Below are 226,668 nucleotides of genomic sequence, written 5' to 3'. Positions count from 1 at the left end.
CCGGCGAGCCCGTGGGCCTTGAGGTTTCGCACCATTGCTTCCTCCACAAAGGACCGTTCATTCCCCCTGGTGAAGGAAAGTTAAGTTCGGGTTGCGGAGGGGTCAACGGACACCGGTCGGCATTGTCGAACGGCCGGTGTGGATGTTCGACATTGTCGAATCGGGGCCGGTCGGGTTAGGTTGGCGCGGTGCCCGGTCCGATCCAGTCCATCGAACGCGCCGCCGCGATCCTGCGGCTGCTGGCGCGCGGCTCGGGCCGCCTCGGTGTCGGCGAGATCGCCGAGTCCCTCGAACTGGCGAAGGGCACCGCGCACGGGATCCTCCGCACGCTGCAGGGCGTCGGGTTCGTCGAACAGGACCGCGACACGGGCAAGTACCAGCTCGGCGCGGCGTTGCTGCACCTGGGCACGAGCTACCTGGACGTCAACGAGCTGCGGTCCCGGGCCATCAACTGGGCGGACGCGCTGGCCGCCCGCAGCGGCGAGGCGGTCCGGATCGGCGCGCCCCTGGAGGGCCGGGTGCTGGTGGTGCACCACGTGTTCCGGCCCGACGACAGCCTGCAGACCCTCGACGTCGGCACGCTGCTGCCGCTGCACGCGACGGCGCTCGGGAAAGTGCTGCTGGCCTACGACACGACTCTCGTGGCATCGTTGCGCACCGGCGAACCCGAGGCCTACACCCGCCGGACGCTGGTCACCCAGACCGCGATCAAGCGCGCCTGCGGCAAGGTGCGCGAAGCGGGCTGGGCGGCGGAGAACGGCGAGATGATCGCCGGCGAGGCGGGCATCGCGGCGCCGATCCGCGGCCACGGCGGCATCGTGGTCGGCGCGATCGGGGTGTCCGGCGCGGTGGAGCGGATCTGCGAGCCGGACGGCAGCCCGAGCCCCCGGCTGCTGGGCCACGTCCGCGACGCGGCGCGCGCGGTGTCGCGGGATCTGGGTGCGTCCCGATGGTGAAGGGAGGACCATGGTCCAGCGGTACGTGATGTCCATCGACCAGGGCACCACCTCCACCCGGTGCATCCTGTTCGACGCGCGCGGCCGGCTCGTCTCGGTCGTGCAGCGCGAGCACCAGCAGCACTTCCCGCGGCCCGGCTGGGTCGAGCACGACGCCGTCGAGATCTGGCGCAACCTCTCCCGGATCGTCCCGCAGGCGCTGGCCGACGCCGGCGCGACCGCCGACCAGGTCGTCGGGCTCGGGATCGCCAACCAGCGCGAGACCACCGTGCTGTGGGACCGGCACACCGGCAACCCCGTCGGGCGGGCGATCGTCTGGCAGGACACCCGCACCGACGCCATGCTCGAACAGCTCGCCCGCGAACCCGGCGCCGACCGCGTCCGGCAGCTGTGCGGCCTCCCCCTTGCCACGTACTTCTCCGCACCGCGCGTCCGCTGGCTGCTCGAACGCACGCCGGGCCTGCGCGAACGCGCCGAGCGCGGCGACGTTCTCTTCGGCACCATCGAGAGCTGGCTGATCTGGAACCTCACCGGCGGCGCCGAGGGCGGCGTGCACGTCACCGACGTCACCAACGCCTCCCGCACCATGCTGATGAACCTGCGCACGCTCAACTGGGACGACGAGCTGCTGGAGTTCTTCGACGTCCCGCGCGCGATGCTGCCGGAGATCCGGTCGTCGACGGAGGTCTACGGGACGACGTCCCGCGTGGTGCCCGGCATCCGGATCGCCGCCGCCCTCGGCGACCAGCAGGCCGCGCTGTTCGGCCAGACCTGCTTCGCGCCCGGCGAGGCGAAGTGCACGTACGGGACCGGCAGCTTCCTGCTGCTCAACACCGGCCCGACGCCGGTGCTCTCCACCCACGGCATGCTCACCACGGTCGGGTTCAAGATCGGCGACGAGCCGGCGGTGTACGCCCTGGAAGGGTCGATCGCCGTCACCGGGTCGCTGGTGCAGTGGTTCCGCGACGGCCTGGAGCTGATCGGCAGCGCGCCCGAGATCGAGACCCTCGCGAGGACCGTCGAGGACAACGGCGGCTGCTACATCGTGCCCGCGTTCTCCGGGCTGTTCGCGCCGCACTGGCACAGCGAGGCACGCGGCGTGATCGCCGGTCTGACGTCGTACATCACCAAGGGCCACCTGGCGCGGGCGGTGCTGGAGGCGACCGGCTGGCAGACCCGCGAGGTCGTCGACGCGATGAACGCCGACTCCGGGCTGGCGCTTTCGACGTTGAAGGTCGACGGCGGGATGACTGCCGACAACCTGCTGATGCAGTTCATCGCCGACGTCCTCGACGTGCCGGTGGTCCGCCCGATGGTGGCGGAGACGGTGTCGCTCGGCGCGGCTTACGCGGCGGGGCTGTCGGTCGGGTACTGGCCGGACCTGGAGGGGTTGCGGCGCAACTGGCACCGGGCCGGGCAGTGGCTGCCGGCGATGGACCCGGCCCGCCGCGACACCGAGTACGGGCACTGGCGCCAGGCGGTGGAGCTGACGTTCGGGTGGATGCGCCCCGGCCCGGCCGCCGCCGCACCGGGGTCGGACCTGGTCGAGGTGCTGCTGGCCGACCACCGCCGGTTCGAGCAGCTGCTGCGCGACCTTCGCAACGCCGAGGCCGACCGCCCGGCGCTGGTCGCGGAGCTGGCGGCCCTGCTGGTGGCCCACGCGACGGCGACCGAGCGGATCGTCCGCCCCGGCTCGGCCGGCACCCCGTTCGCCGACGACCTCCTGGCGGTCCTCGAAGCCGACGACTTCGAGAAGGCGTTGCTGCGCTTGGAGAACGTGGTCGACGGGCACGTGCGAGGAGAGGAACGCGGGCTGCTGAACGACCTACGCCGCACGATGTCCACATCGGACCGCACGGGCCTCGGGCGGGCGTTCGTCGCGGAACGCCGCCGCCAGCTCGACCTCGACTGCGGGAGCGCCACCCACATCCGCGAACTCGGCGACCGCCTCACGCTCTGAGGCCGAGGCCGGAGCCAGGCCTGCCATCCGGGTGAAGCGGGTCCCGATCCCTGCCCCGGCGCGGGATCCGGGAGAAGACTGCGGGAACCGGTTCACCGCTGGAGGGAGCACCATGTCCGCAGCCGCCGACGAAGCCCTGCTGTCTCTGTCCACCCCGGCCGGGCTCGCCGATCCGTACCCGGTCTACGCGAAGCTCCGCGAGGAGGCGCCGATCTTCCGCAGCGAAGTCTTCGGCGGCTGGGTGCTCAGCCGGTTCGCCGACTGCCAGGCGGTGCTCGCCGACGGCGAGACCTTCCGGGTGCTGGACGCGCAGTGGCGCGACCGGCACACGCCGGGCTGGCGCGACAACGCCGCGATGGCGTTGTTCGCCGATCTCCTGCCGTGGAAGAACCCGCCCGACCACACGCGTGAGCGCCGCCTGCTCATGCGGGACTTCACCGTCCGGCGCGTGCAGGGGCTGGAGCCCGCGGTCCGCCGGGCCGTCGACCGGGTGCTGGACCGCTTCGCCGACGCCACGGCGGACGGGACCGCGGCGGAGTTCGTCGGCACGGTCCTCTACCCGCTCGGCATGGCCGTGATCGGCGACCTGGTCGGTGTGCCCGAAACCGACCACGACCGGCTCCGCCGGGTCACCGACCTGATCGGCAAGCAGGTCGACCCCGCGATGTCGCCTGACCTGCGCGCCGAGGTCGACGCGGCCGCGCTCGACTACCGGGCCTACTTCACGGAGCTGATCGCGCTGCGGCGCGCCGAACCTGGTGACGACCTGACTTCCGCGCTCCTGGCCCGGCCCGCCGCCGGCGCCGAACCGATGTCCGAGGACGAAGTGCTCAACGCGCTGCTCGTGTTGTTCGGCGGTGGCTACGAAACCACCGCAGGCGCGCTGGGCAACGGTGTCCACGCACTGCTGACCCACCCGGACCAGTTCGCCCTGCTCGCCGGTGATGCGGGGCTGGCGGGGGGCGCGGCGGAGGAGATCCTGCGGTGGGACGGGGCCGCCCAGATGAGCCAGCGTGCGGCCGCCCGGCCGGCGGTGCTCGACGGCCGGGAGATCCCGGCGGACGATGTCGTGGTGATCCTCGCCGGGTCGGCGAACCGCGACCCCGCGCGCTTCGCCGACCCGGACCGCTTCGACATCACCCGCGACGGCGGCCGAGCGCTGTTCTTCGGGCACGGCCTGCACCTGTGCCTCGGCGCGGCCTTGGCGCGGCTCGAAATGACGGTGCTGCTCGAACAGCTGGGAAAGCGGTTCCCGGCGCTGCGGATCGGCGGCGAAGCGCAGCGCCGCCCCAACCCGGCGCTGCGCGGGATGGCGGCGCTGCCGCTGACCCGGTGACCCGCGAACCGGCGTCAGGTGCCCTTGAGGCAGCGACTGCTCTCCCGCACCACCAGTTCGGTCTCCACCGGCCGGCGAGGCGCCGGCACGCCGTCGATCCGGGCCACCAGCTCCGCCAGCGTCTGCCGCCCGGCCGCCAGGAAGTCCTGGCGGACCGTCGTCAGCGGGGGCTCGAAGTAGGCCGCCTCCGGGACGTCGTCGAAACCCACCACGTGCGCGTCGCGGGGGACGCGCATCCCCGCTTCCGTGAACGCCGACAGCAGGCCCAGCGCCATGTGGTCGTTGGCCGAGAACACCGCGCCCACCCCCGGTTCGACCGCCAGGGACTGGCCGGCGCGGTAGCCGGACCGGGCCGACCAGTCGCCGCGGACCACCGGGGGGACCTCCGCGCCGTGGAGCTCGAGGGTTTCGCGCCAGCCGCGCTCGCGGGCGCGGGCGATCGGCCCGTCCTCCGGGCCGCCGAGGTGCCAGACCGTCGGGTGGCCCAGGTCCAGGAGGTGCTCGGTGGCCCGTCGGGCGCCTTCGTACTGGTCGGCCGTCGCCGCCGGGATCAGCGGGACGCCGGCGACCGGGGACAGCTCGGCGACCAGGTGGGCGTCGACCACCACGATTCCCGACACGCCCTGCAGCAGCAGGCCGGCCGCGGCGGCGGGCACCGCGGCCCGGCCACGGCCCGGCACGCCGAAGACGACGAGGGCGTACCCGTGTTCGCGCGCGGCGGCGCGCAGACCGTTCAGGACCCGCCCGGACGCCGCCGTGCCGCCGGCGATCACGCCGAGGGTGCCCCGGCGCCGCGTGGGCAGGGAACCTCTGGGACCCGCGTCGTCGTCGGTCATGTTCTCGATGTTAACGATCACACCCCCAGACGTGAACTTCCTTCACCTTCCATAAATAACGAAACGATAACGCGCGAAGACGGCGTTGAACCGGGCTTTCACCGCGGCCGTTTCAGCCAGTGCCGGAACCAGTGACACCGGGCGCGGTTCCCCGATTCCCGCGCCCGCGGTGCCACTCCCCGGGTTTCGCGCGTCTCCCCTCGGGCACGCAGCTTTCCCCGTCGTGCCCGGAAAAACCGAAGAAGGTGACCATTGCCCCGGAAAACCTCCCCCGCCACGGGCAGACATCGCATCACCCGCCGCACCAAGATCGCGACCGGCGGCCTCGCCCTCGCGCTCGCGGTCGGCGGCATCGTCGTCGCGACCACGGCCGGGCGCACCGGCCAGGCCAGCGCCGATCCCGCGGACGCGTCGTTCTTCATCGACATCGCGAAGGTGCCCTCCGGTGTTAACGTGAACAAAGCGCTGCAGCAGAAAGGCGCGCGCGGCACGTTCACCGTGGACTGCGGGCGCAACGAAAACCAGCACTTCAACCCCGACAACTTCATCGCCCAGCCGGGTGTCAAGAACGGTGCCCAGCACCTGCACGACTACGTCGGCAACCTGTCGACGAACGCCGATTCGAACAACAAGAGCCTGGCCAAGGCCGGGACGACGTGCAAGAACGGCGACAAGTCCGCCTACTTCTGGCCGGTCGTGCGCATCGACACCGGCGAAGAGGACGAGAACCCGCCCGCCACCCAGCCCGACCGCGCCGGCAGCGCGAAGGACAAGGCGAGCACCCAGGTCGACTGCCCCGACGTCGCGAGCAAGCTCCCCGACGTCCCGGACCAGGCCATGGACGAGGTGAACCGCAACCTCGACCTGCTCGACAAGCAGATCGACGAAGCGAACAAGCGGATCGCGAACGGCGACCTCAAGACGCCGCAGGACATCCAGAACGCCGTCGTCGGCCCGCTGAAGGACAAGCGGGTGGCCACGATCGACCGGATCGCCATCGCGATCGGCCGCCGGGCCGCGAAGCCGACGAACCTGGGCGGGCTCGCCGCGTGCGTGCTCAAGCAGAACGGCCAGGGCGGGCTCGACAACGGCGGCCAGAACAGCACCGGCCAGGCGGGCGAACTGCCCGGCGTCAACGACAAGAACGAGGTGGCGGGCAACGACGGCGAGATCCAGCGCGTCCGCTCCGCCACCATCACGTTCACCAGCGGCGGCGCGAACAAGGTCGTCGCGATGCCGCAGTTCCTCCGCATCCTCTACGGCGACGCCAAGCAGAGCACCAACGGCCCGGCCAACGCCCGGCCCAGCTGGACGTGCACCGGCTTCGAGGACCGGCTCACCGACCACTACCCGATCTGCCCGCAGGGCAGCCGGGTCGAGCGGATCCACGCCTTCCCGAACTGCTGGGACGGCAAGAACATCGACAGCGCCAACCACCGCACGCACATCGTGTTCGCCGACCAGCAGGGCAAGTGCCCGGCCGGGTTCAAGAACGTGCCGCAGCTGGTCATCAAGCTGGTCTACGACATCCCGCACGACATCCAGGTCAAGGGCCAGTACAAAGTGGACGCCTTCCCGCAGGAGAGCCACAACCCGCGGTCGGACCACGACGACTTCGCCAACGTCATGGGCCAGCGCCTGATGAACCAGGTCGTCAACTGCATCAACACCGGCAAGCGCTGCAACCAGTAGGTCAGGACGTGGTGACGGAGTAGCTGTTCGCGGCGAAGTCCAGTCCACCGGCGGACGAGGTGATCTCGAAGCCGAACTGGACTTCGCCGAGCGTCACGTCACCGAACCAGCCACGGGCACGGATCCAGTTCAGCACCGCCAGCACGTCGACCGTGCCCGCGTTGGTGTTCGACGTGCGGACGAACGAGAACACCGCGTTCGACCCGTTCGATCCCCGGTAGACGTCCCAGGTGTGGCCGCCGACCGTGGCCGTCGCCTGCTTGCTGCCGAGCGGGCCGACCGCGCCCTGCTTGTTCATCCACAGCATCGTTTCGTAGGCGTTGTTGTCCGCCCAGATGTCATACGCCGTCTCGTAAGCGCCGCTGCCGGGACGGCTGACGCCGAAGCTGCTCGACACCTTTCCGAGCGCGCTCAGCTTCTTGCCGACGTTCTTCGCCGAATGCGGGTACGACTTCACGCCGCCGGTGTTCGGCTGATCCGACCAGACCCCCCAGTTGGAATACGAATTCGCCCAGATGGTCTGCGGGCCGGCGCCACTGCCCCAGACGTCGTTGCGGATCGTGTACCCGCCGTTGGACCAGGTCGCCCACTTGTCCGAAGACGACCAGGTTGCCGCCGAAGCGACGCCGGCCGAGGCGACGACGGAAACGGCTACGCTCAAGGAAACCACGAGGGAACGCACGGCTTTGTGCATGGGATGGGTCCTCCACTGGTGAGGGATTCACCAGCACTATGACCGTCCCGTTACCACCCGGTCAAGCAATTCGAGAACTTCGAAAAGAAAGGGGCTTTCCCGTCGAAACGGGAAAGCCCCTTTCGACGCCGGGGCTCAGGAAGCCGCGCGGCGTTTCGTCCAGATGTCGTACGCCACGGCGGCCAGCAGCACGACGCCCTTCACCAGCATCACCCGCTCGCTCGGCGCGCCGATCAGGGACATCCCGTTGTTGATGACCGCCATGATCAGGCCGCCGGTGATCGCGCCGACCACCTTGCCGACGCCGCCCTGGACGGCCGCGCCGCCGATGAACGCCGCCGCGATCGCGTCGAGCTCGAAGTTGACGCCCGCCGTCGGGCCCGCCTGGTTGAGCCGGCCGGCGAAGATGATCCCGGCCAGCGCCGCCAGCACGCCCATGTTGACGAAGATCCAGAACGTCACCGACTTGACCTTGACGCCCGAAAGCGTCGCGGCCTGCAGGTTGCCGCCGACGGCGTAGATGTGCCGCCCGAACACGGACTTCCCGGCCACCAGCGAGTAGCCGAGCACCAGCACCGTCAGCAGGATCAGGACCCACGGCAGGTTCTTGAACCGCGCCAGCTGCACGACCAGCGCGAGCACCAGCACCGCGATGCCGGCCAGCTTGAGCACGAACATCGGGAACGGGTCGACGTCCTGGCCGTAGCCCAGCCTGCCCATGCGCTTGCGCCACTGCGTGAACGCGATCCCGGCCACCGCGGCGACGCCGGCCAGCAGCGACACCAGGTCGGCTCCGCCCAGCGGCCCGAGGCCGACGTTGCCGAGGTAGCCGTCGGTGAAGCCGTTCGACAGCGTGCGGATCGCGTCCGGGAACGGGCCGATGCCCTGGTTGCCCAGGACGGTCAGGGTCAGCGCGCGGAACGCCAGCATGCCGGCGAGCGTCACGATGAACGCCGGGATGCCGAAGTAGGCCACCCAGTAGCCCTGCCACGCACCGATCACCGCGCCCACGACGAGGGTGATCAGCACCGCCCAGAACCACGGCATGTGCGAGTTCACCATCAGCACCGCCGACACCGCGCCGGTCATCGCGACGACCGACCCGGCGGACAGGTCGATGTGCCCGGAGATGATCACCAGGATCATCCCGATCGCGAGGATCAGCACGTAGCTGTTCTGCACGATGATGTTGGAGATGTTCTGCGGTTCCAGCAGCGCGCCGCCGGTGAGCACCTCGAACAGCACCACGATCAGCGCGAACGCGACGTAGATGCCGCTCTGGCGCGGGTTGATCGAGATCCTCCGCTTGGAGCGCTCAACCGGGGGCACGGCGGGCCGCGCTTCGGTCGTGGTCATTCCCGTTCCTTCGTCATGTACTGCATCAGCAGTTCCTGAGTGGCTTCTTCGCGCTTGGCCTCGCCGGTGATCCGCCCCGCCGACAGCGCGTAGATCCGGTCGCAGAGCCCGAGCAGCTCCGGCAGCTCGGAGGAGATGACCAGGACGGCCTTCCCCTGGGCGGCGAGGGAGTTGATGATCGTGTAGATCTCGAACTTCGCGCCCACGTCGATGCCGCGGGTCGGTTCGTCGAGGATCAGCACGTCCGGGTCGGTGAAGATCCACTTGGCCAGCACGACCTTCTGCTGGTTGCCGCCGGACAGCTTCCCCGTCACGCTCTGCACGCTCGGCGCCTTGATCCGCAGGTCACGGCGGTAGCGGTTGGCCGTGTCGTGCTCGGCGTGCTCGTTGACCCAGCCGCGCCTGGCCAGCTTGCCCAGCCCGGCCGCGGACACGTTGCGCTGGATGTCCTCGATCAGGTTGAGCCCGTAGCGCTTCCGGTCCTCGGTGGCGTAGGCGATGCCGTGGCGCACGGCGTCCTGCACCGACCGGACGTCGATCTCCTTGCCGTGCTTGAGGATCCGGCCGGAGATGTCCTTGCCCCACGACCGGCCGAACACGCTCATCGCGAGCTCGGTGCGGCCCGCGCCCATCAGCCCGGCCAGGCCGACGATCTCCCCGCGCCGCAGCGAAAGCGACGCGCGGTCGACGACGACGCGGCCGGCCTGGGTCGGGCTGTGCACCGTCCAGTCCTCGATCCGCAGCACCTCTTCGCCGATCTCCGGTTCCCGGGGCGGGAACCGGTGCTCGAGGTCACGGCCGACCATGCCGGTGATGATGCGTTCTTCCGTCAGCCCCGCCGCTTCGAGGGTTTCGATCGTCCTGCCGTCACGCAGGATCGTGACGGTGTCGGCGATCGCCGTCACCTCGCCGAGCTTGTGCGAAATGATCACGCACGTGACGCCCTCGTCCCGCAGCCCGCGCAGCAGATCGAGCAGGTGGGCCGAGTCGTCGTCGTTGAGCGCCGCGGTGGGCTCGTCGAGGATGAGCAGCTTGACCTCTTTGGACAGTGCCTTCGCGATCTCGACCAGCTGCTGCTTGCCGACCCCGAGTTCCTGCACCGCCCGGGTGGGGTTTTCGGCGAGGCCGACGCGCTTGAGCAGCGCGCCGGCCTCGTGGTTGGTGCGGTTCCAGTCGATCCAGCCGCGCTTGGCCTGTTCGTTGCCGAGGAAGATGTTCTCCGCGATCGACAACTGGCCGCACAGCGCGAGCTCCTGGTGGATGATCACGATCCCGCGCCGTTCGCTGTCGCGCACCGACCCGAACTCGCACCGCTGCCCGTCGAAGGTGATCTCGCCGTCGTAGCTCCCGTGCGGGTAGACGCCCGAGAGCACCTTCATCAGGGTGGACTTCCCGGCGCCGTTCTCCCCGCAGATCGCGTGGATTTCCCCGCGGCGCACGGAAAGGGTGACGTCCGACAGCGCCTTGACCCCGGGGAAGGTCTTGGTGATCCCGCGCATGCCGAGCAGTTCGGTCATTTCAGCTGACCTGCCGTGTAGTAGCCCGAGTCGACGAGTTCCTTCTGGTAGTTCGCCTTGTCCACGGTGACCGGCTGCAGCAGGTAGGACGGGACGACCTTCTTGCCGTTGTCGTAGTCGGTGGTGTTGTTGACCTCGGGCTTGCCGCCCTTGAGCACCGCGTCGGCCATCTTGACGGTGGTGTCGGCGAGCTTGCGGGTGTCCTTGAAGATCGTCGAGTACTGCTCACCGGCGATGATGGACTTGACCGAGGCGACCTCGGCGTCCTGCCCGGTGACGATCGGGTACGGCTGGCCGGCGGTGCCGTAGCCGTTGCTCTTCAGCGCCGACAGGATGCCGATCGACAGCCCGTCGTACGGCGAGAGCACGCCCTGGACCTTCGCGCCGCCGGTGTAGGTCTTGGTGAGCAGGTCCTCCATGCGGCGCTGCGCGGTGGCCGGGTCCCAGCGGAGGATGGCCGCGCGGGCGAAGTCGGTCTGGCCGCTCTTGACGACCAGCTTGCCGCTGTCCATCAGGGGCTTGAGGACCGACATCGCGCCGTTGAAGAAGAAGGTCGCGTTGTTGTCGTCCGGGGAACCGGCGAAGAGCTCGATGTTGAACGGCCCCGGCCCGTCACCCAGGCCCTTGACCAGCGAGTTCGCCTGCTCGACACCGACCTTGAAGTTGTCGAAGGTGGCGTAGTAGTCGACGTTCGGCGAGTTGCGGATCAGCCGGTCGTAGGCGATGACCGGGATCTTCTTGTCGGCGGCTTCCTGCAGCTGCGTGGTGATGGCGGTGCCGTCGATCGAGGCGATGACCAGGAGCTTGGCGCCCTTGGTGATCTGGTTCTCGATCTGGTTCACCTGGGTGGGGATGTCGTTCTCGGCGTACTGCAGGTCGACCTTGTAGCCGAGCTTCTCCAGTGCGGCCTTGATGTTGTCGCCGTCGTGGATCCACCGTTCCGACGACTTCGTCGGCATGGTGACGCCGACCAGGCTGCCCTCGGCGCTCGCGCCGGGCGCGGCCGTCTGGTCCGCGGTCTTCTGGCTCGAGCCGCACGCCGACAGCGTGAGCGCGAGCCCCGCGGCCGCGAGCGCCGCGATTCCTCTGGTGCTGAACTTCATTGTTCCTTCTTCCTTTCTCAGAAGCCCTGAGCGAGCCGGTGGTACGCCTGGTTCCAGCGGATGCGGTCGGCGAAGCCGTGCGGGGTGGTGTCCTTGTCGATCACCAGGAGCTCGACGCCGAGCAGGTTCGCGAAGTCGCGCAGCGTCTCGGTGCCGACCGCCTGGGTCAGGACGGTGTGGTGCGGGCCGCCCGCGGTGATCCACGACTCGGCCGACGTCGACAGCGACGGCGACGGCTCCCACACCGCGCGCGCCACCGGCAGGTTCGGCAGCGGCTCGTCCGGCTCGACGACCTCGATCTCGTTGGCCACCAGGCGGAACCGGTCGCCGAGGTCGACCAGGCCGAGAGTCACGCCGGGGCCGGGGGCCGCGTCGAACACCAGCCGGACCGGGTCTTCGCGGCCGCCGATGCCCAGCGCGTGGATCTCGCAGGACGGCTTCGCGGCGGCGATGCTCGGGCAGACTTCGAGCATGTGGGCGCCGAGGATCTTCGGCGTGCCCGGCCCGAAGTGGTAGGTGTAGTCCTCCATGAACGACGTGCCCCGGTCGGACCCGACACTCATCGCCTTGACCGCGGCGAGCAGCGCCGAGGTCTTCCAGTCGCCCTCGCCGCCGAAGCCGTAGCCGTCGGCCATCAGCCGCTGCACGGCCAGGCCGGGCAGCTGGCGCAGGCCACCGAGGTCCTCGAAGTTCGTGGTGAACGCGCCGAACCCGCCGTCGGTGAGGAACTTCCGGAGCCCGGCTTCGATCTTCGCGGCGTACCGCAGCGACTCGTGCCGCGCTCCCCCGGCCGCCAGGTCCGGGACAACGTTGTAATCCTGGGCGTACTGCGCCACCAGGGAGTCCACTGTGTCCTTTTCGGACACCTGATCGACGACCTCGACCAGGTCGTTCACGCCGTAGGTGTTGACCGAGACGCCGAACCGCAGCTCGGCCTCGACCTTGTCGCCTTCGGTGACGGCGACGTCGCGCATGTTGTCGCCGAACCGGGCCAGCCGGAGGTTGCGCAGGTGGTCGGCGCCGATCGCGGCGCGCGCCCACGCGTCGATCCGCGCGACGACGGCCGGGTCCGACACGTGGCCGGCGACGGTCTTGCGCGGGACGCCGAGGCGGGTCTGGATGAACCCGAACTCGCGGTCGCCGTGCGCGGCCTGGTTGAGGTTCATGAAGTCCATGTCGATGGTCGACCACGGCAGGGCTTCGTTGAGCTGGGTGTGCAGGTGCAGCAGCGGCTTGCGCAGCGCGTCCAGCCCGGTGATCCACATCTTCGCGGGCGAGAAGGTGTGCATCCACGCGATCACGCCGACGCACGCGGCGTCGGAGTTGGCTTCCTGCAGGACGCGGCGGATCGACGCGGCCTCGGTCAGCACCGGCTTGCCGACGATCTCGGCCGGGAGCCCGCCGGAGGCGGCCAGGAGCTGCTGGATGCGCAGGGACTGGCCGGCGACCTGCTCGAGGGTCTCCTCGCCGTAGAGGGCCTGGCTCCCGGTGAGGAACCAGAGCTGGGGTTTCGACGCGCGGGTCATCGTTCTCCTCGGTATCAGTGCTGGCCGTAGACGTTCTGGTACCGGGCGTAGAGCCGGTCGACGTCCTCGGGCGGCAGGGGTTCGGGCGTGCCGAGCTCGAAGGCCTTGTGCACGGTGCGGGCCACGTCCTCGACCATCACCGCGGCCTTGACGGCATCGCGCGCGGTGCGGCCGACGGTGAACGGGCCGTGGTTGCGCATCAGCACGGCGGGCGACCGGCTGGCGCGCAGTGTTTCGACGATGCCGCGGCCGATGGAGTCGTCGCCGATCAGGGCGAACGGCCCGACCGGGATCTCGCCGCCGAACTCGTCGGCGATCATCGTGAGCACGCACGGGATCGGCTCGCCGCGGGCGGCCCACGCCGTGGCGTACGTCGAGTGCGTGTGCACGACCCCGCCGACCTCCGGCAGGTGCCGGTAGACGTAGGCGTGCGCGGCGGTGTCCGACGACGGCGCGAGGTCGCCCTCGACGAGCTCGCCGTGCAGGTCGGTGACGACCATGGTGTCCGCGGACAGGTTGTCGTAGGACACCCCCGAGGGCTTGATCACCAGCAGGTCGCGGCCGGGGACCCGGGCCGAGACGTTGCCCGCGGTCCAGATGACCAGCTCGTTGCGGGTCAGTTCGCCGTGCAGCTTCGCCACGGTGTCCCGCAGTTCGGCGACGGTGTCGAGCACTTCACCGGTCAGGGACATCAGGACCGTCCTTTCGCGACCGCGCGGCGGCGGGCGGCGAGGCGGTGCATGACATCGTTGCCGCCCCGGCCGAAGTAGTCGTGCAGGGTCGTGTACTCGGCGTACAGCTCGTCGTAGGCGGTGACGTGCGCGGGCACCGGCTGGTAGACCGCGCGCCGCACCGAACCCATGGCCGCGGCGGCCGCGCGGATGTCCGGGTAGGCGCCGGCGGCCACGGCCGCGTGGATGGCCGAGCCGAGCGCGGGGCCCTGCTCGGAGCCGATGACCGACAGCGGCAGGTTGGTGACGTCGGCGTAGATCTGCATGAGCAGCGCGTTCTTCACCAGGCCGCCCGCGATGATCAGCTCGGTGACCGGCACGCCGGCCTCGCCGAAGGTCTCGATGATCTTGCGCGTGCCGAACGCCGTCGCCTCGAGCAGGGCGCGGTAGACGTCTTCGGGGCGGGTGGCGAGGGTCTGGCCGACGACGACGCCGGACAGCTCGTGGTCGACGAGCACCGACCGGTTGCCGCTGTGCCAGTCGAGGGCGACCAGGCCGTGTTCGCCGATCTCCTGCTGCGACGCGAGCCGGGTGAGCTGTTCGTGCCCGTCGCGGGCGAAGTGCTCGGTGAACCAGCCGAAGATGTCGCCGACGCCGCTCTGCCCGGCCTCGTAGCCCCAGAGCCCGGCGACGATGCCGCCGTCGACGACGCCGCACATGCCGGGGACTTCGCGCAGTTCGGCGCCGTTCATCACGTGGCACGTCGAGGTGCCCATGATCGCGACCATCTGGCCGGGCTCGACGGCGTTCGCCGCGGGCGCGGTGACGTGCGCGTCAACGTTGCCAACGGCCACGGCGATGCCCTCGGGCAGGCCGGTCCATGCCGCGGCTTCGGCGGAGAGCGAACCGGCGCGGGAGCCCAGCTGGCCCAAGGGGTGTTCGAGCTTGTCGGCCACGAAGGACTCGAAGCCGGGCGCCAGTTCGCGGAGGAAGTCGCGGCTCGGGTACTGGCCGTCCTGGAGGATGCCCTTGTACCCGGCGGTGCAGGCGTTGCGGACGTAGGTGCCGGTCAGCTGCCAGACGATCCAGTCGGCCGCTTCGACCCAGTGCCGCATCGCGGCGTAGACCTCGGGCGCCTCTTCGAGCAGCTGAAGCCCCTTCGCGAACTCCCACTCCGACGAGATCAGCCCGCCGTAGCGCGGCAGCCACTTCTCGCCGCGCGTGCGGGCCAGCTCGTTGATGCGGTCCGCCTGCGGCTGGGCCGAGTGGTGCTTCCACAGCTTGACGTAGGCGTGCGGGTTGCCTTCGAACTCGGGCAGCTCGCACAGCGGCGTGCCGTCCGCGGTGGTCGGCACCATCGTGCAGGCGGTGAAGTCGGTGGCGATGCCGATGACGTCGGCCGGGTCCGCACCGGCCGCGGTGAGCGCGGCCGGGACGGCGGTGCGGAGCACTCCGACGTAGTCCGCGGGCACCTGCAGCGCCCAGTCCGGCGGCAGCGGGCGACCGGTGGCGGGCAGCGTCTCGTCGAGCACCCCGTGCGGGTATTCGAAGACCGCGCTGCCGAGCTCGGCGCCGTCCGCCACGCGCACGACCACGGCGCGGCCCGACAGCGTGCCGAAGTCGACGCCGACGGTTAGTGGTTGTCCCACGGTGTCCTCTCTCCTGGTGTTGTTCAGCGGCCGGTGATGACGAGCGTCGTCACGGAGTTGGCGGGCAGGGTCAGCTTCGAGGTCGCGGCCAGCCCGGTGATCTCCCTGGTCTGCGGCACGATGGCGGCCGGCGCGGCGAGGCTGTTGCGCCCCGCCGGGTCGCCGGTGAGCGTGGTGAGCGTCCCGGTTCCGTCGACCGCGGTGACGCCGGTGAGCGCCAGCCGCGCCGTCTGCACCTGACCGGTCGGGTTGACGAGCTTGACCGTGAAGGTCTTCTTGCCGCTCTTGGTGGTCACGTTGACCACCTGCCGCAGCGGGCTGCCCTGGTTGAGGCGGCTGGACACGATCTGCTTGCCGAGCGTGCTGGAGAACATCTGCTGCACCCAGTACGACGGCGAGGCGTAGCTCGTCCCGGCGTCGAAGCCGATCAGGTTGACCGGCCAGTTCGACTGGTTCTCCTGCACCAGCACCGGCGCGTACATCGAGCCGATGACGACGTCGCTGTTGCGTTCGAGCCCGGTGAGGAACGCGGCTTCGCCGATGGCGGCGGCCAGCGTGCCGGTGGGCCTGCCGTCCTGGGCGCCGTACTCGCCGACGAGGATGTCCGGGCCGGAGCGGTCCGCGGTGTCGTAGCGGGTGGAGTTGTCGGTGAACCACTGCGGCGACTGGTAGTAGTGGTCGTCGGCGGCGTCCGGGCGCACCCCGGTCGAGGTGCTCGACGCGGCCCCGCCCTGCAGGCCGCCGGTCGTGGCGATGACGGTCAGCTGCGGGTACTTCGCCTTGATGGCGTCGTACATGTCCGTGAAGCGCCAGGCGTAGCTGCCCGAGCCGTCGAACCAGTCCTCGTTGCCGACCTCGACGTAGTGCAGGTCGAACGGTGCCGGGTGCCCGTCGGCGACCCGCTTCGCGCCCCACGTCGTGGAGGCGTCGCCGATGGCGTACTCGATCTCGTCGAGGGCTTCCTGGACGTACTGCGGGTAGTCGGCCTGGTCGACGTGCTGGCCGTTGAGCGTGTAGCCGGCGAACAGGGCCAGCAGCGGCTGGGCGCCGATGTCCTCGGCCAGCTTGAGGTAGTCGAGGATGCCGAAGCCGTCGGTGGACCAGTAGCCCCACGCGGTGTTCTGGTGGCCGGGCCGCTCCTCCGGCTTGCCGATGGTGTTCTTCCAGGCGAACCGCGTGTCGAGGGTGTTGCCTTCGAGGTAGTTGCCGCCCGGGACGCGGAACAGGCCGAGCTTCATGGCCGCGAGCTTCTGCCCGAGGTCGAGGCGGACGCCGTGGTTCTTGAAGGTGGGCGGGAACAGCGAGACCTGCTGGAACCAGGCGTCCCCGGTCAGGGCCGTCTTCCCCTTGTTAACCAGGGAGACGACGATCCGGTTGTCGGTGGACGCGGCGATGGTCGACGGCGTGGTGAAGCTGAACGTCTGCTGCGACCACGCGGGGCCGACCGGCTGGAGGTCCTTGCTCGCCAGGACCGTGCCGTCCGGCTTCTCCAGGCTGACGCGGACCGCGCCGGTCCAGGTGCCCTTGCCGAAGAAGCTGCCCGTGTACTTGGTGGACGGTTTCGCGGCGATGCCGTAGTAGCCGACGTTGGCCGCGGCGATCCGGCCCGCGGCGGGGACGGTGTCGGCGTGCAGCTTCAGCGAGCGGTCGAGCGCGGTGTTGAGCGGGGTCGCGGTGTCGATCGCGTACGTACCGGTCGCGCCGGCCGAGGTGACCAGCGACCAGTACGGGACCGGGGTGTCGCCGGCGCCGCTGCCGCGCTGGTAGGCCTCCTTGAAGGTGCGGTTGCGGACGAGTTCCGCGTAGAGCCCGCCTTCGACGGAGTGGCTGATGTCCTCGAGGATCGAGCCGTAGGTCGTCGGCCGGGTGTTGGCGCGGACGACGTTGGCGTCGACCGCCAGCTGGTTGGCACCGGCCAGGGTGCCGATCTGGGCTCCGGTCAGCGGGAAGCGGCGCAGCTCGACCTCGTCGACGGCGCCGGTGAACCCGGATCCCACGGTCAGCGGCGCGGCGGCGGTGCCCGAAGCCGCGCACGCCGCAACGTCCAAAGTGGTCCCGGTGGGGGTGCCGCAGCTGCTGGTGACCGCCGCCGCGTCGCCGTCGGCATAAACGGTGAGCCGCTGCGACGCGCGGTCGAGCACGAGGGCGGCGTGGTGCCAGTCGCCGTCGGCGAGGCCGCCGCCGGTCGTGGTCACCTGGATCGTGCCGACGTGGGCGGTGAGCTTGCCGCCGGTGACGCCGAGGGCGTACCCGTCGCCGTGGTCGACGAGGGTGCCGTCCGCAGTGGTGCGGAACCAGGCGGCCAGCGAGAGCGAGCCGGTGCCGGTGTCGAACGCGGGCGAGGTACCCATGTCCACAGTGGACTTGCCGTCGAACTGGACGGCCTTGCCCGCCGCGCCCGCGGTCCACGTCGCCCCGCGAAGGGTGCCGTCGGCGGCGTTCGCGCTCGAATCGCGGGCGACCGTGCCGGAGCCTTCGTCGAAGTGCCACGATCCGCTCGCGGCCAGCGAAGCGACGGCGGACGCGGTCAGCGGCGTCGGGTACGCGCGGACGTCGTCGATGCCGCCGGCGAACCAGTCCGCCGGAGCGCCCGCCCACTTGCCGCGGCCGATCTCCAGGTGCCCGGTGGCGGTCCACGGCGTGGTGAACGGGACGCTCTGCTGCAGGGTTCCGTTGACGTACAGGGAAAGCGTGCCCGCCGCGCGGTTGTAAACGCCGACGAGGTGCTGCCACTGGTCGGCCTGCGCGGGCAGCGTGGACACCGCCGAGGACGACGCCGTGTCGCCGTCGCCCGCGCGGCGGGTGAAGGCGAACCGGCCGTCGGCCGCGCGCTGGAGGTAGAAGCCGCTGATCGCCGAGCCGTCGACGCTCACGGCGGTGCGGAAGCCGGTGGCCGCGGTCGGCTTGACCCACGCGGACACCGAGAAGCTCTGCGCGGTGTCGACGACCGGCGCCGGGGCGTCGATCGCGGCGTCGGTGCCGTTGAGCACCGCGCCGTGCGGGCCGACGACGCCGTCGCCCCAGGTCGCGCCGCCGGTGAGGGTGGCGGTGCGCGCGTCGAGGGAGTCGTCGGCCGCCGTGGTGCCGGTGCCTTCGTCGAGGGTCCAGTGCCCGGCGATGGCCAGGCGGGCGGCGTCGGCCGCGGTCAGCGCGCCGCTGTAGGCGCGGACGTCGTCGATCGAGCCGTCGACGTAGTCCACCGGATTGCCGCCGTACTTGCCGCGGCCGATCACCAGGTGGCCCGTACCGGCCCAGCCCGCGGGCGCGGCGACGGTGGCCTGGCGGGTGCCGTCGACGTACAGCGACAGCGTCGACGCCGCCGCGTCGAACACGCCGGTGAGCTGGTACCACTGGCCCACGACGGGGTCGAAGTTCGCGCCGGCGACGACGCCGTCGGCGGGGGCGTCCCCGGCCAGGCGCGTGAAGGCGAACCGGCGCGAGTCGTCCCGGAACTGCAGGAAGAAGTTGCTGACCTGGGTGCCGTCGACGCTGACGAACGTCTGGAAGCCGGACGTCTTGTCGAGCTTCACCCAGCTGCTCACGGAGAAGCTCTTGGTCGTGTCGAGCACGGGCGCGCCGGCGTCGGCGAAGCCGCTGGTGCCGTCGGTGGTCAAGGCACCACCGCGGATCCCCGGGCCCCAGCCGGCGCCGGAGTTCAGGGTGGCGGGGTGGTCGCCCGCGGTGTCGGCGGCGGTGCTCCCGCTGCCGTCGTCGAACGTCCAGTGCCCGGCCAGCCCCGGCTCCGGGTCGGCCGCGGCGGTCGTCACGGGCAGCGCGGAGAACAGGGTGAGGGCCGCGAGCACGGCGAGGGGACGGCGGGTTCTGCGGAGCATGACTCCCCTTCAGCGGGTCCGTCGGGTCACGAGGCGTTGCAGGACGATGAAGACGAAGAGGAGCGCGCCGGTGATGATCGAGGTCCACCAGGAGTTGAGGGTGCCGTCGAAGGTGATCAGCGTCTGGATGATGCCCAGCACCATGATCCCGAGCACGGTGCCCAGCACGTAGCCGGAACCGCCGGTGAGGATGGTGCCGCCGATGACCACCGCGGCGATCGCGGTCAGCTCCAGGCCGACGCCGTTGAGCGGGTCGCCGGACGACTTGTACAGCACCAGCAGCAGCCCGCCCAGCGCCGAGCAGAATCCGCTGATGGTGTACACCGCGATCTTCGTGCGGTCGGTCTTGAGACCCATCAGCATCGCCGACTGCGCGTTGCCGCCGATCGAGTAGACCGTGCGCCCGAACCGCGTGAAGGCCAGGACGTACACCGCCGCGAGGACGACGACGAGCGCGACAACCACGCTGATCGAGATGTGCAGTTCCCCGCCCAGCGGGATCTGCGTCTGGGCGAGGGTGGCGATCGTCGGGTTGTCGATCGAGTACGCCTCGGTGCTGATCGTGTAGCAGAGCCCGCGGGCGAAGAACATCCCGATCAGCGTGGCGATGAACGGCTGGATCTCGAAGAAGTGGATGAGCGCGCCCATCCCGGCGCCGAGCAGCGCCCCGATCACCAGCACCACCGCGATCGCCGCGTAGGCGGACCAGCCGTGCTTCTGCATCAGGTCGCCGGAGACCACTGTGGACAGTGCGACGACCGAGCCGACCGACAGGTCGATGCCGCCGGTGAGGATCACGAACGTCATCCCGATCGCGACCACGAGCAGGAAGGCGTTGTTGATGAACAGGTCGAGCACGACCTGGCCGGACCCGAAGGCCTCGTACTGGGCGGCGCCGAAGATGTAGGCGGCGATCAGCAGCGCCATCGTCGCGAGGATCGGGACGTGCCGCTGCTGCGGCCGGTAACCCTTGATGCGGGTGAGCGTGGTCACGCCGTGACCTCCACCTTCTCCGGAGCGGACGCGGGAGCCGGCGCGGCCGGGCGGGCCTTGCGGCGGCGGAGCTTGCGACGGAACGCGGGCGACTGCAGCAGGCACACCGCGAGCACGACCAGTGCCTTGAACAGCATGATCGCCTCGGGCGGGATGCCGAGGGCGTAGACGGTGGTGGTCAGCGTCTGGATGAGCAGCGCGCCGATCACCGAGCCGCCGAGGGAGAACCGGCCGCCGGTCAGCTGGGTGCCGCCGACGACGACGGCGAGGATCGCGTCGAGCTCGATGAACAGCCCGGCGTGGTTGGCGTCCGCGCTGTGCACGTTCGCGCTGATCATCAGCCCGGCGATGCCCGCGCACAGCCCGCAGAAGACGTAGACGAGCCAGGTCAGCCGCGCCGAGCGGAGCCCGGCCAGCCTGCTCGCCTCGGGGTTGCCGCCGACGGCTTCGACGAGCATGCCGAGCGCGGAGCGGCGGACCAGCAGCGAAGCGAGCACGAAGACGAGCAGGGCGATGAGGATCGCGCTCGGCAGCGTCAGGACGAACCCGCTGCCGATCCACTCGAAGGGCGCGGAGTTGATCGTGATGATCTGGCCGCCGCTGATCAGCTGCGCGATCCCGCGGCCGGCGACCATCAGGATCAGCGTCGCGATGATCGGCTGGATGCCCAGCTGGGCGACGAGCCAGCCGTTCCAGACCCCGAGCACCAGGGACAGGCCCAGTGCCAGCCCGACCGCGACGAGCGTGGCGCCCACCCCGTCGGGGTGGTCGGCGATCCAGAGGCAGGCGAGCGAGCCGCTGATCGCGACGACCGCGCCGACCGACAGGTCGATGCCGCGGGTGGCGATCACCAGCGTCATGCCGATCGCGATGAGGATCAGCGGGGCGCCGTTCTTGAGGATGTCGACGAGGTTCCCGTAGAGGTGGCCGTCGCGCAGCTCGATCGAGAAGAACGCCGGGCTCGCGACGAGGTCGCCGGCCAGCAGGGCCAGCAACGCCACCACGGGCCAGAAGAGCCGGTGTTTGGTCATCCCTTTCACGCCTGCACCCCTTCGGCCATCGTGGCCATGATGTCGTCCGCGGTGAGTCCCTGGTTTTCCCGCTGCGCCACCACTTTCCGGTCGCGCAGCACGACGACGCGGTGGCTCAGCCGCAGGACTTCCTCCAGCTCGGCGGAGATGAACACGACGGCCATGCCGTCGGCCGACAGCTGGGTGACCAGCCGCTGGATCTCGGTCTTGGCGCCGATGTCGATGCCGCGGGTGGGCTCGTCGAGGATGAGCAGCCGCGGCTCGGTGATGAGCCAGCGGGCCAGCAGCACCTTCTGCTGGTTGCCGCCGGACAGGTTGCCCACCAGTGCTTCCGGGTCGGCGGGCCGGATGTCGAGCGCCTTGACGTACTTCTCGGCGATCTCGTCCTGGCGGCGGCGCGACAGCGGCCGCGCCCAGCCGCGGGAGGCCTGCAGCGCCAGGACGATGTTCTCCCGCACGGTCAGTTCCTCGACCAGCCCCTCGGACTTGCGGTTCTCCGAGAGGAACGCGATGCGGTGGTCGAGGCCGGCCCGCGGGGTGCGCAGCGCAGTGGCGGTGCCGTCGATCGTCACCGAGCCGCTGTCGGCGTGGTCGGCGCCGAAGAGCAGCCGGGCGAGCTCGGTGCGGCCGGAGCCGAGCAGCCCGGCGAGCCCGACGACCTCGCCGGCGTGGATGTCGAGGGTGAACGGCTCGATGCCGCCCTTGCGGCCGAGGTCTTCGGCGGCCAGCAGCACCGGCGCGCCGGCGACCTCGGCCCGGGTCGGCCCGGACTCCTCGAGCGTCTCGAGGACCTGCAGCTCCTTGCCGATCATCTTGGTGACCAGGTCGACCGGCGTGATGTCCGCGGTGCGGTACTCGCCGATCAGCTTTCCGTTGCGCAGCACGGTCATCCGGTCGGCGACGGCGAAGACCTGGTCGATGAAGTGGGAGACGAACAGGATCGCCATCCCTTCGTCGCGCAGCGAGCGCACGACCTTCAGCAGCTGCTCGACCTCGCCGGTGTCCAAACTGGACGTCGGCTCGTCGAGGACGAGCACCCGCGCTTCGACGTCGAGCGCGCGGGCGATCGCGACCAGCTGCTGCACCGCGATCGAGCAGGTGCTCAGCTCGGCCGAGACGTCCACGTGGACGTCCAGCCGGGCCAGCAGCTCCTCGGCCCGCCGCCGCATCGGGCCCCACTGGATGCGGCCGAAGCGGCGGGGTTCCCGCCCGAGGCAGACGTTCTCCGCGACGGACAGGTTCGGGCAGAGGTTGACCTCCTGGTAGACCGTGCTGACGCCGGCCCGCTGGGCCTCGCCGGGCCCGCTGAAGGCGACCTGCTCGCCGTTCAGCTCGATCGTGCCCGCGTCCACCCCGTACACACCGGTCAGCACCTTGATGAGGGTGGACTTGCCGGCGCCGTTCTCGCCCATGAGGGCGTGGACTTCGCCGGGGTACATCCGGAACGCGACGTCGTCCAGGGCGAGGACGCCGGGGAATTCCTTGCGGATACCGCTCATCCGCACCATGGGCTGCGGTTCAGGCATTGCGTGCTCCGGGGTGGGCGCGGGACTTCGGTCAGTACTGGCGCTGCGGCAGGGCGGCCTTCGCCGACGCCTGGTCGAACTCGGTCTCCTGGGTCTCGATGCGGGCGGGCACCTGCTCGCCGGCGGCGACCTTCTTGACCAGGTCCATCAGCTGCGGGCCGAGCAGCGGGTTGCACTCGACGACGTGGTTGATCTTGCCGTCGGCCAGTGCCGTCAGCGCGTCCTTGACGCCGTCGACCGAGACGATCTTGATGTCCTTGCCCGGGACCTTGCCCGCGGCCTCGATCGCCTCGATGGCACCGAGGGCCATGTCGTCGTTGTGGGCGTAGAGGACGTCGATCTTGGGCTGGGACTTCAGGAAGGCCTCCATGACCTCCTTGCCCTTGGCGCGGGTGAACTCACCGGTCTGCGACGCGACGATCTTGTACTTCGGGTCCGCCGCGATGACGTCCGCGAAGCCCTTCTTGCGGTCGTTGGCCGGTGCCGAACCCGTGGTGCCCTGCAGCTCGACGATGTTGACCTGGCCGGTGGCGCCGGCGAACTCCTTGGTCAGCCACTCCCCCGCCTTCTTGCCCTCGGCGATGAAGTCCGAGCCGAGGAAGGTCTTGTAGAGCGACTTGTCCGGCGAGTCGATCGCCCGGTCGGTGAGGATGACCGGGATGTTGGCCGTCTTGGCCTCCTTGAGCACGGTGTCCCAGCCGGACTCCACCACCGGCGAGAAGGCGATGACCTTGACCTTCTGCTGGATGTAGGAGCGGATCGCGGAGATCTGGTTCTCCTGCTTCTGCTGCGCGTCGGAGAACTTGAGCTCGATGCCCGCGGCCTTGGCCGAGTCCTGGATCGACTTGGTGTTCGCCGTCCGCCACCCGCTCTCGGCGCCCACCTGGGCGAAGCCGAGCGTGATCGCCCCGCCGGAGCCACCGGAGGAGCCACCACTCCCGCAGGCGGTGAGCAGCACGAGTCCGGCCGCCGCGGCCGCCGCGGCGGCCCATCGCTTCTTCAGCACGTTCACTCCTCGATCGACGGTGATCATTGTTGTTAGCGTTAACATTCGGAGCTGGTCTTCTTCTGCCGGGCGCGTTCGCGGTGCTAACGCGGCCCGGTGCTCTCGCGGACGATCAGCTCGGGCACGACCAGGGCCCGCGCGTGCCGGTCGCCCCCGTCCATCCGCTGGGTGAGCAGGCCGAACGTGCGCCTGCCGACTTCGATGAAGTCCTGGCGCACCGTGGTCAGCGGCGGCGTGAAGTACGCCGCCTCGGGGACATCGTCGAAGCCCGCGACACGCACGTCCCGCGGCACCGAGATGCCGGCTTCGGCGAACGCGCGCAGCAGCCCGAGCGCCATCTGGTCGTTGCCGGCGAAGACGGCGTCCAGGTCGCGCTCCTTGGCGAGGGATCGCCCCGCCTCGTAGCCGGAGCGCGAGCTCCAGTCACCCCGGATCACCTGCGGCACGTTCGCGCCGTGGCGTTCGAGGGTTTCCCGCCAGCCCGCTTCGCGGTCGCGGGCTTCCAGCCAGTCTTCGGGTCCGGCGACGTGCCAGACGGTCCGGTGCCCGAGGGCCAGCAGGTGCTCGGTGGCGCGGCGGGCGCCGTCGCGCTGGTCGACGGAGATGACCGGGACCGGCGCGGCCTCGCCGCCGCCGACCGCGACGACCGGGAAGTCCGCGGGTGCGGCTTCCAGGGCCCGGCCGGCGGTGACGTGCGGGGCGATGACGATGACGCCTTCGACGGCCTGGCGGCGGAGGTTCTCCACCGCGTCCGCGATCGAAGACCGGCCCGGACGGCTCACGCTGGAGATCGTGATCGCGTACCCGGCTTCGCGGGCGGCGTTCTCGATGCCGTAGAGCGTGCTGGCCGGACCGTACAGATTGGACTCGAGCGCGACGACGCCGAGCGTCCCGGTGCGCCCGGTGACGAGCGCCCGGGCCGCGGAGTTCGGGCGGTAGCCCAGTTCCTCGATCGCGGCGAGCACCCGGGCGCGGGTTTCCGGCCGCACCGGACCGGTCCCGTTGATGACCCGGGAGACGGTCATGTGCGACACGCCCGCCACGCCCGCGACGTCGGTCAGGCTGGGCTGCCGCGTGCCGGCCGCGGTCACCTTGACGGGGCCGCCGGAGCGGGGTCGTTCGGCCACCGGCGTCCCCTTTCGCACACCTCGTCGTGGTCCCCGTCACCCGTTCCGGTGACGGCGAGGAGTCAGTGTTAGCGATAACACCGGCGGGGTCAAGCCTGGGTCGCGTAACGGTCTAGTCACGTAAGCCGGCGGGGTGGCGGGTCGTGGCTTCACCGCCCGACCTGCGGGAAAGCCGGTGGGTTATTCACCGGGTGCCGGGAACACGGGTGTTCAAGGGGCATGTTCGGCCCGCACGCGGGCCCTCAGAAGGCGACCGAAGCCGCCACCGGGAGGTGGTCACTGCCCGTCGCGGGCAACGTCCACGCCGCCACCGGCCGCAGCCCCGCGACGAAGACCTGGTCGATCCGCGCCAGCGGGAGCCCGGCCGGCCAGCTGAACCCGAAACCGTTTCCGGCCGCCTCCTGCGCCGAGCGCATCCGCGCGGTGATCGGGTCCAGGGCCCGGTCGTCGGCCGTGCCGTTGAAGTCGCCGACCAGCACGGTGCGCGCCGACGGCTCCTCGGCCACGGCGCCGGCGAGCAGGCCGATCGCTTCGTCGCGGCCGTTCGCCGTGAACCCCGCCTCCAGCCGGACCCGCACCGAAGGCAGGTGCGCGACGAACACCACCACCGGGCCCTTCGGAGTGTCCACAGTGGTCCGCAGCGCGCGGGTCCACGGCATGATCGCGACCGGGCGCGTGTCGCCCAGCGGGAAGGTGCTCCAGATCCCGACCGTGCCCTGCACCGAGTGGTGCGGGTAGGCCGCGGCGAGCGCGTCTTCGTACTTCGGGATTTCGGACTTCTTCAGCTCCTCCAAGGCGATCACCTGTGCACCGGACGCGGCCAGCGCCCGGGCGGTGCCCGCCGGGTCCGGGTTCTCGTCGTTGACGTTGTGCGACACGATCGTCAGGTCGCCGCCGGCTTCGGTCTTGTCGATCAGCCTGCCGCCGAAGATCCCGCCCCACACCAGAACCGGCAGCAGCAGCGAAACGAGCGCGAGCGCCGACCGCCGGAGCAGCGCCGCCACGAGCAGCGGGAGCACGAGCAGGCCGGTCCACGGCAGGAACGTCTCCAGCAGGCTGCCCGCGTTGCCGGCCCAGTTGGGCACCAGCGGATGCGCGAGGATCAGGAGCGCCGTCAGTGCGGAAAACACCGCGATCACGCGCCCGCGGCGCCAGGTTCCGCGGTCCGACGCGGTTTCGAGCACCGCCGTCATCGAGTGGCCGCCGGCAGTTCCCGCTGGATGGCGGCGATGAGCGTCCGGCTGTTCTCCAGCGCGGCCCGCAGCCCTTGCGCCGGGCTCCCGCCCGGGTTCTGGTGCAGGACGACGCCGAGGATGAGCGCGCCGCCCGGCCCCTTCGCCGCCCACATGAGCGCCCCGCCGGCGGCGGTCGACGAGCCGGTCTTCAGCCCGATCACGCCGTCGCGGCCGAGGAGGGTGTTGGTGTTGACGACACTCGGCACGCCGTCGACGCGGAGGCTCGTGGTGGCGACGATCTCGCGGATCACGGCGTTGCGCATCACCTCGCGGGCCAGGCGAAGCTGGTCGGTGGCGGTGCTCGTCGTCGAGTCTTCGACACCGCTCGCGCCGGTGTAGGTCGTGTCGGTCATGCCGAGCGCGGCGGCCGCGCGGTTCATCTTCCCGACGAAGTCCTCCTGGCTGCCGGCGTCCCAGCGCGCGAGCAGCCGGGCGGCGTTGTTGCCGGACGGGACGAGCATGAGCGCCAGCAGGTCCCGCTCGCTGATCTCCCGCCCGGCCCGCAGGGCCACGGTCGACTCCTCGCGGGAGGTCGACTCGGCTTCGGCCTGCTCGTCGACGGTGACCATCGGGCCCGCTTCGCCCGGGGCGAGCGGGTGGTCCTTGAGCACCACGTAGGCGGTCATCACCTTGGTGACACTGGCGATCGGCACGGGCCGCTGCTCCCCGCGGCTGCCGAGCGAGCCCAGGCCCTGGACCTCGGCGCTGGCCTGCCCGTCGGCGGGCCACGGCAGCGGCAGGTCGACAACGGGCCGGGCGGCGCTCGCGCGGCCGTCGACCGAGGGCGGGAACAGCACCCAGCAGGCCGCGGCGAGCGCCACCGCCAGGGCGGCGGCCAGCCCGCCGGCGACGGGTGGGATGCGGGTACGGGCCATGGGTCTCCTCCGGGTGCCGGGGCGCTTCGCAAGCGCACACCGTCACTGTGTCCGGGGAAGATCGCCGGGCCGTCGGCGTTGTTCGACAGGTCTGAACCAGGAATGTCCCGGTTCTGTACCAAAGAACGGCGCGGGACCGGCTCCTCTCCGCCGCGCACGGAGGGGAACCGGTCCCGCTGTCTCGGCCCGCTCAGCTCACGTGGACGTAGTCGACCACGAGCTGCTGCGGGAACTGGGTGCTGCCGTCGGGGTCACCGGGCCAGTAGCCGCCGACCGCCAGGTTCAGGATCACGAAGAAGTCGTGGTTGAACACCCACTGGTTGCCGCCGACGTCGGCCGGCGTGCGGGTCTGGTAGGCGTTGCCGTCCACCGACCACACGATGCGGTCGGCGGACCAGTCGATCGCGTACGTGTGGAAGTCGTCGGAGAAGTTCGGGCCGGTGTAGGCCGCGCCGATGCCGCCCGAGCCCGAATAGCCGGGGCCGTGGATGGTGCCGTGCACGGTGTTCGGCTCGAACCCGACGTTCTCCATGATGTCGATCTCGCCGCACTGCGGCCAGCCGGCGCTGCCGATGTCGGAGCCGAGCATCCAGAACGCGGGCCACATGCCCTGCCCGCGCGGTAGCTTCATCCGGGCCTCGACGTGCCCGGAGGACGCCGTGAACTTGCCGGAGGTGTTGAGCCGCGCGGAGGTGTACTCGCAGGCGCCGTACCAGCAGTTCTTGCCGATGTTCTCCTTCTTCGCGGTGATCACGAGGTGGCCCCGGCCGTCGAGGGCGGCGTTGGCGGTGCCGTCGGTGTACCACTGGCGCTCGTGGTTGTTCACGTTGTCGCCGGTCTCGTGGACCCACTTCGAGCCGTCGACCCCGCTGCCCGCCGGGCCGTCGAAGTCGTCGCCGAAGCTCGCGAGGGTCCCGGCCGGCGCGGCCTGGCCCTGCGGCGCGGTCACCACGGCGCCTGCCACGAGCAGGGCCGCGGGCGCCGCCAGCAGGCGGGCGGTCCGCCGCCATCGGGCGGAGTTCCTGGTCGACATCGTCGTCGCCCCTTCCGTTCCGCGGGCGACGGCTGGCGGCTCACCGGCGCCCTATTTGTTGTCGAACGCAACAAAGTATGGACGGGCCGGTGGCGAAGAACAAGGCTATCCGGTCGGACATTTTCCGACGAGTACCCGATGGTCCGGACCACCGGGTACTTTCGGGCAGCTCACGCGGCCGAGCGCTGGATGCAGTCGAGACCGATGCCCAGCGGCGTGGCCAGGTACTGGCAGATGTGCGACGCGTGCGCCTCGTCGGTCTGCGTGCAGGCCACCGGCACGCCGAGCACGTCCACCGAGCAGTAGGCGTAGAACTGGGTCGGGCTGCCCGGGACCGGGTCGGCCGACGCCGGAGCCGCCGTGGCGACCACCGCGGAAACCGTGAGCGCGGCGGCCGCCGTCCAGGAAGCGATTCGGGTCTTCATCGTGCTCTCCTTCCGCATTTCCCTGTGTGTCAGGGTTTGTGATGATCAAGATTCCCCGCGCGGACCGCGTTCAGCTCCGGGTCACCGGAAAGTGTCACGGCGGCGGGCCGCGAGCCGAACAGCACATGAACTTCACGCTGCGTGATTACGTACGTTCGTCGGTGTCACCGGACGGCCTTGACGACCTACGCTGGCGCAGCCCTGCCGAGGTCCCCTGGAGGCTCCCGTGATGGCCGACCCGCACGAGCTCACCCGACGCACCTTCCTCGGCGGGGTCGCCGCGGCCGGCGCCCTCGGCGCCCTCCCGCCCGGCATGGCCGAGGCCCTCGCCGAACCCCGCGTTTCCGGCAGCCTGTCGGACGTCGAGCACGTCGTGGTCCTCATGCAGGAGAACCGCTCCTTCGACCACTACTACGGCACGATGAAGGGCGTCCGCGGCTTCGGCGACCGCTCGGCGATCGTGCAGCCGAACGGCCAGGACGTCTTCCACCAGCCCGATTCCGGGCGCGGCGACGGCAGGTACCTGCTGCCGTTCCGAGTGGACACGACCAAAGTGGACGGTCAGGACCTCGGCGACCTCGGTCACGGCTGGGCCGACCAGCACCAGGCGATCGCCGGCGGCGCGAACGACGCGTGGATCCCCGCCAAGGGGGAAATGACCATGGGCTACTTCGACTCCGGCGACATCCCGTTCCACCGGGCGCTGGCCGACGCGTTCACGGTGTGCGACCACTACTTCTGCTCGGTGCAGGGACCGACGACGCCCAACCGGCTCTACCTGTTCACCGGCACGATCGACGCCGACGGCAAGGCGGGCGGCCCGGCGAACTACAACCCCGCCGACTACAAGCCGGTCTTCAGCTGGACGACCTACCCGGAACGCCTGCAGCAGCACGGCGTCTCGTGGAAGGTGTACGCCAACAAGGAGGTCGGCGACGCGAGCGGGTCGTTCGTCGGCGACTACGGCGACAACCCGCTGTGGCTCTTCAAGGCCTACCACCAGGACTACGGCTCCGATCTGTCCAAACGGGCCAGTGTGTTCAAGACGTGGGGCCCGGATTCGGGGCAGGGCAAGAACGTCGACCACGTCCTCGCCGAGTTCAAGGCCGACTGCGCGAGCGGCGCACTCCCCCGCGTCTCGTGGGTCGTCGCGCCTTACGGCTACTGCGAGCACCCCGAGGCCCGCCCGGTCGACGGCGCCGCGTACACCCAGACCGTGCTGAACGCGTTGTGGGCCAACCCGAAGCTGTGGGAGTCCACTGTGGTCTTCATCAACTACGACGAGAACGACGGCTTCTTCGACCACGTCGCCCCGCCGATCGCGCCGAGCGGCACCGCCGGCGAGTACCTCGGCGGCAAGCCGATCGGGCTCGGCGCGCGCGTGCCGATGACGGTGATCTCGCCGTGGAGCCGCGGCGGCTGGGTCAGTTCCGAAGTCACCGACCACACCTCGGTGATCCGGTTCCTCGAACGCTGGACCGGCGTCGCCGAGCCGAACATCAGCGCGTGGCGGCGGGCGATCTGCGGCGACCTCACGACGTGCTTCGACTTCGGCGCCGCGAACACGCGGATCCCGCTGCTGCCGGACACCGCGGCACTGCGCAAGCAGGCCGACGACACGCAGAAGAAGCTGCCGAAACCGGCCCCGCCGGCCACAGGCAAGCAGCAGGTACCCGTGCAGGAAGCCGGCACCCGCCCGGCCCGCGCGCTGCCCTACCGGCCCTCGGTCACGACGTCCCTGAGCGCCGACCACAAGATCCTCACCACGACGTTCGCCAACCAGGGCAGCGCGGCCGTGCAGCTGATGGCCTACCGCGACGACGGCCAGACCGACGGTCCCTGGCCCTACGACCTCGCGCCCGGCGCGCAGGTGAGCGACACCTGGCGGATCCAGCTCTACGGCGGCGGCAGGTACGGCGTTGCGGTGCACGGGCCCAACCGGTTCCGCTGGGTCCTCGCCGGGGACGCGAACAGCGCGGGCGCGGGCGTCGACGTCCTGGGGAGCTACTCGACCGAGAACAAGCTGCGGCTGACCATGCGCAACAGCGGGGCGACGGCCGTGCGCGTCACGGTCACCGCGAACCACTACCGCACCGACGGCCCGTGGACGTACTCGCTGGCCGCCGGCCAGACCGTCACGGACGACTGGAACCCGGTGGTGTACGGGAACGGCTGGTACGACCTGTCCGCGACGCTCGACGCCGACCCCAGGTTCCTCCGCCGGTTCAGCGGACACCTCGAGACGGGCGCCCCGAGCGTCACCGGCTAGCGTGTTCACATCCATGACAGGCGTTCAGCTCATTGACGCACGTCACATCCGTGACCTATAAAGGGAAAGTCCGGGTGTCCGCCGCACACCTCCGCTGTTCCCTTTTCCGGAGGCCATCGGTGTCCCCACGAACCCGTCATGCCGTTCTGCTCGGTACCGCCGTCGCCGCGGTCGCCGTCGCCCTGGCCGGGGGCGTAAGCGCCCAGGCCGCCGCGGCGAACCTTTCCGCCACCTTCGCCCAGACGTCGGTCTGGACCGGCGGCTACGGCGCCGGCTACACGATCGCCAACCGCGGCGACGCGCCCGCCACCGGCTGGACCGTCGAGTTCGACCTGCCCGCCGGCACGGCGGTGAGCAACTCGTGGAACTCCGTCGAAACCCGGTCGGGACAGCACTACAAGTTCTCCAACGCCGGTTTCAACGGCACGGTCGGCCCCGGCGCCTCCGTGAGCTTCGGCATCACCGTGGCCGGCTCCGGGCTGCCGGCGGGCTGCACGGTCAACGGCCTCCCCTGCGCGGGCGGCCAGGTCACCACGCCCCCGCCGACGACCACCACCACCCGACCGCCGACGACCACCACGACACCCCCGCCCGCCGGGGACACCGTGAACGTCTCCACCGCCGCCCAGCTGCAGGCCGCGCTGGCGAACGCGGTGCCCGGCCAGGCGATCAAGCTCGCGGCCGGGACCTACCGCGGCTCGTTCGTCACGACGAAGGCGGGCACCGCGGCCAAGCCGATCACGCTTTCGGGCCCGGCGAACGCGGTCCTGATCAACGACGGACCGAGTGGCGACGCACCCGACTGCCCGACGCCGACCCCGGGCTGGGACTCCGGCTACGGCCTCTGGCTCTCCGGCGCGCCGTACTGGACCCTCGCCGGCTTCACCGTGCAGGAGTCGAAGAAGGGCATCGTCGCCGACAACTCGCCGCACACCACGATCGACGGCGTGACCGTCCACCACATCGACGAAGAAGCGATCCACTTCCGCCGCTCGTCGGCCGACAGCGTGCTGAAGAACTCGACGATCACCTACACCGGGCTCGTGCAGCCGGGCTACGGCGAAGGCGTCTACCTCGGCTCGGCCAACTCGAACTGGGCGTGCCACGGCAACTCCGGCGGCGTCGACCGCGGCGACCGGATCCAGGTGCTGGACAACCACATCGGCCCGTTCGTCGCGGCGGAGCCCATCGACGTCAAGGAAGGCACGTTCGACGGCGTCATCCGCGGCAACACCTTCGACGGCCGCGGCATCTCGGGCGAGAACTCGGCGGACTCCTGGATCGACGTCAAGGGCATCGGCTACACGATCGAGGACAACACGGGCACGTTCGCGTCGCCGGGCGTGTTCGCCAACGGCTACGAGAACCACAACACGAGCACGTCCCCGTCGTTCGACAACGGCTGCGGGAACGTGTGGCGGAACAACAAGTCCGACCTCGGCGGCGTCGGCGCCTACGCGATCAGGATCAGCTCGGTTTCGAAGTGCGCGGCGAACCCGAACGTGGTGTACGCGTCCAACACCGTGACGAACGCCGAGTCGGGCCTGACGAACATCCCGGTCACGCCGTAGGTCACAGGTGCATGGCGAGCCAGAGCGCCACCCACGCCGCGGCGGCGAGCACCGCGCCCGTCGCCGCGGCGAGGAGCACCCGGCGCAGGCCGCGGGCGGGTTTCACGGGCGTCTCGATGTGGTCCATGAAATCGATCATGGCCGACGTACGCCGGACACGACAGCCGGCGCGCTCGTCCGGGCGACCCCTGCGCGGGGTACCCCGGACGGCGGCGACGCACGTCACTCCCGGCGGCGGAACACCAGAACCGGCGAAGCGTTGTACCCGGTGTCGGTACGGCGGTGCCCCCGGGCCTCACCCCTTGCCTTCACGGAATACCGGTAACGCAGGAGCCGTGTCGTGCCTTCCGCCGCGAGGCGGCCCCCGTACCGGCCCCAAAACCCCCGTTCCCTCCCGGGCCTCCCCCGTGCGCCCGGGCGGGGGCGGGCCTAAGGCACGATCGAGTCGACGTACCCGCCGTCGACGCGGACCGCCGCGCCCGTGGTCGCCGAGGCGAACGGGGAACTCAGGTACACCACCAGGTTCGCGATCTCTTCGGGCTCGATCAGCCGCTGCAGCAACGACTGCGGCCGGTGCTTCTTCATGAACTCGCGCTGCGCTTCCTCCCACGGCAGGTCCTTGTCGACCAGCTCGTAGACGAAGTCCTCGACGCCGCCGGTGTGCGTCGGGCCCGCGATCACGGCGTTCACCGTGACGCCGGTGCCCGCCGCGTGCTTGGCGAACCCGCGCGAAACCCCGAGCAGCGCCGTCTTCGAGACGCCGTAGTGGATCATCTCGGCCGGGATCACGACCGCGGAATCGCTGGCGATGTACTGGATCCGGCCCCAGCCGCGCTCGGTCATCCCGGGCAGGTAGGCACGGGTGAGCCGCACCGCCGCCAGGACGTTGACCTCGAAGTAGCGCCGCCAGTCGGCGTCGGTGATGTCGAGGGGTTCCTGGGCGCCGAAGATGCCGAGGTTGTTGATCAGGATGTCGGCGTCCGGCACCTCTTCGACGACCTGGGCCGCTCCGGCCTCGTCCGAGACGTCGCCCGGGGCCGGCACCAGGTCCGCGTCCGGCTGGTCCTCCTTCAGGCGCGCGATGGCCTTCGCGACGCCGGTCTCGCTCCGGCCGTTGATCGCGACCCGCGCGCCCGCGGCCGCCAGGCCCGCCGCGATCGCCGAGCCGATGCCCTGCGTGGACCCGGTGACCAGGGCCGTCTTCCCGCTGAGGTCGACCCGCATCGTGAAAACCCTTTCTCGCGTCGGCCGGTCCCCCGGCCGATTCAAGCACAGGCGCCCGGTGCGCACCGGCTGGAAATCCGGTTGCCCCGCCGGACTCGGGGCTACACCATCTGCGCATGACCTCTCACCGCACGCCGCTCCTGCCGACCGTCGCCGCGACCACCGCGCCGGTCCAGCAGCAGCCGAGCCGTCCGCGGAGGTCGATCACCCCAGCGCCGTGACGGGCGCGCTGCTCGCCGGCCTGCTGGCCGGCTACGGCATCGCGATCCCGGTCGGCTCGGTCGCCACCTACCTCGTCGCGCTCACCGCCCGCACGTCCCTGCGCACCGGCTTGGCCGCGGCACTCGGCGTCGCGACGGCCGACGGCGTGTACGCGCTGGTCGCGGTGCTCGGGGGTGCCGCGATCGCCGGGGTCGTCGCACCGGTCGCCGGACCGCTGCGGCTGGTGTCGGCCGGGGTCCTGGTCGTGCTGGCGGTGCGGGGTGCCGTGTCCGCGCTGCGCGCGCACCGAGATACCACCGCCCGGCCCGTGACGCCGCTCGCGCCCGGCCGCGCCTACGTGAGTCTGCTCGGCATCACGCTGGTGAACCCGACGACGGTCGTCTACTTCACCGCTCTCGTGGTCGGTGACCGCGCCGGGGACGCCGTTTCGGTGCTCGAACAGGTGGTGTTCGTGCTCGCCGCGTTCGCCGCGTCGGCGAGCTGGCAAGCGCTTCTCGCCGGTGGAGGGGCGTTGCTCGGGCGCGTGCTCACCGGGCCGCGGGGCCGGCTGGTGACGGCCCTCGCCTCCAGCGCCGTGATCACGGCACTGGCCGTCCGGCTTGTCCTCGATTGACCTTCGTGCTCGCCGCATCGGCCGGGCGCCGCCGGCCGGCGCGCTGCTCGGCCGCCCTCACCTCCAGCGGAGCGATCACCGCGCCGGCCGTCCCGCTGGCGCCGTCCGCCGACCCGGCGAACGCGGCAAGCACTCCCCGCCGGCCGGGTGCCGCTCGGCCGGCCCTCATCCCCTGCGCAGTGATCACCGCACTGGCCGTCCGGCTTGTCCTCACCTGACCACAAAACCGTTGCGGTGTAACGGTTTGCCCGGTTCGCGGCCGCACGGACGGAGACGTTCGGCCGCCGGTTCCGCGGCTAGCCTGAGCAGACTTCGGACGGGAGGCGGCCATGACCATGCCGATGGGGACGGTGTCCGGCTGGGACGTCGCCGGCGCGACGCTGCTCGTGCTCTGGGCACTGGCCATGTGGGCGGCGGTCGGGGTGCTGGCGTACGCGAACCGCGGGCCGGTGCGGCCGTGGGTGTACCGCGGCTGCGTCGTCGTCATCGGCGTCGGCGTGCTCGGTCAGCTCGGTCACGTCCAGGAGCACGTCGCCCAGGTCGGATACTGGCTCGGGCACCCGAACTCGCCCGCGTGGATGACACCCTGGGGCACCGGGCTCGCGGACGGCCTGCAGCTGGTGCTACCGGACCGCACGACGTTCGGCATGGAGCTGCTGCACCTCACCGGCAACTTCATCTTCCTGGCCGGCCTGGCCGGGGTCATGGTGATCACGCGGCGGGCGCGGCGGACCCGCGCCCGCCGCTGGGCGAAGATGGGCGTGTGGATGCAGGGCCTGCACGGGCTCGAGCACCTCGTCCTCACGCTGTCCGTGGCGTTCGGCTCCCGCGCCATCGGGCTCTCGACGTTCTTCGGCCTGGTCGACCCGGGACCCGGGCTGACCACCTACCGCGTCTGGTGGCACTTCGCCGCGAACGTCGCCGGCTCGGTCATCTTCGGCCTCGCGCTGTACCACCTGTGGCGGGAGCGCCGGGAGGTCCGGGCGACGTTCTTCGTCCGGCCCCTCGCCGACGTCACCCGGCAGGCGGCGTAGCGCAGGTCAGCGTCGGCAGCGCCCAGTCCGCGTGGTCGTTGCCGTTGCCGTCCCCGCCGTCGCCGACCAGCAGGTCCAGGACCTGCGCACCGGTGACGTCGACGTCGATCGGCACAGCCGCCTGGCCGCCACGGACCACCGGTGTCGTGACGCGCGTCGCCCCGTCGGCCGCGACGCTGAAACTCACGCTGCCGCCGGTGCCCGTCTCGCCGTCGACACCGACCGAGGCCGTCAGGCGGGTGCAGGCGCCCGCCAGGTAGAGCTGGACGTCGCTCGCCGCGTGCGCGCCCAGGCCCTTCGCGTACGCCACTCCGCCGATCGTCATCGGCTTGCCGTCGCCCGCGTTCGCCTCGCCGTTGCTGGTGTCGCGCTCGACGGGACCCCAGCCGTTGGTCGCGGTCAGGAACGGCAGGGAGCTCACCGCCACCTGCCCGGCCGGCGGTGCGGGCGGTACCGCGCCGACGATCCGCTCGTCCGACGCCGACCCCGGCCGCCCCGCCTGCCGGTACCCCACCACCACCTTCAGTGCCGAGGTGTCCACTGTGGAGGGAGCGGTGACGGGCCAGGTGAAGGTCGCCGTCCGGCCGCCGTCGATCTTCGCCACCGAAGGCGGGGACGCCGTTCCGACGGTCCAGCCGGCCGGCGCGGTGAGCACCGGCCGCACGTCGAACGCCACCGGTGCGCCCGCGGCCACCCGGACCGTGGCCGACGCGGTGAACCGCTGCCCGCCCGACGCGGTGTCCGGCGCGGTCAGCGACACGGTCGTCGCCGGTGCGGCCGGCATCGCGTACCGCGCGGGGTCGAAGCCCGGCGACGCGTTCTGCCGCACGGTCAGCGGCGAGGAGTAGCTGCCGTAGTTCGTCCACGCGATCTTGCCGAGGCCGCCGGTGCCGCCGTCGAGGTTCCACACCGCGACGGCGATCGTGTTGTGCCCGTTGGGGTTCAGGACGCCGTTCGGGATCGGGAAGCTGTGCTGCGGCCCGAGGTAGTTGACGTACTGGCCGAGCTGCCAGCCGTTGACGAAGATCAGCGCCCGATACTGCCGCGCGGGGTCGTCGGTGATCGTGAGGCCGAGCGAAGTGTCCTGGCCGCGCGGCAGATCCAGCTCGGCGGCGGTGCGGTACCAGGACACCCCCGGGGTCGTGTCCTTCGCCGGCAGCGACGTCGAAGCCCAGCGCCCGTCCGGGAAGCCGGGCAGCGACCAGCCCGCGCGCTCGCCGTACAGCCCGCCGGTGTTGAGCGGGCCGCGGACCGGGTCGAGCCCGGTCTCGCCGCCGCGGACGCCCTGGAGCCGCCAGGTCACCGACGTCAGCGGCGCACCGGTCAGCCGGGCGGAGGTGAGCCCGCGCGCGGCCTTGTTGCCGTTGCTCGCGCCGTAGTCCTCCTCGTGGCCCATGTTCACGGTCAGCACGGAGAGCACGTTCTCACCCGGCTTGAGTGCTCCCGCCGGGAAGGGGAACGTGTGCTGCGGGTCGGTCGAGCTGCCGAGGAAGACACCGTTGAGCCACGCCGAGAAGGCGCCCGCCGGGCCACCGCTCTGGCTCGACAGCGTGATCCCGGTCTGCTTCCCGTCGCCGGTGAACCGGCCGCGGTACCAGGTGTTGCCGGTGTGGAAACCGTAGTCGTCGGCGAAGAGCACGGGCTTGGTGCCGAGCGTCGTCGAGCTGTTGGTGGTGTCCTTGTCGGCCACGGGCCACGCCGAGTCGTCGAAGCTCGGTTGGCTCTCTGGTGATTCCTGCTGGTGCTTCCACCCGGTCAGCTCGGGCAGCGTCACCGGTTTCGCGGCCGGCGCGGCGGCGGTGAGGCTGCCGCTCGACGTCGGCTGCGTCGCGACGCGGGAACCGTTCCAGGACACCGACTTCTCGGCCGCGAAGACCTCGAACGCGCCGTCGGTGCCGGTGTCGCCGGTCAGGTTCAGCGTGCCGTGGTCGTCGGCCGCGGTGCGCACCAGGTGCGTGCCGCGGACCAGCACCGGGCCCGCCGCGGTGTCCTGGCGCCAGAACGTCGCCGCCGTGGTCTTGTCGGCGAGCAGCAGGAGCAGCGGCCGCTGCCCGGGCGCGGTGACGAGCACCCGCGTCAGGCCGTCGTGGGTGTAGTTCAGCCGCAGGTCGCCGCGGGCCGCGTCCCAAGTGGACGTCGCGGCGCCGCCGAGCACCCGCACCGAAGGCTGCTGCGCGAACCGCAGGACGGTCTCGCCCGGACCGCCCTTGTCCCCGTAGAGGACCGCGACGTCCCGGCCGCCGATGGCCGCGTTCGTCAGGATCTCCGACGTCGAGTACTGCAGGCGTGTCTTCCCGACGTCGTACCCGGCGACGACGATCTTCGACTGGCGGCCGTTCAGCGTGATCCCGGTGCCGGGCTGCTGCGGCACGACCGGGTAGTAGTCGCCGCTGCCGGTGAGGAGGTCGACGGCGTCCACGACGACGAACGGCCCGGTGGCCTTGGCGTTCTTCTGGCCGGTCACGACGATCTTGAGCGTGTGCGCGCCGGCGGGCAGGTCACGCACCTCGTAGCCGGTGACCTGGTTCTGCTTGCTGCCCGCGTAGAGGTCGACGGTGCTGACCTTCGCGTCGTCGAGGTAGACGTCGGCGATGCCGTGGTTGCCGTCCTTCGACGTCACCCAGCGGATCCCGGTGCCGCTGAACGGGATGGTCACGCTGTCGCCGGTCGCCTCGGAAAACGACTCGGTGTGCTGGTAGTCCCCGCCGGTGTAGTTCACCTCGGCCCCGACGTGGCTCCAGGCGCCGGTGTAGCCGACTTCGGCGGCGCGGTCGTCGTAGGTGTAGCCGGCGTGCGCGGCGAGGTCGAGCGCCATCGTGGTGGTGTTCGTGGCGGCGGACGTCGAATCGGTGTGGCGCAGGGTGTGGAACTGCGTGCGGGTGTCCGGGTTGATCCGGGCGGTGTCGGTGAGGGCCGGGTCGGTCAGCGGCGCCTGCGCGAGACCGTCGGTCTTGGTCAACGGCGTCACGGCCTGGGTGAAGTAGCCGATCAGCTTGTCCTCGGCGTACTTCGGGTCGAACTGGCGGCCTTCGGTGATGGCGGCGCCGTAGTCGTAGGACGTGTAGTTCTGGGGGATCGCGCTCCAGCCCCACGAGGTGCCGCCGTGCAGCATGTAGAAGCTCTGGCCGGTGGCGCCGACCGCGATGTTCTGCTTGTAGAAGACGTTCGCGAACTGGTCGTTGATCAGCTGCGCGCACTTCTCGTAGCCGGGACCGCCCCACGGGTCGAAGGCGCCGCCCTGGAACTCGGCGGTGATCAGCGGCTTGCCGGGCACGTGGTCGTAGCTGATGTCGGGGACGCCGTTCCAGCGCGTCGGGTTCGAGCAGTCGAAGCCCTGCGGGTAGGAGTCGGCGGCGTCGACGTCGAGCGCGGCCTCGCCGGCGTTGAACGTGCCGTTGTTGTTGCCCACCAGGGGAACCGTGATGCCGTCGGCACGGGCCTTGTCCTCGAGGTGCTTCATGTACGCGCGGCCGTCGGCGTTGCCGTTGTAGTACTCGTTCTCCACTTGGTAGGCCAGCACGCTGCCGGTTCCGTCGGTCAGCTGGTGGCGCGCGATGATCCGGTCGATCTGCGTCTGCCACTCGTCGGAGTACTTCAGGTAGACCGGGTCGGCGCTGCGGGTGTGGCCGGGGGTGGTGGACAGCCAGGTCGGGAAGCCGCCGCCGTCGACTTCGGCGTTGATGTAGGGCCCGGGCCGTGCGATCACGTAGAGCCCGGCCTGCTGGGCCATGTCGAGGAGCTTGTCGAGGTCGCGGATGCCGGTGAAGTCGTAGACGCCCTGGCGCGGCGAGTGGTAGCCCCAGTCGAAGTAGAGGGAGGTCGCGTTGAAGCCGGCGGCCTTCATCTTCTGGAAGATGTCCAGCCAGAGGTCGGGGCTGGGGAGGCGGTAGGAGTGGAACTCGCCGGACCAGAGGTAGGTGCGGTTGCCGTCGACGAGGAAGGAGTAGCCGTCGTAGGTGACGGTGTGGGCGGCTTTGGGCGGCGGCGCGGCGGAGGCCTGCGGGACGGTCAGCCCGACGAAGGCGAGCACGGCGACGAGCAGGGTCCGGACGACGGCACGCATGCGGGGACCTCCAGGAACGGCGCTGAACCGAACACGATCCTTTGCCGATCACACAGAAGCGGTCAAGATACAACACCGGGATGGATCAGTGCCGAGGTAGCGTTAGCGCTAACATGCCCCGGGGCAAGCGCCCCAATGTGGCCTTGGTTGCGTCTGACGCACCCAATGTGGCCTTCGGTGCGTCTGACGCACCGAAGGCCACATTGGGGCGCTTTCAGCGGGGACCGGTGCTCTCCCGCACGATCAGCTCGGCCGGCACCAGGTGCCGCGCCCGGACGTCGCCGCCGGCCATCCGGTCCTCCAGGAGCCCGAACGTCTTGCGGCCGACCTCGATGAAGTCCTGCCGGACCGTCGTCAGCGGCGGGGTGAAGTACGCCGCCTCGGGGACGTCGTCGAAGCCCGCCACCTGGACGTCCTCCGGCACCCGGATCCCGGCCTCGGTGAACGCGCGCAGCAGCCCCAGCGCCATCTGGTCGTTGGCCGAGAACACCGCCTTGAGCCCGCGCTTGCCGACGAGCGCCCGGCCCGCCTCGTAGCCCGACCGCGGGCTCCAGTCGCCGCGCACGACCGCCGGGACCCGCAGGCCGCGCCGTTCCAGGGTCTCGCGCCAGCCGCGTTCGCGGTCGCGGGCCTCGAGCCAGTCCTCCGGGCCCGCCAGGTGCCAGACCGTCTTGTGCCCCAGCGCCAGCAGGTGCTCGGTGGCGCGGCGGGCGCCGTCGTACTGGTCGACCGAGATCACCGGCACCGGCGCCGACTCGCCGCCGCCGACCGCGACCACCGCGATGTCGCCCGGCACCGCCGCCAGTGCCCGCCCGGCCGTCACGTGCGGGGCGATCACGACGATGCCCTCGACCGCCTGGCGCCGGAGGCTTTCCACCGCGTCGCCGATCGAGGTCCGGCCCGGCCGGGTGACGCTGCAGATCGCGACGCCGTAGCCGGCCTCCCGCGCGGCGTTCTCGATGCCGTACAGGGTGCTCGCCGGCCCGTAGAGGTTCGACTCCAGCGCGACCACGCCGAGGGTGCCCGACCGGCCGGTGACCAGCGTCCGCGCGGCCGTGTTGGGCCGGTACCCGAGCTTCTGCACCGCGGCGAGGACCCGCTCGCGGGTCTCCGGGCGGACCGGCCCGCTTTCGTTCACCACGCGCGAGACGGTCATGTGCGAGACCCCGGCCATGCCGGCGACGTCGGCCAGGCTGGGCTGCCGCGGCCCCGGGGCCGACGTCCTGGCCTGCTCCCCCGGCTTCGCCCGGTCCACCACCCTGGCCCCCTTAACCTCGCGCCGCGTCACCACCGGGAAGACCGTACCGCCGAACGGCCCGCGGGCGGCGGACGCCGGGCGCGTCAGGACCGGCCGAGCCGCGCTTTCACGACTTCGGTGCCGTCCGGAGCGCCTTCGCCGGCGGAGACGTCACGACCGGGCGAGCCGCGGCGTCGGGTTGCGCGGTCCGGCGTTTCGCCGTCGTCTCCGGCGGCGCGGACGTGGCCGTCGTGGCCACGCTCGTCGTCAACGGCGGCGCGGCGGGTGGCGCGGCGGGCACCGGCGGCCGGACCGCCGCGGCCAGAGCCAGCATCGCCACCACCACGCCGGCGCACGTCCCGGCCAGCAGCATCGCGCCTCGCCATTCCATACCGGCTGTTGTCCGCGGCCCGCGCCGCTGTTCGCGGACGATGGCCGGATGTGGCCTGGGTCTCACTCCGGGGACGCGGGCGGCGGGTCGCGACAACCAGTAGCGTGACCAGAATCGTGGAACGGCTCGACCGGCCCGACCTCGCCGCGAAGGATCCGAAAGAGGTCTTCTCGCGGCTCTTCGACGAGTACGCCCATCCCCTGCGCGGGTACCTCGCGGGCCGGGTGGGCGTGCACGCCGCCGACGACCTCGTGGCCGAGACGTTCGTCGTCGCGCTGCGAAGACGCGCCAGCTACGACCCCGAGCAGGCGCCGATCCGCGGCTGGCTCTACGGGATCGCCACCAACCTGCTGCGCAACCACCTGCGCCAGGAGGTGCGCGGCTTCCAGCTGACGGCGAAGGCCGGCGCCGAAGAGCGGCCGGAAGAGAACCACGACACCGCGGTCGCGGGCCGGGTCGACGCGGCCGCGCGCCTGCGCGTCCTCGCGGGCGAGCTCGCCGCGTTGCCCGAACAGGACCGCGACGTCCTGCTGCTCACCTCCTGGGCCGGGCTCGAGCCGGCCGAAGTCGCCGAAGCGCTCGGCGTGCCCGCCAGCACGGTGCGCTCGCGCCTGCACCGCGTCCGCCACCGTCTCCAGGCCCAGCTCGTCCCCACCGAGGAGAACCCCCATGCGTGAGCTCGACGAAACCCTCGAGCTGCTCCACCGCGACGCCCGCACGGCACCGGCCGACCTGTCCGCCGCCCGGGCCCGGCTGCTGGCCGAGCTGGACGCCGCACCCGCCGTCGTCCCGCCGCGGCCGAAGCGGTCCCGCCGGTGGCTCGCCGTGCCGGTCGCCGCCGCCGTCGCCGGGGCGGTCACGGTGGCCGTCGTCGGCCAGACCGGCCCGGCCCCGGCGCCGGACGTCCCCCGGGCCGCGCCCCCGAGCCCGAATCCGACCGCGAACTGGCCCGACATCAAGCTGATGTCGGCGGCGCAGGTGCTGAACCGGGCGGCGGACCTCAGCGTCGGCGCGGTCGACCAGCCGGTCGGCCCGGGGCAGTTCCGCTTCGTCGCGGAGCACACGTGGGTCCGGCGCAGCGTCCAGACCGGCGACGCGACCGGGTACACCTACCTGTGGGAGCAGCAGATCGACCGCTGGATCCCGGCCGACGCCCACGACGTCTGGCAGGAGGACCGCAGGATCCTCGGCACCGGGAAGTTCCTCGGCGGCTCGGTGCCGCAGGCGCAGGCGCCGGTGCCCGAGGTCACGAAGACCGACCAGGGCCAGTGGCAGGGCCGGTGCGGCGACTTCTTCCCGAAGTCCAAGCCGGCCAAGAAGTGCGACGACCCGGGCGACTGGGACAGCCCCGCGTTCTACGCGACGCTGCCGCACGACCCGGCCGCGCTGTACGCGAAGCTGCAAGCGCTGACGGCGGGCCGCGGCTCGACGCCGCGGGTGATGTTCCACTACGGCATCGAGATCCTCCGGGCCGGGCTGATGCCGGCCGGGCTGCGCGCGCAGTGGTACCGCGCGCTGGCGAAGATCCCGGGCATGACGGTGCTGGCGGCGGAGACGAACCTCGACGGCCGCACCGGCGTCGCCCTCGGCCTCGACGACCGCCACGAGATCCGCCAGCTGATCATCGACCCGGTGACCGGGCAGTTCATCGGCGAGCGCGAGGTCGCCGGCGCGGAGCCGGACGAGCCGTGGATCAAGCCGGGCACGGAGATCGGCGCGAGCGCGATCACGACCGGCGTCGCCACCCGGCTCGGGGCGGTGCCCGCCAGGTAGGCGTGTTAGCGTCGGGGCCGTGGATGTCGACGTTTTGTCCACTGTGGACTTTCCAGGACCGTGGTAGCCGTCCTGCTGCTGGCGGTGCCGGTCGGCGTCTTCATCGGGCTGATCGGCATCGGCGGCGTCCTCCTGCCGCCCGCGCTGACCTGGCTCGCCGGCCTCGACATCCACGCGGCGGCGGGCACCAGCAGCTGGTGCTTCCTGTTCACCGGCGCGGTCGGCACCGCGGCCTACGCCCGGCACCAGGCCATGCCGTGGCGCTTCGGCGGCCGGCTCACGCTCGGCGCGGCCCCGGCCGCGGCGGCCGGGGCCCTGGTGAACGGCGTCGTCCCGGCGACGGTGCTCTGGCTCTTCCTCGCCGTGGTGACCGCAGGCTCCGGCGCGTTCAACCTCTGGGCGCGGCCGCGGGAATCCCGTGAGCTGTCGGCTCTCGCCGCCGTCGCGGTCGGCGCGGCCGTCGGGTTCGGGTCGGCGCTGACCGGCACGGGCGGGCCCGTCCTGCTCGTGCCGGTGCTGCTGGCCCTCGGGGTACCCGCGTTGACGACGATCGCCGCCGGGCAGCTGATCCAGCTGCCGCTGGTGGGGTTCGCGACCCTCGGGTACGCGACGCAGGGGTCCGTCCACTTCGGACTCGGCAGCGCGCTGGGGGTCCTGGCGGGCGCGGGAACGTTGCTGGGCACCCGGCTGGCGAGAAGACTGCGCGGCCGCAGCCTCCACCGCATCGCCTCGGCGGCCCTCGTCGGCTTCGGCGCGTTCCTCGGCGTGCTGGCGTTCCTCCCCCGCTGACCTCAGGCGGGCGCGAGCCGCACGCAGCAGCACCCGGGCTGCGGGTCGAGCCGGGCCCGCAGCCCGCTCTCCCCCGCTCCTTCGAGCAGGCCCTCGACCAGCCCCAGGTTCATCTCGCAGACCAGCCGCGGGTGCGTCCGGGCCAGCCGCTGGAACGGGCAGTTGCCGAGCAGCACGCCGTCGCCCTCGGCACGCGGCTCGAAGCCGTGCTCCTCCAACGCGGAAACGATGTCCGGAGCGGCCAGTCCCGCGCCGTGTTCGCGGGCGCGGCGGCCCAGGATCTCCCGCGCCGACCCGCCGGTCTCGTCGGCCTCCTCGATCGCCGACGCGAGGAGTTCCCCGGCCAGCTCGTAGTGCCGCTCCGGCACCGACACGCTCACCTGCCGGTCAGACCGGCGGTAGAGCTTGGCCGGACGGCCCGCGCCCGGCCCGGTGCGGCCGCTGCGGCGCTCGTACTCGACGACCAGCAGCTGCTCTTCCACCAGGCGGTCCAGGTGGAAGGCGACGGTCGCGCGGGGGACCGCGAGCGCCGCGGCCACGTCGTCGCGGCTCACCGGGTGCGGGCGCCGGACGACGTACTCGTACAGCCGGCGCCGCGTCGGCTCGTCGAGCGCCGCCACCGCGGCCAGCGCGCCGGCCTGGGACTTGTGCATCCGAGCACTCTAAAACAAATGACCGTTGACGAAAACCCCCGCGGGCTTCTAACGTCGGCTCGTCTTGGTTTTAGAAGGAGGCCTCCCGTGACCGTCGAACCCGTCAGCGAACCCGTGCCGCTGCGGCACCTGGGTGTCGTCCACGACCGTGACGCGATGGACCTGCCCGCGGCGGAACGCGCGGTCGCGGACCTGCTGCGCGCCCTGGGCAAGGACCCGTCGTCCGAGCACTTGGGCGACACGCCGCGGCGGGTGGCCAACGCGTACGCGGAAATGCTGAAGCCGCGCGACTTCCGGCTCACGACGTTCCCGAACGACGAGGGCTACGACGAGCTCGTGCTCGCGAAGAGCATCCCGGTGCAGTCGCTGTGCGAGCACCACCTGCTGCCCTTCCGCGGCGTCGCGCACGTCGGGTACCTGCCCGGCGAGCGGATCCTGGGGTTGTCGAAGCTCGCCCGCGTGGTCGAGATGTTCGCGCGCGACCTGCAGGTGCAGGAGCGGCTGACCAAGCAGGTCGCCGACTGGCTGCAGGAGCACCTCGCGCCCAAGGGCGTCGGCGTCGTGATCGAAGCCGAGCACCTGTGCATGTCGCTGCGCGGCGTGCGGGCCGCCGGCGCGCTCACCGTGACGTCGTCGCTGCACGGCCTGCTGCGGGAGGAACCCAAGTCGCGGCAGGAGTTCTTCGCGCTGACCGGGGTGCATGCCTGATGGACGCGTTCGTCGTCGTCGGCGCCGGGCTGACCGGCGCGAAGGCCGTGGAAACGCTGCGGGCGGAAGGGTTCGCCGGGCGCGTCGTGCTCGTCGGCGCGGAGCCGGACCTGCCCTACGAGCGACCGCCGCTGTCGAAGGGGTACCTGCTCGGCCGGGACGACCGTGCGTCGGTCTTCGTCCACGACGAGAAGTGGTACGCCGACCAGGGCATCGAAGTGCTGACCGGCCGCCGCGTCACGGCACTGGACCGCGCCGCCCACGAAATCGAGCTGGCCGGCGGCGAACGCCTCGGCTACACGAAACTGCTGCTGGCCACCGGGGCGTCGCCGCGGCGGCTGCGGGTGCCCGGCAACGACCTCAAGGGCGTTCACTACCTGCGCCGGCTCGCGCACGCCGACCGCCTGCGCGACGCGCTGGCCGCGGGCGGGCGGGTCGTCGTGGCGGGCGCGGGCTGGATCGGCCTGGAAACCGCGGCGGCGGCCCGGACCTACGGCTGCGAGGTGACGATCGTCGAACCGAGCCCGTCCCCGCTGCACGCGACGCTCGGGCCGGAGCTGGGCGCGTTCTTCGCCGACCTGCACCGCCGCCACGGCGTCGACCTGCGGCTCGGCACCGGGGTGACGGGCTTCGCGGGCGACACGTCGGTCACGGCCGTGCGGACGGAGGTGGGTGAGATCCCGGCCGACGTGGTGATCGTCGGCATCGGCGCGCGGCCCGAAACGCAGCTGGCCGAGGAAGCCGGCCTCGCGGTCGACGACGGCGTCTGCGTGGACGCCGCCCTGCGCACCGAGGACCCGGACGTGTTCGCCGCGGGCGACGTCGCGAGCGCGTGGCACCCGAAGTACGAGCGCCGCGTCCGCGTGGAGCACTGGGCGGCGGCCACCAACGGCGGCCCGGCGGCGGCGCTGTCGATGCTCGGCCGCGAGGTGGTCCACGACGACCTGCCGTACTTCTTCTCCGACCAGTACGACGTGGGCATGGAGTTCACCGGCTGGTTCCCGCCCGGCGGGTACGACCGCGTGGTGACCCGCGGCGAGGACGACGCCTTCCACGCGTTCTGGCTGGCGGACGGCCGGGTGGTCGCCGGCCTGCACGTCAACCAGTGGGACGAGGGCCTCGACGCGGTCCGCGAACTGATCCGCAGTGGACGGACGGTCGACCCCGACCAGCTGGCCGACACCGCCCGCCCGCTCCCGAGCTAGCCGCGCCGGCTACGGGTCGTGGGTGGGAAACAGTGCTGGAACACTGTTTCCCGCCCACGACCCTCAGTTGTCCCGTCGGTGGCGTCCGCCGCGGGACCCGGCGATCGCCCGGACCCGCAGGGCCAGGTCGCCGCGGCGCGCCCGGCGGGCGTACTCCAGCAGCGCCTCCGCCTGCTCCTCCGGCAGCCACCCCTCTTCGGCCCCGACTTCGAGGCACAGCAGGTGTCCCACCAGCTCGCGCGACTCGACGTCGTTTTCGCCGGCCAGCTCGGCGAACCGGCGGGCCGCCTCGGCCTCGCCGTCGCACCAGGCCGTCATCGCCAGGAGCGTCGCCGTCGCCGTCAGGATGTCGCCGCGGTGGACGCCTCCCTCCGCCGCCAGGTGCTCCGCCAGCTGGAAGCTGCGTGTGCCGACCCCGCCGGCCCCTTCGCTGCGCACGGCTCTCGCCAGCGCCCGGATCTGCTGCGTGACATAGTCCCCGCTCGACAACCCCGACATGCCGTCCCCTCTGTCGCGCACGCGGATCCGTGCGTCACCCGACAGGTGTATCGCATCGGCGGGCAGATACGTCGGATGCCCCACGGGTTTGCGCCGAGTGGGCGTGCGATCAGCTTGAACGGCCACCGTCGGCGTGTCGCTGCGACAGGTACACCGCCGCGGAGGTGCGCCGCTCGACCCCGAGCTTGTGCAGCACCGACGACACGTAGTTCTTCACGGTCTTCTCCGCCAGGAACAGCCGCTCGGCGATCTGCCGGTTGGTCAGGCCTTCGGCGACCAGGTCCAGCACCCGCCGTTCCTGCGGGCTGAGCTGTTCGTACCGCGGGTCCGGCGCCGCCACGTCCGCGCCGCGCAGCTTGTTCATCACCGACGCCGTCAGCGTCGCGTCCAGCAGCGAGCCGCCGACGGCGACCGTGCGGACGGCGTCCACGAGGGACCGGCCCGACACCTGCTTCAGCATGTACCCGGCCGCGCCCGCCATGATCGCGCCGAAGAGCGCGTCGTCGTCCGAATAGGACGTCAGCATCAGGCAGGCGGGCGGCGGCGCGACCGTCGAGCGGATTTCGCGGCACACCTCGACACCCTGGCCGTCGGGCAGCCGGACGTCGAGGATCGCGACGTCCGGGCGGGACTGCGGGATCCGGACCAGCGCCTCGGCCGCGGTCGCCGCCTCGCCGACCACTTCGATGTCCGTTTCGGACTCGAAGACGGTCTTGAGCCCGGTACGGACCAGCTCGTGGTCGTCCAGGAGGAACACCGAGATCGTCATCGCCCACTCCCCTGCTCACCGGTCCGCGCCGGCAGCTCCGCGGTCCATTCCAGGCGCGAGCCGCCGCCGTCGGCGGCCGCCAGCACGCAGTTCCCGCCCCACCGTGCCGCACGGGCGGCCAGGTTGCCCAGCCCGCTCACCCGGCCCGGCCCCGGCGGTGGCCCGGTCCCGTCGTCGCGCACCACGAGGGTCAGCCGCCGGCCGGCGGCGTCCACGGTGACCTCGACCGAACACGACGTCGCCCCGGCGTGCCGCGCCACGTTCGTCAGCGCCTCGCGCAGCGACGCGATCAGGTCGGAGCGGACGGCGTCCGGCACCGCCGCGTCGAGCGGCCCGTCGAAGCCGACGCGCGGCTCGAAGCCCAGCGTGTCCCGCGCGTCGACGGCCACCCGCAGCAGCTCCGCGCGCAGGCTGCCCTGCGCCTGCGCGGGCGCCTGCAGCGAGAAGATGCTGTTGCGGATCTCGCGGATCGTGCCGTCGAGGTCCTGGGCGAACCCGGCGACGCGGCCGGCCACCGCCTGATCGGCGATCAGCCTGCTGACGCCTTCCAGCCCGAGCCCGGTGGCGAACAGCCGCTGGATGACCAGGTCGTGCAGGTCGCGGGCGATCCGGTCGCGGTCCTCGAACACCGCCAGCTGCTGGCGCGCGTCCTGGGCGCGGGAGAACTCGACCGCGAGCGCGGCGTGCCCGGCGAAGGTTTCGGCGAGCTGGACCTCGGCTTCGGTGAACGGCGTCTTGTCGCGGAACTTCGCGACGACCAGCACGCCCAGCGTCTCTTCGCCGACGATCAGCGGCACCGAGATCGCCGAGTCGAGGTCCTTGACCATCGCCGGCATCGACCCGGGGCGGTCGCGCTGCTGTTCCTGCACGCGTTCGCCGTAGTCGCGCACGACGACCGGGCGGCGGGTGGTGAACGCGACCCCGGTCGCCGTCCCCTCGAGCGGCACGGTCGCGCCGGTGAGCCGCTCCGCGTCCTCGCCCGGGGGCTCGACGATGTCGAAGACGAGCTGCCCCGGCCCGTCCGGCAGCGCGACCGCGCCGGCGGTGCCGCCGGCGACCACGCGCGCGCGTTCGGCGATCAGCCGCAGCGTGGCGTGCAGGTCCTTCGTGGCGAGCAAGGCGCGCGTGACGTCGTAGGAGGCTTCGAGCCAGCGTTCGCGGCGGCGCATCTGGTCGACGAGCACGGCCTTGTCGACGGCCATCGCGGTCGCGGCGACGAGCGCGCCGAGGACTTCGCGCTCGCGGCGGCCGAACTCGCGGCCGGCCGGCGGCTCGGCCCGGAACGTGCCGAGCACCTTGGGCCCGGCCCGCACCGGCAGTTCGACCACCCCGTCGCCGCCGGCCCGGCCGTGCTCGGCGAGGCCGCCTTCGGGGCCGGTCAGCTCGACCCGGGCGTGGCGGGCGCCGAGCAGGTCGCACACCGCCGCCACCGCGGTGTCCAGCACCGCCGGCACAGCCAGCTCCCGCGCGATCCCGGCCACCGCGGCCAGGATCGCCGGCATGCCGATTTCGTCCGCCACTTCCCGCCGACCCCGTGTCCGTCCGATCCCGAGGGTGCCCTCGGGCCGTCAAGGGTGCCACAGGCGACTGCCCGTGTCGGCCCAATCCGGTTCGTCCATCCGGTGGGTCGATCGGCGCAGTGGCTTTGTTACTCCGCGTGGCAGGCGATGCGGTGACCGGAGATGGCCTCGACGGGGATGCGCAGGAACCGGCGGCCGGGCAGGGCCGGGCACGGACAGAGGCAGGCGAGGCCGGACTCGTCGACCGCCGACTCGGTGGCGCGTCCCAGCAGGCTGACGTACCAGCCGGCGCCGAAGTCGGCGGCGAAGTCGTCGGCTTCGAAGGCCACGACGGCGTCGCGCGCGCCCGCGTAGAGCGGGCTGTCGGTCGGGACGGCGAACACGACGGCATCGTCGACGACCGCGAACCGCACGGGACGGACCGCCGGCATGGCCCGGTGGGTGAAGATCACCCGGCCGAGGCTCGCCGTCCGGAGCAAGGCGAGGCACTGCTGCCGGTCGAGCAGCAGCCCGAAGCCCACGTCGTCCACCATCGCGTCCCTGTGTTCTCTCCTGTGAAAAATCCCCGGCCACCAGCGTGATCGGTGGGCCGGGACGCCCGATAGGGCCGTTCGGCCCGGCCGCCGCCGGGCCGGGCCGGCACGCACACCGGGGGCACCCGCGCCAGGGCCGGAAGACCCGGGTCGTGGCGGCCGCCCGGCCGGTGTCGCGACCACGCGGGGTGACCTAGCGTCGTGACGGTCCGTCGTCGAGGAGAGGTGAGGTCCGATGCCGCCGCAGTCCGCCGCGGGCGAAGCCGCGACGTTCGGCCTCGACCCGGCGCTGGTCCGGTCCGCGATGACCGGCAACCGCGCCGCGGTCGCCGGTGTGCTGCGCGCGCTGCGGCCGATGGTGTTCCGCTACTGCCTGGGCAGGCTCGGGACGTGGCAGGACGGGTCGTCGGACGCCGAGGACTGCGCGCAGGACGTGCTCCTGGCGGTGGTCGGCGCGCTGCCGGGGTACCGCTACGAAGCCGACGGGTTCCTGGCGTTCGTGTTCGGCATCGCGGCGCACAAGGTGTCCGACTTCCACCGCCGCCGGGCGCGCGACCGCACGAGCCCGGTGGCCGAGCTGCCCGCCGACCGCTGGACCGGCCCGGACCCGACGGGCGAAGAGGTCGAGCGCGCCGCGGGCCTGGACTGGTCGGAGGGGCTGCTCGACACGCTGCCGCCGCGCCAGCGGGAAATCCTGGTGCTGCGCATCATCCTGGGCCTCTCGGCCGAGGAGACGGCGACGGCGGTCGGGTTGAGCAGCGCGGGCGCGGTCCGGGTGGCCCAGCACCGAGCGCTGACGACGTTGCGGCGCGGGTTGCTGGCCCAGAAGCCCGAAGCGTCCTGAACGAGCGGGCCGGGACCGCCGGATCGAGGGACTTGGCCTCCTCCGATCCGGCACCCCGGTGAAGCCACGTGCGGTCATGCGCCGGTGCCTCCGCTGCTGATCGTCATGGGCGGGCTGCCCGCCACCGGCAAGACCACCGTCGCCGCGGAAGCCGCCCGCCGCACCGGGTTCTCCTATCTGCGGGTCGACACGATCGAACAGGCCATCGTCCGCACCACCGCCCTGGCGCAGCCGCTCGGGCCGGTCGGGTACGTCGTCGCCCAGGAGGTCGCCGCCGACCTGCTGCGCACCGGGACCAGCGTGATCGCCGAATGCGTCAACCCACTGGCCGTGACGCGCGACGCCTGGCGCGACACCGGCCTCGGCCTCGGCCTCGGCGCGCACGTACTGGAAGTGGAGATCGTCTGCTCCGACCCCGCCGAGCACCGGCGCCGCGCGGAAACCCGCGACCCCGGCATCCCCGGGCTCGTGCCGCCCACCTGGGCCGAGATCACCGGCCGCGAGTACGAGCCGTGGACCCGCGACTGCCTCGTCGTCGACTCCGCCCGGCAGTCGGCCGACGAGGCGGCGGCGGTCATCGTGGCAGCGGCGCGGCTTCGTCGTTGACGCTCTCCAGCCGCCGGCCCGTCGTGCGCGGGCCGAGCAGCGCCACGTCCGCCGCGACCACCACCAGCGCCCCGGCGACGACCAGGAACAGCGTCGTCGGGCCGTGGGAGTTCAGCAGCGGCACCAGCACGAACGGCATCGCGCCGCTGGCCAGCCGGGAAAGCGAATACGTGCCGCTGGACGCCGTCGAGCGCAGCGCCGTCGGGAAGATCTCGGCCTGGTAGATGTGGAAGGCGTTCGAGAACAGGTTGCTGGTCGCGGTGTAGAGGAAGCCGAACACGAGGATCAGCGTCATCGAACCCGCGTAGCCGAAGGCGATGCCGAACGCCGCCATCGCCAGCACCGAGCCGATGACGAGGTACTTCCGCTCGACGCGTTCCACGATCGGCAGCGACAGCGCGGAACCGACGGGGTAACCGAGGTAGGTCAGCGCGGCGAACAGCAATGACTGCGAGACGGCGTACCCCTTGGCGGCCAGCACGAGCGGCACGAGCGTGCCGAAACCGTAGTAGCCGAGCGTCTGCAGGACGTGGAAGACGACCATCATCCCGGTCCGGCGGCGCAGGGCCGCGCCGAACAGCTCGCGCACCGGCGCTCCCGTGCGCTTGCGGGTGGTGCCGCGCGGCGGGGCCGGTGTCGCGTCGGCGGTCCCGCGGGCTTCGGCTTCCATGCCCGCCACCAGGTGCTCGGCCTCCTCCGTGCGGCCCACGGACTCCAGCCAGCGCGGCGACTCGGGCAGGCCGCGCCGCAGCAGGAAGACCGCGCCCGCGCCGAGCGCGCCGATCACGAACAGCCACCGCCAGCCGGCGACGCCGAGGATCTCGTGCTCGGTCAGGCCGCGGGCGAGGAAGCCGACGACCGGGAAACCGCAGAAGGCGAGCGTGTACGCCCACGCGATGAACCGGCCCCGCTTGCGGGCCGGCAGCAGGTCGGTGAGGTAGGTGTCGGCCAGCGGCGGCTCGGCGCCCAGGCCGATGCCCGCGAAGAACCGCGTCACCAGCAGCATCAGGGCGCTGCCGCTGAACGCGCCGAGCAGCGAGAACAGCGAGTAGAGCCCCAGGTTGAGCAGGAAGGCGCCGCGGCGGCCGAACCGGTCGGCGAGGCGGCCGAGCAGCAGGGCGCCGAAGAACATGCCGACGAAGGTCGACGCCAGCAGCGGCGGCAGCTCCGCCTTGGTGAGCGAGAACTCCTCGACGAGCACCGAGCTGAGCACGCCGGTCAGGAAGACCTCGTAGAAGTCGAAGAAGAGGCCGAGCCCGACGGCGACCGTGGCCCGGCGGTGCGTGCGGGTGATGGGCAGCCGGTCGAGCCGGGCCGCGATCGTGCCGGTGTCCGGCACGGCGGCGTCGGGGATGTTCGCCATCCGTCGTCTCCTTTGACTTCTCCACGATGTGGTTGGCCGACTCATAATGTGACGGCGGCCCGGCAGAGTCAAGGGCGCGACCGTGCCCGGCACGTCGCGAAGACAGGATGGATCAGAGAGCGGCGACCCGCTCGACGCCGGGGCGGTAGCCGAGCCGCTCGGAAGCGCGCCGGCCCGCTTCGACCACGATCGGCGCCAGCCGCGGCACGTCGGCCGGGGTGAACCGCTGCGTCGGCGCGCCGATCCCGATCGCCGCGCTGACCTCGCCGTTCAACCCGAACACCGGCGCGCTCAGCGACGCCGCCCCGAGGTCGCGCTCCTCGAAGCTCACGGCGTAGCCGGCCTCGCGAATCTGCCCGAGCTGCTCCGACAGCAGGTCGATGTCGACGACCGTGCGCGGGGTGAACCGGGCCAGGCCGTGGCCGATCGCGTCCTTCACCGCCAGCTTGTCCCAGGCCAGGAACACCTTCCCGGCCGAGCCGGCGTGCAGCGGCATCACCATGCCGACCACGAACAGCCGGACCACCGGGTGCCGGGACTCCGCCAGCGAAATCACCGTGCGATACGCGCCGTCGCGGACGTACAGGCACGCCGTCTCGCCCGTTTCGTCCCGCAGCTGCTGCAGCACCGGCCGGGTCAGCCGGACCAGGTCGAGGCCGAACGTCCCCGGCGCCGCCCAGCGGACCAGGCCGAGCCCGACGCGGTAGGTGTCGTCGTAGCGGTCGAGGAACCCTTCGCGCACCAGGTTGTGCACCAGCCGCTGGCAGGTGCTCGCCGGCAGCCCGGTCGACCGGGTGATCTGCTGCAGCGTCAGCTCGGGGTTGTCGATCGTGAACGACTCGAGGATCTGCTTGAACTTGCTCAGCACCAGCACCGGCGTCGTGCCGCTGCGCTCTTCCTCTGCCATCGCCCCGTCCCTGCCGTGGTGTGCCGCACAGTCTATCCAGGCCGCGCGCTGTTGACTCCCCGACACTCGCCCGTATTCTGGGTTTGCAACTCACATCGTGGTTTGGAGTCGGGCATGAGTCAGCAAACCGGACCCCTCGCCGGCATCCGGGTGGTCGAGCTGGGGAACTTCATCGCCGCGCCGACCGCCGGCCGCCTCCTGGCCGACTTCGGCGCCGACGTCGTCAAGGTCGAGCGGCCCGGCACCGGTGACGAGCTCCGGCGCTGGCGGCTGCACGAGGGCGACACGTCCCTGCTGTTCCGCGCGCTCGGCCGCAACAAGCGCTCGGTGACCGTCGACCTCCGCCGCGCCGAAGGCCAGGACCTCGTCCGCGCGCTCGCCGACCGCAGCGACGTCCTGCTGGAGAACTTCCGCCCCGGCACCCTCGAACGCTGGGGTCTCGGCCCGGACGAGCTGCGCGCGCGCAACCCGCGGCTGGTCGTCGTCCGCGTCTCCGGCTACGGCCAGACCGGCCCCTACCGCGACCGGCCCGGCTTCGGCGGCGTCGCCGAGGCGATCGGCGGCCTCCGCGCGCTGACCGGCTACCCCGACCGCCCGCCGACCCGGGTCGGGGTCAGCCTCGCCGACTCCGTCGCCGGGCTCTACGCGGTGATCGGCGCGCTGATGGGCCTGCTCCGCCGCGAGCGGGAGCCGGGCACCACCCCCGGCGAGGTGGTCGACGTCGCGCTGTACGAAGCCGTCTACTCCCTGATGGAGTCGCTGATCCCGGACTACGACGCGTTCGGCGTCACGCGCGGCCCGGCGGGCTCCGCGCTGCCCGGGGTGGCGCCGTCCAACACCTACCGCTGCGCCGACGGCAAGTACATCGTCGTCAGCGGCAACGGCGACGCGATCTTCCGCCGCCTGATGCACGCCGTCGGCCGCGCCGACCTGGCGGCCGACCCGCGGTTCGCGGACAACGCCGGCCGGGTCGCCCACGCCGGACTGCTCGACGACGCGATCGGCGCATGGGCGGCGACGCTCACCCAGGAGGCCGCCGAAGCCGTGCTGCGCGCGGCGTCCGTCCCGTGTGGACCGATCCTGACCGCCGCCGACATCGCGAAGGACCCGCACTTCACCGCGCGCGGCATGCACGAGCGGCACCGGGTGCCCGGCCTGGACGGCGAGGTCACCTTCCCCGGCATCGTGCCCGCGCTGGCCGAGCGGCCCGGCCGGACCCGCACCCTCGGACCGGAGCTGGGCGAACACACCGAGGCCGTGCTCGCCGAGCTCGGCGTCACCGGCGAGGCGGTCACCCGCCTCCGCGAGAGTGGAGTCATCTGATGACCGAAGTCCTCCTCACCGAGGTCGTCCTGCGCGACGGCCTGCAGGACGAGCCGATCACCGTGCCCGCGCACGAAAAGGTGCGGCTCGCGCGCGGGCTCGTCGACGCCGGGGTGCGCTCCCTCGAGGTGGGATCGTTCGTCTCCGCGCGCCGGGTGCCGCAGATGGCCGACACCGGCGAGGTGCTGCGGACGCTGCTGGACGTCCCAGCCATCCTGCACACCCTGGTCTTCACCGAACGCGGCGCGCGGCAGGCGATCGACGCGGGCGCGACGTCGGTGCGGCTGGTCGTCTCGGCCAGCGACGGGCACAGCGCCGCCAACGCGGGCGTGCCGACGGACGCGGCGCTCGACCGGCTGGCCGGGTGCGCCGCGCTGCTCACGGAGGCGGGCGTGGCCATCGAAGCGTCGGTGGCGACGGCGTTCGTCTGCCCGTTCGACGGCGACACGGACCCGGACCGCACCGCCGACGTGGCGGCCCGCCTCGGCCGGCTGGGCGCGCGGGTCGTCCACCTCGCCGACACGATCGGAGCCGCGCGGCCGGGCCAGCTGCGCGCGACCGTCGCGGCGGTGCGCGACGAACTGCCGGACGTCCCGCTGGGCCTGCACCTGCACAACACCTACGGCCGCGCGGCGGCCAACGCGTGGGAGGGGCTGACGCTCGGCATCCGCCGCTTCGACTCGGCGTTGGGCGGCCTCGGCGGCTGCCCGTTCGCGCCGGGGGCGTCGGGCAACGTCGCGACGGACGACCTGGTCGACTTCTTCCACCGCGAGGGCATCGCGACGGGCATCGACGTCGCCAAGCTGGCGGAGCTGCGCGACCAGGTGGGGCTCGCCGTGGGCCACCGGCTGGATTCGGCACTGGCGGCGATTCCCGCGGTGCCGGCGGCGCTGCGCTGACCATTCACGAGTGCGTGCGGCGGAATGCGATCCCGGGCCGGACCGCGTTCTTCCGCCGGGCACGATCGGGCCGCCCCGCGCCGCATTCGACCGGCGGGCATTCGGCGGGTCTCACCCAGGGATACGGATGCGGGTTCGGATCGGTTCAAAGTTTTTCGCCACACCCGCCGAAGCTGGACAACGCCATGGTCAGCGGCCCAGGATGGCCGCACAGCCGAGTACGCCGGAGAGGGACACGCGCGGCGATCCAGCGTGATCCAGGTGCGGGCCGTCGCGCCCGCGTTTTTCGCGTACGCCATTCTTCCTCGATTTCCCGTGCGTTTTCGCGCCCGCGCACGACTACGCAAACGAGAACCCGGAACAACGGTTCGTGTTTGCCGGAAATACCTTCTTGCCCGGTGTCAAACCCCGGTGTAGCTTCCATCACGGAACGATAACCAGCCGGTTGACGGCGTGGCCACGGGCAGGTGGCCGCGCACCCATCGATGTCGGGTCGGTGGCCGGCGCGGGAATCGTTCCGTCCCGCCGACGCAATACCTGGTGCGTCCGAGCCTGGGCTCGCACCGCCAGTGTCGCGCGTTCCCGCCAGCCCGACACCCCGGAGGATCCATGTCCCGCACCCAAGGGCGCCATCGCATTTCCCGCAGAACCAAGATCGCGACCGGCGGCCTCGCGCTCGCGATCGCGGTCGGCGGCATCGTCGTCGCGACGACCACCGGCAACACCGGTGAAGCGAGCGCCGACGAGGCGAACCCCGCGTTCTTCGTCGACATCCTCAAGGTCCAGCCGAACCAGTTCGACCCGCGCCCGGTCTACGGCGCGTCGACCGGCACCTTCACCGTCGACTGCGGCCGCAACGAGAACGGCCACTTCAACCCCGACAACTTCATCGCCCAGCCCGGCGTCCGCAACGGCGCCCAGCACCTGCACGACTACGTCGGCAACCTCTCGACCAACGCCGACTCCAACAACAAGAGCCTCGTCAAGGCCGGCACCACCTGCCGCAACGGCGACAAGTCCGCCTACTTCTGGCCGGTCGTGCGCATCGACACCGGCGAAGAGGAGAAGAACGAGCCCGCGAAGAAGCCCGACGGCGACCGCGTGCAGGCGGACCAGGAGGCCAAGACCGTCCAGGTCGCCTGCCCGGACGTCGCCAGCAAGCTCGCCGACGTCCCCGACCAGGCGATGGCCGAGGTCGACAGCAATCTCGACCAGCTCGACACGCAGACCGACGAGGCCAACCAGCGCATCGCGGCGACGCAGGGCCAGGGCGGCGCGAACTTCGTGCAGAACGCGATCCTGAACCCGCTCAAGGACCGGCGCGCCGCGATCATCGACCGCATCGCCATCGCGATCGGCCGGTTCGCGCCGAAGCCGCGGGACCTCGGCGGCCTCGCGCCGTGCGCGCCGAAGCCGGGCAAGGACACCGGTACGCCCACCCCGCCGCCGAGCACGAGCGCGGGCGGCGCGCTGCCCGGGCAGGACGAGAACAACGAGCTGCCGGGCAACGACGGCAAGATCCTGCGCCCGCAGCGGGTCCAGATCACCTTCCGCGGCAGCCCGGTGGGCAAGGTCGTGGCGATGCCGAAGTTCCTGCGCGTGCTCTACGGCGACGCGAAGGTCTCCACCAACGGGCCCGCCAACGCCCGGGCGAGCTGGACGTGCACCGGGTTCGAGAACCGCGTCACGGACAAGTACCCGATCTGCCCGCCGAACAGCAAGGTCAAGCGGATCCACACGTTCCCCAGCTGCTGGGACGGGAAGAACACCGACAGCGCCAACCACCGCACGCACATCGTGTTCCCGGACCAGTTCGGCCGGTGCGCCAAGGGGTTCAAGGCCGTTCCGCAGCTGCAGATCTCGCTGACCTACGACATCCCGCACGACATCCAGGTCAAGAAGCAGTACAAAGTGGACGCTTTCCCGCAGGAGAAGCACAACCCGGGTTCCGACCACGACGACTTCGCCAACGTGATGTCGCAGCGGATCATGAACGGGCTGGTCAACTGCGTGAACCGCGGCCGGACCTGCCGGGCGTGACGCTCGCACCGGCCGGTGGCACCCCGGTGCCACCGGCTGGTGCGGTTTACTGACCGGCATGGTCACCGGTGACGACGTCCGCGCCTTCGCACTGACGCTCCCCCGCGCGTACGAAGCCGTCGTGCGGGACCGGCCCAAGTTCCGGGTCGGGCGGATCGTGTTCGTGGCGCTGTCGCGGGACGAAACCGTGATGGGTTTCGGGTACCCGCGCGACCAGCGGGACGCGCTCGTGGCCGGCGAACCGGAGAAGTTCCTGATGCCCGAGCCGGCGGACCTGCGCTACCAGTGGGTGCGGTGCCGGCTCGCGGCGATCGACGCCGGCGAGATGCGCGAGCTCGTCCTCGACGCGTGGCGGATGTGCGTGCCGAAGAAGGTCTGGAACGCCTACGCGGAAACGCGTTCGCTCTGAGCGAGCGTCTTCTCGGTCACCACGCGCAGACCGGCCACGACCGCGAACGCTAGCACGGCCATCACCACGAACACCGCGCGCAGCCCCGCCGCCTGGGCGATCGCGCCGCCGGCGAGGGCGCCGAGCGACTTCGTTCCCCACGCGACCAGGCGGTAGCTGCTGTTCAACCGGCCGAGCAGCCGGTCCGGGGTGAGGCGCTGGCGCAGCGACACCATGACGACGTTCGACACCATGACACCGATGCCGCCGAGGAAGAAGCCCGCGCCGACGGCGTACGGGTTCGCGGTCACCGCGAGCGTGCCGACCGAGAGCCCACCGGTGAGCCACGAGATCCACAGCGCGCGGATCCGGCCCAGGCGGCGTTCGGCCGCTTCGGCGACCAGCGACCCGGTCAGCCCGCCCGCGGCGCTCGTGGCCATCAGCAGGCCGAACGCGGGGGCCGACAGGCCCATCGCCGAGCCCGGTCCGACCGCGTAGAGCACGAGGACGGCGAACGTCGCGCCGGTGGCGAAGTTGAACGTGCCGACCATGAGCGAGAACGTCCGCAAGACCTTGTGCCGCACCAGGAACCGCAGGCCTTCGGCGATCTCCGCGCGCAGCGTGGTGCGCCCCTCGCGCGGGATCCGGTACGAGCCGCGCACGAGCAGCAGGGCCGCGACGGCGACGGCCCACAGCGCCACCGGCGTCACGAGCGCGGCGGCGACCCCGGCCGCGGCCAGCACGCCCGCGAGCGGCGGGCCGGCGAACTCGTTGGCGGTCTGCTCGGCGGCGAACATCCGGCCGTTGGCGCGGGCCAGCTGGTCGCGGCCCACCACCTGCGGGACGATCGACTGCGCCGCGGTGTCGTAGAGCGTCTCGGCGCAGCCGACGCCGACGGCGACGACGTAGAGCGCCCAGATCGAGCCCGCGCCGAGGACGGCCGGCAGCGTGACGGCGGCGAGGAGCCCGCCGCGGACGAGGTTGGCGGCGAGCATCGTGCGACGGCGGTCGAAGCGGTCGACCAGCGCGCCGGCGGGCAGCGCGAGCAGCAGCCACGGCAGGCTGAAGGCGAAGGCGAGCCCGGCGATGAGGGCGGGCTCGCGCGTATAGCCGACCGCGACGAGCGGCAGGGCGACCTTCAGGACCCCGTCGGCGAGGCTGGACAGGCCGGCGGCGGTCCACAGCCGCCAGAACGCGGTGGTCATGGATGGAGGATCGCACATCGATGGGCTTTTCTCCATCGATGTGACTCGATTCCATCGATGGACTACGCTCCGCTCATGACGGAACCCCGCCGACGGCGACCGGCGACGCCGGAGGAGGCCAAGGCCCTCGGCCATCCGCTGCGGCTGCGCATCATGCGGTTGTGCCTGGTCGAGGAGCTGACGAACAAGCAGCTGGCCGACCGCCTCGACCGCGACCCGGGCACGGTCCTGCACCACGTCCGCCAGCTGGTGGCGGCCGGTTTGCTGCAGCCGGCACCGGTCCGGACGGGTGCGAGCGGGGCGCTGGAGAAGCCGTACAAGTCGAACAACGAAACGTGGTGGCTCGACGGCCCGCTGGCCGAAGCCGACGCGGAGACGAGGTTCGCGCCGATCGAGATCTTCCAGGAGGAGGTCCGGGCGGCGGGCCCGGAATCGGTCGCGGTGCACGAAAAGTTCCTGCTGCACCTGTCCCCCGACGAGATCGAGGAACTGGACCGCCGGATCCTGGCGGTGCTGGACGAGTACGTGGCGACCGACCACGAGCGCGCCGACCGCCCGGCGGTGGGCGGGATCTTCGTGCTGCACCACATGAAGCCGAGCGGCTGAGCCCGCGACCGGTCCCTGCCCGAGGGAGGTGGGCAGGGACCGGCCGGGGTGGCCGGCCCGGCGCTGTCCGGGGATGGTGGGGCAGCGCCGCCGCGGTGCGGGTCTCGCCGCCCCCAGTGCCGGCGAGACCCGCGCCCTGCCTCAGCGGGTCAGTGGTTCACCTTGAACCACGGCTGCGACCAGCCGAGGTAGGTCTGGCCCCACTTGCTCTTGATCTGCGCGATCGTCGTCTCGGTGTACGTGCCGGCGCCGTTGATGTCGTTCGACAGGAACTTGCCGCCGCCGATGGAGATCATCGTGTGGCCCGCGCCGCCGTTGGAGAAGAACGCCAGGCCGCCCGCCGGGACGTCCGTGCTGCCCGGGTGCTTGTACTGGCTCGGGATCTGCGTCCAGTGCACGTACGCCGTGGTCGAGCCGCTCGCGGTGAAGCCGTAGTTCTGGGCGTTGATGCGGTCGCACCAGCCGTCGTAGGAGGAGTCGTAGTTCGTGTGCACGCGCGACTTCGCCTTGGTGACCGCCTGCGCGCAGGTGTTCGGGTCGCCCAGCCCGGAGGTCGAGCACACCTCGGTCGGCACGGTGGGCACATCGGTGCAGTCCGGCGCGATCCGGCCGTCGGAGCCGGTGTAGACGTAGGTGTCGGTGATGTAGCCGCCGGGCACGTGGTCCCAGATGTTGCTGGTGCCGTACTTCCCGGTGACCGTCTCACCGGTGGTCTGGCAGTCGATGTTCACGGCGGTGCCGTCGGCGATGGTGCCCGCCGAGGTGGCGCTGGTGCTCGGCGCCGACCGCACGGTCAGCGGCGCGCCGGAGTCGGTGTGCACGGTGCCCGCGGCGGCCAGGGCCGGGGTGGCGCCGACCAGCACGATCGACGCGGCGATGCCGACGACGCCCGCCGCCCGCTTCCCGATCCGAATTCTCATGGGTCCGTCCTCCAGTCGTGGTGTACGGACAGAGTGGCGCCCGGCGATACAAGCCCCGTACAAAAGCCGGGGCGGCGTCTGGAGATACGGCAAAAGGGATGATCAGAGTTCGGCGCGCAATGTGGTCGCGAAGCGCTCGGGTACCGGCATCAGAGAGGCGAGTTCTTCGAGGTCTTCCACGGTGTCGCGAATCTGTCCCTGTGCGGGCTTCAGCCGCAACGCCTCGCGCAGCCGGGTCTCAGCTGTCTCCACGGCACCGAGGGCGAGGTGATACGTCATGAGGTTGAACGCGGCTCCGGTGTGGTGCCTCCCGTGTTCCCCGCCCGCGCTTTCGAGCTTCACCGCCCTCGCGAACAGCTCGTCCGCCGTCTCCGGCCGGCCTTCCACGCACGCGAGCAGTCCCAGCTGGTACTGGTCCCATGCCTCGCCGTCGAGGTCGGCCGCCCGCTCGAGGTCGGTTCTCGCCTCCGAAAGCCGGCCCAGGATACGGAGAGCCTGGCCGCGAACGCTCCACAGCCAGCCCGAATCGTCATCGATGGCCACGGCACGGTCGAAGTCGGCGAGGGCCTCGTCGTACTGCTTCAGGTACCGCCGGGTGCACCCCCGATGGCCGTACGCATCGGCGGACCGGGGGTCGGCCTCGGTCGCTCGGGAGAAGTCGGCCAAGGCCTCCTCGTACCGTCCCAGCAGGTGGTGGACTTCACCGCGGGCGGTCCACGCCCACGCGGGCCGCGGGTCGCGATCGACGGTCCGGGTGAGCTCGGCGAGCGCGTCGTCCTCGCGCCGCAGGTCGCACAAGACCAGCATGCGCTGCACCTGTGCCCACTCGTACTCGGGCTTCACGGTGACCGCTCGCTCGTATTCGGCCAGCGCTTCCTCGAAGCGGCCCATCATCCGTAGCGTCTCGGCGCGATCACCGATGATCCAAGCCACCTTCGGGTCGGACTCGACGGCTCGCGTCAATTCGTCGAGCGCCTCCGCGTACCTGCCCATCGACCGGTACGTCCGTGCCCGCATCGCCCGCGCCCACACGTAGCCCGGGTCGATGTCGAGCGCCCGGCCGAAGCCGGCCAGCGCATCATCGTGCCGGCCCATCCTGCGGTGCATCTCGGCGCGTGAGGCCAGGATCCAATCCGCCGCGGGCTCGATGTCGAGGGCTCGCGCGAAGTCGGCCAAAGCTTCCTCGGTGTGGCCTGCTTCGCGATGGGTCTTCGCACGGCAACCGAGGATCCACACGCTCTCCGGGTTGATCTCCAGCGCGCGTTCGTAATCGGCGAACGCCTCGGCGTACCGGCGCAGGTCACCGTATGTGCGCCCGCGTTGCCCCAGCGCCCAGACGTACTCGGGGTCCACTTCGATCGCGCGCGTGAAGTCGGCCAACGCCTCCTCGTGGCGCTCCATCGCGTGGTAGACCTCGCCGCGGTCGGCGAACGCCCAGTCGGCCTGCGGATCGACGTCGATGACCCGGGTGAAGTCGGCCAGCGCCTCCGCAAAGCGCTCCAGCGAGTAGTACGCGCGGCCGCGCTGCCCGATCAGCCAAGTGTTGTCGGGCGCGAACTCGAGGGCGCGGTCGAAGTCGGCCAGGGCCTCCGAATAGCGCTCCATCGAGTGGTACGTCGCTCCGCGCGCTCGGTAGATGTCTCGAGCCGCCGGGTCGAGCTCCAGCGCGCGGCAGAAGTCGGCCAGGGCCTCCTCGTCACGGTTCATCGCCCGCCAGGTCCTGCCCCGCTGGCCGTACGCCGATGCCGAATCGGGATCGAGCTCGAGCGCCCGATCCAGGTCCGCGATGGCTTGGTCGTACTGGTTCGCCAACCGGTGTGCCAAGGCGCGGCCCTCGATCGCCCAGCCCGCGTCCGGGAGCCGTTCGATGACGGACGTGTAGGCCGCGATCGCCCCGGCGGTATCGGACTGCCGCATGCTCAGCCGGGCGAGTTCCCGATAGGCGTCGAGAACGGAGTCACCCGGCAGCGCCGCTTCGCCGGCCAAGCAGGTCAGCAGGGACACCGATCCCTCGTCGCCATCACCCGCGGCCCCGGCCAGCCGGGTGCCCAGCGCGGTCAGCTGCTCCGTGCCGGAGTCCGATCCGGCCTGGCGCACCATCGCCACCCATCGTCCGGCCTGGTCGGGCCGCTTCTCCACGGTGGAGACCAAGGCTGCCAAGACGTCCGGGACCGCACCCGTCGCTCCGGCGCAGAGCCGGTGGTAGTGCTGCTCCACGGCCAGCACCTGCCACCGCTCGTCCGGCAAGCGGTCATCCTCCGCGAGCCCAAGCGCGTCGCAAGCCGACCGGAAGTACTCGGCCAGTGCGCCGTGGCGGTCCCGCCACTCCGCGGGCGAGCGGCGCCGGAGGGTGCGGATCATCGTGTCGCGGACCACGTCGTGGTACCGGTAGCCGGTCGCGCGCTCGGTCACGAACGGCAGGCGGCGCAGCCAGGCGAAATCCTCGTCCGGGGTGGCCGCGTCGGCGACCAGCGCGAACACGTCGCGGTCGAGCTGTCTCGGCAGCGCGCCACGCAACGCCGCCTGCTTCCGCTTCTCGTCCTTCTCCCACTTCAGGAACCGCTCGACGGCGTTGTCGCCCGGATCGGCCACGCTCGCGGCGCTGTCCGGGCGGGACTCGGCCAGCAGCGCCAGCAGCACCGGGAGGCGTCCGGACAGCGCCAGGACGACTTCGACCACCTCCTCCGCCGTGACGCCGCGGGCCGCCAGGAACTCGCGGGCCTCCTCCTCGGTGAACACCTGGAGCGGGCAGTCCGCGCGGATGCCCAGGTAGCCGCCCCACGCGTGGACGTCCAGCGGGTGCTGGCCCGCCAGGACCAGCACCAGGTTCGGCGGGAGGCTCCCGTAACGGCCGTCGAGCAGGTCCAGCAGCCAGCGTTCGAGGAACACCCCGGTGCGTTCGAAGGTGTCGAAGAACAACACGACCGGCCGTTTCGCCGCGACTTCCCGCAGCTCGTTCACGAAGATCGGCGTCAGTTCCTCGACCGGCGACATCAGCAGGCGCACGTCGTGCTGGTTGCGCAGCTTCACGCTGAGGAAGGCGCGGAACTTCTCGACCTGGTTCGAGAGGGCATCGCGGTCGAGTTCCTTGGCGAAGGACCCGACGACCGGGATGTCCTCCGCCGCGCGCAGGCCGATCCGCACGGCCGACCGGGTCAGCACCGAAGACAGCCCGTCCGGGGTGGCCGGGTCCGCGTCGAGCTCGTGCCGCTTCTCGTGGTAGAGCTCGGACTTCTTGGTGAACTCCTTGCAGGGGTCACCCTGCCTGGCGAACGCCCGGACGATGCCCGACAGCACCGACGGGATGTCGTAGACCGACTCGTCGACGTACGCGGTGGCGCACCCCCGCTCCCCCGCGATCCGCTGGAACTGGGTGACCAGGAACGACTTCCCCACCCCGGCGTCGCCGTGCACGCTGAACAGGAACCGGCGGCGCTGGTCGTCCAGCGGCAGCCGGAGGTTCTCCTCGAACCGGCTGATCTCGTCGCGCCGCCCGACGAAACCGCCGGCCTGGCGCCGCTTGATCAGGTCCTGCAGGGTCAGCCTGCCCGCGTCCAAGGCCCGCCCTCCCTCCGCCCGGACGTCGACCATAGCAAGACGTGACGGCGAGGCCCCGCCGATCCGTGGACCGGCGGGGCCTCGTCACGAGCGGGATCAGGCCAGGTACTCGGCCGCCGCGCGGAGGCTCACCCAGGAGCCGCTGAAGGTGTCGATTCGGGGCCTCTCGCCGTCCGGTGGCCCCGGTACCCCCGTCTCCACCCTGATGTAGTCCATAGTGGACAACGCGGCCAGCAGCTCGCGCACCCGTGGGTGGCGGTGCGCCTCCCGGGTGACCACCACGACGCTGCGGACCTCCCGTGCCGCGGCCAGGACCGCTTCCGCGTCGTCCGGTGTCGCCGTCAGCGTCCGCGTGCCCGGGACCAGCTCGGCCAGGTGCGCGCCGAGGCCCCACGGCATCGGGCCGGCCGCGATCGTCGGCTCGGTCTGGACGTCGACCACCAGCGGCGGCCCGGCCAGCTTCGGCGAGCCCTGGACGCGCAAGGCCTTGCGGGCCGCCTCGAGACCCAGGCGGCGATCGACCGGGCCCACCGAAGCCGGTGCCGGGTCGGTGCCCAGCGCCGCCGTCCGCGAAGCCGCCTCCGCCAGCCGCTCCAGGGGCAGCTCCCCCGCCGCGACCGCGGCCACGATCGCCGACACGCACGCGTCCAGGTGCTCGGCCTCGAACGCCGCGCCGCCGAGGCACAGCGCGTCCGCGCCCGCCGCCAGCGCCCGGACGGCGGAGCGGCCGAGGCCGTCGTGCCGCCCGTACGCCCCGGACACCGCGCCCATCTCGAGCGCGTCGGTGATCACCGCGCCGGTGAAGCCCAGCTCGCCGCGCAGGACGTCGGTGAGCGCGACCCGGTTGAGCGTCGCCGGCTCCTCGCCCCAGGCCCGGACGACCAGGTGGCCCGACATCACCGAGCGCACGCCGGCCCGGATCGCCGCGGCGAACGGCACCAGCTCGATCTCCCGCAGCTCTTCGACCGTCCGGGGCAGCACCGGCAGCGCCACGTGCGAGTCCTCGGTCGCGGCGCCGTGACCCGGGAAGTGCTTGGCACACGCCGCGACGCCGTACTTCTGCAGCCCGGTCACGTAGGCCGCGACGTGCGGTGACGCCTTCGCCGGGTCGGATCCGAACGCCCGGACGCCGATGATCGGGTCCTCGGCCGCCAGGGTCAGGTCCGCGCACGGCGCCAGGTTGACCGTGACGCCGCAGGCCGCGAGCCGTTCGCCGAGCGCGGCGGCGACCGCCGTGGTCAGCTCCGGGTCGTCGGCCGCGCCGAGCGCCAGCGGGCCCGGCACGAACGAGCCGGTGTTGACGTCGAGGCGGGTGACGTCGCCGCCCTCCTCGTCGATCCCGACGACCACGCCCTCGCGCTCGCCGCGCAGCCGCGCGGTGAGGGCGGCGACCTGCTCGTCGTCGACGACGTTGCGGCCGAACAGCACCACCCCGCCCAGGCCTTCGGCGACGCGGCGACGCAGCCAGTCCGGCGCGGTGGTCCCGGCGAACCCGGGCAGCAGGACGGCTTCGGCGAGCTTCTCCGGTGTGGACACCCGCTACCCCTTCACCGCGCCGGCGGTCGCGCCGGACACCAGCTTGCGTTGCACGAGCAGGAAGAAGACCAGCGCCGGGATCGCGTAGATGACCGACGCGGCCATCACGCCGCCCCAGTCGGTGGCGAACGCCGTGCGGAACGACGCCAGCCACACCGGCAGGGTCTCCTTCGGCTTGTCCTGGATGAACACCAGCGCGAACAGGTACTCGTTCCACGCCGTGATGAAGCTGAACACCGACGTGGTGACCAGTCCCGGCCCGAGCAGCGGCAGCGTCACCCGGCGGAACGCGCCGGTCTGGCTGCAGCCGTCGATCATCGCTGCCTCTTCCAGCTCGTACGGGATCCCGTTGACGAAGCCGTAGAGCATCCAGACCGTGAACGGCAGCGTGGTGGCGAAGTAGATCAGCAGCAGCGACGGCAGCGTGTTGAGCAGCCCGGCGTCCCGCATCAGCAGGAACAGCGGGATGAACAGCGCCGACACCGGGGCCAGCTGCGCCACCATGACCAGCACCAGGAAGCCCTTGCGGCCGGTGAACCGCAGCCGCGACAGCGGGATCGCCGCCAGGGTCCCGGCGACCAGCGCGCACAGCACCGACCCGATCGTGACGATCAGGCTGTTCATCAGGTAGACCGGGAAGTTGTCCTTGCCCAGCGCCGTGGCGAAGTTGCCGAACGAGAACGACGTCGGGATCAGGTCGTACTTCGGCGAGAGGATCTCGCCGGGCGTCCGCAGGGACGTCACGAACATCCAGTACGTCGGGAAGACGATCAGCAGCGCGACGAGAATGCCGACGACCGACAGCACGATCCGCTGCGGCAGCGATTTCCTCACTTGAGATCACCTTCCGGGGTCCGGACCAGCAGCTGGATGTACCGCCCGGTGATGAGCGCGAGCACGATCAGCATCAGGGTCGCGATCGCGCCCGCCGCGCCGAAGTGGTTGCCCGCGATGCCCTTGAGGTACAGGACCACGGCCAGCGTGGTGCTCTCGCCGTCGGGACCGCCCTCCCGGATCGCCCAGATCTGGGCGAAGGCGTTGAAGTCCCACAGCACCGACAGGAAGGTCACCATGGTGGTGATCGGCCGGATGGCGGGCCAGGTGACCGCGCGGAACGTCTGCCACGGCCCGGCGCCGTCGATACCGGCGGCCTCGTACTGCTCGCGCGGGACGCCGATGATGCCCGCGTACAGCGAGAACGTCACGAACGGGACGGCCTGCCAGACGATGAGCAGCCCGATCACCGACAGCGTGCTGGCCCCGCTGGAAAACCACGAGAAGCCGATGAAGCCGTGGAACCCGAGCCGGTCGAGGGTCTTGTTGAGGATGCCGTACTGCTCGTCGAAGATCCACTGGAACACCGTGGTCGTGGCGATCACCGGGGTCGCCCACGCGAGCACCAGCGTGACCTGCACGATGATCCGCACGACCGGCCCGAGGTGGCGCATGAGCACCGCCAGCAGCAGCCCGCCGAGGATGGTGGCGGCCACGATCGCGGCGGTGAAGACCAGGGTCCGGACGGTGACCGTCCAGAACTCCGGGTCCGAGAGGGTGTTCGTGTAGTTGTCGAACCCGATCCAGACCGTCTTGCCGGAGACGAGCTGGCCGATGTCGAGCTTGCGGAAGCTGATCGCGAGGACCTGGACCAGCGGCCAGGCGAGCAGCACCAGGATGGCCGCCAACGCGGGGAGCAGGAGCAGGTACGGGAGCACCCGGTCGCCGAACCGGCCCCGCCTGCGCCGCTTGACCCCGGGGTCGCGCGGCGATGCCGGCGGGGTCGCCCCCGCCGGCATCGTCACGTTCGCGGTCGCTGTCATCCGCCGATGAGCTTGTTGAGCGCTGCGTTGGCGTCGGCGGTCGCCTGGTCGAGCGTCTTCTTGCCGGTCAGGTACGCGGTCAGCATGTCCTTGATCGGGTTCTGACCGGACTCGACGTCACCCCACTTCGGGCTGGCCGGGACGGCCTTGCCGTTGGCGGAGGCCTTCGCCATCACACTGCCCAGCGGGTCCTTGTCCAGGCCGGTGAGGTCGGTCGACGTGCCGGGCACGACGCCCGCCGCGGCGAGCTGGCTCTGGTACTTCGGGCTGGAGAGCAGCTTGATGTACTCCTTGGCCGCGGCCACGTTCTTGCTGTTGGCCGGGATCGCCAGGTTGGAGCCGCCCAGGAAGACCGGGGCGCTCTGGCCCGCGTTCTTGCTCGGGATCGGGAAGGCGCCGGTCTTGCCGGTCAGGCTCGCGTCGGTCTTGGCGGCGGTCGCCAGCTCCCACGGGAGACCGATCATCATGGCCACCTTGCCGGCACCGTAGACGGTCGCCTGCTGCGGCTTGGCTTCGTCGGCGTCCTTCGGCGCCTTGGTGCCGGAGGTGTCGACGAGCTTCTTGTAGAAGTCCAGGCCCGCCTTCGCGCCGGCGCTGTCCAGCGTCGCCTTGAAGTTCTTGCCGTCGGGCTGGGCGATGTCACCGCCGTTGTCCCAGATGAACGACAGCAGCGCGTACCAGTTCTGGCCCGGCATGTAGAGCGCCTGGAAGTCGGGGTCGGAGCCGAACTTGGTCTTCAGCTTGCCGATCGCGTCGATCCACTCGTCGTTCGACGTCGGCGGCTTGGCGATGCCGGCCTGCTCGAACATGTCCTTGCGGTAGATGACCTCGCGGTTGGCCGCGTAGAACGGGACGCCGTAGGTCTTGCCGTCGTAGGTGCCGGAGTCCGCGAGACCCTTCAGCCACTGCGCGCCGTTGAAGCTGTCCTTGTCGCCGGAGAGGTCGGTCAGGACGCCGTCCTGCGAGGCGAACGCCGCGGTCTGGGTGTTGCCGATCTCGATGACGTCCGGCGGGGTGCCGCCGGCCAGCGCGGTGGTCAGCTTCTGCTGGATGCCGTCCCACTGCTGGATTTCGTACTTGACCTTGACGCCGGGGTGCGCGGTCTCGAACTCCTTGTTGAGCGCGTCGGTCAGCGTGGTGGGCGCGGAGCCCGTCATCAGCCAGACCGTGACCGTGCCGCTGAGCTGCGCGGGAGCGCCGCTCGACGAAGCGGCCGTGTCCGAGCCGCTGGAACCCGCGCAGCCGGCGGTCGCGAGGGTGAGTGCGGCGGCGCCCGCCGCCAGCTTGAGCCAGCGTTTCACTCGATGCCGTCCTTTCCATGCCCGGCCACCGCGGCCGGACGCCCCAAATGGTGTAGACCAATGTTGGGGTTAGAGTGGTACGTACCACAGGCGGTGTCAAGGCGGTTGCCGGAACGTTGTAAACCCACCGGGGAGTTGTACGCGCAGTAGCCGAGCGGTTACCACTGACCGACGAACGGGTGGCAGAAGTCGTCCTGATAGGAAGGTGTCCGGGCCGTTTTTCACCGCAGGGAAGCGGAAAAGCCGCGTAGCCGCTTCCCGGCCGCACGACGAAAACCGCCCCGGGAAAGGCTTCCCGGGGCGGCAGGCGCGCGCGTCGTGCGATTTTCGCGGGCGACCCGTGGTCACACCGCCGTTGTCGCGGGCAACCCGGCGCTCCGGCGCGCGCGGTGGGCAGCCATCCGCACCGGGGCGTTGGCCACCCCGTACCCGCGGTACCCGCCGATCCGCTGCACGACCTCGAAGAACACCCGCGCCCCGGCCAGCGCCGTGTAGAAGTGCAGGAACTCGCCGTGGGCGTCGCGGTCGTAGAGCACGGAACGCTCCCGCAGCCCGGCCAGCCGCTCGGGCGGCAGGTCCAGGCGCGCTTCGAGGTCGTCGTAGTAGTTGGCCGGGATCGCCAGCAGCGGCGCGCCCCGATCCCGCATCGCCGCGGCCGCCGCGAGCGCGTCCGCGCAGGCGAACGCCACGTGCTGCGGTTCGGGCACCGCCGGCGCCCATTCGCCGCGGCGGACCAGCGCGCTGTCCAGCGTCAGCCGGACCTCCCCCGCCGCCACCACGCGGCTGCGCACCAGCCCGAACGGCGCCGCGAACTCGGCCACCGGGGACGGCGTCAGCCCGAACACCGACCGGTAGAACAGCGCCGCCTCGTCGAAGTGGTCGAAGGGCTGGGTGAGAGCGACGTGGTCGATGCCGACGATCCCCGCGCCGGCCGCCGCCTCCCCGGTGGGCACGAAGTCGTCGCGCCAGTCGTCGCCGCAGAGGAAGACCTGGGTGCCGTCCGGCGCCGCGACCGAGGCCAGGTCCGCCTCGCGCGGGCCGCGCACCCGCGGCAGGACCGGTGCGAGCAGGGCTTCCGCGCGGCGGGCCGACCGGGCCGGATCGGTGCTGGCCAGCGCCACAGCGCCGACGGCGCCGTGCGCCGCGCCGCCCTCGTTGACCACCACCCGGGCTTCGCCCTGCTCCCACAGCTCGACCGGCTTGGTGCGGTGGACGCCGGTGCGCGCGAACCCCAGCGACGCCAGGACCTTCCCCGCGCCCGGGTCGGTGACGACTTCGGCGAACGCGTGACCGGTCAGCGCCGGCGCGGCCGGGACGGCCAGGACGCCGAGGGAGTCCTGCAGCGCCAGCAGCGACCGCATGGCGTCGACCGCCGCCGGGCGCGGGTCGGCTTGGCGGTACACGTCGTTGAAGACTTCCAGGGACAGCGGGCCGCGGTAGCCCGCGGCCAGGACGTGCCCGGTGAACGCCGTCAGGTCGAACTCGCCCTGGCCGGGGAAAAGCCGGTGGTGGCGGCTCCACGGCAGGACGTCCATCGGCAGCTCCGGCGCGTCGGCGAGCTGGAGGAAGAAGATCTTGTCGCCGGGGATCGCGCGGATCGGCGCCGGGTCGTGGCCCTTCGACAGGATGTGGAAGCTGTCCAGGCAGACGCCGAGGGCGGGGTGCGCGGCGCGGCGCACGATGCGCCACGCGTGTTCGTAGCCGTTGACGTGCCGGCCCCAGGCCAGTGCTTCGTACGCGATCCGCAGTCCCCGCTCGTGCGCGGCGTCCGCCAGCGCGTGCAGCTGTTCCGCGGCGAGCTCGTCGTCGTCGATCGCGTCCGGCGAGACGGACGAGCAGACCAGCACGGTGTCGGTGCCCAGCTCGGCCATGACGTCGAACTTGTGCCGCGCGCGGCGGAGGTTGGCCGCGTGCACGTCCGGCGGGACCGCCTCGAAGTCGCGGAACGGCTGGTAGAGGTCGATCGAGAGGCCGAGGTCCGCGCAGCGGCGGCGGATTTCGGCCGGGCTCGACGGCGAGACCACCAGGTCGTTCTCGAACAGCTCGACGCCGTCGAACCCGGCGGCGGCGGCCGCGGCGAGCTTGTCCTCGAGCGTGCCGGACAGACAGACGGTGGCGATCGCGGTGCGCGGTTCAGGCGGCACGGGCGGCCTCCCCTTCGAGGGCGTCGAAGTGGCGCAGCATCCGCGCCGGGTCCGGCTCGACGCCGGTGAACAGCCGGAACGACTCGGCGGCCTGCAGCACGACCATGCCGCCGCCGTGCAGCACGCGGCAGCCGCGGGCGCGGGCTTCGGCCAGCAGCGCGGTCTCCAGCGGGCGGTAGACGATGTCGGCGACCCACAGGTCCGGCCGCAGGTAGGCCGCCGGCAGGGGCGAGCCGGGGTGGGCGGCCATCCCGGTCGGGGTGGCGTGCACCAGGCCGTCGGCGTGGCGGACGGCGTCGAGGTCGCCGGTCTCGGCCCGGCCGGCGCCGAACCGCTGCCGCAGCGCGCCGACGAGCTTCGCGCTCCGCCGGCGGTCGACGTCGTGGACCGTGAGCCGCCCGGTGCCCAGGGACAGCAGGGCGTGCGCGACCGCGGCGCCCGCTCCCCCGGCGCCCAGCAGGACGACGTCGTCCAGCCGGACGTCCGGCAGGCCGCGGGTGAGGCTGCGGGCGAAGCCGGTGGCGTCGGTGTTGTGCCCGATCGCGCGGCCGCCGTCGAAGACGACGGTGTTGACCGCGCCGAGCGCGGCGGCTTCCGGGGACAGCTCGTCGAGGTGGTCCAGGACCAGCTGCTTGGCCGGGTGCGTCACGTTGAGCCCGTCGAACCCGGCGAGCCGGGCCGCGGCCAGCACGTCGGCGACCGGGCGGCGCAGCGCGTCGAGGTCCAGCAGGCGGTAGACGTAGCGGAGGCCGAGCTCGTCGGCCTCGCGTTCGTGCAGCGCCGGGCTGGCGGACGGCCCGATGCCGGTGCCGACGAGTCCGATCAGGTAGCTGGTCACGCGGTCGCCCCCCGAATTTAATGTACGAACTAGTACGTTCACAATAGCGCGACGCGCGGTCCGAGGAAAGGGCTGGGCTAGAGTGGGGCCGTCGACCTGCAGCGGAAGGAGCCCGGTGGCCGCACCATCGTCGGAGGCCGAGCGCCAGCGCGACAAGGACCGCACGCGCGCCGACATCCTCGCGGTGGCCACGCGGGAATTCGCGGACAAGGGCTACACCGGCGCCCGCGTCGACGAGATCGCCGCCCGCACCAGCACGACCAAGCGGATGATCTACTACTACTTCGGCGGCAAGGAACAGCTCTACATCGCCGTGCTGGAGCAGGCGTACTCCGCGATCCGCACGCTGGAGCGGCAGGTCGACGTCGAGCACCTCGAGCCGGAGGAAGCCCTGCGGCAGCTGGCGGCGCTGACCTTCGACCACCACGAGGCGAACCCGGACTTCATCCGGCTGGTCAGCATCGAGAACATCCACCACGCGGAGCACCTGGCGCAGTCGGAGATCCTGGCCGGGCTGGCCGACCCGGCACTCGGCGGGCTGACGGTGGTCCTGCAGCGGGGCCGCGCGGCCGGCCGCTTCCGCGAAGACGTCGACCCGCTCGACGTGCACATGATCATCAGCTCGTTCTGCGTGTTCCGGCTGGCGAACCGCCACACGTTCCAAGCGATCTTCGGCCGCGACATGCTCGACCCGGCCCGGCGCGAGCACTACCGCACGATGCTCGGCGACCTGGTGATCGACTACCTCACCGCCTGAAATCCGCCTCTTGACACCCGGGGTCCGGTCTCGCACTCTCTATTAACTAACTAGACCGTACATTGCTTCCCCGCCGACTCTGAGCAACGAAGCACGGACGTCAGGAGCTCATCCCCGTGACCGGATCGATGCCCCGCAAGGCGGCGCTGGCCGCCTGGATCGGCAGCGCGCTCGAGTACTACGACTTCTTCATCTACGGGACCGCCGCCGCACTGGTGTTCAACAAGGTCTTCTTCCCCGCCTCCTCCCCCGCGACCGGCACGCTGCTGGCGCTGGCCACCTTCGGGGTCGGCTACCTCGCCCGGCCGGTCGGGGCGTTCGTCCTCGGCCACGTCGGCGACCGCTTCGGCCGCAAGCGGGTCCTCGTGTTCACGCTGCTGCTGATGGGCGTCGCGACGTTCGCGGTCGGCTGCCTGCCGACGTACGGGACAGTGGGCGTCCTCGCGCCGATCCTGCTGGTGGTTCTCCGTCTGCTGCAAGGACTTTCCGCCTCCGGCGAGCAGGCGGGCGCGAACTCCATGTCGCTCGAACACGCCCCGGAACGGCGGCGCGCGTACTTCACCAGCTTCACCCTGAGCGGCACGCAGGCCGGCCAGATCCTGGCGACGGCGATCTTCCTCCCGGTCGCCGCGTTGCCGGCGGACCAGCTGCTGACCTGGGGCTGGCGGGTACCGTTCTGGTGCAGCGCGGCGGTCGTGGTGGTCGGGTTCGTCATCCGCCGCAAGCTCGACGAGACACCGGTGTTCGAACGCACCGAGGTCGCGAAACTGCCGGTCGCGGTGCTGTTCCGCCACCACTGGGCGGACGTGCTGCGCGTGGTCGTCGCGGCGACGATCGCTTCGGTGAGCACGATCTTCACGGTGTACGCGCTGAGCTACGCGGTCAACACGATCGGCCTGGACCGCACGCCGATGCTGTGGGTGGGCGTGCTCGCGAACATCGTCGCGCTGGCGGCGATCCCGCTCCTGGCCGGACTGGCCGACCGGGTCGGGCGCAAGCCGGTGTTCATCACCGGGTGCCTGCTGTGCGGGCTGCTGATCTTCCCGTACCTGTGGTCGATTTCGATCGGCTCGTACGCGCTGCTGTTCGTGCTGGGCATCGTGCTGTTCGGGGTCGCGTACTCGGGGGTCAACGGGGCGTGGCCGTCGCTGTACGGCGAGATGTTCACAGCCCGGGTGCGCCTGTCCGGCATGGCGATCGGCACCCAGATCGGCTTCGCGGTGGCGGGCTTCGCCCCCAGCGTGGTGGCGGCGATCGGCTCGGCGAAGGAGGACTGGCTGGGGGTGGCGATCTTCACGGCGGCGGTGTGCGTGATGGCGGCGGCCGCAGCGGCAACGGCGCGGGAGACGTACCGGGTGCCGACCGCGGAGCTGGGCCACCAGGCGGCGCGAACGAGTGCGCCGTCCACTGTGGTCGCCTCCACAGTGGACGGTTGAGGCGGAGGGCGGGCGCGCCGGCGAAGGGCGCGCCCGCGCACTACCGAGAAAAATTTGCGGCGAACGGGTGAACCGGTCCGGATAGATGCGACAATCGCCGCTCGCCGACCGACTGGGTGCGTAGGCCTGTACGGCTCGGGAACCCAGGAGAACGATGAAGTCAGCATGGCAAGTCCGGGCAGGGCGGGGAGGCGAGCGCGGCCAGGAGTCCCTCACCGATGGACTCGCGATCGTCGGCTGGGGCGGCGTCCCCGACCTCAGCCTGTTCGATACCCGCGAAGCGCTGAAGGTGGGACTCCGGGCGGTGTACCCACACCGGTCCCCGTACGTGATCGGGAACTGGGCCGGGCAGCTCTGGCGCTTCTACCGGGGAATGAGCGAGGGCGACCTCGTCGTCATGCCCCTCAAGAGGGAGCGGCAGTTCGCGATCGGGGAGATCACCGGGCCGTACCTGCACCGCGCCGACGCAACACCGGACAGCAAACACGCCCGGCCGGTCCGCTGGCTCCGAACCGACGTCGACCCCGGGGAGTTCGACCCGGATCTGCGAGGCAGTCTCGGCTCCCTGCTCACCGTCTGCCGGCTCAGCCGCCACGACGCCGCGCGGCGGATCGGGGAAGTCGCGGCCGGACGGAAGGACCCGGGCTGGCAGCACGCCGCCGCGAGCCTCGACCCCGACGCAACCCTGGCCGACCTGTGGGAAGCGGTCGAAACCGGTGCGGCGCCCGTCAAGCTCACGGTTCGGGACCTGCTGGCCATGTGGGACTACCGGCGGCGCACCGCGACGTCCCTGGTGACAGTTCAATCCGAATTGGCCGAGCACGGGCTGACGACCAAGCCGACGTTCACCACGGCTCGGATGGACTCCGTCGTGGAACTGGTCCCGATCGCCGTCGAGCCGAACGCGACGGACCCCGAGCCGGATTCGATCGAAACCGACGCGCTGGAGGACCTGCCGACCAAGTGGATGGTGCGCGCCGTCCTGCCCGACGAACCGGCCGTCGAATCCGTCACCGTCGGCAAGCCGCTCGCCGCCGCGGTAACCCTGATGCTGGCCAAGAACTACTCACAGCTTGCGGTGATCGACGAAGACGGGACCTACGCCGGCGCCGTCAGCTGGGAGTCCATCGGCCGAGCCCGCTTGGCGAACCCCGAGCCGACCCTGCGCGACGCCACCATCCAGGTTCGGGTCATCGACATCGACGAAGAGCTGTTCGGCCAGATCGACGAGATCTACCGGCGCGGATACGTGTTCGTCCGCGGAGAGGACCGCCGGACGCTCGTCGGCGTGGTGACGGCGAACGACCTCGCTCTGCAGTTCGGCAAGCTCGCCCGACCGTTCTCGCTGCTCGAAGAAGCGGAATTGCGGCTCCGCCGCCACACCCGGCGTTGCCTGTCGGAAGAAGTGATCGAAAAAGCCACGCCGAAGTGGGCGAGCAACCCCACGTTCGGCAAGTACGTGCAGATCTTCGAAACACGGAGCAACTTCGACCAGCTGAACTGGCCGCTCGACTACGAGACTTTCCTCGACCTGCTCAAGAAGGCGAAGGACATCCGCAACGAGCTCATGCACTTCTCCAGCGACGAGGTCCCCCAGCGGGACCTCGCCGCCATCGAAGGATTCTGCGCGACGATCAAAGCCGTCGACCAGATCTAGCCGATCAGGGCTTCGGGGCCGCCTCCGGAGCCTTGACCCGTTCCAGCAGCAGTTGCGCCACGTCGCGGACGTCGACGTTCTCCGCCTTCTGCTCGCTCTGCCGCTGCACCAGCCCATCGGTCAGCATCACCCGGCAGAACGGACACCCCGTCACGATGGTCGAAGCGTCCGTCGCGATCGCTTCGTCCACTCGCTCCAGGTTGATGCGCTTGCCGATCTGCTCCTCCATCCACATGCGCGCTCCGCCCGCGCCGCAGCACAGGGCTCGGTCCGCGTGGCGGGGCATCTCCTCCAGCGTCGCTCCCGTCGCGCCGACCAGCTCGCGGGGCGGGGTGTACACCTTGTTGTGGCGGCCCAGGTAGCACGGGTCGTGGTAGGTCACGCGAGGACCGTCGTCCACCGGGGCGACCGGCGTCAGCCGGCCGCCCCGGACCAGCCGGTTGAGCAGCTGCGTGTGGTGGACCACCTCGTAGTGCCCGTCCAGGTCCGGGTACTCGCGGCTCAGCGTGTTGAGGCAGTGCGGGCACGTCGTGACGATCTTGCGCAGCCGCGGCTCGCGGTCCTCGAACACGGCGTTGAGCGTCTCCGCCGTCTGCTGGGCCATCATCTGGAACAGGAACTCGTTGCCCGCGCGCCGCGCCGGGTCGCCCGTGCAGGACTCCTCCTTGCCCAGCACCACGTACTTGACGCCCGCGATGTGCAGCAGCTCCGCCGTCGCCCGGACCGTCTTGCGCGCCTGGTCGTCGAACGCGCCCGCGCAGCCGACCCAGTAGACGTACTCGACGTCTTCCGCCAGCTCGCCGTCGAACACCGGGACGTCGAAGCCGAGGTCCTTCGTCCAGGCCAGCCGCTCGGAGTTGTTCTGGCCCCACGGGTTGCCCTTGGTCTCCAGGTTCTTGAACAGTCCGCCCAGCTCCGTCGGGAACGCCGACTCGATCATCACCTGGTAGCGGCGCATGTCGACGATGTGGTCGACGTGCTCGATGTCCACCGGGCACTGCTCGACGCACGCGCCGCACGTGGTGCACGACCACAGGACGTCCGGGTCGATGACGCCGCCGTCGTCCTCCGGGCCGACCAGCGGGCGCGCGCCCTCGTGCTCGGTGCCCGCGAGGATGTAGGGCGCCTCCTCGAAGAGGTTGTCGCGCAGGTTCATGATGACGAGCTTGGGCGACAACGGCTTCCCGGTGTTCCACGCCGGGCACTGCGACTGGCAGCGGCCGCACTCGGTGCACGTCGCGAAGTCCAGCATGCCCTTCCACGTGAAGTCGCCGATCTTGCCGCGGCCGAACGTGTCGTCCTCGCCCGGGTCCTCGAAGTCGATCGGCTTGCCGCCGGACTCCATCGGCAGCAGCGGGCCGAGCGCGTCCGGCAGCCGCTTCGCCGAGACGTTGATCGGCGCCACGAAGATGTGCAGGTGCTTGGAGTAGAGCACGATCGACAGGAACACCAGCATCACGCCGATGTGCAGCAGCAGGCCGACCGTCTCGAGCACCTCGGTCGTCGAGTGCCCGAGTGGCTCGAGGAGGTTCCCGACGCCGAGCGAAACGTACGCGCCCGAGTCGTACGGGAAGTTGCCGGACGCCGAGGACGCGCCGCGGAAGAAGAACATCGTCCAGACGACGTTGAAGATCATCACGAGGATCAGCCACGCGCCACCGGTGTGCGAGCCGTAGAAGCGGGACGCGCGTTCGCGGCGCTCGGGCGCCTGCCGGATGCGGATCACCGTGAACACACCCAGCGACACGGCCACCATCACGGCGATGAAGTCCTGCAGGAACCCCAGCACCGCCCAGTGGCCGATCCACGGGATCGCGAACTTCTCGTCGAACAGCGCGCCGTACGCCTCGAGGTACACCGAAGCGAGGATCACGAAGCCCCAGAACGTGAAGAAGTGCGCCAGGCCGGGCACCGACCACTTCAGCAGCTTGCGCTGGCCGAACACCTCGCGCACCTGCGCGAGGAGCCGGGCACCCAGGTCGTCGGACCGCTTGGTGTCCGGCTGGCCCGCCTTGATCAGCCGGTACAGGAACGCCACCCGCTTGCCGGCGACGGCGAGGCCGACGACGGTCATGAGCAGGCCGAGGATGAGACGAACGAGCACGAGTCCTCCGTGACGTGCTGGAAGGAACGGCTCAGTGCGAGCCGGTGTAGTACCGGCACGCCTTGCACGCGTACCGCATCTTCGCGACCCGCCAGTGTTTCCGGTACAGATCGAGGTCGGCCGACCGGCGGACGCCGAGGCGCTGGTAGCGCCCGGGACGGCGGCGGCCGGTTTCGTACTGCTCGGTCGCGCGGCCGAGGTGGGCGCGCCGCAGCACGCACCCCCGCGTCCCGCACCGGCCGAGCGCGCCGCGGCAGAACCGGTGCAGCAGCACCAGTTCCGCCCCGATTTCTTCGACCACGCCGTAGCCGGGGTGCGCGCCCGGTCCGGTGAGCCGCACCGGCAGCCCGCAGTACCCGCACTTGAGCGTGCAGGACAGGCAGCCGGCGATGTGCCTGAGCCGTAGTTCGCGCCGGTCTTCGGAGCCGGGTCCTCGGACGCGCGACGCCATGGGGCCTCCTCCGGCGACTGTGATCGGCACCACTGACTACTGGAGGGTAATGAGGAGGTCACTTCGTGCGACAGGACTGAACGGCTTAGTTGCATTGCGCCGTTCGGCGTAAAAATCGAGGCAAGGTCGACCTTACTGTCCGTATGTCGGACGCCCCAAGCCGCAAATCGTACGTTCGGCCGTGCTGTACCCCGGGTGTTCCCCGCCACGATCCGGGGAAGTAGGCAGTGGCGCACCAGCAGCCGTGGACCTTCCTGCTCGTCACCGATCCCGAAGTGCGCCGGCGGCTCCGCGAGGCCGCCGAGGCGGAGGAGCGGATCTCCTATGACGGCCGGCTCGGCGAAGCGTGGCTCGACGCGCTGCGGCCGCTGGGCACGGACGCGGTGAAGCCCCACCTGACCGACGCGCCGTACCTGATCGTCGTCTTCCAGCAGCGGTTCGCCCTCGACGGCGACGGCGGCGTCCGCAAGCACTACTACGTCGACGAGTCGGTGGGCATCGCGGTCGGCATGCTGCTGACGGCGTTGCAGGTGGCCGGGCTGGCGGCGTTGACGCACACGCCGTCGCCGATGCGGTTCCTCGGCGAACTGCTCGGGCGGCCCCGCAACGAAAAGGCGTTCGCGGTGATCCCGGTCGGCTACCCGGCCGACGACTGCGTCGTCCCGGACCTTCGGCGCAAGTCCCTCGACGAGGTACTCGTGCGGATCTGATCCCTCAGGACGGCAACCCGCCGGGCGGGTCGGCGAACAACGCACCCGAAAGCCGGTCCGCGCCGCGGTCGCGCCACCACCCGGCCTGCTCTTCGGTCGCGATCCCGGTGACGGCGACCTCCGCCCCGGCCAGGTGCGCGGCGTCGATCAGCGCCGTCAGCGAGCGTTCCACCAGCGGGTGCTCGCGCCGCTGCACGATGTGCGCCGCCACGCGGACCGCCCGGGCCGGGAACTCCGTCAGGCACGTGACGTCGCCGAACTCGTGGATCTCCGCGTTCACGCCGATTTCGGCCAGCACCTTGAGGTTGTCCGCCGCGTCCCCGGTGGCCGCCGACAGCGACGCCATCGGGAAGCCGGGCCGCAGCCGGTCCGGCTCGAGCCCGGTCGACTCCAGCACCCCGCGGATCTCGCCGACCAGCTCGGGGTCGGCGGCCTGGTGCGCGGCGAGCTCGACGGTGAGCGGCACCGTGACCCCCGCCGTGGCGACGTGCTCGGCCGCCGTGCGCAGGAGCCACGTGCTCAGCGGCAGCGCCAGGCCCGTCTCCCCCGCCAGCCGCACGCACGTCTCGTGCGACAGGACGCCTTCGGCCGGGTGGTTCCAGCGCAGCCGCGCCTCGACACCCCGGACCGCGCCGTCGCGCGCGTCGACCAGCGGGCGGTAGCCGACCTCGATCTCGCCGTTCTCCCAGGCGCCCGCCAGCGCCGCGGCGAGGCCGAAGTCGTGACGGTCGCGGCGGTCCAGTTCGCGGTCGAACAGGCCCCACTGGTTGCCGGTCCGCTGGACGCGGCGCAGCGTCAGGTCCGACGCGCGCAGCAGCTCGGCCGGCGTGACGTCGCGCGGCGGCCGGTGGACGACGCCGATGCTGGCCGACACCGCGACCCCGCGGTGCCCGTCCACGTACTCCGGCTCGGCGAGCTCGTGGGTGATCTTCCGGACGAGGGTCACCACGCCCGGGGTCTCGGCCGAGTTCTGCACCAGCACGCCGAACTCGTCGCCGCCGAGGCGCGCCACGAGGGCCTTCTCGCCGTCGAACACCGTCTTGAGCTTCGCCGCGACGCCGCGCAGCACCCGGTCGCCCAGCTCCTGGCCGAGCCCGCCGGTGATCTGCGAGAAGCCGTCGAGGTCGAGGTGGAACAGCGTGACGCCGCGGGACGCGTCGGCGTCGCGCAGCAGGGTTTCCAGCCGGGTGCTGAAGAACTGCCGGTTCGGCAGCCCGGTCAGCACGTCGTGCAGGGCCTGGTGGGACAGGCGCCGCTGCAGCAGCGACACCTCGGTGTCGTCGTCGACGATCGTGATCAGCTGCCGGGGCGCGCCGAGCGCGTCGCGGACGACCGAGGCGGCGAAGGTCGCCCACATCGGCTCGCCGTCCCGGCCGACGAGCCGGCGTCCGACGCGCAGCCGGTGCAGCCGGCCGGCGACCAGTTCGGCGTAGGACTCCCGCAGCTGCTCGACCTCGTCCGGGTGCACCAGGTCGAAGAGCGTCATCGTGGCGATCTCGGCCGGGGTGCGGTTGAGCGTCTTGGCGAGCGCCGCGTTGGCGCGCAGCACCCGGCCGTCCAGCTCGGTGAGCGCGACGCCGCTGGCGGAGCCGGCGAACACCTCCTCGAACTGCGCGCGCGTGATGACCTGCTTCTGCCGCGTTTCCTGCTCGACCTTGAGCAGCGCCCGGCTCAGGCCTTCCTGGCGCTTCTGGATGTCTTCGCGCTGCATCTCGCCGTAGCCCGAGCTGAGCGCGCCGAGCACCAGCACCACCCGCTCGGCCAGCCCGTCGACGTGCCGCAGCTCCGGCTCGCGCAGCAGCGCCTTGCCGAGCACTTCGAGGGTGCGGCGCAGGCTGTCCGCGCCCACGCAGCGCAGCTCGACCAGCCGCCCGCCCGCGGCGGCGGCCGCGTCGAGGTCCGGCGGCTCGCTCGCGACCGCCTCGAACAGCCTGCCGACCAGCACCGCCAGCTCGCGCTCGATCTCTTCGGGCGTGTGCGGCAGGTACGCGGTGGTGGAGATCAGGTAGCCCCATTTGCGCGCGAGCGTGCCGAGCCGTCTCGCCGCGCGTTCGGCGGACGGCTTCTTCCGCGGGTCGTCACCGCGGGGACGGGGAGCAGTCACCTCAGCCTGTCCTGGGGCTCAGTAAACTCCGGTCGGGGTAGCCGATATATCTTGGCGCGAAATTGTGTCCGGTGCACGAAACAGCATTCATCCAATCGAGTGATAACCCTGCGGAGCGATCCCGAGGCGATCCCGCAGCCACGACCGGGTGGCGTCACGGTAGTCGGCGGCGTTTTCGTGCAACGCAACGGAATGACCGGCACCCGGCAGGACGTACATCGACAGTTTCGACGGGTCGGCGTAATACGGTGCCTCCTGCGCGCGCAACACGTCCGGGTGCACGCAGTCACGCAGGGCGAGCAGTCCGCAGAAAAGGACGTCCTTTTCCCCCACCACCTGGAAAACCGGTGCGGTAATTCCCTTCGTCGCCGGGAGCACGATCCCGAACAGCGCGACCGTGCCCATCCCGGGCACCGAAACCTCGTCCTTGGTCGCCTCGTCGGCGGCGATCACGGCCGGGGCGGAATCGCCCGCCGCGTAGAACAACCCGGCGCGGGCGCCCGGTTTCGTCGTGAAGTACAGCGGGTCGCTGCCGAGCCGGCCGAGCTGCCCGTCGAGCAGCGCCGGCTGCAGGCCGAGCGCCGCGCCGAGCGCCAGCACCGGCAGCGCGGGCAGGTGCGTGATGCCGGTGAGCACCACGCCGTCGACGTCGTGGTAGGTCGACGCCTCGACCGCGACCACCCCGGACCCGACCGAGTGCCCGACGATGACGACCTTCGCGAACGGCAGGCCGCCGACGCGGCCGGCGCGCAGGTGCCCGACCACCTCGTGCATCGACTCGGCCGCCGCCCAGACCGACAGCGGCAGGCTCAGCGGGTGGCTGCTGCCACCGGCGCCGAGCTGGTCGGCGGCGAACGTCGCGTAGCCGTGCGCGGCCATGTCGCGCTGGTAGGAGTAGCGCTCGGGCTCGTACGGCAGGTCCCAGTACGCGCTGTTGTACGTCCCGCCGTGCACGAGCAGCTGGACGGTGTCCGGAGCGTCCCCGGCCGGGAGGCACAGCCGGCCGTGCACCGTCGCCGGCGCGCCCGGCACGAGCGGGGGCAGGCCGGGGCCGCCCACCGGCAGATCCGCGTCGGCGCAGGAGATCGCGGCGGCCTCGGCCGGCACGGCGGCGGTCAACGACGCGAGCAGGACACCACAGGCGAACAAGGCCGACGTCACCTTGGCGGACAGCTTCACGCTGTTCTCCCTCTCGGACAGGTGAAGGAACTCCGGAACACTACACCTGGTAGCCGAACGCGTACCGTCAGGTCTCGCGCGGCACCACGGTCATCGGCAACCGGTTCGGCTGCATGGTGGCCTTGAGCTGCGCCCGGACCTTCTTGCCCGGCACCGGGACGAGCCGCCAGCGCGCCCCGATCGTGGCGGCGACGATGCCGATCTCCGTCGGCGCGAACACGTGGCCCGGGCACAGCCGCGCGCCGGCGCCGAACGGGATGTACGCGCCCTTCGGCAGTTCCGCGGTGTGGCCGGGGGTCCAGCGGTCCGGGTCGAAACGGTCCGGGTCCGGGAACCAACGCGGGTCCCGGTGCAGCGTGTGCTGGCTGACCGCGACCTCGCTGCCGGCGCGGATGGTGACCCCGCCCAGTTCGACGTCCTCGCGGGCGCGGCGCATCAGGATCAGCGGCGGCGTGCGGCGGACGATCTCGTTGACGATCTGGTGCGTGTACCCGAGGTTCGGCAGGTCTTCGAAGCGCGCGGCCCGGCCGCCGAGGACCTCGTCGACCTCGGCGTGGAACCGCCGTTCGACGTCCGGGTGCTGCGCCAGTTCGTGGAAGAACCAGGCCAGCGCGACGGCGGTGGTCTCGGCGCCGGTGGTGAGGATGGTGATGACCTCGTCGTGCACCTGCCGGTCGGACATGCCTTCGCCGGTGTCCTCGTCGCGCGCCAGGAGCAGCATCGACAGCAGGTCGCCGTGGTCGGCACCCTCTTTCCGGGCGGTGATCACGGTTTCGCCGATCACCTCGCGCAGCCGCGCGGCCGCGGCGTCGAACTCCCGGTTCGGCGGAATCGGCAGCTTTTCCACGAATTTCGGAGAAAAAGCGCGGATCAGCACGTATTTCAGCATGATCGGGATCGAACGCCGGATTTCGGCGAGTGCTTCGTCGCCGAGCGCGGTGGAGAAGAGCGTCTGGCCGGCGATGGTGAGCACGAGGTCCTGCATCCGCTTGTCGAACTGGACGACTTCGCCGGGCCGCCAGGAGCTCGCCAGCTCCTCGGCCAGCTTCGTGATCGTGTTCTCGGCGTAGCCCGCGATGCGCGACCGGCCGAACGCCGGCATGACGAGGCGGCGCTGGCGGCGGTTGAGGTTGCCGTTCGAGGTGGCCAGCCCGTCGCCGAAAAGCGGGCGCATCTTGTCGAAGACCAGGCCCTTGTCGAACTTGTCGGCGTCGGTGGCCAGCACGCGCCAGGCCAGTTCGGGGGTCGTGACCACGTGCACCGGCAGCGGGCCGAGCCGGAGTTCGACGACATCTCCGTGCGCCGGAAGGGAAGTGAAGAGCTTCAGCGGGTCGCGCAGCAGGGGCACCGTGTGCCCGAGCACCGGCCACCGGCCCGGGACGTTCGTCATGGTCTCGTCTCCTCGTGACCGCGTCACCTTAGCGGGCGACGAGGGTCGCGAGGGCCGGTCCACACGAACGGGCGAGAGCGCTACACTCCCGCTCTCGGAGAGTGGGCGAGGGTGGGAGGTCCCGTGACCGGGGAGCCGAGCTGGGTACCGCCGGAGATCGACACCACGGTGCCGAACCCGGCGCGGGTGTACGACTTCTGGCTCGACGGCGACCACAACTTCGCCGCCGACCGCGCCCTCGGGGAGCAGATCCTCAAGATCATGCCGGGCGTGCGCGACGCGGCCCGCCTCAACCGCGCGTTCCTGCGCCGCGCCGCGAAGTTCATGGTCGACCGCGGCGTCCGGCAGTTCCTCGACATCGGCTCCGGCATCCCGACGGTGGGCAACCTGCACGAGATCGTCCAGCAGGCCGACCCGGCGTGCCGCGTGGTCTACGTCGACCGCGAGTCCGTCGCCGTGGCGCACAGCAGGCTGCTGTTGCAGGACAACGACCGCTGCGCGGTGCTGCAGGCCGACCTGCGCGACGCCAACGAGATCTTCGAGGGCGCGGCCGAGCTGCTGGACCTGGACGAGCCGGTGGGCGTGTTCATGTTGCTGCTGCTGCACTTCGTCCCCGATTCGTGGGACCCGGCGGGCATCGTGGCCCGCTACCGCGACCGCCTCGCCCCGGGCAGCTACCTGGCGGTCACGCACGTCGCGGCGGACTCCGAGTCGGCGCGCCTCGACGAGGCGGTCGAGGTGTACAAGAGCAACCAGAACCAGCAGAACCAGCCGGTGCCCCGGACCCACGACGAGGTCCTCGCCTTCTTCGACGGCTTCGAGGTGGTCGACCCCGGCGTGGTCGGCTGCGCGATGTGGCGGCCCGAGGGCGTCGGCGACATGTCCGACGACCCCGCCATCAACGCGCTGCCGTACGCCGGGGTCGGCCGGAAACCCTAGTCACCGCAGCGAGAACGTCGCCAGGTTCACCGGCCCGTCGAAGGTCAGGTAGACGTCGTGCCGGCCGGTCGCCTTCGTCAGCGCGGCCGTCACCGTCGTATACGCGTACCGGTCCCCTGTGGACGGTACCGTCCCCGTGCCCAGAACCCGGCCGGTCGGCGAGTCCAACCGGACCGTGACGTGTGCCGGCTCCACTGTGGACACCGACGCCGTGAACCGCGTGGGGCCGTTCAGGGCGACGTCGCGGTAGGCCAGCCAGCTCCCGGAAGACGTCGCCACCGAGGTGCCCGAAGTCTTCGACGTGTCCGTCAACGTCGTCCCGGAGTAGTCGTCGAAGTTCTGCGCCTGCGTCGGACGGCTCAGGTCGCGGGGCTCGGCCCGCTCCCCCGGCACGAACACCGGCTGCGCCGCCGAGAGGTCCGAAGCGTTGCGGCCCACCGAGAACTCGTACCAGCCCTGCACCACGACGGATCGGCCGCGTGAGACGTCCCACGAAGCCAGGTCCGCCACCGGGACGTCGAACCGGACCGTCCGCGTCTCGTGCGGGGAAAGCGTCACACGGGAAAAGTCCCGCAACCGCTGCACACCGGACGCCGTCGAGTACAGCTGGACGACGTCGGTCCCCGCCCGGCTGCCGGTGTTCGTCACGTCGACACTGACCCGCACGGACGAACCGGCCCGCGAAGCGTGCACCGCGCCGTACCGGAAGCTCGTGTAACTCAGCCCGTACCCGAAGGGGTACAACGGCTTCCCCCGGTAGTACTGGTACGTCATCCCCGTCTTCGCGATGTCGTAGTCGAGGATGCTCGGCAGCCCCGCGTCGGAGGCGTACCAGGTCTGGGTGAGCCGACCGCTCGGATCGGTGTCGCCGAACAGCACGTCCGCGAGTCCGTGCCCGGTCTCCTGGCCGGCGTGGCTCGTCCAGACGATCCCGGGCACGGACAGCGTGTCCCACCCGGTCGTCGGGTAGCTGTTCTCCACCACGACCACCGTGTGCGGGTTGACCTTCGAAACCGCCTCGACCAACGCCCGCTGCGCCGGCGCCAGTGAAGTGCTCGTCCGGTCGTCGGCCTCCCGGCCGTTGATGAACGGCATGCTGCCGACCACGACGACCGCCGTGTCCGCGCCCTTCGCGGCCGCGACCGCCGACTCGACACCGCTGCCGAGCACCTCGCGCCCGAACTTCGTCGCGTGCGCCGCGTCCGGCGCCGAGATCGTCAGAACCCCGTCGGCGCCGAGGACGGCGAAGCGGTTGGGGCCGAACCACGGCTCGGTGACCTCGTTGCCCGCGTACTCGAGCATGTAGCTGCCGTCCGGCTGCGGGTCGAGCTTGAGCTGCTGCTGCACGAACCAGCCGGTCGGCTGGTCGGCGTCGTTCACCAGCGCGCCGCCGGAGTAGCTCAGGAACCTGCCGTTCGCGGCCGCGCGCAGGGTGTTCTTGCCCGCGCCCCAGTCGTAGACGTCGAAGGATTCCGCCGTCCCCGCGGTGGTGCCGCCCGCGGTCACCTTGCCGGGCGTGGCGGGTGCCGTCAGGTAACGGCCGGTCGCGAGGTCCTTCAACGCGATCCGGTCGACGCCTTCGGACGAGGAAACCGCGGTCCCCAGCCGTTCCGCGATGCCCTGCTTCGGCGTGACGCGGTAGGGCATCGCGCCGCTGTACCAGTCTTCGTACAGCGTGTCGGACAGCGGGCCCACGACGGCGACCTTCTTCTTCCCCGCGTCGAGCGGGAGCGCGTTCGCGGTGTTGCGCAGCAGGACGACCTGTTCGCCGGCCACCTTGCGGGCGAGCGCCCGGTGCTCCGGGGAGTCGATGACCGCCGGGGTGATCTTCGCGTACGGGTTGCGGCCCGGCGGGTCGAACTCGCCGAGGCGGAACCGCAGCGACAGCAGGTGCCGGTCGGCCGTTTCGACGTCGGCCATCGTCAGCAACCCGCGCGACAGCGCTTCCTTGACCGCCTCGACGGTGATCGAGCCGTTGGTGTCGTTGTCGGTGAAGCTGTCGAGCCCGGCCTTGATCGCGGCCGCGTCGGCTTCCGCCTTGGTGGCGTAGTACTTCTCCGAATTGACCAGGTTGGACGGGGCACCGGCGTCGCTGACGACGGCGATGTCCTGGGGCGCCCACTTCCGCAGCAGCCCGCCGAGGTCGGGGCTCACGGTGTTGGGCCGCCCGTTGACCAGGTTGTACGACGGCATGACGGCGTTGGCCGCGCCGGCCCGGAGCGGGATCTTGAACGCCTGCTCGTCGTAGTCGTGCAGGATCTTCGGCGGCACCGAGGAGTTGCTGGTGTCGCGGCCGGCTTCGTTGTTGTAGGCGAGGTAGTGCTTCAGCGTCGGAGCCGCCTGCAGGTAGCGCGGGTCGTCGCCCTGGATGCCGTGGCCGTAGGCGGTCGCGAGCTCACCGGTGAGGTACGGGTCTTCCGAGTAGCCCTCTTCGTTGCGGCCCCACCGCGGGTCGCGCAGCAGGTTGACCACCGGCGCCCAGAGGTTGAGGCCCCACAGCGTCGGGTTGCGCGCGTTGAAGCCGCGCGCCTCCTGCCCGACCGCCGTGCCGACCTGCTTCACCAGCGCGGGATCCCACGTCGAGGCCAGGCCGATGGCCTGCGGGAACACGGTGCCGTCGGCTTTCACGACCGTGCCGTTGTCGTCGTAGTCGGTGGACCAGGCGACGCCGTGCAGCGCCTCGGTGCCGGTCTTGAACACCCCGATGCCCAGCCGTGGGATGGCCGGTTCGTACTGGTGCAGCAGCGAGATCTTCTCGTCCGCGGTCAGCCGGGACAGCAGGTCGTCGATCCGCGTCGCGAGGGGCAGCGCGGGGTCGCGGAACGGCGGTGGCGGCGCCGCGAGCGCCGGCGCGGGGGCCAGCAGCAGGGTGGCGGCCACCACCGGGACGAGGGCACGGCGGAGCGGGGACTGGCGCACGGACGGCCTCCCGGAATCGTCGAATCGTTTCGACAGTGCGGCGCGGAACATTCGCGTCGAAGGTGAGGATGGGGACGACTATTACAGTCGGGTGAGCGCGAGGTCAAGCCTTTCTGGGCGCGCTCCCAGCCGATCCGGCCCAGCGGCAAAATCGGGCACTGAGCTGGGAAGGGAGCCGCCATCAGCGGTGTTCGACAAATTCGACACGGAAGTGATCGTCGAATGGGAATCGAATTCCCGCGGTCGGCAAATCACTGCTTGTGTTTCCGACCGGTGTCTTCTACCTTCGTGCCATCGTCGATGCGCTTCGACGGACTGTCCACCCCGCCCCGTCCCCAGGAGGCCGCCCGTGGTCACGATCAACGACGTCGCGACGGCGGCGGGCGTGGCACCCAGCACGGTGTCGTACGTGATCAGCGGCAAGCGCTCGATCTCGCCCAAGACCCGGCGGCTGGTCGAGGAGAGTATCCGCAAGCTCGGCTACCACCCGCACGCCGGGGCCCGGGCACTGGCCAGCAGCAAGACGAACGTGCTCGCCCTGGTCGTGCCGCTGCGCACGGACCTCAACGTCGCCGTGGTGATGGAGTTCGTCGCCTCGGCGGTCACCGCGGCCCGCGCGCACGACCACGACCTGCTGCTGCTGACGAAGGACGAAGGGCCCGCCGCGCTGCAGCGGGTGGCGTCGTCGGCGATCGCCGACGCGCTGATGGTGATGGACGTCGAAGCCGCCGACCCGCGGGTGCCGATGCTCATCGCGCTCGACCTGCCGGTGGTGCTCATCGGCGTGCCCGACCACCCGGCCGGGCTGAGCTGCGTGGACCTGGACTTCACCGCCGCCGGCTCGGCGTGCGTCGCGCACCTGGCCGACCTCGGCCACCGCTCGATCGCGCTGATCGGCCCCTCCCCCGCCGTCTACCGGCGCGGCACGAGCTACGCGACGCGGTTCCTGCGCGGGTTCGACGACGCCGCGAAGAGCCACGACGTGCGCGCGACGAACCGGCCGTGCGCCCACTCCTACGAAGCGGTGAGCGCCTGCCTCGACGAGCTGCTCGCCGCCGACCCGGACCTGACCGGCCTGGTCGTGCACAACGAGGCCGTGCTGCCGGGGCTCCTGTCGGACCTGCGCCACCGCGGCCTGCGGGTGCCCGAGGACATCTCCGTCGTCGCGGTCTGCCCGGACACCATGGCCGAGCAGCACCCGGTCGCGCTGACCACGGTCGCCATCCCGGCCGAGGAGGTCGGGGCCCAGGCCGTGGAGATGACCATGCGCCGGCTCGCCGGCCACACCACCCCGGAGGTCCGGCTGCTCGGGCCCCGGCTCACCCGGCGCGACAGCACCGCCGCGCCGCGCGCCTGACCGGTTCTGCTCCAGCGTCGAAGGAGGATCACCATGTCCCTACCCCGTCGCGCCCTCATCCTGGCCGCGAGCGCCGCGCTGCTCGCCGCCTGCAGCCCGAGCCCGGCCGCCCCGCCCGCCGGGGCCGGCGAGGCACCCGCGTCGTCGATCACCGAGCTCGACTACTACGCCGACGAGCAGGGTTCGGCGGCGTGGCAGAAGATCCTCGACGCGTGCGCGGCGCAGACCGGGATCAAGATCCAGCGCCAGACCGTGCCGACCGCGCAGATGCTGCCGAAGGTGCTGCAGGGCGCGAGCTCCAAGACCCTGCCGAACCTGCTCTTCACCGACAACCCGACGCTGCAGCAGGTCGCCGCGACGGGCGCGCTGACCCCGCTGGACGGCTACGGCATCACCACCGACGGCTACTACGACAGCATCGTCAAGGCCGGGACGTACCAAGGAAAGGTCTACGGCGTGGCCCCCGGCGTCAACGGGCTCGCGCTGATCTACAACAAGGACCTCCTCACCGCGGCCGGCGTCGCCCCGCCGAAGACCTGGGACGAGCTGAAGGCCGCCGCGGCCAAGCTCACCAAGGACGGCAAGTACGGCCTCGCCTTCTCGGCGATCCCGTCGGAAGAGGGCACCTGGCAGTTCCTCCCGTTCTTCTGGAGCAACGGCGCCGAACTGTCCCAACTGGACTCGGCGCAGTCGGTGAAAGCGCTTCGGTTCGTGACGGACCTGGTGAACTCCGGGTCGGCGTCGAAGTCCGTGGTGACGTGGAACCAGAACGACGTCGCCGACCAGTTCGTCGCGGGCAACGCCGCGATGATGGTCAACGGGTCGTGGAACCTGGCCCGGCTCGACGAGCAGAAGTCGCTGCACTACGGCGTCGTGCCGATCCCGGTGCCGCAGGCGGGCGCGAAGCCGGTGGTCGCGCTCGGCGGCGAAGTCGGCACCGTGCCGGTCACCACCGGGCCGGCCCAGCAGGCCGCCGGCAAGGTCCTCTCCTGCATCCTTTCCGAGCCCACCATGCTCGAGTGGAGCAAGGCGCACGCCTACATCCCGTCGAAGACGGCCACGGCCGCGAAGTTCGGCACCGAGCAGCCGTCGATGCAGGCGTTCGTCGACGAGGTCGCCACCGCGCGCTCCCGCACCGCCGAACTCGGCGAGAAGTACCCGAAGGTCTCCCAGGCGCTCGCGGACGCGCTGCAGGCGGCGCTCACCGGCAAGCAGCCCGCCGACCAGGCCCTGAAGGCCGCCCAGCAGGCGAGCGGTTCGTGACCCTCGTCGCCCCGGCCGTCGCGGCGCCGCCCCGCGCCGGCCGGAAACCGCGGCGCGGCACCCGGTTCGCCGCGTGGGCGTTCCTGCTGCCCGCGCTGGCCTACATCGTGGTGTTCTTCGGCTACCCGCTGGCCGCGAACGTCGTGATGAGCACGCAGAACTACACGGTGAAGTCGTTCTACACCGGCGAAGCCCCGTTCGTCGGCCTCGGCAACTACACGGCCGTGTTCGGCAACCCGCTGTTCGGCACGGCGGCGCTCAACACCGTGCTGTTCACCGCCGGCTCGCTGGTCTTCCAGTTCGGCATCGGCCTGGCGCTCGCGGTGTTCTTCAACGGCCGCTTCCTCGGCAGCGCGCTGTTGCGGTCGCTGCTCCTGCTGCCGTGGCTGCTGCCGCTGGTGGTCAGCGGCGCGGTCTGGCGCTGGATGTTCGACCAGGACCACGGCGTGCTCAACGCCGCGCTGCGCTTCCTCGGCTTCGACGCCGTGCCGTGGCTGAGCGGCACGACCTGGGCGCTGCCGGCGGTGATCCTGACCAACATCTGGATCGGCATCCCGTTCAACCTGGTGATCCTGCACGGCGGCCTGCGCGCGATCCCCGCGTCGCTCTACGAAGCCGCGGCGCTGGACGGCGCGGGCGCGTGGCAGCGGTTCCGGCACGTCGCCTGGCCGCTGCTGCGGCCGGTCACCGGCATCGTGCTCATGCTCGGGCTGGTCTACACGATCAAGGTGTTCGACGTGATCATGGTCGTCACCGGCGGCGGCCCGGCCAACGCGACCCAGACGCTCACGACGTGGTCCTACCGGCTGTCCTTCCAGGACTTCGCGTTCGGGCAGGGCGCCGCGGTCGGCAACGTCCTCATCCTGGTGGCGACGGCCTTCGGGCTGCTGTACCTGCGTTCGGCGAAGGCGACCCTGGCCGAGGCGGCGGCATGAAAACCTCGTCCTGGCCGCGCACCGTCGCCGGCGTCCTGATCGTCGCGGTGCTGCTGTTCCCGCTGTACTGGATGGTCAACGCCTCCTTCCAGCCCAGCGGCGCGCTGCTGCGCCCGGACCCGGCGTTCTTCCCGGCCGACGGCACCCTCGACGGGTACCGCAAGGCCTTCGCCTCGCAGGGGCCGCACCTGCTGTCCAGCGTCGTCGTCGCGCTCGGCACGGTGCTCGTGTCGCTCGCGATCGCCGCGCCGGCGTCGTACGCGCTCGCGCAGCTCAAGGTCCGCGGCGGGCCGGTGCTGGTGTTCGTGCTGCTCATCGTCCAGATGATCCCCGGCATCGTGATGGCCAACGCGCTGTACACCGTGTTCAGCAACCTCGGGCTGATCGACAACTACCTCGGCCTGGTGCTCGCGGACTCCACCGCGACCATCCCGTTCGCCGTGCTCCTGTTGCGGGCGTTCATGATCTCGGTGCCGAAGGAGCTCACCGAAGCGTCCCGAGTGGACGGTGCCGGGTACTGGCGGACGTTCGTCTCGATCATCCTGCCGGTCAGCCGCAACGCGCTCGTCACGGCCGGGCTGTTCTCGTTCCTGTTCGCCTGGGCGGACTTCCTGTTCGCCGTCACGCTCACCACCGGCCAGTCGTTCGAGCCGATCACGGTGGGCATCTACCGGTTCGTCGGCAACCAGTCCGCCGACTGGAACGGGATCATGGCCACCGCCGTCCTCGCCGCGATCCCCGCGGCCGTCCTGCTCGTCGTCGCCCAGCGGTACGTCGTCGCCGGGCTGACCAGCGGCGCCGTCAAAGACTAAGGAGACCGCGTGATCACGTCCGAAGACGGCCGCTCGCTCGAAGTCACCGTGCGGCACGAGGTGCTGCGCGTCGAGCCGTGGGGCGAGGGCAGCCTGCGCGTGCGCGCGGGACGGCACCGGATCCTCGACGACGTCCCGGGTGCGCTGCTGCCCGCGAAGCCGTCCGCCGCGACCGCGTCGGCCGAGGGCCGCACCGGGCGGGTCGTCAACGGCCCGCTCACCGCGATCGTCGAGATCGCCGACACCGACACGGGCCTCGACGCGCAGCTGAAGTTCGTCCGGACCGGCACCGGCGAGGAGCTGCTGTCGGAGCAGCGCGCGCACTTCTGGTGGCCCGGCGCGCGGCTGTTCATGCCGTCGCGCAACGGGTACGGCCGGCTCGAGCAGCGGTTCACCGCCTACGACGACGAGCGGATCTACGGCCTCGGCCAGCACACGCACGGCCGGCTCGACCAGAAGGGCCTGGTCCTGGACCTGGTGCAGCGCAACGCCGAGGTGTCGGTGCCGTTCCTGCTGTCCAGCCGCGGCTACGGGTTCCTCTGGAACAACCCGGCGGTCGGCCGGGTCGAGCTGGCCGCCAACGGCACCCGCTGGGTCGCCGACGACGCCCGCCAGCTCGACTACTGGATCACCACCGGCGACGGCCCCCGCGCGATCCTCGGCCACTACGCCGACGCGACCGGGTACGCGCCGATGCTGCCGGAGTGGGCGGCCGGGTTCTGGCAGTCGAAGCTGCGCTACCGAACGCAGGACGAACTGCTGGCCGTCGCCCGCGAGTACCACGCGCGCGGGTTGCCGCTGTCGGTGATCGTGGCCGACTTCTTCCACTGGACCCACCTCGGCGACTGGCGGTTCGACCCGGCCGAGTGGCCCGACCCGGCCGGGATGGTGCGGGAGCTGTCCGCCCTCGGCACCAGGCTGATGGTGTCGGTGTGGCCGTCGGTCAGCCCGCTGTCGGCGAACTACCGCGAGCTGCACGAGAAGGGGCTGCTGGTCGCCGCCGAGAACGGCGTCCCGGCGCACGCGCCGTGGAAGGACAAGGGCTTCGGCGTCGAGATGCCGGTGGCGTTCTACGACGCGACCAACCCGGCCGCGCGCGAGTTCGTCTGGAGCAAGGTCAAGGAGAACTACTACGACCTCGGCGTGCGCGCGTGGTGGCTGGACGGCGACGAGCCGGAGATCCAGCCCGGCCACCCGCACAACCTCGGCTTCCACGCCGGCCCGGGAGCGGAGGTGTTCAACCTCTACCCACAGGCGAACGCGCAGGCGTTCCACGACGGCATCCGCGCGGAGGGCGACGACGAGGTCGTGCTGCTGTCCCGGTCGGCGTGGGCAGGCAGCCAGCGGTTCGGGGCGGCGCTGTGGTCGGGCGACGTCGGGGCGACCTGGGAGTCGCTGCGCGCCCAGGTGCGCGCGGGGCTGAACGTGGCGCTGGCCGGGATCCCGTGGTGGACCACGGACATCGGCGGCTTCCACGGCGGCGACCCGGCGTCGGACGCGTACCGGGAGCTGATGGTCCGCTGGTTCCAGTACGGGGTGTTCTGCCCGCTGTTCCGCCTGCACGGCTTCCGCGACCCGCGCCCGCCGTTCGGGCCGGCGATGACGGGCGGCCCCAACGAGGTGTGGTCCTACGGCGATGCGGCGTACTCCTCGATCGTCGAGTCGCTGAAGCTGCGGGAGCGGCTGCGGCCGTACCTGATGGAGCAGATGCGGGTGGCGCACGAGCAGGGCATCCCCCCGATGCGCCCGCTGTTCGTCGACTTCCCGGCGGACGCCGCGTCCTGGGACGTTTCCGATCAGTTCCTGCTGGGCCCGGACGTGCTGGTGGCACCGGTGCTTTCGCCTGGCGTGGTTTCCCGGCGCGTGTACCTGCCCGCCGGCGCCTCGTGGACCGACGCGGTCACGGGCTCCCGCCACGACGGCGGAGGCTGGGTCGAGGCGGCGGCTCCGGCGGAGCGGATCCCGGTCTTCCTGCGCGACGGTGCGGAGGTGCCGATCACCGCTCGTGAGTGAGAACCAGTGTGTGCCCGCTGAACCGCGCTTCGCCGAAGAACGCGTCGCCGACGAAGTAGACACGCCCGGATTGCCCCGTGGTGGCCGGCCTCCGCTACACCGGTTTAAAATGGACCCGTGAGTCCAACGCTGACCCGGAAGGGCGCCGCGACGCGGCAGCGGATCATCGAGGGCGCCGCGGCGGAGATCCGCGAACGCGGTGTCGCCGTCACGACCCTCGACGACATCCGCGCGCGGACCGGCACGAGCAAGAGCCAGCTCTTCCACTACTTCCCCGAGGGCAAGGAGGAGCTGCTGCTCGCGGTCGCGCGGTTCGAGGCGACCCAGGTGCTGGCGGCCCAGCAGCCGCAGCTGGGTGAGCTGGACTCGTGGGCGGCGTGGCGGCGCTGGCGCGACACCGTCGTCTCGCACTACCGGGAACGCGGTCAGTTCTGCCCGCTCAACGTGCTCATCTCCCAGCTCGGCCGCGCCACGCCGGGCGCGCAGGCCGTGGTGACCGAGCTGCTGCGCAGCTGGCAGAACGAGCTGGAAGCGGGCATCCGCCGGCTGCGGGACGCGGGCGAGGTGAGCCCGGACCTGGACGTCGAACGCACCGCGGCCGCCCTGCTGGCGGGCCTGCAGGGCGGCGTGGTGGTGATGCTGTCGACCGGCCGCATCGACCACCTGGAAGCGGCGCTCGACGTCGGGATCGGGAACCTGCGGGCGAGCGGGAACCGGCGCTGAGGCCGGCCCCCGCTCCCGGGGGTCAGGCGTTCTTGATCGCGGAGATCTCGAACTCGAGGGTGACCTTGTCGCTCACCAGGACACCGCCGGTCTCGAGGGCGGCGTTCCAGGTGATGCCGTAGTCCTTGCGGCTGATCGTGGTCGAGCCCTCGAAGCCGATCCGGTCGTTGCCGAACGGGTCCTTGGCCGAGCCCTCGAACTCGAACGGGATGGTGACCGAACGGGTGACGTCCTTGATGGTCAGGTCGCCGGTCACGTCGAAGCTCGTGTCGCCGGTCTGCTTGATCTCCGTCGAGGTGAAGGTGATCTGCGGGTACTCGTCCATCGACAGGAAGTCGTTGCTCTTCAGGTGACCGTCGCGGTCGGCGTTGCGCGTGTCGATGCTGTGCGCCTGGATGGTCACCTGGGCGGACGACTTCTCCGGGGCGTCGCCGTCGATCGTGGCGGTGCCGGTGAACTCGTTGAAGCTGCCGCGCACCTTGGTCACCATGGCGTGCCGGGCGACGAACCCGATCCGCGAGTGGGCGGCGTCCAGGGTGTACTCACCGGTCAGCTGGGGGTAGGTGGTCGCGCTGGTCATGGCTCTACGTCATCTCCTCGTGGTGGCGCCCCCAGGTGATTGAGGGTTCAACGACACTCTACTCACTTTTACTGGTTGCGCAAGCAAGCTTTCGCCTACACTCGCCGGTATGGGTGAACAGTCCGCGCTCGACCTCGACGAAGCCCCGTTCTGGCGGGCCTTGATGCGCATCACGACCGCGCTGCCGCGCGCGCTCGAGGACCAGTTCCTGCCCGAGACCGGCCTCGCGATCACCGACTACGGCGTGCTCGTCGCACTGTCGGAAGCGCCGGACCACCTGCTCCGCATCTCGGCGCTGGCCGCGACCACCGGGCTGTCGCTGAGCCGGATCAGCCGGGTCGTCGACGACCTCACCCGCCGCGGCCTGGTCGAGAAGCGCAAGTGCCCCGAGGACGGCCGCGCGTCCAACGCCGTGCTGACCGGCGCCGGATTGGCCAGACTGGAGGCGGCCTACCCGAGCCACCTGGCCCGCGTGCGGGCGTCGGTGTTCGACCACCTGAGCGCCGAGGACATCCGCACGGCCGGGCCGGTGCTGGCCCGGCTGGCCGCGGCGCTGGACGCCGCTCCCCCGACCGACGACTGCTGAAGGACGCGATGAGCGACAAGGGCGAGTACAAGCGGGACCAGAACTACCTCCCGGACCGCATCACCGCCGACGGCCGCGACGGCTGGCCGGTCGAGCCCGGCCGCTACCGGCTGGTCGTCGCCCGCGCCTGCCCGTGGGCCAACCGGGCGGTGATCGTGCGGCGCCTGCTCGGCCTCGAGCCGGTGCTGTCGATGGGCATCGCCGGGCCGGTGCACGACGAGCGGAGCTGGAGCTTCGACCTGGACCCCGGCGGCCGCGACCCGGTGCTGGGGATCGAGCGGCTGCAGGAGGCGTTCTTCAAGCGCGACCCGGACTACCCGCGCGGCATCACGGTGCCGGCGTTCGTCGACGTCCCGAGCGGCAAGGTCGTCACCAACGACTTCGCGCAGATGACCTTGGACATGTCCACCGAGTGGACCGCCTACCACCGCGCCGGGGCGCCCGAGCTGTACCCGGAGAAGCTGCGCGACGAGATCGACGACGTCGCCCAGAAGGTGTTCACCGACGTCAACAACGCGGTCTACCAGTGCGGCTTCGCCCGCTCCCAGGAGGCGTACGAGCACTCGTACCGCAAGCTGTTCGCCCGGCTCGACTGGCTGTCCGAGCGCCTGGCGGACCAGCGGTACCTGGTCGGCGACACGATCACCGAGGCCGACGTCCGGCTGTTCACGACGCTCGTCCGGTTCGACGCCGTCTACCACGGCCACTTCAAGTGCAACCGGCAGAAGCTGACCGAGCTGCCGGTGCTGTGGGCCTACACGCGCGACCTGTTCCAGACACCCGGTTTCGGCGACACGATCGACTTCGCGCAGATCAAGGAGCACTACTACGTGGTGCACAAGAACGTGAACCCGACCGGGATCGTGCCGCTGGGCCCGGACACTTCGGGCTGGCTGACCCCGCACGGCCGCGAGGAGCTGGGCGGCCGCCCGTTCGGCGACGGCACGCCGCCGGGTCCGCCGCCTGCCTCGGAGAGGGTGCCCGAGCTGTAGTTCCCCGGCTACGGTGATCGCCATGGAACGCCTGCGCGCTCGCCGGATCCTCGTCACCGGTGCCGGTTCCGGCATCGGCCGGGCCACCACCTTCCGCCTGCTGGCGGAGGGTGCCCTGGTCATCGGCACCGACGTCTCCGAAGAAGGGCTGATCGAGACCCAGAAGGCCGCCCCGCGCGGCGGCCTGACGACGTACGTGATGGACGTGGCCGACGAGTCCTCGGTGCACTCCGGGGTGGCTTCGGCGGTCGACGCGCTGGGCGGGCTCGACGCGGTGGTCAACGCGGCGGGCATCCTGCTGGCGTCGCACACGCACGAGACGTCGCTGGAGCTGTGGAACCGGGTGCTGGCGGTGAACCTGACGGGCACGTTCCTGGTGACGCGGGCCGCGCTGCCGGCGTTGCTGGCGTCGTCGGCAGGGGTGGTGGTCAACTTCAGTTCGACGTCGGCGTCGTTCGCGCACCCGTACATGGCGGCGTACTGCGCGAGCAAGGGCGGGATCCAGGCGTTCACGCACGCGCTGGCGCTGGAGTACGGCAAGCAGGGCCTGCGCGCGGTGAGCATCGCGCCGGGGAGCGTGAAGAGCGGGATCACGGACTCGGCGGCGAGCTGGCTGCCGCAGAACGTGGATTTCTCGCTGTTCGGGCGGTTGCTGCCGATCCTGCCGACGGACCACACGACGGAGGTGGGCAACGCGGTGGCGGGCCCGGAGACGGTGGCGGGAGTGGTGGCGATGCTGGTATCGGAGGACGGGAAGTTCATCACGGGCACGGAAATCCGCATCGACGGCGGTACGCACACCTAGGTCGCCGCGGCGTACCTCGCCGACAGAACGCGCAGCCGTTCCGCCAGTTCCGGAGGTGACTCCACCTCGAACGCCACATCCAGCATCCCCACCACGAACGCCACGATGTCCCAAGAATCCGACGCCAGCTCCAGCCGGCAGCTCCCCGAGTCGATCGGAGTCACCTCGCCCTCCACCCGCCCTTCGACCTCCGACGCCGGTGCGGACACCCGCAGCACCGCCCGCAACGGCCACATCTCCCGGCCCATCGTCCGGGTCAGGTACGCCGTCAGATCGCCGTCCGGGGGTGGGCGGTGGGTGAACCGGGGACCGTTCGGGGTCCGCAACGACAGCCGGTCCGCTCGGAACGTTCGCCAGTCCGCACGCCCCACGTCCCAGCCGACCACGTACCACCGCCGGCCCCACGACACCAGGCGGTGCGGCTCCACGAAACGGCGGGACGAACCGCCGAAATGGTCCACGTAGTCGAAGCGCAACGTCGAGGCGTCGCGGATCGCCGCCGACACCGCCGTCAGCACCGACGGGTCCACAGTGGACCCCCGGACCGGGAGCGCCAGCGTGCTCGCCTCCAACGCCGCCACCCGGTGGCGCAGCCGGGGCGGCAGCACTCGCGACAGCTTGCTCAGCGCCCGCTGCGCCGCCTCCGAACCCGACGTCCGCAAGCCGAGCGTGACCGCGACCGCTTCGTCGTCGTCCAGCAGCAGCGGGGGCAGCTGCGCTCCCGCGCCGAGGCGGTACCCGCCGATCGGGCCCATCGCCGCCGCCACCGGGTAACCCAGCTCGCGCAGGCGCTCGACGTCGCGGCGGATCGTCCGGGTCGTCACGGCCAGCCGCTCGGCCAGCTCCGTTCCGGACCACTCGCGCGGCAGCTGCAACATGGCGAGCAGCCGCAGCAGCCGGCCGGGGGTTTCACGCATGGCCCAAGACTGCCAGACATCTAGGACCGATCCTGTCCTAGAAAGACGGAAGCGTGGCCCCCATGGATCCCTTCCGCATCGCCATCCCGCAGGCCGACCTCGACGAGCTGCACCACCGGCTCGCGCGCACCCGGTGGCCGGGCGAACTGCCCGGCGCCGGCTGGGACTACGGCGTCAGCGAGCCCTACCTCGCCGAGCTCGTCGACTACTGGCAGACGGGCTACGACTGGCGCGCGCACGAAGCCCGCCTCAACGCCTTCCCGCAGTTCACCACCACCATCGACGGCCAGCGCGTGCACTTCCTGCACGTCCGCTCCCCCGAACCGGACGCCACGCCGCTGATCCTCACGCACGGCTGGCCGAGCACCGTCGCCGACTTCGCCGGCATAGCGGGCCCGCTCACCGACCCTCGCGCCCACGGCGGCGACCCGGCCGACGCCTTCCACGTCGTCGCGCCCTCCGTCCCCGGCTTCGCCTTCTCCGGTCCGACGACCGACCGCGGCTGGAACACCCGCCGGACGGCCCGGGCGTGGGCCGAGCTGATGCGCCGGCTCGGCTACGCGCGCTACGGCGCGCAGGGCGGCGACTTCGGCAGCATCGTCTCGCCCGAGCTGGGCCGGACCGCGCCCGAGGCGGTGCTCGGCGTGCACGTCAACGCCGTCGCCAACGCCGGGGTCCCGACCGCGCCCGGTGACCTCGACCGGCTGTCCGAAGAGGACCGGAAGCGGGCGGAGGAGAACAAGGCCTGGTGGTACGGCCATTCCGGCTACGCCACCCAGATGGCCACCCGGCCGCAGACGCTCGCCTACGCGCTCAACGACTCCCCCGCCGGCCAGCTGGCCTGGAACCTCGAGTGGTTCGTCGACTGGGACCCGACGGCGACGACCCAGACGCCGGTGGACCGCGACGCGATCCTGACGAACGTGACGATCTTCTGGCTCACCGGCACCGCCGGCTCGGCCGCGCGCCTCTACCTGGAGGCGGGCCAGGACGGCTGGGGCGAGCGGCCGGCGCCGTCGGGTGTGCCGACGGCGGTGGCGAACTTCCGCGGCGACCACGCGATCCGCGGCCTCGCGGCGTTGTCGAACACGATCACGCGCTGGACGGAGTACGACACCGGCGGGCACTTCGCGTCCCTGCAGGCACCCGAAGTCCTGGTCGAGGACATCCGGGAGTTCTTCCGCGGTCGCTAGGCCGCGGCGCCGTCGAGCAGCGGCCGCAGCTCCTCGACCACCGTGTCGAGCGGGGCGACGTCCTGGTGCGCCCGCGCCAGGACGATCGCGCCCTCCAGCGCGCTGAGCATCAGCACCGCCAGTGACGTGCTGCGGGGCGCGGGCACCCCGAGTTCCCGCAGCGCCGAAGCGACCGGGCGCTGCCAGCCCTCGAACGCCTTGCCGACGGCTTCGCGCAGGCTCTCGCTGGTCGCCGCGGTGTCGGCGACCGTCGCGACCAGCGGGCAGCCCCCGTCGAACCCCTGCGCGGTGAACTCGTCGCGCCACTGCGCGGCCATCGCTTCGAAGAGCTTGCCCGGCGTCGGGTCCTCGATCTTCGCGGCGATGCGCGCGACGCGCCGGGCCGCGTAGTCCCCCGCCCACGCGACCGCTTCGGCGATCAGCTGGTCCTTACCGCCCGGGAAGTAGTGCTGCAGGGAGCCCCGCGGCGCCTCGGCGTGCGCGACCACGTCCCGCATGCCGGTCGCCCCGACGCCGTGGATCCGCACCAGCTGCGCGGCGCTCAGCACCATCCGCTCGCGGGGTGTCCGCGTCATCCGCCGCCTCCTTCATGACGTCCGTCATGGTAGCCCAGTCCGGGACCACGAGGGCGAAGTCCCGCTCGCCTCGTTCGTACGACGGCACTGGCCGGAACCCCTGGCGCAGCAGCAAAGCCTCGGCGCCGGCGTTGTCGGCGCGCACCGTGGCCCGCACGGTCCAGCCGGGCCACCGCCCGGACGCCCAGAGCCACCGGGTGAGCGCGCTGCCGATCCCCTGCCGCTGCCAGGGATCGGCGACGAGGATCCCGATCTCGGCCTCGCCCGGGTTCTCCGCGACGAAGTTGAGCAGCCCCACGGGCACGCCGTCCCGGCTCGCCAGCAGCGCGGGCGTCCCGGCGAGCAGGAAGCGCCCGTAGCGCCGGAAGACCTCGGCGGGCACCGCCGGGCCGCCCATCAGGAACCGCAGCCGGAGGCTCTCCGGCGAGCAGGCCGCGACGAGCGCGGCGACGCGGCCCCGGTCCGCCGGGTGGTCACCCAGCTCCCGGATCTCTATGACAGCTGTCATGACTCCATGAGAGCACAGTGCGACGCGAAGCACACTATGACCGCCGTCATAATCCGGCCGGACGCGGCGATCCGGAACCTGGTACGAAGGGCTGGATCTGGGAAGACGTCCCGGAGACCGGAGGGAGGAAAACCACTCCCCTCCATGTTTAACGTATAGCGCACCCCCGGGCTTGCGGCAAGACCCCCGTTGTGCCGCACAATTCTCAGCCGTTGCCACAACCTGCGCAAATGCGGGTGATCCAAGGGGGTCTTTTTGTTCGACGTGATCATCGCCGGCGGCGGGCCGACCGGCGTGATGCTGGCGGCGGAGCTGCGGCTGCACGGCGTCGGCGTGCTGGTGCTCGAGCGGGACGCGGAGCCGACGAAGGTCGTCCGCTCACTCGGCCTGCACGCGCGCAGCATCGAGGTGATGGACCAGCGGGGGCTGCTGGAGCGGTTCCTGGAGCTGGGCACGAAGTACCCGGTCGGGGGTTTCTTCGCCGGTATTCCGAAGCCGTCGCCGGACAAGCTGGACACGGCCCACGGGTACACGCTCGGCATCCACCAGCCGGTCATCGACCGCCTGCTGACCGAGCACGCGCTCGAGCTGGGTGCCGAGATCCGGCGCGGCCACGAGGTGACCGGGCTGAGCCAGGACGACGACGGCGTGACAGTGGAGCTGGCCGGCGGCACGCGGGAGCGGGGGCGGTTCCTCGTCGGCTGCGACGGCGGCCGCAGCACCGTCCGCAAGCTGCTCGGCGTCGGGTTCCCCGGTGAGCCGAGCCGGAACGACACGCTGCTCGGCGAGGTGGAGGTCGGCGTCTCGCGGGAGGAGATCGACACCGCGAACATCGAGGTCCGCAAGACCGAGAAGCGGTTCGGGTTCATGCCGGTGGAAGGCGGCACGTACCGGGTCGGCGTCCCCGCCGGGGACGTCGCCGAGGACCGCCGGACCCCGCCGACTCTGGCCGAGTTGAAGGAGCAGCTGGTCAAGACCGCCGGGACCGACTTCGGGGTCCACTCGCCGCGCTGGCTCTCGCGCTTCGGCGACGCGACCCGGCAGGCGGAGCGCTACCGGGTGGGCCGGGTGCTGCTGGCGGGCGACGCGGCGCACGTCCACCCGCCGGTCGGCGGGCAGGGGCTCAACCTGGGCGTCCAGGACGCGTTCAACCTGGGCTGGAAGCTGGCGGCCGAGGTGAACGGGTGGGCGCCGGAGGGGCTGCTGGACACCTACGAAGCCGAGCGGCACCCGGTGGCCGAAGAGGTGCTCAACAACACCCGCGCCCAGATGGAGCTGCTCCTGCTCGAACCCGGCCCGCGGGCCGTCCGGCGGCTGCTGACCGAGCTGATGGACTTCGAGGAGGTCAACCGGTACCTCACCGAGAAGATCATCGCGGTGAACATCCGCTACGACTTCGGCGAAGGACCCGCGCTGCTGGGCCGGCGGCTGCGGGACGTCGAACTGAAGCAGGGCCGGCTCTACGGGCTGATGCACGCCGGCCGCGGGCTGCTGCTCGACCAGACCGGCCGGCTTTCGGCGGCGGGCTGGGCGGACCGCGTCGACCACGTCGTCGACGTCAGCGAGGAACTGGACGTGCCGGCGGTGCTGCTGCGCCCGGACGGCCACGTCGTCTGGGCCGGCGACGACGAGGACCGGCTGCCGGCCGCGCTGCGGAAGTGGTTCGGCACGCCCACCGCCTGAAAGCCGTCGCGGGACAACGAAGAGGGAATGTGACACAGGGGTACGAAGAAGAACTGCGGTCCGAACGCGACCACGTCGCCGGGCTGTACGCGCGGCTCGACGCCGAGCGCGCGCGGGTCAAGGCCGAGTACGAGGCCGCCCTGGGCGGCACCGGCGCCGGCGCCATGGAACGGGACGTCAGCGTCCGCGCGCTCGGCCGGCAGGTGAAGCGGCTGGACGTCGTCGACAACGGGCTCTGCTTCGGGCGGCTGGACGCCGTCTCGGGCGAGCGGACCTACATCGGGCGCGTCGGCTTGTTCGACGAGGACGACGAGTACCGGCCGGTGCTGCTCGACTGGCGGGCGCCCGCGGCACGCCCGTTCTACACCGCCACCGGCGCGAACCCGGAGGGCATGCGCCGACGCCGCCAGTTCCACACGCGCGGGCGCCGGGTCCTCGGCTTCACCGACGAGGACCTCGGCCGCCCCGGCGGGGACGCGCAAGGGGACGCGGCGCTGCTCGCGGCGGTCAACGCGCCGCGCGGCGAGGGCATGCGCGACATCGTCGCGACGATCCAGGCCGAGCAGGACGAGATCATCCGGCTCGACCACCCGGGCGTGCTGGTGATCGAGGGCGGCCCGGGCACCGGCAAGACGGTCGTGGCACTGCACCGCGTCGCGTACCTGCTGTACACGCAGCGGGAGCGGATGGAACGCCACGGCGCGCTCGTCGTCGGGCCGAACCCGGCGTTCCTGAACCACATCGGCCGCGTCCTGCCGTCGCTGGGCGAGACCGACGTCGTGTTCACGACCACCGGCGACCTCGTCCCCGGCCTGCACGTCACCGCCGAGGACACCCCGGAAGCCGCGCGGCTCAAGGGTTCCCTGGAGATCCTCGACCTGCTGAAGGCGGCGGTCGCCGACCGGCAGCGGCTGCCGGCGGAACCGGTGCCGATCGTGCTCAAGGACGTCACCGTGCGGATCGACGCCGAGACCGCGGAGTGGGCCCGGCAGGAGGCGCGCGACAGCGGGCTGCCGCACAACGAGGCCCGGGCGGTGTTCACCGACATCGTCACGTACGTGCTCACCGAACGCGCGATCGGCCGGATCGGCCGCGGCTGGCTCAGCCGCGACGACAAGGACGAGTGGGAGAGCATGCGGAAGGGGCTGCTGCAGGACCTGGCCGGCGACGCGAAGTTCGTCGCGGCGATCGACGCGCTGTGGCCGATCCTGACGCCGGAAGAGCTGCTGTCCTCGTGGTACACCTCGGCCCCCGCGGATTCGCCGCTGTTCCGCGCCCAGGGCGACGCCTGGACGGTGCCGGACGTCCCGCTGCTCGACGAGCTGGTCGACCTGCTGGGCCGGGACAAGACGGCGGAGAAGACGGCCGCCGCGGCCGAGGCGCGACGGCGGCGGGCCGAGGCCGAATACGCCGAGGGCGTCTTCCAGACGATGAAGCTCGACCGCGAGGAGATGGACGAGGACGTCATGCTGTCGGCCGAAAACCTCCTCTACGCCGAGGACCTGGCCGAGCGGTTCGTCGAGGCCGACACGCGCACGCTGGTCGAGCGGGCGTCCGCGGACCGGGACTGGACGTACCGGCACGTCGTCGTCGACGAGGCCCAGGAACTGTCCGAAATGGACTGGCGGGTGCTGATGCGGCGGTGCCCCGGCCGGTCGTTCACGGTGGTGGGCGACCTGGCCCAGCGCCGTTCGGCGGCGGGCGCGCGGTCGTGGGGCGCGATGCTGGCGCCGTACGTGGCCGACCGCTGGGTGTACCGGTCGCTGACGGTCAACTACCGCACGCCGGCGGAGATCATGGCGGTCGCGGCGGCGGTGCTGGCGGACTTCGCGCCCGACGTGCGGCCGCCGGAGTCGGTCCGCGCCTGCGGGGTGCCGCCGTGGTCCCGGCGGGTGACCGCGGACGAGCTGCCCTCGGCGATCGAGGAGTTCGTCCGCGAGGAGGCCGGGCGTCCCGGGACGAGCGTGGTGATCGGGCCGCCGGGGGTGCCGGGCGCGGTGCTCGCGTCGGAGACGAAGGGCCTGGAGTTCGACGCGGTGCTGGTGGTGGAACCGGCGGCGATCCTGGCCGACAGCGCGGCGGACCTGTACGTGGCGTTGACCCGCGCGACGCAACGGCTGGGGGTGCTGCACGAAGGGCCGCTGCCCGCGGCGCTGAGCGGGCTCGCGGAGGTGGTGCGGAGCTAGCCACGGTTCGGTGGCGGGGAGCGCGGGTACGTTGCCCGCGCCCGCGCTCCCCCACGCGAAAGGCGTTCCGATGCAGTTCTACGCCGAACGGCCGATCCGCCGCACCGCCCAGCTCGTCAGCGACCTGCTCGCCCTGCTGCTCGTGATCTTCGCGGTCTGGCTGGGGACGTCGGTGCACGACGAGGTGCTGAAGCTGCGCGCCCCCGGTGACGGGCTCGTCGACGCGGGCACCGGGCTGCGGGGGACGTTCGATTCGGCGGCGGGCTCGGCGGGCGGGCTCCCGCTCGTCGGCGACGCGCTGGCGAAGGCCCTGCACGGCGGTTCGGATGCCGGCACCAAGCTGGTGAACGCGGGCCACTGGCAGATCGAAGCCGTGGAGAGCCTCGCGTGGTGGCTGGCGGCGATCGTCATCGCGCTGCCGGTGGTGACGCTGGCGGCGACGTGGCTGCCGCTGCGCTGGCAGTTCACGCGCCGCGCGTCGGCGGCCGCCCGGTTGCGCGCGCTCGGGGACGAGGGACTGGACCTGCTGGCGCTGCGGGCGTTGACGACCCAGCCGCCGCGGCGGCTGGCGGCGGTCGGCGAGGTCGCGACGGGGTGGCGGGAGCGGGACCGGGACGTCATCGCCCAGCTGGCCGGCCACGAACTGGCCCGCCACGGCCTGGTGCCCTGAGCCGCCGAGCCGACGTTCTCAGCGCCGACGTTCTCAGCGCGGGCCCTGGCGGCGGCCGACCGAGCGGCCGATGAAGAACCCCAGCAGCAGCCCCACGACCAGGCCGATCGCGATGAAGAAGATCACCGTCGCCGCGGCGATCTTGCCCACGGTACCCAGGAAGCCCTTCGCCTCGAACTCCCCGACCGTCGCCAGCGTCTGCGCGAGAACGTAGTGCGTCATGATCACCAGGATGGCAGGCCGCCGGGCCGGGCGCACGATGGCGAAGGTCCCCTCACCGGGGCTCAGGACGCCGGTGAGGGGACCTCCGTTCCCCGTGGACGCGGGCGTTGCTCAGCCCACGGAGGGGCCCATCCCGAGCGACTGCGGGGTGCTCGCGTCGGGCGACGGCTGGTGCAGCCCTTCGTCAAGGGGCCCGAACTCCGTCATCAGCGCCGGGCTGCCGCCCCACGGGGTCTGCTCCTCGGCGATCAGCGAGTTCGTCGTCAGCAGCAGGCCCGCCACCGACGCCCCGTTCTGCACCGCCGACCGGCACACCCGCAGCGGGTCGACCACGCCGAGCGCGATCATGTCGCCGTAGCGGTCGTGCAGGGCGTCGAAGCCCTCGTCGTCGCCCAGCTCCCTGGTCCGCGCGACGATCTCGTGGGCGGGGTGGCCCGCGTTGTGCGCGATGAGGAACGCCGGTTCGGCCAAGGCGCGCCGGACGATCTCGACGCCGATCGCCTGATCACCTTCCAAGCCGAGGCCTTCCAGCGCTTTCTCCGCGTGCAGGAGCGCCGCTCCCCCGCCGGCCACGATGCCCTCGGCCATCGCCGCCCGGGTCGCCGACAGCGCGTCCTCGACCCGGTGCTGCAGTTCCTTCAGCTCCGCCGGCGTGGCCGCGCCGACGCGCACCACCGCGACCTTGCCGGTCAGCGCGCCGATCCGCTCGGTCAGGACGTCCTCGTCGACGCCGAACTGCGCGCGCTCCAGCTCGGCTCGCAGCTGGCCCACCCGGAACTCCACCGCGTCCGACGATCCCGCGCCGCCGACGATCGTCGTGCGGTTCTCGGTGACCCGGACCTGCTTGGCCCGGCCGAGGTGCTCCAGGGTCATCGTCTCCATCGTGAACCCGGACTGCCGCGAGAGCACCGCGCCGCCGACGATCGCGGCGAGGTCCTCCAGCTTGTGCAGCCGCCGGTCGCCGAAGCCGGGCGCGCGGACCGCGACCGACTGGAACGTGCCGTTCATGTGGTTGTGCACCAGCATGGACAGCGCCGTGCCCTCGACCGTCTCGCCGATCACCACGAGCGGCCGGGGCGCGCGCATCACCTTGTCCAGCAACGGCATCAGCTGCTGCACCTTGGTGATCTTCTCCGCGCACATCAGGATGTAGGGGTCGTCGAGCACCGCCTCCAGCCGGCCCGGGTCGGTGACCAGGTACGGCGAGAGGTAGCCGTTGTCGAACTCGAACCCTTCGACGAACTCGACGCTCATCCCGATCGACGGCGACTCTTCGACCGTCACCACGCCGCCGTCGCCGACGGTGTGCAGGGCCTTGGCGATGACCGCGCCGACGGCGTCGTCGTCGTTGGCGGAGATCGCCGCCACCCGCGCGTAGTCCTGTTCGGACACGACCGGGTGCGCCTGCTTTTCCAGGTGGGCCACCAGCAGCCCGACGGCGTGGTCGATGCCGCGCTTGACCAGCACCGGGTTCCCGCCGGCGGAGATCGCCCGCATGCCTTCGCGGACGATCGCCTGGGCGAGCACGGTGGCGGTGGTGGTGCCGTCGCCGACGACGTCGTTGGTCTTGATCGCCGCTTCCTTGACCAGCTGCGCGCCCATGTTCTCGAACTGGTTCTTCAGGTGGATCTCGCGCGCGATGGTGACCCCGTCGTTGGTGACCACCGGCGAGCCGGTGATCTTCTCGATGATCACGTTGCGGCCCTTCGGGCCCAACGTGGACTTGACCGCTTCGGCCAGCTTGTCCACACCCGCCAGCAGCAGGTCGCGGGCGTCCGAGCCGAACCGCAGTTCCTTCGCCATGTTCGCTGCTCCTAGGGGGTGAGGATGGCCCGACCGCGCACGCGACCGGCATCGAGGTCGGCCAGTGCGTCGAGAGCCGCGTCCAGCGGGTACTTCTTCGTGTGGAGCGTGACCTTCCCGGCCTGGGCCAGCACCATCAGCTCGGCCAGGTCGTTGTAGGTGCCGACCAGGTTGCCGATGACGTTGCGCTCGGTGGAGATGATGTCGATCGTCGGGATGTCGATGTTGCTGCCGTAGCCGATCACGAAGTGCGACCCGGCGCGCCGGGTCATCGCGAACGCGTCCTGCTGGGCGCCCTGCTCGGCGACGAAGTCGAGCACGACCTCCGCGCCGTCGCCGCCGGTCAGGTCGAGCACCGCGTCGACCTGCTTGCCGTCGGCCAGCACGGTCTCGTCGGCGCCGAGGGTGGCCGCCAGTTCGAGGGCGTCGGCGTTGCGGTCGACCACGATCACGCGGGTCGCGGTCAGCGCCTTCAGCGACTGGATGCCGATGTGCCCGAGGCCGCCGGCGCCGTTGACGACGCAGGTGGTGCCCGGGTACAGGTGCGGGACGGCCTTGCGCACCGCGTGGTAGGCGGTGATGCCCGCGTCGGCCAACGCGGCCACGTCGGACGGCTGGGTCGCCGGGTCGAGCTTGATGCACGCCCGCGCCGACGTCAGCAGGTACTCCGCCATCCCGCCGTCGGAGTCGATGCCCGGGAAGCTGCCGTTCGGGCAGTGCATGTCGTCGCCCGCGCGGCAGGCGTGGCACAGCCCGCACGTCGGCGTCGGGTGCAGGATGACCGTGTCGCCGACCGCCACGTTGGACACCGCGGGGCCGACCTCGTGCACCCAGCCGGCGTTCTCGTGCCCGATCGTGTACGGCAGCGCGACACCGGACTTCTCGGCCCACTGCTCCTCGATGATGTGCAGGTCGGTGCGGCACACGCCGGCGCCGCCGATCTTGACCACGACGTCGAAGGGCCCGGTGGCGCGCGGCTCCGGCACCTCTTCGATCACCGGTTGCTCGTGGTACTTCTGCAGCCGCACGGCCTTCATCCCGTGCCCTCCTCGTCTTCGGTCAGCGCGTACCGCGCGCGCAGCATGCCGCGGCACACGCCGGAGTTGGCCTCCATGCTCGTGCGGGTCAGCCGGGCGAAGGCCAGGTGGCGCTTCGCGTCGGCCGGGTCCACCGCCCGCCCGGTGGCCGGGTCGAGCAGCAGCGGGTCGCCGTCCTCGGCGGGCAGGCCCAGCTCACGGCGCCGGGCGCGGAGCCGGTCGAGGTCCGGGCTCGGCGGGGCGTCGCCGAGCGTCAGTGCTCGCGGGTCCCGGCCGAGGGACCGGCAGACGCGGTCGGTGCCGGCCAGGACGGCCTTGCGGACGAAGTCGTACCGCAGCGTGTCCAGCTCGTCGGCGGCCTCGCCCTCGAACGACGCGACGAACCCCTGCCGCGCCGCGACCCCGCGGTTGATGACGTCGGCCGCGAAGTGGTCCTCCAGCTTGATGTCGAGCCCGGTCAGGCCCGGCACGCCGGCCACGGCGTCGTAGGCGTCGGCCACCATCAGGAACGCGAAGTTGGGCGCGCAGAAGTACGTCGGCAGCCGCAGCCGGATGACGGCGTGGCCCTCGTCGTCCACCTCGCAGCGGGCGACGAACCCGAGGTCGGTGAGGGGTTCGTCCAGTTCCGGATCGCGGACGGTGCCCAGCGCCGCCCACACGGCGGCGCGGGCACCGAGCACCAGGGTGGTCATGAGTTCGGCACGCCGACCGGCTCGACCGACTTCGGGTCCGCGAGCTTCAGCTCCGCCGGCACGTCGATGTCGTAGAGCCGCGCGGCGTTCAGCCCGAGGATCTTCTTCTTCTGGTCGACCGTCAGCGGCGCGAAGTCCGACAGCTCCTCGTCACCCGGCATGTTCCAGTCGACGAAGCCCTCGACCTGCCACTTGGGCTCCCAGATGGCGTAGTCCGCCCCGAAGATCAGCTTGTCCTCGCCGAGCCAGAACATCAGCTCGCCCATGACCTTCGCGAAGAACTTCGGCCGGGCGTGCATCAGCCCGCCGACCACGACGGCCAGCCCCGCGTAGACGTTGCGCTCCTGGGTGGCCATGAAGCAGAAGTCCTCGATGCGCGGCAGGCCGACGTGCTCGACGATGAAGTTGAGGCCCTGGAAGTTCGTCGCCACGTGGTCCACATCGGACACGTCGAAGGCGTCCTTGTCGAGGGGCCAGATCGTCGGTCCCTTGTGGATGTGGATGTTCTTGACGCCGAGTTCCTCGCACTTCTCCAGGTAGCGCGCGGCTTCCGGGTCCTTCAGGCTCCAGCCGCGGGAGTCCCCGCGCCACTCGGCCGTGTAGAGCTTGACGCCCTTGCAGCCGTACCGCTTGACCCGGTCCTCGAACGCCTTCATGCCCTCGTCGCCTTCACGCGGGTCGAAGGTCGTGTTCACGAGGAACCTGCCCGGGTGCTTCTCGGCCAGGGCGGCGTCGGCCTCGGTCGTGTTGAACCCGTTCTTGTACCACTGCCGCAGGTTGGTCGGCTGGAAGATGGCCGTGTCGACGTGCCCGACCTCGAACAGGTCGTGCATCATCAGCTCCTCGGAGTACTTCTGGAACCGGTCGATCGGCCAGTGGGTCTCCTTCGGGCCGAGCCCCTGGTAGGCGTGGAAGCACTCGATCCAGCCCTTGGCGTATTCCTCCTGCCCCGGCACCCAGTTGTCCGGGCTCGCGTCCCAGAAGTGGGTGTGGGCGTCCACCACGAAATACTTTTCGCCGTCTTTTTCGTACATCGCTGATCCTTCCTGAGCGGATCGAGTGCTTCCGTGCTGGGGTTACTTGAGCGGCTTGAGGTCGAAGTCGAGGTACTCGGCCGCGTCCTCGGGGTTGGCGAACATGATCGTGCGGTCGTCCTCGTGGATCATCCGCCCGTAGTGGGTGGACATGCTCTCCTCGAACTCCGCCGCGTTGAACCAGCCTTCTTCCTCGCCGGCGGCTTCGTCGACCTCGGCGTAGACGACGTCCATGCGGCCGACCGCGTCGACCCGGATCATCGACGGCAGCGGCGTGATGGTGACGTTGTCCTTCGCCCCCATCACCTCCGCGACGATCGCGCCGACCTGGTTGTTCATCAGGGTGAAACCGCACATGTTGGACGCGGTGTTGTCCGCCTTGAACGGGCTTTCCGCGGTTTTGAAGACAGTCACTGGCCCAGCTCCTCGGGTGCCTTGAGGCCCAATTCGGACAGGATTCCGGCGAACCGGCTCTTCACGCGGTCGAGGCCGTCCTCGAACCGGATCGGCTTGGCGTCGGGCTGCGACCACAGCGGCTGCAGCGCCCGGGCGGCGGCGATGCTCCTCGGCACCCAGTCCTGGAGCCACTTCTGCAGCAGCCCGCGGTTGTGGTCGGCGAACTCCTTGTCGTTGATCAGCAGGTCGAACAGCGGCTTCGTGTAGCGGAGGTCGCGTTCGGAGAAGTCGAACTCCTCCGCGCCGATCAGCGTCGGGGTGACGAAGTCGCCGTTGGCCGGCGCGGCCTGCTGCACCAGGTTGCTGCGGAACAGCTCGCCGACGAGCGGCTCGAAGACGATGTTGGCGGCGAAGATCGCCTCGCCCCAGTCCCAGATCCCGGTCAGCTGCTCGGCGGTCTCCCGCACGCCCTGCCAGGCCGGGTCCTCGTTCCAGGTCGAGAGGTGGGCGGTGCCGTCGAAGCCCTCGATCTCCTCGGTCAGCGTCAGGTTGTACAGCGCCAGGTCCTGGGCCGCGCGGATCCGGTGCATGCTGTTCACCGAGATCGCGTTGTTGTGCATGTTCGTCGGGGCCCGGCGGTTGGCGTTGGCGAACAAGTACAGGCCGAGCCCGTGGTCGACGTGCATCCACGCCCCGACGTGCTTGGCCACGAAGTCGACCCAGTTGCGGTTCCACTGCTCGAACGCCTTGGCCTGGCGCGCGGCGTCGATGTTCTGGTTGAGCTGGCGCACGACGTTCGCGTTGTACCGGTAGAGGGTGAGCTCCCACTCCTCGTTGGGGTCGCGGAACTCGTGCCAGCCGTGGGCCGGCCAGTCGTAGCCCTTGCCGCCGGAGCCCGGGCCGCGCTCGGGCAGCGGCCGGTCGGAGCCCCACGCCTTCAGCGCGGTCCACTCCAGCGGGTAGCCGCCCTTGCCGTCGGCGAAGGCGTAGAGCCAGCCCTGCGACAGGTAGTGCCGCGGGTCGGGCTGCACCTCGACGGTCACGTCTTCGTAGTGGCTCTGCTTGCGCTTGGCCGGGGTGAAGTAGTTGTACTGGCGGGCGGTGGAGTCGGGGAAGACCTTCGCGCCCGCTTCCGCGTCGGTGAACGTCGGCTTCGGTACGCTGCGTTCTTGGGTGGCTGTCATGGGTTTCCTTACCCTTCGCCCGTGGTGGTGAACTTGTCGTAGAAGACGCGCTTGCCGGCGACGCCGAGCGCGGGCAGCAGTTCCAGCGCGGCTTCCACCATCGGCGGCGGCCCGCACACGTAGGCGTCGGCACCGGTCAGGTCGAGGCCGGCCCGGCGCAGGACGTCGGTGATCAGGCCGGTCTCGCCGTCCCAGCCGTCGTCACCCGGCTCGGAAAGCGCTGGTACGTAACGGAAGTTCGGCAGTTTCTCCTCGAGCGCCCGCAGTTCCGCCTCGAAGCAGAGGTCGTGGCGGCGGCGGGCGCCGTAGTAGAAGACCGCCTTCCGGTCGAGGCCGCGCTCGGCCATGGACCGCAGCAGTGCCAGGATGGGCGCCATCCCGGCACCGCCGCCGACGAAGACGAGGTCGGCCCCGGGGTTGTCCCGGAGGGTGAACACCCCGAACGGGCCGGTCACCCGGAGCCGGTCCCCGACCGCGACCCGCGTGTCGAGGAACCGGGAGAACAGCCCGTCGGGGTAGATCTTGATGACGAACTCCAGGAGCCCGTCGCGCGCGGAGGTGTTGGCCATCGAGAACGACCGCGTCTCTTCGGTGCCCGGGATCGCGAAGTCCAGGTACTGCCCGGGGAAGAACTTCAGTTCGCCGTCGAGCCGCACCACCAGGTGCCGGAGGTCGTGCGTGACGTTCTCGTTCGAGACGACCTCGACGGTCGCCTCCTGGATCGGCAGCCCGGACTGGATCATCTCCTCGTCGTAGTTGAGCAGCTCGATCGTGAGGTCCTCGTAGGTGTGGGCCCGGCACAGCAGCGTGAAGCCTTCCTCCTTTTCGTAGTCGGGAAGCGCGAAGGTCGAATAGCGGTCGTGTTCGACGTCGTCGCCGTCGAGGAGGAACGACTTGCACGCCGCGCACTGCCCTTCCTTGCAGCCGTGCATGAGCATGACGCCCTGCTCGGCGGCGGCACGCAGGATCGTGGTGTCCTCGTCGACGTCGATTTCGATCCCGACCGGCTCGAACCGGACGCGGTGCTTTTCCGCCATGCCAGGCCCTTCCCGTCTCGTCAGGCCGTCTGCGGTGCCGGGCGCCCGGCGGGGCCCTGGCGGTTGTAGTCGGCCACGAAGGCGGCGCGCTGCTCGTCGGTCATCTGGTTCAGCAGCACGTTCGGCGACTGCACCTCGGGCATCCGGCGCAGGTGGTCGAGCGTCCACATCTTCTTCGGGTCCAGGTTCAGGTGCGGCTGCGCGACCATGGTCTTGCCGTCGTCGCGGACGAAGCCCATGTCGGAGACGACGTCGGCCCAGTTCCAGCCGTGGTAGAGCGTCTCCCACTCGCGGGCGCCGACCAGCTGGCCCATGTTCGGGGTGTTGCGGCCCTGGTAGGTGGGCCGGAACGCCTCGGCGTCGGTCCAGCGGCAGGTCTCCGAGCAGTACGTCCGGTGCTGGCCGTCGACCTGGTCGACCACCATGTCCTCGCGGATGAGGCACGGCACCATGCAGGTCCAGCAGCGGTGCGGGTACACGTAGTCGACGTCTTCGGCGACGATCGGGTGGTGCCCGTTCGGCGTCGCGAGGCGGGCGTAGTTCTCCCACCACTTGCCGTACTTGTCGTACCAGCCCGGGTACTTGTACTCGAACCACTCGAAGTCCTCGTCGGTCATCGGGTCGATCCGCCAGTAGTTGGCGAGCCACCCGGTGGCGAAGAACTGCGCGACCTCGTGGACGTAGCCCTTGTTCCAGATCCGGTTCCAGGCTTCTTCGATGAGGTCGTGCGGGATGACCAGCCCGTACTTCTCCAGCGGGACCAGGTAGGAGCGGTAGTAGTCGTCGTAGATCCAGCGGCGCCACATTTCCGCGTAGCTCTCGCGGTCCTTGCGGCGGTCCTTGGTGCCGTACTCGATGAACGTGCCGATCGCGGCGTCGACGACGGCGTGGTTGTTCCACCACGCGTACCGCAGGTCGCGTTCGAGCAGCTGGTGGTTGCTTTCGTCGGACAACGCCATCAGCAGCGTCGCGTAGCCGTTGCTGATGTGGCGGGACTCGTCGGACTGCACCGAGTGGAAGACGGTGGGCAGCAGGTAGTCGCCGTTCGCGGCGGCCTCGGCAGGCATGGCGACGAACAGCGTGTTCGTGAACGCCGTTTCGGCGACGATCGTGAGGTAGATGCTCGCCGCGGTGATGGCGTCCCCGGTGATGAAGCCTTCGGCGAACTGGCGGCCGATCGTGCCGCAGTAGTCGTTCTGGAAGTTGCGCAGGCTCGAGTTGAAGCCCGCCGGGTCGATGTAGTTCTGCATGTACAGGCGCTTGAGGTTCTGCTGGATCGTCGAGTGGCGGACCTCGTCGATCATCTGGATCGCCTGGCCGTTGTGCAGTTCCGGGTTCGGGACCGTGCGGAACAGCAGCGGCATCGCCCGCGCGGCCGAGATCTCCGGCAGCGGGATGATCGACAGGAACAGCTTCTGCCACTCCAGCCAGCGTTCCTGGACCTGGCGGAACATGTTGCCGCGGATCGCGCCGTCCTCGGCGCCGTAGACCCGGTGGTCCTTCTCCTCCTGCATCGGGAAGTACGAGCGGAGGACCTGCTTCAACGGGTCCTTCTTCTTGGCCTTCTGGAACGTGTAGTCGGTCCCGTAGTGCGAAACCGGGGTGTGGTACGCCGGCTCCCACGACAGTTCCTGGATCTTCTGGTGGGCTTTCGCCACACTCTGGCGACTCATGGATCAACTCCTTGTCGGTCGCTCGCCGTCGGGGCGGACGTCCTGCGTTGACCATTGAAGGGGCGCCCGAGAGTGACGCGGGTCTCAATCTGAGACAGAACCGCTGCTCAGGGCGTTTCGTCCGGCCCGAGCATCCGGGCGCGCAGCTCGGCGAGCTCGCTGTGGACGCTCGTGCGCACGCGCGCGTCGCCCTCGACGGTCGGGGTGATCCCGAGCGCGCGCAGCAGCGCCGCGGCCGGCTCCCCGGGGTGGCCCTCCTCGCCGAACGTCGGGTGCAGCCCCTGTTCGGCCAGGTGGGTGAAGACCAGGTTGACGATCGTCCACGGGTTGTACGTTTCGGCGGCCATGGCTCCATCGCACTGCCGCCGCGGCCCGCGGACCGTCTCAATTTGAGACACCGCCGTGCGCGCGTCGCGCCTACGCTGAACGGGCGGCACAACGGGTGTGCCCGCACCCACGTGGGCCGCGGGAAGCTGGAGGTCACGTGGACGAGATGGCGCCCGGAACCCTGCTCGCCGACGACGAGCTCGCCCGCACCCGGGTGCGTTTCCTGACGGCCGAACCGGTGCCGCCCGGCACGGTCCGGCAGACGATCCTGGCCTCGTGGCGGCGCTCGCGGGAGTTCCGGGTGGAAGCCGACCGGATCGACCCGCGCTACTTCGGCGACCAGAACCTCGACATCCCGCTCATGCGCGGCGCCGAGCCGGTGCTGCACAAGCTGGGCGAGCAGTTCGACGGCCAGCCCATCAGCCTGATCCTCACCGACGCCAGCGGCGTCGTGCTCACCCAGCGGACCGGCGACGCCGACCTCAAGCGGCACCTCGAACGCGTCGAGCTGGTGCCCGGGTTCAGCTACGGCGAGCAGTCCGTCGGGACCAACGGCATCGGCACCGCGCTCGAGGACGGCCGCGCGACCACGGTGTTCGGGCACGAGCACTACGCCGAGCACCTGGAGAACCTGGCCTGCGCGGGCGTGCCGATCCACCACCCGATCTCCGGCAAGAAGATCGGCGCCGTCGACCTCACCTGCTGGTACAAGGACGCCGGCGGGCTGCTGATCGCGCTGGCCCGCTCCACGGCCGAGCAGATCCGGCAGGCTCTGCTGCGCCACAGCGACCTGCGGGAGATGATCCTCTTCCAGGCCTACCTGCAGACCTGCCGCCGCTGGACGGGCATCGTCCTGGCGTTCAACGAGGACATCGTGATGATGAACGACCGGGCGCGGCAGCTGCTCGACCCGGCCGACCAGTCGGTGCTGCTGGGCCACGGCACCGCCGCGCTCACCGACGGGCGCCGGACGTCGGCGACGCTCGCGCTCTCCAGCGGCCTGCGCGTGCGCGTCTTCTGCCGCCGCGTCCCGGGCCAGCGGGAGACCGACACCGCGGGCGGTGTGCTGTCGGTGAAGCTGATCGAGGCCGAAGAAGCACTGGCGGTGCCGTCGACGCCGATGCTGCCGATGTACCTGCCGGGTGTCGTGGGGTCGGCGCCGCTGTGGCTGCGCTGCGGGCACGAGCTCGACACCGGTTACCAGCGCGACGAGTGGGTGGCGCTGGAAGGCGAGGCCGGCACCGGGAAGCTGACCCTGGTGAAGGGCCTGCACCAGCGCCACCACCCGGCGGCGCGGTTGCTGACCGTGGACGCGGCGGCGGGCGTGGACTGGGCCGCGCTGCTGCGCGAGCACGCCGAAGCCCCGATCCGCACGCTGGTCGTCCGCCACGCCGACCGGTTGCCGGCGCCGGCGGCGAACGCGCTGGCCACGACGTTGCGGGAGCTGCGCGAACGGGCCGACGCGCCGTGGGTGGTGCTCACGCTCGTGCCCGAGGCCGAGACGAAGCCGGCGCTGGCCGAGCTGCTGAAGTCGTTCCCGCGGACGGTGCGGGTGCCGCCGTTGCGCCACCACGTCGAGGACCTGGCGGAGCTGGTCCCGCTGGTGCTGAGCAAGCTCGGCTACGGCGGGCGGCTGACGTGCTCGGCAGCCGCGTTGCACCTGCTGATGCGGGCGGAGTGGCCGGGCAACACCGGGCAGCTCTACCAGGTGCTGCGCGCGGTGGCCCAGCGCCGCCGGGCGGGCACCATCCGCCCGGGCGACCTCCCGGCGGAGTTCCACACCGTCGGGCGGCGGCCGCTGAACCGGTTCGAGTCGATCGAGCGCGACGCGATCGTGAAGTGCCTGGAAGACGCCGACGGCAACAAGGTACGGGCGGCGAAACTGCTGGGCATCTCCCGGGCGACGATCTACCGCAAGATCCACGAGTACGGGATCGTGCCGCCGACCCGGTAGGTTGGCCGGGTGACCTGGCCGCCTCCCCCGCTCGCCACCGAACGGCTCGTGCTGCGCGAGTCCGAAGCCCGCGACCGGCCGGCGTACGTCGAGCTGTTCGCCTCGCCGGAGGTGGGCACCTACATCGGCGGCTCCCGGCCCCGCGCCGAGGTCGAGAGCACGGTGCCCGAAGTGCCGGGCCGGCGGTTCGGGTCGTTCGTGGTGGACCTCGACGGGACGATGATCGGCATGGTCACCCTCGACTCCGGTGCGGACGGGGAAACCGAGCTCGGCTACCTGTTCCTGCCTTCGGCGTGGGGACACGGGTACGCGGCCGAGGCGTGCGCTGCGGCGCTGGCCTGGTTCGCGTCCGCGCGGCCCGGCGAACCGGTGGCGCTGCGCACCCAAACCGCCAACGTCGCCTCGATGCGGCTCGCGGCGAAGCTGGGGTTCACCGAGGTGATGCGGTACCACGACTACGGCGCCGAGCAGTGGCTCGGCCGGTGGTCGCCGGACCGCTGATCACCGCGCCGCCAGCTCCGCCAGCCGGTAAGCCAGCTTCGCGCGCATCGGCGGCAGCGAGAACACCGCCTTCAGCACCGTGTTGCGCAGCAGCCGCGCCGGGCGGGGGCGCAGGGTCGCCATCCGCGTCATCCGGTCGGTGAACGCCACCACCTCCGTCGCCACCGGACGGCGCGTCGCTTCGTAGGTGTCCAGCAGCGCTTCCGGCTCGCCGGCGGCCACGCGGGCCAGCAGCCCGCCGAGCGCGACCGCGTCCTGGATGCCGGTGTTCATGCCCTGGCCGCCCGCCGGGCTGTGCACGTGCGCCGCGTCGCCCGCCAGCAGCACGCGGCCCGCGCGGTAGTGGTCGGCCACCCGGTGGTGGACGCGGAAGCGCGAGCTCCACACCACTTCGGTGACCCGCGACCGCCCGCCTTCCGGGCCCCGCGCGTCCACAATGGACTGGATGTCCGCGGTGCCGGGGTGCTCCGGCGCCTCGGCGACCGTCGCGACCACGCGGTAGTGGTCGTCGCCGTCGGGCAGCGGCGCCACCACCGTCACGCCTTCCGGCGACAGGTGGAGGCTGACCTCCGCGCGGTCCAGCGGCCAGCTCATCCGGACGTCGGCCAGCACGAACGACTCGGCGTAGGTCGAGCCGGTGAACCCGATGCCCGCCTGCTCGCGCACGGTGCTGTGCATGCCGTCGGCGCCGACGACGTACTTCGCGCGCACGGTGCCGCCGGTCGTCGTCACCGTGACGCCCGTGTCGTCCCCGGCGACCGCGGTGACCTCGTACGGGCGGTGCACGTCGCCGCCTGCTTCGCGCAGCCGCGCGAGCAGCACCGCCTCGGTCCGGTCCTGCGGCACCATCAGCGTGTACGGGTAAGCGGTCGGCAGCCCGCCGAACGGCACCTTGGCCAGCACCGCCGCACCGTCGCGGACGGTGAACGTCGGCACGACGACACCCAGCTCCTTCAGCCGTTCCGTGACACCGAGCTCGGCCAGCACCTCCAGGGTCCGGGCGTGCACCACGCAGGCCCGCGAGGTGTTCGCGCCCTCGGCCTGGCGGTCGAGCAGCACGAAGTCCACGCCGGCCTCGGCCAGGACGATCGCGGTGGCGAGCCCGGCGGGGCCGGCGCCGGCGATCAGCACATCGGTGCGGGCGGGCAGGTTCATGACGACCTCCGAAGTTTGCCAACAACTGTTGGCATCGACGGTAGGCGTCGCCCCGCTGGCTTGTCAACAAGTGTTGGCCTACACTTGTTGACATGACCGAGCCACGTCGATCCGACGCCACCCGGGCGGCCATCCTCGACGCCGCCCGCCGCCGGTTCGCCGCCGACGGCTTCCGCCGCGCGACGATCCGCTCGATCGCGGCCGACGCGGACATCGACCCGTCGATGGTGATGCGCTACTACGGCAGCAAGGACGGCCTGTTCGCGGCGGCCGTGGACGTCGAGCTCGACCTCCCGGACCTGGCCGCGGCCGACCCCGGCACCGTCGGCGCGCTGCTGACCCGGCAGTTCCTCGCCCTGTGGGAGCGGCCGCCGACCGACGAGATCCTGCTGACGCTGCTGCGCACGGCGGTCGCCGACGACGCCGTGGTGGAGAAGATGCGCGAGGTGTTCTCCCGCCAGGTCACCCCCGCGGTCCTGCGGTTCGGCGACCCGGCCGACGCTCCCCGGCGCGCCGGGCTGGTGGTGAGCCAGCTGCTCGGCCTGGCGCTGACGCGCTACGTCCTGCGCCTGCCGCCGGTGGTCGCGCTGACCCCGGACGAGGTCGTCGACGAGATCGGCCCGACCGTCCAGCGCTACCTGGCGCGGTCCTAGCCGGCCGGCGGCGGGAAGGCGCCGCGCTCGTCGTGGACCTCCCGGCCGGTCAAGGGCGGGTCGAACACGCAGACCGCGCGGAACTCCGTGTGCGTGCGGAGGGTGTGCCGCTGGTGGGCGTCGGCGAGGTACAGCACGCCGGGTTCGAGGGGGTGCACCGCGCCCGTCTCGTGGTCGGTCACTTCGCCCCGGCCCTCGAGGACGTAGACGGCTTCGACGTGGTTGGCGTACCACATCTCGAGCTCCGCACCCGCCCGCACGACCGTGTCGTTCACCGAAAAGCCGGCCCGGTCCGCCGCCAGCACCAGGCGGCGGCTGGTCCACTCCGGTCCGGTGACCTCGCGTTCGGTGCCGATGACGTCCTTCAACGCATGGATGATCATGGCTCGATCCTCGGTGCCGGCCCGCGTCCGCGGAAGCGGCGTGACCGCCCCGGACCGCTAAGATCGCGCCATGCCGTCCGCGTCCCCCGGCAGCCGCCACACCATCGCGGTGCCGGCCTTCGACGGGATCGCTTCCTTCGAGCTCGGCACGGTGGTCGAGGTGTTCGGGGGGACCGGCACCGGGCCCCGGTACGACCTGCGGGTCTGCTCGCCGTCGCATGAGGACGTCGTGGCGGGCGCCGACACCGTGGTGGTCGTCGCCGTGCCGGATGTCCGGGCCGAAGCACCGGCCGGGCTGGTGGCCGCGCTGCGGGAAGCCCACGGGCGCGGCGCCCGGATCGTCTCGATCTGCTCCGGTGTCTTCGCGCTCGCCGCGGCCGGGCTGCTGGACGGCCGTGAAGCCACGACGCACTGGCAATACACGGAACTGCTGCGGGAGCGGTATCCGCGCGTCCGCGTCCGGCCCGACGTGCTGTACGTGGACGGCGGCGACGTCGTCACCGGCGCGGGCAACGCCGCCGCGCTCGACCTGTGCCTGCACCTGCTGCGCCGGGACCACGGTGCCCGCGTCGCCGGTGCCGTGGCCCGGCACCTCCTCGGCCCGCCGCACCGGGAGGGCGGCCAGGCCCAGGTCGTGGCGGCCGCCGTCGGCGAACGTCCCGGCGGCGACGGGGTGTCGCGCGCGATGACCTGGGCACTGGCGCACCTCGCCGAGCCGATCACCGTCGCCGGCCTGGCCGCCCGGGCCCACCTGGCGCCACGCACCTTCCTGCGGCACTTCCGCCGCCGGACCGGCACCAGCCCGCTGCGCTGGGTCGTCGTCCAGCGGATCACGGCCAGCCTGCCGCTGCTCGAGCAAGGAGCCCTCTCGGTCGAGCAGGTCGGCGCGGCCGTCGGCCTGGACCGCCCCGCGACCTTCCGGCACCACTTCACGCGGGTCATGGGGACGTCGCCGTCGGCCTACCGCCGCACGTTCCGCACTCCCTGAGTCACTTCGGCGGGTTCACCGCCGCGGCGACGTCGGCGATGGTCTGCGGGTCGACCAGCCCGGTGTCCTCCAGGACGTTCATGTGGTCGAGGACGGTCTGGTTCGCCTGCGTCGCGTGCCGCCGGATCACGTCGTTCTGCGTGCCCGCGCGGACTTCGGCGATGGTCGCGAAGATCTTGCCGTGCGAGGCGCGCAGCAGGTTGACGAACAGCTTGTCGAACTGGAGGCCCTGTGCGGCGGTCAGCTGGCGGACCCAGCCCTGCTGCTCGGCGCTCGCCTGGTCGGGCAGCGGCACGCCGAGCAGCTTCGCGTCCTCGCGGACGAGCTGGTCCAGGTGCGAGTGCCCGTCGAGCAGGTGCAGCCCGGCGCGCTTCACGGCGTCGCTGCTGGCGTGCGTCTGGGCGAGGGTGCCCGCGGGCATCTCCCACAGCCCGGCCTGGCGGACCTTCACCAGGAACGTCTTGTCCAGCTCGGTGACCGGTCCGGCGCCGGCGACGTCGGCCGCGGCTTGGGCGGCCGAGCCCGGCCGCATCCCGGCCATGTCGTGCCCGTACGCCGGGACCTGCGCCTGCGTCGACCCGGGTGCGCTCTGGGCGCTCGCTTTCAGCACCAGGACCGAGCCCACGGCGACCACGGCGAGCGTGGCCACGACGACCAGCACGGTCCGAGCCCTGGCCTTGGCCGTCATGCCACGGTGATCCGGCATCGTTCCTCCTTCTGGCGACAACTGCCTGCACGGGGTAACACGGCTCCCGGCGCGCAGGGGTTCAACCGATTTCTCTTGTGCCACAAGGATTTTCGGGCGTCTGATGTGGACGCGTCACGAAGTGCCGGGCGAGTGCCGGGGTTCCATCTTGACCGATGCTCTTGCCGTTGGCAAGTATTGCTTCATGCAAACCCTCGAAGACGCGGCCCCGGGCGCCGACCCGGACGTGGTGGCCCTGGACGGCCTCACCCTGGTCCTGGTCGGGATCGCGTGGGAGTGCGCGCACGCGGCGCCGCCCGAGGTCTCGTTCCCGCAGACCCGGCTGCTGCTGATCCTCGACCGGCTCGGCCGGGTCCCCAGTTCGCGGCTGGCGGCGGCGATGGACGTCAACGCGTCGTCGGTGACACGGCTGGCCGACCGGCTGGAGGCCCTCGGCTACGTGGCCCGCGGGCGCGACCCGCGCAACCGGAGCGTGGTGACCCTCGAAGTCACCGACGCGGGCCACGAGCTGGTGGCCCGGATCCTCCAGCGGCGCCACGCGGCGCTGGGCGAGCTGCTCGACCGGCTGCCGCCGGCACAGCGGAAGTCCGCGGCCGCGGCGGCCCGGCGGCTGGTGAACGCGGCCGCCACAGTCCCCGCGCTCGGCCCGGCGCCGCTGTGAGTGCCATCCTGGACGGCATGGCGACCCGGTGGACGTGCCCGCAGTGCGACCGCGAGTTCGCGCGCCCCGGCCAGGGCCACACGTGCGTCCCGGGCTGCACCGTCGAGGAGACGTTCGCCGGCCGCGACCCGAAGTTCCGCGCGATCTACGACGCCGTCCTCGAGCACCTGCGGACGCTGGGCGACGTCCACGAGGACGCCGTCAAGGTCGGGGTGTTCCTCAAGCGGGACCGGAAGCTCGCCGAGCTCCGGCCCCGCTCGCGGGACGTCCTGGTGTACCTGTTCCTGCCGCGGCCGGTCGAGACGAACCGGATCGCCCCGGCGCGCTGGGCGTCGGGGCCCCGGGTGGGCCACCAGCTGAAGCTGCGCGAAGTGTCCGATGTGGACGACGAGGTCCGCGGCTGGTTCACGATGGCCTACGACTTCTCCTGACCCGGCTCAGCTCGCGGGCCCGGTCCAGCCCTCGGGGACGTGGCCGATGCGGACCCGCTGCGGGTGGTCGCCCACCGGCACCGAGACCAGTTTCTGCCCCGTCGCGAAGTCGATCGCCGTGACGCGGTCCGCGCCCGCCTCGGAGATGACGCACGCGCTGCCGTCGCCGCTCACCGTGGCCCAGTACGGCTTCACCGCCGGCACCAGCGTGCCCTGCTGCAGGGTCGCGCGGTCGACCACCGTGGCGTAGTCGTCCATCGTCCCGGCGATGCACAGCTTGGTGCCCGCCGGGTTCATCGACATGCCGTGGTGGCGGGAGTCGTTGACGAACGTGGTGCGGTCGTCGCTCGTGGCCGGGTTCTTCGGCAGCTCCTTGACCCGGGTGATCTTGTCGGTCGCGACGTCGTACTCGAGGAAGCCGTTGAAGAACGACACCTGGAAGTACAGTTTGGACTCGTCCGGGGTGAACGCGACCGGCCGCACGGCGTCCGAGAGGTCCCGGCGCCCGAAGGCGTCGAGCCGGTCGCGCATGTCGATCACCTTGACCTGCTGGAAGGTCGTGGCGTCGACGACCGTGATGTGCCGGTCGCCCTTGGTGAAGTCCCAGCCGGGGTCGTCGAGGTTCGTGTCGACGTTGCCGATCGACATGTTCCACAGGTACCGGCCGCCGGCGGTGAAGACGTTTTCGTGCGGCTTGTCGCCGGTGGCGAACGAGCCGACCTGCTGCCCGGTCACGATGTCCAGCACGTGCACGGTGTTCGACGTCGAGGCCGAGACGGCCACGCGGCGGCCGTCCGGCGAGACCGCCATGTGGTCGGCGCGGAAGCCGGAAACCGGGAAGCGCCAGTTGATCCGGCCGGTGCTCAGGCTGATCGAGACGACGTCGGCGAAGCTGGGCCGCGACGCCACCACCGAAGCCCCGTCCGGGGTCGTGTACATGTCGTCGACGAACTGGTCGTGCCCCTCCCCCGGCCCGTTGCGGATGCCGAGGAAGAACGCCAGCTTGATCGGGTTCAGGTAGATCTCGCGCAGCCGGTCGTCCTTGTCGGGGATGATGTTCACGCGCCCGATCTTCGCGAAGGAGCCGCGGGACTGGATGACGTCGGCCGTCCCTTCCCAGTTGTTGCCGACGAACATCACCTCCCGCAGGGCCGCGGGCGCGCCGGCCGCGGGCACCGCCGCGCCGGTCGCCAGCAGGGCGACGGCGGAGGTCAGGTACGCCAGGCGCGAGAGGTAGGACCGCCGTCGGCGGGTTCTCGGGAAAGTGCGCACGACAAGACACCTTTCGACGCTGAAGAGGTGCGGCGGTGGTTTTTGCCCCGGGCAGGGGTTACTGTCCGGTATTGCCACGATAACCGGGCACCGGAGCCCGTCCGGTAGGGTCGGCCGCCCAACGTCGCCGGTGCCGGTTGTGGCCGTGCCACAACGGTTTCGGGAGGTGCCGGTGACGCCGCTGCTCCGCCGGCTCCTCGACGAGCTGGCCGCGGACGAGGCCGTGCTGGACGAGCTGGTCAAGGTGGCGCGCAACGAGTCGCCCGAGGTCGCGCGGCTGCCGGAGGCCGAGAACCGGCGGCACATCCAGGTGCTGCTGTCGGCCGCGCTGCGGGCGACGGCGAGTCCCGACGGCCCGGCGCGAGAGGACTACACCACCGCCGAGGCGCTCGGCGCCGACCGCGCGGCGCAGGGTGTCCCGCTCACCGAGCTGCTGCGCGGGGTCCAGGCCGGCCGCACGCACGCGGCCCGCGTCGCCGTCGAACGCGCCCGGGCGGCGGGCGTGCCCGACGAGCTCATCCTCGAAACCGTCCTCGACGCCGACCGCTACACCGGGGCGCTCGAACACCACATCGTCAAGGGCTACCACGCGGCCGAGCTCCAGCTGTCCCGCACGGTGCGCGACGCGCGCACACAGCTGCTGCGGACCCTGCTGCTTTCGGGGCACCCGCCGACGCCCGAAGAGCTCCGGCGGGCGGGACTGCACCCCGACGTCCGCTACTTCTGCGTGGTGTCGGACGTCAGCGACCCGGCCCAGGCGCGGACGCTGGAGCAGGCGCTGCTGGAGTTCGGCGGGGTGTACGGCCTGGTCGAGGGCAGGTTGACCGGCTTGGCGGTGCGGTCGCCCGCCGGGGTCGCGCTCGCCGAGGACGTCCTGCTGGTGGTGGCACCCCCGGCGGAGTTGCCGGCACTGCGGGAGGTGTACCGGCTCTGCACGGCGGCGGCGCGCATCGCCGGCCGCGGCTACCACGACTTGACGGCGCTGGCGGGCGAGATCGCGTTGACGGCCCAGCCGTTGCTGGCGGGCCTGCTGACGACGGACCTGCTCGGCGCGCTGGATCCGGCGAACCCGTTCCACCGCGAGCTGGCGGCGACGGCGCTGGCGTACCTGGACCACGGCCAGCGCCTGCGCCCGACGGCGGAGGCGCTGCACCTGCACCCGAACACCGTCCGGTACCGGCTGGACCGGCTCGCGGAGCTGACACCGTTGCCGTGGGCGGAGAACACGGGCGGCCGGGTACTCGACGCGGTGCGCTCGTGGTGGGCGCTGCACCACTGGCTCACGGGCGCGGGCTGATCCCCCGGACCGCCAGTTCCAGCAACCGCCGCGCCTCGGCCGCGGGGTCGCGGTGGTGCTCGGTCGCCAGCACGATCCCCGTCACCACCGCGATCAGGTCCGCCGCCGTGACGTCCGCGCCGACCGCGCCCGCTTCGATCGCCTTGCGCACCAACGGCTCGCCCGCTTCGGTCATCGTCGTCGAGCACGCGTGGGCCATCGACTCGTCGTCGCGGACGAGGGCCGTCGCCATGCCCCGCGCCGTCGCCGCGTACGTCGTCACCGCGCGCAGCCAGTCCAGCAGCGCCGTGCGGGCGTCGGACTCCTCCGCCAGCGCGTGGGCCCGCTCGGCCAACGCGTCCACCTGCCGCCGGAACACCGCCTCCAGCAGCGCCGGCCGGCTCGGGAAGTGGCGGCGCACCGTCGCCGAGCCGACGCCCGCGGTCCGGGCGATCTGCTCGAGGGACGCCTCGGCGCCGTGCGCGGCGACTTCCGCCTCGGCGACGGCGAGGATGCGCGCGTAGTTGCGGCGGGCGTCGGACCGCGGCACGGACCACCTCCGGAACAGGAAGTGGCGGGGGCCGCCACTTAGTGGCTAGTGTAGCGACCACGAAGTGGCGGGCCCCGCCACTTATCGGCCCGAGGAGTTCCCATGTCCCCCGTCCTGGTCACCGGCGCCACCGGCAAGCAAGGCGGCGCCACCGCCCGCGCTCTCCTGAAGGCCGGGGTGCCCGTCCGCGCGCTGGTCCGGAATCCGGAGAAAGCGCAGGGCCTCCGTGCGGCAGGCGCCGAAATCGTGCCGGGCGACCTCTACGACCCCGATTCCCTCGCCCCCGCCATGAAGGGCGTACGCGGCGTGTTCTCCGTCCAGATGCCGGACCTGACGAACCTCGAAGGCGACTCCGAGTGGGTCCAGGGCCGCAACCTCGTCGACGCGGCCCGCGAAGCCGGCGTGCCGCAGTTCGTGCACACGTCCGTCTCCGGCGCCGGGCAGCACCGGTCCGTGCCCGGCTGGGCCGAGGGCCGCTGGGCGTCGATGGAGCACTACCTGGAGACCAAGACGGCGATCCAGGACCGCGTCCGCGACGCCGGGTTCGCGCACTGGACGGTGCTCAAGCCGGGCTTCTTCATGGAGAACTTCCTGCCGCCGTCGTTCCTGCTGCCCCACGGCAGGCTCGTCACGACCATCAAGCCGTCGACCGAGCTGGCGCTGGTCGCGGTGGACGACATCGGCGCGGCGGCCGCGGCGGCGTTCGCGGACCCGGCGCGCTTCGACGGCGTCGAGCTGGAGCTGGCGAGCGAGCTGATGACCATGACTCGCGTGGCCGGGATCCTGTCGGAGGCGCTGGGCGTCGAGCTGACGGCGCCGGACATGACCGCCGAAGAGGCGATCGCCGCGGGAGCGCCCGCCTTCGCCGTCCGGCACGCGTGGCAGAACGAGGTGGGCCACCCCGCGCGTCCCGAGTTCGCCCGGGCGCTCGGCATCCCGCTGACGACGTTCGCGGACTGGGCGAAAACGCACCTGACAGCGGCGTAGCCTCCTCGCTACGGTCGGCGCCATGGCCAAGCCACCCCCCGCTGCCCGCGACCACCGCCGACGGCGAGTGCGTCTTCTGCGCCATCTGCGCCGGCCGCGCCCCGGCGTCGTTCGTCCACGAGGACCTGGCCGCCCTGCCGGCCGGCGCGGGCGCGCGGATGTTCGGGATCGCCCACGAGCTGGCCGCGGCCTTGCGCCGGACGGACCTGCGCTGCGAGGGGATCGATCTGTTCCTGGCCGACGGCGAGGCCGCCGGCCAGGAGATCCCCCACGTCCACCTGCACGTGATCCCCCGCCACACCGGCGACGGCTTCGCCCTGGCCGCCGACTGGCGGGTCCGCGACCGCGAGGAGCTGGCCGAAGTGGCGGCGAAGGTCCGCGCCGCGCGCTAGGCCGGGTGCAGCTTGTCCGGGTGGTGTACGGCGGTCTTCCCGGACTTCTCGCTCTTCACGAGGTACTGCGGCTCCTCCGGCGACGCCTTGACGTCCCGCTTGCCGGCGTGGGTGTCCTTGGTGATCTTCTCCTCGACCGTGCCGACGGAACTCTGGTTGCCCGCGTCCCAGCGGACCCGGTCGCCCTTCTTGAAGTCCTCGCTCACGAGCACCACCTCCGAGGTGCGCATACCCGTGCTCGAAGCGGGTATGCGTCCCGAACGGGCGACGCCTTCCACCGGCGACCTGGCGGCACCCGCTCACGAACCGGGGGCACGATCCGCTGAAGTGAACTCCTTGAGCACCAAGGCGTTCGCCGCTTCGCGGATCGGGCGGGCCATCTGCTCCAGGACGCGGTTGCGGCCCGGGAGGTACGGCATCAGCTTGATCATCCGCGTGTTGAACCACGCGAACGCGCGCGAGCGCGGGATGATCCCGCGCAACGCCGTCTTCGCCAGTGCCTGGTTCTTCTCGATGTACGGCCGCATTTCGCTCTCGTACCGGGCGAGCGCCTCCCCGAAACCGGCGGCGGTCGCGAGTTCGCCCGCCAGGACGTACGCCCCCGCCAGCGCCAGGCTCGTGCCCTGCCCCGACGCCGGCGACGGGCAGTACCCCGCGTCGCCGAGCAGCGTCACGCGGCCGGCCGACAGCCGGTCCATGACGATCTGGCACACCGGGTCGAAGTAGAAGTCGTCGGCCTCGCGCATCGCGTCGAGCAGCGCGGCGGTTTCCCAGCCCAGTCCGGCGAACTGGGCCGCGACCAGGTCCTTCTGGCTCTCGACGTCCCGGCGGTCGTAGGCCGGCGGCGGGGCGCTGAACCAGAACGCGGCCTTCGCGTCGGCGGCGCGGGCGGTGCTGTAGACGTTCACCATCTTGCCCGCGGCCGCCGGGTGCAGCAGCTCCCAGCGGTCCAGCGCGAAGGTGTTGGGCACGGTCGAGATCGAGATGTAGGCGTCGAACCGGCGCAGGAAGTCCTCCTCCGGGCCGAACGCCAGCGCGCGGACACCGGAGTGCAGGCCGTCGGCGCCGACGACCAGGTCGAACCGGCGCGGTGCGCCGTGGGCGAACGTCACGTCGACGCCGTCCGCGCGCTCGTCGAGGCCGGTGATCCAGTCGCCGAAGACGTACTCGGTGTGCTCGCGGGTCGCGGCGTAGAGGATCTTCGCGAGGTCGCCGCGCAGGATCTCGGTGTCGTCGCCGTGGCGGAAGCCGAACGTGTCGGCGTCCAGCGTCGCGATCTCCTTGCCGCGCTTGTCCACGAACGCCGCCCCGCGCATGTCGGTGCTCGCCGCGTGCACCTCTTCGAGCAGCCCCATCCGGCGGACGACGTCCACCGCGACCCCGCGGATGTCGACCTTGTAGCCGCCTTCGCGCAGGCTCGGGGCCCGCTCGACAACGGTGGCGCGGAAGCCGTGGTGGTGCAGCCACCAGGCGAGAGCCGGGCCGGCGACGCTCGCGCCGGAGATCAGGATCGTCTTCGTCATGCCCCGGACTGTGCGCGCGGCCGCTGACCGCTCACGAACCGAGCGTGAACCGTCGTTGACCGAACTCGCTCAAGGCCTGCTCAGGCGGCATTTCGCGGCCGCGGCCGAATGCTTCGTCGTAAGCCGCGGCACCGATCCGGGCACGCACCCGGCCGGTCACGCCCGCCACATCCGGATCCCCGGTGACCGGCGCGCCGCGCAGCCCGACCGCGACGCCGAGCAGGAACGCGGCCCGCTCGTCCTCCTCCCGCGCGGCGAGGACGCCCGCCAGGCCTTCGACGGCCTGGGCCGCGCCCGGCAGGTTGGCGTGCTCGAGCGCGGTGGCCAGCGCCTCCTGGTGCAGTTCGGTCGCCTCGTCGAGCCGGCCCTCGGCGGCGGCCGTCCAGCCGAAGCCCGTGTGGAGCCGGATCCGCGTCTCGCCGCCGGTGACCGGGCCGGCGGCGAGGCCGACGGCCGCGGTGTACCAGCGCCGGGCCGCGGGCAGGTCGCCCGCGAGCCGCGCGATCTCGCCGAGGCCGCCGCGGGCCCGCGCGAGCGTCACCGGCGTACCGGCCGCGCGGGCCTGCTCGGCGGCGGTTTCGTAGTCGGCGCGGGCGGTTTCGGCGTCGCCGGCGCGGAGCACGCCGTCGGCGCGGCGGCAGAGCAGGTCGGCGGCGTCCTCGACGGAGCCCAGCTCGCCGGCCAGCCGGACGGACTCGTCCATCAGCTCGCGGAACCGCGCGTGGTCGCCGCGCCAGTCCGCGAACTCGGCGAGCTTCTCCAGCGCGCTCGCCTCGCCCCAGCGGTCTCCCAGGGCGCGAAATCCGCGCAGGGCGGCCGAAAAGTGCGTCTCGGCCTCCTCGATCCGGCCGCGGTACTGGGCGCCGAGGCCGTCGCCGATGCTCGTGAACGCCCGCGACCACGGGTCGTCGCCGATCAGCGCGGCCAGCCGTTCGCCCTCTTTCACCTTGCTACGCGGGGAAAACGCCCACAGCAGGAAGAGGTACGGGTGGCGCAGCGGCCCGTCGAGCGTCCGCAGGATCGGCTCCGGGTCGACGTCGGTGCGCGACGCGTGGATCAGGCAGACGACGTACTCCTCGGCCAGCCCGGGCGGTGGCTCGGCGCCGAAAGCGGCGACGACGGCGTCGGCGAACGGCGTCGCCTCGCCGCGCCGGCCGCGCAGCCACCAGTACCAGGTCAGGGCGGCGATGAGCCGGACCGCGGTTTCCGGGTCTTCGGCGGCGCTCCAGCGCACCGCCGCCGTGAGGTCGGCGTGCTCGGCGGTCAGCGCCTCCAAGGCGCTCAGCTGGTCCGCGCCCCGCAGCTTCGGCTCGGCCGCGCGGGCCAGCTCCAGGAAGTACTTCGCGTGCTCCGCGCGGCGATCGTCGCCGTGTTCGGCGCAGAACGCCCGGATCGTCTCCAGCATCCGGTACCGGCCGCCGTCGAACTCGACGAAGGACTTCTCGACCAGGCCGGGGAGCACGACGTCGGCCTCGGGCTCGGCGCAGACGCGCTCGGCCGCATCGAGCCGCGCCCCGCCGGCGAACACCGCGAACCGGCCCGCGAGCCGCCGTTCGTCCGGTTCGAGGAGGTCCCAGCTCCACTCGACGACGCCGCGCAGGGTCCGGTGCCGCGGCTCCGCGGTCCGGTCGCCGCGCGAGAGCAGCCGGAAGCGGTCGTCGAGCCGCGTGGCGATGTCGGCGGCGGACAGCGACCGCAACCGCGCGGCGGCGAGCTCGATCGCCAGCGGGAGCCCGTCGAGAGCGGCGCAGATCCGCGTCACCGCGCCCGGGTCGACCTCCACGCCGGGGGCGACGGCCGCGGCCCGGTCGGTGAACAGCCTCGCCGCCGCGTCGGCGGGCAGGGCACCGACCGGCACCAGCGTCTCGCCCGTGAGGCCGAGGGGTTCGCGGCTGGTGGCGAGCACGCGCAGGCCGGGACACGCGGCGAGCAGCCGCCGGACGAGCCGCGCGGCCGCGGCGACGACGTGTTCGCAGTTGTCCAGGACGAGCAGCAGCGGCCGGTCGGCGAGGGCGGTGGCCAGGCGGTCGGCCGGGTCCTCGGCCGCGCCCGGGGCCAGCACGCCCTGTTCCCGCAGGCCCAGTGCGGTCAGGACGGCCCGGGGCACGTCGGTCGTCGTCGCCAGTTCGGCGAAGCAGGCGTCGCCGGTCGCCGCTTCGATGGCCAGGCGGGTCTTGCCCGCGCCACCGGGTCCGGTGAGCGTGACGAGCCGGGCGGTCCCGAGGGCGGTCTTCAGGAGCTCGAGTTCGGTCCGGCCGACGAACCCGGTGAGCGGCACCGGAACCCGCCGGGCCGGGGCGGCCGCCCGCAGGACGGCGGCGTGCGCGTCCGCCAGCTCCGGCGACGGGTCGGCGCCCAGCTCGTCGGCGAGCCGCTCCCGCGTTTCCGCGAAGACGGTCAACGCCTCGGCCGAGCGGCCGCTGCCGTGCAGGGCGCGCACGAGCTGGGCGGCGAGCCGTTCGCGCAGCGGGTGTTCCCGGGTCAGCTCGCGGAGTTCGGCGACCACGTGGTCGTGGCGGCCGAGGACCAGATCGGCTTCGACGCGGTCCTCGGTCGCGGCCAGGCGCAGTTCGGCCAGCCGGGCCGCGCGGGGCGCGTCGGCGAGACCGTCGAGCGCCGGCCCTCGCCACAGCGCGAGCGCTTCGCCGAACAGCGCGCGTTTCCGGGCCGGATCGGGCGTTTGCCGCGCTTCGGCGGTGAGGCGTTCGAAGCGGTGGACGTCGACGTCCTCGGGCTCGACGGCCAGCCGGTACCCGGCGGGCGTGAACTCGACGAGCCCGTCGGGCGCACCGCCGTCCCGAAGCCGGCGCCGCAGCCGGGAGACCTGGGACTGGAGCGCTTCGGCCGCTCCCTCGGGCGGGTGGTCGCCGTACAGGCCGTCGATGAGCCGCTCGACACTGACGAAGCGCCCGGCGTCGAGGGCGAGCAGCGCGAGCAGCCCGCGCAGCTGGGGCCCACCGAGGGCGACGGCGGTCCCATCGGGACGGCGGGCTTCGACCGGCCCGAGGATCGCGAACTGCACGCCGCCGATTCTGGCCCACCGCGCGGCCCGGCGGTCAGCTTTCGGTGAACCGGAGTGCCCTCTCCCCCGCGGCGAGGAACTCCAGCAGGCGCCCGGCTTCGGTCTCGATCTCCGCCCGCTCCGCCGCGGTGAGCCGGTCGTGCGCGGAGATCTCCAGGGCTTCCGGCCGCAGCCGCCAGTCCGCGCGGAAGAAACCGTCCACCAGCAGCGTCCCGCGCGAAGCGCCGTTGCCCGGCGGCAGCGGGACCCGCCGCCCGGGCGGCAGGACCCGGGCGCGGTCGGCGTGCGAGAGCAGGACGTTGTCGTACTCCGGCAGGAACCGGGCCGGCGCCGGGGTGTCCGGGTCCGGCAGCACGCCGTCTTCGACGTCGTACAGCAGTTCGCCGGACTCGGCGCGGAACGTGCGCAGCCCCATCGGCTCGACGACCTCCCGCAGCTTCGTCAGCCCCGACCACGCCTGGACGTCGGCGACCGAAGCCGGGCCGTACGCCGTGAGGTACCGGCGGATCACGGATTCGAGCGAGGAACCGCGGGCCAGTGGACGGCCGAGCCACCCTTCGAGGGTGGTCAGGACCGCCGGACCGGTCGAGCCCCAGACGCCGCGGGGCGTGACCTGCGCGGTCGGCACGAGGTAACTCACCGCGTAGGACAGTGCTTCGGCGTCGTGCTCCGGCCACCGCACGGCGAGCGCGTCCTGCAGTTGCCGCCGGGTTCGCGGACGCTCCGCCAGCAGCGATCGGCCCAGGTCGGTCACGGCGTCGAGGTCCGCGCCGCCCACCCGCCTGCCGAAGTGCCCGGTGTAGCCGTTCGCCACGACGCGCTGGATGTGCGGCCGCAGCGTCCGCGCGTCTTCGGCGGTGACGAGGTGGACGGTCCCGCGCATCAGCAGCCCCCGCACGACGTCGCGCCCGGTGAGCAGGGACGCCAGCTCGTCCGGCCGGAACCGGGCGAGCCGCGTCCACAATCCGACGTACGGCGCGAGCGGCGCCTGCGCCTGCATCCCGACCAGGTGCTCGATCATCGCACCGGCGGACCGGGCGGACCGTTCGAGGAGGTGCTGCCGCGCGAGCAGCGCCCGGTTGAGCGCGCGGACGTTCACGGCCGCAGCCCGCGGAAGAACGCCCGGATGTCCTCGACCAGCAGCTCCGGTTCCTCCATCGCGGCGAAGTGGCCGCCCTCGGCGAACTCCGACCAGTGCGCGATCCGCTCGTCGGGGTCCATGATCCGCCGGACGACCGGCGAGCTGTTGAACACCGCCCAGCCCGCCGGGACGTCCGACGGTGCCAGCCAGCCGTGGCCGGAGTGCGCGGCCTCGTACAGGAACCGGGCCGCGGTCGCGCCGCCGCGGGTGAACCAGTAGAGGCTGACGGTGGTCAGCAGCCGGTCGCGGTCGACGCCGCCTTCCCCGGTCCACGCCTCGAACTTCTCCGCGATCCAGGCCAGCTGCCCGACCGGGGAGTCGGTGAGCGCCGCCGCGATCGTCTCCGGCTTGTGCGACTGCAGGTCGAGGTACCCGCGGCCGGCTTTCCACGCCTCGCGGGCGGCGTCCAGTTCGGACTGTTCGGCCTCGGACAGGTTGCCCGGCAACGGAAGCTGCTCGCCCGCCAGCGCGATCGTGCCGCGATCGCTGGTGACGTGGGTGCCGATCACGCGGTCCGGGTACAGCGCGGCGAGCCGCCCGGTGACGCCGGCGCCGATGTCGCCGCCTTGCGCGGCGAAGCGGTCGTAACCGAGTCGCGTCATCAGCTCGGCGAACGCGTCCGTGGTCCGGGCGAGTTCCCAGCCGGATCCGCTCAGCGGCGTCGAGAACCCGAAGCCGGGCAAGGACGGGATGACGACGTGGAAGGCATCGGGGCCCGCCTCGGTGAGCGGGCCGATCACATCGAGGAACTCGGCGAAGGAGCTGGGGTAGCCGTGGGTGAGCAGCAGCGGCAGCGCGTCGGCCCGCGGCGACCGGACGTGCAGGTAGTGGATGGCCTGGCCGTCGATCACGGTCGTGTACTGCGGGAACGCGTTGAGCGCCGCCTCCTGCGCGCGCCAGTCGAAGCCGTCGCGCCAGTACTCGGCCAGTTCGCGCACGACGGTGGTGGGGATACCGCGGGACCAGTCGGGCTCGTCGCCGGGCACGGGGTCGGGGAACCGGGCGCCGGCGAGGCGGCGGTGCAGATCGTCCAGCTCGGACTGCGGGATCTCGATGCGGAAAGGAATCGTCATGAGCCGCACGCTATGACCCATTGCGGAAGACTTCCTTCCGCGATTCGTGCGATCCTCGGGGAATGTTGCAGACCTCCGCCCGCCTGCTGCGGCTGCTGTCGCTGCTCGAGACCCGGCGCGACTGGACCGGCGCCGACCTCGCCGAGCGGCTGGGCGTCACCGCGCGCACGGTCCGCAGCGACGTCGGGAAGCTGCGCGAACTCGGCTACCCGGTCGAGGCCGCCCCCGGCGTTCAGGGCGGCTACCGGCTCGGCGCGGGCGCGCAGCTGCCGCCGTTGCTGCTGGACGACGACGAAGCGGTGGCCGTCGCGGTCGGGCTGCGGACGGCCACCGGCGTCGCCGGGATCGCCGAGACGTCGGTGCGCGCGCTGGCGAAGCTGGAGCAGGTGCTGCCGTCGCGGCTGCGGCACCGGGTGCACGCGCTGCAGGCCGCGACGGTCGCGGTGCCGGGCGGCGGCCCGGCCGTCGACGCGGACGTGCTGACGGTGATCGCGGCCGCGATCCGGGCCGGCGAGCGGCTGCGGTTCGACTACACGAGCCACACCGGCGCGGCGAGCCGCCGCGACGTCGAACCGCACCGGCTGGTCAGCTGGGGCCGGCGCTGGTACCTCGTCGCGTGGGACACCGCGCGGGACGACTGGCGCACGTTCCGCGTCGACCGGCTGACGCCGAAGGTCCCGAACGGGCCGCGGTTCTCCCCTCGTGAGCCGCCCGAGGGTGACGTCGCGCAGTTCGTCCAGCGCAGCGTCGGAGCGGCCACCTGGCGGTTCCACGCGAAGGTGCGCCTGCACGCTGCCGAGGCGTACGTCCGGGCGCGGCTGCCGCTCGCGGTCGAGGTGACCCCCGAGGGGCCGGACCGCTGCGTCGCGGAAGTGGGCTCCGACAACGCGCAGATGCTCGGCCTGTACCTCGGGCTCCTGGACGTCGACTTCGAGGTGCTCGACGCGCCGGACCTGGCCGCCGAGCTGGCGACGCTGGGTTCCCGGTTCCTGCGGGCTAGCGCAGGGAGTCCGCCAGCTCCTGGATGAGCACCATCTGCTCCTGGACGCCGACCTCCATGCCGGACTGGAGGATGGTGTCGCGCAGCTCCTTGCTGCCGGTCACGGTCAGCAGCTCCAGCCGCGTCCGGTCGCCGTCCAACGCCGTGAAGGTGACCGTGTTGAGCGGCCCGTCGACGGAGTCGAGGTCGACGCCCGGCATTTCGAACACCTCGGTGTAGACGATCCGCTCGTCCGGCACGATTTCGCGGTACTCGCCGTGGAAGCCGACCTCGGCGCCGTCGTTCGTCTTGATCACATATCGCCAGCGTCCGCCGGGCCGCAGGTCGAGCTCGACTTCGGTGGTGGTGCCGCGGTGCCCGCTCCACCAGCGCCGCACCAGTTCCGGCGTGGTCCACACGCGGTAGACGAGGTGCTTCGGCGCATCGAACTCGCGCGTGATAAGGATCTGGTCGTCGGCGGGGGTGGTGATCTCCACGTCACTGCTCCTGTTCCTTGAGTTCTTCGAGGACTTCGTCCATCAAGTCGAACCGCTCGGCCCACGTCCGCTCGTAGCGCTTGACCCAGTCGTGGATCGGCTTGAGCGCCGGGCCGTTGAGCCGGTAGAGCCGCTGCCTGCCGTCGCCGCGCACGTCCACGGCGCCCACCTCGCGCAGCACGCGCAGGTGCTTGGACACCTGCGGCTGGGCGAGGCCGAGCAGGTCGACGAGGTCGCCGACGGACCGTTCGCCCGCCATCAGGACGTCGAGGATCTGCCGCCGCCGGGGTTCGGCGACGGCGTTGAAGGTGTCCGCGGTGGTCGCTGCTCGTGCCACGGGAGTCATCATATGCCGATATGGGTATGCGTCAAGGGCCCGCATCCTGGGCACGCTGGGCACCCGCCGCCGCGTCTGCCACCATCGGGCCATGACGGCGGCGCCCGACGGTCCACAGAGGACGGATGCGCGCGGCGCCCGGCGCAGTGCCGGCGCGAGCGCGGTCCTGCGGGCGGTGCTCGACGAGGGACCGATCGCGCGCAGCACCATCGCGCGGCGGACCGGCCAGTCCGCCGCGGCCGTCACCGGGCACACGGCCGAGCTGCTGCGGCGCGGGCTCCTGCGCGAGCTCCCGGAAACCGAGGTACGCCGCGCCGTCGGACGGCCCCACGTTCCCGTCGACCTCGACACCGGGCGGCACGTCGCCGGCGCGCTGCACATCGCCGTGCACCACGCCACCGTCGCGCTGCTCGACCTGCGCGGGAACGTCCTGGTGCAGCACGAAGAACCGCACGACGGGCTCGCCGCCGAAGAGCTGCTCGCCCGCGCCGCGGAGATCCTCGACGACCTGCTGCTCGGGCACGCCCCGGACCGCGCACCGCTCGGGCTCGGCGTGGCCACGGGCGGCTGGGTCGACCGGGAGTCCGGCACCGTGGTCGAACACCCGCTGCTGGACTGGCGGAACGTGCCGGTGCGCGACCTGCTGGCCGGGAGCACCGGCCTCGCCGTCGAAGTCGACGGCCACGCGCGCGCCCTCGTGCACGCCGAACGTCTCTTCGGCCACGCGAAAGCACGCGAGAGCGTCGTGCAGCTGTTCGCCGGCAACGTCGTCGACGCCGCGTTCGCCACCGGCGGCACCGTCCACCACGGACCGCGCTCCGCCGCCGGAGCGGTCGCGCACCTCCCGGTCGACGACAGCGCCGAGCCGTGCCGCTGCGGGCGCACCGGCTGTCTCGAGGCCACCGTTTCGGAAGCGACGCTCGCGCGCAAAGCCGCGGAAACCGGGCTTCTCGGCCAACCGGACTTTCCGGAATTGCTCGCGCTCGCCGCGTCCGGCGATTCCGCGGCGGTGCGGATGTTCCACGACCGCGCGCGGCTCATCGGGCAGGCCGCCGCATTGCTGCTGGACGTCCTGAACCCGGCCGTGCTCGTCGTGGTCGACCGGAGTGTAGCCCAGGTGCCCGGCTGCCTTCCCGCCATCCGGGACGAGGTCCGCGAGCGCTCGCGGACCTGCGCCGACCCGGCGGAAACCGTTGTGCCGACGAGCTTCCCCGGCACGGAACTCGCGACGGCCGGCGGCTCGGTGCTCCTCCACGGACTCTACGAAAACCCGTTCGGTCCGCTTCTCACCCGGTTCTCGCACGCCTCGTGAATCGCCGGAGTTATTTCACGAACTCGCAAAATTGACCGTCCGGCCGGTGGGCCCGAACAATCGGTGCATCCCCACCGACTCCCGGAACGGACGAAACCACCGTGAAGAAAACCCTGCCCCTCCTGGCCGCCGCCGCGATCCTGCTCGCCGGGTGCGCGTCGGCGACGGCGACCGGCACGCCCGGGCAGCCGGAGAAACTCGAACTGCGCTACCAGGGCAGCGCCAACGCCGTGACCCTGCCCGAACTCGCCGAAGACCTGGGCTACTTCGGCCCGGTCAAGCTGAAGTGGGTCGGCAACACGATCAGCGGCCCGCAGGACATCCAGTCCGCGGCCACCGACCAGACCGACTTCGGCGGCGCCTTCACCGGCGCGGTCGTCAAGCTCGTCGAAGCGGGCGCGCCGGTCAAGGCGGTCGTCAACTACTACGGCTCCGACGACAAGGCGTTCATCGGCTACTACACCAAAGAGGACAGTCCGATCCGGACCGCCCGCGACCTGATCGGCAAGAAGGTCGGCGTCAACACCGCCGGCGCGAACCTCGAAGCCGCGCTCGACACCTGGCTCCGGCGCCAGGGCCTGTCCGACGACGAAATCAAGCAGGTGCAGCTGGTCGTCATCCCGCCGGTGAACGCCGAGCAGGCGCTGCGCAACGGCCAGCTGGACGTCGTCGCGCTGCAGGGCATCCTGCAGGACCACGCCCTCGCCGCGGGCGGCGTCCGGTCGCTCTTCAGCGACGTCCAGGCGTTCGGGCCGTACAACGGCGGCCCGTACGTGCTGCGCACCGACTTCATCAAGAAGTACCCGGAGACCACGAAGATCTTCGTCTCCGCCGTGGCGAAGGCGATCGAGTGGGAGCGCACCACCCCGCGCGAGCAGGTGATCGCCCGCTTCACCAAGATCATCCAGGCCCGCGGCCGCAACGAGAACACCGACACGCTCAAGTACTGGAAGAGCGTCGGGGTCACCCACGGCGGCCTCATCGCCGACAAGGACTACACGCTGTGGGAGCCGTGGCTGAAGCAGCAGGGCTACATCAAGGGCGACCGGATCGACACCTCGAAGCTCTACACCAACGAGTACAACCCCTACCGCGACGGCGCGCCGACGGTGACCAAGTGATCGGCATCCGGTCGGTCACCAAGACCTTCGGCGCCCTGACCGCCCTCGACGACGTCTCCCTCGACATCGCCGACGGCACCTTCCTGTCCCTGGTCGGCCCCAGCGGTTCGGGCAAGTCGACGCTGCTCGACCTGCTCGGCGGGCTCACCACCCCGACGTCCGGTGAGGTGCTCATCGACGGCGAGCCGGTGCGCGGCCCCGGGCTCGACCGCGGGGTCGTCTTCCAGCAGTACGCGCTGTTCCCGTGGCGCACCGCCCGCGCCAACGTCGAGTTCGGCCTCGAAGGCGGCCCGCTCGGCAAGCGGCAGCGGGCCGAGCGGGCCCGTGAATACCTTTCCCTGGTCGGGCTTTCCGGCTTCGAGGACCGGTACCCGCACGAGCTGTCCGGCGGGATGAAGCAGCGGGTGGCGATCGCCCGCAGCCTCGCCTACGACCCCGCCGTGCTGCTGATGGACGAGCCGTTCGCCGCCCTCGACGCGCAGACCCGTGAGCAGCTGCAGGACGAGCTGCTGCGGATCTGGCGCCGCACCGGCAAGACGGTCGTCTTCATCACCCACGGCATCGACGAAGCCGTCTACCTGGGACAGCGGGTGGCCGTGCTGACGTCGCGGCCCGGGCGGCTCAAGGCCGTCGTCGACGTCGAACTCGGCGACCGCTCCGGTGACGTCCGCTCCGACCCGGCGTTCGGGCGGCAGCGGCACCGGCTCTGGGAACTGCTGCACGACGAGGTCCGCAAGGCGGCCGAACACGAACGGAGCGCGGCCGGATGACCACCACCCTCGAAGCACCGACCGTCCACACCAGACCCGACGTCGCGCCGCCGAAGCAGCGCCGGCTCACGAAGACGCTCACCCGGGCGGTGCACGCGTCCGCCGCGGTCGTGCTGTTCGTCGCGCTCTGGGAGCTGGTTCCCCGCTTCGTCCTGGACGAGGGCACGCGGACGTTCCTCCCGCCGCTGTCGGAAGACTTGCAGGCGCTCTGGGACCTCGTGCTGGACGGCCGGCTCGCCGACCACCTCCTGGCCAGTGTCGGCCGGTCGGCCGCCGGGTTCGCGATCGCCGTCGCCGTCGCGGTGCCGCTCGGGCTGCTGATCGGCTGGTACCGGCCGGTGGCGCGGTTCCTGCAGCCGCTGCTGGAACTCGCCCGCAACACCGCCGCGCTGGCGCTGCTCCCGGTGTTCACGCTACTGCTCGGCATCGGCGAACTGTCCAAGGTGACCCTGGTCGTCTACGCCTGCGTGTGGCCCGTGCTGCTCAACACGATCGCCGGCGTCAACACCGTCGACCCGCTGCTGGTGAAGGCGGCTCGCTCGCTCGGGCTGGCCGGCCCGCGGCTGTTCCGGAAGGTGATCCTGCCCTCGGCCGTGCCGACGGTGTTCACGGGCATCCGGATGGCCGCGTCCTACTCGATCCTGGTGCTGGTGGCCGCGGAGATGGTCGGCGCGAAGGCCGGGCTCGGCTACCTGATCAACACGAGCCAGGTGAACTTCCAGATCCAGCAGATGTACGCCGGGATCATCGCGGTTTCACTGCTCGGCGTGCTCGTCAACGCCGGCTTCGTCGCCCTCGAACGGCGGTTTTCCACCTGGCGCCCCAAGGAGAAAGCATGATGCACCTCAACGCGTTCGTGATGCCGAACGGCCACCACGAAGCCGCCTGGCGGCACCCCTCGACCGACCCGCACCGGGCCCGGACGCTGCAGCACTACGTCGACATCGCGCGCACGGCCGAGCGCGGCAAGCTCGACTCGCTCTTCCTCGCCGACGGCGTCGCGTTGTGGGGCAACGTCAAGCACAATTCCCACAGCCACTTCGAACCGCTGACGCTGCTCTCGGCGCTCGCCGCCTCGACGGTCCACATCGGACTCATCGCGACGGCGTCGACCACCTACAACGAGCCCTACCACCTGGCCCGGAAGTTCGCCTCGCTCGACCACCTCTCCGGCGGCCGCGCGGGCTGGAACATCGTCACCTCCGCGGGCATCGACGAGGCCCGGAACTTCAACCTGGCCAAGCGCCCGTCGCACGACGCGCGGTACGACCGGGCCGAGGAGTTCGTCGAGGTCGTCAAGAAGCTGTGGGACAGCTGGGACGACGACGCCGCGGTCGTCGACCGGGAGACCGGCGTCTACGCCGACACCGACCGGATCCGCGCGATCTCCCACGACGGGCCGCACTTCCAGGTGCGGGGGCCGCTCAACATCGAACGGCCGGTGCAGGGCCACCCGCTGCTCGTGCAGGCCGGGTCGTCGGAAACCGGCAAGGAGTACGCGGCCCGGCACGCCGAGGCGGTGTTCACGGCACAGCAGACCTTCGCCGAAGGCAAGGCCTTCTACGACGACGTCAAGGGGCGGCTGGCGAAGTACGGCCGCATGCCGGAGGAGATCAAGATCCTGCCGGGCATCTCGCCGATCCTCGGCCGCACCGAAGCCGAGGCCCGGGCGCGCGAAGCCGAGCTGAACGCGCTGATCACCCCGGACTACGGGCTGCGGCAGCTGTCGAAGATGCTCGACCACGACGTCACCGGCTACCCGCTCGACGGTCCGCTGCCGGACGTCGGCAGCTTCACCGAAGGCGGCCAGAGCCGGTTCGAGCTGGTCGTCGGCCTCGCCCGGCGCGAAGACCTCACCATCCGGCAGCTCCTCGAAAGGCTGGCAGGCGGCCGGGGGCACCGCGTCTTCGCCGGCACGCCCGGTCAGGTCGCCGACGAGCTGGAGGCCTGGTTCACCGGCGGCGCCGCCGACGGCTTCAACGTCATGCCGCCCACCCTGCCCGGCGGGCTCGACGACTTCGTCGACCTCGTCGTCCCGGAACTGCAGCGGCGCGGCCTCTTCCGCACCGAGTACTCCGGCACCACCCTGCGCGAGCACTACGGCCTCGCGCGTCCCGTCAACCGCAACCGAGTGAAGGAACCCGCATGACCGCGATCAGCACCGACGTCCGCAAGATCACCGGCACCATCGGCGCCGAGATCATCGGCCTCGACCCCGCCGGCGACCTCGACGCGTCCCAGGTGGCGTTCCTGGCCGACGCCCTGCACGAGCACAAGGCCCTGGTGTTCCGGAACACCGAGCTGGACGACGAGGGCCAGCAGCGGTTCGCCGCGCGCTTCGGCGAGCTGACCAAGGCGCACCCGACCGTGCCCGCGGCCGACGGCGCGCCGACGATCCTGCCGGTGGACAGCGAACTGGGCCGGGCCAACCACTGGCACACCGACGTCACGTTCGTGCTCAACCCGCCGAAGGCCAGCACGCTCCGCAGCCTGGTCGTGCCGCCCTACGGCGGGGAGACGCTGATCGCGAACGCGGCCGCGGCCTACCGGGACCTGCCGGAGCCGTTGCGCGAGTTCGCCGACACGCTGCGGGCGGTACACACCAACGACTACGACTACGTCCAGCCGCCGGAGACGGTGGACGAGAAGGAGCAGGCCCGCCGGGCCCAGTTCGTCTCGCGCAAGTACCGGACCGTGCACCCGGTGGTGCGGGTGCACCCGGTGACCGGTGAGCGCGGCCTGTTCATCGGCGGGTTCGCACAGCGGATCGAGGGGCTGTCGGTGAGCGAGTCGCGCGATCTGCTGCGGCTGCTGCAGTCCTACGTCACGCGGCCGGAGAACGTCGTGCGCGTGGCGTGGGAGCCGAACCAGCTGGTGCTGTTCGACAACCGGATCACCCAGCACTACGCCATCGACAACTACGACGGCCTCCCCCGGCGGCTCAACCGCGTCACGGTGGCCGGCGACGTCCCGGTGGGCGTCGACGGGCGGGCGAGCGAGTCGCTCGAAGGTGACGCGTCGCACTACACCTCCGTCGCCTAGTTAGGTCCCGTCCGGGCTCGGGTACCCGGGCCCGGACGGGAAGGAGTACGTGGTGGTCAGTGTGCAGGCGAAGGTCAGGATGGGACTGCTGCGGGCGTCGGGCCAGAAACGGTTCTACGACAACGCCTCGGCGCTGCACCACCGGCTGCCCCGGCACCAGAAGCCGTCGATGGCCCGGCCGCCGCGCAGGATCCGGCGGCGCTGCGACGTGGAGCAGCACGAAGTGCACGGCTTCCCCTGCTTCACGTTCCGGCCGCGCGGGGGTGCGGCAGGCGACCCGCACGTCCTGCACCTGCACGGCGGCGGCTACGTCGAGCAGGTCGAGAAGCACCACTGGAAGTACGCGGCCGACCTGGTGGCGCGGCTCGGCTGCGCGGTGACGCTCCCGGTGTACCCCCTCGTGCCGCACCACGACCACACGGCGACGATCCCGATGGTGCAGGCGGCCTACGACGGCATCGAGGCGGAGCGCGTCGTCGTCTCCGGTGACTCGGCGGGCGGCGCGCTGGCGCTGGCGATCGCGCAGAACCTGCGGGCGGACGGCCGGCCGCAGCCCGAACGGCTGATCCTCTACTCGCCGTGGCTGGACGTCCTGCTCGAGGACCCGGTTTCGGAGCTGCTGGACGAGACCGACCCGATGCTCGGCATCGCCGGGCTGCGCGAAGCGGGCCGGATGTACGCCGAAGGGACCGATCCGCACGATCCCCTGGTCAGCCCGATCCACGCAGACTTGAGCGGGCTCGCGCCGATCACGCTGTTCATCGGGACGCGGGACGTCCTGCTGCCGGACTGCCGCCGGTTCCGCGAACGCGCGCGGGAGGCCGGGACCGAACTGGACTACCGGGAGTACAGCGGGATGTTCCACAACTGGCTCATGCAGGCGATCCCGGAAGGCGTGGAAGCGATGAACCACGTCGAGCGGCTGCTGCGCCGCCGCCCGGTCAGCGGCCGGAGCGCTCCAGGTCCCGGAAGCAGTCCCACGCCCGGCTGACCAGCGCCGGGTGCGTGCGCAGGTCGATCGCCGTGCGGGCCAGCGCCGCCGCCGAGGCCAGCATCGCCGACCGGCCGCGCGGGCTCGCCGCGGCCGCCGCGAACTCCGCCGTGTGGTCGGAGTACTCCTCGGCCGTGATCGCCACGAACGGGTGGATCGCCGGGACCCGGACGCTCACGTCGCCGATGTCGGACGACCCCAGGAACACCCCCGGCGCCGGCGGGGTCGCGTGGATCCCGCACGCCGCCAAGTGCTCGGTGAACCGTTCCGACAGCACGGGGTTGTCTCGGAAGTGCGCGTAACCGCGCCCGAGGCGTTCGACGTCGACCTTCGCGCCCGTCGCCAAAGCCGCGCCCTGCGCGCACGTCGCGACGTCCTCGGCCAGGCGGTCCAGCGCGTCGGTCGTCAGCGCGCGGAGGCCGAAGCGGCCTTCGGCCCGGTCGGGGACGATGTTCGTGGCCTCGCCGCCGTGGGTGACGATGCCCTGCACGTGCGAGCCCGCCGGGAGCCGCTGGCGCAGCGCCGAGACCGCGCCGAACATCTGGATCAGCGCGGCGAGTGCGTCGATGCCGGCTTCGGGGTCGCCGGTCGGGTGCGCCGCGCGGCCGTGGAAGGTCACCTTGAGCTCGACCTGCGCGGTCAGCGGGGCCCACGACCACGAGTGCACGCCGGGGTGGACCATCAGGGCCGCGTCGACGTCGTCGAAGACGCCCGCCTCGGCCAGCGCCACCTTGCCGCCGCCGCGTTCCTCGGCCGGGCAGCCGACGGCGAGCAGCGATCCCGGCTCGTCCGCCAGCACCTCGCGCGCCGCCAGCGCGGCACCGAGCCCGGCCGCGGCGATCAGGTTGTGCCCGCACGCGTGGCCCAGCCCGGGCAGCGCGTCGTACTCCATCAGCAGCGCCACGCACGGACGGCCGCTGCCCGCCCGCGCGACGAACGCCGTGGGCAGCCCGGCGACGCCGGTCTCCACGGCGAACCCGTCCGCGGCCAGCTCCCCGGTCAGCCGCTCGGCGGCCGCGTGCTCCTCATAGGACAGTTCCGGCCGCTCGTGCAGCGCGGTCGCGACCGCCCACAGCCGGTCCGCCAGCGCGCCGATCCGCTCGTCGGCCCGCTCGTGCAGCTCTTCGTGCCACTCCATGCCCACCGGAATACCCCTACCACGGACCGTCACACCACCGGGGGTGTTTCACCCGGCCGGCTTCGGGCTACCCGCGCGGAATGGACCACAGCAAGGCACCGGTGCTCGACGCACTGCGCGACTACCACCGGATCGGGTACGTCCCGTTCAACGCGCCCGGCCACAAGCAGGGCCGGGGTATCGACCCGCGCGTCATCGACGTGGTCGGCGCCGACGTGTTCAAGTCCGACGTCATCGCGCTCAACGGCCTCGACGACCGGCTGATGCGCCGGGGTGTGCTCGCCGAGGCCCAGGAGCTGATGGCCGACGCGGTCGGCGCCGAGCACACGTTCTTCTCCACCTGCGGCAGCTCGTTGTCGGTGAAGAGCGCGATGCTCGCGGTCGCCGGTCCGCACGAGAAGCTGCTGGTGCCGCGGCACGTCCACAAGTCGGTCATCTCCGGGCTGATCGTCAGCGGCGTGCAGCCGGTGTGGGTGCGGCCGCACTGGGACGCCGAGCAGCGGATGACCCACCCACCGGGCGTCGAGGAGTTCGCGGAGGCGTACGAGCGCGACCCCGAGGTCAAGGGCGCGCTGCTGGTGACCCCCACCGACTACGGCACGTGCGGCGACATCCGCGCGGTCGCCGACTGGTGCCACGAGCAGGGGATCCCGCTGATCGTGGACGAGGCGTGGGGTGCGCACCTGCCCTTCCACGACGGCCTGCCGCCCTGGGGCATGGACGCGGGCGCCGACGTGTGCGTCACGAGCGTGCACAAGATGGGCGCCGCGGTCGAACAGAGCTCGGTGTTCCACCTGCAGGGCGACCGCGTCGACCCGAACGTGCTGAAGGCGCGCGAAGACCTGCTCGGCACGACCAGCCCCAGCTCGCTGGTGTACGCGGCCCTCGACGGGTGGCGGCGGCAGATGGCCGAACAGGGCAAGCAGCTGCTCGACGGCGCGCTGCGGCTGGTGACCTCGGTGCGCGGCAGGCTGACCGGCCTCGGGCTGACCGTGTTGCACGAAGAGTTCCTCGGCCCGGACCTCGCCGACTCCCTCGACCCGCTCAAGGTCGTGCTCGACCTGGCCCCGCTGGGCATCAGCGGCTACCAGGCCGCCGACTGGCTGCGCGAGCACCAGCACGTCACCGTCGGCCTGTCCGACCACCGCCGGATCGTGGCCCAGTTCAACCATTCGGACGACGAGGAGACGGCCGGCGCGCTCATCGACGCGCTCGACGCTCTGGTCAAGGCCGCGCCGTCGTTCGAGACGCCGCCTGCCGTCGAGATCCCGCCGCCGCACGAGTTCGAGCTGGAAACGGCGATGCTGCCGCGAGACGCCTTCTTCGGCCCGGCCGAACAAGTGCCGGTGGCCGAGGCACCCGGCCGGATCGCGGCGGAGATGATCACGCCCTATCCCCCGGGCGCTCCCGGTGTCCTGCCGGGCGAAGTGCTCACCCGGCCGATCCTCGACTACCTGCGCAGCGGGCTCGAAGCGGGGATGCAGCTGCCGGACCCCGCCGACTCCGAGCTGAAGTCCGTCCGGGTAGTCGCGAAGCAGTGACGGCGAAGGCGCCACTTCCACGGTGGAAGTGGCGCCTTCGTGTCGCGGTCAGGCCTTGGCGCTCTTGAGTTCCAAGGGGTTCTTGGGCGCATCGCCGCGGGCGTCGATCATCCGCTGCCCCAGCTCCTGCAGCTTCTTGCGGCCCATCGCGGAGCGGACCTCCGGGAACCACTCGTCTTCTTCCTCTTCGACGTGGTGGCGCACGTTCTCGGTCAGCACCGTCACCTTCGCGTCGAAGGTCTCGTCCTTCGGGTCCATGCCGAGCAGCTCGGACAGCATCCACACGACGACGTGGTGCTCCTCCACGCTCTCCAGGACGTGGTCCTTCGTCTCCGGCACGGCTTCGCGGGCGGCCGGGTAGAAGATCTCCTCCTCGATGTAGGCGTGGACGGTCAGCTCTTCGATGATCGAGTCGGCGATCCGGCGCTTCTCGTCGTACGCCTCTTCACCCGCCTTCTCGAACTCCTTGAAGAGCTTCTCCACGGTCTTGTGGTCGTTCTTGAGCAGCACGATCGCGTCGGTCGACATCGGTGTCCTCACGGTGCGGCCAGGTCCCGCAGGGTGACCTGGGCGTTCTCCAGTTCCTTCGTCATCAGCAGAGCCACGGTCCGGGCGTGGGCCAGTGCCCGGCCGACGTCCCCCACCGAGTCCCACGTCGCCGCGACGGCGTCGCCGCCGCCGTGGCCGGTCACCCGGCCGGCCAGCAGGCCCTCCTCCAGCCGGGACTGCAGGGCCGGCAGCAGGTGGGTCAGGTCGTCCGCGAGCAGCCGCAGGGCGCCCAGCACGCGGTACATCTCGGCGGGTGAGTCGAGCTCGCCGTCACCGACGCAGCGGGCCAGCCGTCGCACGGTGGCCCCGGCGTCGGCGGCCAGCAGCGACGGTGTGGAGGCGTTCATGACCGCCCGGTTACCCGCTCACCGCCCGGGAAAACGCCGTTTGCGCAGGGCAGCGGCCGGGTATTCCCCCGGCTCCCCGACCAGCAGGAGAACATCGGTGAAACCGGACGTGCTGACCTTCGGCATCGAAGAGGAGTTCTTCGTCGTCGACCGCCGTGGTCATCTCTCTCAGGCCGGCGACGACGTCGTCGACGCCGCCGAAGCGGCCGACGACGTCCAAGGCGAGCTGCAACACGAGCTGAACCTGTCCCAGGCCGAAGCCGCCACCGACGTCTGCAGCACGCACGCCGAGGCACTGCGCCAGCTGGGCGGGCTGCGCGAAGACCTCGACAAGGCGGCCCGGGCCCGCGGCTACCGGTTGCTCCCCGCCGGTGCGCCCCCGCTGCCCGAAACGCAGCCGCCGCAGATCACGCCGAACCCGCGGTACCAGCGGATGGCCGAGCACTTCGGCGCCACCGCGTGGCGATCGCTCACCTGCGGCTGCCACGTGCACGTCGCGATCCCCGACAAGGCACGCGGGATCGACGTCCTCGACCACGTCCGGCCGTGGCTGCCCGCGCTGCTGACGATCACCGCGAACTCGGCGATCGCCGACGGCTACGACACCGGCTACGCCAGCTGGCGCTACCACCAGTGGAGCCGGTGGCCCTCGGCCGGGCCGCCGCCGCGGTTCGCCTCCCTCGACGAGTACGAAAGCATCGTCGACGGCTGGCTGCGCAGCGGCGCGATCCTCGACCGCGGGATGATCTACTGGGACGTCCGGCTGTCGGAAAAGCAGCCGACGCTGGAGTTCCGCATCGCCGACGTCGCCGCGACCCCGCAGGAGGCGGTGCTGCTGGCGGTGCTGGCCCGCGGGCTCGTCGCGACCGCGCTGGCCGACGGCGGGCCGGCGCCGGAGCTGTCCAACGAGGTGCTGCGCGGCCGGATGTGGCGGGCGTCGAAGGAAGGCGTGACCGGCTGCTGCCCGCACCCGCGGACGGGGGATCTCGAACCGGCGAAAGCGGTGCTCGACGACTTGATCGCGCTGACCGCACCCGCGCTGGAGGCGGCGGGTGACCTGGACTTCGCGCGGGAGGGAACGGCCCGCCTGGCGGCCGAGGGCGGCGGTGCCGACCGGCAACGGCGCGTCTTCGCGGAGAAGAACCGGGCGGAGGCCGTCGTGGACCTGCTGACCGGCGACTAGAGCGGAAGCGGTCCGAGTTCGTCCAGTAGTTCGAGGGCGCGGACGGCGGCGCGGGAACGGCCGGGGTCGACGACGAGGTGGACACCGGCCGCTTCCGCGTGCCGGTGGGCGCGGACGAGAACCCGCAGGCCCGCGGCGCCGAAGAACCGGACCTCGCTCAGGTCGACCCGCAGGACGCCGGGGTGGGCGCGGACGTGCTCGGCCAGGGTGGCTTCGAGCGTCCCCGCGGTGCACAGGTCGATCTCGCCGCCGACCTGCACGACGATCGCGTCGGGCGACTTCCACCGGAGCCTGCTCCGGAGGTCTCCTTCCACCGGGGCCCGGGGTGACGGCAGCCGGTGCGTCAGCGGCGGATCGGTGCCGGCCACGCGCGAACGCTCGTGAGTTGTCATGGGTCCGAGGTACCCGTCGCGCGTCGACGGCCAAACAAAGGCCGGGCCCAGGCGCATTTCCGGCACCCGAGCGGGTAACCACCGCCCAGCGCCCGCGCGGAAGGAGCCCGCCCATGTCCGTCGGCCCGCCCACGATGGGCGTCGAAGAGGAGTTCTTGCTGGTCAACCCGCGCACCGGGCACGCGTCGGCGTGCGCGGAGCCGGTGCTGGCGCGGTACCGCCACCACGGCCCGCTGCCGGACGGTGTCCGCGTGCACCGCGAGCTGCGGCTCACGCAGATCGAGGCCGCGAGCGGCGTCTGCACCACCGCCGGCGAGCTGCGCGACCAGCTGACGGCGGCCCGGCGGGTGCTGGCGGGCGCGGCCGCGGCCGAGGACTGCGCGCTGCTGGCCACCGGGACGCCGGTCGGCCCCGGACCGGCCGCGCCGCCGCCCGCGGCCACCGGCCGCTACGCCGACATCGATGCCGCCTACGGCGCGGTGGTCGCCGACTACGAGGCCTGCGGCTGCCACGTCCACGTCGGGGTGGGCGACCCCGACACCGCGGTCGCGGTCGTCAACCACCTCGGCCGCTGGCTGCCCACCCTGCTCGCGCTCTCGGCCAACGCGCCGTTCGACCACGGCCGCGACACCGGCTACCACAGCTGGCGGATGGTCCTGCAGTCCCGGTTCCCGGGCTCCGGCGTCGCGCCGAACTTCCGCGACCACGCCGAATACCGGCGGGCGGTCGACACGCTCGTCGACTGCGGCGCGCTCGTCGACCCGGACCAGACGTTCTGGCTCGCCCGCCCGTCCGGCCGGTTCCCGACGGTCGAGTTCCGCGTCGCCGACACCGCGCTGACCGTCGACCACGCCGTGCTCCAGGCTCTGCTCGGCCGGGCGCTGGTGCGGCGGGCGCTGGCCGACCTCGCCGCCGGGCGCGAAGCCGCGCCGCTGTCCCCGCAGGTGGCCGCGGCGGCCGTGTGGGCCGCGGCGCGCCACGGGCTGGCCGGCCCGTTGGTCGATCCGCTCGAAGAGACGCGGCGGCCGGCGTGGTCGCGGGTCGAGGCGTTGCTGGAGCACGTCCGCCCGGCGCTCGAAGACTCCGGGGACCTGACCGAGGTCCAGGCGCTCGTCGCGGCGCTGCGGGCCGACGGGACCGGTTCGGTGCAGCAACGCGCGGTCGCCGGGCGCGGGGTGGCGGAGGCGGTGCGGTGGCTCACCGCGCGGACCGTGCCGCCGGGGCATGGAACCCGGCTGACCGGGTAAACCCCGGCCATGACGACCTTCACCGCCGCCACCCTGCCGGCCTCCCGCGGGCCGCTTTCGGAATCCGTGCGGCAGACGCTGCTCCGCGAGCAGCCGCGCGCGGACCTGAGCTTCGGCGGCCTGGCCGACGCCGACCCGCTCGGCGACGACCTCCAGCTCGCCCTGCACCTCTGCTACGAGCTGCACTACCAGGGCCTGCCCGGCGTTTCGCCCGACTGGGAGTGGGACCCGGAGCTGCTGCGCCTGCGCGGGGCGCTCGAGGCGCGGTTCCTGGCCACGCTGCGGGAAAACGTGCCGGGCGGCGACGACGTCACCGCCGAACTCGACGCGCTGCTCGTCGAACCGATCGACGCCGAGGGCGTCTCGCACTTCCTGCGCGACCACGGCAGCTGGGACCAGGTGCGCGAGTACTTCACGCACCGCTCGGTCTACCACCACAAGGAGGCCGACCCGCACGCGTGGGTGATCCCGCGGCTGCGCGGCCGGGCCAAGGCGGCGCTGGTGGCGGTGGAGTTCGACGAGTTCGGCGGCGGCCGCGCGGAGCTCGTGCACGCCCGGCTCTACGCGGACCTGCTGCGCGCGGCGGGCCTGCCGGACGGCTACCTCGAGCTGATCGACCACGTGCCGGGCACGATGCTCGCGGTGGTCAACATGATGTCGTTGTTCGGCCTGCACCGGTCGCTCCGGGGTGCGCTGTGCGGCCACTTCGCGGCGGCGGAGATCACGACGGCACCGTCCGCGACCCGGCTGGACCAGGCGCTGCGGCGCCTGGACGCGCCCGAGGCGTGCCGGTTCTTCTACACCGAGCACATCGAGGCGGACGCCGTCCACGAACAGGTGATGCGCCACGACGTGCTCGGCGACCTGCTCGAGCAGGAGCCCGGGCTGGCCGCCGACGTCGTGTTCGGGATCCAGGCGACGGAGTTCCTGGAGGGCCGCTTCGGGGCCGGCTTGCTGGAGAGCTGGCGCGCCGGGCGGTCGTCGCTGCTTCAGCCGGTGGGCTGAGTCCGGACGCGTTTGCGGTGGCTCGTGTCGCAGAAGGGGAACCGCTTGCTCCGGCGGCACGCGCACACCGCGACGACGAACCGGTCGGACGTGACGACCTCGCCGTCCGGGGTGCACAGCTCGACCGGCCCTTCGACGAGGACCGGTCCACCCGGGACGACGGTGACGCGGCGGGGACGGTCAGCGGTCGGCACGCAGCACCACCAGTTCCTCCATCCGCTGCCCCGGCTCGATCAGGCCGGCGGCCTCCAGGAACTCCGTCCGTCCGGCCAGGACCGGGCCGAACGGGATGCGCGCGGTCCGGTCCACCGCCGCCCGAAGTCCCTGCTCGGCCAGTAGTTCCAGCGATTTGTCCACATCGGACAGTGCGGAGTGGACGATCAGCATCGTCCCGCCGGGCCGGAGCAGGGTACGTGCCCGCGCGCAGATCGGGTCGAGGACGGCGCGGCCGTCGGGGCCCGCGTCCCAGCCGCGGGTCGAGCGGACCGTGGCGGCCGGGGACGGCACGTACGGCGGATTCGCGACGACGACGTCGAACGGCCCCTCCCCCAGCGCGGTCGTGAGGTCGCCGCGGCGGGGCCGGATCCGCAGGCCGCGGGTGAGGGCGTTGAGCCGGACCGACGCGAGCGCGCGACGGGAAAGGTCCAGTGCCAGCACGGTTTCCGCGCCGCGACGGGCGAGCGTGAGCGCCTGGGCGCCGGTACCCGTGCAGAGGTCGAGGGCCCGCGCGCCGGGCGGGATCGCCAGGTCGTCGATCGCCGCGGCGAGCAGGGCGGTGTCCTCCTGGGGGCGGTAGACGCCGGGCAGCCGCAGCAGCCGCGGGGCGGGCCGGAGGACGACGGGCCGGGCGGCCAAGGGGCCCGGGCGGACGGGTTCCGCCGACGTGGTCATCTCGGTCTCCTTCACCTCGCCGCGGCCCGGCGCGCACTCGCCGGCGGACAACCGCGTCGCCCCCGGCTACCCGGCGATGATCGGCGCAAACGGATCAGCCGCGGGTGGTTGAACGCGACCGAGCGGGGTAACCGCCCGTGGAACGGACCCCGGAGGAGGATTCGAGATGACGTCCCAGGACCGCACGCAGCACCCGACCGACCCGGCCGAGGGCGACGACCCGCACGGCGACACCCCCGAGGCCCAGCGCGAAACGCTGCGCGGCGAACAGGGCACGTCTAGCGGCGACCAGCACGACGACAGCGACCCGCAGTCCGGCTGACGTGGGTTCCGGCCACCCCGGGACGGCCGAGTTCCCGCCACTCCACCCGGCCCGGGGACCTACGCCGCCGGCGGGGTCTCCTCCATCATCAGCAGCGCGCCCTGGCTCTCGCCGTTCGCGCTCCGCAGCGCGCTGCAGCGCAGGCGCACCACCGTCGCCCGGCCGCGGCGGTTGATCGCCTCCAAGGTGACCTCCGTGTGGAAGCCCGCGTCCGCCAGCGCGTCGCGGACCGCCGGGCGCAGGTCCGTCAGCGAGAGCCCGATGTCCAGGTTGAGCAGGTGCGTACCCTCGGCTTCTTCCCGGCGCACGCCCCACAGGTCCTCGGCACCGCGGTTCCACGCCTTGACCCGCATCTCGCGGTCCACCACCACGATGCCCGCCTGGACCGACGTCAGCACCGACTCGAAGAACTCGTTGACCTCGTCGAGGTCGAGACTGCGCTCCCGCAGGGCGTCGTTGATCGTCTGGAGCTCGTCGTTGGTCGACTGGAGCTCCTCGTTCATCGTCTCCAGCTCTTCGTTGGTGGACTGGAGCTCTTCGTTCGTGGTCTCCAGTTCCTCCACCGTGGACTGGAGCTCCTCGTTGGTGGTCTCCAGCTCCTCGTTCGTCGACTGCAGCTCTTCGTAGGCCGACTCCAGCTGGCGGTTCGTGTGCTCCAGCTCGGTGAGCAGCTGCCGCGCCCAGCTGACGTCGTGGAACACCACGGACACGCCGAGGAGCTTCTTCTCCTTGCCCACCAGCGGGTTGACGTGCACCTCGTACCAGACGACCTCGCCGGCCCGGCGCCATTCGACGTCCTTGATCCGCAGGGACCGGCGCTCCAGCCGCGCCTGCTCGACGTACGCGCGCAGGGCCACCGGCCGGTACGACACGTCGAGGTCGCGCAGCGGGCGGCCGATGTCGCGTTCGGACAGTCCGAACGCGACTTCCGCCTGCGCGTTGACGAGCGCGGTGACCTCGTCGTCGGTGACCACGATCTGCGCCACCGGGCTCGCCGAGAAGGCGTGCTCGCGCAGCTCGTCCAGCCCGGAGATGTCGCGGGTCCGGCGCTGCGGGAAGCCCGTCGAGACGAAGTGGTTGTAGCTGACCGGAGCGTTGACGGCCTTGCGGAACACCCGCCGCTTGAGGTCGAGGGGCTCGAAGATCCGGGCGTGCGACAGCAGCATCTCGGCCTTGCCGAGGAACAGCATGCCCTTCGGCGCCAGCGCGAAGTGGAACCGCTCGAGGATCTTCGTCTGCGTCTCGGCGTTGAAGTACATCAGCGTGTTGCGGCAGACCAGCAGGTCGATCCGCGAGATCGGCGCGTCCTGCACCAGGTCGTTGCGGCCGAAGATCACCGAGCGGCGCAGGTCCTTGCGGAAGCAGTACCGGCTGCCCTGCAGCTCGAAGTACTGCTCCAGCTGGTCTTCGGTCAGGCCCTCGACCTCGGCGGGGGTGTAGGCCGCGTGCCGCGCCTGCGCCAGTGCTTCGTCGTCGACGTCGGTGGCGTAGATCTTGACCCGCTGGCGGAACGCGTCGATGCCGATATGGCGTCGGCGAAGAGCATGGCGAGGCTGTAGGCCTCCTGGCCGCCCGCGCAGCCGGCGCTCCACACGCGGATCGGCTCCTCCGGGCTGCGCTCGGCCAGCAGGCCGGGCAGCACGTGCTCACGCAGGTAGTCCCAGGCGTCGGGGTCGCGGAAGAACCCGGTGACGTTGATGAGGATCGTGTTGAACAGCGACACGAACTCCTCGGAGTTGACCTGGAGCTGGTCGATGTAGTCGATGTAGTTGTCGACGCCGATCTGGGTCATCCGCCTGCGGACCCGCCGCATCAGGCTGCTCCGCTTGTACCCGGTGAAGTCGAAGCCCCGGGACTCCTTCAGGTAGGCGAGCACCGACTCGAATTCGCCGTTCTGCTCCTTGGGCTCGGTCACGGTCCGACACGCTACCCGCCGCCGCGGTCACCGGGCGGAGCGGCACGCGTGGTGAGCACCGCCCAGACGACCTTGCCGCCGGACCACGACCGGTTGCAGCCCCACACCTTCGCCACCTGGGCCACCATCCGCAGGCCCAGGCCCGGTTCGAGGGCGCCGAGCCGTTCGAGCAGGACCGCCTGCCTCGGGTCGTCGTCGCTCATCGCGACGCTCAGCATGCCGCGCCGCAGCTCCAGCCGCACCCGCGGGGTGCACTCGGTGTGCCGGATGACGTTCTCGACGAATTCGGTCACCACCAGCAGGGCGTCGTCGGTCAGGTCCGGCACGGTCCACTCGGCACAGACGCGGCGCACGAAGTCCCGCGCGAGCGCCGACGAGTTCGCCGATCGCGCCAGCAGCTGCGCGGCACGGCGGCGCGGGGGCGAGAAGAGCCGGCTTTCGGCCGTCTCGAGGTCGCCGTGCACCGGCACGAACCGGTCGACGGTCCGGTCGGTGAACATCGTCCGGTGTTCCGAACGGCTGGTGACGACGCTGAACGGGATGCCGGGCCAGTCGCCGATCCGCATGGCGACCAGCGAGAACAGCGTCACCAGCGCGGGGTCGTGGATGACCAGCTCGTCGATGTCCGCGATGAGCCCGTCGGGGGACTCCGCGGCGATCTTGAGCAGGCCGTCGCGCAGTTGGGGGTAGGACTGCACGTCGAGGGTTCCCGTGACGAGCGCGGTCGTCGCCTTGACCCCGTATCGCGGGTCGAGGTGCACCCGTCCGGTCGTGGCGCTCACGAGGCGGCCCCTCCCGGTTCCTCCTCCGCCGACAGCGACAGCAGGAACTTGCGCAGGGTCTCCGCGGCCGTGGTGCACTCTCGCGCCGTGCCGGCGTAGCGCTCGGCGAGCAGGCCGTGGTTGCGGCTTCGATTCCCGGTACAGGCGCTCCGCCAGCCCGGCCTTCTCGTCGAGCGAGCGCAGTGCCGTCCACAGCGCCCGCTGGAACTCGGTGTCGTGGGCGCCCAGCAGCGCCTCGGCCGTCCAGGCGTGCCCGATCCGGCAGCGGTACTGCCCGGGCCGGTCGACTTCGAGCAGGGTGCCCTGGCAGTCCGGGCAGGTGTACCCGGACGGCGGCAGGTCGTTCGGCGGCACGGCGCCGACCCGCACGCCGTCGCGGGCGATCCGGTCTTCGAGCAGCAGCGCGGGCGACGACGGCGGCGCGTCCGCCGGGTCCAGCGGGACCCGGGCCAGCTTGTCCAGCGCCGCGCCGAGCTCGCTCGCCGGGAGGACGAACTCCGCGTCCACCGCGGCCAGCGCGCTTTCCGGCATGCCCGGGTACAGCGCGTCCGCGGGGTCCTGCACGACGGCCAGGCCCCCGCGGTCGACGATCGCGCGCAGCCCGGCGGCCCCGTCGTCGAGGGTGCCCGAGAGGACGACGCCGATCGTGCGCGCGCCCGCCGTCACCGCCGCCGACCGGAAGGTGGCGTTGATCGCCGGCCGGTGGCCGTTCTCCGTCGGTCCGCGCGTCAGGACCACCGAACCGTCGTCGGTCAGCAGGTGCCGGTCCGGGGGCGCCACGTAGATGACGCCCGGCCGCAGCGGCGCGCCGTGGGTGGCGGGCAGGGCCGGCAGCGGGCCCGCCCGGTCGAGGATCATCGGCAGCGCGCTGCGCGCACCGGGTGGGAGGTGCATGACCACCAGCAGCGTGGCGGGGAAGTCGGCGGGCAGCGACCGGGCCAGCGCGCGCAGCGCTTCGACCCCGCCGGCCGATGCCCCGGCGACCACGACGTCCCGCCGGGCTGCGGGCACGGTGACCACCTCCTCGCGAACCACGGTAGACCTCACCCCGGTCCCCGGGTAGCCCACCCGGTGCTCATCGAAACCCGGCCGTCACCCTTCGTCGAACTCGAACCGCAACGCGTCCACGCACGCCTGGTACTTCTGCGTCATCTCGTGTTCGGTGTGTCCCGCCACGAACAGCTGCGCCAGCTCGAAGCTGTAGCTGTCCTGTTCCGGCAGCTCCGAAAGCCGCTGCCCGGCCGCCGGCACGATCTCGATCTGCGTGCCGTCGATCCGGTCCTCGATCGCCGCGACCTCATCCGGGGTCGGCACGCGCGTGACGACGCCGTCTTCGAAGCGGCGCAGGTACCACTTGCCGGCGATCTGGTACCTGCCCTTGCTGGGCCGGCGCCCGGGGTCCTGGCCGAGGCCGAGGCGCACCATGATCTCGTGGTTGGCGACGCCGTCGACGAACTCGAACAGCTCGGCGTGCGACTGCGAGTGCCGCGGGTTGATCTCCAGCAGGGCGACCTGACCCGACTCGGGGTCGCAGAAGAACTCGATGCTGAAGGTGCCGTTGTCGTAGCCGATCTGCCGCATCACCCGCTCGGCCACCTCGCGCATCCGCCGCACGGGCTCCTCGGCGAGCTGGGACGGGTACTGGTGGCGCAGGAACGACGAGCTGTCGGGGTAGTTGACCGAGTCGAGGGCGCCGTAGACGACGACCTCGCCGTGGTACACGTAGCCCTCCACGGCCGCCTGCACGCCGTGCAGGGCCTCTTCGGCCAGGCAGGCCGCCCCGCCCACCCGGGCGATCTCCGGCGGCAGCTGCACCTGGTCGAGCACGTACCCGAACGGTTCGCCCACCCGGCCGACGCCGGCGCGGATCTCGGCCACCGCGTCGGCGAACTCGGCCTCGTTCCCGGCCTTGAACGCGAGTTCGGAGGAGAACGACTTGACCGGCTTGAGCCACATCGGGAAGTTCACGCCCCGGGGCGGGGCCGGGTGCTCGTCGTCGAGGTCCACGATGCCGAAGTTCGGCAGCTCGTCGATCACCTTGCGCTGCTCCAGCCGGCTCCAGTACTTGTGTTCGCACTTGAGCACCGCCTCCAGCGACAGGCTCGGGAGGCCGTAGCGGGCGCACAGGATCGGGACGAGCGTCGCCGCCGGGAAGTCCCAGTAGGTGACGATCGCGCCGACGTCGCCGTCGAAGGCGTCCAGCTGGTGCTGCGCCGTCTTCAGCAGCGCTTCGAAGTCGATCTCGCCGTGTTGCAGGTCTTCGGGGGTCAGCAGACCGTGGAACTCGTAGGCCCCGGCCCATGGCAGTCTCTCCAGAACGCGCTGGTTCTCCTCGTCCAGGCCGATCACGAAAATGTTGGTACCCATGCCCCGAGGCCTACCCGGCACCCCCGGGCCGAAACGGTCCGGACGGCCGAGTTTCGGTTCACCGCAAGCGGGAACCCCGCGCGCATGACCGCACTGCCCGAACCGCTGTCCCTCTGGGTCGAGACCGCTCCCGCGCCCGACCGCACCGGGGTGCCGGTCCCGGAGTCGGCCGACGTCGCGGTGCTGGGCGCGGGCATCGCCGGCCTCACCACGGCCCTGCTGCTCGCCCGCGGCGGCCGCTCGGTCGTCGTGCTGGAAGCCGACCGGGTCGCCGCCGGGGTGTCCGGCCACACCACCGCGAAGGTCAGCGCCCAGCACGGGGCCAAGTACGCGGACCTGACGTCCCGCCACGGCGAGAAGGCGGCGCGGACCTACGCGATGACGCAGACCGCCGCTCTCGAATGGATCGCCGCCACCGCGGCCGACCTCGGGATCGACTGCGGCTTCACCCGCGCGGACAGCTACGTGTACACGACGCGGGAGAAGACCGTCGACTCGCTGAAGCGCGAGGCGGAAGCCGCGGCCGCGGCGGGCCTGCCCGCCTCGTTCACCACCGACGTCGCCCTCGACGTGCCCGCGCTCGGCGCGGTCCGGACCACCGGGCAGGCGCACTTCCACCCGCGCCGGTGGCTGCTCGGGCTGGCCGCCGAAGTCGAGCGGGCCGGCGGGACCGTCGTCGAGAACGCCCGGGCGACCGCGCTGAACGGGCAGACCGTCCGCACCTCGCGCGGCGACGTCGTGGCGGGCGAGGTCGTCGTCGCGACCCACTACCCCGTCCTCGACCGCGGCCTGTACTTCGCGCGGCTCGAGCCGATCCGCGACCTGGTCGTGGCGGGTCCGGCGGCCGGGAACGCCCCGCCGCCGGGGATGTTCCTCGACGCCGACACGCACCACTCCGTGCGCGGGTACGTCGAGGCGGGCACGCCGCTGGTGATCGCCGGCGGCGAGCACTACCGCGTGGGGGCGCACGTGCACGTCGAGCGCCGGTACCGGCGGCTCGCGGACTGGGCGGACGCGCACGCGGGCCTGCACCGGGTCACCCACCGCTGGTCCGCGCACGACATGTCCACTGTGGACCTCCTGCCGTACGTCGGCCGGTACCTGCCGGGCACGAAGAACCTGTGGGTGGCCACCGGGTTCGGCCAGTGGGGCATGACCGGCGGCACCGCCGCGGGCCACGTGCTCGCCGCCCGGATCCTCGGCGAGCCGCACCCGGCGGCGGACCTGTTCGACCCCAACCGCTTCGACGCCCGCTCGGTGCTCGGCGTGGCCGAGGACAACCTGACCGTCGCGAAGTACCTGATCGGCGACCACGTGGCGGCGCTGTGGCGCTCGGAGAAGCTCGACGACCTCGCACCGGGGGACGCCGAGGTCGTGCGGGTCGGCGGCGAGCTCGTCGCCGCGCACCGCGACGAAGCCGGGCAGCTGCACACCGTCGGCGCGCACTGCACGCACCTGGGCTGCCTCGTCTCGTTCAACGACGCCGAGAAGACCTGGGACTGCCCCTGCCACGGCTCGCGGTTCGGCGTGGACGGCGAGGTCGTGCAGGGGCCCGCGGTCCGCCCGCTGCGCCGCGGGCCCGCATGAGCCGCCTGCGCGTCCTCACGATGAACGTGCTGGCACCGGAGTACGCGTGCTGGCCGGAGCGCCGGAGGTTGCTCGCCGGCCGCCTGCGGGCCCTGGAGCCGGACGTCGTGGCGCTGCAGGAGATCGCCCCGGACGGGGTGGCCGAGCTGCTCGGCGACGGCTGGCACGTCGTCGCGCACTCCGGCGTCGACGGCGGCGTCGGGGCGGCGCTGGCGAGCCGGTGGCCGGTCGGCGAGACCCACGAGATCGACCAGCGGCCCGCCGGGCGGCCGATCCGGCCGGCGTGGTGCGCCACGGTCGTCGCCCAGGTGCTGGCGCCGCCGCCGTGGGGTCCACTGTGGATGGTCCACCACAAGCCGAGCTGGCCGTACGGCTACGAAGCCGAACGCGAGGTGCAGGCGCTGCGGACGGCCCGGTTCGTCGAGGAGCTGCTCCCCCGGCCCGAGGAGCACGTGGTGCTGCTCGGCGACCTCGACGCACCGCCGGACTCGGGGAGCATCCGGTTCCTGACCGGCAAGCAGGCGCTGAACGGCACGAGCGTCTGCTACACCGACGCGTGGGCGAGTTGCTACCCGTCGGAGCCGGGGCACACCTTCACCCCGGAGAACGCGCTGGTCCGCGCCGGGGACATGCCCTTGGAGACCGGCCGCCGGATCGACTACGTGCTGGTCCGCGGCGGCCCGTGGGGACCGCCGCTGGCGGTCGCCGCGTGCCGGCGGGTGCTGGTGGACCCGATCGACGGCGTCCAGGCGAGCGACCACTACGGCGTCTTCGCCGAGCTGGCCCTCCCGCCGCACCCGCCGGGCGCGTGGCCGGACTAGCCGGAGGCGAGCTTCTTGCCGGCGTCGTAGAGCAGGTGCAGCGCGTCGGCGACACCGACCGCGGTCAGGACCGTGGCCGCCAGCCGGGTCGGGCGCGGTGCGATGACCAGGCCGGCCGCCAGCCCCGTGCCGATCCACACGTTCAGGCAGAACGGGCAGGACAGCAGCTCGCCCAGCGCGTGCTCGACGTGGCCCTTCCCGGGCACGGACTCGTTCAGCTCGTCGTCGCCCGCCGGCTCTTCGTAGCGCGTGAACGGCGCGCGCAGCGGGCTCGTCACCGCGTCCTTGGCGAGCAGCCGGCTGGCCTTGAACGTGGCCGTGCCCAGCAGCACCGTGTCGCCCACACCGAACCGGCTGGGCAGCCGCTTGCCGAGGACGCGGCCCAGTGCCGTCAGCCCGCCGACGAGGGTGGCGTAGGCCCCCATCACCCCGGCGTACCCGGCCAGCGGGCGGTCGGCGTCACCGGCGTAGCCGCGCTGCACCTGCTTCGCCCTCTCCTTGACGACGCTCATCCGTCCGCCGATCCGGGCTGCATCATCTTGCCCTGCTGCTTCGCCTTGGCCGGGTCCGGCAGCACGCGGGACGCGGCCGCCTGGACCTTGTTCTTCGCCGCGCCGGGCACGATCTTGTCGTCGCCCTTCATGAGGGCTTCGTAGCCGGCCTCGGCGATCTCCGCGGGCGAGTCCTTGTCGCCGGCGGCGAGCTTCGTGTCCTCCATGTCCGCGCGCTCGAAGAACTCGGTGTCGACCGGGCCGGGCAGCATCGCCGTCACGGTGACGCCCTTGTCCTTCACCTCGGCACGCAGGCCTTCGGAGAACGACGTCAGGAACGCCTTCGAAGCGGCGTAGACCGCCTGGTACGGCGCCGGGGACGTGCCCGCGATCGACGAGGTGAACAGCACCCGCCCGCGCCCGCGATCGACCATGCCGGGCACGACCCGCTTGGTCAGGTGCACGGCCGAGCGCACGTTGAGGTCGACGACCGTCAGCTGGTCCTCCAGCCGGGTGTCGCCGGCGAACTCGCCGTTGATGCCGACGCCGGCGTTGACCGCCAGCGCCTCCACCGGGCGGCCCTCGAGGTGCCGGACGAGCTCCTCGACGCCTTCGGCGGCGGCGAGGTCGGTCCGGACCGCCTCGACCCGGGCGCCGCAGGCACGGACCTGGTCGGCGGCCGCGGCCAGTTCGGCGTCTTCGGCGGCGAGCACGAGGTCGAAGTCGTGCCGGGCGAACTGTTTCGCCAGCTCGAGCCCGATACCGCTGGACGCGCCGGTGACGACGGCCAGCGGCTTGGTGGCGGTGGTCATACGAGGTGCTCCCTTCCGGTTGACTTCCCCCGGCGTACCCGGCCCGCCGACGGGCAATCATGGTTTCCCGGTGGTCCGGGCGGGTATTTCGCGGCGATGGGACGCACCCGACTCCGCCGCAGTGACCTGCGCGGCCCCGGCATCCGGCGGATCCGCCGCGGCCGGGGCTTCTCCTACGCCATGCCCGATGGCTCGCCGGTCACCGACCCGGAGCTGCTCGACCGGATCAAGGGCCTGGTCATCCCGCCCGCCTGGCGGAACGTCTGGATCTGCCCCTACCCGAACGGGCACGTCCAGGCCGTCGGCACCGACGACGCGGGGCGGCGCCAGTACCTCTACCACGAGCAGTGGCGCCGGGACCGCGACGAGGAGAAGCACGACCGTGTGCTGGCGATGGCGCGCCGGCTGCCGGCGTGGCGCGCGGCGGTCGAGGAGGACCTGGCCGGGTCCGGCCTCACCCGCAAGCGGGTGCTCGCGGCGGCGCTGCGGATGCTCGACCGCGGGATCTTCCGCACCGGCGGCGAGGAGTACGCGGAGGAGAACGGCACCCACGGCGTCGCGACGCTCCTGCGTTCGCACGCCTCGGTCCGCGGGGACGAGTGCCGGTTCTGCTACGTCGCCAAGGGCGGTATCGACCGCGAAGTGGCGATCCGCGACGCCGCGCTGGCTTCGGTGGTGAAGTCGCTGCTGCGCAGCAAGTCCGGCAGCGACCGGCTGCTGGTCTACCGCGAGGGCCGGACCTGGCACGAGGTGCACGCGGCCGACGTCAACGAGCGGTTCAAGGAGCTGGCGGGTGAGGACTGCACGGCCAAGGACCTGCGGACGTGGAACGCGACGGTGCTCGCGGCGGCCGCGTTCGCCGCGGCGGAGGCGCCGGCGTCGAAGGCCGCGGCCAAGCGCGCGGAGGCCGGGGTGATGAAGGAGGTCTCGAAGGCGCTCGGCAACACCCCGGCGGTGTGCCGGTCGTCCTATGTGGACCCCCGGCTGGTGGAGGCCTACCGCGACGAGCGCACGATCTCGGCGGCGCTGAAGCGCGCGGGCAAGCTCGACGGCGACGACGCCCGCGCGGTGCTGGAGAAGGCGTGCGCGCGGCTGCTCAGCCGCGCGTGATTGAAGATCGCCACGGCGGGGAACACCGGAGTGGCTGTTACCCCGGCGAGTGACAGGAGACACGGTGAGTGAGCGTCGATCCACCCGTCCGTGTACTGGCCCGCAGACCCGTTCCTCCGGGAACCTGGGACCGATGAACCCCGACGCTTCCCCCGTGCGCTGGCGCGCGTCGATCGGCCTGACGGTCGGCGGCGGCGGGCCGGTGTCGAGCATCGTCGAGTCCGAGCACGGCAGCGAGGGGTCGGCGCGGGAGTGGGTCGAGCGGAAGCTGCCGCGCACCCGGTTCCCGGCGTGGATTCCCGCGGCCCGGCGGGCGGACGGGGTCGAACTGTTCGGGCGCGTGGCCCGGGGGCGGGTCGTGACCGGGCGGCTGGTGCCCACGTGGGAGTCCGAGGGCACGGCCGTGTGGCATGCCGATCCGGCCGGGGATCAGGTCCGGTGGCGTCGCTGCGCCGCGGAGCCCGCGGACAGCTGACGCGTCAGGCCTCCCCCACGTCCTTGCGCAGCAAGCAGAACTCGTTGCCCTCCGGGTCCTGCAGCACCTCCCAGGACTCGCTGCCGTCCTGGCCCACGTCCGCCCGCCGGGCGCCCAGCGCCAGCAGCCGCGCCAGTTCCGTCTCGTGGTCCGTCCCCGCCGGGCTCACGTCCAGGTGCAACGGCAGCTTGCCGCGCTTCGGGTGCTCCGTCCGCGCCAGGATCAGCGTCGGCGGCCCCGCGCCGAACCGGCCGCCGGGCGGGCCCAGCTCCAGGCCGTCCGGCTCGTGGCCGATCACCTCGTAGCCGAGCACCGCGCACCAGAACTCGGCCAGCCGGTCCGGGTCGTGGCAGTCCAGCACCAGTTCCGTGATCCGGCAGGCCATCCGCTCAGCTCCGTTCGGTTTCCTTCGCCACGCTCGCGGCTTCGTCCGCGTCCATCGCCTTCGTGTCGCGCGGGGGCAGGAACGGCTCCGCCTGGTCGTCCTCGTGGCCCGCCTCGATCGCGCGCCCGCGGGCCAGCTCGGCGTCCAGCTCCGCACCCAGCAGCACCGCGACGTTCGAGATCCACAACCATACAAGGAACACGATCACCCCGGCCAGGGAACCGTAGGTCTTGTTGTACGACCCGAAGTTCGCCACGTACAACGCGAACCCGGCCGACGCCAGCACCCACAGCACCACCGCCAGCAGCCCGCCCGGCGTGAGCCACTTGAACCCCGGCAGCCGCACGTTCGGCCCCACCCAGTACAGCAGCGCGAACGCCAGGCTGACGAGCAGCGCGATCACCGGCCACTTCGCGATCTCCCACACCAGCACGCCGGTCGAACCGAGCCCGATCAGGTCGCCGAGCCGGCGGGCCACCGAACCCGTCGCCACCACGCCCAGCGCGCAGGCCGCCAGCAGCACCACGATCCCGACCGTCAGCCCGACCCGCAGCGGGATCGTCTTCCAGACCGGCCGTCCCTCCGGCATGCCGTAGATCGCGTTCGACGCGCGCATGAACGCCCCGACGTAGCCGGACGCCGACCACAGCGCGCCGAGCAGGCCGATGATCGCCAGCGGCCCCGCCAGGCCGCGCGAGCCGGCCAGCTCCTTGACCGCGCCGACGAGGATGTCCTTGCCCTGTCCCGGAACCACCTGGTTGATGTTGTCGATCACCGTCTGGATCGCGCTCGGGCCCAGCAGGCCGAGGATCGCCGTGAGGACGATGATGCCGGGGAACAGCGACAGCACGCCGTAGTACGTGAGCGCCGCGGCCCAGTCGGTCAGGTTGTCGCGGTTGAACTGCTTGAAGGTGCGCTTGAGCACCCCGCCCCACGTCCGCTTGGTCAGCTCGCCCGGGCCTTCGGGCGCCTTGCGCCGATCGGCTGCCATTCGCCACCTCCTGCTTCGGCGCTGGGCATACCCCGTCCGGGACGGGGTACTCCTGGTTCGTCCCGACCAGCAGGAGGAAGCCGTGACCGAGGTCAGCCGCGTGATCGACGTACCGCCCGACGCCGTGTTCGACGTCCTCGCCGACGGCTGGCTCTACGCCGGCTGGGTGGTCGGCAGCTCGCACATCCGCGACGTCGAACCGGAGTGGCCCGCGGTGGGCTCGCGGATCCACCACAGCGTCGGCCCGTGGCCGGTGCACATCCAGGACGAGACGGTCGTGACGGCGGTCGAGCCGGGGCAGTCGCTGTCCCTGGAGGCCCGCGGCTGGCCGCTGGGTGCCGCGGCGGTCGGGCTGACGCTCGTGCCGCACGGCGAGGGCCGGACGCTGGTCCGGATGACCGAGCACATCGTCCGCGGCCCGGGGAAGGTGCTGCCGGCGGCCGTGCAGGCGCTGCTGGTGAAGCCGCGGAACACCGAGTCCCTGGCCCGGCTGGCGGATCTGGCGACCGGCAAGCACGCCCGGGCGAAGAGCCGCCCGTAGCTCCCTCAGGCGGGCTCGCCGAACCAGCGGGCCAGCTGACCGTCCAGCTCCTGCTGCCGGTCGCCGATCCAGGCGACGTACCCGTCGGGGCGGAGCAGGAGGGCCGGCACGTCCACGGTCGCGGTGGGATCCGCCACGACGTCGACCCGGTCCGCCCAGCCCCCGGCGCTCAGCCGTTCGGTGCGGTCGAGCACCAGGCCGCGGCCCCGGCGCAACCGGTCGTAGAGGCTGCCCCGCTTCAGCTCGACGTCGCGCAGGCGGCGCCCGACCGGCTCCGGGCCCGCGCCGAAGTCGTAGCGGATACCGGTCGCGATGATCTTTTCGAGCAGGAACCGGTGCACGTCGGGGAAGTCCATCAGCTCGGTGAGCAGCGCGCGCACCGCCCGCGGTCCCGGGCCGCCGGACTGCAGTTCCCCTTGGGCGCGGGTGTTGGCCAGCACGTCCGCGGCGACCGGGTGGCGCTCGGCGTGGTAGCTGTCCAGCAGAGTGTCCGGCGCCCAGCCCCGGACCTGCGCGGCGAGCTTCCAGCCGAGGTTGACCGCGTCCTGGACGCCCAGGTTCAGGCCCTGCCCGCCGGCGGGCGGGTGGATGTGCGCGGCGTCGCCGGCGAGCAGCACGCGCCCGACCCGGTACCGGTCGACGAGCCGGGTGGCGTCGCCGAAGCGGGACATCCAGCGCGGGGAGTGCACGCCGAAGTCGGTGCCGGCGACGGCGTGCAGCGCCCGCCGGAAGTCGTCGACGGTGGGCGGTTCCGTGCCGGCTCCGGCGTCCGGGACCACGACGCGGTAGACGCCTTCGCCGAAGGGCCGGAAGTCGAAGGACCTGGTCGTCTCGCGGACTTCGGCCGCCTTCGCGGCGATTTCCCCGGGCGGCGCACCGGCTGCCAGTTCGCCCATGAGCGTGAAGGTGCGCGCGGGCTCGCCGGGGAAGCCGACGCCGAGGAGCTTGCGGACGGTGCTGCGCGCGCCGTCGCAGCCGACGAGGTACCGCGACCGCAGCCGCTCGCCGCCGGCCGTTTCGACGGTCACGCCGTCGTCGTCCTGCGCGAACCCGGTGACCGCGCACCCGCGCCGGATCTCCGCGCCCAGGCCGGCCGCGTGGTCGCCGAGCAGCCGGTCGACGACCGGTTGCGGGATGCCCAGCAGGAACGCGGATTCCAGGCCCTCGGGCGCCGGCTTCGGGATGCCGGCGAAGACCCCGCCGACCGGGCGCTGCCGCCCGTGGGCGAGGAGGCGGTCCAGGAGTCCGCGCATGGCCATGAGTTCGAGGCTCCGGACGTGCAGGCTCACGACGCGCACGAACGACGACGCGGGCTCGGGTTCCCGTTCCAGGACGAGGACGCGCACGTCGTGCAGCCGCAGTTCGGCGGCCAGCATCGCACCGGCGGGCCCGCACCCGGCGATGATCACATCGAACACGAAGCTCCGTTTCCGCAGGTCCCGCCATCGGCGGCCGAGTATCCGGCAGGCAGGGAGCGGCCGCAACCGAAATAGCCGGCGTGGCAACAACTGCCCGCCCGCGGGTGTCGCACACCGGGAAAGGTCGCCAGGCTCGGCGGGTGGCTGGCGGCGGCTGCGGGGCGGAGACCACGCGGCCCCGGCTCAGCTCCGCCCACCCGGCGGGCGACGCCGGCTCGCGGGGCGGAGACCGCCCAGCACACCACGCGCCCCACGGCTCACCCGGCAGCCGGCACCGGCACCCCGCCCCCTCCTCAGCCGTGGCCCACCCGGCCGTTCCTCAGCCGTAGATCGCGCGGTGGGCCGCTCTGATCACCGCCGCGTATCCCCCGCCCAGCGCACCTGCCCGGGCCAGCGCCGCCTTGGCCGCGTTCGCGCCCGGGCCGCCGTGGACCGCGCCGCCCGGGTGGGCCGAGGCTCCCGCCAGGAACAACCGGTCCACCGGTGTGTCCGCGCGGCCCGTTCCCGGGACCGGCCGGAAGAACAGCTGCTGGTGGATCGCCGTCGTCCCCGCGTTGATCGCACCGCCGACCAGGCCCGGGTTGTGGTCCGCCAGCTCCGCCGGCCCCTGCACGTACCGCGCCTTGATCAGGCCGGTGAAGCCCGGCGCGTTCGCCTCGACCGTCTCCTCGATGCGCCTGACCCGCCGCTCCAGCGCCGTCCGGTTCTCCATCGTCCCGCGCGGCACGTGCGTGTACGCCCACGCCGCCTCCGTGCCCGACGGCGAGCGCGTCGGGTCGGTCGTGGTCATCTGGCCCAGCAACAGGAACGGGCGGCGCGGGGTCCGGCCGCGGGCCAGTTCGCCGCCGAACGCCGACAGCCCGTCCAGGTCCGTCCCCAAGTGGATCGTGCCGGCGCCGCGCGCCTCCGAGGCCGTCCACGGGATCGGGCCGGACAGCGCCCAGTCCACCTTCACCGTCGCGCTGTCCCATTCGAACCTGCCGAGGTCTTCGAGCAGCCGCGACGGCAGCCACTCCTCCCCCACCAGCTTGCGGTACAGCACCGGCGCGGGCACGTCGGCGAGGACGGCCTTGTGCGCCCGCACCGCGACCCCGGAGCCGTCCCGGACGCCGAGCGCCCGGCCGTCGCCGACGAGCACCTCGCGCACCGGACGTCCACAGTGGACTTTCCCGCCGCGGGACTCCAGCCGGCGCACCAGCGCCGCGATCAGCTCCCCCGCCCCGCCTTCGGGCACCGGGAACCCGACGTCCTGGCCGATCATCGCGAGCAGCCAGCCGAAGACCGCGCTGCCCGCGTTGTCCACGGAAAGGTCGCTGTGCGCGGAATTCCCCGCCACGAGCAGCTTCGCGCCCTCGCCGGTGAACAGCTCGTCGCCGAACCGGCGGGCCGGCAGGGTCAGCATCCGCGCCAGGCGCAGCGCGTCGCCGGTTCCGGTGCGCCGCAGCAGCTTCAGCGCCGGGCGGACCGGCGGGAACGGCGTGAACAGCGCGTTCAGCAGCGGCTCGCGGATCTCCCGCCACTGCTCGAACAGCCGCCGCCACGCGTCGCCGTCGCCCGGGGCGAACTCGTCGGCCGACGCCGCCGTACGGTCCACGTCCCGCGACAGCACCGCGCACCGGTCGTCGGGCAGCACGTGCGCGAGGACGTCGGGCGCGTGCCGCCAGCGCAGGCCGTGCTCGTCCAGCCTCAGCCCCCGGATCACCGGCGAGACGGCCGAGAGCGGGTAGAACGCGCTGAACAGGTCGTTGCGGAAGCCCGGCTCGGTCACTTCGGCGGTGCGGACCGCGCCGCCCACGTGCTCGGTCGCCTCCAGCACGAGCACCGACCAGCCCGCGTCGGCCAGCAGGTTCGCCGCCACCAGTCCGTTGTGGCCGGCGCCGATCACCACGGCGTCGGCGGCTTCGGTGCTCACTGGCGGCCTCCCGTTCAGGCTTGCGACTGGTGGCTCGGCCCCACCCGCGTGAGCGAGCGCAGCCTGGACACGACCCCGCCGCGGCGCGGCGGCGCCAGGGGCGGGCTCGCCGCCCCCTCGCCCGACCGGAGCCCGGCGACCAGCTCGGCGACCGCGGACGCGGCGTCGTACCGAGGTTGCCAGCCCAGCGCGGTCTCCGCCAGCGCCGGGTCCGCGAGGGCCGCGCGGTCGGCCAGTTCCAGCCAGCCCGGGTGCACCGGCAGCGCGCCGGCCGCCCAGGCCGCCCGGACGGCCACCAGCGCCAGCGGCTTCGGGACCGGGACGCGCCGGCCGCCGAGGACTTCGGCGAGCGCGTCGGAGTCGAGGACTTCGGGCGCGGCGAGGTTGACCGCGCCGGCGAACCGGCGGTCGAGGATCAGCCGGATCGCTTCGGCGACGTCGGCGGTGTGCACCGCCTGGGCGCGCAGGCCGGTCCACAGCGGAACCGGCAGCCGCCGGCCGCCGACGATCCGCGCGGGCACCACCGGGTCGAGCAGCCAGCGCGCGAACTCGCCGGCGGCGCGCCGCTGGACGATCGCGCACGGCCGGATCCGGGCCACCGCGACCTCGGGGTGCCGCTGCTCGAACCGGTCGAGCAGGGTTTCCAGCGCGGCCTTGCCGCGGCTGTAGGCGCTGTGCGGGATCCCGGTGCAGGCATGGGTTTCCGGCACCTTCTCCCAGCGCGGCGCGGGCCCGTAGGCGGCGACCGACGACGCGGCCACCACGTGCGGCACCCCGGCCGCCGCGGCCGCGGCGAGGACGTGCCGGGTGCCGTGGTCGTTGGTGCGCCACATCGGCGGGTCGCCGCGCACCGGCGAGATCGCCCAGGCGAGGTGGACGACGGCGTCCGCTCCGTCGAACAACCGGGTCAGCTCCTGCTCGGCACCCCGGACCCCGATGTCGGCGGCGCGCCAGCCGGCCCGGCGGTACGGCTCCGCCGTGGTGTCGGGCAGCCGGCGCGCCAGGCCGACGACGTCGTGGGCAGGGTCGAGGGCGTCCAGCAGCGCCGTCCCGACGTTGCCGGTGGCCCCGGTGATCACTATCCGCACTGGGAGTGCGTACCCCGTCACGCGAAAGCGAAACTCAGACGAGGTCCCGCGGGATCCGCCGGTGCCAGTTGCGCGAGACGATCCGGCGGGCGCCGTCGTAGCCGTCGAGCTGGGCGTCGATCACGAACTCGGTGTCCGTGCAGGACACCCGGGTCCGCGTCTCGCTGCGCGCCAGCCACTCGCCTCGCGAGAAGGTCACGAGCCACTCGGTTTCGGCGACCGGCGAGCAGAAGTCGTCGGCCTCCCAGGTGTAGCGCTCCCGGACGTCCCGGCTCACCTCCAAGTCGAGGTCGTCGAAGCGCACGGTGCCGGCGTTCTTCACGATGTCGAGCGCGGAGTGGTAGTCGACGAGGTCCCGCGAGACGGTCCAGCGCTGCTCCCCCGGCGTCAGCGCGGTCACCGGCATCGGCGGCGCGCCTTCGGGTTCGCCGAACGGCCGGGCGGGCAGCTCGTCCGGTTCGGCGACCGGCCGGACCGGCAGCTCCAGCGCGCTGTGTCCGGTGTGGACACTCAGCAGCACCGGCTCCGGCGGCGGCCACGCCAGCGGCCAGTACGAAGTGGACAGTGACAGCCGGATCCGGTGCCCCGCCGGGAAAGCCTGGGCGACGGCGTTCAGCTCGATCTCGACCGCGCACCGCTGCCCGGGTTCCATCGGCGCCGGCTCGTCGTGGCCGTCGCGGTGGGTCAGGTTGAGCAGGCCGTAGGTGACACGCGTGGCGCGCCCGTCCGGGGCGACGTCGGACAGCCGGGCCGCGACCATCGCGACCGGCCGGTCGGCCGACACCTCCAGCCGGACGACCGGCGAGCCGAGGATTTCGCAGCGCTCGGTGAGCACGTCGGTGTCGAAGACGAGCGAGCCGCCGTCTTCTTCGCGCTGGTCGTAGGGCAGGTCCGGCGGGGCGCTGTAGGACGCCCACTTGCCGGAGAACTGGCCGACCGACAGCGGCGAGGACACCGTCAGCGCCTCGTCGGCCACGGTCTCCCCCGGCCGCGCGAGCCGGTGGCGCGCCAGCGGCAGCTCCTGCGGCCGCACGTGCGGCGAGGGCCAGGTGGCCTCGCCGACCCACCGGCCGGGCCGGTCCTCGTAGGACGTCGACGGCGGGACGCTCTCCTGCATCCACGTCCGCAGCATCGGCCCGTCCATGGCCTCGTTGTCGGCGCCGCGCAGCCAGTGGTCCCACCAGGTCACGACTTCCTGGAGGTAGCCGATGGCCGGGCCCGGCTCCCCGAGGTGCGGGTACTTGTGCGACCACGGCCCGATCAGCCCGCGCCGCGGGACGTCGAGGTGGGCCAGCAGCCGGATGACGGCGTTGGAGTAGCCGTCGGCCCAGCCGCTGGAGGCCAGCACCGGGACCTGGACGTCGCTGTAGTTCTCCGACACCGAGGCGTGCCGCCAGTAGTCGTCCCGGCGCTGGTGGCCGAGCCAGTTCTCGATCCACAGGCTGCAGTTCTCCAGCCGCTCCAGCCACATCTCGCGCCACCGGTCGCCGACGACCGCCGGGTCGGGCGGCAGCGTGGCGTAGGCGAACATGGTGCCCGACTCGGCGACGTTGTCCGACAGCAGGCAGCCGCCCATGTAGTGCATGTCGTCGGCGAAGCGGTCGTCGGTGAACGAGGAGATCACGATGGCGCGCAGGCTCGGCGGCTTCCGCGCCGCGACCTGCAGGGCGGCGAACGCGCCCCAGGAGATCCCCATCATCCCGGTGTCTCCGGTGCACCACGGCTGCGTGGCGATCCACTCCAGGACGTCCTCGGCGTCGAGCTGCTCGCGTTCGAGGTACTCGTCGGCCAGGACGCCCTCGGACTCGCCGGTGCCGCGGATGTCGACGCGCACGCACGCGTAGCCGTGGCCGGCAAGGTAGGGGTGGTGGATCGAGTCGCGCGGGGCGGTCAGGTCGCGTTTGCGGTACGGGATGTATTCGAGGATCGCCGGGACGGGCTCGGCGTCCGAGGAGACCGGCCGCCAGATGCGGGCGGACAGCACGGTTCCGTCGGACGCCGGAATCCGGACGTGGTCCTCAACAGTGATTTCGTACGGCAGCGAGGTGACGGCTCGCAAGAGTCAGTTCCCTCCCGGGGTTATGCGTTGGGCTGCAACAGGATCTTCTGCGCGCCGTCGAGCTTCTTCTGGAAGATCTCGTACGCGCGGGGCGCGTCGGCGAGGGGCAGCTTGTGGGTGGCGAAGCCCTCGACGCCGAGCGGGTCGCCGTCGCCGGTGAGCACCGGCATGACGTCGTCGAGCCAGTGCCGGACGTTGGCCTGGCCCATCCGCAGCTGCACCTGCTTGTCGAACAGCTCCATCATCGGCATCGGGTCGACCATGCCGCCGTAGACGCCGGACAGCGAGATGGTGCCGCCGCGGCGGACGGCGTCGATCGCGGCGTAGAGCACGCTCAGGCGGTCGATGCCGGCCTTCTCGGTGATCTTCTCGCCCAGCGGCTGCGGCAGCAGGCCGACGAGCGTGTGCGCGAGCTTCCCGACCGGGGCGCCGTGGGCCTCCATGCCGACGGCGTCGACGACGGAGTCGGCGCCACGGCCGTTCGTCAGCTGCCGGACGGCGTCGCCGATGTCCTTGTGGTCGCGGGTGTCGAGGGCGGTGGCGCCGTGCTCGCGGGCCCGGGCGAGCCGCTCGGGCACGAGGTCGACGCCGATCACCTGGGCGGCCCCGCGGTGCCGCGCGATCCGGCAGCACATCTGCCCGATCGGCCCGAGCCCGAAGACGACGACGGTGCCGTCCCGGGGAACGCTCGCGTACTCGACGGCCTGCCAAGCCGTCGGGACGACGTCGGAGAGGTAGACGAACCGCTCGTCCGGCGGGCCGTCCGGCACCTTGATCGGGCCGTACTGCGCCTGCGGCACGCGCAGGTACTCGGCCTGGCCGCCGGGGACCTGGCCGTAGAGCTTGGTGTAGCCGAACAGCGAGGCGCCCTTGCCGTGCTCCTTGACCTGGGTGGTCTCGCACTGCGACTGCAGGCCGCGTTCGCACATCCAGCAGTGGCCGCAGGAGATGTTGAAGGGGATGACGACGCGGTCGCCGGGCTTGAGGTTCGGCACGGCGTCCCCGACCTCCTCGACGATGCCCATCGGCTCGTGGCCGAGGATGTCGCCCTCGGTCATGAACGCGCCCAGGACCTCGTAGAGGTGCAGATCCGAGCCGCAGATCCCGGTCGAGGTGACGCGGATGACGGCGTCGGTGGACTCCTCGATCTTGGGGTCCGGTACGTCCTCGACGCGGACGTCGCGCTTGCCGTGCCAGGTCACTGCCTTCATGGCTCTCCCTTTCCGGGTACGGGTCTCGGGGCCCGGTTTCCCGCAGGAGGAAGTGGCAAACGCGGCTCAGGTCAGCGCCCCGCCCCGCCGCTCAGGTGAGCGCGTCCGCCACCAGGTACACCGCCGCCGCCACGGCTGCCGCCGCCGGGAACGTCAGTACCCAGCCGAGCACGATGTCCCGGGCGATCCCCCACCGCACCGCCGAGAGCCGGCGGGTCGCGCCGACGCCCATGATCGCCGCCGTGATCACGTGGGTCGTCGAGATCGGGGCCTTCACCGCGAACGCCGTCACGTACAGCACCGACGAGGCCACCGACTCCGCCACGAACCCGTGCGGCGGGTCCAGCGGGAACACCCGGCGCCCGAGGGTGCGCATGATCCGGAGACCACCCGAATAGGTGCCCAGCGACAACGCCGCCGCGCACAGCAGGGTCACCCACAACGGCACCGCGAACGTCGCCTGCTCGCCCGCCGCCACCAGTGCCAGGACGATCACGCCCATGCCCTTCTGGGCGTCCTGCAGCCCGTGGCCCAGCGCGAGCGCCGACGCCGAGAGGATCTGGAACCGGCGGAACACCCGGCCGCTGCGGTGCGGGTTCGCGCGGCGCAGCAGCCACAGCGCCGCCACCATCGCCACGTAACCCAGCCCCAGCCCGAGCAGCGGCGACGCCACCATCGGGATCAGCACCTTCTCCGCGATCCCCGCCCAGTGCACGGTGCTCGCCGCGGCCAGTGCCGCGCCCACCATCCCGCCGATCAGCGAGTGCGAGGACGACGACGGCAGCCCGAAGTACCAGGTGACCAGGTTCCACGTGATCGCCCCGGCGAGCGCCGCGAACACCACCGTCAGCGCGTCCGGGCCCGCCGGGACGTCGATGATGCCCTTCGCCACCGTCGCGGCGATGCCCGTCGACAGCAGCGCGCCCGCCAGGTTCATCACCGCCGCCAGCAGCAGCGCGGCGCGCAGGGTCAGCGCCCGCGTCGACACCGCGCTCGCGATCGCGTTCGCCGCGTCGTGGAACCCGTTGGTGTAGTCGAAGAACAGCGTCAGGACGATCACGACGACCAGGGCGGCCGTGCCCGTCACTCAGGACTCCTTGACGGCGATGGTCTGCACCACGTCGGCAACGTGCTCGAACGCGTCGGCCGCCAGCTCGAACTGCTCGACGACCTCCTTGGTCTTCAGCACCTCGAGCGCGTCCCCGCCGGGTTCGAACAGGTGGGCCAGCACGCGCCGGTAGACGCGGTCGGCCTCGTTCTCCAGCTCGTTGATCTCGATCCAGTACGGCTCGAGCTCGCCCACCTTCGCCAGCCCCGGCATCGAGTTCGCGGTCAGCTCGGCGCACCGGCACAGCACCCGGACCAGCAGGTCCGTGCCCGGCGGGAACGCCTCGATGCGGTACAGCACGGCCAGGTCCGCCGCGGTGTCCATGAAGTCGAGCACGTCGTCGATCTTCCCGGCCAGCGCCTGGATGTCCTCGCGGTCGAACGGCGTCACGAACGAGCTGTTCAGCTCGACCATGATCGTGTGCAGCAGCTCGTCGCCGTGGTGCTCGACCTCGTGCAGGCGCTTGGCGAGGGGCTCCCGCTCGCCGGGCTCGGCGGCGACGAGCTCGCGCAGCACCGCGGTGGCGGTCACCAGGTTTCTCGCCGCATCCGTGAGCAGGTCGAAGAACCGGGTACCCCGTGGGGTGAACCGCATGGATGGCCGTCCCTTCGTCGACGCAACCGCCGTGAGCCGGGTACCCCCTCGTGGGGCACGTTTAACGGGCGATCTCCGGGAAACCAGGTGGCCATGACCGAACCCGGATCCCGGCGCCTGAGAGTACTGCTCTGGCACGTGCACGGCTCGTGGACCGACGCCTTCGTGCGCGGACGGCACCAGTACCTGCTGCCGGTGTCTGCCGAAGGAGCGCCCTGGGGCCTCGGGAAGGCGGGCCGCGACTGGCCGTCGGTCACCGAGGTGCCGCTCGACCGCCTGGCCGAGGCCGAGCCGGACGTCGTCGTGGTGCAGCGTCCCGAGGAGCTCGAGCTCGTGGCGCGCCTGGGTGCACCGGCCGTCTACGTCGAACACAACGCGCCGCGGCCGTACGCCGCTTCGAGCGAGCACCCCCTGGCCGGGCGGTCGGACGTCACCGTCGCGCACGTGACCCACTTCAACGAGGCGATGTGGGACTGCGGCCGCGCGCCCACCACCGTCGTCCCGCACGGCATCCCCGATCCGGGCGCGCGCTACACCGGCGAGCTCGCCGCCGGCGTGTCGATGATCAACGAGCCGGTGCGCCGCCGCCGCGTGACCGGCGCCGACCTGCTGGAGACGCTGGCCGAGGCCGCGCCGGTCGACCTGTTCGGCATCGGGACCGAGGAGGTCGGCGGCCGCGGCGACGTCCCCGCGCCGGCACTGCACGACGAGATCGCCCGCCGCCGCGTCTACCTGCACACCGCCCGCTGGACCTCGCTGGGACTGTCCCTTCTGGAGGCGATGCACCTGGCGATGCCGGTGGTCGTCTTCGCCGCCACCGAGGCGATCGAGGCCGTGCCGCCCGACGCGGGCGTGCTCTCCACCGACGTTTCGGTGCTGGCCCGGGGCTTCCGCGAGCTGGTGCACGAACCCGACTTCGCCGCGCTGGCCGGCAAGAACGCCCGCGAACACGCCCTGAAACACCACGGGCTGGACGCCTTCCTGACCGCTTGGGACCACCTCCTCGCCGAGACGGCCCGCTGACCCCGAAGGGAACGCCTCACCGATGAAGATCGCGATGGTGTCCGAGCACGCCAACCCACTGGCCGCGTTGGGCGAAGCCGACGCCGGCGGACAGAACGTGCACGTCGCCGAGCTGTCGGCGGCCCTCACGCGCGCCGGCCACCAAGTCACCGTCTACACGCGCCGGGAGAGCCTCGACGAGCCGGCCGAGGTCCGGACGCCGCAGGGGTACCACGTCGTGCACGTGCCCGCCGGGCCACCGCGGAAGGAGCCGAAGGACCACCTGCTGCCGTACATGGGCGAGTTCGGCAGCTTCCTGCGGGACCGGTGGGCCGCCGACCGGCCGGACGTGGCACATGCGCACTTCTGGATGTCCGGCCTGGCGACCGCCCTGGCGGCGAGCGCGACCGGGACGCCCGTCGCGCAGACGTTCCACGCCCTCGGCGTCGTCAAGAAGCGCTACCAGGGTGACCAGGACACCAGCCCGGCCGACCGGATCCGGCTGGAGCGGATCATCGGCAGGCAGGCCGGGCGCGTCATCGCCACCTGCTCCGACGAGGTGTTCGAGCTCTCGCGCCTCGGCGTGCCGCGGTCGCGGATTTCGATCGTGCCCTGCGGCGTCGACCTCAAGCGCTTCTCCACCGACGGGCCCGTCGCCCGCCGCCGCGAAGCCCACCGGCTGGTGGCCGTCGGCCGGCTGGTGCCGCGCAAGGGGTTCGACATCGCGATCACCGCGCTCGCCCAGCTGCCGGACACCGAACTGGTGATCGCGGGCGGTCCCGAGCGCGGGCGGTTGTCGCAGGACCCGGAGGCCCGGCGCCTGCGGGAGCTGGCCGACCGGCTCGGGGTCGGCGAGCGCGTCCGGTGGCCCGGCCAGGTGTCCCGTGAGGACATGCCGGCCCTGCTGCGCTCGGCCGACGCCGTCGTGTGCACGCCGTGGTACGAGCCGTTCGGGATCGTGCCGCTGGAAGCGATGGCCTGCGGGGTCCCGGTGGTCGCGGCCGCGGTCGGCGGGCTGACCGACACCGTCGTCGACGGCGTCACCGGACTGCTGGTCCGGCCGCACCAGCCGAAGGAGCTCGCGTCCCGGGTCCGGCGGCTGCTCGAGGACCCGGCGCTCTGCCACGCCTACGGCACCGCCGGCCACGACCGCGCGGTGGCCCGCTACTCGTGGGACCGCGTCGCGGCCGACACGCTCCGGGCGTACCACAAGCTCGTCCCGCAGCAGGCGGCCACCGCCGAAGCCCGCTGACCGCCTCGTGAGTGGTCAGGACGGTCAGAACCGTCCTGACCACTCACGACGGCGTCAGCCCACGTAACGGCGGGCCTTCGAGTTCCGCTGGGGCTCTTCCAGCAGGTACAGGCCGTGCTCGACGTGCGGCGGGACGACCTTGCGGTCCGCCAGGACCCAGGGCAGGCCGCGGAGCACGTCCAGCAGGGCCGCGGCCGTCGCGCGGTCGCGAGGGGCCGTGCGCAGCACCTCGCGGCCGCGGCGGAACACCGCCGGCCACGGCCGGCGCAGCAGGAGTGTCCACAGTGTGTTGCGGATACCGAGGCGGCGGCGGTGGCGCGGGTCGCGCAGCTTCGACGGCGCGTGGTGGATCACCACGTCCTCGGCCCAGCACATCCACCAGCCGCGCGCGGCGAGGTCCAGCGCGAACAGCTCCTCCTCGCCGCCCAGCCACATCCGCGTCGAGAAGCCGCCGACCTCGCGGAACGCGCTGACGCGCACCGCGGTCAGCCCGGCCATGATGCCCAGCAGCGCCGGTCCCGGCAGCCACGACGGGCCCGGCACCGGCGATCCGCGCAGCTCCGGCGTGATCGGGTCCTCGGCCAGGCCCGGCTCGACCAGGCAGCGCCCGGTCACCGAGCCCAGGCCGGGGTGGGCGTCCAGGATGTCCGCCGCCCGGGTCAGCGCGCCCGGCTGCCAGGTCGTGTCGTCGTCGCAGAACGCCACGTACGGCGTCGCGACCTCCTCGACGGCGATGTTGCGCGCCACCGCGCCGAGGTTGTCCGCCAAGGCGAACAGCCGGACGCCGGGGAACTCGCGCGCGACCATGGCGGCCGTGCCGTCGGCGGACCCGTTGTCCGCGACGAAGATCGGCGGATCGTCCGGCAGGGACGTCATGTGCGCCAGGGTCTCCCGCAGCTGCTCACGGCGGTTGCAGGTGATGATCACGACCGAGATGCGCGCCATTCGGCGGTCCTTTCCAGAGTCCGGGCCTGGTCTTCGACGTGGGCGGGCAGGACGCGGCGGGAGCCGAGCGCCCGGGGCAGCCGGGCGACCGCGCCGAGCACGGCGCCCGGCGCGGCGACGAGCGTCCGGGCCACCTCCCGGCGGCAGACGCGCGGCGGACGGCGCAGCACGGCGATGAGCAGCCGGTTGCGCAGCTCGGCCCGGCGGCGCCACGACGACGGCGGCCGCGACCGCGACGGGTGGTGGTGGGCGCGCAGGTGCCCGACGTAGCAGACGTCCCAGCCGCGCGCGGCCAGGTCGTAGGCGAGCAGCTGCTCCTCGGCCCCGAAGTGCAGCAGCGGGCTGAAGCCGCCCACCTGCAGGTACGCCGTCCGGCGGACGATCGCGGAACAGGCCAGGAACCCGAGCACCAGCGGCCCGGGCGCACCGTCGGGGCGGCCGAGCGGGCTGCGTTCCATGTCGGGCGTCACCGGGTCGTCCCGGCACTCCGGGCCGACGAGGGTGCGCGCGGCGAGGAGGCCGGCCCGCGGGTGCTCGTCGAAGATCCGTTCGGCTTCGGGCAGGGTGCCGGGAGCCCACCACGAATCGTCGTCGCTGAACGCCACGTACGGGGTCTCGGCGACGAGCACCCCGAGCGTGCGGGCGGCGGCACCGAGGTTGTGCGGCAGCCGGATCAGCCGGACGCCGGGGAACCGCGCGGCGACGCCGGGCGTGTCGTCCTCGGAGGCGTTGTCCAGCACCACGACCGGCGGTCGGGGGTCCAAAGAGGACAACTGTGTGAGGGTGCGCGCCAGCTCCGCGGCGCGGTTGTGGGTGGCGATGACGACGGTCGTGCGCGCGCTCACCGCGAACCCGCCAGCTCGTCGAGCAACCCGGTCAGGGACGGTGCCGGCGGTGGCGCGACCGCGGTGGACAGGCACCACTTCAGGCGGGCGTCGAGCAGCGCCGCGTCCCCGGCGTCCTCGGCCGCGACGACCGGCCAGCCCAGCGCTTTCGCCTGCGCGGTCACCTTTCCGCCGCCGGCCACCGGGTCGACGGCGACCACCGGTACCCCCGCCTTCAGCCCGAGCACCAGCCCGTGCAGCCGCGTGGTGACGACTGCGTCCACTTTGGACACCAGTGAGACGAACTGGTCCGGCGTGGCGCACCGCTGCCAGTCCTCGTGCGCCAGCCGCGTGTCCAGCGGCACCCGCGCGCAGTCCAGGCCGGCGACCCAGCCGGTCAGCGCGTCGTGGACCTCGTCGTGCCGCCCGGTGCCGCCGTACTCGGGCTGATGCGGCGCGAGCACCACGCCGAGCACCGGCGTCTTCGCGACCGGCGCGGCCAGGGAGAGGTCCGGGGTGGCCCCGTCGTCACGCGGGAAGACGTCGCGTGGGAAGACCCGGTGGAACCCGGTCACCGCCGGGTCTTCCGGGTCGGGCACGGTCACCCCGGCCGCGATCCGGCGGCAGGACGCGTACCGCTCGTGCAGGGAACGCACCTGCGGCCCGTGCACCGGGCCGCAGGCGAACACCACGTGCGTGTAGTCCCCGGGCGGCGCGTCGGGCAGGTGCCGGGTGCCGGGGCGGAAACCGGGGCTCCAGACGACGTCGTGGTCGATCCCCGCCTGCCCGAGCGCGGCCCCCACCGCGCGCAAGCTGAGGACGTCACCCGCGGTCGCTTCGCCGTGCAGGAAACTGGCCCATCCGGTGAGCAGAACTCGCATGGTCGCGGCGTACCCGCTCGCGGTGGCCTTACACGGCGTTTGCGCCGGCCGCGCCCGGGTAGCCGCCACGACATGACGGATCCGGGAGTGACCAGGCGGTTCGAGCGTGCGGTGGTGACCGGGGGTGCCGGCTTCGTCGGCGCGCACCTGTGCGAGCTGCTGCTCGAAGAGGACATCGAAGTGATCGCCGTGGACAACCTCGTGACGTCCTCGGCGGACACCCTCGACGAGCTGCGCCGCCACGAGGGGTTCCGGTTCGTGCGCCACGACGTCACCCAGCCGATGCCGCCGAGCTGCCGGGCCGACGTCGTGTTCCACCTGGCGTCGGCCGCGTCGCCGCGGGACTACCTCGCCCTGCCGCTGGAGACGCTGCGCGCCGGCTCCCACGGCACCGAGCACGCGCTCGAGCTCGCCCGCCGCGACGGCGCCCGGTTCGTGCTCGCCTCCACCAGCGAGGTCTACGGCGACCCCCTGGAGCACCCGCAGCGCGAGGAGTACTGGGGCAACGTCAACCCGATCGGCCCCCGCAGCGTCTACGACGAGGCCAAGCGCTTCGCCGAAGCCCTCACCTCCGCCTACCGCCGCGAACACGGCGTCGACACCGGGATCGCGCGGATCTTCAACACCTACGGCCCCGGCATGCGCGCCCACGACGGCCGGATGATCCCCGCGTTCCTCGACCAGGCCCTCAAGGGCGAACCGATCACGGTCACCGGCACCGGCGAGCAGACGCGGTCCATCTGCTACGTCGAGGACACCGTCCGCGGTCTCCTGGCGCTCGCGCGCTCGGACCACCCGGGGCCGGTGAACATCGGCAACCCGTACGAGCTGACGGTGCGCCAGGTGGCCGAGCGGATCAAGGAGATCACCGGCTCGGACTCCCCCCTCGTGGAGATCGACGCCGTCGTCGACGACCCGAAGCGCCGCTGCCCCGACATCTCGCTCGCCCGCGACGTCCTCGGCTGGGAACCGAAGATCGACGCCGACGACGGCCTCCGGCGCACCGCGGCGTGGTTCCGCCGAGCACCGCTGCGCTGAGTAGCGACGCCCAGGGCTTTTGCGCGCCATCGTTTATCGCCGACTTCGCCGGGTAGCGCTATAGGCGAGAGCGGACCGGCGATGGAGTCCGCACCGGAACGCCAGAGGCAGGTCGATGCGCATCCTCGGGATCAACGCCGTCTTCCACGACCCGGCCGCCGCGCTGGTGGTGGACGGCGAGATCGTCGCCGCGGCCGAAGAAGAACGCTTCAGCCGCCGCAAGCACGGTAAGCAGGCCGTCCCGTTCTCCACGTGGGAACAGCCCGCGCAGGCCGCGGCCTGGTGCCTGGAGCGGGCCGGGCTGTCCGCGAAGGACCTCGACGCCGTCGGCTACTCCTACGACCCCGCGCTGGTCGAACCGGGCCTGGCCGGCCACGACCCCAGTGGCGAGGAACTGCGGACGGAGTTCGCGAAACGGGCGCCGCTGTTCCTCAAGTCCGCGTTGCCCGGCCTGGACCCGGGCATCGTCAAGTTCGTCCGCCACCACGTCGCGCACGCCGCGTCGGCCGCGCTGGCCGCGCCGTTCGGCGACTGCGCCGTGCTCGTGGCCGACGGCCGCGGCGAAAGCACGTCCTACCTGGCCGGTGAGTACCGCGACGGCCGGTTCAAGGAACTGGCCGCGCAAAAGCTCCCGCACTCGCTCGGGCTGCTCTACGAAGACCTGACCGAGCACCTCGGGTTCGCGCGCTCCAGCGACGAATACAAGGTCATGGCGCTGGCTTCCTACGGCAAGCCGGAGTTCCTCGACGAGTTGTGCGAGCACGTCCACGTCACCGGCGACGGCGGCTTCCACGCTTCCGGCGTGGACCTGGCGGCCCTGGCCCCGCGCCGGGAAGCGGGCGAGGACCTGACCCGGCGGCACGCCGATCTGGCCTCGAGCGTCCAAAAGGTCCTCGAGGACATCCTGCTGGAGCTGACCGACTGGCTGCACGACCGCACCGGCCACCGCGACCTCGCCCTCGCGGGCGGGATCGCGCTGAACTGCGTCGCCAACAGCAGGCTGCACGCCGAGGGCCCGTTCGACCGGGTCTGGGTGCAGCCCGCGGCGGGCGACGCCGGCACGGCGCTCGGCGCGGCCCTGCAACTGGCCGCCGACGCCGGGGAACGCGGCGCGCCGATGGGCGACGCCGGCCTGGGTCGCGAGTGGACCGACGAGCAGCTCGAAGAGATCCTCGTCAAGGCGAAGCTGCCTTACGAGCGTCCAGACGACGTCGCCGAGACCGTCGCCGAAGCACTGGCGAACGACGAAGTGATCGCCTGGTTCCAGGGCCGCGCCGAGTTCGGCCCGCGGGCGCTGGGTCACCGGTCGCTGCTGGCCCACCCTGGGCACCGGGCGAACCTCGAACGCCTCAACGACGTCAAGGGCCGCGAGCAGTTCCGCCCGGTGGCGCCGATGGTGCGCGCCGAGCGCGCGGGCGACATCTTCACCCGCGGCCCGCTGCCGAGCCCCTACATGCTGTTCGTGCACGACGTCGCCGAAGAGTGGCGGGAGAAGATCCCGGCCGTCACGCACGTCGACGGCACCGCCCGGGTCCAGACCGTCGAAGACCGCGAAAACCCCGTGCTGGCGCGGATGCTGGCCGGGTTCGAACGGCGGACCGGCCTGCCGGTCGTGATCAACACCAGCCTCAACACCGCGGGCCGCCCGATGGTCGACTCGCCTCGTGACGCACTGGAGTGCTTCGGCTCGGCGCCGATCGACCTGCTGGCGCTGGGGCCGTTCGTGCTCCGGCGTCCCCGTCCCACCCGACCCGGCGCGGCGTCGCCGGAGGAGAAGGAGGTGCCGTGATGGAAGACCATCTCGCCGCTCTGGCCGAAGCCGCCCGGCGAACCCGCGAATCCGCCCCCAAGATCACCGGCTGGGGCCGGCACCTGGCCGGGGTCTTCGAAGCCGGGGGCCGGCTGCTCGCCTGCGGCAACGGCGGCAGCGCGGCCGAAGCCCAGCACCTGACCGGCGAGCTGGTCGGGCGGTTCCGCCACGAACGGCAGCCGCTGTCGGCCATCGCGCTGCACGCGGACACCTCCGCGACCACCGCCATCGTCAACGACTACGGCGACCACGAGGTCTTCGCCCGCCAGGTGCGCGCGCACGGGCGGCCGGGCGATGTGCTGGTCTGCCTGTCCACCAGCGGAACCAGCCAAAACGTCGTCGCCGCGGCGAAGGCCGCGCACGAGCTGGGCGTCACGACGTGGGCGCTGACCGGGCCCGCGCCGAACCCCCTCGCGGCGTTGTGCGACGACGCCGTGACGGTCGAAGCGCCGACCGTCGCGACCGTCCAGGAGATGCACCTGGCGCTGGTGCACGGCCTGTGCGCGGCGCTCGACGACGCGCTCGGGGTGACCGCGTGAAGCCGCTGGTCGTCCTCGGCGACACGCTGCTCGACGTCGACGCCGAAGGCACCGCCGAGCGGCTGTGCCCGGAAGCGCCGGTGCCGGTGGTCGACCTGACCGCACGGCGCCGCCGCCCGGGTGGCGCCGGCCTCGCCGCGCTGCTGGCGGCGCGGTCCGCGGCGGAGGTCGTGCTGGTGACGCCGCTGGGCGACGACGAAGGCGGGCACGCGCTCACCGGCCTGCTCGAACCCGACGTCACCGTGCTGCCGCTGCCGCTGCGCGGCACGACGGTGTGCAAGACCCGCGTCCGCGCGGGCGGGCAGTCGTTGCTGCGCCTGGATTCCGGCGACGGCACGGCCACCGCCGGCCCGCTGCCCGCCCCGGTGCGCGAGGTCCTCGAAGACGCCGGCGCGATCCTCGTCGCCGACTACGGGCGCGGCCTGACGCGCAACCCGCACGTCCGCCGGCTGCTGCGCGACCGGGCCGAGCGGATCCCCGTCGTCTGGGACCCGCACCCGCGCGGCGCCCAGCCGGTGCCCGGGATCGCGCTGGTCACGCCGAACCTCGCCGAGGCCCGCGCGGTGCTCGCCGGGCACGAAGAGCCCGCCGAGCTGGCCAAGCTGCTGCGCGGGCACTGGCACGCCGACGCCGTCGCGGTGACGGTCGGCTCGCGCGGTGCCGTGCTGTCCGACGGGCTCGGCGAAACGGCGGTGCCGATCCCCGCCGCGGCCCGGGCACCGGGGCACGCGGCGCCCGACACGTGCGGCGCGGGCGACCGGTTCGCCGCCGCCGCGACCGCCGCCCTGCTCGACGGCGCCGACGCGGGGGAAGCCGTGACGACCGCGGTCGAGGCGGCGGCCCGGTTCGTAGCCGACGGCGGGGCCACGGCGCTGTCCACGAACGACGGTCCGGTGGCGGACCCGCAGCCGGCCACCGACGCCTTCGGGCTCGCCGAGCGCGTCCGGGACCGCGGGGGCCGGCTCATCGCCACCGGCGGCTGCTTCGACCTGCTGCACCCCGGGCACGTGAGCCTGCTGCGGCAGGCCCGCGCCCTCGGCGACGCCCTCGTCGTCTGCCTCAACTCCGACGCGTCGGTGCGGGCCCTCAAGGGACCCGGCCGCCCGCTCGTGCGGGACCGCGACCGGGCGCGGCTGCTGACCGCACTGTCCTTTGTGGACGCCGTCGCCGTGTTCGACGAGGACTCCCCCGCCGCCGTGCTGGAGCGGCTGCGCCCGCACGTGTGGGTCAAGGGCGGCGACTACGCCGCCGCCGACCTGCCCGAACGCGAGGTCGTCGAACGCCACGGCGGCGAGGTCGTGCTCGTCCCGACCGTCCCCGGCTACTCGACGTCCCGGCTGGTCGCCGCGGCGGCGAGTGCCTGATCTCCCTTCCGACGACTCCCGAAGGAGTGCGATGCGACCCCTCGGCAACGTCCTGATCACCGGTGGTGCCTCCGGCCTCGGCGCCGCCACCGTCGACGCCGTCCGCAAGGCGGGCGGCACCCCCTACGTCCTCGACCGCGTCCGCCCCGAGGACCCGGCCGAATACGTCGAAGCCGACCTGACCGACACCGCGGCGACCGAAGCCGCGGTGCGCGAGCTCGCCGAGCGCGCCGGTGGCCTCGACGGCGTCTTCACCGCCGCCGGGACCGACGCCTGCGGCCCGCTCGGCGAAGTGTCCACAGAGGACTGGGAGCGGGTCGTGAAGGTGAACCTGCTCGGCACCGCCGCCGTCGTCCGCGCCGCCCTCCCCTACCTGGAGCGTTCGCACGGCACGGTCGTCACCGTGGCGTCCACCCTGGGCATCAAGGCCGTCAGCGACGCGACCGCCTACTGCGCTTCGAAGTTCGGCGTCGTCGGGTTCACCCGCGCGCTGGCAGCGGAGCTGGCCGGGCGCGTCGGCGTCACGCTGCTCATCCCCGGCGGGATGTGGACGCACTTCTTCGACGGCCGCACCGACCAGTACAAGCCGCCGCCGGACGCGAAGCTCAACCAGCCCGAGAACGTCGCGGACACCGTCGTCTTCGCGCTGCGGCAGCCGCCCGGCTCGGAGGTGCGCGAACTCGTCGTGTGCGCGTCGGAGGAGGGGTCGTGGCCGTGAGCTCCGCGGTCCTCGTGCTGCGCGCGCTCGGGCTCGGCGACCTGCTGACCGGCGTCCCCGCGCTCCGGGCGCTGCGCGCGGCGTACCCGGACGACCGCCTGGTCCTGGCCGCGCCGGAGGGGCTGCGCGACCTCGTCGAGCTGATCGACGCGGTCGACGAGCTGCTGCCGACCGCGGGCCTCGGCGACCTCGCCTGGCCCGGACCGCCGCCGAGGCTGGCAGTCAACCTGCACGGCAGCGGCCCGGAGAGCCTCCACGACCTGCTGGCCACCGACCCCGGCGAGCTGCTGACCCACCACCACCCCGACTTCCCCGACGTGCCCGGCCTCGAGTGGCGCGACGACGTCCACGAAGTCGACCGCTGGTGCCGGCTCGTCGAATACGCCCACCTGGAAGCGGACCGCACGGCGCTGCGGCTGCCGGTGCCGCCGGGCCCGAGCCCCGCACCGGACGCCGTCGTGGTGCACCCGGGCGCGGCCTTTCCCGCGCGCCGCTGGCCGCCGGCGCGGTTCGCCGGCGTGGTGCGGGCGCTCGCCGCGGCCGGGCACCGCGTGGTGCTCACCGGCAGCGCGAGCGAACGCGAGCTCGCGACGTCGATCGCCGACCGCGCCGGGCTCGGCGAAGACGCCGTGCTGGCCGGGCGGACGGACCTGGCGGAACTGGCCGCGCTGGTCGCCGGCGCCGCGCTGGTCGTCTGCGGCGACACCGGTGTCGGCCACCTCGCGACCGCGTTCGGCACGCCGTCGGTGCTGCTGTTCGGCCCGACCCCGCCGCGGCTGTGGGGACCGCCGCCGGACGCGCGGCAGCACGTCGTGCTGTGGGCCGGGAACGTCGGCGACCCGCACGGCGAAGAGCCCGACGGCGGGCTGCTGCTCCTCGGCGAGGAGCGCGTGCTCGCCGCCACGCGCTCGGCCCTGGAAATGAGGGTGGCGCATGGCTGAGCACATCGGGATCGTCGGCGCGGGCTACGTCGGCCTGACGAGTGCCGCCTGCTTCGCGCGGCTCGGGCACCGGGTGACCTGCGTGGACGCCGACGAGTCCAAAGTGGACGCACTGAGCCGCGGTGAAGTCGCCATCGCCGAACCCGGCCTGCCGGAGCTGGTCGCACAGGGCATCGCGGACGGCACGCTCACCTTCACCGACGCCCAGGCCGAGCTGTACGGCGCCGACCTGGTCTTCCTGTGCCTGCCGACGCCGCCCGCCGAGGACGGGCGGCCCGACCTCGGCGTGCTCGAACAGGTCGTGCCGCAGCTGGGGCGCCTGCTGCGGCCCGGCTGCGTGGTGGTCACGAAGTCCACGGTCCCGGTCGGCACCGCGGCCCGGCTGCCCGGGCTGCTGGGCCGAGACGACCTGCCGGTCGTGGCCAACCCGGAGTTCCTGCGCGAAGGGCACGCCGTCGAGGACTTCCTGCACCCCGACCGGGTCGTGGTGGGCACCGACCCGCCGGAGTCGCCCGCGGCCTCGCGCGTGGCGCGGCTGTACGAGCCGACCGGCGCGCCCGTGGTGGCGACCGACTCGGCCAGCGCCGAACTCGCGAAGTACGCGAGCAACGCGTTCCTCGCGGTGAAGCTGTCCTACGTGAACGTCCTCGCCGAACTGTGCGAACGATTCGGCGCCGACGTCCGCGAAGTCGCGCGCACGATGGGCATGGACGCGCGGATCGGCCCGGAGTTCCTCGCCCCCGGCCCCGGCTGGGGCGGCTCGTGCCTGCCGAAGGACACCTCGGCGCTGCTGCACGCGGCCGAGTCCGCCGGGGTCGAGTTCGGCATCCTGCGCGACGCGGTCCGCGTCAACGCGCGGCAGCGCGCTCGGGTCGTGCGAGCCGTGCGCCAGGCCGTCACCGGGTCGCCGGCGGGCTCCCTCGCCGGCACGCGGATCGGCCTGCTGGGCCTGGCGTTCAAGGCCGGCACCGGCGACCTGCGCGACTCGCCCGCTCTCGCCGTGGCGGCCGATCTCGCCCGGGCGGGCGCGGAGCTGGCCGCCCACGACCCGGCCGTGAGCGCCGTGCCCGGTCTGGACGCCGTCCAGGTCGTCGACGACCCGTACCTGGTGGCCAAGGACGCCGCCGCGCTGGTCGTGCTCACCGAATGGCCGGAGTTCCGGGACCTCGACTGGGCCCGGCTGGCCGCGTCGGCCGCGCAGCCGATCGTCGTCGACACCCGCAACCTGCTCGATCCCGGCGCCGTCGCGGGCTTCACGCACGTGGGCGTCGGAACCCCACCCAGGAGGCAGTCATGACCCTGCGCGTCCTCGCGCTGACCTGCACGCTCAAGCCGTCGCCGGCGAAGTCGAGCAGCGACCTGATCGCGCGCCAGCTGCTCGACCTCTTCGCCGAGCGCGGCGTCACCGGCGAGGTGGTCCGCGTGGTCGACCACGACGTCCGCCCGGGCGTCGAAGCCGACATGGGCGACGGCGACGAGTGGCCGGAGATCCGCCGCAAGATCGCGGCCGCCGACATCCTGCTGATCGCCACCCCGACGTGGGTCGGCCACATGTCGAGCGTCGCGCAGCGGGTCCTCGAGCGGCTGGACGCGGAACTGTCCGAAACCGACGACGAGGGCCGGCCGTCGATGTTCGGCAAGGTCGGGGTGGCCGCCGTCGTCGGCAACGAGGACGGCGCCCACAAGATCATCGCGGACCTGTTCCAGGCGCTCGACGACGTCGGCTTCACGATTCCGGCCCAGGGCGCGACCTACTGGAACGGCGAGGCCATGCAGGGCGGCGACTACCAGGACCTCGACGAAACCCCGAAGGCCGTGGCCTCGACGAACGCGACGCTCGTCCGCAACGCCGTCCACCTGGCGACCCTGCTCGGCGCCCAGCAGTACCCCGCGTCCTGACCATTACTCCGTTCGAGTGGTGTCGCTGCGCCGGACGAGTGTGGCGCACGCCACTGGGTAGCCGGATGGGACCTTCGATCCCACAGGGGGCTCCACCATGCCGAACCGAGTCGTGATCAGCCGCGACAGCAAGCCCATCCCGTGCGAAGAGTGCGGCTTGCCGTCGTTGTACGTCGCCCGGCTGGTCGCCGGCGACGGCTCGCTGCTGGGCCAGACGATGGTCTGCACGGCCTGCCGCCGGCACCGTTCGGAAGCCGAGGCCGTCGCCGTCCACTAGCGCCGCGGGAAGGCCACCTCGAGGTGGCCTTCCCGTGTGTCAGCGGTTCTCCAGCTTCTCGAGCAGCAGCCGCGCGGGGAGGATCATCGTGCCCAGGCCCAGCCGGGCCGGTACGCCGTCCTCGTCCGCCGTCACCAGCCGGTCCTCCAGCTTCCGCAGCAGCGCCCGGCACTCCTCCAGGTCGACCGGCTCCCCCACGACCGCCACCGCCTGCACCGCGCCCGCCAGGTGGTGCACCAGGTCGGCCAGCGAGTCCCGCGCGTCCGCCCACGGGTACTCGAACGGGTGCCGGTCGTGTGCCCGGGTCGTCGTGCGGACCGCCGCGATCAGCTGGGACACCGCCGGCCACAACTCGCTGAGTGTCCGAAGTGGACGTTCATGGTCCGCGCCCGCCGTCGGACGGCCGCGGCGCAGGTTCAGCTTCCGCCCCTCGCGCGTCAGGCCGACCGCCTCCTCGGCCGCCAGTACCTGGCTGCGGGCGTCCTGGGCCTGTGCCAGCACTTCGTCGAGGTCACCCGGCTCGTCGTGGCGGACCAGGTCCGACAGCGACTCCAGCAGGCCCGCCAGCGCCGTCGCGAGCCGGCCGGTCGCCGTGACCAGCCGTTCGCCGTACAGCGGCGGGAAGATCAGCGTGTTGACCGCGACGCCGATGGCCGCGCCCAGCGCCGTCTCCAGGAGCCGGTCGCCCAGCAGCGCCGGGTCGCGGGCCGTGCCGTAGGAGATCAGCAGCATGCCGGTGACACCGACCCAGACCCCGGAGTCGCCGAACCGCCGCCAGTTCCCGGCGAGCAGGCCCACGAACACGACGACGGCCAGCGCGACCGCCTGCACCGGGATCAGCTGGCCGGCCACCGCGGCCAGCAGCACCCCGGTGGCCACCGAGCCGACCTGCTGGAGCCACCCGCGCAGCGACCGGTACACGGTCGCCTCCACCAGGAAGATGGCCGCGTACGGCGCGAGGAACGGCTGCGGCAGCTTCAGCACCAGCGTCGCCAGCAGCCACGCCGCGGTCGCCGCCAGCGTGGCCTTCGCCGTCTGGACGAGGATCCGCCGTTCGCGGCCGGGCACCCGCAGCGCGCGGGCGAACCAGCCCACCGGCGTCCGGTCGTGGCGTTCGGCGTCCGTGCCGAACGCGGCGGCGAGGCCCCGCCGGACCTCGTCCCCCGCCTTCAGCCGGACGGATCGCCCGTCCCGGTCGGTCATCCGGGCGGCGCCACGTGCACGAGCTTCGTCTGGGTCAGCTCGTCGAGCAGTTCCGGCCCGTAGCCGTAGCCGTTGCCGCTGCGGCCGCGGGGATGCGCCGCGCCGCCGGGTGCGCCGCCGAAGACGTTGTTGACCTTCACCGTCCCGGCCGGCAGCTCCCGCCACGCGCGCTGGGCGTTCGCCATCGACGCCGTGAGCACGGTCGCCGCGAGCCCGTAGTCGCCCTTCGCCGCCTCGGCGAGTCCGTCGTCGAAGCTCGCGACCACCCGCACCGGCGCCACCGGGCCGAACGTTTCCTCGGTCATCACCCGCAGGTCCGGGGCGCAGCCGGTGAGGACGGTCGCCGGGTAGTGCGCGCCGGGGCCGTCCGGCACCGCTCCCCCGGTCAGCACCCGGGCCCCGCGCTCGACCGCGTCCGCGACGTGCGAGTGCACGTGGTCGCGGTGGCGCCGGTCGACCAGCGGCGCGAGGGTCCGCGCTTCGGCCTCCTTGACCAGCGCGGCGAGGAAGGCGTCGGCGACGGCCTCGTGGACGTAGATCCGTTCGACGGCGACGCAGATCTGGCCCGAGTTGGCGAACGCGCCGAGCGCCGCCTGGCCCGCCGCCCACGCCGGGTCGACTTCCGCGTCGATCACCAGCGGGTCGTTGCCGCCGTTCTCCAGCAGCGTCTTCGCCCCGGTCGCGGCCGCGCTCGCGGCGATCGACCGGCCGGTCGCGGTGCTGCCGACGTGCGCGAGGACGTCGACGTCGTCGCGCATCGCCAGGACCGCGCCGACCCCGCCGTCCCCCTGCAGGGTCTGCAGCACGCCGCCGGGCAGCACCCCGATCAGGATCTCGCCGAGCAGCTGCCCGGTGTGCGGCGCGCGCTCGCTCGGCTTGTGCACCACGGTGTTCCCGGTGACCAGGGCCGCGCCGAGCAGGCCGCAGGCGACCGCGACCGGGTCGTTCCACGGCGTCAGCGCGACGACCACGCCCCGCGGCTCGGGCACCATCAGGTCGGTCGCGCCCGGGTCGCCGAGCAGGCTGCGCCCGCGGTGGACCGGGCCGAGCTCGGCGTACTGGTCCAGGGTGCCGGCGCCGGCGAGCACGCCTTCGCGGGCTTCGTCGCGCGGCCGGCCCGTTTCGGCCTCGTTGGCGGCGGCCAGTTCGTCCGCCTGGGCCCGCAGCCGCTCGGCCGCGGTGTGCAGCAGCGCGCCGCGCTCGGCGGCCGGCGTCCGCGCCCAGGCGGCCCGGGTCTCGTTCGCCAGCGACAGGGCGGCGTCGATCTCGTCTTCGCCCGCGGTCGGCACGCTGCCCACCACGCTGCCGTCGGCCGGGTTCCGGATTTCGATCGTCCCCGCGGTCATCCGCACCTCCTTCGTGTCCCTGCCCGGTTACCCGCGCGCCCGCGATCGACACGCCGTTTGACCGGGCGGCACGCGGGTAGCCCGGTCCGGTGACTGCTTCGCTCGACTACACCGTGGTGATCCCCACGACGGGCCGGGAGACGCTTCGGCCACTGCTGGCGACCCTGCTGGGCGGCGAAGGCCCGCGACCGGCGGAGATCCTCGTCGTCGACGACCGCCCCGGCGGGTCCGAACTGGACGTTCCGGACGGCGTCCGCGTCCTGCGCTCGGGCGGGCGCGGCCCGGCGGCCGCGCGGAACCTCGGCTGGCGCACGGCGGAAAGCGAGTGGATCGCGTTCGTCGACGACGACGTCGTGCTCGCGCCGGACTGGCCGCGGCAGCTCGCCGAAGACCTGCGGTCGCTGCCGCCCGAGGTCGCCGCCTCCCAGGGCCGGATCACCGTCCCGCTGCCGGCGGATCGCCGTCCGACCGACGACGAACGCGGTACGGCGGGCCTCGAAACCGCCCGGTGGATCACCGCGGACATGGCCTACCGGCGCGCCGCGCTCGTCGAAGCGGGCGGGTTCGACGAGCGGTTCCCGCGCGCGTTTCGCGAGGACTCCGACCTCGCGCTGCGCGTCGCCGAAGCCGGGCACCGGATCGACCAGGGCGAGCGGGTGACGACGCATCCCGCCCGCCGTGCCGGGTTCTTCTACAGCGTCAAAGCCCAGCGCGGCAACGCGGACAACGCGCTGATGCGCGCCAAGCACGGCGTTCTCTGGCGCCAGCGCACCGGCGCGGGCCAGGGCCGGCTCGGACTGCACGCACTGTCCACAGTGGCCGGTCTGGCCGCGCTGGCGCTGCCGGTGTTCCGGCAGCGCGGGAAAGCCGTGCTCGCCGCCGGGATCTGGGCCGGGCTGACGGCGGAGTTCACCACCCGCCGGATCCTGCCCGGCCCCCGCACCCCCGGCGAGATCGCCCGGATGGCCGTGACGAGCGCGCTGATCCCGCCCGCCGCGTGCTACCACCGCCTCCGCGGAGAAATCGCGGCGCGGCGCCCGAAGCCGCCGGTCGCGGTGCTGTTCGACCGCGACGACACGCTGATCGTCGACGTCCCGTACCTCAACGACCCGGCCGGGGTCCGCCCGGTGCCCGGCGCCGTCGAGCTGGTTCGTGGGCTGCGGGACCGGGGCGTGCCGGTCGGCGTTGTCAGCAACCAGTCGGGTGTCGCGAAAGGACTGATCAGCCCGGACCAGCTCGCGGCGGTGAACGACCGCGTCCGGGAGCTGTTCGGCCCGTTCGGCACCTGGCAGGTCTGCGTCCACGACGACGGCGACGGCTGCGACTGCCGCAAACCGCGGCCGGGCATGGTGCTGCGCGCGGCGGACGAACTAGGGGTCGATCCCGCGTCCTGCGTGGTCATCGGCGACACCGGCGCCGACGTCGACGCCGCGCTGGCCGCCGGGGCGCGCGCGGTGCTGGTGCCGACGGCCCGCACGCTCGAACCCGAGATCGCCCGCGCGCGCCGGCACGCCGCCGTCGCGAAGGACCTGTCCGAAGCGCTGCGCGTCGCCGGGGTCGCCGGATGAGCCGGGTGCTCGTCGCCCGCCAGGACAACCTCGGGGACGTCCTGCTGGCCGGGCCGTGCGTCCGCGCCGTGGCCGCGCGGGCGTCGCACGTGACGCTGCTGGCCGGGCCGCACGGGCGCGCCGCGGCCGAGCTGCTGCCAGGCGTCGACGAGGTGCTCACCTGGACGGCACCGTGGATCGACCCCGAGCCGCCGCCGGTCACCGCCGAGGACACCGGCGAGTTCGTCGCGCTGATCCGGTCCAAGGCGTTCGACCGGGCGCTGATCCTGACGTCGTTCCACCAGTCGCCGCTGCCCCTGGCGTTGTTGTTGCGCCAAGCCGGCGTCCCGTGGATCGGCGCGATCTCCGAGGACTACCCGGGCAGCCTGCTCGACCTGCGCCACCGCGTCGACGGCGACCCGCCGGAACCGGTCCGGATGCTGTCGCTCGCCGAGGCGGCGGGGTACGCGCTGCCGCCGGACGACCACGGCGCCCTGGCCCTGCGGCGCCCGCTGCCCCCGATCACGCGGCTGACGGGCGGCGGCGCGTACGTCGTGGTGCACCCGGCCGCGTCGGTACCGGCGCGGCAGCCGTCGCCGGCCTGGAGCCACCGGGTGGTGCGGGCGCTGGCGGCCGAGGGGCACCGCGTGCTCGTGACGGGCGCGCCGGGCGAGGCGCACCTGACGGCGGGCGTGGCGGGGACGTCGGCGGTGAACCTCGGCGGCCGGACGTCCCTGGCCGAGCTGGCGGCGGTGCTGTCGGGCGCGCAGGTCGTCGTCGCGCCCAACACGGGCCCGGCCCACCTGGCCGCGGCGGCGGGGACCCCGGTGGTGTCGCTGTTCGCCCCGGTGGTGCCGGCCGCGCGCTGGGCCCCGTACGGCGTCCCGGTGGTGCTGCTGGGCGACCAGCGCGCGCCGTGCCGAGACAGCCGGGCCCGCGTGTGCCCGGTGCCGGGCCACCCGTGCCTGGAGGAGATCGACCCGGCGGAGGTGTGCCGCGCGGTGGCCGAGCTCGGCGCGGTGGCCCCGGCGGCGATCAGTTCCCTGCTGTAGGAGAGTTATGTCCACATCGGACACCGAGCCGGTGACCACGGTGTACAGCTGGCGCGCCAAACCGGACCGCGTGGCCGAGTTCGCGGAGTGGGCCCGCGGCGCGACGGCCGAGGCGGCCCACTACCCGGGCAACCTGGCGGCGACGGTGGTGCACAACGAGGACAGTCGCGACTTCCACGTCGTCCACCAGTTCGCCACCCGCCGCGACCTGCGCAACTGGCTGGAGTCCCCGGAGCGCGAGAAGTGGCTGCGCCACGCGCGCACGCTGGCCGCGACCAAGACGGCGCAGCAGCACCGGACGGGCCTGGAGACGTGGTTCCACGTCCCGTCCGAGGCGATCGCGACGATGAAGCCCCCGCCGCGCTGGAAGATGTGGCTGATTTCGCTGGTCGCGGTCTACCCGCTGGTGCTGGGCTTCCAGGCGTGGGTGGTCCCGCTGACGGCGTCCTGGCCGCTACCGGCCCGGGCGGCGCTGTTCCCGGTGGTGCTGCTGACGACGATGACGTACGTGGTGATGCCGGCGGTGACGCGGGTGCTGCGTCCGTGGCTGTGACGGCCCGGGCGAGCGGCACCCCGCCCGGGCCGCGCCGGGGGGTCAGCCGCCGATCTCCTTGCTCACACCGCTGGGCCCGTCATAGGTCCGGTCGGGCAGGTTCCGCACGACGTCGAGGGTGCCGTCATCGGCCCCGTTCCGCTCGGCGGCGCGCACGAGATCGTCGCGCTGGGCCGGGTAGTCGACACCGGAGAGGTACTTCTGCAGCTCGATCGGGTTCGGCTTGCTCACGGGAGTCTCCTTCCGTTCGGGGAACGGGGCGGTTACCCGGCCGACGCCCGGACACACGCTCAACTCGGCGCCGGTTGTTCCTCCGCCGGACGCAACTGCCGCACCACGGCGTCCGGATGTCTCGTCAACGGCTGCAACGGCAGCTCCGGCTTGTCCGCCACCCGCTCCAGGTGCCGCAGCAGGATGCCCTCCCGCAGCGCCCACGGGCAGATCTCCACCCGTGGCACGTCCAACGCCGCCAGCGTCACCTCCGCCCCGAGCGCTCCGGCCACGACCTGGCGCGCCCGCGGGCGGGAAATTCCTCGCAGCCCCGCTCGCTCGGCCGCCGGGATGCGGGCCAGCCTCGGGATCCACTTGCGGAGGTCCGCCACCGTCAGCTCGCGCGTCACGAACGGGCCCTTGCGCTGCGGGGACGCTCCCGTCAGCCGGGCCAGCTGCTTGAACGTCTTCGACGTCGCCACCACCCGGCGCGGCGGGCCCTCCCAGCGCAGGCGGTCCACCACCTCGGACAGCGTGTCGCGGACGTGGCGGCGCACCGCCTTCAGCTGCGTGCGCGTCGGCGGGTCGGCCGTCAGGAACTCGCGCGTCAGCCGGCCCGCGCCCAGCGGGAGGGAAATCGCCAGCTCGGGGTGCTCGTCGCGGCCGAGGACCAGCTCCATCGACCCGCCGCCGATGTCGATCAGCAGCAGCCGTCCCGCCGACCAGCCGTACCAGCGGCGCGCGGCGAAGTACGTCAGCCGTGCTTCTTCTTCGCCGGACAGGAACTGCGGCCGGATCCCCGAGTCCGCCTGGATGCGGTCGATGACGTCCTCGCGGTTCACCGCGTCGCGCACCGCCGCCGTCACGAACGGGTACAGGTGGTCGACGCCGAGCCGGACCGCCGCGTCGACCGACCGGCTCACGGCGCCAGCCACGCGCTCGACGCCGGCCTCGCTCAGCGTCCCGTCGGGCAGCAGCTCCTCGGCCAGCAGCGTCGGTTCCTTCACCGCGTGCGCCGGGAGCGGTGGCGCCCCGGCGGACACGTCCACCACCTGCAGCTGAGCGGAATTCGACCCGATGTCCAGCACGGCCAATCTCATCCGGACGGATTACCCGGTGCCGTCCGGGTTTAGTCCCCTGAGGACGTGGTAGCCGACCCGGAACGAAAGGAGCAGCCCGTGTCCCTCCCGGCGCCACTTCCGGCCGATGCCGCTTCGCCGCGCCGCGCGGTCGTGACCGGCGCGGACTCCGGCATCGGCCGCGCGGTCGCGGTCGCTCTCGCCGGCGGCGGCCTGGACGTGGGCATCACCTACCACTCCGACGCCGACGGTGCCGAGGAGACCGCCGCCGAAGCCCGCTCGCGCGGAGCCAAGGCGCACGTCCGGCAGCTCGACCTGACGCGGCTGCCGGAGGCCGCCGACGTCGTCGACGCGTTCGCGGAGGACCTCGGCGGGATCGACGTCCTGGTCAACTGCTCCGGCACCGGAAGCAGCCGGCGGGCACTCGAGATCAGCTACGAGAAGTGGCGCGAAGTCCTCGACGTCGACCTCGACGGGGTCTTCCTCCTGTCGCAGCGCGCGGCCCGGCACATGATCGACGCCGGCCACGGCGGCCGGATCATCACCATCACCAGCGTCCACGAGCACACGCCCCGCGTCGGCGCCGCGCCCTACTGCGCCGCCAAGGCCGGGGCGGGCGCGCTGACCCAGGTGCTCGCCATGGAGCTGGCCGAGCACGCCATCACCGTGAACTCCGTGGCGCCGGGCGAGATCTCGACGCCGATGACCGGGCAGACCGACGCGGACCCGCGCGAGCAGCGGCGCCCCGGCATCCCACTCGGCCGCACCGGGCACGCCGACGAGGTGGCCGCCGCCGTCGCGTTCCTCGCGACCCCCGCGGCCGGCTACATCACCGGGACGTCGCTGGTCGTCGACGGCGGACTGCTCCTGATGGGCGCCCAGCACGGCACCGCCCACGACGGGAACGACTGGCGTTCCCCCTGAGACCAGGGACCCGCGCCGTGGCTGCAGGGACCGGCGCGGGTCCCGGCCGCGGGCCGGACGGCGGACCCCCAGCCCGCCGTCCGGCCCCTTCCACTCCGCCGGTTTCCGGTCCGGTTCGCCGGGTATCCGGCCGGGAAGGGAAAAGGAGGCTTTTCATGACGTCCGCCGAGACCCGTTCCCGGACCGGCCCGGCCTGGCTCCGCCCGGTGGTCGCCGTGCTCGGGCTGCTCTACCTCGCGCTGGGGATCGCCGGGTGGCTGACGCCGGAAACGGCGACGGTCGGCCACGTGACCGCCGGGCAGGTGGTGGGACTGTTCAGCGCGAGCGTGCTCCTGAACCTCGTCCACACCGCGGTCGGCGTCCTCGGGCTGCTCGCCGCCACCCGCGGTGCCGGGGCGATCATCTACTGCTGGGTCCTGTTCGTGGGCTTCGCCGGCATGACCGCGTACGGCGTGCTCGCCACGGCGTTCAGCACGCCGGAGGACCCGATCAACGTCAACTGGGCCGACAACGTGCTGCACGGGCTCACCGCGATCGCCGGGCTGGTGCTCGGGATCGCCGGGGCCCGCTCGATTTCGGCGCGCGAGCGCCGGGCGGCCGGGGAGGACGCCGCGTGAAGGAGGTCGCCGTGCCCGAGGTAGCGGAACCCACTGTCGTCGTGCATTACCGCCTGCACGCCGACTTCTGCGTGCGGTTCCCCAAGCTGCGCCGCGCGCTGGGCGCCGGCAGCGGCCTGGAACTGGACGCCGACGGTCTGCGCGTGCGGTTCGGGCCGTGGCTCGTCACGACTCCCTTGGCCAACATCGCCGGCGCCGAGGTCAGCGGGCCGTTCAGCCCGCTGCGCGCGCTGGGCGTCCGGCTGTCACCGGCCGACCGCGGCCTGACGTTCGGCACGACCACCGAAGGCGGTGTTTGCCTGCGATTCCGGGAGCCGGTCCGCGGCATCGACCCGTGGGGCCTGATCCGCCACCCCGGCCTGACGGTCACGGTCTGCGAACCGGACCTGGTCGCCGAGGCGATCAACCGGGTGGTGGCGCGGGCGTGACGAGGATCCTGGCCGTCGCCGTCGACTGCCGGCAGCCCGACCTGCTGGCGGAGTTCTGGGGAAAGGCACTGGGGAACGGGAAAACCCGGACCTGGACCGACTCGCATGGCCTGACGTACCGGCAGGTGGACTTCGCCGACGGGCCGGCGCTGCTGTTCCAGCCGGTGCCGGAGGAGAAGGCGGTGAAGAACCGCCTGCACCTCGACCTGGCCCCGGCCGAAGGCGACCAGCGCGCGGAGGTCGAGCGGCTGGTGATGCTGGGCGCGAAGGTCCTCGACGATCCGCCCGGCGATCCGTGGATCGTGCTCGCGGACCCGGAGGGCAACGAGTTCTGCGTCCTCCCGGCCCGCTGACTCAGGGCCGGCCCTCGGGCAGGCAGACGGGATCGTCACTCGCGTACGCGGCGAGGCGCTCGTCGAAGCCGTCCGGGGCCCCGGGTCTCCGGAAGTCCGGGGGCTCCGGCTGGCCGGGGAAACCGTCGTCGTAGAGGCCGCGCACGAACGCCACCACCGCTTCCGGCCTCGGCAGCACGTCCGAACCGAGGTACGAGAGCACCACGACGTCCTCGCCGGTGGCCGACTCGACGGCGGCGGCCCAGCCGTCCCGCTCGTCCCACAGCAGCGCCGTCTCGTGGTCCGGGAAGCGCGGGAGCCGCCGCTCCAGCGCCAGGTACGCCGTCGCGGGCACGTCCACCTCGCAGAACCAAGCGGGCGCGTCCAGCTCGGCCGCCACGGCCAGCAGGTACTGCCTCAGCCCGCGCGCCGCGGCGCCGAGCCCGTCCCGTTCGATCATCCCGCGCCTGCCCATCCGGTCGGTACCCCCGCCGGGTGATACCCCGTCACCCATCCGGTCAACCGCGGTGTTCCCCCAGGTGGAGCAGCACGTCCTCGTCACTCGTCTGATGGAAGTCGGCGTACCACTGGCCTACCGCGCGAAAGTCCGGCGGTTCGGTCACGCAGACGACGTCGTCGGCTTCGCGCAGCAACCCCGCCGCCGCGCCCGGGGCGCCGACCGGTGCCGCGAACACCACCGTCCGCGGGTTCCCCGTCCGGACGTCGCGCAGGGCCGCCGTCGCGGTGACGCCGGTGGCGAGCCCGTCGTCGACGAGGATGACGTCGCGGCCCTCGAGCCCGGCCGGCGGGCGGCCGTCCCGGTACCGCTCGAGCCGGCGGCGCGCTTCCGCGCGTTCCCGCTGCTCGGCCCGCGCCATCCGGGCCGCGGTGAGCTTCAGCCGGCGCAGGATCGCTTCGTCGTAGATCGCCGGGCCGTCCGGGGTGACCGCACCGACGCCGAACTCGCGCCGCCCGGGCGCGCCGATCTTGCGCGCCACCGCGACGTCCAGCTCGGCGCCGAGCCGCCGGGCGACGACCGCGGCCACCGGCACGCCGCCCCGGGCGAGGCCGAGCACCAGCGGGGACACCCAGCGCCGGCGCAGCAGCTCGCCGGCGAGGCGCCGTCCGCCGTCCTCGCGATCGGCGAAGACGAGCCGCCCGTCAGCCACCACGCGGAAACGCCTGCGCCGGGACGAACGGGGTGTCCTCCTCCGGTTCCCAGTGGTGCAGCGGGGTGATCGCGGTGGTCTCGTCGCAGTGGACGAACGCGTCGAAGCGGGCCGCCGGGACCGCCGGGACGTACCCGCCGCCGCGGTGGACGACGCCGATCGTGCGCTGGCCGCGCAGTTCGTGCGCCCACGCGTCGTCGTCGCCGAAGACGAACAGGCTGTCCCCGCCGGGCACCGCGTCGTGCAGCACGCCCTCGAAGCTGTCCGGGCGGGCCGGCTCGACCGTCATCCGGCGCACCGGCCCGCCCCAGTGGCCGGCGGCCATCACCGAGCCGCGGTGGGTGCCGAACCCGACCGCGACGACACCGTCGGCCGCGTGCCGCTCCCGCATCAGCCGGCCGAGGTTGACCATGCCGGCGGCGGCCAGGTCCGTCGCCCGCGCGTCCCCGACGTGCGAATCGTGCGCCCACACCACGGCTTTGGACCGCGGGCCGTACGCGCGCAGCAACCGGTCGAGGCTGTCGGCCAGGTGGGTGTCGCGGGCGTTCCACGCCCGGACCGTGGCGTCCATCCGATCAGGCGCGTCCTCGCGGACGAAGCCGCGCAGGGCGGCCCAAAGGCTGTGGACGTCGAGACCGTGGAAGCCGCACGGGACGCCGTCACCGGTGGCGTTGAACGAGCGCAGCCAGCCGGCGAACTCTGCGACCTCCTCGTTCGCCCACCGCCAGGTCGGCCAGCGGCGGAACCCCCACAGCGCCTGGCCGGCGTCGTTCGGCGCGCCGGGCGCCCCGGCGACGCAGCAGTGCACCCGGTGGCACTCCGCCTGGTCGCCTTCGACGGCGACGAACGAGAAGTCCCGCTCGGCCAGCAGCCGTTTCGTGAGCTCGGAGCGCCAGCGGTGGAACTCGGCCGTTCCGTGGGTCGCCTCGCCGAGCAGGACGATCCGGGCGCGCCCGATCCGCCGGACGAGCGGGTCGAGGTCCTGCGGGCTGCGCAGGGCCGTCGCCGCTTCGCGGATCGCCGTCACGTCGGTGAGCACGGTTCCGGACATACTTCGCACGTTCCCCTTCCGCGGGGCCGCGAAACCCTCAGGGCCGCCAGCCGTCCTGCCAGTCGGGGTGCGCTTCGTACACCGAAGCGATCAGTTTCACGGAGGCGTCGTCGTGGACGTCCCGGATCTCGCGGCGCAGGAACTCGGCCTTTTCGGCGAACGGCACCGGATGCCGGTCCTCCATCGCTTCGACCGGCCCGCCGGCGAGGATGAGCCCGTCGCGATCGTCGGCGTACATGATCCGCAGCCTGCCCCGGCGTTCGGCCTCGTCGAGCAGCGGCAGTTCGCCGTCGCGGACGCGCTCTTCGTCCTCCGCGAGCCGGGCGAGCACGAACTCGTCCAGCGTCACGGCCGGGGTGTCGTCGAGGTTCGTCATGGCCGGGGGTTACCCGCGCCGGCGCGGGCGCACACACGCCCGCGGCTCAGGCGTCGGCGCGCGCCAGCCGGCGGGCGACCGCGAACCCGGTACCGAGCAGGATCGCGCCGCCGGTGATCCACGGCCAGAGCGGCACCCCGGCGTCGCCGGCCGGGCTCGCCGCCGTCGCGGCGGCCGGCACCACCGCCCCCGGACCCGCGACGGTGAGCCGGAAGGGCACGGTGCCGGACACCGGGTGACCGTCGGCGGAGGTGACGCGGTACCGGATCGCGTAGGCCCCGGCCGGGCCCAGCGGGCGCAGCGGCACCGAGACCCGTCCGTCCACAACGGACACCGGACCCGCTTCCCAGTGCGACGCGCCGTCCGGGCCGAGGACCGCGAGTTCGGTGAACCGGTTCTCCACGGGCTCGTTGAACTCGAGCACCGCCTCGGCCGGCGAGGTGGCGATCGCCGCGCCCTCGGCGGGTGAGCTGGACACCAGGACGCTGTGCGCGTCCGCCGCGGGCGCGCCGAGCAGGACCGCGCAGCACGCGGCCGCCAGCGCGGCGGCGATCCGGACGGGAAAAGACAAGCGGGAGGCCATGGTTTCCTCGCGTTCTCGCGAATTCGGGACTGCGCGAACCGTAGCGAGCACCGCGGGAACACGGGCGGCCGTTCGGAAACGGCTGCGTTAAGCAATTCTCACCGACCGGCCGCACCCGACCCCGGGAACCGGTCAAATCGGGCGGCTACTCCTTCGGCTCGCTCCCCGAGTCACCCGAACGGCCCAGGCGAACCGGCGTCCGGCGGAGCATCTCACCGCCCGACGGCCTCCGGCGCCCGCCGGACTTAACGCGGCCTTCATGTGAGGATCACGCCCCGTAACGCGACAGCTGGTTTTCTGCTCCCCACATCCCGTTGTTTCCCCGCCGCTCCCGTCATTCCGGGTTATTCCTTTCCCGGGCGGAGATCCCTTTCCTTGGAGGACCACACCGTGCGAGGACCCGCACTGCGCCGAGACCACGTCATCGCCGCGAGCCTGGCCGGCGCGGTCGTGGTCGTCGTCGGCTACGCGTCCGGCATCGGCCTGCGGCCCGGCGGCGCCGCGGACGCGGCCACCCCGCCCGCGGTCGCGGACGGCGGGCACTCCGCCGCGCCGGAAACACCGGGCGCGCAACCCCTTCCGTCCGCGTTGCCGCCGTCGGCCGTCCCGGTTTCGCCGCTGCCCGCGGTCCCCGTCGGCGACCAGCCCGCCGAGACGATACCGACGGTACCCGGCGACGGCGTCGTCGCGACGCCGACGCCGACGCCGGTTCCGGACCCGCCCGCGCCGACCTCCCCGCCGGAACCGGCACCCCCGCCGCCCGGAACCGAGGTGCCCACCTGCCAACCCGGTGCGGCGCAACAGGTCCTGGACACGGTGGGCGGGCTGCCGCTCGTCGGCGCCGTGACCACCGGTCTCGGCGTCACCGGCCCGGACGGGCTCGGCGCGCTCGTCCTCGGCTACTGCCGCACCGCGGACGGCGGCCTCGAACCCGCGATGGTCCCGGCGGAGTCCGTCGGCGTCCCGGCCCCCACCGTCGCGGGTGGACGGTGACGGATGGACGACGTCAAGGCGTGGTACGTGTTCGCGCGCACCGTCGACTACACCGGCCTGACCCTGTTCGCCGGCGGGCTGCTGTTCCTGGCCGTGCTCTGGCCGGCGGGCGCCGGCCACCGCGGCGCCCGGTCGGTGGTGGTGGCGGGCTGGCTGCTGGGCCTGCTCGGCACCCTCGCCGGGCTCGGCCTGCAGGCGGCGTGGGCCGCGCAGCGCCCGGCCGGTGACTTCCTGGCCTGGGACCTGCTCGGCCAGGCACTGGACAGCCAGTTCGGCCGGATCTGGTTCGCCAGGGCGCTGTTGTGGCTGCTCGGCGGGGTGGTGCTCGCCTGGCTGCTGCAACGCGGCCCCGCCGCCGCGACCGCGTTGCCCTGGCGCGCCGGCACCGGGGCGATCCTGCTCGGGCTGCTGCGGACCACCGGGCTCACCGGCCACGCGGTGGAAAGCACCTCGCCGTGGCTCACCCAAATCGCGGACTTCGCCCACCTCGCCGGGGCCTGCGCGTGGATCGGCGGCCTGGCCGTGCTCCTCTTCGGTGTCCTGGCCCGCCGCGATCCCGGCGAGCTCGCGTCGGTGATCCCGCGGTATTCGAAACTCGCCATGACGTCGGTCGCCGTCGTGGTCGCCGCGGGCGTCGTGCTCGCCTGGCAGACCGTCGGCAGCGTCGGGCGGGTCTTCGGCACCGCCTACGGCCGTACCATGCTGGTCAAGCTCGCGGTGCTCGCCGTCGTGCTGCTCGCCGCGCAGGCCAGCCGCGGCTGGGTCGGCCGCCGGCTCGACTTCGCCGTCGTCCTGCGCGGGGACGCCGGCACCGTCCGCCCGTTCGTCTACTCCGTCGCCGCCGAGACCACCCTCGTCATCGTGGTCCTCCTCGCGGCGAGCTTCCTCGTCACGGCCAGTCCCGGCCGCTGATCACCCCCCGAAAGGAGTCCTCAGTGGACAAGCCCACCCCCGCCACCCCCGAGCAGCCGGAGGCGGTGCGCCGACGACGGAACTGGCCCGTCGCCGTCGCGATCCTCGCACTGGCCGCCGCGTTGGTCAGCCTCGCCACGCTGCGCGGCGGGAGCGAGCAGGCCGCCCCGGCCGCGTCGGCGAGCGTCGACCTCGCCGCACTCGCGAAGCAGAGCCCGCTGGCCGTCCCGCTGTACCAGGGGCTCGAGCAGGAACAGGCCGGTGGCGCGGCCGCGGCCGCCGCGCCGTCGGCGAAGTCCGTCGAGGCGATGGGCTACAAGTTCAGCCCGGCGAGCCTGACCATCTCGGTCGGCGACACGGTGACGTGGACCAACCACGACACCGCGCCGCACAACATCGTCGTCACCGACGGGCCGGAGAAGTTCACGTCCCCGACGCTGCAGACCGGGCAGACCTTCAGCCACACCTTCACGAAGGCCGGGACCTACTCCTACTACTGCGCCATCCACCCGGACATGAAGGCGACGGTCACGGTCACCGGCTCGGCGCCGACCAGCGCCCCGCCGACCTCGGCCCCGACGTCCGCGCCGACCTCGGCCCCGACCCACTCGATGCCGATGCCCACCACCCCGGCGGGCGGCGGCTCGTGCGTGCCGAAGTCGGTCCTGCAGCCGATCATCGACCACATCAAGAGCGCGCACCTGGAGACCTCACCGGGTCAGCAGGTGCAGGACATCCTCAACCTCGACCAGTACATCAAGACCCACACGGTCTGGCTGGAAACCGTGCTCGCGCCGGCTTTCGACGGGTCGGCGGACAAGGTCGTCACCGACACGCTCGCGCCGATCGTCGCCCACATCAAGAGCGCGCACCTCGAGACGTCGCTGGGCCAGCAGGTGACCGACCTGCTGAACCTCGACCAGTACATCAAGACCCACACCGTGTGGCTCGAAACGGTCCTGACCCCGCTGCTGGACCAGGCGAGCTGCTGACCCGCCGCGGGTGGCCCGGTTCCCCCGCCGGGCCACCCCGCCCTTTTCCCGGAGGTCTTCCCGAAATGCCCGACACCGCCGTCCTGCCGCGGACCGGCTACACCCTGCGCCGCGACCGGTGCGTCATCGAGCTCTCCCTGCGCGTGCTGGGGATCCCGCTGCTGCGCCGCCGGCTCACCGCGACGGACGGGCACTGGACGCCCGGTGCCGCGCTCGCCGTCACCCTGCGGAGCCCCGAGGTCGTCTTCACGGCCGAAGAAGTCGCCGACGAGCCCCTGGTGATCGACGGCGGCGTCGCCGGCCGGGCGGTGCGGCTGCGCGGGGACGTCCGGCACCGCGACGAACACGGCGTCGTGATCTGGGCCGCCGGACCGGTCCTCCCGGCCCGCCGCAAACCCCGGCGCGGCCGGGTCGCGCGGTTCCTGGCCGGGCGCCGGCTGCACGCCGAGATCGCGATCGAGTTCGTCCGATGAGGCGCGCCGCCTTCGCCGTGGCCGGTCTGCTGCTGTTCTTGACCGCGCCGTTCGCCGCGCCCGCGGCCGCGGCCACGCAGGTGGTCATGATGCAGGACTACGCCTTCTCCCCCGCCACGCTGACCGTCCGGGTCGGCGACACGGTCACCTGGATGCAGCACGACGACGCCCCCCACGACGTCGTCACGACGAGCGCGCCGGTCGCGTTCCGGAGCCCGCGGCTGTCGGCCGGGCAGAGCTGGAGCTACACGTTCCGGCAGCCCGGCACGTACTCCTACTACTGCTCGGTGCACCCCGACATGCGGGCTTCGGTGACGGTCCTGCCCGCGCCCACGACAGCGCCCCCGAAACCGGCGAGCACCCCGGCGCCGGCCAAACCCGCGCCCGCGCGGACGACGACCGCGGCGGCCGCGGCGCCGTCGGCAGCCGCTCCGCCGGTCACGAGCAGCCCGGTCACGAGCGCGCCTGCCGCGGCTCCCGCCACCGAGGCGCCCGCCGTGCAGCAGGCGACGGCCGCGAGCCCGCCCACGTTGAGCCCGATGCTGCTGGTCGCCGGGCTCGTCACCGGGGTCGCCGTGCTGTGCCTGCTGCTGCTCAGCTCGCGCCGGGAGTGAATTCCTGTCCGAAACCTGTCCCGGTGAGGACTGGACCAATATTATTAGCTCCCGAGAATGGAGTCATCGCCCTTCAGCGCGGAAGGTGACCGATGAACCTCCTGACTCCCCTGCTCGCCGTCGTCATGGCGGCCAGCCCCACCCCGACGCCGGCCCCGGCACCCGCCGCCACGCTCGCGGCGATCTGCGACAAGTACTGCGACGCCCGGGATCCGGCCCTCTCCCCCGGCGATCGCGAAGGCGCTTCGGCGACCGTCAGCGGCCGCCGGCTCTCCCTGCACCTCGACGACGGCGACGACATGGGCTGGGCGGCGATCACCGGGGGTGCGGCCGGCGACCACGTCTGGCTGGACCGCTCGTTCGACGCCGGGCGCACGTGGGCGTCGGGCAGCAAGCTCGGCGACACGGCGACGCCGTCGGGCGGCACCGGCTGGCGGACGCTGATGTACAACGTCGACGACTGGACCAACCGGGGCGTCGGCCTGCTGCGGGCGTGCGGGCAGCCCGCCGGTTCGGGCACGATCGCCTGCACCGGCTGGGCCCGTACGACGTGGAACGCGTGGGACCGCCGGACCGCGGCCGCGACGGCGTTGATGGAGCGCTACAACCAGGGCACCGGCCTGTTCGACACCACCGGCTGGTGGAACTCGGCCAACGCGCTCACGGCGATCATCGACAACGCCCGGATCAGCGGCATGGGCAGCTACCGGTACGCGATCGACACGACGTACACGAAGAACCTCGCGGCCCAGGGCGGCCAGTTCCGCAACGACTACCTCGACGACACGGGCTGGTGGGGCCTGGCGTGGGTGGACGCGTACGACCTGACGGGCGACGGCAAGTACCTGAACACCGCCCGCGCCGACGCCGACCACATGTACGCCTACTGGGACGGCGTCTGCGGCGGCGGGGTCTGGTGGAGCACGAGCCGCACCTACAAGAACGCCATCCCGAACTCGCTGTACATCCAGTTGAACGCGGCCCTCCACAACCGCATCCCGGGTGACACGGTGTACCTGGCGCGAGCGCGGGCGGGCTGGAGCTGGTTCGCCGGCAGCGGGATGATCAACGGCTCGAACCTGGTGAACGACGGGCTGACCACGTCGACGTGCGCGAACAACGGCCAGGCGGTGTGGTCGTACAACCAGGGCGTGCCGTTGGCGGCGCTGACCGAGCTGTCCCGGGCCACGGGCGACGCGGGCCTGCTGACGAAGGCCCGGACGCTGGCGAACGCCTCGACGACGAACGGTTCGCTCAACCCCGGCGGCATCCTCCGCGACCCGGGCGAGAGCGCGGGTGGTGGCGGGGCGGACGGCCCGACGTTCAAGGGCGTGTACGCGAGGGACTTGGCGGTGCTGAACGCGGCGCTGTCGGACCACCCGTACACGGGGTACCTGCAGCGCCAGGCGAACTCGGCGTACGCGAACGACCGGAACAGCGCGGAAGCGTACGGCCTGCTGTGGGCCGGGCCGTTCGACCAGGCCGACGCGGCCCGCCAGCAGAGCGCGCTCGACCTGATGAACGCGGCCCCCTGACCGGGTCGTGAGTGTTCAGGGCGGCTTGGGTTCTAGGGGTCGTCGCAACACCTGATCTAGGAGGTGTTGCCGATGACCGAAAACGGTCGCCGTCGGTGGTTGTCCCGGGAGGTCCGGGTGGCGTTCTGGGACCGGCTGCGGGCGGGTCTGCCCGTGGAACAGGCCGCGATAACCGCGGGCGTGTCGCGGGCCAGCGGGAGACGGTTGTTCGACCACGCTGGCGGTGTGATCAGCAACGCGCCGTCGGCCGGCTCGGGCCGCTATCTCTCGTTGTCCGAGCGGGAAGAGATCATGGTCCTGCACGCCCATGGGCTGGCGAACGCGGAGATCGCGCGGCGGCTGGGCCGGCACCGCTGCACGATCGGGCGGGAACTGGCCCGCAACAGCACCACCACCGGATATCGGGCCAGCAGCGCCCAGCACACCGCCGAGCACCGCGCGAGACGACCGAAACCGGCGAAACTGGCCGCTGACCCGGTCCTGCACGAGCGGGTCCAGCGGGACCTGTGGGCGCGGTGGTCGCCGGAGCAGATCGCTGCCAGGCCGAGACGGGACTTCCCCGAGCTGCCGAGGATGCACGTGACCCACGAAACGATCTACCAGGCCCTTTACGTCCAAGGCCGCGGTGCGCTGCGGCGTGAGCTGGCCGCCTGTCTGCGCACCGGACGGGCGATCCGCAAGCCCCAGCGGATGCCGGACGGGCGCCGGGCCCGCCACGGCAAGATCGTCGGGATGGTGCCGATTTCCCAGCGCCCGGCCGAGGCTGCCGACCGGGCGGTGCCCGGGCACTGGGAGGGTGATCTGATCGTGGGCAAGGACGGTCGTTCGGTGATCGGGACCTTGGTGGAGCGCACGACCCGGTTCTGTCTGCTGTTGCATCTGTCGGAAGGCAAGGACGCCGCGGCGGTCGCCGAGGCGATGATCACGGTCATCCGGGGGTTGCCGGAGCAGTTGCGCCGGTCGCTGGCCTGGGATCAGGGCATCGAGATGGCCCAGCACGCGAAGATCACGATGGCTACCGAGATGGCGATCTACTTCTGTGATCCGCATTCGCCTTGGCAGCGCGGTTCGAATGAGAACACCAACGGTCTGCTGCGGCAGTACTTCCCGAAAGGCACCGACCTGTCGGTGCACACGGCGGCGGATCTGGCGAACGTGCCCGCGGAGCTCAACGGTCGTCCGCGCAAGACGCTCGGCTGGGACACCCCAGCCGAGCGCCTCGCGGTGTTACTGTCCGGACAGGAGCCCGTTGCGACGACCGCTTGAATCCACCCCGCCCTGAACACTCACGACCACGGCTCAGAGGGTCTTCTCCAGGCGGCCGGCCAGCAGCTTGATGAACCGCGACGGGTCGGCCAGCTCGCCGCCCTCGGCCAGCAGCGCCATGCCGTAGAGCAGTTCGGCGGTCTCGGCCAGCCCCTCGTCGTCCGGCCGCGCCGCGTGGGCTTCGCGCAGGCCGGTGACCAGGCCGTGCTCGGGGTTCAGCTCCAGGATCCGCTTGATCGGCGGCAGCTCCTGCCCCATCGCGCGGTACATCTTCTCCAGCGTCGGGGTCAGGTCGTGGGTGTCCCCGACGATGCACGCCGGCGACGTCGTCAGCCGCGACGACAGGCGGACCTCCTTGACGTTTTCGCCCAGCGCCGTGCCCATCCACGTCAGCAGGCTCTCGAAGTCCTTCTTCTGCTGCTCGCGCGCGACTTCGGTGGCCTTCTTGTCCTCGTCCGACTCCAGGTCGACCTGGCCCTTGGCGATGGACTGGAACTGCTTGCCGTCGAAGGCCGGGACCGCGTCGACCCACATCTCGTCGATCGGGTCGGTCAGGACCAGCACCTCGTAGCCCTTGGCCCGGAACGCCTCCATGTGCGGGGAGTTCTCGATGGCCGCACGCGACTCGCCGGTCATGAAGTAGATGTGCTCCTGGCCGTCCTTCATCCGCGAGACGTAGTCGCGCAGCGAAGTCGGCTTCTCCGCGTCGTGCGTCGAGGCGAACGACGAGATCTCGAGGATGGCGTCGCGGTTCTCGAAGTCGTCGAGCAGGCCCTCCTTGACCGCCCGGCCGAACTCGCGCCAGAACGTCGCGTACTTCTCCGCGTCGGCGGTCATCATCGTCTTGACCGTCGAGAGGACCTTCTTCACCAGGCGACGGCGGATCAGCTGGATCTGCCGGTCCTGCTGGAGGATCTCGCGCGACACGTTGAGCGAGAGGTCCTGCGCGTCGACGACGCCCTTGACGAACCGCAGGTACTCGGGGACGAGCGACTCGCAGTCGTCCATGATGAAAACGCGCTTCACGTAGAGCTGGACGCCGCGCTTGCGCTCGCGCAGGAACAGGTCCATCGGCGCGTGCGACGGCAGGAACAGCAGCGCCTGGTACTCGAACGTGCCCTCGGCCTGCAGCCGGATCGTCTCCAGCGGGTCCTGCCAGTCGTGGCTGACGTGCTTGTAGAACTCGTGGTACTCGTCTTCGGTGACCTCGGTCGACGAGCGCGCCCACAGCGCCTTCATCGAGTTGACGGTCTCGACCTCCGCGTCGTCGCCCTCGCCCTTCATCCGGATGGGCCAGGTGATGAAGTCGGAGTACTTCTTGACGATCTCCCGGATCTTCGCCGGGGAGGTGTAGTCGTAGAGGTGGTCCTCGGCGTCCTCGGGCTTGAGGTGCAGGGTCACCGCCGTGCCCTGCGGCGCGTCCTCGACCGGCTCGATCGTGTAGGTGCCCTCGCCGGTCGACTCCCAGCGCACGCCCTCGCCGGTGCCGGCCTTGCGCGTCACGAGCGTGACCTTGTCCGCGACCATGAAGCTTGCGTAGAACCCGACGCCGAACTGGCCGATGAGGTCCTGCGACGCCGCGGCGTCCTTGGCCTCCTTCAGCTTGGCCAGGAAGTCGGCGGTGCCGGACTTGGCGATGGTGCCGATGAGCGCGACCACCTCGTCACGCGTCATGCCGATGCCGTTGTCGCGCACGGTCAGGGTCCGCGCCGCCGGGTCCGCCTCGAGCGCGATGTGCAGGTCGGAGGTGTCCGCGCCGAGGTCCTTGTCGCGGTAGGACTCCAGCCGCAGCTTGTCGAGCGCGTCGGAGGCGTTGGACACGAGCTCGCGCAGGAAGGTGTCCTTGTTCGAGTAGATCGAATGGATCATCAGCTGCAGGAGCTGACGCGCTTCCGACTGGAACTCCAGCGTCTCGATCGGGGTGGTCACTTCCGTTCCTTTCCGGGTGCGGGCGGCCTTCGTTGGGTCGATCCTACCGAGTGCGTCCGACAGTCCCCGCCGCGCACTTTATGAACGCAATGCAGACGCCCCCGGCCGCCGGGGTGATGCTGGCCACGCCCCGCTGCCGATCAAGGAGGATCGAGTGCCCGGACGCCTTCCCCGGTGGGCCGCCGCGTTCGCCGCGACCGCTGCCCTGACCACCGCCTTCGCCGCTCCCGCCGCCGCGGCGGGCGTCGTGGACCACCCCGTCCGCACCACCGGCTGCGGGCGCGCGGCGCCCGTCCCGGCCGGCGTCACGACCACCCGGCACGTCGTCTCCGGCGGGGTCGACCGCACCTACACCGTCCACCTGCCGGCGCACTACGACCCGCACCGGGCGTACCCGCTGGTGCTGTCGTTCCACGGGCACAAGCGCACGTCGCAGTACCAGGAGGAGCTGTCGGGCTTCTCGGCGCTCGACGCGATCTCGGTGTACCCGCAGGGCCTGATCGGCACCGACGGCGAATCGGCGTGGACCGGCGCGCCCTACTCGGCCGCCGCGGACGACGTCCTGTTCACCAGCGACCTGCTGACCTCGCTGCAGCGCGCGCTCTGCGTCGACGAGAAGCGGATCTTCGCGGCCGGGAAGTCCAACGGCGGCGGGTTCGTCGGCGTGCTGGCCTGCCGGCTGCCCGGCCGGATCGCGGCGTTCGCCCCGGTGTCCGGCGCGTTCTACCCGCAGGGCGGCGCGTGCGACCCGAGCCGTCCGGCGCCGATCCTCGACTTCCACGGGACGGCCGACACGACGATCCCCTACACCGGCAACCCGGCCAAGGGCCTGCCGGCGATCCCGGACTGGCTGGCGGCGTGGTCCACAAGGGACGGTTGCTTCGCCGGGCCCGTGTCGTGGTCGCCGGTCGACGGCGTCGTGGTCCAGAAGTGGCTGGGCTGCGCGCTGGAGCACTACCGCGTCGAGGGCGCCGGGCACGTCTGGCCGAGCACGAAGCCGAACAACGACTCGGCCACCCCGACGGTCATCGACGCCACGCCGGTCATCTGGCGCTTCTTCCGCGCGCATCCGCTGCGCTGAAACACGATTGACGCACCTCTTTCCCCTCGGCGACGATTTCCGCCGAGAGGAAAGAGGTGCGTTGTGAAGGTGCTCGTCCTGAACGCCGGTTACGAGCCGCTGCAAACGGTTTCGGTGCCGCACGCCATCCGGATGCTGGTGCGGCACGTCGCGGAGATCCACGAGGCCGAGGACGGTCTCGCGTACGGGCTGTTCCCGCGCCCGAAGATCGTGCGGTTGCTGCGGTACGTAGTGATGAAGTGGCGATATACGCAGCCGCCGCGCTGGTCCCGCCGCGGGGTGCTGACCCGTGACGGCCACCGCTGCGCGTACTGCGGCGGCCGCGCGACGACGATCGACCACGTGACCCCGCTGAGCCGCGGCGGCGCGCGGACGTCGTGGCTCAACACGGTGGCGGCGTGCGGCGGGACGTCCCGCAGCTGCAACGCCCGCAAGGCGGACAAGCTGCCGGCCGAGGCGGGGATGAAGCTGCGGTTCGCCCCGTACGTCCCGACGTGGGACCAGCTGCACGCACTCGCCGCTTGAGGCGCCCGTCGGCGAGGCGGGCCGCCCGTCGTTAAGCTCGAACCGATCGTCCCCCGCATCCGTGTGTTCCGGGGAAGGCCGGGAGGTCGTCGTGACCGACGAAGGACAGCTGATCGCCGGGCGGTACCGCCTTGCCGACCGGGTCGGCCAGGGCGCGATGGGCGTCGTCTGGCGGGCGCGTGACGAGCGGCTCGACCGCGTCGTCGCCGTCAAGCAGCTGGGCTACGACCCCGCCATCGGGGAGGCCGCCGGCGAGCAGGCCGCCCAGCGCGCGCTGCGCGAAGCCCGGCTGACCGCGCGGCTGCGGCACCCGCACGCCGTCACCGTGCACGACGTCGTCGAGGAAGCCGGCGAGCCGTACCTGGTCATGGAGTACCTGCCCTCGCGCAGCCTCGCCGACGTCCTGCTCGACCGCGAGCGCCTGCCCGCCGACGAGGTCGCGCGCATCGGCGTGCAGGTCTCCTCCGCGCTGGCCGCCGCGCACGCCGAAGGCATCGTGCACCGGGATGTCACGCCCGCCAACGTCCTGCTCGCCGACGGCGGTCTCGCCAAGATCGCCGACTTCGGCATCTCCCGCGCCACCGGCGAAGGCACCGTGACCGGCGGCGGCTTCATCGCGGGCACCCCCGCCTACCTGTCCCCCGAAGTCGCCGGCGGCGGGGAAGCGGGCTTCCCGGCCGACGTCTTCTCCCTCGGCGCGACGCTCTACCGCGCCCTCGAAGGCCAACCCCCGTTCGGCAACGACGACAACCCGATCGCCCTTCTGCTGCGGGTCGCCCGCGAGGAGCCGATCCCGCCGCGGCACCGCGGGCCCCTCGCCGAGGTGCTCGGCCGGCTCCTGCAGCGTGACCCCACGCAGCGTCCGTCGATGGCCGAGGTCCAGGAGCTGTTCGAAGCCGTCACCGACGGCCGTCCGTTGCCGCCACCGCGCCCGCGGCCCCGCACCGAAACGCGGCTGCTGCGCGTCCACCGCCCCCGCCGCCGGGTCGTGCTGGCGGGCGCCGCCGGAGCCGTCCTGCTCGCCGCCGGCGTGCTGATCGGGATCACGCTCGTCCCGGGCGCCACCCCGGTCGCCGCACCGGCGCCCTCGGCGACCCCGCCGCCGCCGACCACCACCAGCAGCAGCGCTCCGCCGGACCTGGGCTGCGCCGCCAATTACCAGGTGACGAACACCTGGCCGGGCGGCTACCAGGTCGAGGTGACGGTCCGCAACGACCGCACGGACGACCTCTCCGGCTGGAGCGTCCGCTGGTCCCTGCCGGGCGGCCACCACATCACCGGCCTGTGGAACGGCACCTTCACCGTCGAGGGCGACACCGTCACGGTCGACAACGCGGCCTGGAACGCGAAGCTCGACGCCGGCGGCTCGACGACGTTCGGCTTCATCGCCCTGACCGGCACCGGAAACGCCCTGAGCCGGCCGGAACTGACCTGCCGGACCGTCTAGGACCGGCAGAGCAGCGCGTCCGGCGTCCGGCTCGACCCGATCCGGCCGGTGTAGGCGACGCCGGCGACGTACTCCCCCGGCGCGCACTGGCCCTTGTAGTTGCCGGTCGCGAAGTCGCCGCCGGGATCGCCGGCCGGCCGGTTGTCGCCGCGGTCGAACCACACCGTCCGGCCCGTGCGGCCCAGCGGCGTCGCGGACCGCCCGCACAGCACGGCGGAGAAGGCCGCGCCCTGCACGCTGTACCCGACGACCGCGTGGTCGGGCGGGCACTGCGTCTTGGTGTAGCCGGACGCCCAGTCGGTGTCGACGTAGGTCTCGTCGCGCACGACCACGTACCCGGCCGGCGCGGCGAGCGTCCCGGTGCACAGGCCGCGGTTGCCGGTGTGGGCCAGGCCCGCGAGCCGCTGACCGTCGGGGCAGACGCCCTTGCGGGCGCCGGGGTTCCAGTCCGGCAGCGCGCGAACCTGGCGCGACTCCGGGAAGTCGGCGTGGTCGAGGTTCAGCATCGACCACCGCTCGGCGGCCGGGATCTGCCCGGTCCGCGACGGCGCGGAGATCAGCCGCCGCCACGCCGGGCCGCGCCAGTCCGTGCCGTCGAGGACGTCGATGCGCCGGCCCGCGGAGTCGTATTCGAGCAGGGCCCAGCCGTCGCCGGAGCCGTTGGCCTGGAAGCCGACCGCGGGCCAGTAGGCGAAGTCGGTGTCGGTCTCGGCCAGGTAGTTCACGAAGTTCTCGAAGAACGCGCGCGACGCCGGGTCGGTCGTGTTGCGGCCTTCGCCGAACTCGCTGATCCACAGCGGCGCGGTGTAGTGCTTGCCGGTGTCGGCCGAGACGAAGAACGCCTGCCGGTACAGGGTGTCCCGCAGTTCCTGGGGCGAGAGGTCGCGGTAGCGCGGGTCGTGGGTCTCGCCGATGCCGGTGGCGCCGGAGTGGTTCGGCCCGGTGTAGCCGTAGAAGTGCGCCGAATAGACGAGCTTGCCCGAGTCCACGAGCGTGTGCGACAGCGTCCGGGCGGGTTCCAGCGTCGGCCTGCCGTGCGGGAAGCCGTCGATCGGCAGGCCGGTCCAGTTGATGCCCTCGACGAAGATCAGCAGGTCCCGGTTCGCCTCGGTCAGGATGCGGTCGGCCACCTGCTGGCTCGCGCGTTGCCAGTCGGTGCCGTTGCCCCAGCCCCAGTTCGGGTCGTCGAAGGTGTTGCGGCGGACCTCGTTGTACAGGTCGGCGCCGACGACGCGCTTGTTCGCGGCGTAGCGGCGCGCCATGAACAGCCAGTCGTCCTGCCACTGCTGCTCGGACTGCGCGGTGTTCCAGCGCTCGTTGCCGTCGAGCCCGCAGCACCAGCGCGAGGTCGTGGTGTGGTTGTTGAGGATGACGGCGAACCCGCGCGCGGTCAGCCGGTCGACGACGCGGTCGTAGACCTGCAGCGGGGTCAGGCCGTGCAGGTCCGGGTTGGCGGCCAGGTCCGGGACGGGCCGGGTGTCGTGGAGCATCGCGTTGGAGAACTGCAGGCGGACGCCGGTGAGGCCGAGCTGCGCGAGGCCGTCGATGACGGTGTCGATCGACGCGCGGTCCAGCCCGAGCGGCGTCTGGTAGGCGATCTCGCCGGCGTGGTGGTTCGCCGGGTCGTCGACGTCGCCGGAGCCGGTCCACGTGCCGCTCGCGCCGTGCCAGTTGGCGGCCTTCAGCTTGAAGCGGTCGCCGTGCGCGTCGACGATGTACCGGCCACGGGTGCTGAGCGGGCCGGTCCACGACGGCGGGTCGGCCGCGGCCACGGTCACGGGAACCGCCAGGCCGGCGGTGGCGAGCAGGACGGTGAGCAGCGCACCCAGGATCCTCACGCGGGGAAGTCAACCAACTCGCGGCCCGCCGGATAAGGGCCATAAGGAGGTCGTGAGTGGTTGGGGCGGTTCCAACCACCCCAACCACTCACGAGCGGCTAGCCGTGGATGCGGTCGAAGGGCAGGCGGAGGACCTGGCCCGCCGGCACCGGGGCGTTCGCGACGCGGATCGCGTCGAGTTCCGACGTCGGCAACGCCCGGCGGTAGAAGCGGACCTCGTCGAAGCCGCCGTTCCAGCGGAACTGGTTGTCCAGCCGCTGCCCGAGCTGCAGCTGGAACGACACCGTCTGGCTCACCGACCCCGCGGCCGCGGCCCCCGAAGCGACCTGGACGCCGTCGACCCACAGCAGCAGTTTCCCGCCGGTCCGCTCGAGCGCCACGTGGTGCCAGGCCTGGTCGTCGTACGCCTGCGCGGACGTGATCGACGCGCTGCCGGCCGCCGTCGTCATCATCGCGATCAGCCGGTGGTTGGCCGGCTCACCGCGCAACCACAGCTGCGGCGCGGTGGTGCCCATCCCGCCCAGCCAGAACAGCACCTGGTTGCCCTTCGTGGCGCCGTACCGGAACCAGCCCGTCCAGGTGAGGTCGCCGTCGCCCGGGGGCTGCGCCGGGTCGTAGGGCACGCGGACGTAGTCGTCGACGCCGTCGAGCGTCACCGCGCCGCCGAACCGGCCCGCCGCGACGGAAGCACCGCCGAGCACCCGGGCGTCCGCGTGCCCGGAAACGTCCGGTGTGGACGGTCCCGCGGAATTCCGCCGGCCCAAATAGGATTCGTCGAAGCGCGCGAACCGGATCTCGTCCCGCGCGTCGACCGCGCCGCCTTCGTACATCAGCCCGATTTCCGAGCCGCCGATCCGGACGAGGTCCGAGTACCCGGACCAATCGGAAGTGATCCGCGTGCCCTGCTCGGCGTTCTCCCACGTCCGCCCGTTGTCGTACGACGAGCGGATCATCATCCAGCGCCGCCGGTCGGTGTCCGACGGCGACGAGAACAGCAGCCGGTTGCCGACGCGCAGGACCGAGCCCTGCACCATCGGGGTCACCAGGTCGGGGATGGCGGTGAAGGACCTGGTGAACGTCTCACCGCCGTCACGGCTGACGGCGTAGTCGCGGTTGCCGATGTCGGTACCGCCCTGCTCGCGGCCGCCGGCGTAGATCGAGCCGTCGGGCAGCTCGACGACGGTGACTTCGGACGGCTTCTGCGTATATGTTCCGCCGACCGGGTGCGGGTAGCTGTCCACCGCGCCGACGTGCCAGCTGCGCCCGCCGTCGTCGCTGTAGACCAGCCCGGCGTGGTTCTCGATCGAGTGCGTGCCGTCGCTGGTCTCCGCGTTGACGCCGAACACCAGACGTCCGGCATGGCGGCCGCGGGTCAGCTGGATGCCGTGCACCGGACCGGACGCGTACCAGGAGTCCCAGTTGGGCAGCTTCGCCTGCGCGCTGATGTCGACGGGGGCCGACCAGGTCAGCCCGTCGTCGTCGCTGTACTGCGAGTGCGGCGTGCGCGGGCAGGGGACGTCGCAGGCCTTGTCGTCGGTGCGGCCCTTGTTGTACGTCGTGATCAAGACGATCCGGCCGGTGCGGCTGTCCACGATCGGCACCGGGTTGCCGTGCGTGTCCTCGCCGCCGCGGTTGACCACCTGCAGCGGCGACCACGTCTTCCCGCCGTCGGTGGAGCGCTTGAGCACGAGGTCGATGTCGCCGGTGTCGCCGCAGTTGTCGATGCGGCCTTCGGCGAAGGCCAGGAGGGTGCCGTGGGTGGACTCGACGATCGCCGGGATCCGGAAACAGCTGTACCCGGGATCCTGCGCGGCCTTGAACAGGACTTGCTGGTCGAACTGCGGCGCGGCCTGCGCCGGGCTCGCCGCGAGCAGCGAGCCGGCCAGGGCCACCAAAGCGGCCCATCTCCCCGGTGTTCTCATTCTCATCCCTTCAGGACGGCGACACCTCGCGGCGCGAGCCGCACCTCGCGCACCGGCCGCGACGGGTCGGCGAGCAGGTCCGGCATGACGCGCGGCAGGTCGACGGTGACCGCCTCGGTGCCGTGGTTGAGCAGGATCAGGTAAGCGCTTTCCCCGCCGTGCCGGACGACGGCCTGAACGCCGGGCGGAGTCTCCACCACCGGTGTCACACCGGCTTCCGAACACACGCGGCCGAGCACCGGAGCCAACTCGGGCCGGGTGCCGAGGTACCAGGCGACACCGTCCCCGAAGGCGTGCCGCGTGATCGCCGGGCGCCCGGCCAGCTCCCCCGAAGCGAACGACGCGACGACCTCGGCGCCCTCCGGTTCGATCCAGTCGGCCCAGACCGACCCGGAATCCGTTGTCCCGTCGGCGAAACTCAGGTCGACGGGCTCGTTCAGGGGCCAGAACTCGGCGACCCGCAGGCCGAGGATGTCCCGCAGCGGCGCGGGATGGCCGCCGAGGTACGCGCGGTCGCAGCCGTCGACGATGCCGGAGAAGTACGACACCACGAGGTGCCCGCCGCCGGCGACGTACGCGCGCAGGTTGTCCGCGGCCGACGGCTCCAGCAGGTACAGGTTCGGGACGACGACCAGCTTGTACCGTGTGAGGTCCCGCGACGGGTGGACGACGTCGCAGGTGACGTTGGCGTCGAACAGCGGCGCGTAGTGCGCCAGCTGCGTCTCCAGGTACTCCAGCCGGGCGGGGTGCGAGTCGAGTTCGAGGCCCCACCAGCTCGGCCAGTCGTGCAGCAGGGCGACGTCGGCACGCACGCGCGTCCCGGCCAGCTCCGGCACGCGAGCCAGTTCCTGCCCCAAAGCGGCGGTCTCGCGGAACGTCCGCGTGTCGCGGCCGCCGTGCGGCACCATCGCCGAGTGGAACTTCTCGGCGCCGCCGCTGGTCTGGCGCCACTGGAAGAACAGGACGGCGTCAGCGCCCTGTGCGATGGCCTGCCAGCTGCCGAGCCGCATCGCCCCCGGCGGCTTGGGACTGTTGCGGGGCCGCCAGTTCACCGCGCTCGGCGCCTGTTCGAGCAGCAGCCACGGCTGGTCCTTGGTGGACCGCACCAGGTCGTAGGCGAACGCGGCCTCGACGTGGGCCCGCGGGTCGGCGGGGTCGGGGTAGGAGTCGAGGCTGACGACGTCCTCGTGCGGCGTCCACGTGTGCCAGTCGAGGGCCTTCTGGACCAGGCCGACGAAGTTGGTCGTGATCGGGACGTCAGCGGTGAGCCGGCGCAGCACGCGCTGCTCGGTCAGGAAACACCCGAGCGCGGCGTCGGAGGAGAACCGGTGGAAGTCCAGCTGCTGCGCGGGGTTCGGGAACGTCGGCGCCACCCGGGGCGGCAGGATCTCGGCCCAGTCGTCGTAGCGCTGGGCCCAGAAGGTCGTCGTCCACGCCGCGTTGAGCGCGTCGATCGTGCCGTACCGCTGCTCGAGCCAGACCCGGAAGTCCGAGGCGGACTCGTCGCAGTAGCAGGCGCGGACGTGGCAGCCGTACTCGTTGCCGACGTGCCACATCGCCAGCGCCGGGTGGCCGGCGTACCGGGTCGCCAGCTCCGTGACCAGCCGGGCGGCGTGCGCGAGGTAGACCGGGCTGGACGGGCAGAACTGCTGCCGGGCCCCCGGGGAGAGCCGGACGCCGTCGGCGCGCACCGGCAGGATTTCGGGGTGCGCGTGCGTCAGCCACGGCGGCGGTGACGCGGTCATCGTCGCGAGGCACACCTTGACGCCCGCGCCGGCCAGGCCGTCCAGGACGTCGTCGAACCAGCCGAAGTCGTACTCCCCCGGCCGTGGTTCGACGCCGGCCCACGAGTAGATCCCCGCGGTCACCATCGTGACACCGGCTTCGGCCATCAGCTTCAGGTCTTCCCGGCGGACCTCTTCGGCCCAGTGCTCGGGGTTGTAGTCGGCGCCGTAGTGGATCATCTACAGCAGCCCGGCTTCGGCGAGCTTTTCCTTGATCCGCAGCAGTTCCTCGTCGTCCAGCGGGAGCTGCGGCGGCGCCATGACCGCGTTGTCGATGAACCCGCGCATCTTCATCGCGGCCTTGAAGGCGCCGAGCCCGGCCGAGCCGCGGCCCATCCGGCTCGGCGGCGCCACGGCCGTGATCGAGAACAGCTTCAGCAGCCGCTCCTGCTCGCGGCGGGCCGCGGCGAGGTTGCCGGACTTGAAGTGGTCGTGGACGAGCACGTACCCGACGGGGTCGACGTTGCCGAGGCCCGGCACCGCGCCGTCGGCGCCCATCGCCAGCGCCGCGTCCACGACCAGCTCGGAGCCGGTGAACACCGCGAAGGAGTCGAGGCCGCGGTCGCGCTTGCCGAGCAGCAGGGCGCGGAAGGACGCCTCGTCGCCGCTGGAGTCCTTGAGGCCGGCGAGGACACCGTCGGCGGCCAGGTCGAGCACCATCGGCCCGTCGAGCTTCGTGTGCACCGCCACCGGGATGTCGTAGGCGACGATCGGCAGCGCGGTGCGTTCCCGCAGCAGGCGGAAGTGCCGGTCGATCTCGGCGACGTGCGTGCGCGTGTAGTACGGCGCGGTGACGACGACGGCGTCGGCCCCGGCGGCTTCGGCGGCCTTGATGTGCTCGGCGACCCGCAGGGTCGTCATGTCGATACAGCCGGCGAGCACCGGGACGCGGCCGGCGACCTGGTCGACCGTCGTTTCGACGACGACGCGGCGCTGGGCGTCGGGCAGGAAGGCGACCTCGCTGGAGGAGCCGAGGACGAAGACGCCGTGCACGCCGGCGTCGAGCTGGAACTCGACGTGGCGCCGCAGCGAGTCGGTGTCCACGCTGAAGTCGTCGTGGAACGGCGTGCACAGCGGCGGGACGATTCCGGCGAACTTCGGCATCAGGCGCTCACTCCGGTCGGGATCTCTGGGTGGATGCAGCGGTAGGTGTGGCCGCCCTCGGCCGCGGCGAGCGGCGGCAGCTCGGCCGCGCACTCGTCGGTGGCCTTGGGGCAGCGGGTGCGGAACGGACAGCCGCTCGGCGGGTTCGTCGCCGAGGGCACCGGGCCGGTCAGGACGATCGGCTCGACGGGGTGCAACAGGCTCGGCGTCGCGGAGAACAGCGCCCGCGTGTACGGGTGGCGGGCCTGCGCCCCCACCGGCGCTTCCTCGACGATCCGGCCCAGGTACATCGTGACGATCCGGTCGCTCATCTTCGCCACCGTCTGGATGTCGTGGGAGACGAACACCATCGCCAGCTCCAGCTGTTCGCGCAGGTCGAGCAGCAGGTTGAGGATCTGGGCGCGGACGGAGACGTCGAGGGCGGACGTCGGTTCGTCGGCGACCAGCAACGCGGGCCGCAGTGCCAACGCGCGGGCGATGGCGACCCGCTGGCGCTGCCCGCCGGACAGCTGACCGGGCACGGCGTCGGCGACGCTCGCCGGCAGCCCGACCAGGGACATCAGCTCCCGGACGCGGTCGTCGCGCTCGGCAGGCGTCCCGACGCGGTGCACGTCGAGGGGGTCGCGGATGATCTTGGCGACGGCCAGGCGCCGGTTCAGCGCGGTCGACGGGTCCTGGAAGACCATGCCGACCTCGCGTCCCGAGACGTCCGGTTCCCCGCGGAAGCGCACGGCTCCCGCGGTCGGCCGCTGCAGCCCGACGATCACCTTGGCCAGGGTCGACTTGCCGCAGCCGGACTCGCCGACGACGCCGATCGTCTCGCCGGGGTTCACCACGAGGTGCGCGTCGGTCAGGGCGTACACGTGCTGGTGGCCGAACAGGCCGCGGCCGCGGATCTTGTGGACGACGTGGACGCCGTCGACCTCCAGGAGGTTCACGCCGTCGCCTCCTTCTCGCGCGCGATGTCGACCGCCGGGAAGTGGCAGGCGACGAGGTGGTCCACCGGCTCCCCGAAGCGGACCGGCGTTTCTTCGTGGCACTTGGCGCGGGCCGCCGGGCAGCGGTCGGCGAAGCGGCAGCCGGCCGGGAATTCGGCGGGCGCCGGGACGACGCCCTTGATCTGCGTGAGGCGAGCCTCGTCCTCCTCCAGCGACAGCACTGCGCTGAGCAGGCCGCGCGTGTAGTGGTGCCGCGGCGAGCCGACCACCTCGGCGGTCGCGCCCAGCTCCGCGACCTGCCCGCCGTACATGACGACGACCCGGTCGGCGATCTCGGACACCAGCGCGAGGTCGTGCGAGACGAGGACGAGCGCGAACCCGAGTTCCTCCTGCAGCCGCAGCAGCAGCGCCATGATCTGCGCCTGCACGGTCACGTCGAGCGCGGTGGTGGGCTCGTCGGCGACGATCAGCTTCGGGTCCCGCGAGAGCGCCATCGCGATCAGCACGCGCTGGCGCTGGCCGCCGGACAGCTCGTGCGGGTACGCGCGCAGCGTGCGGTCCGGGTCCAGGTTGACCAGTTCCAGGAGCTCGGCCGGGGTGCGCGTGCCGCCTCGGCGGGTGAACTGCTTGAGCTGGGCGCGGATCGTCATCGCCGGGTTGAGCGAACTGAGCGCGTCCTGGTAGATCATCGCGATGTCGTGGCCGAGGTGCCGCCGTCGTTCGCCCGGGCGCAGGGCCAGCAGATCGCGCTGGGCGAACCGGATCTGACCCGACACCCGCGCGGCCGCGGGCTGGAGGCCGAGGATCGACAACGCCGTGAGCGTCTTGCCGCAGCCGGACTCGCCGATGAGCCCCAGGACCTCCCCGGCGCGGACGCTGAACGACACGCCGTCGACGACGTCGACGCCTTCGTGGCGGCCGGGGAACGCGATCCGGAGCCGGTCGACCTCCAGGACCGGCTCGCGGTGGTCGAGGGATCTCGCGGTGCGGGCGAGCCGCTCCCCCGCCTCCCGCAGCCCGGCGATCGGCAGGACGGGCGCGGTGTCGGTGTCGTCGCGGGCTTCGACGGCCTTCGCGACTTCCGCCGCCTTGACCGCGCGGGACGACGGCGCCGCCCAGGCGTCGGAGATCCGCTCGGACAGGATGTTCAGCGCCAGCACGGTGATCAGGATCAGCAGGCCGGGGAACAGCGTGGCCCACCAGCCGCCGGTCAGCACCAGGTCCTTGCCGTCGGCGAGCACCGAGCCCCACGACGGGTCCGGCGGCTGGATGCCCGCGCCGATGAACGACAGCGACGCCTCGAAGACGATCGCGTCGGCCACCGTGACCGTGCAGTAGACGAGCACCGGCGCGGCGCAGTTGATCGCGACGTGCCGGGTCAGCACGAAGAACCGCTTCGCCCCGATGACGCGCTCGGCCGCGACGTAGTCTTCGCCGTACTGGGCCAGGACGTTCGCCCGGATCACCCGGGCCACCGGCGGCGTGTTGAGGAACCCGATGGCCAGGATCAGCACGAGGATGCCGTGGCCGAACACCGCGACCAGCACCGCGGCCAGCGCGATGCCGGGGAACGCCATGACGACGTCCAGGACGCGCATGATCACCGCGTCCACCCGGCGGTGCGACGTCGCGGCGAACGCCCCGATCACCGCGCCCGACACGAGCGCGAGCGCCACCGCCCCCAGGCCGATGGCGAGCGACCAGCGCGTGCCGGCGACGAGCCGGGAGAAGATGTCGCGGCCGGAGGTGTCCGTGCCGAACCAGTGGGCCCCGCTGGGCCCGCCGGTGTCGGTGCTGAGCGCGTCCGGGTTGTGCGTCGCCACGAGCGTGCCGAGCACGGCGACCAGGAGCAGCACGCCGAGGATCGCGAGCGCGGGCCAGCCCCCGCGCAGCCGCTTCACGCGTGGCTCCGCAGGCGCGGGTTCGCGATCAGGTAGAGGACGTCGACGATCAGGTTGACCAGGACGAACCCGATCGCGATCGTGATGACGAAGCCCTGCACCTTCGCGGTGTCGCCGTCGGTGACGGCCTGGATCATGTTCTGCCCCATCCCGGGCAGCGCGAACATCGTCTCGATGACGACCGCGCCGCCCAGCAGGTAGCCGACCCGCAGGCCGAGCACGGTGAGCGGGGTGACGAGCGCGTTGCGCAGCACGTTGCGCCCGACCACGACCACCGGTGGCAGGCCGCCGCCGCGCGCGGTGCGGACGTAGTCCTTGTCCAGCTCCTCGACCATCGACGTCCGGATCACCCGGGTCAGCTGGGCGGCCACCGGCAACGCGAGCGAGACCGCGGGCAGCGTCAGCGAGTTGAGCCAGCCGCCGAAGGAGTCGGCCGGGCTGACGTACCCGCTGGTCGGGAACAGGCCCTGCCCGACCGCGAGCCACTGGACCAGCAGCAGCGCCACCCAGAACGCCGGCGCGGCGACGCCGCCCAGGGTGACCACGCGGATCACCTTGTCCGGCCAGCGGTCGCGGAACAGCGCCGACGTCACGCCGAGCACCAGCGCCGTCACCAGGGCGATGAGCAGGCCGAGCAGGGTCAGCTGGACGGTCAGCGGCAACGCGGTCGCGATGGTCTCGGCGACCGGCTGCTTGGTGATCACGCTGGTACCGAAGTCGCCCTGGACCAGGTGCCAGACGAAGTGGACGTACTGCAGCGGCAGCGGGTCCAGCAGCCCGTTCTCGAGCCGGAACTGCTGGAGCTGCTCGGCGGTGGCGTTCGCGCCGTCGAACGCGGCCAGCGCCGGGTCGGTCGGCGCGAACCGCATCACGATGAACACGAAGAGGATCACGCCGAGCAGCAGCGGGATCAGGGCGAGGATGCGGCTGAGCAGCATCCGGGCGACGACGGCCACGGGTTTCTCCTCCTAGACCGGCTTGGCCTGGTTCAGGTAGATGCCCGGGTAGCCCTGGGCGTGCACGCCGGTGATCGCCCTCGGGTCCCAGGCCGTGCCGAGCTGGGTGAACACCACCGGGTAGATGACGGCCTGCTCGGAGATCCGGTCGAGCAGCTGCTTGGTGAGCGCGGTCCGCTTGGCTTCGTCGGCCTCGGCCGCGGCCTGGTCGCGCAGGGCGAGCAGCGACTGCGCTTCGGCGCCGGTGAACCGGGCGTACTTGCTCGTGAGGATGGACTTCGCGTCGTAGTAGTACCGGATCATCAGGTCGGGGTCGTTGCCGAACTGCAGGGGGTTGTTCGTCGTCGCGACGACCTGGAAGTCGGCGCCCGCGTCGAGCTTCGAGAACAGCGCCTTGGTGTCCTGGGAGTCCAAAGTGGTCCGGACGCCGATCGCGTCCCAGCCCTCCTTGATCACCTTGACGCAGTCGGCGACCAGCGAGGTGTTCGAAGTGGACAGCGTGACCTCGAGGTTGCTCACGCCGGCCTGCTGCAGCAGCTGCTTGGCCTTCTCGGGGTTGTACCCGAAGTCCTGCGACGCGGGCTGCGACGACGGCAGCTTCGGGTTGATGAACGACGTCCCCGGCGAGCCGGCGCCCTTCAGCCCGATGTCGATCATCTTCTGCTTGTCGATGGCGTAGTGCAGCGCCTGGCGCACGAGGTTCTTGTCGAACGGCGCGTGCGCGGTGTTGAAGAGCAGGAAGAGGTTGTTGCCGCCGTCGGCGAACTCGACCGTGCGGCCGGCCTTGCGGAGCTGGTCGGCGTTGGCGGCCGGGATGTTCTCGGCGATCTGCGCGTCCGGCTTGGCACCGGAGATCGCGGCGACCCGCGGGGCGGCGTCCACGATGGACTTCCACAGCATCTTGTCGTAGGCGGCCGGGCGCGGGCCGTTGTAGCCGTCGAACTTCTCGAAGCTGGTGTGCGACAGCGGCGCCTGCTCGACGACCCGGTACGGGCCGGAGCCGACGACCTTGCCGCCCTTGGCGTCGTCCCACTTGCCGTCGTAGACGTGCTTCGGCACGATCTTGCAGCACTGGATCCGCTGCAGCGCGTACGGGAACGGGAACTTGAGGACGAACTCGACCGCGCGGTCGCCGGTCTTGCGGACCTCCTGGAGCCAGTGCGAGAAGAAGCTGTGGATCAGCACGTTCTCCTTCTCGTCGAGCGCGCGGGCGTAGGTGAAGACGACGTCGTCGGCGGTGACGGGCTGCCCGTCGTGCCACTTGGCGCCGTCGCGCAGCTCGAACTTCAGGCTGGTGCCGCTCGTGTCGGCGGGCAGCGCCTTGGCCAGGCCGGGGAAGGGGGCGCGGGTGATCGGGTCACCCTCCACGAGGGACTCGTAGCAGTGCAGGATCGCGGCCATCGAGAACGCGGACGCCGTCTGCAGCGGGTCCCACGTCTGGTTGTTGCCGTAGCCGATCACGGCGGTCAGCGAGCCCGCCGAGCTGCCGGTCTTGTTGGTGGACGCGGGCCCGCCGCACGCGGCGAGGACGGTGGGGAACGCCAAGGCCGCCCCGGCGAAGGTGGTGTAGCGCAGCAACTGGCGGCGGCTGAGCGACGGGCTCTGGGACATCGGTGTCTCCGGCTGGCCTCGAACGGTAGGACATGGGACGTCCTATGACCGGCGTGAGCCTAGGATGGCTTCGCGTGGCGGTCAACCCTTCTGGACGTATGACGTAGGATGTCCCCTCATGACGCACCCGGGGAGGACAGCAGTGGCCCGTCCGCAGCGCAGCGAAGAGATCACCAAGCGCATCATCGACCTGATCGTCGAGCGGGAGCTCCCGCCGGGGGCGCCCATGCCGACCGAGCTCAGCCTGATGGAGGACATCGGCGTCAGCCGCAACTCCATCCGGGAGGCGATCAAGGCCCTGCAGGCCCTCGGCATCGTCGAGATCCGCCACGGCTACGGCACGTTCGTCGGCTCGGCCGGTTCGGAGTCGCTGCAGACGTGGCTGCTGTTCCGCACCCGCGCCCGCGGCGCCACCGACGTCGGACGGCTGCGCGACCTCCTGGAGGTGCGGGAGATGCTCGAGACCGAGCTGACCCGCCGCGTTGCCACCGACCACCGGCCCGACCTGGTCGAACAGCTGCAGGCCTGCGTCGCGCGGATGAAGCGCAAGGGCCCCGACGCCGCGGAGGCCGACCGCGAGTTCCACGACCTCATCTGCGCCGAGGCCGGGTTCGACCTCGCCCGCGAGCTCACCGGGCTGTTCTGGGACGTCTACCGGATCGCCGAAAGCGAGCTGGGCGGCCCCGCGTCGTCCCCGACGGCCACGGCGAAGCGGCACCAGGCGATCGTCGACGCGCTCCTGCTGCGCGACGCGGACGCCGCCGCCGAGGCCGTGCACCGGCACTTCGACGAGGTCCGCAAGCGCGCGAAAGCGGGTCCGTACGGGGGTTTCGGCGTCGCGCGCCCGGTTCCCGCCGCGCACTCGGAGACTGTGCGTCGTTGAGCCGTTCGAGGTAATTCCGGGAAGATCGCGGCCCGGGCTCAACGCCCGGAACGGCCGGCCCGTCCGTAGTGGTGATCAACCACCACACGGAGGTGCCAGTGCGAAGAACTTTGTCCGTCCTGGGGGTCGTGCTCGCCGGGCTCGGAGGACTCACTCCCCCGCCCGCCGGCGCCGCGGTGCCCTCGACGTCCGCCACCTTGATCACCGGCGAGCACGTCGGCGTCCGGACCACGGCCGACGGCCGGTCCCTGTTCGACGTCCGGCCGGTCGTGGAAAAGGGAATGGCGCGAGCGCTGGTGCACCTGCGGCTCGGCGACCGCGACTACGAGGTCCCCGGCACCGCGCTCCCCTACCTCGGGCGCGGACTCGACCTGAGCCTGTTCGACGTCGGCGCGCTGCTGGCCGGCGCGCCGCTGCCCGCCGACCCGGCGACGTTCGGACCCGCGCTGGCCAAGCAGTTCAAAGAGGACAACGCGCGCGGGCACTTCGGCGGGCAAGGGCTCTTCGCCGGTGGCGCCCGCTTCGCGCTTCCCGGGGCGCGCCCGGCCGCCCGGCCGCGGTCGGTGATGCGGACGGTGTCGGTCGACGCCACCGACATCGCCGGCGAGCCGGCCGACACCGGCGTCGCGTTCCTCTACAACACCGACGACGGGAACCTGCTCGACCCGGACGAGAGCGTCAACTACTTCTCGGGCGGCACGGCGAAGTTCAGCGCACCCGAGGGGAACTACAGCGCGCTCGGCCTCTTCTGGACGGCCGACGCCGACGGCAACCCGACGGAGGTGCGGTTCAGCGCGCAGCCCGAGTTCGCGGTCAAGGCGGACAAGACCGTCCGCGTCGACGCGTCCCGCGCTTCGAGCAAGCTGACGTGGGTGACGCCGCGGCCGGCGCTGCTCGACGACACCGGGTTCCTGTTCCGCCGGGCGGCCAAGACCGGCCCGGCGCTGCTCGTGGACTTCGACGCCGGGCCCGGCGTGCCGATCGCGGTGTCGCCGACGGCCGTCCCGGTGCGGACGGGCGCGCTGCAGACGTACCCGTACAGCAGGCTGGTGTCCCCGCCCGGGCCGGGCACGCCGTACGAATACGTGCTGCAGAAGGCGAGCACCGGCACGATTCCGCGACAGCGGTACGTGATCACGGCGAAAGACGTCGCCGCGGTCGACTCGACGTACTTCAGCGAGTACTCGTCACTGGGCTTGCGGCAGCGCAGCGGGATGTTCTCCTTCGAGGACGTCGGCGGCCGCGTCTCGCACCCGATCCAGCTGCCGCGCAGGCAGGTCGAGTACGTCTCGGCGGCGCCGGACCTGCGCTGGTTCGGCGGGTTCTCGAAGTACGTGCTGCCCGGGCCGTTCCCCGGCTGGGCCGGCGGCCAGTACGAACCGTTCCACGCCTACCAGGGCGGTTCGGCGGTCACCGAGGAGTGGAACAAGTTCCCGCTGCACCCGGCGGGCGAGGTCGCGCTGCTGCCGCCGGCCGACGGCAGCGCGCCGGTGGCGCCCGCCGCGACGAGGGCCGGGGACCTGCTGCGGCTGTCGATCACGCCGTTCAGCGACAACCAGCCGGGGCACACCGGGCTGGGCTTCTACGGCGAGGCCCGCGACACCATCACCGGGCACTACACGCTGACCCAGGACGGCGCCACGATCGCCGAGGGCAGCCCGCCGTCCGGGAGCACCGAACTCACATTGGAGCAGCCGGTGGCGGCCGGGCCGTCGACACTGGGGCTGACGCTCGACGCCGGGCGCACCGGTCCGATGTACCGCCAGAGCACCGCGACCCACACCGAATGGACGTGGCCGTCCCAGCACGTCGAGGGCGCGGAGCTGCCGGCGGCGCTGGTCTGCCTGCGCCTGCGGGGCGGCGTCGACCGGTCGTGCGCGGTCGAGCCGATGCTGACCCTCGGGTACGCCGTCGGCGGGCTGCGGCCGGACGGCTCCACGGTGTCCGGTCCGCAGAGCCTCGACCTCACGGTCGGGCACCTGCAGCAGAGCACGGCTTCGCCGGTCACGGCAGCGACCGTGCAGTATTCGGCCGACGGCACGACCTGGCACGACGCGGCGGTCACCACCCGCGGCGGCGGGGTCTTCCACGCGGACTTCACCGCGGTCACCGACGCCTTCCACGGCACGGACGTCTCGCTGCGGGTGACGGCTTCCGACGCGGCCGGGGCGACCGTGGCCGAGACGATCACCGCCGCCTACCACGTCTACGCGTCCTGACGGGAGTGTCCACTGTGCACAGATCACTGATCGGCGTGCTGAGCGCCGTCCTGGTCGTCGCGTTCGCGCCGGCCGCGACCGCCGCTCCGGCACCGCGCGCGGCGTGTCCCGAGCGGCCCGGGATGGCGCGTTGCCTCACCAGCTACCCACCGGTGCGCGCCTTGGCGGACGGTCCGGCCGGCTGGGGTGCCGACGACCTCGCGTCGGCCTACGGGCTGCCGGCTTCGCCGGGCCCGGAAACGGTCGTCGGCATCTCGATCGCCTACGACGCACCGAACCTGGAAGCCGACCTCGCGGCCTACCGGGCCCAGTACGGCCTGCCGCCGTGCACGACGGCGAACGGCTGCTTCCGCAAGGTGAACCAGCAGGGGCTTTCCGCACCGCTGCCCGAGGCGTCCTTCGGCTGGGCGCTGGAGTCCACTTTGGACGTCTCGATGGTGTCGGCGGCCTGCCCGTCGTGCCGGCTGCTGGTCGTCGAAGGGAACTCGCCGGGCTTCGCCGACTTAGCGGAGACGGAGGACACGGCGGTCCGCCTGGGCGCGACGGTGGTGTCGAACAGCTACGGCGCCCGCGAAGGCGGTGCGCCGCTGGCGTTCGCGAGTCACTACCAGCACCCGGGCGTGGCGGTGGTGGCGTCCTCGGGTGACGCGGGCTTCACGGCGGCGAGCTACCCGGCGGTCCTGGCGACGACGATCGCGGTCGGCGGGACGTCGCTGGCCCGGGACCCGTCCTCGGCCCGCGGCTGGGCGGAATCGGCCTGGCAGTACGGCGGAAGCGGGTGCTCGGCATACATCGCGAAGCCGTCGTGGCAGCAGGACACCCACTGCGGCAAGCGCACGGTGGCGGACGTCGCCGCGGCGGCGGACGGGATAGCGATCCACTACGCGGACGCGGGCGGCTGGCTCCCGGTGAACGGCACGAGCGCGTCGGCGCCGTTCGTCGCGGGACTCATCGCCCGCTCCGGCCACGCGACCGCGCCGGCGGACCTGTACGCGAAGGCGGCCCGGTTCACCGACGTCACGACGGGCGACAACGACCCGGCGGGCGGCGGCAAGAAGTGCGGCGGCGACTACCTCTGCGTCGCGGGCCCGGGCTATGACGCCCCGACCGGCGTCGGCGTCCCGAACGGCCTGACGGGCTTCTGACCGGCGGTCGTGAGTGGGAAACAGGGTTAGAACACTGTTTCCCAC

206 protein-coding genes and 3 pseudogenes (1 of these 209 only partly in view) are annotated in these 226,668 nt (G+C 72.1%); 96 read left to right on the top strand and 113 right to left on the bottom strand.

Features of this window, described 5'->3' with window-relative positions; translation table 11 throughout:
- Positions 1-35: the 5' end (the start) of an MIP/aquaporin family protein gene (locus AB0J40_RS28375; RefSeq protein ID WP_364458356.1), read on the bottom strand. The gene continues 787 nt to the left of window position 1, outside the view; 35 of the gene's 822 nt are visible here — the first part of the coding sequence; it begins with the start codon at positions 33-35; its stop codon lies off the left edge, out of view.
- A gap of 153 nt (positions 36-188) precedes the next feature.
- Here AB0J40_RS28375 and AB0J40_RS28370 point away from each other — a divergent pair, with 153 nt between their 5' ends.
- The 3 genes from AB0J40_RS28370 (at position 189) to AB0J40_RS28360 (ending at position 4,252) form a co-directional block, all read left to right on the top strand.
- Entirely contained in the window at positions 189-956 is a 768-nt protein-coding gene (locus AB0J40_RS28370; protein WP_364458354.1) for an IclR family transcriptional regulator, read from the top strand.
- Between the two features lie 10 nt (positions 957-966).
- Positions 967-2,916: a glycerol kinase GlpK gene (gene glpK / locus AB0J40_RS28365; protein ID WP_364458351.1), complete on the top strand. Its 1,950-nt coding sequence runs from the start codon at positions 967-969 to the stop codon at positions 2,914-2,916.
- A 112-nt stretch (positions 2,917-3,028) separates the two neighbouring features.
- Positions 3,029-4,252 (top strand): cytochrome P450, encoded by a 1,224-nt coding sequence (locus tag AB0J40_RS28360; RefSeq protein ID WP_364458348.1) that lies wholly within the window; start codon positions 3,029-3,031, stop codon positions 4,250-4,252.
- Positions 4,253-4,266: 14 nt separating this feature from the next.
- Here AB0J40_RS28360 and AB0J40_RS28355 read toward each other — a convergent pair whose 3' ends face one another.
- Positions 4,267-5,088 carry a substrate-binding domain-containing protein gene (locus AB0J40_RS28355; RefSeq protein WP_364458345.1) on the bottom strand — a complete coding sequence of 274 codons (822 nt, stop codon included), beginning with the start codon at positions 5,086-5,088 and terminating at the stop codon, positions 4,267-4,269.
- Between the two features lie 252 nt (positions 5,089-5,340).
- Here AB0J40_RS28355 and AB0J40_RS28350 point away from each other — a divergent pair, with 252 nt between their 5' ends.
- Positions 5,341-6,780 carry a DUF1996 domain-containing protein gene (locus tag AB0J40_RS28350; protein ID WP_364458342.1) on the top strand — a complete coding sequence of 480 codons (1,440 nt, stop codon included), beginning with the start codon at positions 5,341-5,343 and terminating at the stop codon, positions 6,778-6,780.
- A 1-nt stretch (position 6,781) separates the two neighbouring features.
- Here AB0J40_RS28350 and AB0J40_RS28345 read toward each other — a convergent pair whose 3' ends face one another.
- From AB0J40_RS28345 to AB0J40_RS28265, 17 genes and pseudogenes are all read right to left on the bottom strand, one after another.
- Positions 6,782-7,474 carry a hypothetical protein gene (locus tag AB0J40_RS28345; RefSeq protein WP_364458339.1) on the bottom strand — a complete coding sequence of 231 codons (693 nt, stop codon included), beginning with the start codon at positions 7,472-7,474 and terminating at the stop codon, positions 6,782-6,784.
- Between the two features lie 135 nt (positions 7,475-7,609).
- On the bottom strand, positions 7,610-8,830 hold the full coding sequence (gene mmsB, locus AB0J40_RS28340; RefSeq protein ID WP_364458336.1) for a multiple monosaccharide ABC transporter permease: 1,221 nt from the start codon (positions 8,828-8,830) through the stop codon (positions 7,610-7,612).
- Positions 8,827-10,347: a multiple monosaccharide ABC transporter ATP-binding protein gene (mmsA, locus tag AB0J40_RS28335; protein ID WP_364458333.1), complete on the bottom strand. Its 1,521-nt coding sequence runs from the start codon at positions 10,345-10,347 to the stop codon at positions 8,827-8,829. The genes mmsB and mmsA overlap by 4 nt, the downstream gene beginning before the upstream one ends.
- Entirely contained in the window at positions 10,344-11,450 is a 1,107-nt protein-coding gene (gene chvE / locus AB0J40_RS28330) for a multiple monosaccharide ABC transporter substrate-binding protein (RefSeq protein ID WP_364458330.1), read from the bottom strand. The genes mmsA and chvE overlap by 4 nt, the downstream gene beginning before the upstream one ends.
- A 17-nt stretch (positions 11,451-11,467) precedes the next feature.
- Entirely contained in the window at positions 11,468-12,976 is a 1,509-nt protein-coding gene (gene araA / locus AB0J40_RS28325) for an L-arabinose isomerase (protein ID WP_364458327.1), read from the bottom strand.
- Between the two features lie 14 nt (positions 12,977-12,990).
- On the bottom strand, positions 12,991-13,668 hold the full coding sequence (locus tag AB0J40_RS28320) for an L-ribulose-5-phosphate 4-epimerase (RefSeq protein WP_364458324.1): 678 nt from the start codon (positions 13,666-13,668) through the stop codon (positions 12,991-12,993).
- Positions 13,668-15,296, bottom strand: a complete 1,629-nt coding sequence (gene araB / locus AB0J40_RS28315; RefSeq protein ID WP_364458322.1) for a ribulokinase — start codon at positions 15,294-15,296, stop codon at positions 13,668-13,670. The genes AB0J40_RS28320 and araB overlap by 1 nt, the downstream gene beginning before the upstream one ends.
- Positions 15,297-15,319: 23 nt before the next feature.
- Positions 15,320-19,129: a LamG-like jellyroll fold domain-containing protein gene (locus AB0J40_RS28310; RefSeq protein WP_364458319.1), complete on the bottom strand. Its 3,810-nt coding sequence runs from the start codon at positions 19,127-19,129 to the stop codon at positions 15,320-15,322.
- Between the two features lie 9 nt (positions 19,130-19,138).
- Positions 19,139-20,122 carry a galactofuranose ABC transporter, permease protein YjfF gene (gene yjfF, locus AB0J40_RS28305; RefSeq protein ID WP_364458316.1) on the bottom strand — a complete coding sequence of 328 codons (984 nt, stop codon included), beginning with the start codon at positions 20,120-20,122 and terminating at the stop codon, positions 19,139-19,141.
- On the bottom strand, positions 20,119-21,153 hold the full coding sequence (locus AB0J40_RS28300) for an ABC transporter permease (RefSeq protein WP_364458313.1): 1,035 nt from the start codon (positions 21,151-21,153) through the stop codon (positions 20,119-20,121). The genes yjfF and AB0J40_RS28300 overlap by 4 nt, the downstream gene beginning before the upstream one ends.
- Positions 21,154-21,158: 5 nt before the next feature.
- Positions 21,159-22,661, bottom strand: a complete 1,503-nt coding sequence (locus tag AB0J40_RS28295) for a sugar ABC transporter ATP-binding protein (protein WP_364458524.1) — start codon at positions 22,659-22,661, stop codon at positions 21,159-21,161.
- A 49-nt stretch (positions 22,662-22,710) separates the two neighbouring features.
- Positions 22,711-23,691, bottom strand: a complete 981-nt coding sequence (locus AB0J40_RS28290) for an ABC transporter substrate-binding protein (protein ID WP_364458521.1) — start codon at positions 23,689-23,691, stop codon at positions 22,711-22,713.
- A 77-nt stretch (positions 23,692-23,768) separates the two neighbouring features.
- Positions 23,769-24,812, bottom strand: coding sequence for a LacI family DNA-binding transcriptional regulator (locus AB0J40_RS28285; RefSeq protein ID WP_364458310.1), 1,044 nt, complete (start codon positions 24,810-24,812; stop codon positions 23,769-23,771).
- Between the two features lie 242 nt (positions 24,813-25,054).
- Positions 25,055-26,005 carry an endonuclease/exonuclease/phosphatase family protein gene (locus AB0J40_RS28280; protein ID WP_364458307.1) on the bottom strand — a complete coding sequence of 317 codons (951 nt, stop codon included), beginning with the start codon at positions 26,003-26,005 and terminating at the stop codon, positions 25,055-25,057.
- Entirely contained in the window at positions 26,002-26,922 is a 921-nt protein-coding gene (locus AB0J40_RS28275) for a serine hydrolase (protein WP_364458304.1), read from the bottom strand. Before AB0J40_RS28275 ends, AB0J40_RS28280 begins: the two co-directional genes overlap by 4 nt.
- 193 nt (positions 26,923-27,115) lie before the next feature.
- Positions 27,116-27,955 (bottom strand): annotated as a pseudogene (locus AB0J40_RS28270) (glycoside hydrolase family 16 protein); the annotation flags it as partial.
- Between the two features lie 170 nt (positions 27,956-28,125).
- A complete protein-coding gene (locus AB0J40_RS28265) occupies positions 28,126-28,380 on the bottom strand; it encodes a hypothetical protein (RefSeq protein WP_364458301.1) in 255 nt (84 codons plus the stop codon).
- Positions 28,381-28,609: 229 nt separating this feature from the next.
- Between AB0J40_RS28265 and AB0J40_RS28260 the strand changes: the two genes are divergently transcribed.
- The gene (locus tag AB0J40_RS28260) at positions 28,610-30,649 is read left to right on the top strand and encodes a phosphocholine-specific phospholipase C (RefSeq protein ID WP_364458298.1); all 2,040 of its coding nucleotides are present in this window, start codon (positions 28,610-28,612) and stop codon (positions 30,647-30,649) included.
- Positions 30,650-30,768: 119 nt separating this feature from the next.
- Positions 30,769-32,220, top strand: coding sequence for a cellulose binding domain-containing protein (locus AB0J40_RS28255; RefSeq protein ID WP_364458295.1), 1,452 nt, complete (start codon positions 30,769-30,771; stop codon positions 32,218-32,220).
- 1 nt (position 32,221) lies between these two features.
- Here the strand turns inward: AB0J40_RS28255 and AB0J40_RS28250 are convergent, their stop codons facing one another.
- Complete coding sequence (locus AB0J40_RS28250; protein ID WP_364458292.1) at positions 32,222-32,347, bottom strand: hypothetical protein; 126 nt, start codon at positions 32,345-32,347, stop codon at positions 32,222-32,224.
- 302 nt (positions 32,348-32,649) lie between these two features.
- Positions 32,650-33,444 (bottom strand): SDR family oxidoreductase, encoded by a 795-nt coding sequence (locus tag AB0J40_RS28245; protein WP_364458289.1) that lies wholly within the window; start codon positions 33,442-33,444, stop codon positions 32,650-32,652.
- 217 nt (positions 33,445-33,661) lie between these two features.
- Between AB0J40_RS28245 and AB0J40_RS28240 the strand changes: the two genes are divergently transcribed.
- Both AB0J40_RS28240 and AB0J40_RS28235 read left to right on the top strand, forming a co-directional pair.
- Positions 33,662-34,279 (top strand): LysE family transporter, encoded by a 618-nt coding sequence (locus tag AB0J40_RS28240; RefSeq protein ID WP_364458286.1) that lies wholly within the window; start codon positions 33,662-33,664, stop codon positions 34,277-34,279.
- 329 nt (positions 34,280-34,608) lie between these two features.
- Entirely contained in the window at positions 34,609-35,313 is a 705-nt protein-coding gene (locus AB0J40_RS28235; protein ID WP_364458283.1) for a DUF6008 family protein, read from the top strand.
- Here the strand turns inward: AB0J40_RS28235 and AB0J40_RS28230 are convergent.
- The 3 genes from AB0J40_RS28230 to AB0J40_RS28220 form a co-directional block, all read right to left on the bottom strand.
- Positions 35,294-39,376 carry a beta-galactosidase gene (locus AB0J40_RS28230; protein WP_364458280.1) on the bottom strand — a complete coding sequence of 1,361 codons (4,083 nt, stop codon included), beginning with the start codon at positions 39,374-39,376 and terminating at the stop codon, positions 35,294-35,296. The genes AB0J40_RS28235 and AB0J40_RS28230 overlap by 20 nt on opposite strands.
- Before the next feature lie 214 nt (positions 39,377-39,590).
- On the bottom strand, positions 39,591-40,634 hold the full coding sequence (locus AB0J40_RS28225) for a LacI family DNA-binding transcriptional regulator (protein ID WP_364458277.1): 1,044 nt from the start codon (positions 40,632-40,634) through the stop codon (positions 39,591-39,593).
- A gap of 106 nt (positions 40,635-40,740) precedes the next feature.
- Positions 40,741-41,004: a hypothetical protein gene (locus AB0J40_RS28220; RefSeq protein WP_364458274.1), complete on the bottom strand. Its 264-nt coding sequence runs from the start codon at positions 41,002-41,004 to the stop codon at positions 40,741-40,743.
- A 104-nt stretch (positions 41,005-41,108) separates the two neighbouring features.
- On the opposite strand from AB0J40_RS28220, the gene AB0J40_RS28215 reads away from it, so the two are divergent.
- From AB0J40_RS28215 to AB0J40_RS28205, 3 genes are read left to right on the top strand one after another with little or no spacing between them, the layout of a single operon-like run.
- Positions 41,109-41,681: an RNA polymerase sigma factor gene (locus AB0J40_RS28215; protein ID WP_364458271.1), complete on the top strand. Its 573-nt coding sequence runs from the start codon at positions 41,109-41,111 to the stop codon at positions 41,679-41,681.
- Positions 41,674-42,777, top strand: coding sequence for a CU044_5270 family protein (locus AB0J40_RS28210; protein WP_364458268.1), 1,104 nt, complete (start codon positions 41,674-41,676; stop codon positions 42,775-42,777). The genes AB0J40_RS28215 and AB0J40_RS28210 overlap by 8 nt, the downstream gene beginning before the upstream one ends.
- Positions 42,778-42,837: 60 nt before the next feature.
- Positions 42,838-43,566 (top strand): sulfite exporter TauE/SafE family protein, encoded by a 729-nt coding sequence (locus tag AB0J40_RS28205; RefSeq protein WP_364458265.1) that lies wholly within the window; start codon positions 42,838-42,840, stop codon positions 43,564-43,566.
- A 2-nt stretch (positions 43,567-43,568) separates the two neighbouring features.
- On the opposite strand, the gene AB0J40_RS28200 is transcribed toward AB0J40_RS28205, so the two are convergent.
- Positions 43,569-44,219 carry a helix-turn-helix domain-containing protein gene (locus AB0J40_RS28200; RefSeq protein ID WP_364458262.1) on the bottom strand — a complete coding sequence of 217 codons (651 nt, stop codon included), beginning with the start codon at positions 44,217-44,219 and terminating at the stop codon, positions 43,569-43,571.
- Between the two features lie 156 nt (positions 44,220-44,375).
- Between AB0J40_RS28200 and folE the strand changes: the two genes are divergently transcribed.
- Positions 44,376-44,927 carry a GTP cyclohydrolase I FolE gene (gene folE, locus AB0J40_RS28195; protein WP_364458518.1) on the top strand — a complete coding sequence of 184 codons (552 nt, stop codon included), beginning with the start codon at positions 44,376-44,378 and terminating at the stop codon, positions 44,925-44,927.
- A complete protein-coding gene (locus AB0J40_RS28190; RefSeq protein ID WP_364458259.1) occupies positions 44,927-46,132 on the top strand; it encodes an FAD-dependent oxidoreductase in 1,206 nt (401 codons plus the stop codon). Before folE ends, AB0J40_RS28190 begins: the two co-directional genes overlap by 1 nt.
- 63 nt (positions 46,133-46,195) lie before the next feature.
- Here the strand turns inward: AB0J40_RS28190 and AB0J40_RS28185 are convergent, their stop codons facing one another.
- The 4 genes from AB0J40_RS28185 to AB0J40_RS28170 all read right to left on the bottom strand — a co-directional run bounded on the left by AB0J40_RS28185 (position 46,196) and on the right by AB0J40_RS28170 (position 49,452).
- Positions 46,196-46,651 (bottom strand): hypothetical protein, encoded by a 456-nt coding sequence (locus AB0J40_RS28185; protein WP_364458256.1) that lies wholly within the window; start codon positions 46,649-46,651, stop codon positions 46,196-46,198.
- Between the two features lie 88 nt (positions 46,652-46,739).
- The gene (locus AB0J40_RS28180; protein WP_364458253.1) at positions 46,740-47,399 is read right to left on the bottom strand and encodes a response regulator transcription factor; all 660 of its coding nucleotides are present in this window, start codon (positions 47,397-47,399) and stop codon (positions 46,740-46,742) included.
- Entirely contained in the window at positions 47,396-48,901 is a 1,506-nt protein-coding gene (locus AB0J40_RS28175) for a GAF domain-containing protein (protein WP_364458515.1), read from the bottom strand. The genes AB0J40_RS28180 and AB0J40_RS28175 overlap by 4 nt, the downstream gene beginning before the upstream one ends.
- Before the next feature lie 146 nt (positions 48,902-49,047).
- Positions 49,048-49,452 (bottom strand): pyridoxamine 5'-phosphate oxidase family protein, encoded by a 405-nt coding sequence (locus tag AB0J40_RS28170; RefSeq protein ID WP_364458250.1) that lies wholly within the window; start codon positions 49,450-49,452, stop codon positions 49,048-49,050.
- Positions 49,453-49,687: 235 nt separating this feature from the next.
- Here AB0J40_RS28170 and AB0J40_RS28165 point away from each other — a divergent pair, with 235 nt between their 5' ends.
- Both AB0J40_RS28165 and AB0J40_RS28160 read left to right on the top strand, forming a co-directional pair.
- Positions 49,688-50,296: a sigma-70 family RNA polymerase sigma factor gene (locus AB0J40_RS28165; protein ID WP_364458247.1), complete on the top strand. Its 609-nt coding sequence runs from the start codon at positions 49,688-49,690 to the stop codon at positions 50,294-50,296.
- An 84-nt stretch (positions 50,297-50,380) separates the two neighbouring features.
- A complete protein-coding gene (locus tag AB0J40_RS28160; protein WP_364458244.1) occupies positions 50,381-50,902 on the top strand; it encodes an AAA family ATPase in 522 nt (173 codons plus the stop codon).
- On the opposite strand, the gene AB0J40_RS28155 is transcribed toward AB0J40_RS28160, so the two are convergent.
- Together AB0J40_RS28155 and AB0J40_RS28150 are read right to left on the bottom strand one after the other, a co-directional pair.
- A complete protein-coding gene (locus AB0J40_RS28155) occupies positions 50,871-52,265 on the bottom strand; it encodes an MFS transporter (protein ID WP_364458241.1) in 1,395 nt (464 codons plus the stop codon). The two genes, AB0J40_RS28160 and AB0J40_RS28155, sit on opposite strands and share 32 nt — an antisense overlap.
- 112 nt (positions 52,266-52,377) lie before the next feature.
- Positions 52,378-53,172: an IclR family transcriptional regulator gene (locus tag AB0J40_RS28150; RefSeq protein ID WP_364458238.1), complete on the bottom strand. Its 795-nt coding sequence runs from the start codon at positions 53,170-53,172 to the stop codon at positions 52,378-52,380.
- A gap of 114 nt (positions 53,173-53,286) precedes the next feature.
- On the opposite strand from AB0J40_RS28150, the gene AB0J40_RS28145 reads away from it, so the two are divergent.
- From AB0J40_RS28145 to AB0J40_RS28130, 4 genes are all read left to right on the top strand, one after another.
- The gene (locus tag AB0J40_RS28145) at positions 53,287-54,495 is read left to right on the top strand and encodes a CaiB/BaiF CoA-transferase family protein (RefSeq protein WP_364458235.1); all 1,209 of its coding nucleotides are present in this window, start codon (positions 53,287-53,289) and stop codon (positions 54,493-54,495) included.
- Complete coding sequence (locus tag AB0J40_RS28140) at positions 54,495-55,394, top strand: hydroxymethylglutaryl-CoA lyase (protein WP_364458232.1); 900 nt, start codon at positions 54,495-54,497, stop codon at positions 55,392-55,394. The genes AB0J40_RS28145 and AB0J40_RS28140 overlap by 1 nt, the downstream gene beginning before the upstream one ends.
- 609 nt (positions 55,395-56,003) lie before the next feature.
- Positions 56,004-57,434 carry a DUF1996 domain-containing protein gene (locus tag AB0J40_RS28135; protein WP_364458230.1) on the top strand — a complete coding sequence of 477 codons (1,431 nt, stop codon included), beginning with the start codon at positions 56,004-56,006 and terminating at the stop codon, positions 57,432-57,434.
- A 58-nt stretch (positions 57,435-57,492) separates the two neighbouring features.
- Entirely contained in the window at positions 57,493-57,843 is a 351-nt protein-coding gene (locus tag AB0J40_RS28130; protein ID WP_364458227.1) for an MmcQ/YjbR family DNA-binding protein, read from the top strand.
- Here the strand turns inward: AB0J40_RS28130 and AB0J40_RS28125 are convergent.
- Positions 57,819-59,027, bottom strand: a complete 1,209-nt coding sequence (locus AB0J40_RS28125; RefSeq protein WP_364458224.1) for an MFS transporter — start codon at positions 59,025-59,027, stop codon at positions 57,819-57,821. The two genes, AB0J40_RS28130 and AB0J40_RS28125, sit on opposite strands and share 25 nt — an antisense overlap.
- Positions 59,028-59,102: 75 nt before the next feature.
- Here AB0J40_RS28125 and AB0J40_RS28120 point away from each other — a divergent pair, with 75 nt between their 5' ends.
- A complete protein-coding gene (locus AB0J40_RS28120) occupies positions 59,103-59,633 on the top strand; it encodes a winged helix-turn-helix domain-containing protein (RefSeq protein WP_364458221.1) in 531 nt (176 codons plus the stop codon).
- A gap of 149 nt (positions 59,634-59,782) precedes the next feature.
- Here AB0J40_RS28120 and AB0J40_RS28115 read toward each other — a convergent pair whose 3' ends face one another.
- The 8 genes from AB0J40_RS28115 to AB0J40_RS28080 form a co-directional block, all read right to left on the bottom strand.
- Positions 59,783-60,553, bottom strand: coding sequence for a hypothetical protein (locus tag AB0J40_RS28115; protein ID WP_364458218.1), 771 nt, complete (start codon positions 60,551-60,553; stop codon positions 59,783-59,785).
- A gap of 102 nt (positions 60,554-60,655) precedes the next feature.
- Positions 60,656-64,111: a tetratricopeptide repeat protein gene (locus AB0J40_RS28110; RefSeq protein ID WP_364458215.1), complete on the bottom strand. Its 3,456-nt coding sequence runs from the start codon at positions 64,109-64,111 to the stop codon at positions 60,656-60,658.
- Between the two features lie 96 nt (positions 64,112-64,207).
- On the bottom strand, positions 64,208-65,647 hold the full coding sequence (locus AB0J40_RS28105; protein WP_364458212.1) for a glycoside hydrolase family 3 N-terminal domain-containing protein: 1,440 nt from the start codon (positions 65,645-65,647) through the stop codon (positions 64,208-64,210).
- 3 nt (positions 65,648-65,650) lie between these two features.
- Positions 65,651-66,481 carry a carbohydrate ABC transporter permease gene (locus AB0J40_RS28100; protein ID WP_364458209.1) on the bottom strand — a complete coding sequence of 277 codons (831 nt, stop codon included), beginning with the start codon at positions 66,479-66,481 and terminating at the stop codon, positions 65,651-65,653.
- Positions 66,478-67,464 carry a sugar ABC transporter permease gene (locus tag AB0J40_RS28095; protein WP_364458206.1) on the bottom strand — a complete coding sequence of 329 codons (987 nt, stop codon included), beginning with the start codon at positions 67,462-67,464 and terminating at the stop codon, positions 66,478-66,480. Before AB0J40_RS28095 ends, AB0J40_RS28100 begins: the two co-directional genes overlap by 4 nt.
- A complete protein-coding gene (locus tag AB0J40_RS28090) occupies positions 67,461-68,765 on the bottom strand; it encodes a sugar ABC transporter substrate-binding protein (protein WP_364458203.1) in 1,305 nt (434 codons plus the stop codon). Before AB0J40_RS28090 ends, AB0J40_RS28095 begins: the two co-directional genes overlap by 4 nt.
- Positions 68,766-69,109: 344 nt before the next feature.
- Positions 69,110-70,909 (bottom strand): TIM barrel protein, encoded by a 1,800-nt coding sequence (locus AB0J40_RS28085; RefSeq protein WP_364458200.1) that lies wholly within the window; start codon positions 70,907-70,909, stop codon positions 69,110-69,112.
- Positions 70,899-71,747, bottom strand: a complete 849-nt coding sequence (locus AB0J40_RS28080; protein WP_364458197.1) for a shikimate dehydrogenase — start codon at positions 71,745-71,747, stop codon at positions 70,899-70,901. Before AB0J40_RS28080 ends, AB0J40_RS28085 begins: the two co-directional genes overlap by 11 nt.
- A 115-nt stretch (positions 71,748-71,862) precedes the next feature.
- Between AB0J40_RS28080 and AB0J40_RS28075 the strand changes: the two genes are divergently transcribed.
- The 3 genes from AB0J40_RS28075 (at position 71,863) to AB0J40_RS28065 (ending at position 75,597) form a co-directional block, all read left to right on the top strand.
- Complete coding sequence (locus AB0J40_RS28075) at positions 71,863-72,504, top strand: TetR/AcrR family transcriptional regulator (RefSeq protein WP_364458194.1); 642 nt, start codon at positions 71,863-71,865, stop codon at positions 72,502-72,504.
- Between the two features lie 116 nt (positions 72,505-72,620).
- Entirely contained in the window at positions 72,621-73,940 is a 1,320-nt protein-coding gene (locus tag AB0J40_RS28070; protein ID WP_364458191.1) for an MFS transporter, read from the top strand.
- A 154-nt stretch (positions 73,941-74,094) separates the two neighbouring features.
- Positions 74,095-75,597 carry a CBS domain-containing protein gene (locus AB0J40_RS28065; RefSeq protein ID WP_364458188.1) on the top strand — a complete coding sequence of 501 codons (1,503 nt, stop codon included), beginning with the start codon at positions 74,095-74,097 and terminating at the stop codon, positions 75,595-75,597.
- Positions 75,598-75,601: 4 nt separating this feature from the next.
- Here the strand turns inward: AB0J40_RS28065 and AB0J40_RS28060 are convergent, their stop codons facing one another.
- Entirely contained in the window at positions 75,602-77,701 is a 2,100-nt protein-coding gene (locus AB0J40_RS28060) for a (Fe-S)-binding protein (RefSeq protein WP_364458185.1), read from the bottom strand.
- Positions 77,702-77,732: 31 nt separating this feature from the next.
- Positions 77,733-78,152, bottom strand: coding sequence for a hypothetical protein (locus AB0J40_RS28055; protein ID WP_364458182.1), 420 nt, complete (start codon positions 78,150-78,152; stop codon positions 77,733-77,735).
- A 230-nt stretch (positions 78,153-78,382) separates the two neighbouring features.
- Between AB0J40_RS28055 and AB0J40_RS28050 the strand changes: the two are divergent.
- A pseudogene (locus AB0J40_RS28050) lies at positions 78,383-78,862 on the top strand (nitroreductase family protein); the annotation flags it as partial.
- A gap of 4 nt (positions 78,863-78,866) precedes the next feature.
- Here AB0J40_RS28050 and AB0J40_RS28045 read toward each other — a convergent pair.
- The 3 genes from AB0J40_RS28045 to AB0J40_RS28035 all read right to left on the bottom strand — a co-directional run bounded on the left by AB0J40_RS28045 (position 78,867) and on the right by AB0J40_RS28035 (position 83,535).
- A complete protein-coding gene (locus tag AB0J40_RS28045) occupies positions 78,867-80,966 on the bottom strand; it encodes an EAL domain-containing protein (RefSeq protein WP_364458179.1) in 2,100 nt (699 codons plus the stop codon).
- A gap of 87 nt (positions 80,967-81,053) precedes the next feature.
- Entirely contained in the window at positions 81,054-82,145 is a 1,092-nt protein-coding gene (locus AB0J40_RS28040) for an alpha/beta fold hydrolase (RefSeq protein ID WP_364458176.1), read from the bottom strand.
- 67 nt (positions 82,146-82,212) lie between these two features.
- Positions 82,213-83,535, bottom strand: coding sequence for a cytochrome P450 (locus tag AB0J40_RS28035; RefSeq protein WP_364458173.1), 1,323 nt, complete (start codon positions 83,533-83,535; stop codon positions 82,213-82,215).
- A 123-nt stretch (positions 83,536-83,658) separates the two neighbouring features.
- Between AB0J40_RS28035 and AB0J40_RS28030 the strand changes: the two genes are divergently transcribed.
- Positions 83,659-84,474 (top strand): SAM-dependent methyltransferase, encoded by an 816-nt coding sequence (locus AB0J40_RS28030; RefSeq protein WP_364458170.1) that lies wholly within the window; start codon positions 83,659-83,661, stop codon positions 84,472-84,474.
- Here the strand turns inward: AB0J40_RS28030 and AB0J40_RS28025 are convergent, their stop codons facing one another.
- Entirely contained in the window at positions 84,475-87,393 is a 2,919-nt protein-coding gene (locus tag AB0J40_RS28025) for a glycoside hydrolase family 3 C-terminal domain-containing protein (RefSeq protein ID WP_364458168.1), read from the bottom strand.
- A gap of 349 nt (positions 87,394-87,742) precedes the next feature.
- On the opposite strand from AB0J40_RS28025, the gene AB0J40_RS28020 reads away from it, so the two are divergent.
- The 6 genes from AB0J40_RS28020 to AB0J40_RS27995 all read left to right on the top strand — a co-directional run bounded on the left by AB0J40_RS28020 (position 87,743) and on the right by AB0J40_RS27995 (position 94,496).
- On the top strand, positions 87,743-88,750 hold the full coding sequence (locus AB0J40_RS28020) for a LacI family DNA-binding transcriptional regulator (protein WP_364458165.1): 1,008 nt from the start codon (positions 87,743-87,745) through the stop codon (positions 88,748-88,750).
- A 33-nt stretch (positions 88,751-88,783) separates the two neighbouring features.
- Positions 88,784-90,013: a sugar ABC transporter substrate-binding protein gene (locus tag AB0J40_RS28015; protein ID WP_364458162.1), complete on the top strand. Its 1,230-nt coding sequence runs from the start codon at positions 88,784-88,786 to the stop codon at positions 90,011-90,013.
- The gene (locus AB0J40_RS28010) at positions 90,010-90,948 is read left to right on the top strand and encodes a sugar ABC transporter permease (protein WP_364458159.1); all 939 of its coding nucleotides are present in this window, start codon (positions 90,010-90,012) and stop codon (positions 90,946-90,948) included. The genes AB0J40_RS28015 and AB0J40_RS28010 overlap by 4 nt, the downstream gene beginning before the upstream one ends.
- Positions 90,945-91,760, top strand: coding sequence for a carbohydrate ABC transporter permease (locus tag AB0J40_RS28005; RefSeq protein WP_364458156.1), 816 nt, complete (start codon positions 90,945-90,947; stop codon positions 91,758-91,760). Before AB0J40_RS28010 ends, AB0J40_RS28005 begins: the two co-directional genes overlap by 4 nt.
- A gap of 9 nt (positions 91,761-91,769) precedes the next feature.
- A complete protein-coding gene (locus AB0J40_RS28000) occupies positions 91,770-93,773 on the top strand; it encodes a TIM-barrel domain-containing protein (RefSeq protein ID WP_364458153.1) in 2,004 nt (667 codons plus the stop codon).
- A 117-nt stretch (positions 93,774-93,890) separates the two neighbouring features.
- Positions 93,891-94,496, top strand: a complete 606-nt coding sequence (locus AB0J40_RS27995; protein ID WP_364458151.1) for a TetR/AcrR family transcriptional regulator — start codon at positions 93,891-93,893, stop codon at positions 94,494-94,496.
- 22 nt (positions 94,497-94,518) lie between these two features.
- Here AB0J40_RS27995 and AB0J40_RS27990 read toward each other — a convergent pair whose 3' ends face one another.
- Positions 94,519-95,076 carry a YceI family protein gene (locus AB0J40_RS27990; RefSeq protein ID WP_364458148.1) on the bottom strand — a complete coding sequence of 186 codons (558 nt, stop codon included), beginning with the start codon at positions 95,074-95,076 and terminating at the stop codon, positions 94,519-94,521.
- Positions 95,077-95,185: 109 nt separating this feature from the next.
- Between AB0J40_RS27990 and AB0J40_RS27985 the strand changes: the two genes are divergently transcribed.
- The 3 genes from AB0J40_RS27985 to AB0J40_RS27975 are packed head-to-tail and all read left to right on the top strand — an operon-like array spanning position 95,186 to position 97,459.
- Positions 95,186-95,662, top strand: a complete 477-nt coding sequence (locus AB0J40_RS27985) for a MarR family winged helix-turn-helix transcriptional regulator (protein ID WP_364458145.1) — start codon at positions 95,186-95,188, stop codon at positions 95,660-95,662.
- Positions 95,663-95,670: 8 nt separating this feature from the next.
- Complete coding sequence (locus AB0J40_RS27980) at positions 95,671-96,654, top strand: glutathione S-transferase C-terminal domain-containing protein (protein ID WP_364458142.1); 984 nt, start codon at positions 95,671-95,673, stop codon at positions 96,652-96,654.
- A 22-nt stretch (positions 96,655-96,676) separates the two neighbouring features.
- The gene (locus AB0J40_RS27975; protein WP_364458139.1) at positions 96,677-97,459 is read left to right on the top strand and encodes an SDR family oxidoreductase; all 783 of its coding nucleotides are present in this window, start codon (positions 96,677-96,679) and stop codon (positions 97,457-97,459) included.
- Here the strand turns inward: AB0J40_RS27975 and AB0J40_RS27970 are convergent.
- The gene (locus AB0J40_RS27970; RefSeq protein ID WP_364458136.1) at positions 97,456-98,376 is read right to left on the bottom strand and encodes a YafY family protein; all 921 of its coding nucleotides are present in this window, start codon (positions 98,374-98,376) and stop codon (positions 97,456-97,458) included. The genes AB0J40_RS27975 and AB0J40_RS27970 overlap by 4 nt on opposite strands.
- 62 nt (positions 98,377-98,438) lie before the next feature.
- Between AB0J40_RS27970 and AB0J40_RS27965 the strand changes: the two genes are divergently transcribed.
- A complete protein-coding gene (locus tag AB0J40_RS27965) occupies positions 98,439-99,569 on the top strand; it encodes an epoxide hydrolase family protein (RefSeq protein WP_364458133.1) in 1,131 nt (376 codons plus the stop codon).
- Here AB0J40_RS27965 and AB0J40_RS27960 read toward each other — a convergent pair.
- Together AB0J40_RS27960 and AB0J40_RS27955 are read right to left on the bottom strand one after the other, a co-directional pair.
- Positions 99,566-100,057, bottom strand: a complete 492-nt coding sequence (locus AB0J40_RS27960) for a TetR family transcriptional regulator C-terminal domain-containing protein (RefSeq protein ID WP_364458512.1) — start codon at positions 100,055-100,057, stop codon at positions 99,566-99,568. The two genes, AB0J40_RS27965 and AB0J40_RS27960, sit on opposite strands and share 4 nt — an antisense overlap.
- Positions 99,999-100,652 carry a GNAT family N-acetyltransferase gene (locus tag AB0J40_RS27955; protein WP_364458130.1) on the bottom strand — a complete coding sequence of 218 codons (654 nt, stop codon included), beginning with the start codon at positions 100,650-100,652 and terminating at the stop codon, positions 99,999-100,001. The genes AB0J40_RS27960 and AB0J40_RS27955 overlap by 59 nt, the downstream gene beginning before the upstream one ends.
- A 255-nt stretch (positions 100,653-100,907) precedes the next feature.
- Between AB0J40_RS27955 and rox the strand changes: the two genes are divergently transcribed.
- The 3 genes from rox (at position 100,908) to AB0J40_RS27940 (ending at position 105,191) form a co-directional block, all read left to right on the top strand.
- Positions 100,908-102,335, top strand: a complete 1,428-nt coding sequence (gene rox, locus AB0J40_RS27950) for a rifampin monooxygenase (protein WP_364458127.1) — start codon at positions 100,908-100,910, stop codon at positions 102,333-102,335.
- A 29-nt stretch (positions 102,336-102,364) separates the two neighbouring features.
- Positions 102,365-104,521 (top strand): RNA polymerase recycling motor ATPase HelR, encoded by a 2,157-nt coding sequence (gene helR / locus AB0J40_RS27945; protein WP_364458124.1) that lies wholly within the window; start codon positions 102,365-102,367, stop codon positions 104,519-104,521.
- 70 nt (positions 104,522-104,591) lie between these two features.
- Positions 104,592-105,191, top strand: a complete 600-nt coding sequence (locus AB0J40_RS27940) for a hypothetical protein (protein WP_364458121.1) — start codon at positions 104,592-104,594, stop codon at positions 105,189-105,191.
- A 33-nt stretch (positions 105,192-105,224) separates the two neighbouring features.
- Here AB0J40_RS27940 and AB0J40_RS27935 read toward each other — a convergent pair whose 3' ends face one another.
- The 10 genes from AB0J40_RS27935 to AB0J40_RS27890 all read right to left on the bottom strand — a co-directional run bounded on the left by AB0J40_RS27935 (position 105,225) and on the right by AB0J40_RS27890 (position 114,616).
- Positions 105,225-105,413: a hypothetical protein gene (locus tag AB0J40_RS27935; protein WP_257920466.1), complete on the bottom strand. Its 189-nt coding sequence runs from the start codon at positions 105,411-105,413 to the stop codon at positions 105,225-105,227.
- Positions 105,414-105,524: 111 nt separating this feature from the next.
- Entirely contained in the window at positions 105,525-107,216 is a 1,692-nt protein-coding gene (gene groL, locus AB0J40_RS27930) for a chaperonin GroEL (RefSeq protein ID WP_364458118.1), read from the bottom strand.
- An 11-nt stretch (positions 107,217-107,227) separates the two neighbouring features.
- Entirely contained in the window at positions 107,228-108,253 is a 1,026-nt protein-coding gene (locus AB0J40_RS27925; protein ID WP_364458115.1) for an NAD(P)-dependent alcohol dehydrogenase, read from the bottom strand.
- Positions 108,250-108,945: an iron-sulfur cluster assembly protein gene (locus AB0J40_RS27920; protein ID WP_364458112.1), complete on the bottom strand. Its 696-nt coding sequence runs from the start codon at positions 108,943-108,945 to the stop codon at positions 108,250-108,252. Before AB0J40_RS27920 ends, AB0J40_RS27925 begins: the two co-directional genes overlap by 4 nt.
- Entirely contained in the window at positions 108,942-109,979 is a 1,038-nt protein-coding gene (locus AB0J40_RS27915) for an amidohydrolase family protein (protein WP_364458109.1), read from the bottom strand. Before AB0J40_RS27915 ends, AB0J40_RS27920 begins: the two co-directional genes overlap by 4 nt.
- A gap of 42 nt (positions 109,980-110,021) precedes the next feature.
- Positions 110,022-110,393 (bottom strand): propane 2-monooxygenase effector subunit MimD, encoded by a 372-nt coding sequence (gene mimD / locus AB0J40_RS27910; RefSeq protein ID WP_364458106.1) that lies wholly within the window; start codon positions 110,391-110,393, stop codon positions 110,022-110,024.
- A complete protein-coding gene (locus AB0J40_RS27905; RefSeq protein WP_364458103.1) occupies positions 110,390-111,559 on the bottom strand; it encodes a toluene hydroxylase in 1,170 nt (389 codons plus the stop codon). The genes mimD and AB0J40_RS27905 overlap by 4 nt, the downstream gene beginning before the upstream one ends.
- Positions 111,560-111,567: 8 nt before the next feature.
- Positions 111,568-112,596 carry a 2Fe-2S iron-sulfur cluster binding domain-containing protein gene (locus tag AB0J40_RS27900; RefSeq protein WP_364458100.1) on the bottom strand — a complete coding sequence of 343 codons (1,029 nt, stop codon included), beginning with the start codon at positions 112,594-112,596 and terminating at the stop codon, positions 111,568-111,570.
- 20 nt (positions 112,597-112,616) lie between these two features.
- Positions 112,617-114,269 carry a methane monooxygenase gene (locus AB0J40_RS27895; protein WP_125315353.1) on the bottom strand — a complete coding sequence of 551 codons (1,653 nt, stop codon included), beginning with the start codon at positions 114,267-114,269 and terminating at the stop codon, positions 112,617-112,619.
- A 107-nt stretch (positions 114,270-114,376) separates the two neighbouring features.
- A complete protein-coding gene (locus AB0J40_RS27890; protein WP_364458097.1) occupies positions 114,377-114,616 on the bottom strand; it encodes a hypothetical protein in 240 nt (79 codons plus the stop codon).
- 137 nt (positions 114,617-114,753) lie between these two features.
- On the opposite strand from AB0J40_RS27890, the gene AB0J40_RS27885 reads away from it, so the two are divergent.
- Both AB0J40_RS27885 and AB0J40_RS27880 read left to right on the top strand, forming a co-directional pair.
- Positions 114,754-116,550 (top strand): helix-turn-helix domain-containing protein, encoded by a 1,797-nt coding sequence (locus AB0J40_RS27885; protein WP_364458094.1) that lies wholly within the window; start codon positions 114,754-114,756, stop codon positions 116,548-116,550.
- A 9-nt stretch (positions 116,551-116,559) separates the two neighbouring features.
- Entirely contained in the window at positions 116,560-117,051 is a 492-nt protein-coding gene (locus tag AB0J40_RS27880; protein WP_364458091.1) for a GNAT family N-acetyltransferase, read from the top strand.
- On the opposite strand, the gene AB0J40_RS27875 is transcribed toward AB0J40_RS27880, so the two are convergent.
- Positions 117,052-118,206 carry an FAD-dependent monooxygenase gene (locus tag AB0J40_RS27875; RefSeq protein ID WP_364458088.1) on the bottom strand — a complete coding sequence of 385 codons (1,155 nt, stop codon included), beginning with the start codon at positions 118,204-118,206 and terminating at the stop codon, positions 117,052-117,054. It abuts the gene before it with no gap.
- A gap of 92 nt (positions 118,207-118,298) precedes the next feature.
- Here AB0J40_RS27875 and AB0J40_RS27870 point away from each other — a divergent pair, with 92 nt between their 5' ends.
- Positions 118,299-118,859, top strand: coding sequence for a TetR family transcriptional regulator (locus AB0J40_RS27870; protein WP_364458085.1), 561 nt, complete (start codon positions 118,299-118,301; stop codon positions 118,857-118,859).
- Here the strand turns inward: AB0J40_RS27870 and AB0J40_RS27865 are convergent.
- Positions 118,856-119,242 carry an ectoine synthase gene (locus AB0J40_RS27865; protein ID WP_364458082.1) on the bottom strand — a complete coding sequence of 129 codons (387 nt, stop codon included), beginning with the start codon at positions 119,240-119,242 and terminating at the stop codon, positions 118,856-118,858. The two genes, AB0J40_RS27870 and AB0J40_RS27865, sit on opposite strands and share 4 nt — an antisense overlap.
- A gap of 70 nt (positions 119,243-119,312) precedes the next feature.
- On the opposite strand from AB0J40_RS27865, the gene AB0J40_RS27860 reads away from it, so the two are divergent.
- Complete coding sequence (locus tag AB0J40_RS27860) at positions 119,313-120,230, top strand: helix-turn-helix domain-containing protein (protein WP_364458079.1); 918 nt, start codon at positions 119,313-119,315, stop codon at positions 120,228-120,230.
- Position 120,231: 1 nt separating this feature from the next.
- On the opposite strand, the gene AB0J40_RS27855 is transcribed toward AB0J40_RS27860, so the two are convergent.
- The gene (locus AB0J40_RS27855; RefSeq protein ID WP_364458076.1) at positions 120,232-120,936 is read right to left on the bottom strand and encodes a DUF4142 domain-containing protein; all 705 of its coding nucleotides are present in this window, start codon (positions 120,934-120,936) and stop codon (positions 120,232-120,234) included.
- Between the two features lie 184 nt (positions 120,937-121,120).
- Between AB0J40_RS27855 and AB0J40_RS27850 the strand changes: the two genes are divergently transcribed.
- A complete protein-coding gene (locus AB0J40_RS27850) occupies positions 121,121-121,597 on the top strand; it encodes a MarR family transcriptional regulator (protein WP_364458073.1) in 477 nt (158 codons plus the stop codon).
- A gap of 17 nt (positions 121,598-121,614) precedes the next feature.
- Positions 121,615-122,028, top strand: a complete 414-nt coding sequence (locus AB0J40_RS27845) for a DUF5655 domain-containing protein (protein ID WP_364458070.1) — start codon at positions 121,615-121,617, stop codon at positions 122,026-122,028.
- Between the two features lie 6 nt (positions 122,029-122,034).
- Here the strand turns inward: AB0J40_RS27845 and AB0J40_RS27840 are convergent, their stop codons facing one another.
- A complete protein-coding gene (locus AB0J40_RS27840; RefSeq protein ID WP_364458509.1) occupies positions 122,035-123,165 on the bottom strand; it encodes a YncE family protein in 1,131 nt (376 codons plus the stop codon).
- 307 nt (positions 123,166-123,472) lie between these two features.
- Between AB0J40_RS27840 and AB0J40_RS27835 the strand changes: the two genes are divergently transcribed.
- Positions 123,473-124,597, top strand: a complete 1,125-nt coding sequence (locus tag AB0J40_RS27835) for a helix-turn-helix domain-containing protein (RefSeq protein ID WP_364458067.1) — start codon at positions 123,473-123,475, stop codon at positions 124,595-124,597.
- Here AB0J40_RS27835 and AB0J40_RS27830 read toward each other — a convergent pair.
- Positions 124,581-125,126: a TetR family transcriptional regulator gene (locus AB0J40_RS27830; RefSeq protein WP_364458064.1), complete on the bottom strand. Its 546-nt coding sequence runs from the start codon at positions 125,124-125,126 to the stop codon at positions 124,581-124,583. The two genes, AB0J40_RS27835 and AB0J40_RS27830, sit on opposite strands and share 17 nt — an antisense overlap.
- 102 nt (positions 125,127-125,228) lie before the next feature.
- Here AB0J40_RS27830 and AB0J40_RS27825 point away from each other — a divergent pair, with 102 nt between their 5' ends.
- Both AB0J40_RS27825 and AB0J40_RS27820 read left to right on the top strand, forming a co-directional pair.
- The gene (locus AB0J40_RS27825) at positions 125,229-126,113 is read left to right on the top strand and encodes an NmrA family NAD(P)-binding protein (protein ID WP_364458061.1); all 885 of its coding nucleotides are present in this window, start codon (positions 125,229-125,231) and stop codon (positions 126,111-126,113) included.
- On the top strand, positions 126,005-126,505 hold the full coding sequence (locus tag AB0J40_RS27820; RefSeq protein WP_364458058.1) for an HIT family protein: 501 nt from the start codon (positions 126,005-126,007) through the stop codon (positions 126,503-126,505). Before AB0J40_RS27825 ends, AB0J40_RS27820 begins: the two co-directional genes overlap by 109 nt.
- Here the strand turns inward: AB0J40_RS27820 and AB0J40_RS27815 are convergent.
- The 5 genes from AB0J40_RS27815 to AB0J40_RS27795 form a co-directional block, all read right to left on the bottom strand.
- Complete coding sequence (locus AB0J40_RS27815; RefSeq protein ID WP_364458055.1) at positions 126,502-126,711, bottom strand: DUF2945 domain-containing protein; 210 nt, start codon at positions 126,709-126,711, stop codon at positions 126,502-126,504. The genes AB0J40_RS27820 and AB0J40_RS27815 overlap by 4 nt on opposite strands.
- 93 nt (positions 126,712-126,804) lie before the next feature.
- Positions 126,805-128,028 (bottom strand): FAD-dependent monooxygenase, encoded by a 1,224-nt coding sequence (locus AB0J40_RS27810; RefSeq protein ID WP_364458052.1) that lies wholly within the window; start codon positions 128,026-128,028, stop codon positions 126,805-126,807.
- A 31-nt stretch (positions 128,029-128,059) separates the two neighbouring features.
- Positions 128,060-131,050: a BTAD domain-containing putative transcriptional regulator gene (locus AB0J40_RS27805; protein WP_364458049.1), complete on the bottom strand. Its 2,991-nt coding sequence runs from the start codon at positions 131,048-131,050 to the stop codon at positions 128,060-128,062.
- 34 nt (positions 131,051-131,084) lie between these two features.
- A complete protein-coding gene (locus AB0J40_RS27800; protein WP_364458046.1) occupies positions 131,085-132,149 on the bottom strand; it encodes a winged helix DNA-binding domain-containing protein in 1,065 nt (354 codons plus the stop codon).
- Positions 132,146-133,264, bottom strand: coding sequence for an epoxide hydrolase family protein (locus AB0J40_RS27795; RefSeq protein WP_364458043.1), 1,119 nt, complete (start codon positions 133,262-133,264; stop codon positions 132,146-132,148). Before AB0J40_RS27795 ends, AB0J40_RS27800 begins: the two co-directional genes overlap by 4 nt.
- Before the next feature lie 62 nt (positions 133,265-133,326).
- Between AB0J40_RS27795 and AB0J40_RS27790 the strand changes: the two genes are divergently transcribed.
- The gene (locus AB0J40_RS27790) at positions 133,327-134,292 is read left to right on the top strand and encodes a YafY family protein (protein WP_364458040.1); all 966 of its coding nucleotides are present in this window, start codon (positions 133,327-133,329) and stop codon (positions 134,290-134,292) included.
- Here AB0J40_RS27790 and AB0J40_RS27785 read toward each other — a convergent pair.
- Positions 134,261-134,740 (bottom strand): SRPBCC family protein, encoded by a 480-nt coding sequence (locus tag AB0J40_RS27785; RefSeq protein WP_364458037.1) that lies wholly within the window; start codon positions 134,738-134,740, stop codon positions 134,261-134,263. The two genes, AB0J40_RS27790 and AB0J40_RS27785, sit on opposite strands and share 32 nt — an antisense overlap.
- A 1-nt stretch (position 134,741) precedes the next feature.
- Positions 134,742-135,077: a metalloregulator ArsR/SmtB family transcription factor gene (locus AB0J40_RS27780; protein ID WP_364458034.1), complete on the bottom strand. Its 336-nt coding sequence runs from the start codon at positions 135,075-135,077 to the stop codon at positions 134,742-134,744.
- A gap of 91 nt (positions 135,078-135,168) precedes the next feature.
- Here AB0J40_RS27780 and AB0J40_RS27775 point away from each other — a divergent pair, with 91 nt between their 5' ends.
- The 7 genes from AB0J40_RS27775 (at position 135,169) to AB0J40_RS27745 (ending at position 142,313) form a co-directional block, all read left to right on the top strand.
- Positions 135,169-136,389 (top strand): ROK family protein, encoded by a 1,221-nt coding sequence (locus AB0J40_RS27775; protein WP_364458031.1) that lies wholly within the window; start codon positions 135,169-135,171, stop codon positions 136,387-136,389.
- Positions 136,390-136,490: 101 nt separating this feature from the next.
- A complete protein-coding gene (locus tag AB0J40_RS27770) occupies positions 136,491-137,510 on the top strand; it encodes an ABC transporter substrate-binding protein (RefSeq protein ID WP_364458028.1) in 1,020 nt (339 codons plus the stop codon).
- Complete coding sequence (locus tag AB0J40_RS27765) at positions 137,507-138,280, top strand: ABC transporter ATP-binding protein (protein WP_364458025.1); 774 nt, start codon at positions 137,507-137,509, stop codon at positions 138,278-138,280. The genes AB0J40_RS27770 and AB0J40_RS27765 overlap by 4 nt, the downstream gene beginning before the upstream one ends.
- Complete coding sequence (locus AB0J40_RS27760; protein WP_364458022.1) at positions 138,277-139,119, top strand: ABC transporter permease; 843 nt, start codon at positions 138,277-138,279, stop codon at positions 139,117-139,119. Before AB0J40_RS27765 ends, AB0J40_RS27760 begins: the two co-directional genes overlap by 4 nt.
- Positions 139,116-140,429 (top strand): LLM class flavin-dependent oxidoreductase, encoded by a 1,314-nt coding sequence (locus AB0J40_RS27755; RefSeq protein ID WP_364458019.1) that lies wholly within the window; start codon positions 139,116-139,118, stop codon positions 140,427-140,429. The genes AB0J40_RS27760 and AB0J40_RS27755 overlap by 4 nt, the downstream gene beginning before the upstream one ends.
- Complete coding sequence (locus tag AB0J40_RS27750) at positions 140,426-141,322, top strand: TauD/TfdA family dioxygenase (RefSeq protein ID WP_364458016.1); 897 nt, start codon at positions 140,426-140,428, stop codon at positions 141,320-141,322. The genes AB0J40_RS27755 and AB0J40_RS27750 overlap by 4 nt, the downstream gene beginning before the upstream one ends.
- Before the next feature lie 52 nt (positions 141,323-141,374).
- The gene (locus AB0J40_RS27745) at positions 141,375-142,313 is read left to right on the top strand and encodes an alpha/beta hydrolase (RefSeq protein ID WP_364458013.1); all 939 of its coding nucleotides are present in this window, start codon (positions 141,375-141,377) and stop codon (positions 142,311-142,313) included.
- On the opposite strand, the gene AB0J40_RS27740 is transcribed toward AB0J40_RS27745, so the two are convergent.
- Complete coding sequence (locus AB0J40_RS27740) at positions 142,264-143,451, bottom strand: amidohydrolase (RefSeq protein ID WP_364458010.1); 1,188 nt, start codon at positions 143,449-143,451, stop codon at positions 142,264-142,266. The two genes, AB0J40_RS27745 and AB0J40_RS27740, sit on opposite strands and share 50 nt — an antisense overlap.
- A gap of 80 nt (positions 143,452-143,531) precedes the next feature.
- Here AB0J40_RS27740 and AB0J40_RS27735 point away from each other — a divergent pair, with 80 nt between their 5' ends.
- Positions 143,532-144,992: an aminotransferase class I/II-fold pyridoxal phosphate-dependent enzyme gene (locus tag AB0J40_RS27735; RefSeq protein WP_364458007.1), complete on the top strand. Its 1,461-nt coding sequence runs from the start codon at positions 143,532-143,534 to the stop codon at positions 144,990-144,992.
- Positions 144,993-145,040: 48 nt separating this feature from the next.
- Here AB0J40_RS27735 and AB0J40_RS27730 read toward each other — a convergent pair whose 3' ends face one another.
- Entirely contained in the window at positions 145,041-145,520 is a 480-nt protein-coding gene (locus AB0J40_RS27730; protein ID WP_364458004.1) for a hemerythrin domain-containing protein, read from the bottom strand.
- 8 nt (positions 145,521-145,528) lie between these two features.
- On the bottom strand, positions 145,529-145,888 hold the full coding sequence (locus AB0J40_RS27725) for a hypothetical protein (RefSeq protein ID WP_364458001.1): 360 nt from the start codon (positions 145,886-145,888) through the stop codon (positions 145,529-145,531).
- 97 nt (positions 145,889-145,985) lie between these two features.
- Here AB0J40_RS27725 and AB0J40_RS27720 point away from each other — a divergent pair, with 97 nt between their 5' ends.
- Complete coding sequence (locus tag AB0J40_RS27720; RefSeq protein WP_364457998.1) at positions 145,986-147,071, top strand: glutamate--cysteine ligase; 1,086 nt, start codon at positions 145,986-145,988, stop codon at positions 147,069-147,071.
- Here the strand turns inward: AB0J40_RS27720 and AB0J40_RS27715 are convergent.
- Positions 147,068-147,463 carry an STAS domain-containing protein gene (locus tag AB0J40_RS27715; RefSeq protein WP_364457995.1) on the bottom strand — a complete coding sequence of 132 codons (396 nt, stop codon included), beginning with the start codon at positions 147,461-147,463 and terminating at the stop codon, positions 147,068-147,070. The two genes, AB0J40_RS27720 and AB0J40_RS27715, sit on opposite strands and share 4 nt — an antisense overlap.
- Positions 147,464-147,576: 113 nt before the next feature.
- Between AB0J40_RS27715 and AB0J40_RS27710 the strand changes: the two genes are divergently transcribed.
- Positions 147,577-148,710 carry a glutamate--cysteine ligase gene (locus tag AB0J40_RS27710; RefSeq protein WP_364457992.1) on the top strand — a complete coding sequence of 378 codons (1,134 nt, stop codon included), beginning with the start codon at positions 147,577-147,579 and terminating at the stop codon, positions 148,708-148,710.
- A 9-nt stretch (positions 148,711-148,719) separates the two neighbouring features.
- A complete protein-coding gene (locus AB0J40_RS27705) occupies positions 148,720-149,715 on the top strand; it encodes an iron-containing redox enzyme family protein (protein WP_364457989.1) in 996 nt (331 codons plus the stop codon).
- Here the strand turns inward: AB0J40_RS27705 and AB0J40_RS27700 are convergent.
- Positions 149,700-149,909, bottom strand: a complete 210-nt coding sequence (locus AB0J40_RS27700; protein ID WP_364457986.1) for a CDGSH iron-sulfur domain-containing protein — start codon at positions 149,907-149,909, stop codon at positions 149,700-149,702. The genes AB0J40_RS27705 and AB0J40_RS27700 overlap by 16 nt on opposite strands.
- Entirely contained in the window at positions 149,896-150,606 is a 711-nt protein-coding gene (locus tag AB0J40_RS27695) for a methyltransferase (protein WP_364457983.1), read from the bottom strand. The genes AB0J40_RS27700 and AB0J40_RS27695 overlap by 14 nt, the downstream gene beginning before the upstream one ends.
- A gap of 166 nt (positions 150,607-150,772) precedes the next feature.
- On the opposite strand from AB0J40_RS27695, the gene AB0J40_RS27690 reads away from it, so the two are divergent.
- Entirely contained in the window at positions 150,773-150,928 is a 156-nt protein-coding gene (locus tag AB0J40_RS27690; RefSeq protein ID WP_364457981.1) for a hypothetical protein, read from the top strand.
- A gap of 59 nt (positions 150,929-150,987) precedes the next feature.
- On the opposite strand, the pseudogene AB0J40_RS27685 reads toward AB0J40_RS27690, so the two are convergent.
- The 3 genes and pseudogenes from AB0J40_RS27685 to AB0J40_RS27675 form a co-directional block, all read right to left on the bottom strand.
- Positions 150,988-152,843: pseudogene (locus AB0J40_RS27685) on the bottom strand (CheR family methyltransferase).
- Between the two features lie 11 nt (positions 152,844-152,854).
- On the bottom strand, positions 152,855-154,636 hold the full coding sequence (locus AB0J40_RS27680; protein WP_364457979.1) for a chemotaxis protein CheB: 1,782 nt from the start codon (positions 154,634-154,636) through the stop codon (positions 152,855-152,857).
- A gap of 81 nt (positions 154,637-154,717) precedes the next feature.
- Entirely contained in the window at positions 154,718-155,992 is a 1,275-nt protein-coding gene (locus tag AB0J40_RS27675; RefSeq protein ID WP_364457977.1) for an ATP-grasp domain-containing protein, read from the bottom strand.
- Between the two features lie 84 nt (positions 155,993-156,076).
- Between AB0J40_RS27675 and AB0J40_RS27670 the strand changes: the two genes are divergently transcribed.
- A complete protein-coding gene (locus tag AB0J40_RS27670) occupies positions 156,077-157,579 on the top strand; it encodes an FAD-dependent oxidoreductase (RefSeq protein WP_364457975.1) in 1,503 nt (500 codons plus the stop codon).
- Positions 157,576-158,400 carry an endonuclease/exonuclease/phosphatase family protein gene (locus tag AB0J40_RS27665; protein WP_364457973.1) on the top strand — a complete coding sequence of 275 codons (825 nt, stop codon included), beginning with the start codon at positions 157,576-157,578 and terminating at the stop codon, positions 158,398-158,400. The genes AB0J40_RS27670 and AB0J40_RS27665 overlap by 4 nt, the downstream gene beginning before the upstream one ends.
- Here AB0J40_RS27665 and AB0J40_RS27660 read toward each other — a convergent pair.
- Both AB0J40_RS27660 and AB0J40_RS27655 read right to left on the bottom strand, forming a co-directional pair.
- Entirely contained in the window at positions 158,397-158,912 is a 516-nt protein-coding gene (locus AB0J40_RS27660; protein WP_364457971.1) for a DUF1360 domain-containing protein, read from the bottom strand. The genes AB0J40_RS27665 and AB0J40_RS27660 overlap by 4 nt on opposite strands.
- Positions 158,909-159,703, bottom strand: coding sequence for an SDR family NAD(P)-dependent oxidoreductase (locus AB0J40_RS27655; protein WP_364457969.1), 795 nt, complete (start codon positions 159,701-159,703; stop codon positions 158,909-158,911). Before AB0J40_RS27655 ends, AB0J40_RS27660 begins: the two co-directional genes overlap by 4 nt.
- 96 nt (positions 159,704-159,799) lie before the next feature.
- Between AB0J40_RS27655 and AB0J40_RS27650 the strand changes: the two genes are divergently transcribed.
- Both AB0J40_RS27650 and AB0J40_RS27645 read left to right on the top strand, forming a co-directional pair.
- A complete protein-coding gene (locus tag AB0J40_RS27650) occupies positions 159,800-160,813 on the top strand; it encodes a DNA topoisomerase IB (RefSeq protein WP_364457967.1) in 1,014 nt (337 codons plus the stop codon).
- Positions 160,814-160,946: 133 nt separating this feature from the next.
- Positions 160,947-161,288: a hypothetical protein gene (locus AB0J40_RS27645; RefSeq protein WP_364457965.1), complete on the top strand. Its 342-nt coding sequence runs from the start codon at positions 160,947-160,949 to the stop codon at positions 161,286-161,288.
- 4 nt (positions 161,289-161,292) lie between these two features.
- On the opposite strand, the gene AB0J40_RS27640 is transcribed toward AB0J40_RS27645, so the two are convergent.
- Both AB0J40_RS27640 and AB0J40_RS27635 read right to left on the bottom strand, forming a co-directional pair.
- The gene (locus AB0J40_RS27640) at positions 161,293-161,673 is read right to left on the bottom strand and encodes a VOC family protein (protein WP_364457962.1); all 381 of its coding nucleotides are present in this window, start codon (positions 161,671-161,673) and stop codon (positions 161,293-161,295) included.
- A gap of 4 nt (positions 161,674-161,677) precedes the next feature.
- On the bottom strand, positions 161,678-162,664 hold the full coding sequence (locus AB0J40_RS27635; protein WP_364457959.1) for a YihY/virulence factor BrkB family protein: 987 nt from the start codon (positions 162,662-162,664) through the stop codon (positions 161,678-161,680).
- 82 nt (positions 162,665-162,746) lie between these two features.
- On the opposite strand from AB0J40_RS27635, the gene AB0J40_RS27630 reads away from it, so the two are divergent.
- Positions 162,747-163,205, top strand: coding sequence for an SRPBCC family protein (locus AB0J40_RS27630; protein ID WP_364457956.1), 459 nt, complete (start codon positions 162,747-162,749; stop codon positions 163,203-163,205).
- A 5-nt stretch (positions 163,206-163,210) separates the two neighbouring features.
- Here the strand turns inward: AB0J40_RS27630 and AB0J40_RS27625 are convergent, their stop codons facing one another.
- The 7 genes from AB0J40_RS27625 to AB0J40_RS27595 all read right to left on the bottom strand — a co-directional run bounded on the left by AB0J40_RS27625 (position 163,211) and on the right by AB0J40_RS27595 (position 172,595).
- Complete coding sequence (locus AB0J40_RS27625; RefSeq protein ID WP_364457953.1) at positions 163,211-164,623, bottom strand: FAD-dependent monooxygenase; 1,413 nt, start codon at positions 164,621-164,623, stop codon at positions 163,211-163,213.
- 319 nt (positions 164,624-164,942) lie between these two features.
- Entirely contained in the window at positions 164,943-166,535 is a 1,593-nt protein-coding gene (locus AB0J40_RS27620) for an NAD(P)/FAD-dependent oxidoreductase (protein ID WP_364457950.1), read from the bottom strand.
- Between the two features lie 14 nt (positions 166,536-166,549).
- Positions 166,550-167,623, bottom strand: a complete 1,074-nt coding sequence (locus AB0J40_RS27615) for an NAD-dependent epimerase/dehydratase family protein (RefSeq protein WP_364457947.1) — start codon at positions 167,621-167,623, stop codon at positions 166,550-166,552.
- A 34-nt stretch (positions 167,624-167,657) separates the two neighbouring features.
- On the bottom strand, positions 167,658-169,682 hold the full coding sequence (locus AB0J40_RS27610) for a CocE/NonD family hydrolase (RefSeq protein ID WP_364457944.1): 2,025 nt from the start codon (positions 169,680-169,682) through the stop codon (positions 167,658-167,660).
- 20 nt (positions 169,683-169,702) lie between these two features.
- Complete coding sequence (locus AB0J40_RS27605) at positions 169,703-170,893, bottom strand: zinc-dependent alcohol dehydrogenase (protein ID WP_364457941.1); 1,191 nt, start codon at positions 170,891-170,893, stop codon at positions 169,703-169,705.
- Between the two features lie 91 nt (positions 170,894-170,984).
- A complete protein-coding gene (locus AB0J40_RS27600; protein WP_364457938.1) occupies positions 170,985-171,980 on the bottom strand; it encodes an inorganic phosphate transporter in 996 nt (331 codons plus the stop codon).
- Positions 171,981-172,595 (bottom strand): DUF47 family protein, encoded by a 615-nt coding sequence (locus AB0J40_RS27595; RefSeq protein WP_364457935.1) that lies wholly within the window; start codon positions 172,593-172,595, stop codon positions 171,981-171,983.
- A gap of 93 nt (positions 172,596-172,688) precedes the next feature.
- Here AB0J40_RS27595 and AB0J40_RS27590 point away from each other — a divergent pair, with 93 nt between their 5' ends.
- Positions 172,689-173,618, top strand: coding sequence for a glycosyltransferase (locus AB0J40_RS27590; RefSeq protein WP_364457932.1), 930 nt, complete (start codon positions 172,689-172,691; stop codon positions 173,616-173,618).
- 22 nt (positions 173,619-173,640) lie between these two features.
- Entirely contained in the window at positions 173,641-174,849 is a 1,209-nt protein-coding gene (locus tag AB0J40_RS27585; RefSeq protein WP_364457929.1) for a glycosyltransferase, read from the top strand.
- A 54-nt stretch (positions 174,850-174,903) separates the two neighbouring features.
- On the opposite strand, the gene AB0J40_RS27580 is transcribed toward AB0J40_RS27585, so the two are convergent.
- From AB0J40_RS27580 to AB0J40_RS27570, 3 genes are read right to left on the bottom strand one after another with little or no spacing between them, the layout of a single operon-like run.
- A complete protein-coding gene (locus tag AB0J40_RS27580; RefSeq protein WP_364457926.1) occupies positions 174,904-175,794 on the bottom strand; it encodes a glycosyltransferase in 891 nt (296 codons plus the stop codon).
- Positions 175,773-176,639, bottom strand: a complete 867-nt coding sequence (locus AB0J40_RS27575) for a glycosyltransferase (RefSeq protein ID WP_364457923.1) — start codon at positions 176,637-176,639, stop codon at positions 175,773-175,775. The genes AB0J40_RS27580 and AB0J40_RS27575 overlap by 22 nt, the downstream gene beginning before the upstream one ends.
- Positions 176,636-177,499: a polysaccharide pyruvyl transferase family protein gene (locus AB0J40_RS27570; protein ID WP_364457920.1), complete on the bottom strand. Its 864-nt coding sequence runs from the start codon at positions 177,497-177,499 to the stop codon at positions 176,636-176,638. Before AB0J40_RS27570 ends, AB0J40_RS27575 begins: the two co-directional genes overlap by 4 nt.
- Positions 177,500-177,571: 72 nt before the next feature.
- Here AB0J40_RS27570 and AB0J40_RS27565 point away from each other — a divergent pair, with 72 nt between their 5' ends.
- The 9 genes from AB0J40_RS27565 (at position 177,572) to AB0J40_RS27525 (ending at position 186,085) form a co-directional block, all read left to right on the top strand.
- Entirely contained in the window at positions 177,572-178,537 is a 966-nt protein-coding gene (locus AB0J40_RS27565; protein ID WP_364457917.1) for a UDP-glucuronic acid decarboxylase family protein, read from the top strand.
- A gap of 115 nt (positions 178,538-178,652) precedes the next feature.
- Entirely contained in the window at positions 178,653-180,326 is a 1,674-nt protein-coding gene (locus tag AB0J40_RS27560) for a carbamoyltransferase C-terminal domain-containing protein (protein WP_364457914.1), read from the top strand.
- The gene (locus AB0J40_RS27555; RefSeq protein WP_364458506.1) at positions 180,326-180,886 is read left to right on the top strand and encodes an SIS domain-containing protein; all 561 of its coding nucleotides are present in this window, start codon (positions 180,326-180,328) and stop codon (positions 180,884-180,886) included. Before AB0J40_RS27560 ends, AB0J40_RS27555 begins: the two co-directional genes overlap by 1 nt.
- Entirely contained in the window at positions 180,883-182,250 is a 1,368-nt protein-coding gene (locus tag AB0J40_RS27550; protein ID WP_364457911.1) for a PfkB family carbohydrate kinase, read from the top strand. Before AB0J40_RS27555 ends, AB0J40_RS27550 begins: the two co-directional genes overlap by 4 nt.
- 31 nt (positions 182,251-182,281) lie before the next feature.
- Positions 182,282-182,968, top strand: coding sequence for an SDR family oxidoreductase (locus AB0J40_RS27545; RefSeq protein ID WP_364457908.1), 687 nt, complete (start codon positions 182,282-182,284; stop codon positions 182,966-182,968).
- Positions 182,959-183,909, top strand: coding sequence for a glycosyltransferase family 9 protein (locus AB0J40_RS27540; protein ID WP_364457905.1), 951 nt, complete (start codon positions 182,959-182,961; stop codon positions 183,907-183,909). Before AB0J40_RS27545 ends, AB0J40_RS27540 begins: the two co-directional genes overlap by 10 nt.
- A complete protein-coding gene (locus AB0J40_RS27535; RefSeq protein ID WP_364457902.1) occupies positions 183,902-185,206 on the top strand; it encodes a UDP-glucose/GDP-mannose dehydrogenase family protein in 1,305 nt (434 codons plus the stop codon). The genes AB0J40_RS27540 and AB0J40_RS27535 overlap by 8 nt, the downstream gene beginning before the upstream one ends.
- Positions 185,203-185,808 (top strand): NAD(P)H-dependent oxidoreductase, encoded by a 606-nt coding sequence (locus AB0J40_RS27530; RefSeq protein WP_364457899.1) that lies wholly within the window; start codon positions 185,203-185,205, stop codon positions 185,806-185,808. The genes AB0J40_RS27535 and AB0J40_RS27530 overlap by 4 nt, the downstream gene beginning before the upstream one ends.
- Positions 185,809-185,905: 97 nt before the next feature.
- Positions 185,906-186,085 carry a hypothetical protein gene (locus tag AB0J40_RS27525; RefSeq protein ID WP_364457896.1) on the top strand — a complete coding sequence of 60 codons (180 nt, stop codon included), beginning with the start codon at positions 185,906-185,908 and terminating at the stop codon, positions 186,083-186,085.
- Between the two features lie 39 nt (positions 186,086-186,124).
- Here AB0J40_RS27525 and AB0J40_RS27520 read toward each other — a convergent pair whose 3' ends face one another.
- Both AB0J40_RS27520 and AB0J40_RS27515 read right to left on the bottom strand, forming a co-directional pair.
- Positions 186,125-187,288, bottom strand: a complete 1,164-nt coding sequence (locus AB0J40_RS27520; protein ID WP_364457894.1) for an aromatic acid exporter family protein — start codon at positions 187,286-187,288, stop codon at positions 186,125-186,127.
- Complete coding sequence (locus AB0J40_RS27515; RefSeq protein WP_364457892.1) at positions 187,285-188,634, bottom strand: aldehyde dehydrogenase family protein; 1,350 nt, start codon at positions 188,632-188,634, stop codon at positions 187,285-187,287. The genes AB0J40_RS27520 and AB0J40_RS27515 overlap by 4 nt, the downstream gene beginning before the upstream one ends.
- Before the next feature lie 89 nt (positions 188,635-188,723).
- On the opposite strand from AB0J40_RS27515, the gene AB0J40_RS27510 reads away from it, so the two are divergent.
- From AB0J40_RS27510 to AB0J40_RS27500, 3 genes are read left to right on the top strand one after another with little or no spacing between them, the layout of a single operon-like run.
- The gene (locus AB0J40_RS27510; RefSeq protein WP_364457890.1) at positions 188,724-190,202 is read left to right on the top strand and encodes an HAD-IIIA family hydrolase; all 1,479 of its coding nucleotides are present in this window, start codon (positions 188,724-188,726) and stop codon (positions 190,200-190,202) included.
- Positions 190,199-191,233, top strand: coding sequence for a glycosyltransferase family 9 protein (locus tag AB0J40_RS27505; protein ID WP_364457888.1), 1,035 nt, complete (start codon positions 190,199-190,201; stop codon positions 191,231-191,233). The genes AB0J40_RS27510 and AB0J40_RS27505 overlap by 4 nt, the downstream gene beginning before the upstream one ends.
- 7 nt (positions 191,234-191,240) lie before the next feature.
- On the top strand, positions 191,241-191,786 hold the full coding sequence (locus AB0J40_RS27500; RefSeq protein WP_364457886.1) for an antibiotic biosynthesis monooxygenase: 546 nt from the start codon (positions 191,241-191,243) through the stop codon (positions 191,784-191,786).
- A gap of 42 nt (positions 191,787-191,828) precedes the next feature.
- On the opposite strand, the gene AB0J40_RS27495 is transcribed toward AB0J40_RS27500, so the two are convergent.
- Together AB0J40_RS27495 and AB0J40_RS27490 are read right to left on the bottom strand one after the other, a co-directional pair.
- On the bottom strand, positions 191,829-192,017 hold the full coding sequence (locus AB0J40_RS27495) for a DUF2795 domain-containing protein (protein WP_364457884.1): 189 nt from the start codon (positions 192,015-192,017) through the stop codon (positions 191,829-191,831).
- A 59-nt stretch (positions 192,018-192,076) separates the two neighbouring features.
- Positions 192,077-193,096 carry a Ppx/GppA phosphatase family protein gene (locus AB0J40_RS27490; protein WP_364457882.1) on the bottom strand — a complete coding sequence of 340 codons (1,020 nt, stop codon included), beginning with the start codon at positions 193,094-193,096 and terminating at the stop codon, positions 192,077-192,079.
- A gap of 78 nt (positions 193,097-193,174) precedes the next feature.
- Between AB0J40_RS27490 and AB0J40_RS27485 the strand changes: the two genes are divergently transcribed.
- The 4 genes from AB0J40_RS27485 (at position 193,175) to AB0J40_RS27470 (ending at position 195,397) form a co-directional block, all read left to right on the top strand.
- Positions 193,175-193,999: an SDR family oxidoreductase gene (locus tag AB0J40_RS27485; RefSeq protein ID WP_364457880.1), complete on the top strand. Its 825-nt coding sequence runs from the start codon at positions 193,175-193,177 to the stop codon at positions 193,997-193,999.
- Positions 194,000-194,154: 155 nt separating this feature from the next.
- On the top strand, positions 194,155-194,616 hold the full coding sequence (locus tag AB0J40_RS27480) for a DUF4383 domain-containing protein (RefSeq protein ID WP_364457878.1): 462 nt from the start codon (positions 194,155-194,157) through the stop codon (positions 194,614-194,616).
- A gap of 11 nt (positions 194,617-194,627) precedes the next feature.
- Positions 194,628-195,044 (top strand): hypothetical protein, encoded by a 417-nt coding sequence (locus AB0J40_RS27475; protein ID WP_364457876.1) that lies wholly within the window; start codon positions 194,628-194,630, stop codon positions 195,042-195,044.
- A complete protein-coding gene (locus AB0J40_RS27470; RefSeq protein WP_364457874.1) occupies positions 195,041-195,397 on the top strand; it encodes a VOC family protein in 357 nt (118 codons plus the stop codon). Before AB0J40_RS27475 ends, AB0J40_RS27470 begins: the two co-directional genes overlap by 4 nt.
- A gap of 1 nt (position 195,398) precedes the next feature.
- On the opposite strand, the gene AB0J40_RS27465 is transcribed toward AB0J40_RS27470, so the two are convergent.
- From AB0J40_RS27465 to AB0J40_RS27445, 5 genes are read right to left on the bottom strand one after another with little or no spacing between them, the layout of a single operon-like run.
- Positions 195,399-195,836 (bottom strand): DUF6292 family protein, encoded by a 438-nt coding sequence (locus AB0J40_RS27465; protein ID WP_364457872.1) that lies wholly within the window; start codon positions 195,834-195,836, stop codon positions 195,399-195,401.
- A gap of 58 nt (positions 195,837-195,894) precedes the next feature.
- Positions 195,895-196,548 (bottom strand): phosphoribosyltransferase family protein, encoded by a 654-nt coding sequence (locus AB0J40_RS27460; protein WP_364457870.1) that lies wholly within the window; start codon positions 196,546-196,548, stop codon positions 195,895-195,897.
- The gene (locus tag AB0J40_RS27455; RefSeq protein WP_364457868.1) at positions 196,538-197,596 is read right to left on the bottom strand and encodes an erythromycin esterase family protein; all 1,059 of its coding nucleotides are present in this window, start codon (positions 197,594-197,596) and stop codon (positions 196,538-196,540) included. Before AB0J40_RS27455 ends, AB0J40_RS27460 begins: the two co-directional genes overlap by 11 nt.
- Positions 197,597-197,633: 37 nt before the next feature.
- Entirely contained in the window at positions 197,634-197,972 is a 339-nt protein-coding gene (locus AB0J40_RS27450; protein ID WP_364457866.1) for a hypothetical protein, read from the bottom strand.
- Positions 197,973-198,018: 46 nt separating this feature from the next.
- The gene (locus AB0J40_RS27445) at positions 198,019-198,555 is read right to left on the bottom strand and encodes a copper resistance CopC family protein (RefSeq protein ID WP_364457864.1); all 537 of its coding nucleotides are present in this window, start codon (positions 198,553-198,555) and stop codon (positions 198,019-198,021) included.
- 390 nt (positions 198,556-198,945) lie between these two features.
- Here AB0J40_RS27445 and AB0J40_RS27440 point away from each other — a divergent pair, with 390 nt between their 5' ends.
- The 7 genes from AB0J40_RS27440 to AB0J40_RS27410 all read left to right on the top strand — a co-directional run bounded on the left by AB0J40_RS27440 (position 198,946) and on the right by AB0J40_RS27410 (position 205,340).
- Entirely contained in the window at positions 198,946-199,548 is a 603-nt protein-coding gene (locus AB0J40_RS27440) for a hypothetical protein (protein ID WP_364457862.1), read from the top strand.
- Positions 199,549-199,551: 3 nt separating this feature from the next.
- Complete coding sequence (locus AB0J40_RS27435; protein ID WP_364457860.1) at positions 199,552-200,460, top strand: CopD family protein; 909 nt, start codon at positions 199,552-199,554, stop codon at positions 200,458-200,460.
- A gap of 23 nt (positions 200,461-200,483) precedes the next feature.
- On the top strand, positions 200,484-201,452 hold the full coding sequence (locus tag AB0J40_RS27430) for a cupredoxin family copper-binding protein (protein WP_364457858.1): 969 nt from the start codon (positions 200,484-200,486) through the stop codon (positions 201,450-201,452).
- A 65-nt stretch (positions 201,453-201,517) separates the two neighbouring features.
- A complete protein-coding gene (locus AB0J40_RS27425; protein WP_364457856.1) occupies positions 201,518-201,925 on the top strand; it encodes a hypothetical protein in 408 nt (135 codons plus the stop codon).
- On the top strand, positions 201,922-202,539 hold the full coding sequence (locus tag AB0J40_RS27420; RefSeq protein ID WP_364457854.1) for a cupredoxin family copper-binding protein: 618 nt from the start codon (positions 201,922-201,924) through the stop codon (positions 202,537-202,539). The genes AB0J40_RS27425 and AB0J40_RS27420 overlap by 4 nt, the downstream gene beginning before the upstream one ends.
- Positions 202,540-202,631: 92 nt before the next feature.
- Positions 202,632-204,074 carry a glycoside hydrolase family 76 protein gene (locus tag AB0J40_RS27415; protein ID WP_364457852.1) on the top strand — a complete coding sequence of 481 codons (1,443 nt, stop codon included), beginning with the start codon at positions 202,632-202,634 and terminating at the stop codon, positions 204,072-204,074.
- Between the two features lie 72 nt (positions 204,075-204,146).
- Positions 204,147-205,340: an IS30 family transposase gene (locus tag AB0J40_RS27410; protein WP_364457850.1), complete on the top strand. Its 1,194-nt coding sequence runs from the start codon at positions 204,147-204,149 to the stop codon at positions 205,338-205,340.
- A 33-nt stretch (positions 205,341-205,373) separates the two neighbouring features.
- Here AB0J40_RS27410 and htpG read toward each other — a convergent pair whose 3' ends face one another.
- The gene (htpG, locus tag AB0J40_RS27405; RefSeq protein ID WP_364457848.1) at positions 205,374-207,269 is read right to left on the bottom strand and encodes a molecular chaperone HtpG; all 1,896 of its coding nucleotides are present in this window, start codon (positions 207,267-207,269) and stop codon (positions 205,374-205,376) included.
- A 154-nt stretch (positions 207,270-207,423) separates the two neighbouring features.
- Between htpG and AB0J40_RS27400 the strand changes: the two genes are divergently transcribed.
- From AB0J40_RS27400 to AB0J40_RS27390, 3 genes are all read left to right on the top strand, one after another.
- Entirely contained in the window at positions 207,424-208,350 is a 927-nt protein-coding gene (locus AB0J40_RS27400) for a ferulic acid esterase (RefSeq protein ID WP_364457846.1), read from the top strand.
- 63 nt (positions 208,351-208,413) lie between these two features.
- A complete protein-coding gene (locus AB0J40_RS27395) occupies positions 208,414-208,875 on the top strand; it encodes an HNH endonuclease (RefSeq protein WP_364457844.1) in 462 nt (153 codons plus the stop codon).
- Positions 208,876-208,966: 91 nt separating this feature from the next.
- Complete coding sequence (locus AB0J40_RS27390) at positions 208,967-210,322, top strand: protein kinase (protein ID WP_364457842.1); 1,356 nt, start codon at positions 208,967-208,969, stop codon at positions 210,320-210,322.
- Here the strand turns inward: AB0J40_RS27390 and AB0J40_RS27385 are convergent.
- The 8 genes from AB0J40_RS27385 to AB0J40_RS27350 all read right to left on the bottom strand — a co-directional run bounded on the left by AB0J40_RS27385 (position 210,319) and on the right by AB0J40_RS27350 (position 222,376).
- Positions 210,319-212,151 (bottom strand): cellulase family glycosylhydrolase, encoded by a 1,833-nt coding sequence (locus tag AB0J40_RS27385; protein ID WP_364458503.1) that lies wholly within the window; start codon positions 212,149-212,151, stop codon positions 210,319-210,321. The two genes, AB0J40_RS27390 and AB0J40_RS27385, sit on opposite strands and share 4 nt — an antisense overlap.
- A 107-nt stretch (positions 212,152-212,258) precedes the next feature.
- Positions 212,259-214,082, bottom strand: a complete 1,824-nt coding sequence (locus AB0J40_RS27380) for a sialidase family protein (RefSeq protein ID WP_364457840.1) — start codon at positions 214,080-214,082, stop codon at positions 212,259-212,261.
- Between the two features lie 2 nt (positions 214,083-214,084).
- Complete coding sequence (locus AB0J40_RS27375) at positions 214,085-216,046, bottom strand: beta-galactosidase (protein ID WP_364457838.1); 1,962 nt, start codon at positions 216,044-216,046, stop codon at positions 214,085-214,087.
- The gene (locus AB0J40_RS27370; RefSeq protein ID WP_364457836.1) at positions 216,047-216,970 is read right to left on the bottom strand and encodes a dihydrodipicolinate synthase family protein; all 924 of its coding nucleotides are present in this window, start codon (positions 216,968-216,970) and stop codon (positions 216,047-216,049) included.
- Complete coding sequence (locus tag AB0J40_RS27365; protein ID WP_364457834.1) at positions 216,970-217,908, bottom strand: ABC transporter ATP-binding protein; 939 nt, start codon at positions 217,906-217,908, stop codon at positions 216,970-216,972. The genes AB0J40_RS27370 and AB0J40_RS27365 overlap by 1 nt, the downstream gene beginning before the upstream one ends.
- A complete protein-coding gene (locus AB0J40_RS27360) occupies positions 217,905-219,809 on the bottom strand; it encodes a dipeptide/oligopeptide/nickel ABC transporter permease/ATP-binding protein (RefSeq protein WP_364457833.1) in 1,905 nt (634 codons plus the stop codon). Before AB0J40_RS27360 ends, AB0J40_RS27365 begins: the two co-directional genes overlap by 4 nt.
- Positions 219,806-220,765 (bottom strand): ABC transporter permease, encoded by a 960-nt coding sequence (locus AB0J40_RS27355; protein WP_364457831.1) that lies wholly within the window; start codon positions 220,763-220,765, stop codon positions 219,806-219,808. The genes AB0J40_RS27360 and AB0J40_RS27355 overlap by 4 nt, the downstream gene beginning before the upstream one ends.
- A 12-nt stretch (positions 220,766-220,777) precedes the next feature.
- Positions 220,778-222,376, bottom strand: a complete 1,599-nt coding sequence (locus tag AB0J40_RS27350) for an ABC transporter substrate-binding protein (RefSeq protein WP_364457829.1) — start codon at positions 222,374-222,376, stop codon at positions 220,778-220,780.
- A gap of 142 nt (positions 222,377-222,518) precedes the next feature.
- Between AB0J40_RS27350 and AB0J40_RS27345 the strand changes: the two genes are divergently transcribed.
- The 3 genes from AB0J40_RS27345 to AB0J40_RS27335 all read left to right on the top strand — a co-directional run bounded on the left by AB0J40_RS27345 (position 222,519) and on the right by AB0J40_RS27335 (position 226,623).
- Positions 222,519-223,259: a FadR/GntR family transcriptional regulator gene (locus AB0J40_RS27345; protein ID WP_364457827.1), complete on the top strand. Its 741-nt coding sequence runs from the start codon at positions 222,519-222,521 to the stop codon at positions 223,257-223,259.
- A 98-nt stretch (positions 223,260-223,357) separates the two neighbouring features.
- Positions 223,358-225,478, top strand: coding sequence for a hypothetical protein (locus AB0J40_RS27340; protein WP_364457825.1), 2,121 nt, complete (start codon positions 223,358-223,360; stop codon positions 225,476-225,478).
- A 14-nt stretch (positions 225,479-225,492) separates the two neighbouring features.
- Entirely contained in the window at positions 225,493-226,623 is a 1,131-nt protein-coding gene (locus AB0J40_RS27335; RefSeq protein ID WP_364457823.1) for a S8 family serine peptidase, read from the top strand.
- Positions 226,624-226,668 lie beyond the last annotated feature (45 nt).

It is taken from the genome of Amycolatopsis sp. NPDC049691, from assembly GCF_040675005.1.
Lineage (GTDB): Bacteria > Actinomycetota > Actinomycetes > Mycobacteriales > Pseudonocardiaceae > Amycolatopsis.
The sequence above is the reverse complement of the archived record's forward strand: the minus strand, read 5'-3'. Positions and strand labels throughout refer to the sequence as shown.

Excerpts from the sequence above, each read along its gene's own strand:
- glpK (WP_364458351.1), top strand. The coding sequence starts at position 967 with ATGGTCCAGCGGTACGTGATGTCCATCGACCAGGGCACCACCTCCACC.
- AB0J40_RS28360 (WP_364458348.1), top strand. The coding sequence starts at position 3,029 with ATGTCCGCAGCCGCCGACGAAGCCCTGCTGTCTCTGTCCACCCCGGCC.
- AB0J40_RS28355 (WP_364458345.1), bottom strand. The coding sequence starts at position 5,088 with ATGACCGACGACGACGCGGGTCCCAGAGGTTCCCTGCCCACGCGGCGC.
- AB0J40_RS28345 (WP_364458339.1), bottom strand. The coding sequence starts at position 7,474 with ATGCACAAAGCCGTGCGTTCCCTCGTGGTTTCCTTGAGCGTAGCCGTT.
- mmsB (WP_364458336.1), bottom strand. The coding sequence starts at position 8,830 with ATGACCACGACCGAAGCGCGGCCCGCCGTGCCCCCGGTTGAGCGCTCC.
- mmsA (WP_364458333.1), bottom strand. The coding sequence starts at position 10,347 with ATGACCGAACTGCTCGGCATGCGCGGGATCACCAAGACCTTCCCCGGG.
- chvE (WP_364458330.1), bottom strand. The coding sequence starts at position 11,450 with ATGAAGTTCAGCACCAGAGGAATCGCGGCGCTCGCGGCCGCGGGGCTC.
- araA (WP_364458327.1), bottom strand. The coding sequence starts at position 12,976 with ATGACCCGCGCGTCGAAACCCCAGCTCTGGTTCCTCACCGGGAGCCAG.
- AB0J40_RS28320 (WP_364458324.1), bottom strand. The coding sequence starts at position 13,668 with ATGTCCCTGACCGGTGAAGTGCTCGACACCGTCGCCGAACTGCGGGAC.
- AB0J40_RS28310 (WP_364458319.1), bottom strand. The coding sequence starts at position 19,129 with ATGCTCCGCAGAACCCGCCGTCCCCTCGCCGTGCTCGCGGCCCTCACC.
- AB0J40_RS28300 (WP_364458313.1), bottom strand. The coding sequence starts at position 21,153 with ATGACCAAACACCGGCTCTTCTGGCCCGTGGTGGCGTTGCTGGCCCTG.
- AB0J40_RS28295 (WP_364458524.1), bottom strand. The coding sequence starts at position 22,661 with ATGGTGCGGATGAGCGGTATCCGCAAGGAATTCCCCGGCGTCCTCGCC.
- AB0J40_RS28280 (WP_364458307.1), bottom strand. The coding sequence starts at position 26,005 with ATGACGGCGGTGCTCGAAACCGCGTCGGACCGCGGAACCTGGCGCCGC.
- AB0J40_RS28275 (WP_364458304.1), bottom strand. The coding sequence starts at position 26,922 with ATGGCCCGTACCCGCATCCCACCCGTCGCCGGCGGGCTGGCCGCCGCC.
- AB0J40_RS28265 (WP_364458301.1), bottom strand. The coding sequence starts at position 28,380 with ATGAAGACCCGAATCGCTTCCTGGACGGCGGCCGCCGCGCTCACGGTT.
- AB0J40_RS28260 (WP_364458298.1), top strand. The coding sequence starts at position 28,610 with ATGGCCGACCCGCACGAGCTCACCCGACGCACCTTCCTCGGCGGGGTC.
- AB0J40_RS28250 (WP_364458292.1), bottom strand. The coding sequence starts at position 32,347 with ATGGACCACATCGAGACGCCCGTGAAACCCGCCCGCGGCCTGCGCCGG.
- AB0J40_RS28245 (WP_364458289.1), bottom strand. The coding sequence starts at position 33,444 with ATGCGGGTCGACCTCAGCGGGAAGACGGCCCTGGTCACCGGGTCCACG.
- AB0J40_RS28235 (WP_364458283.1), top strand. The coding sequence starts at position 34,609 with ATGACCATGCCGATGGGGACGGTGTCCGGCTGGGACGTCGCCGGCGCG.
- AB0J40_RS28230 (WP_364458280.1), bottom strand. The coding sequence starts at position 39,376 with ATGCGTGCCGTCGTCCGGACCCTGCTCGTCGCCGTGCTCGCCTTCGTC.
- AB0J40_RS28220 (WP_364458274.1), bottom strand. The coding sequence starts at position 41,004 with ATGGAATGGCGAGGCGCGATGCTGCTGGCCGGGACGTGCGCCGGCGTG.
- AB0J40_RS28210 (WP_364458268.1), top strand. The coding sequence starts at position 41,674 with ATGCGTGAGCTCGACGAAACCCTCGAGCTGCTCCACCGCGACGCCCGC.
- AB0J40_RS28200 (WP_364458262.1), bottom strand. The coding sequence starts at position 44,219 with ATGCACAAGTCCCAGGCCGGCGCGCTGGCCGCGGTGGCGGCGCTCGAC.
- folE (WP_364458518.1), top strand. The coding sequence starts at position 44,376 with ATGGACCTGCCCGCGGCGGAACGCGCGGTCGCGGACCTGCTGCGCGCC.
- AB0J40_RS28190 (WP_364458259.1), top strand. The coding sequence starts at position 44,927 with ATGGACGCGTTCGTCGTCGTCGGCGCCGGGCTGACCGGCGCGAAGGCC.
- AB0J40_RS28180 (WP_364458253.1), bottom strand. The coding sequence starts at position 47,399 with ATGACGATCTCGGTGTTCCTCCTGGACGACCACGAGCTGGTCCGTACC.
- AB0J40_RS28175 (WP_364458515.1), bottom strand. The coding sequence starts at position 48,901 with ATGCCGGCGATCCTGGCCGCGGTGGCCGGGATCGCGCGGGAGCTGGCT.
- AB0J40_RS28170 (WP_364458250.1), bottom strand. The coding sequence starts at position 49,452 with ATGGTGGACGACGTGGGCTTCGGGCTGCTGCTCGACCGGCAGCAGTGC.
- AB0J40_RS28165 (WP_364458247.1), top strand. The coding sequence starts at position 49,688 with ATGCCGCCGCAGTCCGCCGCGGGCGAAGCCGCGACGTTCGGCCTCGAC.
- AB0J40_RS28155 (WP_364458241.1), bottom strand. The coding sequence starts at position 52,265 with ATGGCGAACATCCCCGACGCCGCCGTGCCGGACACCGGCACGATCGCG.
- AB0J40_RS28150 (WP_364458238.1), bottom strand. The coding sequence starts at position 53,172 with ATGGCAGAGGAAGAGCGCAGCGGCACGACGCCGGTGCTGGTGCTGAGC.
- AB0J40_RS28145 (WP_364458235.1), top strand. The coding sequence starts at position 53,287 with ATGAGTCAGCAAACCGGACCCCTCGCCGGCATCCGGGTGGTCGAGCTG.
- AB0J40_RS28140 (WP_364458232.1), top strand. The coding sequence starts at position 54,495 with ATGACCGAAGTCCTCCTCACCGAGGTCGTCCTGCGCGACGGCCTGCAG.
- AB0J40_RS28135 (WP_364458230.1), top strand. The coding sequence starts at position 56,004 with ATGTCCCGCACCCAAGGGCGCCATCGCATTTCCCGCAGAACCAAGATC.
- AB0J40_RS28130 (WP_364458227.1), top strand. The coding sequence starts at position 57,493 with ATGGTCACCGGTGACGACGTCCGCGCCTTCGCACTGACGCTCCCCCGC.
- AB0J40_RS28125 (WP_364458224.1), bottom strand. The coding sequence starts at position 59,027 with ATGACCACCGCGTTCTGGCGGCTGTGGACCGCCGCCGGCCTGTCCAGC.
- AB0J40_RS28120 (WP_364458221.1), top strand. The coding sequence starts at position 59,103 with ATGACGGAACCCCGCCGACGGCGACCGGCGACGCCGGAGGAGGCCAAG.
- AB0J40_RS28115 (WP_364458218.1), bottom strand. The coding sequence starts at position 60,553 with ATGAGAATTCGGATCGGGAAGCGGGCGGCGGGCGTCGTCGGCATCGCC.
- AB0J40_RS28095 (WP_364458206.1), bottom strand. The coding sequence starts at position 67,464 with ATGACAGCGACCGCGAACGTGACGATGCCGGCGGGGGCGACCCCGCCG.
- AB0J40_RS28065 (WP_364458188.1), top strand. The coding sequence starts at position 74,095 with ATGAAGTCAGCATGGCAAGTCCGGGCAGGGCGGGGAGGCGAGCGCGGC.
- AB0J40_RS28055 (WP_364458182.1), bottom strand. The coding sequence starts at position 78,152 with ATGGCGTCGCGCGTCCGAGGACCCGGCTCCGAAGACCGGCGCGAACTA.
- AB0J40_RS28035 (WP_364458173.1), bottom strand. The coding sequence starts at position 83,535 with ATGACGAACGTCCCGGGCCGGTGGCCGGTGCTCGGGCACACGGTGCCC.
- AB0J40_RS28015 (WP_364458162.1), top strand. The coding sequence starts at position 88,784 with ATGTCCCTACCCCGTCGCGCCCTCATCCTGGCCGCGAGCGCCGCGCTG.
- AB0J40_RS28005 (WP_364458156.1), top strand. The coding sequence starts at position 90,945 with ATGAAAACCTCGTCCTGGCCGCGCACCGTCGCCGGCGTCCTGATCGTC.
- AB0J40_RS27990 (WP_364458148.1), bottom strand. The coding sequence starts at position 95,076 with ATGACCAGCGCGACCACCTACCCCCAGCTGACCGGTGAGTACACCCTG.
- AB0J40_RS27985 (WP_364458145.1), top strand. The coding sequence starts at position 95,186 with ATGGGTGAACAGTCCGCGCTCGACCTCGACGAAGCCCCGTTCTGGCGG.
- AB0J40_RS27980 (WP_364458142.1), top strand. The coding sequence starts at position 95,671 with ATGAGCGACAAGGGCGAGTACAAGCGGGACCAGAACTACCTCCCGGAC.
- AB0J40_RS27975 (WP_364458139.1), top strand. The coding sequence starts at position 96,677 with ATGGAACGCCTGCGCGCTCGCCGGATCCTCGTCACCGGTGCCGGTTCC.
- AB0J40_RS27970 (WP_364458136.1), bottom strand. The coding sequence starts at position 98,376 with ATGCGTGAAACCCCCGGCCGGCTGCTGCGGCTGCTCGCCATGTTGCAG.
- AB0J40_RS27965 (WP_364458133.1), top strand. The coding sequence starts at position 98,439 with ATGGATCCCTTCCGCATCGCCATCCCGCAGGCCGACCTCGACGAGCTG.
- AB0J40_RS27955 (WP_364458130.1), bottom strand. The coding sequence starts at position 100,652 with ATGACAGCTGTCATAGAGATCCGGGAGCTGGGTGACCACCCGGCGGAC.
- AB0J40_RS27940 (WP_364458121.1), top strand. The coding sequence starts at position 104,592 with ATGCAGTTCTACGCCGAACGGCCGATCCGCCGCACCGCCCAGCTCGTC.
- AB0J40_RS27935 (WP_257920466.1), bottom strand. The coding sequence starts at position 105,413 with ATGACGCACTACGTTCTCGCGCAGACGCTGGCGACGGTCGGGGAGTTC.
- groL (WP_364458118.1), bottom strand. The coding sequence starts at position 107,216 with ATGGCGAAGGAACTGCGGTTCGGCTCGGACGCCCGCGACCTGCTGCTG.
- AB0J40_RS27925 (WP_364458115.1), bottom strand. The coding sequence starts at position 108,253 with ATGAAGGCCGTGCGGCTGCAGAAGTACCACGAGCAACCGGTGATCGAA.
- AB0J40_RS27920 (WP_364458112.1), bottom strand. The coding sequence starts at position 108,945 with ATGACCACCCTGGTGCTCGGTGCCCGCGCCGCCGTGTGGGCGGCGCTG.
- AB0J40_RS27915 (WP_364458109.1), bottom strand. The coding sequence starts at position 109,979 with ATGTACGAAAAAGACGGCGAAAAGTATTTCGTGGTGGACGCCCACACC.
- AB0J40_RS27905 (WP_364458103.1), bottom strand. The coding sequence starts at position 111,559 with ATGACAGCCACCCAAGAACGCAGCGTACCGAAGCCGACGTTCACCGAC.
- AB0J40_RS27900 (WP_364458100.1), bottom strand. The coding sequence starts at position 112,596 with ATGGCGGAAAAGCACCGCGTCCGGTTCGAGCCGGTCGGGATCGAAATC.
- AB0J40_RS27895 (WP_125315353.1), bottom strand. The coding sequence starts at position 114,269 with ATGAGTCGCCAGAGTGTGGCGAAAGCCCACCAGAAGATCCAGGAACTG.
- AB0J40_RS27890 (WP_364458097.1), bottom strand. The coding sequence starts at position 114,616 with ATGGCCGCCGAAACGTACAACCCGTGGACGATCGTCAACCTGGTCTTC.
- AB0J40_RS27875 (WP_364458088.1), bottom strand. The coding sequence starts at position 118,206 with ATGAACCTGCCCGCCCGCACCGATGTGCTGATCGCCGGCGCCGGCCCC.
- AB0J40_RS27870 (WP_364458085.1), top strand. The coding sequence starts at position 118,299 with ATGACCGAGCCACGTCGATCCGACGCCACCCGGGCGGCCATCCTCGAC.
- AB0J40_RS27865 (WP_364458082.1), bottom strand. The coding sequence starts at position 119,242 with ATGATCATCCATGCGTTGAAGGACGTCATCGGCACCGAACGCGAGGTC.
- AB0J40_RS27860 (WP_364458079.1), top strand. The coding sequence starts at position 119,313 with ATGCCGTCCGCGTCCCCCGGCAGCCGCCACACCATCGCGGTGCCGGCC.
- AB0J40_RS27855 (WP_364458076.1), bottom strand. The coding sequence starts at position 120,936 with ATGCCGGATCACCGTGGCATGACGGCCAAGGCCAGGGCTCGGACCGTG.
- AB0J40_RS27850 (WP_364458073.1), top strand. The coding sequence starts at position 121,121 with ATGCAAACCCTCGAAGACGCGGCCCCGGGCGCCGACCCGGACGTGGTG.
- AB0J40_RS27845 (WP_364458070.1), top strand. The coding sequence starts at position 121,615 with ATGGCGACCCGGTGGACGTGCCCGCAGTGCGACCGCGAGTTCGCGCGC.
- AB0J40_RS27840 (WP_364458509.1), bottom strand. The coding sequence starts at position 123,165 with ATGTTCGTCGGCAACAACTGGGAAGGGACGGCCGACGTCATCCAGTCC.
- AB0J40_RS27825 (WP_364458061.1), top strand. The coding sequence starts at position 125,229 with ATGTCCCCCGTCCTGGTCACCGGCGCCACCGGCAAGCAAGGCGGCGCC.
- AB0J40_RS27810 (WP_364458052.1), bottom strand. The coding sequence starts at position 128,028 with ATGACGAAGACGATCCTGATCTCCGGCGCGAGCGTCGCCGGCCCGGCT.
- AB0J40_RS27795 (WP_364458043.1), bottom strand. The coding sequence starts at position 133,264 with ATGACGATTCCTTTCCGCATCGAGATCCCGCAGTCCGAGCTGGACGAT.
- AB0J40_RS27790 (WP_364458040.1), top strand. The coding sequence starts at position 133,327 with ATGTTGCAGACCTCCGCCCGCCTGCTGCGGCTGCTGTCGCTGCTCGAG.
- AB0J40_RS27775 (WP_364458031.1), top strand. The coding sequence starts at position 135,169 with ATGACGGCGGCGCCCGACGGTCCACAGAGGACGGATGCGCGCGGCGCC.
- AB0J40_RS27760 (WP_364458022.1), top strand. The coding sequence starts at position 138,277 with ATGACCACCACCCTCGAAGCACCGACCGTCCACACCAGACCCGACGTC.
- AB0J40_RS27755 (WP_364458019.1), top strand. The coding sequence starts at position 139,116 with ATGATGCACCTCAACGCGTTCGTGATGCCGAACGGCCACCACGAAGCC.
- AB0J40_RS27750 (WP_364458016.1), top strand. The coding sequence starts at position 140,426 with ATGACCGCGATCAGCACCGACGTCCGCAAGATCACCGGCACCATCGGC.
- AB0J40_RS27740 (WP_364458010.1), bottom strand. The coding sequence starts at position 143,451 with ATGGAGTGGCACGAAGAGCTGCACGAGCGGGCCGACGAGCGGATCGGC.
- AB0J40_RS27735 (WP_364458007.1), top strand. The coding sequence starts at position 143,532 with ATGGACCACAGCAAGGCACCGGTGCTCGACGCACTGCGCGACTACCAC.
- AB0J40_RS27730 (WP_364458004.1), bottom strand. The coding sequence starts at position 145,520 with ATGTCGACCGACGCGATCGTGCTGCTCAAGAACGACCACAAGACCGTG.
- AB0J40_RS27725 (WP_364458001.1), bottom strand. The coding sequence starts at position 145,888 with ATGAACGCCTCCACACCGTCGCTGCTGGCCGCCGACGCCGGGGCCACC.
- AB0J40_RS27715 (WP_364457995.1), bottom strand. The coding sequence starts at position 147,463 with ATGACAACTCACGAGCGTTCGCGCGTGGCCGGCACCGATCCGCCGCTG.
- AB0J40_RS27710 (WP_364457992.1), top strand. The coding sequence starts at position 147,577 with ATGTCCGTCGGCCCGCCCACGATGGGCGTCGAAGAGGAGTTCTTGCTG.
- AB0J40_RS27705 (WP_364457989.1), top strand. The coding sequence starts at position 148,720 with ATGACGACCTTCACCGCCGCCACCCTGCCGGCCTCCCGCGGGCCGCTT.
- AB0J40_RS27695 (WP_364457983.1), bottom strand. The coding sequence starts at position 150,606 with ATGACCACGTCGGCGGAACCCGTCCGCCCGGGCCCCTTGGCCGCCCGG.
- AB0J40_RS27690 (WP_364457981.1), top strand. The coding sequence starts at position 150,773 with ATGACGTCCCAGGACCGCACGCAGCACCCGACCGACCCGGCCGAGGGC.
- AB0J40_RS27675 (WP_364457977.1), bottom strand. The coding sequence starts at position 155,992 with ATGGGTACCAACATTTTCGTGATCGGCCTGGACGAGGAGAACCAGCGC.
- AB0J40_RS27670 (WP_364457975.1), top strand. The coding sequence starts at position 156,077 with ATGACCGCACTGCCCGAACCGCTGTCCCTCTGGGTCGAGACCGCTCCC.
- AB0J40_RS27665 (WP_364457973.1), top strand. The coding sequence starts at position 157,576 with ATGAGCCGCCTGCGCGTCCTCACGATGAACGTGCTGGCACCGGAGTAC.
- AB0J40_RS27660 (WP_364457971.1), bottom strand. The coding sequence starts at position 158,912 with ATGAGCGTCGTCAAGGAGAGGGCGAAGCAGGTGCAGCGCGGCTACGCC.
- AB0J40_RS27655 (WP_364457969.1), bottom strand. The coding sequence starts at position 159,703 with ATGACCACCGCCACCAAGCCGCTGGCCGTCGTCACCGGCGCGTCCAGC.
- AB0J40_RS27650 (WP_364457967.1), top strand. The coding sequence starts at position 159,800 with ATGGGACGCACCCGACTCCGCCGCAGTGACCTGCGCGGCCCCGGCATC.
- AB0J40_RS27645 (WP_364457965.1), top strand. The coding sequence starts at position 160,947 with ATGAACCCCGACGCTTCCCCCGTGCGCTGGCGCGCGTCGATCGGCCTG.
- AB0J40_RS27640 (WP_364457962.1), bottom strand. The coding sequence starts at position 161,673 with ATGGCCTGCCGGATCACGGAACTGGTGCTGGACTGCCACGACCCGGAC.
- AB0J40_RS27635 (WP_364457959.1), bottom strand. The coding sequence starts at position 162,664 with ATGGCAGCCGATCGGCGCAAGGCGCCCGAAGGCCCGGGCGAGCTGACC.
- AB0J40_RS27605 (WP_364457941.1), bottom strand. The coding sequence starts at position 170,893 with ATGAAGGCAGTGACCTGGCACGGCAAGCGCGACGTCCGCGTCGAGGAC.
- AB0J40_RS27595 (WP_364457935.1), bottom strand. The coding sequence starts at position 172,595 with ATGCGGTTCACCCCACGGGGTACCCGGTTCTTCGACCTGCTCACGGAT.
- AB0J40_RS27590 (WP_364457932.1), top strand. The coding sequence starts at position 172,689 with ATGACCGAACCCGGATCCCGGCGCCTGAGAGTACTGCTCTGGCACGTG.
- AB0J40_RS27585 (WP_364457929.1), top strand. The coding sequence starts at position 173,641 with ATGAAGATCGCGATGGTGTCCGAGCACGCCAACCCACTGGCCGCGTTG.
- AB0J40_RS27580 (WP_364457926.1), bottom strand. The coding sequence starts at position 175,794 with ATGGCGCGCATCTCGGTCGTGATCATCACCTGCAACCGCCGTGAGCAG.
- AB0J40_RS27570 (WP_364457920.1), bottom strand. The coding sequence starts at position 177,499 with ATGCGAGTTCTGCTCACCGGATGGGCCAGTTTCCTGCACGGCGAAGCG.
- AB0J40_RS27565 (WP_364457917.1), top strand. The coding sequence starts at position 177,572 with ATGACGGATCCGGGAGTGACCAGGCGGTTCGAGCGTGCGGTGGTGACC.
- AB0J40_RS27560 (WP_364457914.1), top strand. The coding sequence starts at position 178,653 with ATGCGCATCCTCGGGATCAACGCCGTCTTCCACGACCCGGCCGCCGCG.
- AB0J40_RS27555 (WP_364458506.1), top strand. The coding sequence starts at position 180,326 with ATGGAAGACCATCTCGCCGCTCTGGCCGAAGCCGCCCGGCGAACCCGC.
- AB0J40_RS27545 (WP_364457908.1), top strand. The coding sequence starts at position 182,282 with ATGCGACCCCTCGGCAACGTCCTGATCACCGGTGGTGCCTCCGGCCTC.
- AB0J40_RS27535 (WP_364457902.1), top strand. The coding sequence starts at position 183,902 with ATGGCTGAGCACATCGGGATCGTCGGCGCGGGCTACGTCGGCCTGACG.
- AB0J40_RS27530 (WP_364457899.1), top strand. The coding sequence starts at position 185,203 with ATGACCCTGCGCGTCCTCGCGCTGACCTGCACGCTCAAGCCGTCGCCG.
- AB0J40_RS27525 (WP_364457896.1), top strand. The coding sequence starts at position 185,906 with ATGCCGAACCGAGTCGTGATCAGCCGCGACAGCAAGCCCATCCCGTGC.
- AB0J40_RS27520 (WP_364457894.1), bottom strand. The coding sequence starts at position 187,288 with ATGACCGACCGGGACGGGCGATCCGTCCGGCTGAAGGCGGGGGACGAG.
- AB0J40_RS27515 (WP_364457892.1), bottom strand. The coding sequence starts at position 188,634 with ATGACCGCGGGGACGATCGAAATCCGGAACCCGGCCGACGGCAGCGTG.
- AB0J40_RS27505 (WP_364457888.1), top strand. The coding sequence starts at position 190,199 with ATGAGCCGGGTGCTCGTCGCCCGCCAGGACAACCTCGGGGACGTCCTG.
- AB0J40_RS27500 (WP_364457886.1), top strand. The coding sequence starts at position 191,241 with ATGTCCACATCGGACACCGAGCCGGTGACCACGGTGTACAGCTGGCGC.
- AB0J40_RS27490 (WP_364457882.1), bottom strand. The coding sequence starts at position 193,096 with ATGAGATTGGCCGTGCTGGACATCGGGTCGAATTCCGCTCAGCTGCAG.
- AB0J40_RS27480 (WP_364457878.1), top strand. The coding sequence starts at position 194,155 with ATGACGTCCGCCGAGACCCGTTCCCGGACCGGCCCGGCCTGGCTCCGC.
- AB0J40_RS27465 (WP_364457872.1), bottom strand. The coding sequence starts at position 195,836 with ATGATCGAACGGGACGGGCTCGGCGCCGCGGCGCGCGGGCTGAGGCAG.
- AB0J40_RS27455 (WP_364457868.1), bottom strand. The coding sequence starts at position 197,596 with ATGTCCGGAACCGTGCTCACCGACGTGACGGCGATCCGCGAAGCGGCG.
- AB0J40_RS27450 (WP_364457866.1), bottom strand. The coding sequence starts at position 197,972 with ATGACGAACCTCGACGACACCCCGGCCGTGACGCTGGACGAGTTCGTG.
- AB0J40_RS27445 (WP_364457864.1), bottom strand. The coding sequence starts at position 198,555 with ATGGCCTCCCGCTTGTCTTTTCCCGTCCGGATCGCCGCCGCGCTGGCG.
- AB0J40_RS27435 (WP_364457860.1), top strand. The coding sequence starts at position 199,552 with ATGGACGACGTCAAGGCGTGGTACGTGTTCGCGCGCACCGTCGACTAC.
- AB0J40_RS27425 (WP_364457856.1), top strand. The coding sequence starts at position 201,518 with ATGCCCGACACCGCCGTCCTGCCGCGGACCGGCTACACCCTGCGCCGC.
- AB0J40_RS27420 (WP_364457854.1), top strand. The coding sequence starts at position 201,922 with ATGAGGCGCGCCGCCTTCGCCGTGGCCGGTCTGCTGCTGTTCTTGACC.
- AB0J40_RS27415 (WP_364457852.1), top strand. The coding sequence starts at position 202,632 with ATGAACCTCCTGACTCCCCTGCTCGCCGTCGTCATGGCGGCCAGCCCC.
- AB0J40_RS27410 (WP_364457850.1), top strand. The coding sequence starts at position 204,147 with ATGACCGAAAACGGTCGCCGTCGGTGGTTGTCCCGGGAGGTCCGGGTG.
- AB0J40_RS27380 (WP_364457840.1), bottom strand. The coding sequence starts at position 214,082 with ATGAGAACACCGGGGAGATGGGCCGCTTTGGTGGCCCTGGCCGGCTCG.
- AB0J40_RS27375 (WP_364457838.1), bottom strand. The coding sequence starts at position 216,046 with ATGATCCACTACGGCGCCGACTACAACCCCGAGCACTGGGCCGAAGAG.
- AB0J40_RS27370 (WP_364457836.1), bottom strand. The coding sequence starts at position 216,970 with ATGCCGAAGTTCGCCGGAATCGTCCCGCCGCTGTGCACGCCGTTCCAC.
- AB0J40_RS27350 (WP_364457829.1), bottom strand. The coding sequence starts at position 222,376 with ATGTCCCAGAGCCCGTCGCTCAGCCGCCGCCAGTTGCTGCGCTACACC.